Source organism: Elusimicrobiota bacterium, assembly GCA_026388155.1.
Lineage (GTDB): Bacteria > Elusimicrobiota > Elusimicrobia > Elusimicrobiales > UBA9959 > UBA9634.
The window spans coordinates 57672-288357 of record JAPLKI010000025.1 but is presented as its reverse complement, the minus strand read 5'-3'; the positions used below and the strand labels follow the sequence as shown (position 1 = coordinate 288357).

Here is a 230686-nt window from a genome sequence, read left to right as displayed (position 1 = left end):
ACCCGGCCCACTGTGATAAAGACCGAAGAAAAATGCCCGTTGTGCCTGTCGCCCATGGACCTGCGGGAAAGCCGCTTCGGCAAATACCTTTCCTGCTCGCGCTTTCCGAAATGCAAGGGTAAGGTGCCCCTGGACAGGGAAGGCAATAAACAGGAATTTTTTGCGCCCATCAAGACCGAAAAAACCTGCGAAAAATGCAAAAAAAACGCCATGCTGCTCAGAAAAAGCGCGCGCGGATTTTTTCTCGCCTGTTCCGGATTCCCGAAGTGCCGCAACATAGTAAAAGTAACCCCCGAAGAGGTGGAAAAGCTGACCGGCGGCGCGGGCAAGGCGGCATAACTGCTTTAAGCCGTATGCCTTAAGCCATATGCTTTTAAGGAGTTCCTTGCAAGCCTATGGCATATGGCTTAAAGCATATGGCATTTACCAACCTGATTCATGAACTTTCTTATAGAAAAATTCCTGCTGCACATAAAGTCGCAGAGGAATTTTTCAAAGCACACGGTAAAGGCTTACAGCTTTGACCTTAAAGAGTTCGCCGGCTACCTTAAAGGTCTGGGCGTTGATTCCCCTCAAAAAATCGGGCGCATGGAAGTGCGCGGCTATATCGCGTTCATAAGCGAGCGCAAGGTGTCGCGCAGCACCCTTTTAAGGAAAATTTCCGCCGTGCGGTCTTTTTTGTCCCACCTGCTTTCAAACGGTGAAATGGAAAACGACCCCTTTGAGCTTGTAACCATACCAAAAACGGAGAAACGCCTGCCCCGCTTCCTTACCGAGGGCGAAGTGGGCCGCCTTGAGGACTCTAACGCCCCCGGGCAGGTAAACGCCAAAGAAAAAAATTATTTTTTCGCGGCAAGGGACTTTGCCATTTTCACGCTTATGTATTCAAGCGGGCTAAGGCGTTCGGAAGTGTCGGGCCTCAATATAGGTGACCTGGATTTTTACGGAGGGTTCGCGCGCGTGATGGGCAAGGGCTCAAGAGAGCGCCTTGTGCCGGTGGGGGATAAGGCGCTGACGGCTTTAAGGGTTTACCTCGACACCAGGCCAAAGCCGGTTTCTCCCGGCCTGCCGCTTTTTTTAAACCATATAAACACAAGGCTGACCGACGCGGGAGTCGCGTTCATTGTCAAGAAAATGGCCCGCCGGGCCCGCTTCACGCGCACTCTTAACCCGCACGCTATAAGGCATTCCTTCGCCACGCATTTGCTGGACCACGGCTGCGACCTCAAGTCAGTGCAGGAAATGCTCGGCCACAAAAACCTGGCCACCACTCAGATTTACACCCATATGTCGCTTGAGCGCCTTAAGGAAGTGTACGATAAGGCGCATCCGAGGGCAAAAAAATAGCGTATAGGGGTGAGAAGATAGGGTTTAAGATGGTATTAAACGCTGAATTAAAGGAAAGACCGGAGAATAAAGCGGAAGGCTGTTAAAAATCGGTGTAAATTTATGTTGCTTTTCCCCGCTGCACTAAACCACTATTCGCTATTTGCTATCCGCTATCCCCTGCCCTTATATGCCTTTTGACACCTCATTAGACAATGCCCCCGAAATACTGGCCCGCCTGGCCCGGGCCGCCGGTGCGCGCCCGGATTTAACGCAGGGCGGCGGCGGCAATGTTTCACTGAAGCTGAATTCCGAGCGCATGCTTATTAAGGCTTCAGGCGTAAAACTAAAAGATGTGTCGCCTGAGGGCGGTTACGCCCTGGTAAACTACGGCAATATACGCCGCCGCATAGCTTCCGGTCCCGGCGGCGAGGGGGAGTTTTCCGATTACATCTGTTCCCAGTCCCTGCCGGTTAAAGGTGTGAAAGCCGCCAAGCCGTCCATTGAGACCGGCTTCCATTCGCTTTTAAATACGGCGGTTATACATACTCATTCGGTTTACGCCAATATACTTAACATGAGCGCAGAAGGTCACTCCCTGGGCAAAAAAATGTTTCCCGATGCGGAGTTCATCCATTATAGATCCCCGGGGCCGCAATTATGCGCGGCAATAAACGACCGGGCAAGAGCCAGCGGGCCTCAAATTTTCTTTCTTGCCAACCATGGCCTTGCCGTGGCCAACGCGGGCGTTTCGGGCGCTCTGGAACTTAGCGATCGGGTAAATGACACCATAAGGCGCGGGCTCTGTCTGCCGCCTTACCCGGTCATCGCGCCGGCGGCTGTTCTTTCCCCGCATAATACCGCCCGCCTTGCCCATTACGGCGTGCGGTTCATGGTTGAAAATGTGTTTTCGCCGGACCAGGCTCTGTATTGCGGCCCGGAGTCGCTTGAGGGGCGTGGGGAAATGGCAGCCGTAAACGAAGTGCTTACGGCGCTCTTCTATATTTTGGATTGTATGAAGGCGCTTAAGCTGACGCCTATATTCCTGTCAAAGGCCGAGGTTCAATATTTTGACACCATGAAAAGCAATAGTGCAGGGGCTAGCGGCTAGCGGAGAGGGCAAAGATATAAGGAACTCCTTGCCCTAAACCCCTATCCGCTAGCCGCCGGCCCCTGTTGTACCTAAAACACCAGATTCGGCTGTAATATGAATTGGAAAGCGCTGGTGGTTTTCATTTTCCCGGCGTCGGAAAGAGGGCCGGAATATTTCTCGTCCGCCGTCCATATAAAGCCAAGCCCCAGACTGAAGGCCAGGCGCGAATTCTTCATTGGGAATTTCTTATCCACCAGAAAGTAGTGGCGTATGGGTTTAAATGTTTTCTGCGAAAAATCCGAAATATATTCGATCCCGCTGTTGTGCAGCCAAAAATTGCTTTTGCCGCTCTCCTTGAAATCCGTGCGGCTGCGCCTGAAGCCTATATAAAATGAGTCGGCTATGTACGGATTGGCATGGAATTTTGTCCCTACGCGGAAGCTCCAGCGCAGTTCGCGGTCAGCCAGTATCTGCTCGCCTTTAAGCTTGGCTTCGGTTTCCACCCAGTTGTCCTTTATTAAAACGTTGTCCTTTATGTGGTAATTGCCTATGTTTATAAGTATACCGGAATAGCCGTTGCGCTTGCCCTCGTAGGCTTTTTTTATCGAGTCAAAAGAAACCACATTCCCGAAGAAAAACGACAGCGCCCAGGGTTCCTCAAAGCCGGCGGTAATGGCCTGCACGGCGTTAAAATTGCTGTTCAGCTGCATGTTATTGTAAAAACCGGACTGGTGCTTCTTTATCAGGGTTCCGGCGTAAGGCAGAGGGTTAATACTGGCTTCAACCACAAAAGTGCGCGGCAGATAGAACTTCCGGATGAGTTCCCTGTAAATCTCCGCTTCGGAGGCCACTTTCATGTGCGGTATGGGTTTGCCGGTAAGGCTGTTATACACGCCGAAGGCCGAGTAGTACGGGTCCAGTTCAAGTTCATAGGTGGTTTTCTTTTCCGCCGGCTCTTCGGCAAAAGCGGAACCCGCCGCCAGCAGCAGCGCCAAAGAGATTATTATCCTCATATGAATCATAATCTATCATATCACGGCCCGGTTAATCTATCAAAGCGGCATTTATAGTAAAATAAAATAAATCTGATCGGCATTTTCAGTGAATCCAATTCCGGCCGTTAGCGAGGTCTATTATGGCTATAAGAAGAATCTGTAAATACGGAGAAAAGATACTTGAAAAAAGCGCCAGGAAAGTGAATTTTGAAAAAGCTAAAAAGGACCTGCCCGGCATTTTAAAGGACATGTTCGAGACTGCGGAAGCCGTTAACGGCACGGGACTCGCGGCTAACCAGATAGGTTTGGACCTGCGGCTCGCGATCATTATAATAAAAAAAGATAACGAAGAAGACCTGAAGATAGTGCTTATCAATCCGGAACTGGTGGCGAAGTCCGGTTCCATGACGGAAGAAGAGGGTTGTCTCTCGCTTCCCGGACTGTTCGCCAGGATAAAAAGATTTTCCAGGGTTAAGGCCAGGGCGCTGAACGAAAAAGGCCTGCCTATAGAAATAAACGCTGAGGGTCTTTTGGCGAAGGCGGTTCAGCATGAGCTGGACCATCTTGACGGGGTGCTTTTTGTGGACAGGCTGCCCTTCATTACCCGCATGAAGCTTAAACCGGTGCTTATGCGGCTCAAGCGCCGATGGAAGAAGATGGACGAAACCAGGATGCGGACGGTAAAGAGTAACCGGTAAAAGAAAAAATATGGGAAGTCTGGAAAAAATTTTATTTCCTCCCAAGAAAAGGAAGTGGAAAGGAAGCCGGGCCTTGCGCATCACGCTGCGCACGGTTCATCTGTTGAGCTTTTCCGTGTTATTCGGGGGACATTGGTTCGGCCTTCCCCGCGCCGAGCTTATGCCCTGTCTGTACTGGGCGATTTTTTCAGGCGCCGGCCTCATCGCGCTGGAACTCTGGGCCGGTTTTGATTGGGCCTTCCAGCTCGCGGGCGGCATGGTGCTGGTCAAACTTGTCATTCTGGCGCTGGTCCCGGTGTTTTGGGAGCGCCGCGTCGGTATGCTTGCGGCGGTAATGGTTATCGGTTCCGTCGGCTCGCATATGCCCGCCTCGCTGCGCCATTTTCACTTCTTTCCCGCCCGCGGAAATTTCTTATAGAAAAAAACGGCCGGAGTTTTTTCGCTTTGGTTATAGAATTGCACGATAGCCAAGTCGGGGTCCCTCCATTTAACACAGCCGGCTTATCAGCGAAAAAATGCGTGAGCCCAAAATGGCCCCGCCGCTTGCCTTTTTTGTATTATAATTTCAGGAGGATTTATGAACGCAACGATCATTGTTTTCGTCCTTTATTTGGCGGCGCTGCTGGGGATTACTTTCTTCACGGCAAGCATGTCCGAGACCGCTTCTGATTTTGTTCTGGGCGGCAAAAAGATCTCAGGGCTTTCATTGGCTTTATCGGAAAGAGCCACCGGCGAATCCGCGTGGCTGATCCTGGGGCTGACCGGCGAGGCCTTTCTGCTGGGCATGCAGGCGTTCTGGTTCGCGCTTGGCTGTGTGGCTGGCATAGTTTTTATCTGGTTCGCCATGAGCAACAGGCTCAGGCTTGAAACCGAAAAAACCGGGGCGCTGACCATCACAAGCCTGCTGTCAAACAGATTCCCCGGCGCGGAAAGGACCATCGGAACGCTGTCTTCTCTTATTATTATTTTCTTCCTGTTGTTCTACATCGAAGCGCAGTTTTACGGCGGAGGGAAAGTGCTGTACGACACTTTCGGGATCGATCCTATATGGGGCACTGTCATAGGTTCGCTGATAGTCGTATTTTACTGCATGATAGGCGGATTTATCACTGTCGTCGCGACGGATGTTTTCCAGGCCGTCCTGATGATAATTTCTCTGATAGTTTTGCCGGCGATCCTGTTCTTTATCGCTTCAAAAAATAATATTCATGTCGCCGCCGCAATTCAAAACGCGGGCCTGTCCTACAGCTCGCTTACCGCCGGGAAAACCGGGCTGAGCGCGGCGCTTTTAATTATCAGCGGTTTAAGCTGGGCTTTGGGATATACCGGGCAGCCCCAGCTTCTCATAAGAATGATGGCCGTCAGAAATGAAAAAGACATAAAGACGGCCAAGTGGACAGCCACCGCCTGGACGCTGATAGCTTACGGCGGCGCGCTGCTTATAGGCTGGCTGGGGTTCGCTTTTGTGAACGGCGGGCTGATAGGCGGCGACTCCGCGGCGAGACTCGCCGATGTGAATAATAAAGGGTTTGAAATGATATTCCCCGTGCTTGTGAACAACTTCATCACCCCGATAGTGGCCGGCGTGCTGCTTGCGGGCGCGATATCCGCTATGATGTCCACAGCGTCGTCGGAGATCATACTATGTTCCTCCGCCATAACCCAGGACTTATACGGGAATTACTCGAAAAAGCAGTTGTCGGCGAAGGCGGCCCTGTGGTTTAACAGGATCATGACCCTGCTTGTGGGACTCGCGGCTTTTATAATGGCTCTTATGGTAAAAGACTCGGTTTTCGGATTGGTTTCCTACGCGTGGTCGGGTATCGGCTCGTCCATCGGCCCCGCATTGTTATTGGTCCTGTTCTGGGGTAAGATATCAAGGTCCGGGGTTGTAGCGTCTTTGATATCCGGCACCGCCGGCACAATAATCTGGAAATCTTTTTTTGAGAAAGGCACCGGGATCTCCGAAAGGCTGACCAGTTTTATATTCGCCTTTCTGATGGCCGTGATATTCTCGTATATTTTCCCTGAAAAAAACGATAATAAGCCCGCCGGCCCGGTTGCCGAACCGCGCCTGAATAATGCCCGTGAATGAATCCTAAAATCATAATATCCGGCGCCGCTGAAAACAACCTTAGACAGGTTTCTCTTGAAATCCCGCATTACCGGCTGATAGTCGTGACCGGCGTGTCGGGCAGCGGGAAATCAAGCCTGGTATATGATGTCCTCTGCCGCGAAGGCCAGCGGCTGTTTTTGGAAAATTTTCTTTCGGGAAGCAGAAACCCTGATAAAAAACTGCGCAAACCCAAAGCCGATGCGATAAGCGGCCTGTTCCCTGTTATCGCGGTGAACCAGCAGACGGCGCTGCGCAATCCCCGGTCCACGGTCGGAACGCTTACCGAAATCTATGATTACCTGCGCCTGCTGTTCGCCCGGCTCGCCGTTTCTCCCGGAGTGAAAACAAAACCCGAGCGCAGCCTGTTTTCTTTTAATTCGCCGTCGGGCTATTGTCCGCACTGTAAAGGCCTGGGCGTGGAAGACAGGATAGACCCGGCGCTCATCATCGGCGACGCTTCAAAAACATTGCGCGAGGGGGCGTCGGCGTTATCGACCCCGAACGGCTATATTATATATTCGCAGGTGACGATAGACGTGCTCGACCAGGTGTGCCGCTCCGAAGGGTTTTCCGTGGATATCCCCTGGAAGGACCTCGGCGAATACCAGAAAAACGTGGTGCTTTACGGTTCCGATAAAATAACCATTCCATTCGGCAAACATACCCTGGAGTCACGGATGCGTTGGACGGGCATGACGGCGCGTCCCCGCCAGGAAGGCTGTTACAGGGGCATTATCCCGATAATGGACGAGATACTGAAGCGCGACCGCAATCCGAATATTCTCCGATTTGTGCGTTCGTTCGCCTGCCCGCATTGCGGGGGAAAACGGCTTAACCCGGAAGCGCTTTCATATAAATTATGGGGATCGAATATCGCCGGGTTTTCCGCCATGAGCCTGAAACAGCTTCAGCGTTTTTTTGAAAAACTTGTACTGGAGGGAAAAGAAGCCGCGGTCGCGGAACCTGTCCGGGAACTTATTTTAAAGCGCAGCCGGATGCTTGAGCAGCTCGGGCTTGGCTATCTCGCTCTCGAGCGCGAATCCACAACGCTTTCAGGCGGGGAAGCGCAGCGCATAAGGCTGGCGAACCAGGCGGTAACCGGTCTGCGCAACGTGCTTTATGTGCTGGACGAGCCCAGCGCGGGGCTGCATCCTTCGGATCACCGGCGGCTGTTGGAACTGATGCGCGGTCTTGTAAAGAACGGCAATACGGTTATCGCGGTTGAACATGACGAGCAGACTATCCGTTCCGCGGACTGGATAATCGAGCTCGGCCCGGGGCCGGGTGAAGCCGGGGGAGAAGTTCTGTTCAGCGGCCCTTATGAAGAGTTCCTGGGCGGCGATACACCGGGGAGCCGGACGCTTGATTTTCTTAAAGGGAATGAAAAATTTGATTATTCACATGAAAAAGTAAACAGCGGCGAAAGAGGAAGCGCGCGGCTTTTCGGCGTTGATAATGCCGCAAAAAACAATCTTAAAGGTTTTAGCGCCAGATTTGCCGCAGGAAAGTTCAATGTTATCACCGGCGTTTCCGGAAGCGGCAAGTCGAGCCTTGTGGAAGACCTGCTGGAGCAGTTGTCCGGTAAAAAAGACCCCGCCGTTAACCCGTTTAAGCGGATAATCCATATTGACCAATCTCCCATTGGCCGCACGCCTAACAGCAACCCGTCCACCTATACCGGGATGTCCGATCATATCCGCGACTTGTTCGCGGCGCTGCCGCAGTCAAAACAGCGCGGCTATAAAAAAGGACAGTTTTCTTTCGTGGTGAAGGGCGGCCGGTGCGAGACCTGCGGGGGGGCGGGCGTACAGCAGATAGGAATGCATTTTCTCGGAAATATCGACGTTCCCTGCGAAGTCTGCGAAGGGAAACGGTTCACCAAAGAAACGCTGGAAATACTGTGGAACGGCAAATCCGTCGCCGATATCCAGGAGTTGTCGGTTACCGACGCGGACAATTTTTTCAAAGGCCATGATAAGATCACCCGCATAACCCGGACAATGATAGGGCTCGGGCTGGGTTATTTAAAGCTGGGTCAGCCGAGCACAACGCTTTCGGGGGGCGAGGCCCAGCGGGTAAAACTGGCGACCGAACTTTCAAAAACCAGCTCCGGGAATATACTCTATATATTGGACGAGCCCACCACCGGCCTTCATCTGGCCGATGTGCGCGTCTTGATCGCGGCTTTGCGCAAACTTACCGGGAAAGGACATACCATTCTTGCCGTAGAACATCACCAGGACTTTATCCTTTCCGCCGACCGGGTTATTGACCTGGGGCCCGGCAGCGGCGAGGAAGGCGGAAATCTGGTCTTTTCTGGCGCTCCCTCTTTACTTCTTGAATGCGAAACAAGCGTTACAGGCAGTGAACTGAAAAAGCATGTTTCGGGTAAAGCGGCGGGCGCCAGCCGCTCTCAGGCGGCGCCTGGCGTAATGGAAAAGAGCGCTTCCGCTCCTATCAGTCTTCGCGGCATAACCACGAATAATCTGAAGGGCTTCGACCTTTCCGTGGCGTTAAACAGTATTACGGCGGTTACCGGCGTTTCCGGCAGCGGGAAATCATCGCTGGTATTTGATACGTTTTATGCCGAAAGCCAGCGCAGATTCAGCGACGGACTGTCTTCCTATATCCGCCAGTTTATCGGCAAAACCGGCGATCCTCTGGTGGAATCTGTTTCGGGGCTGACACCCGCGGTGGCTGTCAGAAGAAAAGCTTCAACCAATACTCCCCGCTCAACAGTAGGCACTTATACCGGCTTATATGACTTATTGCGTCTTTTATACAGCCGCGCGGGTAAATATCCGGCGGGAATGGAGCCGCTTTTATCAAGCGTTTTTTCCTTTAACAGCGAAGAGGGCGCGTGCCCCGCTTGCGGCGGCATGGGATATATTACGGTCTGCGATCAGGAAAAATTAGTGACTCACCCGCAATTGCCCCTGACCGCCGGGGCGCTTGACGGCACTAAAACGGGAAAGTTCTACGGCGAGCAGCATGGCCAGTATACGGCCGCTCTCCGCGCGGCGGGCGAGCTTTCGGGAATTGATTTCAGCAAACCGTGGCAGGAGCTGACTCCGACGGAGAAGCAAACAGCCATGCGCGGCTTTCCCGGCCATACGCTTGAAGTAAAATGGAGTTACAAACGCGGCAGCCGCGAAGGTGTGCATACCTTTAAGGGGCAATGGAAAGGTTTCGCCGTCCTGGTTGAAGAAGAATACGCGCGAAAACACTCCGACTACCGGGGCGAAGCGATGCTGGCGCTGATGAAGCACGATAACTGTCCTTCCTGTAAGGGAAAGCGGCTTAAGGAAAGGCCTTTGCTGGTGACGCTCGCGGGACTGGATATCGCAGGGCTTTCTCAGCTTGAAGTATCGGAACTGGTCTCTTTCTTCAAAGAGAAGACCACAGCGGATATTCATTTGCGGGAAGCCTCAAAAAAGGCCGTTCTGGATCCTTTGGCCGCCGAAATACTTCGTAAACTGGAATCACTGACGCAGGCAGGGCTCGATTATCTCTCGCCCGCAAGGCTTATCTCCACACTGTCAGGCGGGGAGTTTCAGCGGCTGCAGATAGCCACGCAGATACATTCCGGCCTGACCGGTATTACATATATGCTCGATGAGCCTTCTTTCGGGTTGCACGCTTCTGACGCGGCAAGAATGAGCGGGATCGTAGAGGGGCTGCGTGACAGCGGCAACACCGTGCTTATGGTGGAACAATCGTCCGCCATGCTTGCCATTTCAGACAGGGTGATCGAATTAGGGCCTGCAGGCGGCACGGAAGGCGGAAAGATAATTGCCGACGGGAATCCTGAAACTTTTATCAGCGCGAAAGAACATGCGGATTTTGCCGGCAAAAGAAAACGGGTCCTGCAGCCCGGGCTTGAGGTACGCGGAGCCTTTGCTAACAATCTTGTCCGCGCGGATGTGGATATTCCGGGCGGAGGACTTATTGCCGTCACCGGCGTCAGCGGCAGCGGGAAAACAAGCCTGGTGAGCGAAGTTATCAGCGCTTCCTGGAGGAAAGGTAATCCTGTCAATTGCGCGGAATTCAGGATTACCGGAGCGCTTAACCATATGGTGATGGTGGAACAGGATATCCCGGCGGTATCTTATTCCGGCATTCCCGCAACTTTCCTGGGCATATTTGAACCTTTGCGCGATATGTTCTCGGATTGCGAAGCGGCGAAGAAAAATAAATGGAAAGCCGGTCATTTTTCTTTTTTATCCAGGGACGGGCGGTGCCCGGACTGCCATGGCTCAGGTTTTCATGAGGTCAGCATGGATTACTGGAGCGATGCCCGGGTTCTGTGCGAAACCTGCCATGGCTCGCGTTACAGGCCGGAGATCCGGGCGGCGCAAATTGACGGCGTTTCCATCATGGAACTGCTGAAAATGTCTTTTAGCGGGCTGCATTTGTTCCTTGAAAAACATCTTAAGGGGAAAAACAGGGAGAAGGTGCTGCAAATAATCGCTCTGGCTGAAAAGACGGGATTGGATTACTTATCCGCGGGGCAGCCCATACACACCTTATCGGCCGGCGAATTGCAGCGATTGAAACTTGCCGCGGGGATGGCGGAGGGAAAAGGAAGGCATACCCTGTATCTTCTCGACGAGCCTACGGGCGGGCTGCATTATAAAGATATTTCAAGGCTCCTGGCGCTGTTCGAGGAAATTATCGGTGAGGGCGGCAGCATCCTTTGCATCACTCATGAGCCGATGCTGACGCGCGCCGCCGACAGGATCATCAAAATAGGGCCCGGTGCCGGAAAAAAGGGCGGAAGGATCATCCGCGCGGGCTGAGCCGTAAACGGACGAAGATATAATATGAAACAGGAAGAAAAACTATTTACGCCAGGTATCCGGGGAATGGAGCTGTTTATCCCCCTGCTTTTTTTGGCGCTATTATTTACCTGGATCGCGATGAGTCCCTGCCTTAACAACGGTTTTATCAATTGGGATGAGACCCAATATATAATCCAGAACCCCAAAATTAAAACGCTCTCCTGGGAAAGCGTAAAAACTGTTTTTTCCACGCCGGACCTTGGAATGTATTCACCGCTGTCCACTCTCAGCTATGCGCTGGAGTATCATTTCGCGGGGCTTAACCCCAGAATTTATCACGCGACCAGCCTTTTTCTGCATTTGGCCGATACCGCGCTTGTAATGTTCCTGGTGAGGCTTTTATTCGGCGGCGCATGGATGGCATTTTTTACGGCTCTTTTATTCGGCATACATCCCGCGCATGTGGAATCCGTGGCCTGGGTGGCGGAAAGGAAAGACGTGCTTTACGCGTTTTTTTATCTCTCCGCGCTTGCGTCCTACGCTTTGCGGCTCAGGGGGGCAAAGACCTGGTTCCTATCGTTGGCTCTTTTTCTCTGCGCGCTGTTATCCAAATCAATGGCGGTAACATTGCCGGTGACGCTGCTTCTGATGGATTATCTTAAATCCGGGAAAATCGGGCTCAGGCGCTGGCTGGATAAAATACCGTTTTTTGTTTTCGCGGCCATCTTCGCCTCCATATCCATGTCGCTGTCGGGCGGTCTCCGCATGCACGGGGCGAAACGGCTGGTCGCCCCGCTTTATAATCTGGGTTTTTACATTTACACCCTGCTGTGGCCGTTCAATCTTTCGGCCATATATGGTTTCGCGGCGGTGGGAAAACCGGCTTTGTACTGTTTTTCGGCGGGGACCCTGGCGGTAATGTTTTTGCTGTGGAAATATTTCCGCCGGGACAAAGAGATAATTTTCGGCGCGGCTTTTTTTGCGATCATGCTTTTACCCGTGCTTCAGTTCTTCCCGGTCGGTCCGGTTATCATTTCCGCCGACCGCTACACCTATTTGGCTTCAATAGGGATTTTTATTATCGGGGCGGTATGCGCCCGCCGCCTGTGGCGGCGCCTGGGTCCCGCGCATAGGGGCATAACGGCGATATGCGCGATAAGCGCGGTGCTGGCGCTTGCGGTAACGGCACGGGTCCGCTGCGCGGTGTGGAAAGACGGCGTTTCGCTCTGGAGAGATACTTTGCGAAAACAGCCGCAGGCGGCCCCCGCGCTCATCAATTTATGCGGCGCCTATATACAGGCGAATATGACTAATGAAGCGGAGGTCTGCCTTTCTCAGGCGATACTGATATATCCGGAAAATGACGACAACTATTACAATTTAGGTTTCCTGTACGCCCGAAACAAAGAGTTCGCCAAAGCGCAGGAGTATTTCGCGCAAACGCTGAAGATCAGCCCCTGCCACGCTCCCGCGCTTAATAATATGGGCAATATTTACCTGCTAAAAGGCGAGACCGCAAAAGCAACGCAATATTATACCCAGGCGGCGCAGTGCGATAGCGCTTATGCCGCCGCTTACCTCAATCTGGGCAAACTCGCTCTCTCCCGTAAAGATACGCCCGGCGCGATCTTGTTTTACGGGAAAGCGCTCTCCGCCGATCCCGCGGACAAAGAAACCCGCGCTTTGTTAACCCGAATCCTGCATTCAGAGCCGGTTTCCATTGAAAAATCAGGGGACAAAAAAGTGCAGGATTCCCCGCAGTAGCGGGTTGAGAATTTTCAGCACTATGTGCGAAAATTCTCAAGGGTGTATCCGTCGCGAAGCGACCCCTGAGCACTGCGAAGGGGAATTCTTCATAAGTGAAGAATTCGGACTGAACACTCTGCGGTAACCCGACAATTCTTTGATTTGCTATACTTTTATTTATGAAAAGCGTGATATTATTTGCGCTGGTTCTGCTGTGCGCGGGGTCCTCGGGCGCGGCGGATATTAACGCCAGAATAAAGGAACTGGCCTCCCGGCCGGGAATCAAGAACGCTTCCTGGGGGATAAGCGTGAAGGACGCCGCCTCAGGCATTAGCGTGGCCGCTTACAACGCGCAGAAAAATCTGACGCCGGGCAGTATACTTAAAATTTTCGTTACCGCCGCCGCTTTTGACCGGCTTGGCCCGGATTACAGGATCAAAACCGCCGTTTATCATGACGGCGCTGTCGTGAACGGTTTTTTGAACGGCAACATCTATATTAAAGGCGGCGGGGATCCATCCCTTGGTTCCCAACTGATAAAAGACGCCCGGCCGCTGGAGGAAACCTTCAAGCTTTGGGCTGATGCTGTTAAAGCCAGGGGCATAAATGTCATTAACGGAGCCGTTGTGGGCGACGAGTCCGCCTTTGAAAGCGTTCAGCCCGGCTCCTGGGCCTGGGAAGATATAGGCAATTACTACGCCGCCCAGGCCTCGGCTCTCACCATAAACGACAACCTTTATAAACTCTATTTCAAACCGTCCGATTCCGTAGGCGGGGAAGCTAAAGTCCTGCGCACCGAACCCTACCTGGCGGACCTTAAATTCGAAAATTATATGCTGACCGGCCCGAAGGGTTCCGGAGACAACGGCTATGTTTTCGCCTTTCCGGAGCAAAATATGGCGGTGCTGCGCGGTTCCATTCCGCAGGGTGCCGAAGAATTCGCCATTAAGGGCGCGTTACCGGCCCCGGCATTGTTCGCTGCGCAAAGCTTTAACGCTTATTTAATGCATGCCGGAATAAACTCAAATAAAAAACCCTATAAGACAGCCGAACCCCTTAAGGATGCCCGGCTGACTTTTATAACTGAAACACAGGGCGCCGCGCTTGAAAATATAATACGCGTGACCAATAAGCGCAGTTTCAACCTTTACGCCGAACTGATGCTGCGGCAGCTGGCCGCAGCGTCGGGCCTTAAAGGCACGGATGACAACGGCATAAAAATTCTGAGGGATTTCCTGGCCGCGCAGAAAGTGGACATCTCGGAAATGAAGCTTATAGACGCTTCCGGGCTGTCGCAGGCGGATATGGTCAAGGCGGAGAACTTTACGGACCTGCTCTGCTCGGTTTCAAAGAAGAAATATTTTGAGGCTTTCGGGGATACGCTGGTGTTTCCGGCTGACCCCGAGGCCACCGGCCATATAAAGCGCATGGGCAACGATACTTATCTGGCCAAAGGCCTGCGCATTAAATCAGGCTCGCTTACCGGCGTGCGTGCCTATACCGGCTACCTTAAAACAAAAAAAGGCCGCAGCCTGGCATTTACCTTTATAATCAACAACTATTCGGCCGACCCCGCCGAAATTGATAAACTCCACGAGAGTCTGCTTGTGGAATTGGCGAACAATTATTAGGCCGTACCGCGAATACCGATAATTTGAGAACCGTTCCCGGTATCCGTAAAGAAACGAGCCCGAAACAACATAAACAATAATTCAGTAAAAGACGCAGCGTTCCGGATATCCTTATCTTGCCGGGTTTACCGGGTGAGACTTGCAGGTTCGTGCCGGCCAAAATCCGACAGAGGAAAAAGGAGCAGCCGATAATGAATAGTTCTCCGCTAACCGAGGATGTTTTAAATTACTATTCCATTTCGGATTATGAAAAAGAAATACTTCGTTACCAGGAAACATGGAAAGACAGATTCGCGGATAAACCTTTTTCCGCGGAAGAAATAGATACGGGATTAAAAGAGGGTTTTTTTATCGGAGAACGGAAATCCCATATAGGCGATTATCTCACTTATACAAATGTTCCCAGAATGTTAAAAGAAAAATATAAAGGTTGCAGGGTTTTTGCGGCTCCGCATAGATTTGCCGAAGAGGTCTTTAAATTAAACCCCTATGTCGACTCCATCAGGGATATTCCGGGACGGGAACCCGCGGGAGCCTTCCGGGAATTCGGCTTCGGAAATTCACATCAGCGCAGGCTCCGGGTTTTCGGCATTTACACGACAGAGGAACCGGCCCCGGAATTGTATTGCTCTCAACGGGAATCGGATGCCGCCGCGGAATGGAGATCTAAAGTTCCCAAAAATAAAAAAGTGCTGCTGGTGCATACTTCGGGAAGAACGGTCGGAAATGTTCTTTCCTGGTTCGCCTGGAATAGAATTTTTAAAAAGACCAGGGATCAGATCCACTGGGTCCAGTTCGGCTTTCCGGGCGATCAAAAAATTCCCTGTCATGAACGGCTCTGGGATGTGAAAAGTTTGGGAACAGCGGCGGCTTTAATGAAACAGGCCGATCTTTTTATAGGGCCTAATTCAGCTCCTATGCACTTGTTCGCCTTCCACAGGAAGCCGGCTGTGATCCTGCATAACGAAATCAGGTCCAATGAAATCGTGTTCCCGATCCTGGGAGATAACTTTGTTCTGCCCCAGCCTGTGAATCATCATTGCCAGCATTGCTATTCTTTTCATATGCATCTGTGCATTGCGGGCAGGCAAAAAAGAAATCCTTTCAAGCAGCCTCTTGAAAAAAAATATAAACAGGGGGTGGATTATTCCGAAGAACTTCTGGTGAATATTATAAAAGAGAAGTGTATCCGATGAATTATTGCGATAGAGGTTCGCTTTTGCGGCTTTTTCCGGGAGGCGTGCAGAAGCTTCAACCACAAAGGAAACACACAATGATCGCTCTTATGTCTCCTATAGATCAACGGTATTCGCGATGACCACGATCATAACCCGACTCTGGAGGGGTGTGCGGAACCTCCATCTGCCGCTCTACATCCTCTTTTGGTTCATGATAAACCTGGGTGGTATCACGAGCAGCGTGTTCATGAGCTATTCCCTTATTGACATCCGCCTGTTGGAGGCGGAGCTGAGCAAAGCAATGGCCGCCGGCCGCAATAATGAGCCGCCCCGGGAACTGGTGGAGAAGATATTCCATCCGCTCAAGACTGAAAAGAGCGGAGTGCATTATTCCGATAAAAAGGGCCGGGAGGGGACGCGGGAAGCAGGCCAGGCCAGCAACCTCACAATGGCCAAGGAATCCGACCAGGATATCAGCGTATCGTTCGGCAGTTCGCAGAGTATCGCCGGCTTGTACGGCTGGCTGCTGGTGCTGTGGCTCTGGCCGCTATACAGATACCGTTTCTTTCGCAAGAAGCCAGACCCCGCGCAGGTGGAGAGGAGGATAATCAACCTGCCGTTGGTCATTTTCGCCCTGGTCTGGGTTATCGCGGTTCAGCAGTATTTCATCAAGACTGCGGCCTTCGCCGCTCAGTACGGAGTCCCGGGCCTCAGGATCAAGATGGTATTTGCGGTCGCCGCCTTGCTCTTCGGCGCCTTCGTGAGCTACCTTAACCTGGAACTCACACAGCTTTATATCCGGCGCTTTATCGCCAAGCCCTTCTTCCTGGAGACCAACCCGCACGGCCTTAAGCGGGGCTTCGCCATTGGCTTGACCCTCAGGCACGGCCTGATGATGTTTTCCCTGGCCATGGTCCCGCTGCTCTTAAGCCTCTATGTCCCTGTGTCCTTCAACATAGACGCCATATCGGGCCTGCGGCATAATTTCCAGTGGACAATATTTTTCCAGAACCATCGGGCGCTGATTCCCTGCCTTATAATCGCGCTGCTTGTCGTGGTCGTCCTGCCCCTCCAACTGGCTTCCGTGGCGTTTTTCAAATGGAGCGTGCAGAAGCCTATAGACGCCCTGGTGCGCCGGATGCGGGCCGTGGCGGCCGGGGATTTTTCCTGCAAGACTTCGGTGCTTTATGCCGACGAGATCGGCCAGCTCAAGGGCCACTTCAACCTGATGCTCGACGGATTGGCCGAGCGCGAGAGGATCAAGGACACCTTCGGCAAATATGTCTCCATCGAGATCGCGGCAAAGATAATGAAGAGCGGCAAAGTGAATCTCGCGGGCGAGGAGATCCGGGCCACCATACTTTTCTCGGATATCAGGAATTTCACCCCTTTGAGCGAAAAGCTGCCCCCGACCGAGCTGATCCGGTTCCTCAACGAATACTTTACGGCCGTGACCAGGCCCATCACGGATAATCAGGGCGTCATCAACAAATTCATGGGCGACGCGGTGATGGCGATATTTTCGCCCGTCTTCGGGGTGACGGACCATGCCGAGGCCGCCCTGCGCGCGGCCCTGGGCATGAAAGACGCCCTGCGCCGCTTCAACGCCACGGGCGATCACGAGCCGGTGAGCTTCGGGGTGGGGATGCACACCGGCGGATTGATCGCGGGCAATGTGGGTACTGAGAATAGGCTTGAGTATACGGTGCTTGGCGATACGGTCAACGTGGCTTCGCGCGTGGAGGGGCAGACCAAGCAATTCTTGACCGAGATTTTGGTCAGTGAAGCGCTTTTGCAGGAGGTGGACCGCGGCCGCTTCCCGGGAATTGAATTCACGGCGTGCGGTCCGGTCCTGATGAAGGGCAAAACCCGGCCCATGCTGCTCTACAAGGTCGCCGGCGCCGCAGTTCAGGGCTAGTGTGGTGCGTCAGACACTCCTTCGTTGTTTGGCGTTCTGATGCACACCGTTCCTTGGATTTGAGTCGGAAAATGAATTAGAAAATGCTTCGCCCGGGCTGACGGTGATTTAGTATAATTGCTCCACAAGTTTATCCGCGCAAAATACGCGGCGCGAGGTCTGAGAATACATGGCTGCCGACCAGCTTACAATCCTCTGTATAGACGACAATAAGGACATAATCCAGACCCTTGTAATTATGCTGACAAGGGAAGGCTACCTGGTTTATTCCGCTTCGGACCCCAGGATAGGCATTGCCATAGCGAAAAAACTGAATCCGGATCTGATACTTCTGGACATTATGATGCCGGCAATGAGCGGGTACGAGGTATGCAAGGTGTTTAAGCAGGACGCGAGGACTTCAACAATACCGGTTGTGTTCCTGTCCGCGCTTAATCAGCCGCAGAACAAGGTAAGCGCGCTGGCGGCGGGCGGAGTGGATTATCTCACAAAACCTTTCGACAAAGAATCGCTGCTGGAAATCACAAAGCGCTATGCGGGGAAAAAAACCGCCTGGGGCGCATATATACCGTCGCAGGGAGTGCGGAGCTTCCCCGCCGCCGCTGGAAAAGGGCATTACACGTTTACTGACTTCAAACTAAGCATAATAGACAGATTCAAGCTGGACGGCGCCGGCGCTAAAGCCGTGGCCGCGCTGCAGCTTGGAGATATCTACAAGCTGGCCGAAATACTTGGGATCACCTCCGCCCGGGTGGCGCGCCTTATAGCAGACTTCTCTAAGCTTCCGTATTTTCCGGTGATAAATCCGGAGGACATTAAACCGGGCGTGCTGCCGGTAAAATTCGCCATGCAGAACAATATAGCGGCGCTGGCCGCGCCGGGAGCTTCAACGCTGCTCGCCATAAGCCACCCTTTCGACCTTGAGCTCCATGAGTTGATACGCGGCATCATGGGCGCTGAATTCGAATTCGGCATAACCGAGCCCTCCAATATTTCCGCTCTTTACACACTGGCTTCGCCCGCCGGAGCGGACATTCAGAAGATCCCCGGCGACGAAGGAATGGTCATAGAAGAAGCCGCCCTGAACCGGCTCAGGGCGGCGGCAAAAGGCGTACAAAATGAGATAAATGCGTCGCACCTTAAATATCTTACAGGCAGGCTGCTGCAGTTCCTGGCCGAAGAAATGACCGCCGAAGCGCGCATAGAGGTGCAGGGGGACTGCTATCTGGTCCGGGCAGGCGCGCCGGACGCTTTAGAAGAATTTACCCGCTTTACCCTTATTACCGGCGCCATGGTGATTGCAAGGCTTAAAGCGCTCGGCGGCATGGATATCCTGGAAAGGAGTAAACCGCAGAAAGGAGCTTTCAGCATAATCTGCCGCTCCGGTAATTGCCGGCTGACCCTTTCCACCGAAACAGCCGATTACGGAGAAAGCCTTATCCTTACCCCCGAGGCTGCCTATTACGGAGAAAGCATTGCTCTGACCCCGGCCGCTTAAAAACGCCTGACATATCGTTCCCATACAAGGCGTTCAGATAATAGATATAACATAATCCGCGCAGGCCTGAACTATCTTTTCTAAATATAATAAAGCAAGTTTATCTAAAAAGCCCGCTCAAAAGAGCGGGCTTTTTGTCGGAGTGTGAGCGGTATGCGCGCACGCTTGTCCTATACATTACTCGTAACGGAGCGCTTCTATGGGGTCAAGCATTGCCGCGCGCAGCGCCGGCCAGAAACCGAAGCTTACACCGATAATAGTGGAAAAACCGAAAGCGAAAGAAATGGTGCCTATCCCCAGCGTCGGAGGTACCTTAATAAAAAAGTAAGCCGCCCAGCCCAATGCAAACCCCAGGGCTATGCCCAATGCCCCGCCTATAAGGCAAAGCGTGACCGCCTCAATTAGGAACTGGCCTAAAATGTCGGAGTTCTTGGCCCCCAGGGCTTTGCGCAATCCTATCTCGCGGGTGCGTTCAGTGACGCTGACAAGCATGATGTTCATAATCCCTATGCCGCCTACAAGAAGGGAAATGCCCGCTATCGCGTAGACCACCAGCGAGAGTTTCCCCATGCCGTCTTTGAACATCTTTATCTGCGCCTCAAAAGTTTTAACTTCAAAGTCATCGTCCTTGTCTTCGCGCAGAGCGTGCGCTTTACGCAGGACCAGGATTATCTGCTTGCGCGCCTCAACAGAGTCGGCGGGGGTGGGCGCGACCACTTCTATATAGTCCAGGCGGGTAGAACCGAACACGCGCTTGGAGGCGGTGTTGATAGGGATATAGGCCGTAGGCCGGCCTCCGAAGATCTGTTCCGCTTTCTGGTCCTCCGCGACCCCCACTACCGTGAACGTTATATCCTTTAGGCGTATCTCGTTGTTGACCGCCGATCCCGAGCCGAACATTTTTTTGGCCAAAGTCTGATTGATAACCGCCACACGCGCGCGGTTCAAATTTTCAGCCGGAGTGAAGAAGCGGCCTTCCAGGCTGCGGTTCTCAAAAAATTTCTTTTTTGACTTTTGAGCTTCCAGGGTAAAACCCTCGCTGCTCTGTATGCTGGCGTCAACGTGTTTATTCCCTACAGAGGCCTGGGCGCTGCCCTGCACTATGGGCGTGATCTTTTCCGCCAGCGGCACCCCGGACCTTATGGCCTCCACGTCGCTGTATGTAAGGCGGCGGCTTGCTTTGAGGTGTTCCTGGCGAGGCGTGACGTAGACCTTTTTGGCGTCGTCTTCGCTGGCGCCGCTGAGCAGGCTTTTCATGAAACCTTCGCTTATGGTCATAAGCGAGATGATGGAGCCCACGCCTATAAAGATGCCCAGTATGGTCAGAGCGCTGCGTGTTTTGTGGCTCCAGATGGCCTTGAAAGCTACCTTTAACTGTTCGCCGATTTCGGAAGGGGTGAAGCCCATACGCGCTTTGGGCAGCCGCGCGGCCCCGCCCTTTTGGCTCAATTGCCCGGGCGCAAAAGATTCAGGCTGGGTTTCAAGCCGCGCTTCCCGGCCTAAAAGAGCGGGGCGGGTTTCATCGGAAACTATCTCGCCGTCCTTCATACGCACCACGCGGCGGGTCTGCGCCGAAACCTCTTCATCATGCGTGACTATGACCACGGTAAGGCCGCGGTCATTGAGGTCTTTTATTACCTGCATCACTTCCTGGCGGCTTTTGGCATCCAGGTTGCCGGTGGGTTCGTCGGCCAGCAGAATAAGCGGGTTGTTCACAAGTGCGCGGGCTACCGCCACACGCTGACACTGTCCGCCGGAGAGTTCGTTCGATTTATGCTTTGCCCTATCGGAGAGGCCTACAAGCCGCAGGCACTCCAGGGCTTTACGCGCATCCGTTCCGAGGCCGCTGTAGACCATGGGCAGCATGACGTTATCTCTGGCCGTGGTCCTCTTTAGAAGGTGGAAAGACTGGAATATGAAGCCGACCATGCGGCTGCGGATGGCGGCCAACTGGCCTTCATCAAGGCTGGACGTCGGATGGCCCGCGAAATAGTATTCCCCTGAGTCCAGCCGGTCCAGAAAACCCAGGATGTGCATTAAAGTGGATTTGCCGGACCCGGAAGGGCCTGTCAGAGATACCAGCTCGCCGGCTTTTATTTTGAGGGAGACTTCTTTAAGCGCCTCCACTGTAAATGAGCCGGTGAGATAGGTCTTGGAGACCTTGCGTATGTCTATCAGCGTTTCCATTTAATTGGCGTTTATTACTATGTTGGAGCGCTCTTTGGCGATCGAGGTGGAGTAGTAGACAGTGTCGTTCTCGCTGACACCCGAAAGTATCTCTATGGTTTTCTCATTGGAGGCGCCGAGCTCCACTTTTTTGTCGGTTACCTTTTTTGCTTTTGCGTCTTTAATAGTCACAAAAGCGTCCCCATCCTTGTAAGTAATGGCTTTCTTGGGCAGGTAAAGAGCTTTCGGTTTCACGTCTGTTATTACGCGCACGTCGGCCGTCATGCCGGAGCGCAGTACCGGGATATTTTTAGAGGCCAGGATCTTCACTTCGTAAACAGTCACACCTTCCTTCAGGATGGACTCTCTGGCGATGGAAAGCACATTTCCCTCGTACTTGTCCTTGGGGAAAGAATCAAGGTAGAACTCGGCTTTCTGGCCTTCTTTCACGCTGCCGATGTCGGTCTCGTCCACATAGGTCTTGATGATGAGGCGGTCCGAGAGAACGGCTATTTCCTTTGCTTCGCTGACGGATTGGCCCGGCTCAACGGCGCGTTTTATCACCATGCCGTCTATGGGGGAGACCACGGGCGTAAGATTGTAGGCTTCTTCCACCATTTTCTTCTCCTCGGGAGTGGAACCGTTCATTTTAAGGGAGTCTAAAAGCGCGGTGCGCTCGCTTGAACTTACCCAGGCAAGTATCTGGCCTTTTTTCGCCAGGTCGCCTTCGCGGAACAGTACTTCCTCCGCCCGGCCGCTTACCGAAGGCGTTACCAGCACGCGGTTTTCCGGCTCAACTACGCCTATAGCCTGGGTCTTTATTACGAACAGCCCTTTGGCGACTTTCACGGGAGAGAGATCTTCCAGCTTCTTAAGCTCCTTCTTGGCCCGGCTATGTTCGCAGGCGGTCCAGCCTCCGCCGATCAGTACCAGGATGATGCCGCCGAATATAAATTTCTTGGTTTTGAAAAAGCTCTTTTTCATTAGAATTCTCCTAAAGATCTGGTGAAGGCTGCGTGGGCTACGGCGAGATCCCGCTTGGCCGACAAAAGCTGATTCTCGGCGCTGATAAGCTGCTCTTCAACATTGCGCCATTCGAAATATGAAGCCTGGCCGGCCAGATACTGCTTGCGCAGAAGCCAGGCGCGGGCATTGGCCGATTCCAGGACGGTATTAGCCACGTCCATAAAGGACCAGGCCTGGCGCCAGGATAGAAAGGTGTCCTCCGCGTTTATATAAACTTCGTCCCGGGCGTCTTTAAGAGAGGCCTCGGCGCGGGCTTTATCGGCTTGCGCGGAAGTCAGGTCCGCCGAAAGCTTGCCGCCGGTGAATAATGGAAGTGAAAGGGTAAAGCCCGCCGACCAGCTTTTGTTCTTGTCGGGCCAGTCGGAGCCGGCCCAGGTATAATTGCCCACTGCGTCGGCTTCGGGCAGAAATCCGCTTTTGGAGCGGTCAACGCCGGCCTGGCTTACTTCCAGCAAGGCGCGGGCGGAGCGGAGCGATGGATGTTTCTCCAGGCTGCCGGAAAAAGAATTAAACTCTTCCGGCGGGACCGGTGAGGAGGGGAGGGCTGTCACCTGCGTGTCCGCCATGGGCGGGCGGCCAAGCAGGCGGTTCAGTTTCCGTTCCAGGAGGCGCAGATCCTTTTTATAGCCCTCGTGCTGCCACTGGGAGGTCTTGTATACGGACTGGGTTTCAAGAAGCGCGGCTTTGTTCTCGCGGCCTGCTTCGTATTTGATACGGATTATCTCCACATTTTCGGCCCGGCGTTTAAGGGTCACTTCGGAAAGTTTAAGGGTTTCACGCGCCTTGATGAGGTCGGAAAAAGTCGTCTTGAGATCAAAAAGCAAAGCGGACTTAAGCAGGTCGTAGTCCGCCTCGGTCTTGCGGTAAGAGGCCAGGGCGGAGCGGATCGCGGCTGGCAGGGCGGGGGAGAAAATGGGCTGGGTGGCGGAAAAACCGTATGAATAGGATTCGCTTGCCGGGCTTAAGTCTCCTTCGACGCGGTTATAACCGGCATTGGCGGAGAGTTGCGGATAAAGGCCGGCACGGTAATATAAGGAACGGTTGCGGGCCGAGTCTATGGCGCGTTCGGCAGTTATGGCCTGCGGGTTGTTCTGAAGCAGGAGTCTGGCGGCTTCGTCAAAAGAGAGCGGAGCGGCTTCCTGGGCATAAATTCCGAGCGGGGAAAAAAATAACATAACTGCCATAGCGCGAAGCAGTCTTGTAATCTTGTGGTATCTCATATTTTTGGCATCCATGAAAACATACGGATAATCCGGCGAAAAGGTTTCATTTTGCAAGAAGGAGCGGACGTAGAGATGCACGGATGTAAAGCGGGCTGAAATTTCAAAGAATTTCAACTTCTAAGCTGCTATGCATCTAAACTGCTATGCATCTGCCTTAGCCAAGGATGGCTTTTAGGAAGCCTTTATGCTTTTTTATGAGGGTGCGGGCTTTTTCCAGGCTTATCCCGCGGCGAGCCATTACGATGGCCGTCTTAACTTCGTTGCCGGTGATAGTAAGCAGGCGCCGCGCTTCTTCCTGCTGCACTTCTCCCAGGGTGGCGGCAATGCGCTCCGCGCGCAATACGAGCTTGTGCGAAGTGGTTTTTACATCCACCATCCAGTTGCGGTAAACCTTGCCTGAAATTACCATGGCAGAAGTGGAAATCATGTTCAGCGCAAGCTTGGTGGCCGTGCCCGACTTCATGCGGGTGGAACCGGAAATCGGTTCAGGCCCCACGTCAAGCGCCACTACCACGTCGGTTTCCCTGGATTTTTCACCGGGGTTGCAGGTAATAAGCGCTGTTACCGCGCCCTTCTTTTTGCCTGCGACAAGCCCTCCGCGCACATACGGCGTTATGCCGCTTGCGGCTATGCCTATAACAACATCTCCTTTGCGGGCGAGTTTGTAAATTTCGCGCCGTCCGTCGTCAAAAACATCTTCGGCTCCTTCCTTTGAGTGGAACACGGCCTTGTCGCCCCCGGCCATAAGCGCCGTAAAGATTGCCGAGTCTACGCCGTAAGTGGGGGGGAGTTCCGCCGCTTCAAGCACTCCCAGCCGGCCGCTGGTTCCGGCGCCGATAAAGAATATTTTGTTGCCGGAGAGATACGCCCGCGATACGGCCCGCGCCGCTTTCTCTATCTGCGGTATGGCTTTTTTGACCGCCTTCGGAATAAGGGAGTCTTCGCGGTTCAGCTTCTCAAGCACCCGCCGGAGCGGCAGCCGGTCAAGGTCGGCCGTGCGCGGGTTTACCTGTTCGGTGGGGAGCTTTGAATATTTTAAGAATTTATTCTCCATTGCCATCCTTGTAGGCGGCCTGCTCTTCTTCGGTCCGGTCGTTTCCATCGTCCGATAAGGCCTTGGGCGCGGCGTCCTGCACGGCGCCGGTTGACAGCTGAATTATCTCCGGCAGGCGCGGATTTTTAAGCCAGTCCAGAACCCTTTTAATGTTGTATTTTGTGATCAATTCCGGCCCTATGCCTTTTGCTTCAACCAGCACGCTTACATTTTCTTTTCCGCAGGCCGATTTCGCTATATCATTTATAAGCTGGAATTCCTTGTATTGCCTGGCCCGGTCGGCGCCGGCCACAAGCAGGATCGGCCTTTTACCGTAGGCCCTGAGCGGGTTTATTGACAGCACGTCGTTTATATTGAGCGCAGGAGAAATGGCTATAACCATGGCGATATCCTGATGTATGGCGGCTGTTTTTATGGCCAGGTTCGCGCCCAGCACGGAACCCGCCAGAACTATCCTGTCGGAGGTTACGGAGTTCGTTGACAGATACGCCACGGCCGCTTCCACATCCCTGGTCATTTTATTGAATTCGTTGTCGGGGCCGCTTATAGCGAAGGATCTGTAGGTGGCTGTGGAGCCGTTGGGCATAATAAAGCTGAAACCATGCCCGCGCAGGTCAGGCGCCAGGTAGCCGTAGCCGTATTTTTTAAGGTAGGGGAACCAAAGGTTCCATTCCGTCAGGTCGCTTTTTTGAGTGTGCAGCAGTACAAGGGTGGGCGCGCTCTGCGCGGCTCTCAGGTAGCGGGCATTCAGTTTCCAGCCGTCGTCCGTTTCAAGCGTTACGCGCTCCTCGACGCGTTCCCGGCCGGCTTGCTGTGCGAAAAGTGGGGCGCTGAAGAAAAAAACAAACGGGAATAAAAGTTTAAGTTTCATATCGAAAGAGAATTACTGCCATAAGCTTTTTAAGGAACACCTTTAAACTTATGGCTTACGGCGTATGGCCTATGGCCTTCTTTACTCAATTATTTCGTCAGGCTTAAACCAGAGGGCCACTTCACGCCTGGCGTCTTCAGCATCGCCTGAGGCATGGACTACATTTTCAAACTGTCCTTTTGAACTTATCCTTCCAAACGAGCCCCTTATGGAACCGGGTGCGGCCTCCTCGGGATTTGTGGCCCCCACCACGGCGCGCACCCCTTTTATTGCGTTCTCGCCTCTGTAAACCAAAGCGATAATGCGGTTTTTTGAAATACCGTGAAACTCTCCGCGTATATATTTTATAAGGTTTTCAAAGAACGGTTTGTCTTTGAGGGCGTCATAATGTTTTCTGGCCAAATCTTCAGTGACGCTTACCGCTTTCGCGCCCACAAGCTCAAAGCCCGCGTTTTCAAGCCGGTCAATGGCCAGGCCGGTCAGCCGCCGTTTAATGCCGTCAGGTTTGATAAGGATAAGGGTTTTTTCAAGTGCCATTTTGAATCTCCAGGAAATGATTATGTTTCCAGCCGCAGTTTCAGGCTGCATATCCATTTTACATTTTTTGCGCCGGTTTTTCTTCTCTCCGGTCCCGCTCCGGAGCGGGATTTTTAACTGCGAGAAATTATATACTATAATAATGAATTCGGTCCGGCCCCGCCTCTGGCAGGCAAAGTGCCGCCAGGCGCCGGAAAATCCGCGGTTTTGTCTTTCGACGGTTTTTCGCGGTTTACAGGGGATTTATGGCTAAAGTAATGGTAGTGGATGACGAGAAAGATGTGGTGTATCTGATCAAGGTGCTTATGGAGCGGGAGCAGCTGGAAGTGCATGAGGCGTATAACGGCCTTGAGGCCTTTAACCTGCTTACCTCCCTTGACGCCGCCAAGAAAATTATTCCCGACGTCCTGATACTTGACATCATGATGCCTGAAATGGACGGCTATACCCTGCAGGGAAAACTCCAGGAAATTAACGAGCTTAGCCACATACCCATAATTATATTGACCGCCAAGGGGCAGATGAAAGACCTCTTTGAGCTGTCCTCCAATATTTTCGCTTTCGTGGAAAAGCCGTTCGAACCCAAAAACCTGGTAAAAATCGTAAAGGACGCCATCGCATCAAAGCCGTCTGATGGGCATAGCCCTTGATACGGCACAGCCATAGGCTAGAAAATGAACATCACCCCAAACTCCGGGATAAACGACATAATCGCCAATAATTACGCCAAAATAAAAACCATACGGGAGCAGGGTATAGATCCGTTCCCCCACAGGTTCCGGCTGACGCATAAAATTGACAGGGCCCGCCAGGCCCCGGCCGATACAAGCGTTATAATAGCGGGACGCATAGTGCTTATGCGCGTGATGGGCAAGGCCACTTTCGCCCACCTTAAGGATGGCACCGGCAAGATGCAGATTTACGTTAAAAAGGACGCCGTGGGTGAAGCGGCTTATGAACTTTTTAAGAAGCAGATGCACGTGGGGGATTTTCTGGGGGTGGAGGGAAAACTTTTTCTGACCCATACGGGGGAATTGACCGTGAACGCGGAAAAACTTACGGTGCTTTCAAAATCCGTGCGCCCGCTGCCTGAGAAATTTCACGGCCTGACGGATCCGGAAGCCCGCTACCGCGAGCGTTACCTTGACCTTATTTCCAACGAGGAAGCGCGTACTATTTTTGTGCGGCGCGCGCAGGTGGTATCCGCCATCCGCGGCGTGCTTGACGCGGACGGCTACCTTGAGGTTGAAACTCCGGTGCTTTGCGCCCAGGCCGGCGGCGCGTCGGCGCGGCCCTTTATAACCTTTCACAACGCGTATAAATATGAACTTTACATGCGCATCGCCACGGAACTGCCGCTTAAGAAACTTATCATCGGCGGTTTTGACGGCGCATACGAAATAGGCCGCGTGTTCCGCAATGAGGGCGTGGACACCCGCCATAATCCGGAATTTACCACGCTGGAAGCCTATAAGGCCTATTCCGACTACAACGGCATGGCCGAACTGGTGGAAACGATCTTTAAAAAATGCTCGCTTATCATAGGCGCGGACACTGTTGACTACAACGGGATGACGGTAAACCTGAAGCCTCCGTTCAAACGTCTGTCCCTGCCCGGCGAATGGCTGAAAAAAACAGGAGAGAACATACACGAAGTGCTGAAGGGCAAGTCCTTTAACAAGGAAAACCTGAAAAAACTGGCGGCCAAACTTCACATAGAATCCGCGGCCGACACCCCGCCCGCCAAGATCTTTGAACGGATCATGGACGAGAAGATACTGTCGGAACTGGATCAGCCCACTTTCGTTATGGATTATCCCACGGCCATAACTCCGCTGGCCAAATGTAAGACCGGAGATGAATCCATAGTGGAACGCTTTGAGTTTTTTGCCGGGAAAGAGGAAATAGCGAACGCCTACTCCGAGTTGAACGACCCCGAGGATCAGAAAAGCCGCCTTGAGGAGCAGCTCCGCCAGCGCGAAGAGGAAAATAACGGCGAGGCGGACATTCTTGATAAGGATTTTATTGAGGCCATGGAGTACGGTATGCCTCCGATGGGCGGCATCGGCATAGGCATTGACCGCCTTACCATGCTTTTTGCCGGCAAGCCTTCCATAAGGGAAGTGATTTTGTTCCCGCTGCTGAAACCCGAAGCCGCAAAGTACAAGGCCCCGGACCTGTAAGAAGGGGGGAAACTGCTCTCTACGCTATACGCTCTCCTCTAGCCGCTGCCGTATAATTATGTCCGCAGAATTCTTTATCGCCTACCGGTATCTGAAAGCCAAGAGAAAAGGCCTGTTTTCCATGGTAACCACGCTTATAGGCGTGGCCGGAGTTACCGTGGGGGTAGCGGCTCTTATTACCACCCTCTCCGTAATGAACGGTTTCCAGTCCGACATCAAGAAAAAAATAGTTGACGCCCAGGCGCATATCATAATTTACGGTCCCATGCGGACCCAGGACCGCGCGCGCCTGACCTCGGCGCTTTCCGAACAGGGCCATGTGACCGCCTTTTCCCCTTTCGTGCTTGGGCAGGGGATACTTACCTTTGATAACCGCTCCACCGGCGTGGTGGTGAAAGGGCTTGACCCCGAGGGCGAGTTTAAAATAAACAACCTTAAGGCTTCGCTTAAAACCGGCTCCTGGAACGCGTTGAAAGAAACCGGCTCCATGGTTCCCGCCATCATACTCGGCGAAGAACTGGCAAAGAACATAGGCGTGTGGCTGGGAGACGAGGTTATTCTTGTGTCGCCGAAATCCGTAGCCACCTCCATAGGCATTTTCCCGAAAATGCGCAAGTTCAAAGTGGCGGGTCTTCTTCACACCGGTTACTATGAGTTTGACAATACCATGGCCTATTGCGGGATTAAAGATGCGGGAGACTTTTTTAATCTTGACGGCGGCGCGAACGGCATGGGCCTGAAGCTGGACGATATAGAACTTTCGGGGCGGGTGGCCGCCGCGCTTAAAAAAAGCCTCGGTTTTCAGTATACGGTGAAAACCTACGCCGACATGAACCAGACGCTTTTTGCGGCCCTGAAACTTGAGAAATTTATGATGTCTCTGGTGCTCGCGCTTATAATTCTGGTGGCCACTTTTAATATTGCCTCAAATCTGCTGATGATGAGCGTGGAAAAACTGCGCGATATAGGCATACTGCGCTCGATAGGGGCCGGCCCCGGGTTCATACGGCGCGTTTTTTTCTGGGAGGGCAACCTTATAGCCATAAGCGGTATAAGCCTCGGCGTGCTTTTGGGACTCGCGCTCTCGCTGTTCATCGGACGCTATCCGGTAGTTGAACTGCCTTCAGACATTTACTATATCAGCCGGGTGCCGGTGGAAATAAAACTGCGCGATGTGCTCGGCACGGTTTTTATCAGCTACGCGCTCTGTATGCTCAGCGCCGTTTATCCGGCGCTTCGGGCCTCAAAGATCAGCCCCGTGGATGCCATACGGTATGGGTAGGGCAGAGGATAGAGGCTAGCGGCTGGAGGTTGGGGAAGGAGTACCGCTAATCTCTCGCCACTATTCTCTGCCGTTTAACTATGGATAAAATCGTAGAAATAACCGGTCTGAGCAAGGCTTATGTGCAGGGGCACGAGCAGGTACAGGTACTTGAAGAGATAAATTTCTTTGCCCGTAAGGGGGAATTTATCGTGCTCCTTGGTCCTTCCGGTTCCGGCAAATCCACATTTCTCAATCTGATAGGCTTGCTTGACGATTCATATAGCGGGGAAATACGCCTTTATGGCCGCAAGCTCGAGCTTTTGAGCGAAAGCGAAAAAGCGGTTCTTCGGCTGAAAAACATAGGTTTCGTGTTTCAGTTCGACTCGCTCCTGCCGGAATTCACGGTGCTTGAAAACATTGACATGCCCCTAAGGATTGCCGGGCGCGGGGATACCTCGCGTGCAGTCGGACTTTTGCGGCGCTTCGGGCTTGAGGCGCTGGCGCACAAATTTCCTATGGAGATCTCAGGCGGAGAAAAACAGCGCGCGGCTATTTTAAGGGCCCTCGTAAACAATCCCGGCCTGCTGATAGCCGACGAGCCCACCGGCAATCTGGACAGGCATAACGCGAAAATAGTTCTGGACGATCTAAAAAAAGCCAACTCTATCGGGGCTTCTGTGCTTATGGTGACCCATAACGAAGACGCAGCTTCCTACGCCGACCGGGTTTTCCATCTTTCAGGAGGCAGGCTTGAGGCCGTAACATAATGCTTTGCATGGATTGCGGCCGGCGCGAGGCCGTTGTTTTTCTTAAAATGGCGGTAAACAACAAGGTTACCGACGCCCATTTGTGCGCCGTATGCGCCGCCAAAAAAGGGGCGGGCCCCGCTCTTTTGGAACAATCTACCGGCGTGGGAGATTACAGGTCGGGTGATAAGCCCAGCTTTCCGGGCCAAAAGGGCGGGGCGGTACCCGCCGGCTATGAAAGCGGTTCCTTGAACATACCGGATATATTAGGCGGCATAAACGGCTGTTTCAAGGAATTCCTGCCGGCGGGGAAAAAGGCCCTGCATTGTCCTGCCTGCGCTTTAACCTACAGAGAGTTCAAGGAAACGGGCAAACTCGGCTGCTCCGTGTGCTACGTGAGCTTCGACGCGCAGTTAAGCGAGCTTCTTACCCGCGCGTACGGTTCCTGCCTGCATACCGGAAAGGTTTATGCGACGCGGGCTGCAAAGAGCTTTGAAAAATGCGACAGTGCGGCAACGGGGAAGCGGGAACGCAAAGCACAAACCGCGCGCCGGCTTAAAGGGCTTAACGCCGAGCTCAAAGCGGCCGTTGACAGGGAAGATTTTGAAACAGCCGCCCGGCTGCGCGACCAGATAAAGAAATTAGGATAGCGAATAAATGCCGGAAATAACCGACTCTTTCGGGTCTGCCGTTAACTGGGCGAATTCGCGCGGCAGCTGCCCGGAAATGATATTTTCAACCCGGGTGCGCTTCGCGCGCAACTTTTCCGGTTTTCCGTTTCCGCACCGCGCCCACGCCTCCTCCCTGCTTTCCGCGCGTGACCTGGCGTTCAAGGCTGTAAAAGCCTGCGGTTTTTTTCCGGGGTCATGTTACCTTAAAACCGAAACGCTTTCTCCATTCGAAAAACAAATTCTGGCGGAACGCCACCATATTTCGCATGCCCTGTCCGCCATGATCCGGCCCGCGGGCGTTGTGATCAGCGGCGACGAAAGCCTTTCCGTGATGGTAAATGAAGAAGATCATCTGCGCGTGCAAAGCATCGTCGCCGGCCTTGCAATAGAAGAAGCTTTCGCCGCGGCGGAAAAACTTGAAAGTTCGCTCGGCAGGATTTTGCCTTACGCCTGCAGCGATAAATTCGGCTGCCTTACCGCCAGCCCCGCAAATGCGGGGACAGGACTCAGGGTGTCGTGTCTTGCCCATTTGCCCGCGCTTTCCCGCCTTGGATACATACCCGAAACTCTTGAAAGCCTTTCCAGTCTTGGCGTTACCGCAAGAGGCATTTACGGCGAGGGCACCTATATTCTGGGTGATTTCTACCAGATCTCAAACGCCGTCTGCCTGGGAAAGAGCGAGGAAGAGTTCTGCAGAAGCCTGGACCGCGCAATAAAAAACCTCATAAGCAGGGAGATATCCGCCAGAGAAACCCTTCTTAAGGGCGGGGACAGGTTGAAAACGGAGGATGCTGTTTACCGCGCCTATGGTATGCTGAAGAATGCGAGGCTCATGTCCTATCAGGAATTTATGCGGCATGTTTCTTTGGTGCGACTGGGGCTTGCCATGGGCTGCAGGTTTACCCCGCCCTTTTGGGATAAAAAGCGGCCGGTTAGCGGCGAGACTGCGGCTATTGACGATGGTCTGGGAACCAAAAGTGCGGGGCTTGGCCTTGATTTCAACACGCTTAACCAGCTGACGCTTTTAATGCAGCCGGCCCATGTGCAGCTTGCAAGCGGAAAATCCCGCACTTTTTCCGCGATGGGATCGGCCAAAGTGCGGGGCGGGCAGCTTTCCCCGTCAGAACGCGACGCCTTGCGGGCTGATTACCTGAGAAAAAAATTAGCATAAAGCAGGGTATAGGGGCTGGAGGTTAGGGGTTTAGGGAAGGAGTTCTTTACTCCTCGCCCTCTCCGCTAGCCGCTAGCGGTTAGTGTAAGAAACTCCTTCCCTAACCGCCAACCGCTAACCCCTAGTCTCGAGTCCCTACCCCCTGCCCAATTGGCCCTTGACAAAATCTTTATATGTGATAGAAATGTATATAGGGTTATGAAAGTGAAAAAACTGCTGGCCACCGTGCTATTACTGCTGCCTCTTTCAGGCGGCAGAGTTTTTTGTGCTTCCGTTCATAACCCCGGCTCATCGGTCCCAAGATTTGATTCCACCATCATGCTTCAGGGTTTTAACTGGACTTCATGGAAAACCTCTCCCTGGTGGAACACGGTAGAGAGCAGGGCCGGCGATATGTCCCGGGCGGGAATAAACCTGGTTTGGCTGCCGCCTTCCTCAGACTCGGCCAGCGACGAGGGCTATCTGCCCAGAAGGCTTTATATACAGGACTCCAAATACGGTTCTTCGGTCGAACTTGCCTCGGCCATAACCGCTTTGCGCGCCAAAGGGGTGCGGGTTATAGCCGACATCGTTATCAACCACCGTGTGGGAACCAAGGGCTGGGCCGACTTCACCGACCCGGCGTGGGGTCCGGAATCGGTTTGCTCCGATGACGAGTGGGGGAAGGGCAGGGGTGCGCCGGATACCGGCAAGGGAGTGCCTTTCGCGCGTGACCTGGATCATACCAACGCTGCCGTGCAGAAGGATATAACCGCATGGATGACCTGGCTGAGAACTTCCGTCGGCTACGACGGCTGGCGCTACGATTTTGCCCGCGGCTACGATTCCAAATACATGCTTATGTACAACAGGGCCACAAAACCGGTTTTTGCCGTGGCCGAAATATGGGACGACCTTGACCTTAACAATACCGATACTCACAGGCAGGCTTTAGCCAGCTGGATGGATTCGGTCAACGGCGAAATAAAAGTATTTGATTTTACGACCAAGGGCATACTTCAGCAGGCCGTCGCTTCCGGCGAATACTGGCGGCTGAAAGACGCAAGCGGCCGCCCGTCCGGCCTTATCGGCTGGTGGCCGGACAACGCCGTGACTTTCGTGGACAACCATGATACCACGCTCAATGCGAGTTCTTCCAAGTCCTGGCCCTTCCCTTCCGACAAGGTAATGCAGGGCTACGCTTATATTTTGACCCATCCCGGCGTCCCGTGCATCTTCTGGTCTCATTTTTTTGACTGGGGACTGAAAGACGAAATAACAAGGCTTGCCAAAATAAGAAAATCCCTGGGAATAAATTCTTCAAGCAGCGTAAGCATCATACAGGCTTCGCAGAATCTCTATGCTGCTGTAATAGACAATAAGCTGGCGGTCAAGCTTGGCGGGCAGAGCTGGGATCCCGGCCCCGGCTGGACATTGACCGCGCAGGGCAATGACTACATGGTGTGGTATAAAAATTAGCGGTCCGTGCCCCCTTGACAAGTCAAGATTCATGTGCTACACTTCTTTTGGCCGTCAGCCTAAGGCTGTCCGCCAAATGGCAAGTCCCCCTGCCTTATGGGGGAAGCGAAAACCCGCGACGAGCGGGTTTTTCGTTTAGCAGACTGACAGGCGTTATTTCAAGCCGAAAGAAACTGCGGAAATCCGCCGCCTTGCTTTTGCCCCGTCTTATATATTTAAATATATTTCAACGGCAGTACAAGAAGAACTGGAGCCTTAACTGATATGAAAACCTCGCTTATAACCGGCTGTGCCGAACGCGTCCTGCGGGCGGATCTGTTTACTCCCTTTACCATTTCAAGCGGCAGCCATAAAAGTCTTGAAAACGCGCTTTTTTCCGTCAAGTCAAAAGACGGCTTTACCGGCTGGGGGGAAGCCGCGGTGGCAAGCCATATTACCGGCGAAACCCTTGAGAGCACGCGTAAAGGCCTGAATATGGCCGCAAAGTATCTTGAGGGCAAAGATTCGGCTGATTATTTAAAGCTTTTCTGCGCTCTTGAGGAAATACTGGATTCCCGCCGCGCGGCTTTGGCGGCGGTGCAGACAGCTCTGCTCGATCTGGCCTGCCGCAGGCTGGATATTTCCCTCTGGCGCTTTTTTGGCGGCGCCAAGGCCCGCCTTAAAACCGACATTACCGTGGTGATAGGCGGCGCGGCCGAGGCCCGTGACTTCACGCTGAAAATGCGCCGCGCGGGCTTTAAAATTTTCAAGATAAAAGTGGGGATTGACTTTGATGAGGATATGCGGCGGCTTGAAGCGGTGAATAAATCCGCGCCCGGCTGCGATATTTACCTTGACGCCAACTGCGCCTATACGGCGGCTGAGGCGCAGAAATTCATTGCGGCTCTCGGGAAAAAAGGCATTGTGCCGGCGGTCTTTGAACAGCCGGTGGCTAAAAATGATCTTGAGGGCCTCTCCTGGCTTTCAAAGAAACTTAAAATGCCCGTGTGCGCCGACGAAAGCGCTTATTCCGTTAATGAAGTTTTTCGCCTGCTCGCCGCTAAAGCGGTTACGGCGGTAAATATAAAACTTACCAAATTCGGCTTCCTCAAGGCGCGTGAGGTCTGGACGCTGGCCAGAGCAAAAGGCGTAAAGCTGATGATGGGCGAAATGCTTGAAACCGAACTCGCCTCCGGAGTAGCCGCGCAGTTCGCCGGCGGGCTTGGCGGGTTTGACTTTATAGATCTGGATACGCCGTTTTTTATAAAAGACAGCGGCATGCGAGGGGCCGGATTTATTTCGCGCGACGGGGTTTATAACCTTGATAAAATCAGGGCAGGCACGGGGGTCGTTCCTAAATAAATCAGGTTGTTTAGACTGAAGGCTGTTAGAAAGAGAGGCGTTTATATTGAAGGTTGAAGTTTTCAGTCTGCTTTGCCTTCAGCCTATTCTTCCTTCAGTCTAATAGCCTTTCTAACGTTCAGCCAGGTTGTTTTCAAGGAGAATAAAATGAAAAAGACGGTATTGTTGATGGTTCTTGGGTTTTTAAGCGCCGGCGTTTGCGCTCAGAATCCCCCGGTCCTGCCTGTTTCCGGTGTGCCGCCGGCCGGTGCCGCCCCCGCACGCCCCGAGCCTAAGCAGGAGCAAAAAGACGTCTCCGCTCCCGCTGAACTCCAACCCAATCTGCTTCAGGCCGATCCAGGCGTTCCGGAGTTGGGCACTGTGGCGGCTCATGTAAAAGCCGCCGTCCCCGAAGTCGCTGTAAAGCCTGCCGCGCCCGCCAGCATTGAGGAGATGAAAATGAAGCAGGGCCAGGCTATGGCCGAACTGAAGAAAAAACAGCAGGAAGAACTCAGGCAGCTGAAGGAACAGATGAAGGCCTCTTCCAGTAAGGAAATTCACAAAGCCGTGGAAACGAAAAAAAAGGGATATAAAGAAGCCGTGAAGTTCCTGAAGGACATTCAAAAGAAAGAAATGAATCAGTTCAGGAAAGACCACCCTGAATTGGTAAAGAATATCAAAAAAACAGATAAAAAATAACGGCTGGAAATCAAACTTAATTCTGTCTCCGGCCCGCCGGCAGCCCGGTCCTTTTTTCGATGACTGTTAAATATGTCTTTTTATCGTTTCTGCTTTGCCTTGCGGCTGCATGCGCCGGGGCTCCCGCTTCGGCGTCGGATTACAGCTTGTCCGCAGGTTACGGCTCCGATATCCCGTTCGGAGGGCGTTGGGGAGATAAAAACGCCGGTTTCAGGTCTGCCCCGGCTTTTAAAGTGTCGCTTGAAAAACCGCTGGATGATTTGTTGAGCTATGGTCTTGACAGTTCAATGTCCACGGGCCATAAGAACAAAAAAATACCTGACCTGAACATAAAAATATTCTCGCTTGTGGCTTATCTGAGGGCTTCGTATCTGAAGGGCGGGCATTCCTATTACAGCTTTGTCGGCGCAGGATTTTATCAGTGGACGCAAAATTCATTTAAAATCGCCGGGGTTTCCTGCGCCTCGGCTTCCGGCGCCAGTCCCGGCATATTGCTTGGCGGGGGGGTGCGCTATCCGTTCTGGTTCGGCTCAAGGGCCTCGTTGGAAGCGCGCTGGCAGCACGTTTTTAATATGAAAGGCGGTGGTTTTAACCTTGATTCGGCCGATAATTTAGGGTTGATGTTCGTAGTCAGTGCTTGGTTATAGTTTACCCCTTGACAAGTCAAACAGTATCTGCCATACTATGTATGGCTGTTAACCTCAAAAGGGACCGCCACATGTGAACTCCCCGAAAAAGGGGAAGCGAAAACCCGCCAAAAGCGGGTTTTTCGTTTATATAAGGGTTCTTGGGGACTGAAAGTCTTTTGCCGGTTTTTTTCCGCGGTGCGGCTTATTTACTATAATTACCGCGTGCATTGGACCTTTTCATGTCAAACTGAAAATGAGCGCTCATAAATTAAAAATACTGCATATAACGGAGAGTTCCGGCTGGACCGGCGGCGCCGCTCAGGCCCTTTTCCTGGCGCGCCAACTGCGCAAAGCCGGGCAGCTTAATATTTTTGCCTGTCCCCCTGACGGTGACCTCGGACGAAAGGCCGCCGCGGAAGGTTTTGAAGTGGTCCATTTTAAGCCCTGCCGCGACTATGACCTTATAACCGCTTTTGCGCTCGCCCGCCTGATAAATGAGAGGCAGCCGGATATCCTGCATGCTCATCACCCCAAGGCCCATGCCATGGCCCTTATAGCAAAACTTCGGGCGCGGCATAAACCGGTCTTCCTGGTAACGCGAAGGGTTTCTCACCCCATTATCACCACTTTCTTTGCCAAACTAAAGTACAAAAGCAGCCTGATAGACGGTTTTATAGCTGTGGCCGAATCGGTACGCGGCCTGCTTACGGCCTATGGCCTGCCCGAAAATCGTGTGCGTACCATTTACAGCGGCACCGACACCGCCCTCTTTTTTCCACAGCCGCCGGCGCCTGCCATAACGGAAGAACTGTGCCTGCCGCCAGGTCTGCCGGTTATAATATTGGTAGGCAACTTCAGTGCCCACAAGGGCCAGCATGTATTGCTGAAAGCCGCCAAAACGCTTTACTCCAGGGGACTGGATTTTATACTTGTTTTTGCGGGCCGCGACACGGATTCCCCTGAGCTTAAGGCGCTTTTCACCCTTGAAGGGCTGCCGCCGGAAAAAGCCCGCTTTCTTGGCCAGCGGAACGATGTGGAGCGTCTGCTTTCTGTCGCTTCGGTAAGCGTGAACGCGGCTGTGAAAGGCGAAGCGCTGAGCGGCAGCATAAGGGAGTCGCTGGCCATGGGAGTTCCGGCCGCCGCCAGTGATATTTCCGGGAATTCTGAAATAGTAAAGGACGGAGTTACCGGTCTGCTCTTCCCTCCCGGCGACGCCGGCGCCCTTGCCGACCGGCTGGAAACTCTGCTTAAAAACGAAGCGCTGCGCGCCGAACTTTCCAAAAACTCCGTCGCGCTGGTGCGGGAAAAATTTACCGTTGAAATAATGGGCGCGCGTACACTGGCCTATTACCGGGAACTCCTAAAGGGCTCGCGATAAAACCGGTTTTCTGGGCTAACCGGTTTCCTAAAATTAGTATAATTTTAATAATATAGTTTTATATAGCGCGCCGTATGAAGGCGTCTTCCGGCTTTTTTGGGGCTGTCTGTGAGTTAGAGCTGAAGTTCTGAAGTGGAAGAGAGCGGAAAACTTCAGCGCTGACTTGTTCCGGTACCTACGCAGGCCCCGCCCTTTTGGCCGCAACACAAGGCTTATAGGGCAACACTTTGGTTATAGAACCCGGAGTTGTGCACCAAAAGAGCGGGGCAGATATTGGAGGCAGTATGGGTAAATTCGTCGAGTGTGTGCCTAATTTCAGCGAGGGCAGGGACATTGAGAAGATAAACCAGATCGTGGATGCCGCCAGGTCCGTGCCGGGCGTGCTTGTGCTGGACGTGGAAAAAGACGCCGACCACAACCGCACGGTGCTCACTTTTATAGCCCCTCTTGAAACCGCCGCCGATGCTATGTTTGCCGTTACTAAAAAGGCCGCGGGCCTGATAGATCTGAACCATCACAAAGGCGAACACCCCCGAATGGGGGCCACTGACGTGGCGCCGTTCATTCCCATCATGGACTCCACATTGGAGGAATGCGTAAAGCTGGCTGAAATCGCTGGTGAGCGCATAGGCAGGGAATTGAACATACCGGTGTATCTCTATGACAGGGCCGCCCGCAATGAAAACCGGAGGGATCTGGCCAAGGTGCGCAAGGGGCAATTTGAGGGCCTGCGCGAAGAAATAGGTAAAAATCCGGACCGCGTGCCGGATTTCGGACCTGATAAAATACATCCCACCGCCGGCGCAATGGCCGTGGGCGCCCGAAACCAGATAGTCAATTTCAATGTAAACCTCGCCACTACCGATATGGATTTTGCCAAAGTTCTGGCAAAAAAGATCCGCACTTCCGGCGGCGGCCTGCCGGCGCTCCGCGCCAAGGAGATTTTTCTGGAATCCAAGGGACAGGTGCAAATTTCAACCGTGCTTACGGATTACCGGACCACTTCCATAAAGCGCGTAATGGATGAAATGGCCAAGGATCTGGCCCCGAAAAATATAGCGGTTACCGGCACAGAACTTATAGGCCTTACCACGCAGGAAGCCATTACCGACTATGCCGTTGAGACCCTTAATGTCAAAGATTTCAGCAAGGATACCCAGGTGCTGGAAACCAAGCTTTTAAAACTTCTAAGCTCCTGGCAGTCGGGCGCCGGTCTTTTTGTGGATGCGCTGGCGAATACCGACCCCACTCCGGGCGGGGGGTCAGCCGGCGCGGTCAGCGGGGCCATGGGCTGCGCTCTCGGCCAGATGGCGCTGGGTATAACTTTGCGCGGGAAAAAGCTGGATGAGGCCAAGAAACCCGCCCTGAACGCCTTGCGGGAGAAGCTTGGCGAATATAAGGCAGCCCTGCAGAATTGCGTAAGCGAGGATTCGGCTTCTTTTGACGTTTTCATGGCCGCCATGAAACTGCCAAAGGACGATCCGGCGCGCAAAGCCAAAATGCAGGCCGCTCTTAAGTACGCGGCCGAGGTTCCGCTTAAGACGGCGCGCCTGGCCTCGGAGGCCCTGGCGGGGCTTGAAGTTTGTTCAGGCGCTGTGTCGCCGCAGGTGGTATCGGACTACAGAAGCGCCCGCTACCTGCTTGAGGCGGCTATCCGCTGTGTCGCCGAAAACGTTTTTATAAACACTGAAGGTTTGGAAGACAAATCTTACGGCGAAAAACTGGTGAGAGAAGTTAAAGGTTATATAACGGCAGCGAATAGAGAAGAAGCAAATAGCAAATAGTAAGATAGCAAATAGTGGGAAAAATGAGACTGCTTTGACAATGAAAATAAACCTCTCTGGCTGTTACTATTTGCTATTTGCTTTCTTACTATTTACTTTTTCGTTATTCGCTAACCCCTATACCCTGACGATTGGATTTTGCAAGGAGATTTAAATGCCTAGCATGGACACTATTTCAAGGAACCTGATGCTGGACAGTCTGCGTGATTACGCTAAAAGGCGTCTGCCCTATGACTTCATACGCCAACATGACGCCGATAACGAGTTCCCGGCCGAAATCTTAAAAGAGATGACCGACCCCGCGATCTTGGGCGTGCATTTGCTGATGATCCCCGTCAAGTACGGAGGGGTTTCCGGCGGCACTTACGACATTTATCGCTTTTGCGAGGCGCTGGCGCACATAGACCTCGGCATTGCCACCTCGGTGTTCGCCACTTTTCTGGGCACCGACCCGCTTAATGTGGGCGGAACCGAGGAGCAGAAAGAAAAATGGCTTAAAAAAATAGCGGAGGAAAGGCTGCTTGTGGCGTACGCCGCCACCGAGCCGGACGCCGGCTCCGACCTGGTTAACTTAAAAACAAGGGCCGAGCATGTGGTGAAAAACGGCAAGCTCGCCGGATACCATCTGACCGGTGCCAAGCAATGGATCTCGAACGGAGGGGTGGCCGATCTCTACACCGTGCTTGCTCTTGCGCCGGGCGGCCCGTGCTGGTTTATAGTTGAGCGGAACATGGAAGGTTTTTCACCCAACAAACATGAAGACAAGCACGGTATACGGCTTTCAAATACAGCGGGGCTTTCACTTGACAATGTTTATGTCCCGATTGAAAATCTTATAGGCCTTGAAGAAGGCAAAGGTCTTTTACAGGCGCAGGCTGTTTTCGGCTACACCCGGCTTATGGTGGCGGCTTTCGGCCTTGGGGCGGGCCTGGAAGCCATTGAAATAGCCGCGCGTTACAGTCAGCAGAGGATACAGGCCGGCGGCCCGCTTTCAGATAAGCAGGGCTATACCCACAAATTCCTGGTGCCGAACATCGTAAGGCTTGAGGCCGCCCGCGCCTACATAGAGGAAACGGCGAACCGCCTTGACTCAGGCGAACATGGCCTGCAGACCGAGGGCGCGGTCGCCAAATATTTCGCCACAGAGTCAGGAAATAAGGCGGCCGAAGACGCCATACAGGCCCTCGGGGGGTACGGCTACACCCGCGATTTCCCGGTTGAAAAGATAAAGCGGGATGTTAAAATAACCTGTATCTATGAAGGCACCAGCGAAGTGCTGGAAATGACCATTTACCGGGGCCGCTGGCAGGAACATCTGAAAACCCGGGGCCGGTATTATCTGGATCTGGCCGATAAAATGGACGCTTTACACGCGGATAATGCCAGTGTGGGAGCGGACGCCTGCGCACTTTCGCTGCGCTCGCTTGCGGCTTTGCTTGAAGAGTGCCGCCTGCACAAGCTAACCCGCCACCAGCATGTAACCTTCAAGCTGGGCAGGCTTATAGCTATGGCCGAGTCGGCGTATGTCTTTTCCGGCGCGGCCGCCAAAGAGCAATACACCGAGTCTGTGCGCTTTGACGTTCAGGGCTGGCAGGCCATGGCCCGTATTTTTGCGAGAGAGGCCGCGCTTACGATCACTACGGAGGGCGCGGCGCTGGTTTTAGGTTCCGTAGAGGGCGTTTCTAATCTATCGGTTGACTTCGCGGGCGCCGCCGCCGTTCAAAAAGGCCTTACGGCGGACATGGACCTTGTAGCCGCGAAACTGAAGCAGACGTTCAAGGCGCGCTAAGAGCAGCGAATAGTGAAGAAGCGAATAGCACAACAGCAGCGAATAGCGAACAGAGAATAGCGAATAGCAAATGCACGCTGCAGATTGAGACGGCAATAAGGAACTCCTTCCCTATTCGCTATTCGCTAACCCCTATTCGCTAACGAATTAGATTTATCAAGGAGATCAACATGCACATCGCCGTTTTTATCAAGCAGGTGCCTGATACCACCGAAGTAAAAATAAATCCTGAAACCGGCACTCTTATAAGGGCCGGCGTACCCAGCATAATAAATCCCTACGACCATTTCGCGCTGCAAAGCGCGCTTGAGCTTAAAAAAAAGCACAATTTCAGGGTCACGGTTATTTCAATGGGGCCGCCGCAGGCAAAAAGCGTGGTGCAGCTGGCTCTTGCTCTTGGCGCCGACGAGGGGATATTGCTTTCCGACAGGGCGTTTGCCGGTTCCGATACCTGGGCCACTTCTTACGCGTTGTCCCGCGCGGCCAAAAAAGCGGGCAAGCTTGACCTTATTTTATGCGGCATGCAGGCCATAGACGGCGACACCGCGCAGGTGGGGCCGGGCGTGGCGCAGCAGCTCGGAATAGCGCAGGTGACTTTTTGCGAACATATTGACCTGGATGGGAAAAAGTTTATCGTAAAAAAGCTCATTGACAGCGGTTATGAAATGGTTGAAGTAAAGCCTCCCGCGCTTTTTACCATGATAATGCCTAATGACTACGCGCCCAAATATCCCTCCTTCCGGGAGATCCACGCGGCGCAGGCTAAACCTTACCAGGTCTGGTCGGCCGAGGATATCGGGGCCGAAGAGCGCTACCTTGGCCTTAAAGGCTCGCCCACGCAGGTAAACAAAATTTATCCGCCGCCGCTGAAAGGCAAGGCGCAGATGACGCATGGTTCCGCTCATCAGGCGGTGGAAAAACTGCTTGAGATAATGAAAGAAAAGCGCTTTATTTCTGAATAAGGAGAATTGTAGCTACTCAGGTTCACGGTTCAGCGGTTTTCCGCCAAACAACCCGGCGGATCCGCCTCCGGCGGAAACGGTTCAACGGTTGGCCGTCTGATAGGCATGGCCTCTGATACGGCACTGGCATAGCCTTGAAAAAGCATGAAGATTAAGGAAAAGATAACCGTGAACCCTGAACCGTGAACCTGATAACCTGAGTAGTTGCGAAGAATTTATGATCAATGTTTCACAAAAATGCATAGGTTGCACTAAATGCGTGCCGGTCTGCCCTTTCGCGGCGATACAGATGATGGCCAAGAAGGCCGTTATAAACGAGGCCTGCACTTTGTGCGGCGTCTGCGTGCAGGTCTGCCCGGTGGAAGCCATAACCATAGCCAGAGAGGAAGCGTCCACAAGGGACCTTTCAGGCTATAAAGGCGTGTGGGTTTTTGTGGAAATGTCGGAGCCCGAAGATAAGACTTCCGCGCAAAAAATAAAGCGGGTCACTTTTGAGTTGTTGTCGGCCGGGCGGAAATTGGCGGACGACCTCGGCCAGGAACTCTGCGCGGTGGTGTTGACCGACAAGAACCGCGCCTATGAAAAAGAACTGGGCGCGTTTGGCGCCGATAAAATGTACCTGACGGAAAACCCCGAGCTTTTTGAATATAATACCGACATTTTTTCCACCGTCATCACGGCGCTTGTCAACACGCATAAACCGGCGGTCATGCTTTATCCGGCCACTATCCAGGGCCGGGACCTGGCCCCGCGCGTGGCTGCCGCGCTTTATGTCGGTTTGACGGCGGATTGCACGGGGCTCGCTATAAAAGACGGCCTGCTGCTGCAGTCACGCCCCGCCTTCGGCGGTAATATCATGGCTGACATTTTAAGTCCCAATTCCAGGCCGCAGATGGCCACCGTGCGCCCCAACGTCATGAAACTCTCGGAGCCAGTTTACGGGAAAACGGCGGTGCTGATCAGGGCGGATATCAAAATTGACAAGAGCCTGCGCCGCGTTAAAGTGCTGGAAAGAAAAATCACGCGCGAATGCGGAACCCTTAAAATAAGCGACGCCAAAATCATCGTTTCCGGCGGACGCGGTATGAAAACCAGGGAAAAATTCAAAACGCTGGAAGAACTGGCGAGCCTGCTTGGGGGCATGGTGGGGGCTTCAAGGGCGGCCGTAGATCTGGGTTTCAAAGAAAAGGCCCGCCAGGTGGGGCAAAGTGGAACTACGGTTTCTCCCAGGCTTTACCTCGCTTTCGGCATTTCCGGCGCCGTCCAGCATATAGTCGGTATGCGGGCGTCGGATATTGTCATCGCCGTCAATAAAGATTCAACCGCTTCCATCTTTAATGTGGCCACATACGGAATAGTGGGCGACGCGCACGAAATACTGCCCAAACTGATCGAGGCGCTTAAGGGAAAAGCCATAGGCTGTAAGCCTTAGGGAGAAAGGTGCCGTAAGTTTTAAGCCGTATGCCATACGCTTTTTAGGAGTTCCCTTAATAGAGCTTATGGCCTCTAGCATATGGCTTATGGCGGGCTGCGCTCTTATGGCTTAAAGCCTAAGGCAGTGTGTGACAAGGTCTAAACGTGAAACTGCTGAATAAACTTTTGCTTATAGTTCTTGGCGCGGGCCTCATCCCCATAATACCCACCGGAATTTTCCTTTATTATTACCAGTCGGCCGCCAAAAAAAATATCCTGACTCTGCACGAAAATGTGTCGCAGATGGCGGCGCTGCTAATAACCCAGAAAACCGGCGAACTGGCGGGCCGGCTTGAAAACATGTGGGGGCCCGATGCTTCGTATGTAACCAGGGAGAACCTTCAAAAGTCGCTCCGGCACAACCCTGAATTTATTTTTCTCGCTTTTACCGGAGCCGACGGGCGGGAGATATTAAGCGGCGGGGCCCCTGAATTGAAAAGGCTTTTCGGCTATGTCGACCTCGGGAACGAACCGCTTTTTAAAAAAGCGGCGGCCACGGGCGTATATCAGGCGGGGCGTTTTGAACTGCTCTTTAACATGCCGGTGTGCCGGCTGGTCTATCCGCTTGGCGGCGGCTACTACGCTTTTGCGCTGGTCAACATGAGGGACCTTTTTGAAAAACTGGAGGCTCAGCGTCTGGGGGCATCGGGCGGCGTGCTAGTGGCCGACGGAGACGGAAATTTTGTTTCCGTCTGGCGCCGTTTTGACGACTTGAGCCGCGAAAGGCTTAAGGGGGTTCTTGAGAGTAAAAAGGAAAAAACATTTTTTCTCGACGGCACCCGCGCGCGCTACATCGGCGCTATAGAAAAGGCGCACGGCTTTGACCTTTACGCCGTAACCCTCCAGGACCGGGCTGAGGCGTTCTCGGGCATCAGCCGCATAACCTGGCTGATGGCGTTTTTCCTGCTTGCCATAATCACGGCTTTTTATTTTTCAGCTCTCGCTTTCAGCAGGCGCCTTGCGGGCCCGGTGGAGGCGCTGGCCGCGGGCGCCGCGCGGGTGGCGCGCCAGGATTTTAAAACGCCGGTGGATAAATTTTCCGGCATTTCCGAACTGGACGCCCTGCTTCAGGCGTTCAACTCCATGATGAGGGAATCGGACCGCTACCACGGCCTTCAGCTTGAAAAGATTTTCGATGAAAAAAGCAAGCTTGAACTGCTTATCAGCCTTATCCATGACGCCATTATCCTTTGCGATTTAAAGGGTGATCTGCTTTACGCCAATGCCTCGGCCAACACGCTGCTTGGCGTAGAAGGAGAAAACGGCCTTAAAGGGGAAGCGCTGCGCTGGAAAATAGCCGGGCTTGTGCAGGCTAAATCTTCCTCGCGCGACGGGTTTGTGGAACTGGACTCCTCGGGCGCAAAAAAATACTACCGGATCAGCCTGCAGACGCTTTCAACCAAAACACAGAAGCCGGCCGTGTTTATGATTTTGCGGGATGTTACGCTGGAACGTGAAATACAGCGGGTTAAAGAGGACTTTTTTCACGCCGTGGCGCACGATTTGCGGGCCCCGCTGCTTACCATGCAGGGCTACATAAAGCTTCTGGAACGGGAATTCGCGCCTGACGCCAAACAGGCCGGCTATGTTAAAAGTGTGCGGGATTCAAGCGACCGGCTTTTTAAATTGCTTGAAAATATACTGGACATCTCGCGCATGGAAGCGGGCCAGCTTAAACCGGACCTGCGGAAAATAAACGCGGCTGACTTCCTGGTTTCGGCGGCCGAGGGTTTTAAGGCGCTTTTTGAGGAAAAAAACATCAGTTTTGAGATTGACGTTTCCGGCGCTAAAAATACGGAATTTTCGGCTGACAGCTCGCTTATGCGCAGGGTAATAGAGAACCTTCTTTCCAACGCCTGGAAGTTCACGCCGGCGGGGGGAAAAGTAAGCGCTTTGGTCACGGCGGAAGGCCGTTCCCTGCGTTTTGAGGTGGCCGACGACGGCCCCGGCATACCGGACGCTCAGCTTGAGAATATTTTTGAAAAATACAAGCAGTTAAAACCGGGAGACGGCGAGTCCGGCTTCGGCCTGGGGCTTGCCATAGCGAGGAAGATAGTGGAACTGCACGGCGGCACTATCCGGGCCGAGTCGAAAATTTCAGGCGGTGTTGTTTTTAAGGTTTCGCTGCCCGTGCGGAACGCGGACAACGGCTCCGCCGGATAATATAGAACAATTAATCGTAAAACAGCGGCTGCAAAGGGCGGTTTAAATGAAAACAGAAGGCGCTAAAAAACAAAGTAAAGTCGTGTACGCGGCAATAGCCGTTTTTTCACTGATATTCGCTTTGACGCACGCACTGAACATGTTTGAGAGCCTTGAAAACAAATGGGGCGATTTTAGGCTTAATTTACCGGGTTATTTGTCCCTGGTTTTTACCGACAATCTGAATTATAGTTTCCTTTTCGGAAAGTATGTGAATAAGCCGTCTTATGACAAGGTTATTATAGCCACGATTGACGATTATACCATAGGCAAGTACGGTTTTCCGTTTAAACGGAAGTATTACGGCGAAATTATAAAAAAAATGAATCTGCTGGGCGTCAAAGCCATAGGCGTTGATGTGATGTTCTTTGAGCCTGACAACAAGGAAAGCGATAATTTGATGTTTTCAGCCGTCGGGAGGGCGGGGAATGTGGTCAATCTGCTGGCGATAGACAGCGTTACAAAGAAATTGAAGCTTCCCCTTAAGGGAGTAATGGAGAACAGCCGGCTGCTCGCATATCCGAATTCCGACATAAGCATGGATCTCGACGGCCATATAAGAAAATTCTGGCTTTTTTATCCAGGCACCGATTCCGATACGCTTGACGAAAATGTTAAAAATGTAACATACTCGCAAATAAATTCACGCCTGAAATGCGGGAAGGAGTGCGCGGATGTGCGTATAGTGTCGCTTGGCATGGGCGCATACTCTATTTATTCAGGCAAGACGCTCGCTGAATTGCAAAAGCGCTACGGCAAGTCGCCCATATTCGTGAACTACAGGGAACCTGTATGCCTGAAGTCGCACCCCGGCTGGTCTACCGATGAAAAAGATTTTTACTGCGCCAGTTACAGACATATTTCCATCGCGGACATCATTGAGGGACGGCTCAGCAAGGAAGAAAAAGCGGTGCTTAAAGACAGTATTGTCCTTATCGGTTCTACGGCGCTTGGAACTTACGACCATTTTCCCGCTCCCTTTCAGAAACTTTTCCCGGGAGTGGAAGTCCATGCCACCACTATAGACAATCTGATGCGCTCCGATATGATGGCGCCCGTATACGGCGGGTATGCGCTGCTGCTCATCCTCGCGCTGCCATGGCTTCCGGTTTCTTTGCGGAAATTCTCCATAAAGACCATTGTTGCGGTGTCTCTTTGTTCATTGGGACTGCTCTTTATCATAGATTACCTGCTGCTTATAAAACTTTGGGTTTTCCCGTTAATGACGGTGGCCCTCTCGCTTTTCCTGCCTTTTGTCTACATCACCGTGGATAAGGCTCTGGCGGAAGGCCGCGAGAAAAAGTGGATAAAAAACACTTTCGGCCAGTACCTTTCGCCCAAAATTGTCGAGGTCATCACCAAAGACCCGTCCAAGCTGTCTCTTGGCGGCGAGAAGCGCGACATGACCGCCTTCTTTCTGGACATAGCGGGCTTTACCACTATGTCCGAGAAAATGACGCCTGAGCAGCTCACAAAGATGCTGGGCAGTTACCTTTCGGGCCTGACGGACGTGATTCTTAAATACGACGGCGTGGTGGATAAATACATAGGCGACTGCATAATGGCTTTCTGGAACGCCCCGCTTGACCAGAAAGACCACCGCAAACTGGCCTGCATGGCGGCGGTCGACTGCATGGGAGAAATAGCCCGCCTGAACACGGAACTTACGGAGTTCACCATTAAACCCTCGGCGCGCATAGGCCTTAACTCCGGCCCCATGGTCGTGGGCAACATGGGGTCAAAGACCCGGCTTTCATACACCGTAATGGGAGATTCGGTGAACCTGGCCTCCCGGCTTGAAGGCGCCAATAAATACTTCCACTCAAAGATAATGGTGAGCGAATACACTTACGAAGAGGCGAAGGATTTCCTTGAAGCCAGACGCCTTGGGCAGATACGGGTGGTCGGCAAAGCTATACCCGTTAAAGTCTATGAGCCGCTGGCGCATAAGGGCAAATTGTCGGCTGAACTCAAGAAACTGCTTGAGGCCTATAACGATGGCCTTGAGGCGTTCTATAAGGGCGATTATGACAAAGCCCGCAAGGCCTTTGAAGCGGCGCTCGCCGCCGCTCCGCAGGACGGACCCTCGCGATTTTATCTGGATTTGGCCGAGAAATATTCTTCCGCTGTTCCAAGTGAATGGGATGGAACGTTTAATCTTACTTCCAAGTTCCATGATTAATAAGCCAGGCACAAGGCACAGAAGGAGACAATTGGGACGGAACGTTTGATCTTACTTCCAAACAGTAAGAGGTTGCGGCGAGCGTGTCGAAATCTCTGAGGAAAACAGGTAATTTATATGGCAATATTCTGGCGGCTGCTTCTATCGCATTTGCTTGCGGACTATACGCTGCAATTCGACTTTGTGAATACCTTAAAGCGGAGGTCCGTTTACGGCATGTTTATTCACTGCATTACGCATTTTATCGTGTCAGTCGCGCTTACCTGGAATGTGCTTGGTTCGGTCTGGTTCAGCCTTGGCCCGCTTAAATTCAATGGCTGGCTGGCTTTGTCGCTGATGTTCTTTGTCCATTTTTTAATAGACGAACTGCGCATATACGGCATGAAACAACTTGGCTACCGCGATGGAACGGTAAATTTTTTGACGGACCAGATCCTTCATATATATGTGCTTTTCATGATATCGCCCGTGATTTATCCGGGGTATGATTTTCTGAGGCCGGAAAAATGGATAGGCGTCGCCGCCATGCTGGTGCTGGTCAGTCATGTGACCACGGTGCTTGTTTATTTCGTTGAAAAAGACCTCTACGGCAAAAAATTCCCCAGGTTTGACGAAAAATATTTTGTGATTTTTGAACGCCTCGTTTTGTGGGCTTTCTTTTTTGTGCCCGGCTATTGGTGGCTGCCTTTTGCGGCGGCCTGGATATTCCAGATGTTTCACATACGGAAAAAGCGCATTATAGACCTGTCGCTTTTAAATATCGTTTTCAGCGTAGTTCTTGCGGCCGGCTTCGGCTTTTGGGCCCGCTATATTTACTACGGCACGGTATAGGAATAGATTGTAGGGGCTAGAGGCTGGCGTATAGGGGATAGGGAAGGAGTCCTTCATTCCCTGACCTCTCGCCTCTATATGCCAGCCGCTGTTGTTATCACAGCCTTAAATCTGCTTATGATCCACACCATGCTTGATCAAACCATAGACTCGGCCATTTTTAATTTTATTGACGTGGAAACCACCGGGCTCTCGCCTGACAGCGCGCGTGTCTGCGAAGTGGCGCTGATAGGCTTTAAAGGCGACGCGCGCGTCAATCATTTCTCTTCGCTTGTAAATCCGGGCGGGCCCATCCCCCATACCGCCTCAAGAATTAACGGTATCACCGACGATATGGTGCGTTCAAGCCCCGTCTTTGAGGATGTGGCGCCGAAGCTTTTGGATCTGCTTGAGGGTTCGGTGATAGTGGCGCACAACGCTCCTTTTGATACAAATTTTTTAAAAATGGAATTTTCCCGGGTAGGCCTTAAATTCCCGGATCTGCTTGTGGTGGATACCCTCGAAATAGCGCGCGGCCATTATAAATTCACCAATAACCGTCTGGGTACCATAGCCGGGGAGCTTAACCTCTCAAGCGAACACTGGCACCGGGCGCTTGCGGATGTGGAAATGACCAGAAAAATTTTTGAGCATTTCGTTTCCGCTTTCAAAAACAGCGGGGCCGTTACTGTGGGCGACCTGGTTAACAAATGCCGTGGGATAAGATAATAGACGGGGGTAACCGGTGACCGATTACCGCCGCCGCAGGGAGGGTGATTCAATGATCAATTCACCGATTAAAAATATCAGGGCGCCAAGGGGCAAAAGAATTTCATGCCTTGGCTGGCAGCAGGAAGCGGCCATGCGCATGCTTATGAATAATCTGGACAACGAAGTGGCCGAACGCCCGGATGACCTTATAGTTTACGGAGGCCGCGGCAAGGCCGCCCGCAACTGGGACTGTTACCGCGCCATAATAAGTTCGCTGCAAAAACTTAAAAACGACGAAACCCTGCTTGTCCAGTCGGGCAAGCCCGTGGGCGTTCTGCGCACGCATGAATACGCCCCGCGCGTGCTTATAGCCAATTCAAATTTGGTGGGCAATTGGGCCAGTTGGGAGGTCTTTGACGAGCTTGAAAAAAAAGGCCTTATGATGTACGGCCAGATGACGGCCGGTTCATGGATCTACATAGGTACGCAGGGCATACTTCAGGGTACTTACGAAACTTTCGCGCAATGCGCAAGAAAACATTTTAAAAGCGACCTTACCGGCAGACTTGTGGTCTCAGGCGGGCTTGGCGGAATGAGCGGCGCCCAGCCGCTCGCCGTTACCATGAACGGCGGCGTGGCCCTGATCATCGAAGTGGACGAAACCCGCATAAAAAAAAGGCTGGACACGGCCTATGTTGACACCATGGCGCGCAGCCTTGATGACGCGCTTGAACTGGCCGGTGAAGCTCTGAAGGCTGGAAAGCCGCTCTCTATAGGGCTTTTGGGCAACTGCGCCGAAGTATTGCCGGAAATAGCGCGGCGCGGCGTAAAGGTGGATGTGCTCACCGACCAGACTTCCGCTCACGACCCGCTGAACGGTTATATTCCTAAGGGGTTCACGGTTAAAGCCGCGGGAGAGCTTAGAAAAAAAGACCCCAAAAAATATGTGAAGCTGGCTATGGAATCCATAGCTATCCATGTTGAAACCATGCTGAAACTCCAAAAAAGCGGGGCGGTCGTTTTTGATTACGGCAATAATATCCGCACCATGGCTTTCAAGCAGGGCGTGAAGAACGCCTACGATTTCCCGGGTTTCGTGCCCGCATATATACGGGACCTTTTCTGTTACGGCAAGGGGCCTTTCCGCTGGGCCGCCCTTTCGGGTGATCCCAAAGACATAGCCGTTACAGATAAGCTCGCCCTTGAGCTTTTCCCGGACAATGAGAGTCTGGCGCGCTGGATAAAAATGGCCGGGGAAAAGGTTAAGTTCCAGGGCCTGCCGTCGCGCATTTGCTGGCTTGGCTATGGGGAGCGCCATATTATGGGACTTCGCATGAACGAACTGGTAAAAAAAGGAAAAATCTCGGCCCCGATAGTGATAGGCCGCGACCATCTGGATTGCGGCTCGGTGGCAAGCCCGTTCCGGGAAACGGAGGCCATGAAAGACGGCTCCGACGCCATAGCCGACTGGCCTGTTTTAAACGCTTTGGTAAACACCGCTTCAGGCGCCAGCTGGGTGTCTTTCCACCACGGCGGCGGAGTGGGCATGGGCTATTCTCTTCACGCCGGCCAGGTTACCGTGGCCGACGGCACAAAAGAAATGGCCTTGAGAATTAAAAGAGTGCTTACCAACGACCCGGCCATGGGAGTAATCAGGCACGCGGACGCCGGATATGAGAAGGCGATAGATTTCGCTAAAAAGAAAGGCGTGAAAATACCGATGATTAAATAGCGGATAGCGTATAGGTAATAGCGGTTAGCGAAGGTATTTCCTTAATTCCTAACTCCCTAATCCCTAGCCCCTCGCCCCTAAACGCTAAACGATATCTAAGGAGGATATAATAACTATGGCTACCGACTTCAGTTTTGATGTGGTTTCAAAAGTGGATGTGAATCTGGTGGATGAATCCATCGCCAACGCCATGAAAGAGGTGATAAACCGGTATGATTTCAGGGGCAGCAATTCAGAGATGACTTTCGATAAAAAAGAAAATGCCATAACGCTTTTGTCCTCGGACGAGTATAAGATAAAAGCCCTCTATGATGTTTTGCTTACGCGCCTTTCAAAACGCAATATCCCGCTTAAAAATTTTCAGCCGGGCAAGGTGGAATCGGCCCTCGGCGGGCAGGCCAGGCAGGTGGTCAAGATCCAGCAGGGTATACCGATTGACAAAGCCAAAGAAATGGTAAGAGCCATAAAAGACGCCAAGCTTAAAGTTACAGCCGCCATACAGGGCGACAGCCTTCGCATAACTTCCCGTTCCAAAGACGAGCTTCAGACAGTAATGACGTTTCTCCGCGGCGGCGATTTCGGAGTGACACTGCAGTTTGATAATTACAGGTAGTGCAGCGGATAGGGGCTAGCGGATAGAGGATTAGGGAAGGAGTTTCTAAATCCCTAGCCTCTAGCCCCTATCCGCTGGATGCTGTATCAAAATAACTATGGCCTTAATCCTTACCAACATTAAACAACTGCTCACATTCAAAGGCGCGCCGGGTCCGCGTTCCGGCTCAGCAATGCGTGACATCGGCCTGATTACAAACGGGGCGGTGCTTATTGAAGGCGGGCATATCCTCGCCTCCGGCCCGGAAAAAGATGTAATAAAACACCCGCTTGTCAAAAAAGCCCGCGAAATCAAAGCCCGCGGCGTGGTAATACCGGCTTTTGTTGACAGCCACACCCACGCGGTTTTTGCGGAACCGCGCCTTAAAGATTTTTCCATGCGTCTTGAAGGTGCTTCCTACAAGGAAATAAAAGCCGCCGGGGGGGGGATTGTTTCAAGCATAGCGTCCGTCAGAAAACAAAACCCGCGCGCCATGGCCGGCCAGCTTTTGAAACGGGCGCAAAAGTTCCTTGAGTGCGGCACCGGCACAATAGAGGTAAAAAGCGGCTACGGCCTTAGCCTGGCCTCCGAACTGAAAATGCTGCGGGCCGTAAAAAACGCCGGGCGCGAAACAGCGCTTGAAATGATCCCAACGCTTTTAGCCGCCCACAGCGTTCCGCCAGAGTTTAAGGGCGACGCTGAAAAATACCTGGCTTACACCATTGAAAAAATAATGCCGGCGGTGGCCAAAGAAAAGCTGGCCGTTTTCGCAGATATTTTCTGCGAAAAGGGCTATTTCAGCCCGGCGCAGACGGCGTGTTATCTGGAGGCCGCGAAAAGCTTCGGCCTTAAACCCAAGGCACATACCGAACAGCTTTCAAACTACGGCGGCACGCTTGCGGCCGCGCACGCGGGCGCCGTAAGCGTTGACCACGCGGATTTTATCAACGCCGCCGATATTAAGGCGCTTAAAGCTTCAGGTACCATTGTAACCCTGCTACCTGCCTCAAACCATTACCTGGGCGTTGAAAAATATCCCCCGGTAAAAGCACTGATGGCGGCCGGTATTCCGGTGGCATTGGCCACAGATTTCAATCCCGGCACCGCCCCCTGCTGGAACATGCAGTTCGTGTTGTCGCTTGCCTGCCTGCGCCTGAAAATGGGGCCGGAGGAGGCTTTAACGGCCGCCACCGTAAACGGCGCCTGCGCTTTGGGGCTGGGCGGCAGGCTTGGCACTCTGGAAGCCGGCAAGCAGGCCGATTTAGCCGTTTTTGACGCTGAGGATTATCGCGAGCTTTGCTACTACTTCGGCGGCAGCCTTAACCTGATGACGGTAAAGAAAGGCCGCGCGCTGCGGTTCAAAACTAGCGCTGAAGCGCTGAAGCGCTGAAGTCTGCAGGCCTGGATTTTTTATTTCAATTCTTCAGCGCTTCAGAGCTATTGTGCGTCCGTCCACCGGATTTAGACAAAAATATTATGCCAAACACAGCGGTCGCCCTCAGAGCGATGACAAACGGGGTGTCTTCACTGGAGCGGGGAAATTTGCGGGAGGCTGAAACATTTTTTGAGCGGGCTTTACGCTTTAACGTGAATCTTCCGCAGGCGGACCTGTATCTTGCCAAAGTGGCGCTGCGTTTAGGCGATACGGCAAAAGCTGAGCCGCATGTGGACCATGTTCTTGCCGTAGAGCCCGGCATAGCCCACGCGCATTACCTGAAAGCGCGCATACTCGCGCAGAAAGGGGAGCGCGGGCGCGCGCTTGGCTGTCTTAAAAAAGCCGTTGAACTTTCACCGGGCTTTAAAGAGGCCCGCATATTTTTATTTTTGCTGCTTAATAACCCGGGGTGGAACCTGCGTGAAATTGAAATGCCGGATTCCTGGAAGCTGGCCGTGGAGGCCGATAAAAAAGGCGATCTGGGGGAAATGCGCTCCGCGCTCCTGGATTTTGCGGCCGCGGCAGGCGCCGGTTCAAGCGCCGAACTCTTTAAGGCCTACTGCATGCTTTCGCATTATGAAAAGGCGTGTGAAATCCTCGCGCTGCTCACCTTGCCCGGCGAAGCCAGGAGCCGGTGCGGCCTGCTTAGTATAGCCCACCCCTGGTGCCTCGAATACAGCTTGCCGAAATCTTATTTCATGGAGCACGCGCGCAGATTGGGAAAGGAAAAACCTTGCCCGAGGCTGAAGGGTTTTATGACGTACCTTAAATGCACCCTGAACATGAACTTACACGGTTCGGCGAAGGAAGCCGCCCGGGCGCGATTAGGCGTTCTTATTGAAAAAGGGTCCGGAAAGTACGATTTTGCCAGGTATCTGACCGGGTGGAACAGTCTTTATGCCGGCCGATATGACAGGGCCGCCGCCGATTTCCAAAATATGCTGACTATAGGTTATCGGCACCTGGTGGTTCATTGCAGTCTTGGCGAAGCGCTATTATGTAAAGGCGGGATACGCGCGGGACTGGAACAGTTTAAAGCCGCTTACTCCTCCGCTCCGGGGCCGGAAAAGGAAAGCGTGCTGGCCTGGGAAGGGGAGATGCGCTTGTTCCTGAAACAATACCGCCGGGCTGTCGGATTGCTTAAAAACAACAAGTGTCGTCACGCCGCCTGCTGGCTGGGGGCGGCCTGCCTGGAAATGGGTGAGTTTAAAAACGCCTTAATTGAACTTAAAAAAGCGGTTGCCGCCGCCCCGGAAGACGCGGAAGCCAGGACCTGGCTTGGCGAGGCTTACCGGCGCTGCGGCCGCCGCCGTGAAGCTTTGCGCGAGCTTGAAGCGGCCGGCAGGCTTTCCGCCGGAGACGGATCCTCCCCCGGCGGAAAGGGCTGCAATATATGGGTGTGCCTGAATAAGGCCCTTCTTTTCGCAGACAGCGGCGATACTGCCAAAATGGAACGCAATTTCGCGCTTGCCGCTTCGGCATGGCCCGAGCCGCTCTCTTTAGCCCGCAAAAGGCTTGGCATAGGCGGCGGAGCGTCCTTGCGCGGCGCTGATATAGTCCGGGTAATAGAGTATACTCTTAAGATGTGCGGCGGCTACAGGCGGATGGATAAATATTTTTTGCCTTTAGTGACTAAACCATGAAAATAGTGCTTTTTGACATTGACGGAACCCTGATCAAAGCCGGGGGCGCGGGTGTGCGCGCCCTGAATAAAGCTATAAAGAAAATGTGCGGCGTGGCGGATGTTTGTTCAAAGTTGTCCTGGCAGGGCGTTACGGACAAGGCTAATTTTGACGCGGCCTTCAGGCGGGCCAGGGGCAGGAAGCCGACAGCCGGTGAAGCGCGTAAAATAGAAGCGCTTTATGTAAAGTGCCTGCCGGCCGAAATAATCGTTTCGATCAAAGGAAAGAATTACGCCAAGATAAAAGGCGCGGAAAAACTGCTTAAGAAACTTTCAAGGAATAAGGGGTTGCTTATAGGCCTTGGCACCGGCAATCTGAAGGCGGGGGCGTTTCTGAAGCTTGAGCCGTCCGGCCTGCTGGAATATTTTTCTTTCGGCGGCTACGGTTGCGATTCCCGTCACAGAAGCGATGTGCTGCGCAAGGCAGTGGAAAGGGCCGAAAAAATGACAAAGACAAAGATAAGGCCGGGGGAGGTTTTTGTCATCGGCGATACGCATCTGGATGTTTTGGCCGCCAAGGAAGCCGGTTACCATCCCGGCGCGATTCTGGATGGTTTCGGCGACGCGCGGGAAATACAAAAAAGCGGGCCCGAAATTCTGACAAAAAACTTCGCGGTGATAAAACCCTGGCTTCTCTGGCTGGGGCTGGAGCGCGACCCGAAAGGCGTGCGGCGCGGCACCTATATCTGTCCCGATTCGCCTATCGAGCACGCCCACTACGGCAGCACCGGAATGGACTTGAAAAATGTTGAGGACGCCCTCACCCGCCTGCGCTCAATAAAGCGCAAGATCGTAAAAGGCTCAGAATGAAAATAGAAAACACTCTGACTTATTCGGATATCATGGAAATACCCAGGCTTCTGCATTTGTTTTCCGAAAGGGCGCACGGGCTTGAAAAAACGGCGCTCAAAGGCAAAAACAACAGCGTTTATCTTGTCGGGCGGGGAAGTTCCGGCAACGCCACGCTTTTTGCGAAGTATATCTGGGAAGTTTATGCGGGAGTGATTACGAACTTCATCCACCCGCATTCTATCTTTGAGGCTAAAAAACCGCTTAATTTCAAAGGCCAGGCCGTATGGGCCTTCTCGCAGTCCGGCAAAAGCGAAGACATCATTGCCTGCCTGAAGCTGCTTAAAAAATGGGGCGCGGCATCCGTGGCAGTGACCAATGAGCCGTTGCTGAGCGAAAATCCGCTTGCCCGGTCGGCGGACGCGCGTATTTTGCTTTCAAATTCAAAAGAACTGCCGGTGGCAGCCACTAAAAGCTTCGCCCTCCAGTTATGGGCGGTTTTGTGGACCGCGCAAATCTGGAGCGGCTGCTTTGGCGAAGAAATCTTTGAGCAGACGGAAGAATCGCTGGAGGATTCTATCTCAGACGGCTTCGAACTGCCGAAAGACTGGGCCAGGCTCAAAAAAGCTCCGATAATCGGTTTTGTGGGCAGGGGCCCCTATAACGCCGTGGCCGAGGATTCCGCCTTGAAATTCAGGGAAATGAGCCGTTCTCACGCGGTGGGATATTCCGCGGCGGAGTTCTTGCACGGCCCGGTGGGGGCCTATACTTCAAAGGATTTTGTTTTCCTTCTCAGTCCTTCCTCAAACCTGCCGGAGGATCTGCTGAAAGTCAAAAAAGCCCTTGAGGCCAGAGGAACCGCCTGCGAGAGCGTTTTCCCGGAAGGCGGGAAGTTTCCTTTCAACTGCCTGCTGACCGATGTTAAAATGAAAATGCTGGCGCTGCGCCTCGCCCTGGAAAAAGGCCTGAACCCCGACAACCCCAAAGGCCTGAAAAAAGTAACAAAAACTTTTTAGGTGATTTTGGGAACAGGACCGGCGCTGAGGTTTTCCTGTACAGTCCGCAAGACAGTCCGGTTGGGGGCCGGTTCCGTTATAAAAAAAGTGCAGGGCCTGCCGGACTCATTATAACGGGCTTTATGCCGCCTATGGTTTCAGGCGTGCCCCTTGTGTTCATGTGTTTTAAGGAGCGTGTGCAGGAGGGTGGCTAAACCCTGGGGCTCTATCGGTTTTTCCATAAAATCCTTTACATTCGGTTCCTGCTTTATCATCTCCTTGGTGGATCGGTCGAGGTAACGGCCGGTCACTATTATTATGGGAATATCGGAGGTGCCTTCACCTTGAAGTTCGCGCAGAATTTTAAACCCGTCCTGTTTGGGCAGCATCAGGTCAAGCAGGATAAGATTAGGATGCAGGGTTTTAGCCTTTTGAACAGCTTCATCCCCGTCGGCCGCCTTCGCGACCTTGAAGCCTTCTTTGCGCACTAAAAAATCAAGCATGTCCCGTATCGCTTCATCATCGTCAACTATCAGTATCAGTTTCCCGGAACCTATATTGTCGCTGATGTAAGAGAGAATACGATAGCACGCCGCGATTACCGCATCCAGGCGCAACAGTGAGGACGGAGTGAAGGTGTTGCCTCCGTCCAGCGGTATATGATAAAAGCGGCAGTACTCTTCAACCTCCGCCCTCGCTTTTGCGAGCACCGCGTTGATCGCGTTGAGCGTAGGCTCGGAGTTCAGCTCCTTGATCAGGTGAGCGAAGTTCAACTCTTCGTATGCTTCCTCGATCTGCCGGTCCGTCTCCGTGTCTCTGCCCTCCTCTTTTTTCTCCTCGTCTACCAGCGAGAGGGGGACAAGTGTGGCGAGACTTTCCTTGGTCCTCTCGTTATTGTTGCCGGCCATGCTCCGGCAGATCATGTCAAAATCCTTGCCGGAGACTAGATCCTTTAATTCCGCGATCGTTTCTCTGGTGGCGGTCATGTTGTCCAGCTTCTCGGCGAAATCCGCGCACGCTGCATTCAGCATTTCTTTCTTCAAACTAATGAGATGCTCCGCCATGCTCCACAGTGAGGTGATGAATAACTCCGTCTGATTGGCGTAGGCCGCTGGAACCCTTCCCGTGAATTCCCTCAGCCTGGTAATAACCATGATTTGGTGGTCAATTTTTGCCATGCCTAGAATATATCATTTTAAAACACTTGAGTCAGCCCACAGCACAGGGAAGGGGACGTTGTTGAAGGATTGGTATTAAGCTGGAATTCTTATGGAATATTTTATGCCGCGACAAACAAGAATAGATTTTGCCGTAGAACCCGCCCCGCTCTTTTGGCTCATAGCTTCAGTCGACAGGCTTAGCATAGTGCCATAGAGCTTTGCCTTGGGGCCAAAAGAGCGGGGCCCTCCCCGGTTATTTCTTTCCCTGTGTTTTAAGGAGCGTGTGCAGGAGGGTGGCAAGAACCTGGGGCTTTATCGGTTTTCCCATAAAATCCTTTACATTCGGTTCCTGTTTTATCATCTCCGAGGTGGAGTGGTCGAGGTTGCGGCCGGTTACGATTATTATGGGGATATCGGAGGTGTCTTCACCTTGAAGCTCGCGCAGAATTTCAAACCCGCCGTATTTGGGCAGCATCAGGTCAAGCAGGATAAGGTCCGGATGAAGAGTTTTAGCCTTTTGAATGGCTTCTTCCCCGTCGGCCGCCTTTTCGACTTTGAAGCCTTCTTTTCGCACTAAAAAATCAAGCAGGTCCCGTACCGCTTCGTCATCGTCAACTATCAGTATCAGTTTTTCCCCCAAATTCACGGAACCTGTCTTTTCACTGATCTCCGAGAGAATACGGTAGCTCGCTGCGATTACCGCATCCACGCGCAACAGCGAGAAGGGAGTGAAGGTGTCTCCCTCGTCCAGCGGTATATGATAAAGACAGCAGTATTCTTCAACCTCCACCCTCGCTTTTGCGAGCACCGCGTCGACCGCGCCGCTTTCAGGAGCGGCGTTCAACTCCTTGACCAGGGGAGCGAAATTCAACCTCGCGTATGTTTCCTCGATCTGCCGGTCCGCCTCCATGTCCCTGTCCTCGGTTTTTTTCTCCTCGTCTACCAGCGAGAGGGGCACAAGTGTGGCGAGCCTTTCTTTGATCAGCCCTTTGTTGTTGCCGGTCATGCTCCCGCAGATCATTTGAAAATCCCTGCCGGAGACGAGCTTTTCCAGCAGGTCCTTGAATTCCGCGATCGTTTTATCAGAGAGAGCCCCTTTGTCCAGCTTCCCGGCTAAATCCTCGCACGCGTCGTTCAGTATTGCTCTTTTTAAATTAATGAGATGCTCCGACATGCTCCACAGTGAGTTGAGGAATAATTCCGTCTGATTGGCGTAGACTGCGGGAGCCCTGCCCGTGAATTCCCTCAGCTTGGCAATAAACATGATTTGGTGGTCAATCGCGGACATAGCTAGAATATATCATTTTAAAACACTTGAGTCAGCCTGCAGCATAGGGAACTGCAACTTTCGGCCTATGCTCCGCACTTTGTTCCAAAAAGGGCCAAAGTGCGGGACACTACACTAGAACCTGCTCCAAAGTTTTTTGGCGAGTTCAAGGGATTTGCGGGAAACTTTCTCTTCGTCAATATTCAGTTTCAGTTTCTTGCCTTCCATAAGCACGCGGCCTGCCGCTATGGTGGTGTCTACCGCGCTCTGCGATAGGCCGAACACCAGATGGCCGTAGAAGTTGGTCTCATCCATGGGAGTCGGGGGGAAATAATCCATCAGGATGATGTCGGCGGCAAAGCCTTCCTTCAGCTCGCCAAGGCCGGTGAAATAGCGATTGGCTATTTTGGCGTTGTTTACCAGCAGCGCCGTAGCCGGCTCCATAAAACCCTGTGAGGGATCGTGCTTAAGATGCTGCAGCCACACGCCGTTCCTTACTTCCTCCAGCATGTTTACCGTCATGGCATCGGTGCCAAGGCCCACCAGTACGCCGCGGGCCGACATTTTAACTATGTCGGCTATGCCCACGGAATTATTGGCGTTAGACTGCGGATTGTGCACTACGGCGGTGCCGGTCTCCTTTAAGATGTCAATTTCCGCGTCGTTAACATGCACGCAGTGGGCGGCTATGGATTTGGGGCCAAGGATGCCGAATTTTTTCAGGCGCTCCACCACGCGCATCTTGTGATGGGTTTCGCAGAAGATCTGATCGGATTGCGATTCTGCTGTATGGATGTGGAAACCGGCGCCCAGTTTGAGACCCGTTTCGGCGGCTTCCTCAAGGGTGGCGTTGGTCAGGGTGAAGGAAGCGTGCAGGCCGAACATGGCTTTTATGAAGTTGTCGTTTTTTTTGGCCGCATATCTTATGAAACCGGCGTTTTCCTCAAGGCCGGCCCTGGCCGTTTCTTTGCCGTCGCGGTCGGACAGTTCGTAACACAGGCAGGCGCGAAGGCCTGTTTCCCTGACGGCCTTCTCAATGGCTTGCAGAGAGCCTCCAATGGCAAAGGGGCTGGCGTGGTGGTCTATTATCGTTGTGGTGCCTTTCTTCACCGCCTCGATAAGGGGAATGACCGTGCTGTAATAGGAATCGGCATTGGTCAGCTTCTTGTCCAGCCGCCACCAGAGATTATTAAGCACCTCAACAAAATTTTTCGAGGGCTTTGCTTTTCCCAGCCCGCGCGCGAAGGTGCTGTAAAAATGCATATGGGAGTTGATGAAGCCCGGCATCGCCACCTTGCCGCGCGCGTCCACGACTTTGGCGTATCTGCCTTTAAAATGCGAGGCTTTGGCGATTTTTATTATTTTGCCGTCTTCGCACAGTATTGAATACCCGCGGAGGACGCGGTTTTTTTCTCCCAAAGTGACTATAGTTGCGTTTTTGATCAGGACGGTATGGTTCATGTGGTTTTCCTCTTTCGCAAGGCTTAAGGCTTTGGGCTGAAGGCTGAAGAGGCTGAAGCTGGGAAAATTCCCTTGTAAATCTTAAGCTTTAAGCCCTAAGCCCTCAGCCTTCCCGAAAAATTTAACTGAATTTCTCGGGTTAACTTTCGCTGAGCAGCTTCATTTCCCTGGAAGTTCTCTCGCGCATATACAGCGCGCCGGAGAAGCATTTCTGCGCGCAGATGGAGCAGCCTATGCATTTTGAGGCGTCGGTGACGGGCACAAGGTCGCTGTCCAGGCTGACGGCCATATACGGGCACCGCGTGCAGTTCCCGCAGTGCCGGCAAAGTTCCGCGTTGACGTCCGAGATCTTTTTCGTCGCCGTAAGCTCCATGAAGCCCTTTATCGGATCCGGAAGAGCGGCGCCTATAAGTTCATTGACGGATTTTATGCCTCTCTCCTCCATAAGGTGGCTCAGTCCCGAATGCAGGTCGTCTATCACGCCATAGCCGTTTTTCATGACTATGGTGCAGAACTGGACGGTCTTCGCGCCCAGCGCGAGGAAATGCGCCGCGGCCTTGTAATCCATGGGGCCGCCGTTGCCGGAAACCGCGACGCCGAGCCTTGAGACATTGGCAAGGGTCAGGTTGCTTATGGGTATCACGCCTTCTCCGCTCATGCCCACTACGATCCCCTCTTCCCATGTCTTCTTTGCGCCCTTCCTGAAAGCCAGTGTCGGGAAGGTGTTGGCGAGCGTTACCCCGGCTTTCTTGCCGGGATATTTCGCGAAAACTTCTTTGATGGCGGAGATTATGGGATAGATGGAGGTGACCGCGGCCGTAAGCTTGAAAAGCTTCGGTATTTCGGGATCGCCGGGTTCCATTACCCAGCCGATTATCCTGGCGGTCAGCTCGGCGTCCTGCGAGACAATGTCGCCTTTGGTGCCGTCTCCGCCCTGCGGGCAGGAGAGGCTGTATTCGATCCCCATGGCACCGCCGTCTTCAAGCTTCTTTGTGTTGGACTGCCAGCCTTTCCTGTCGCTTTCGTCGTTGCCGGTGACCGGGCCGCCGGTAGACGCCATTGTCAGCCTGTCGGGGAATTCCCGGCGCAGTTTGTGAATTTCCTTGCAGACCCGGTCAATGGAATGGCCGGAAACATTGTCGCAGTTGGCGTAGGTGGACTGCGTAAAAGCGAACATATACTCGGCCGGAATATGTATGGACAGATTGTCAAAGGCGGTTTTCATGACCCCGCCCGGCCACCCGGCTTCGTACGCCTTCTTCATCTGTTCGTAGCCGTCCGAGGGGGGGGCGGCCGAAAGAAGGAACGGGGACAGTATCTTTCTGCCGAAGAAATCCGCCTCAAGCGGGACTGGCTCAAGCTTTCTGCCGGACAGGACCACGCGGCTTTTAACATTCTTGTCAAAAGGCTGATTTTTACTCCCGGTCACGAAGGTATCTATCGTAAGCGCCGCGTTCTTGCCCGCCGCCACCGCCTCAACCACGGTGGTAGGCCCGTTGGCAAGGTCTCCGGCATAAAAGACGCCCTGCACGCCGTCGGTTTTGAAAGTCGGCCGGCTTCCCACGGCTATAATTACGAAGTCAAAATCCTTGCGGAACTGCCCGGTCCCGGGGAGGTCTACTATAACCCGGGGATGGAATTTTTTCCCTTTGGGAAGTGCCACCTTTATAGTTTGAAGGCCCGTTATTTTCCCGTCTTTGGCGACGATCTGCGTCACGCGCGTGCGGCCGCTCACATGTATGCCGCAGTCCAGAATCCCGGCCAGTTCTTTGGCCGTAAGCGGCATCTCGCCCAGCTTTTCAAGCGCGAACAGCTCGACGTGCGCGGCCCCGCCGGCATGGGCTGTTTCGGCGCAATCGACTGCAACCGCTCCGCCGCCTATAACGGCCACGCGCCGGCCTTTAAGGCGATATTTCGCCGGTTTTTTGAGAAAGTCCGGCCACAGGACGGCCGCTTCTTCCCCAGGCAGCTTAAGCCGTATCGGATCGTCCAGGCCGGTAGTTACCAGCACGGCGTTGTAGCTGCCCTTGAGTTTTGCGGGGTCAGGAACCTTGTGACCGTACTTGACGGACACGGCCCCTAGCGCGGTGATGAAATCAAGGTCGGTTTTAAGCGTTTTCTTATCAAGCCGCGAATCAGGTATAAGGTTGCACATCCCTCCCGCCGAGGTGTCGGCGTCATAGATGTCCACTTTGTAGCCCTTCTGCGCCAGGACCGCCGCGGCGCCGAATCCCGCGGGCCCGGCGCCTACCACCGCCACTTTTTTCGCGTTGGATTTTGATACTGCAAATTCCGGCATCACACCGAGTTCGTTCGCCTTTTTGATTATCGCGGCCTGCACGGCGGGGATGTTAACCGACGCGTCAAAAGTGCGGCGCGCGCACGCTTTCATGCAGTGCTTGTCGGGGCAGACCACGCCGCAGACTCCGCCAAGCGGATTGTTCCCCATTATCAGGGCGGCGGCGCGCTTGAAATCAGATTTTTCACCCACTTTAACGGCCATTATGAAATCGGCCGGCGAACAGTCCGACGGGCAGGCCTCTTTGCAGGGTTTTTCCGCGCAATAGAGACACTTATCCACTTCAGCTTTAAGCTGGGCGTCGCTTAAAAATTGAGAGGTCTTTTCCATGGTATCGCACCTTCCTGGGTTGGATTTTACCCCGCACTTTTTCCCAAAAGGGCCAAAGTGCGGGGTTTGCGCTTTGCCGTAATTTTAAGCACCGGAACCGTCAAAACAAAAAAATTGTAATAAACAGGGCGATCACATTACCGCTGTCCGGTACTTTCGCGCCACGGCTATTTTACTATAATATTTCTGTCGCAGGGAAATTCAAGCCTATGGCAGTGACTCTGGACTGTCGCGGGCCTATGGCGCTGTCCGCGACTGTGCCGTAACAGGGACTATGTCTATCAGACGGCCGAAGCCGGAGAATCCATGAAAGAAAAAACACTGCTTATAAAAAACGCTTTAACGCTGGCTCTGATGGACACGGCGTGCCGTGAGATAAAAGGCGGCGATATCTATATAGAGGGCCCTGAGATAAAAAAAACAGGCAAAAATCTTAAAATCAAGGCCGATACCGTAATTGACGCTACAAACTGCGTCGTCCTGCCGGGTTTCGTCAACACCCACCACCATCTTTACCAGACTTTGACCCGCAATCTTCCCGCCGTGCAGGACGCCAAGCTTTTTGACTGGCTGATTTACCTTTATGAAATTTGGCGGCGTCTTTCCCCGGAGGCGGTTTATACAAGCACCCAGGTGGGGCTGGGCGAGCTGCTGCTTACCGGCTGTACCACCAGCACGGACCATCTCTATGTTTTCCCCAAAAAGAACAGCGGCCTGTTCATCGACACACAGATAGAGGCCGCAAAAGAGCTGGGGATGCGTTTCCACCCCACGCGCGGCTCAATGTCCCGTGGCCGTTCCAAGGGAGGTCTGCCGCCGGACGACGTGGTGCAGAGCGAAGATTTCATAATGAAGGACTGCGAGCGCCTGGTCCACAAATATCACGATAAAAATAAGTTCGCCATGACGCGCGTGGCGCTTGCGCCCTGTTCGCCTTTCTCGGTGACAACGGAGCTCTTGAAAATCACCGCCGAGATGGCCAAAAAATGGGGGGTCAGGATGCACACGCATCTGGCCGAGACCATTGACGAAGAAGATTTCTGCAAGAAGCTTTTTAAAATGCGCCCGCTTGAATACATGGAGTCGGTCGGCTGGGTTACCGAAGGCAATTCCTGGTTCGCCCACTGCGTTTATATAAACGAGGCCGAGGCGAAAAAAATGGGCAAAACCCGCACCGGTGTGGCCCATTGCCCCTGCTCGAACCTGCGGCTCGGCTCCGGTATCGCGCCTGTGCGGATGTTCCTGAAGCATAAAGTGCCGGTGGGGCTTGCCGTGGACGGTTCCGCCTCGAACGATTCCTCGGATATGCTGGGCGAAATACGCCAGACAATGCTTGTGCACAGGGTCAAAAGCGGCGTGGAATCAATGCCGGCCCGCGACGCTTTCAGGCTTGCCACGCGCGGCGGGGCTGAAGTGCTGGGCCGGGACGATATAGGCTCCATCGAGCCGGGCAAGGCCGCCGACATAGCTATATTTGACGTATCGGGACTTGACTTCGCCGGCTCCAAATCGGACCCCCTGGCTTCGCTGCTGTTCTGCGGCGCGTCCCACAGGACGAAGTACACCATAGTCGACGGCAAAGTTGTGGTCAAAAACGGCCGCTTAGTAAATGTGGATGAATTCAAGCTTGCGGAAAAGGCCAACAAGATTTCCGCCCGGATGATAAAGTGATAGTAAGCCCTGTACGCGAAACTGCCATTGGTAGGGATATAGTGAATAAACCTTAACTTTACATTTTAGTCATTGTCTAAAATGTAAAGTTAGGAACAATCGGAGGGGGTATAATGGGAAAAACAATTAAAAGGATCGCTATTAATACCGGCGGGGGGGATGCTCCGGGGCTGAACGCGGTCATAAGGGCGACGGTCATTTCCGCGCTTAACCGCGGCTGGGAATGCGTGGGCATACGCGACGGCTATAACGGCCTGATGAAACCGGAAGAATATCCGGAAGGCGGGCTTATACCGCTTACGCGCAAGACTGTGCGCGGCATAACGCATCTGGGCGGCACAATACTCGGCACCACCAATAAAGGCAATCCCCTGAAATATCCCACCAGGGGCCCGGACGGAAAGCTTTATGAAAAGGACCGCTCGGACGAACTGGTTGCGGCTTTCAAAAAGAATAAGATAGATGCGCTGATAGCTCTGGGCGGAGACGGCTCGCTCGGCATAGCCAATGTCCTTGCTGAAAAGGGCATACGCGCTATAGGTGTGCCCAAAACCATAGATAACGATCTGGATAAGACGGTTATAACATTCGGTTTTGATTCGGCGGTTTCATTTGCCACTGAATGCCTGGACCGGCTGCATTCCACCGCCGAAGCGCACTGCCGCGTGATGGTGGTGGAGGTTATGGGCCGCTATGCGGGCTGGATAGCCCTCAATGTGGGAGTTTCCGGCAATGCGGACGCCATACTGATACCTGAAATTCCATACGACATAAACAAGGTGGCGGAGGCGCTCAAAGAAAGGCCCAAGCGGGGCAAAAATTATGCCATTGTGGTTGTCGCGGAAGGGGCAAAACCAAAAGGGGGAACTGTTTCGGTGGTCAGCAAAGAGCTGGGCCGGGCGGAAAAACTTGGTGGCGCGGGGGAGCGCGTGGCGAAGGAACTGGAACCGCTGACAGGAAAAGAATGCCGCACTGTGGTGCTTGGGCATCTGTTGCGCGGCGGCCATCCCACTACTTTTGACCGCCTGATATCGCTCCGGTTCGGCGCGGCCGCCGTGCGCGCGCTGGAAGAGGGTAAGTCTGGGGTGATGGTGGCGCTTGACCCTCCCACTGTGCGCTATGTTCCTCTCAAAGAAGCCACCAGCCGCATGAAGACAGTGCCGCTTGATTGTGATACCGTGCTGACCGCGCGCGACCTCGGAATAAGTTTCGGGGATTAACAAACTCTTGCAGCCGGCAGGCCTGCAACTTCGCGGGTCCTGCCGGGGAAAAGACAACAGGGCCTTTTCTGCCTTATGTTGTGAAACCCTATAAAATATGCTGATCCCGCGCAGAGTTTCAAGCTATACGCTTATTGCCTCTAACCTGGTTCCTATCGTCATGGCGCCTCATGATGCCGCGGGTATACAGGAAATACTCGCTTTTTACTGGACTGAATCCGTGATATTGGGATTTTTTAACATCCTGAAGATACTTTTTGCATCCGCGTCGGACAAATACCCGGAGCCGGTCACTTTTAAAATGCTCAATTCCCGGGATTGTGATGTACTGGCCGCACTTGGCTCAAATATGGGTTTCTTCGGAAAACTGTTCATCGCGATTTTTTTTACTTTTCCTTTTTTAATGTATTTAGGCCTGTACGGCGTGTTTCTTGTCGGATTCTTCATTGATAGCGCCTGGCTGCCTTTAATCCTAAAAATAAAATGGTGGCTGTTGGGTCTGTTCATAAGCCACGGTGCATCATTTTTATTAGATTATCTGGCTAGTAGCGAATTCCGCAGGACAAGGTCGGAAAACCTGCTGGAGCCGCTTTTTTCCAGGCTGATGATAACAAATCTTGCCCTGCTTGCGGTGGCCGGGATTTTCAATTCGTTAGGCGTGTGGCTGATAATGATCGCTTTTGTGATAGTTAAGGTCGTTAAGGAGCTCAGGTACGAGGCTGTGTGCCTGCTGCAGGCGGATCCCGGCAATATTTACCGGGTATTTGTGTTTTTTGAGAATGAAGACCTGCTTAAAAAAAAATTTAAACTGGCCGGGCCTTGAAATTTACCGTTATCATTTCGAAAAAAGTTGTATTCCAGATATTTTCCCCGCCGGCTAGTGAAAATCTTGCCAAAAAACACGCTGAACTTTCGTCGGTAGAGACAATTGTGTTATAATTTTTACTATGGAAACTCAAGAAATAAAATCAAATTTTATCCGTGAGATAATAGACCGGGACCTGGCCTCCGGCAAGTTCGGGGGGCGCGTGCACACGCGGTTCCCGCCGGAACCCAACGGATACCTGCATATCGGCCACGCCAAGTCCATCTGCCTTAATTCCGGTATCGCCCGCGATTATAAGGGCAAGTTCAACCTTCGTTTTGACGACACCAACCCCTCCAAAGAAGAACAGGAGTACGTGGATTCCATTGTGGACGATGTCAAATGGCTGGGCGGGGATTTCGAAGACCGCCTGCTTTTCGCTTCCGACTATTTCCCGCAGATGTACGATTGGGCCATGGCGCTGGTAAAAAAAGGGAAAGCCTTCGTTTGCGACCTGAGCGCGGAGGAAATGCGCCGGTACCGCGGCACGCCTTCCGAGCCGGGAAAAGACAGCCCGTTCCGCAACCGGTCCATCGAAGAGAACGCGGATTTGTTCGAACGCATGCGCAAAGGCGAATTCCCCGACGGTTCGCGGGTGCTGCGCGCGAAGATAGACATGGCCCACCCGAACCTGAACATGCGCGACCCGGTCATGTACCGCATCCTCCACACCGACCATCACCGTCAGGGCGACAAGTGGTGCGTGTATCCCATGTATGACTGGGCGCACGGCCTGGAAGATTCCATTGAACAGATAACCCATTCCATCTGCACCCTTGAATTCGAGGATCACCGGCCTCTTTATGACTGGTTTTTGGACGCGCTGGAGATATATCATCCCCAGCAGCTGGAATTCGCCCGTCTGAATATAACCAACACTGTCCTGAGCAAGCGCAAGCTGCTTGAACTGGTGCGGGATAAGCATGTCAGCGGCTGGGACGATCCGCGCATGCCCACTATCTCCGGGCTCCGGCGCAGGGGATACACCTCGGAATCCATCCGGGCTTTCTGCGCGGAGATAGGCGTAGCCAAGTTCAACAGCATCGTGGGTATCTGGGTGCTGGAAGACGCTATCCGACATGAATTGAATAAGACCGCGCCCCGTGTTATGGCGGTGCTGCGGCCGTTAAAAATGGTGATAGACAATTATCCCGAGGGCCAGGTTGAGGAGATGGACGCGGTAAATAACCCCGAAGACCCTGCTGCAGGAAAGCGCAAGGTGCCGTTCTGCAAGGAAATATATATTGAACAGGATGATTTTAAAGAAGTCCCGCCGAAAAAGTTTTTCCGTATGACCCCGGGCCAGGAAGTCCGTCTGCGGTCCGCCTATATAGTTAAATGTGGGGAAGCTGTTAAAGACGCGGTGGGAAACATAACGGAGATCCACTGCACCTATGACCCGGCCACGCGCGGCGGGGACGCGCCCGACGGCCGTAAAATTAAAGGCACTATCCACTGGGTGTCGGCCAGACACTGCGTCACCGCCCAGGTACGGTTATATGACGCGCTGTTCACCAAACGCAATCCCGAGGATGTGGAAGAAGGCCGGGACTATAAAGAAAATTTGAACCCCAAGTCGCTTGAAGTGCTGGGCAACGCCTGCTGCGAGCCGGGTGTGAAAAATATCGCCCCGGGCTCGCGGGTCCAGTTCGAGCGGCTCGGCTACTTTTTTACCGACCCCATAGATTCAAAACCCGGTGCCCCGGTGTTCAACCGTACTGTGACCCTGAAAGACACCTGGGCCAAAATAGAACAAAAAGACAAATAAACCCATAAAAAGTGTCAGGCTGCTTTTTGAAATAAAAAGTAGCCTGACACCTTTCCTACAGCCAAACTAAAATAATTTGCGCCCCGATCCCAATTTGGTGCATAATATCAGAACGGGTTAGGTTTATCAGTCCCTAAATAAACCAGAAGGCTTAAATGCCACGAAGAAAACAAACGGTGCAGGCTTTATCATCGTCTCCATTTCCGTGCCCAAATTGCGGTGAACCAGTTTCAGGAATATCGCTTTTTTGTTCAGAACTTTGTAGAGATGAGGCACACTTTGTTAGATATTGTCGTGCATGCTATGATGATGGACGAATAATGCAAGATGATGTGAGAATGGCTCTTGATATTCATCTTGCGCATATTTTAGCAGGAGGTTATTCGGAACGATTGCGCCGACTACCTAAAGCCATCCGTGAGGCAGTTTTCAGCCGTGACAAAGGACGATGCCGAATCTGCGGTGAATTCGGTGAACAGATTGATCATATACGTGGTGATAGCAGTAAACTTAGTAATTTGCAGTTGTTATGTTTTCACTGCCACAATAAAAAAACGACTTCTGGTTTTGTGAAAATTAGTTCCAAAACCCATCCCAAAGAGTGGAAAAAAAGAAAAAAATTATTGGATCGTGTGCGGTCTTTTAATCCATACAGGCTTTGTGATAGGCCCGAATGGAATACTCTTTGGCAAACTATACGAAGTGCTAGACGCGATGTAAAAAAAAAGATAGCACCCAATAGGGTCGACTGAAGTAATAGACCCCGTCCCGGCTGACGATTAAACCAACCATCCCAGCACTCTTAACTAGCCCGGACACTCGCCGGGGATGCGGGGACTTTTCAAAATTTCAGAAAAACAGCCCGCTTTTTGGCCGTCTGCGGCACACCGTGCTTTGATGCCGACCCTTTCCCAACAACTGAGGGGACACCACATAGTGGTTTCCCCTCCTGCGCAAGTATTGTATTATAGCGTTAGGGAATCAGTTTTAAATTCCGCACATTCTGGCTTCTGTCTACTGTATTCTGTCTTCTAAGGCCGTATCAAAAAAATATGCTTAGCGCTATCGTATTAGCCGCAGGAAATTCCGCGCGGATGGGCAGGCCTAAAGCCCTGCTGGAATACGGCGGCCGGACTTTCATTGCGAAGGTTTGCGACGCTTTAAGACTTGCCGGCGTGGAAGAAAGGATAGTAGTCCTGGGGCGGGCGGAACGTGAAATACTCGCCGCTTGGAAACCGTTGGGGGAAAAGGTAGTAATAAATCCCCGGCCTGAGGATGGGCAGCTGTCATCGCTGCGAATCGGGATCGAGGCCGCCGCTTCCGATCCCGACGGTTTTATAATTTGCCTTGTGGACCAGCCGACCATTGCGCAGCGCACGTATAAAGAAGTCATCGCTTTTTGGTCCCGTCACAAAGACTCCATAGTGATCCCCCGATGCAGGCGCAAACAAAGCGAGCGTATAGCGGATAGGGGCGAGGGGCTAGGGGATGATGGGCAAGGATCTTCTGATAATTCCTATACGCTATCCCCTATACGCTCTACGCTTCCAGCTTTCAAGCGCGGCCATCCTATAATCATTCCGGCGGCTTACCGTCATCTGTGCTTTGAGGGGCCGTTGGAAAAAGGCCTGCACTGGGTCACACATCATCCTTCGGTAAAAGTTTTTGATCTTACCGTGGACGATACAGGCATTATCCGCGACTTTGACACGCCGGAAGATTACACGAAACTAGTAACCGGTAACCAGTAACCGGTAATCAGTAACACGGAAATTACCTTATTGCAGATAAGATTTACAGCTCATGATCCCCATCATTGTTCTACTCCTGGTGTTTTTTCTGATAGCGATAAGGCAGGTCGGGGGAGTGCGTTTTGAGATCTGGCAGGCGATGGTTTTGGGAGCTTTGGCGGTTCTGGTTTCAGGCAGTATCGCGCCGCTTGAGGCTTGGCGCTCCATTGACCTGGATGTTATATTTTTTCTGTTCGGCATGTTCGCCCTGGGCCAGGCCCTTGAACTGAGCGGCTACCTTACCCACCTGAAATATAATATTTTCAAGCGCGCCGGCTCTGGGCGGCAGCTTCTGCTTCTTATCCTTTTTGGCGCCGGACTGGCTTCGGCTTTATTGATGAACGACACGATCGCCATAGTGGGCACGCCTGTCATGCTGCTGCTTTCAAAAAAACATAATATCCGGCCCAAGGCCCTGCTGCTGGCGCTTGCTTTCGGCGTCACCATAGGCAGCGCGGCAAGCCCCATCGGCAACCCGCAGAACCTGCTGATAGCTTTAAAAGGCGGGGTGGCCGACCCTTTTGTGACATTTTTCAGGTATCTGGCCGCGCCCACCGTTATAAATCTTTTAGCGGCCTTTTTTTTAATACGGTTCTTTTACCCGGATGATTTTGTGGACTTACCGTTAAAGCATTCCCAGGAGCCGATAAAAGACCATAACTTGGCCGTTCTGTGCCGTATTTCGCTGATCATAGTTATCGTCATGATAGCGCTTAAAATTTACACTGTGGGCTTAAGCCCCAGGCTGGATTTCAGGCTTACCTATATAGCGTTGTGGGCCGCCCTGCCGGTTATTTTTTTCAGCCCGCGCCGCTTTGAAATAATTAACAAAACGGATTGGAGCACCCTTGTGTTTTTCGCGGCCATGTTCATACTGATGAAAAGCGTTTGGAACACGGGCTTTTTCCAGGGGCTCCTGGCGGAAACCGGAGTTAATATAGCCTCCGTCGGCGCCATAACCGTAATAAGCGCTGCCTTAAGCCAGTTTATTTCAAATGTGCCGCTGGTTGCGCTTTATCTGCCCATGCTCGCTCATTTAAAAGCGGAACCGCGCGCCCTTATGGCGCTGGCCGCCGCCTCCACCGTGGCCGGAAATCTGTTCATACTTGGAGCCGCCAGCAATATCATAATCGTGCATAACGCGGAGAAAAGATCCGGCCAGACTTTAACTTTCTGGGAATTCGCGCGCGTGGGCGCGCCGCTCACTTTAATAAATTGCTTTGTATACTGGATTTTTCTTAAACTTTATTAAACAGTATGAAAACAACCGCCGGGGGTAAAATTTTAAAACTGTTGTTTTACGGCTTTTTGCTTTTTGCCGCAGCCGTTTTATGCGCCAATATACTGGTGGCTTATAAAACAACGGATCTGACTTTTGACGATGTCGCGAAAATAAAACCCAATAAAACCGGCCTTTTGCTGGGTACCAGCCATTTTCTGAAAGGCGGCGGCACAAATCCTTTTTTTTATAACAGGATAGAGGCCGCGGTTGAATTATATAATGCGGGGAAAATTGCAAATATCATAGTCAGCGGCGACAACCGGACGCGTTTTTATAACGAGCCCGAGGAGATGAGGAAAGAACTGTTGAAACAGGGGATTCCGCAAGACAGGATATACCTGGATTACGCCGGGCGCAGAACTCTTGATTCGGTGGTAAGGTGCGGTGAAGTATTCGGCCAGAACAGTTTTACCGTGATATCGCAAAAATTTCATAATCAACGGGCGGTGTTTCTGGGGCGCTTGTCCGGGTTTGATGTGGTCGGGTATAACGCCAAAGGCGTAAATTATTTTTGGGGTTTCAAAACACGCTTCAGAGAGTATTTCGCCAGGGTCGTTATGTTCACGGATCTGTTTTTCGGAAAAAAACCGAGATTTCTGGGAGAAAAAATAGATATCAAATAAAAGGTAAAATAAACGGTATGAATGAGCCCAAAAATCTGATTAAAATGCTTTCGGAAGCCATAGACGGCGGCAGGAACATCGCTTTTGTGACCGTGATAGGCGTGGGCGGCTCCACGCCGCGCGAAGCCGGCGCCAAAATGCTGGTATATGCCGACGGCTCAATAGAGGGCACGGTGGGCGGCGGCAGTATTGAAGCACTAACTATACGCCAGGCGGTGGAATGCATAAAGAAAGGCGAAAGCGGCAGATTTGTTTTTGACCTGAAGCCCAGGGGGAATACCGGTATGCTCTGCATGGGCAAGATGGAAGTTTACATAGACGTATACAAAAATCCTTTTAAAGTGCTGATACTTGGCGCGGGACACGTGGGAGTGAAAATCGCCGAAGCTTGCCGCCTGGCAGGCTTCCCGTACCTGGTGGCCGACGACCGCAAAGAATTCGCCAATTCCGACAGGTTCCCGGGGGCGCTCGCGATAATAAACGAATTGCCGCATAAAGCCGTGGCCGAAGCGGACGTCGATAAAGACACATATGTGGTAATTGTAACGCGCGGCCACGCTTTAGACAAAGAATGCCTTGCAGCCGTGATGCCCACCCCCGCGCCCTATATAGGTATGATAGGCAGCGCCGACAAAGTGCGCGAGATATTCCGGCAGCTCGGCGCCAAAAAACTTTATCCGCTTAAAGATAAAAGGGTGTATTCGCCGGTCGGGCTTAATCTGGGCGGTAAAACGCCGGGCGAAATAGCCGTTTCAGTGCTGGCTGAAATAATAAAGCTTCACTATAAACGTGACGGCGCACATATGAAGATTTGTAAGTAGATAGTGGAGAGTGGATAGTGTAGAGACTATAAAGAAATTACTTAAAACACTCTACACTCTCAACTCTACACTCTACACTAATATTGTCGAGGAACCATGGATAAACTTTCGTTTGTCGGCAAATCCCTTCCCAGGAAAGACGCGCTTATAAAAGTCACCGGCCGAGCGGCCTACGCGGACGACCGGGAATTTGCCGGCATGCTTTACGCGGCAGCCGTAAGAAGCCCGCGGCCCCGCATTAAAATACTCGCGATCTCGGACGCTAAAGCCCGCGGTATTCCCGGCTATGTGACTTTAGTTACATACAAAGATATTAAAGGCGTCAACAAATGGCCGGTGGTCATGCAGGATTACCCGTTCCTGCCGGAAAAAGAGGCGCGTTTTGCGGGGGAAACCGTGGCGCTTGTGGTGGCCCAAACCGCCGCGGCGGCTAAAGCGGCCGCGCGCCTAGTGGAAGTTAAATACCGGGAGCTGCCGTTCATAGAAGACCCGCTTAAGGCCCTTGAAAAAGATTCCATAAAAATTTACGGCAAAGATAATATTATTTCAAGTTTTGTGATAAAAAAAGGTGCCGTGGATAAGGCCTTTGATAATGCGGCTTATGTCGTGGAGGGGGAATTCTCCACCAACTATCAGGTGCACGCCTATCTGGAAACACAGGGTGCGATAGCCGTGCCCGAAACGGACGGCGGAGTTACCGTGCATAGTTCCACCCAGTGCCCCTTTTACATTCTGGACGCGGTAGCGGCGGCGCTTGGCCTGCCCTATCATAAGGTTAAAATACTACAGACCGTTACCGGCGGCGGTTTCGGAGGCAAAGAAGACGTGCCGGCGCTGGTGGCCTCTCACGCGGCCCTGTGCGCGGCTAAAACAGGCCGCCCCGTGAAGCTGATCTACGGGCGAAAAGAAGATTTTCAGTCCATGTCAAAGCGCCATCCGGGCTGGGCCCGCGTGGCTTACGGCGCCGACAAGAAAGGCCGCCTTACGGCCTGCCGGGTTAAATATGTGCTGGATGGCGGAGCTTATGCAACTCTTTCTCCTATAGTGCTCTGGCGCGGCACGGTGCACGCGGCAGGGCCCTACAAGATAGCTAATGTTTCAATCGAAACTTATGCCGCCGCCACCAATAAAGTGCCCTGCGGGGCTTTCCGCGGCTTCGGCCAGCCGCAGATCTGTTTCGCGCAGGAATCTCTTATAGACGAGCTTGCGGCTAAAATAGGCATGGACCCGGTGGAGTTCCGGCTTAAGAATATGCTCGCGCCCGGCGATAAAACCGTAACCGGGCAGAAAATCAATTCTTCCTGCGGCCTGAAAGAACTGGTGCGGACCGTAAGAAAACGCTCGGGCTGGGACAAAAAAACTCAAAATTCAAAACTTAAAACTCAAAACTCCGCGGGCATAGCCCGCGGGCTGGGGTTTTCAGCTACCTATTACGGGGTGGGGCTGGGCGCCAAGGGCCGCTACCTGGACCGGGCGGGCGCTCTGGTGAATATTTACAAGGATTCTTCAGTGTGCGTGAATGTGGGCAATACCGAAATGGGACAGGGCGCGCTTACGGTGCTTGCCCAGATAGCGGCGGAAACTTTGAACGCCCCTTATGAAAGTGTGCGCGTGGAAGAAGTGGATACTTCAAAAGTTCCGGACTCAGGCCCTACCGTGGCCAGCCGCACCACATTGATGAGCGGCAACGCCATAATAGACGCCGCCGGGCCTTTGCGGGAAAGGATCTTTAAAACAGCTTTTGATCTGTTGGTTTTAAAAGGCGCGCGTGCCTCCGGGCCAATGACCGCTGCCCGCGGCGTTTTCTCAATGGGCGGCAAAAGCGTAACTTTCAGGGAAGTTACGGCCGAATGCTGGAACCGCCGACATAAGATGAGCGAGCAGGGCTGGTATGCCGCTCCCCGCACCACTTTTAAAATGGAAGACGGTCAGGGCGATGCTTATGTGATTTATTCATATTCCGCCGATGCCGCAGAGGTCGAGGTGGACCTGAAAACAGGCGTTACCAAAGTGCTGAAGATCTGGGCCGCCTACGATGTGGGTAAAATCGTTAACCCGCGCCTGGCCACGGGGCAGGCGCAGGGAGGCATACTGCAGGGCATGAGCTGGGCGCTTTATGAGAACCTTGTATATAAGAACGGGATAATGGTAAACCCCAACTTCACGGACTATGTTCTCGCCACTACCGCCGATAAACCGGAATATGATATAACTTTCTTGGAGAAGCCCTACGCCGGAGGACCCTATAAGGCCAAGGGTATGGGAGAAGTTCCGCTTATCGGTGTTGCGCCTGCCGTGGCTAATGCCATAGCCAATGCCTGCGGAGCAAGGGTGCGCTCGGTGCCGCTGTTACCGGAGAAAGTCTGGAAAGAATTGAAAAAGTGAATTAGTGAATAATAGCGAATTTAATGCAATATCCTGTCATGCATAATTCTAAAACATCATCCTTCAGTTTGCATTGTCTTGTGAACGGGCGGAAAATAGAGAGGGAGATACCTTCTTCCCACTCTTTGATCGATTTTATACGTCTGGATCTGGGCCTGAAAGGCACCAAGGAAGGCTGTGGCGAGGGGGAATGCGGGGCCTGCATGGTGCTGCTGGACGGGAAAGCCGTAAATTCCTGCCTTATGATGGCGGTTCAGATAGAAGGGCGCGAACTTATAACCATAGAAGGCATAAAGGGCAAAGCCGGCGGCCTGCATCCGCTGCAAAAAACTTTCATGGCCGAGGGTGCTGTGCAGTGCGGGTTCTGCACGCCAGGCTTTATAATAGCCTCGGAAGCTTTGCTGCGCCGCAAACCCAAAGCCACATTGGAAGATATTAAACTGGAACTAACCGGAAATTTGTGCCGCTGTACAGGATACGAGAAGGTGCTGTCGGCAGTGGAGAAGGCTATAGGAAAGTGAGATGTTGGGCGTTAGGGAAAAGAATAGAGATTTAAGATTCAAGATTCCGGATTCAAGATTAAATTAAAGATTAAAGACGAGTCGGCGGGAAACTTATAAAACCCCTCCGATAATAAGGCATGATTTGGGCATTTTTCCCAAGCCAAAAAACAGCTCCTGAAACCGGACTCGGTTAACTGGCCTTGTTTCCTAAAGATCAAACGAGCATGAAAAGATTGGTGGTTTATTTATTCTTGACTTCGCTTATTTCCCCGGCAGTTTCTGCCGCTGATAATCTAAGCCTAGGTCTGGGTTATCCCTATATTTCCATAAAATACGATCTGTCGGCTTTGTCGGCGGAGGGCAGATTCGTTTCAGGTTCGGGTGTTCAGGCCTATGTCAGCCGCGGCTACTGGAATTTCCATCAGTCGGATAATCTGAAAGGGTTCACCGGCTATGAAGGCGCTGTGTTTGCCGGCGGCGAGTATTTTATAACGGAAAATATTTCGTAGTTCTGTATGCGTATCAAGTTAAGGAGGTAATAGCAGATTACAGGGGGTTTTGTTGGATGTTCTTTTGGGGAGATACCGATAGGAAAGACTATGTGCAAATATCTACGATTAACTGCTTTTCTACTATTCATTATACAGACGCAAAGCGGCTCCGCTGAGGCCGCGCAGTGTTTTTTCTCTTGGAACTGTGGGAATTCTTCTGATTGCGCGGCAATATATGGCGCCGCTTCTGGGAGTAGACCCGTTGCCTCTTGCTCCGGGGCGAACATGGGCGCTGTAGGGAGATGTGATTGCACCGATGCTAGTTCACATAGCGGCAGCGGCGGATCGTCGACCTCCAGCGATCCGATGATGCAGTTTCTCCAGAATAACGCGCCTGCCATCCAGCAGGGTATCCATGATCTGTTCTATGGTAGTCCAGAAGAAAAGCGACGTAAGGAGGAACTCCAGCAGAAACAGGAACAGCACAGGCAATCGCAGCAGCAAGAGTACCAGCGCAGGCACAAGAAGTATGAAGAAGCGCGGCATAGGAAATTAGAGGCGGACAAAGAGGAGCTTCTCGGCGACATGAATGGAGTCAGCCGTGACAGCCTAACCTTCAAGAACGCCGATTCCACTGAGCTGGCCTTCAAGGATGGCGATGATGTCCCAAAGCAGCGGTGCTTGACCCCTGCCGCGCGCCGGAAACTCGATTCTCTGCGTAGACAGCAGGCTGAAGAGGATATGACGCAGCGGCACGAGTTGCTCGATAAGATGACGGGAGCGCAGCGCTCTTGGTGCCGTTTTCACCTCACTTCAATCCTTTATCCTTCACGGCCGATAGTCATGATCAAAGACGACTATGCGGCCAAGTTGGCCGCCTACTATCGCAACAAAAGAAGATGGGATAAGCGTTGTGGCGGTCCGTCGGCTTTGTCGGACTCCTCGGCCGATGCAGAGTATGCGGAAGACCCGCCTGATTGCCCCTCTGCCGCCAGTAAACCCACGGCAGTTAAGCAAGTGCCGAAAGCCGCTAAAGAGGTTGCGGCCTTAGGCGAGCTTGAATTTAAGGACATCGATGAGACGCCGCAACCTCAGACCAGTGATGCCTCGGCTGAGCGGCTTGCCTCCAATGATAAGGCGGAAAAGCGCGCCCGGAGAGCTTCCCAGGAGTTTGAAGACGAAGGAGGCGCGGAGGACTCCGCCTCCACTACATCTGACGTGACCCAGACCGCAAAGCCAGAGGATGAGTCTTCTGACATGAAGCCCCCTACTGAACCATCCAAGCAGGCAAGCCCGGCCAAGGAAGCGAAGCAACTCGGTTCCCCTGAGGCCGTCCGTGAAGATGGTCGCGCGGACTTTGACAAGCGCACAAATGCTTCAGCCAAGCTTCCACCTGCCAAGATCCCGGGTTCGGGTTCATTCCCATCCGCAGTGACGCCCAGTGAGTACGGTATAGAGGGGCGCGAGGTTTCGCAGGGAAAAACGGCCAGCCCTGTTGCCGCACCGTCCGATGCTGCGGATATAGAACTCCTCTTCCCCGGCAAGCCAAGAATCTTTCCCAAGAATCCGAACCTCCCACTTCTGAATCCCTTAATCGAACTGCCGAAGGGAGAAAGCCTTCCCAAACAGGGGGAAACCGCGGACACATTTTTTAAACGTTTTGACAAGACGAAGTTGGGCATGCAGTTCGCCAGTGAAGATTTTAATAACTTGTTCCACGACCCCGACCCCGGATTCAACTACAGACATGGGCAATATCCGGCGCTGGACGAGATCGTGGACAAGGAATTTAACCGGATTAACGAGATGGAAACGGCCAGAAAATATAAGGCCTGCCGGAAAGCCGTTAAAAGCATGAATGCCGAGTGGGATAAGATGGAAGCGCAAGGCATCATTCGGCGGGGCGACGATCTAGCCAAGAAAGAAGAAGTGGATTCAGATTATCGGATGGCGCTTATGTCGGTCAACCAGAAGGTTTATGATCAGCTCGAACATGATGTCCAGGCGGCGAAAACACATTCGGAAGTTGAGGTTGACAAGCTGAAGATTTTTATTAGGAAGTCCCTGGAATCCGGAGCTGTTTATTAGGAAGTCCAAGAATCGGTGCCTTCGGCGCAATTCTTGGGCGGGCCGAGCGCAGAGGATATGCAATCTCGGAATTGATGGAAGCCATTGGCATCGCTCCCTAGTGAAGCAGCACCTACTACAACTTAGCGCTTGTGGAAGAGGGCGCGGGCTACCTGGATGATGCAATACGCAACTTCAAGCTCTACCTTGTGGCAAGCCCCTATTCCGTGAATGTCCAAGCGATCCAAGACAAGATATTCGCCCGGGAAGTCAAGATAGTGCAGAAGTAGAATCTATGCCGCCATCTGTGTCGACGGGGAGCAAACGCCAGGTGCGACGAAACAGAGCGACGCTAGAGCCCGAATCTCGCGTTGAAGGCGCCAACGACGACCAACATTTCCGCCGGTCGCCGCATCCGGGCTTACTTGCCGATGTCCTTGGGCACACAGCCGTAGAATGCTTGGGCTACGCCCCTGCGATGCACGCGAGAGTGTCCATATCCCTTCCCAGTGAGACCGCCTTGCGGATGCAACTCGCATAGTCCGTGGATTCGAGGAATACGGTCATGGCCTGGGACACCAAGCCCAGGCCGGTCTCGTCGAATCCGTAGGTCGGCCGAGTGTCGTATAGGCCGCAATTTATATCTCGAAGGAAAGCTGTCTCCAACTCAGACTTGATGGCGGACGTGTCCTTCCTGGTCCGGCAAGAAAGACGTACAAGGCCGTTGCCTCCGCCTTAATGCCTTCAGGATGTTTGTGCCTCACCTGCGCGCTCCGACGCGTTACAGGGTGGCGGCAGGCCTTTGAACAAAAAAAAAGACAGATTTGGCGGGGGCCATAACAGGAGGTCTAGAATTCTTACCCAGGTCCATTCACTGAGGGATGCTTTCCCAAGCGTAAATTTTATCCTGAACCTGTTGGGCATCGGGTGCCGCAGGAACGAGCAAAAGATAGCGCTTCATGGCACGAATCGCCTCTGGAAAACATCCTAGCTTCTCGAGGACGAGTGCTTGATTGAAGTGTCCCTTAGACCACCAAGGCGCCACTTTCAGTCCCTCGGCGTAGCGATCCACAGCGTCTGAAAAGCGGGTCTGTCGAACCGCATAGATTGCCTGTACAGAGGCTTTGTGAACCGCCTCCGGCAATTTCGACGGAACGTCACCAGACTCGATCTTCTGCAGGGCGTGTTGGAATGCGGATTCCTCATCCTGCTGCCGGGCCGCGAACTTGTCACGGTCGTCGCATGCAGGTAAACTGTTTGGGTCCCGTTGTTGGCGCTTCTCGGCGAGGACCCTTGCGTAAGGTTCCGCGCCGGGTTTAAATTCTTGGGTTACAATTCTACGGAGATCATTGCAGAATCTGCGAAAGCTCCAATATGTGGCATGGCCGGTATAGACTACTGCCCCTGAAAAGGCAGATAGAATTTCAACTTTGACCCCAGTGAATGATCCCAGAAATGTTAACTGCAGAACCGCATCGACACCATTATGGTCTGTACTCGACGGCAGAATGAATATGTCTTCAAGCTGGCACTCATTTTCAATATATGCTGCACTACCTGGCCCTCCCTCTGGGGACAAGCCCAAGAGCAGATGATTCCCCACTCGGGACCGAAGTTCGCTTAGGGAAGGATTCTTGACATTCTCAACACCAACACACGCAGTTTGCGCAAGAATCATGGCCAAGCAAATACTTTGACAGATCGTTCTTCTCATGGCAGACCTCTATACAGGGTTGGAAATCAGATGGTAAAAAGCATTGTACCGAATTTGACCGACTTGCGCATCATATCACCGTAATTCTAAGGTGAGGCCCTACAGTATGCATATTACACTGAAATCGGCCACTGATTCCGTTCTCAAGCCGGCCACCGTTCCGCTGGAAATCGGCCGAGTCGTAGCGAAACAACGCTCGGGTTCTTTAAAACGTAGCTCTTTTCTCTCCTGTCTGTCAAATATTTTTTGCTTAATCCGCACGGCTTCTCTTCTTAATCCGGCTTCTGCCGTTTCCGCAGGGATTAACCTCTCAATTTTATTTTATAGGGATTATGCAGCAGCCGGTCGTATATGGCGTCCGCAATGGTCGGTCCCCTATATTGGGATGCCACTCCTTGGTAGGGCACTGGCTGGTAATAACCATGTCGCCGGACCCGCACCGGTCCTCGATAACCTCCAGGAAGTCAGCCCGGGTGGCGTCCGACAAGGGCGTTATCAGGAAGTCGTCGACTATCATGAGCCTGTTTTTGCTGTATTTCCGCATCAGATGCAGATGCGATCTGTCGGCGGGAACCCCATAAAACACCGCTAATAATCGGGCATGATTTAAGCGCTTTTTCTAAATCAAAAAACACCTCCAGACACCTACTATTAGTCTGTTTCAGCCTAAAAAAAGTTGGCTAACAGACGTATTTGGTATATAGGTCTCACACCGAGTGATGACTGGTATAATCAACTCGCCGTAATTTAACCTGTCTGGATAATTGCCGATGTGGGGGAACCTCGCAAATAATAGATTAAGCACATAATTATATTGTAATATTTAGCCGTATCAGGGCGTATGGTCAACAAACGGCCTTGAAACTTATCTTATGCCCTCTTTCATCGTCAGACCAAAAAATCTTAGAGAACTCTGGAAAATTATTCCCGCACTTCCGCTTAAGCGGAAATATCTGGCCGGCGGCACCGATCTGGTTAATATCTCAAATGCCGGTTCGGACGATTCCGATTGCTGGCTGGATATAAGCTCGCTTGGCGAACTGCGCGGGATTAAAGAAACAAAAAAATCCGTTTTCATAGGTGCCGCGGTTAAAATCTCGGAGATAGAGAATTCTCCTCTGGCCCTCCGCTGGCTGCCGGCTTTGATAGCGTCTATACCACATTTCGCCAGCCCAAGTCTGCGCAACATGGCCACGCTCGGCGGCAACGCCGCGAACGCCAGCCCCTGCGCCGACGGCGTTTGCGCCCTGGTTTCTGAGCGCGCTTTGGTTTGCCTGGAATTGAAAGGTCAAAAAAGAAAGATGCCGCTTTCCGGCCTTTTTTTAGGCCCCAAAAAAACCGCGCTCAAAAAAGACGAAATTATTACCGGTTTTGAAATACCTAAATGGAAGCACACCGCCGCTTATCAGAAACTCGGTCCCAGGTCTTACTTCGGCATCTCAAAGGTGGCGGTTGCTGTGTCAGCCGAAATAAAAACCGGCGCGGCGGGAAAAGTATCAATAGCTTTGGCTTCGGTCGGGCCGGTTATGGTTTATGCCGCGAAAACCTCAGCCTTCCTTTCCGGCAAGCGTCTTGCCGCTGAAGTGATTGCTAAAGCGGCCGAGCTTGTAAAAACCGAAGTAAACCCCATAACCGACACTCGTTCCGAGGCTGATTACCGGCGTGAAATGTGCGGAGTTTTGGTTTCAAGGGCCTTGCAAAAACTTAGGGCTTAAGGCCTATGGCTCCCGCAGCAGATGCAGTTTTTAGGAGACACCTATGACCCATATAAAATATTACGCTTTCCCGCAAACTGTAAAAGAGGCTCTGGCTTTGCTATTGAACAAAAAATACAAGGCTATGGCGGTGGCCGGCGGCACTCTGGTAGCCAAGACCCTTCCTGATACTGTTGAAACCTACCTGGACCTTAAGCACCTCCCCATCAGGGGAATAAAAATTTCAGGCGGCAACCTTGTAATAGGGGCTGGCGCTTCTTTTGATGAAATAGACCGGTCCAAGCTTTGCCGTGATTGGGGTGGCGGGGTTATTTCAGCCGCCGCCGCCAAGTGTTCCAGCCAGCTCATACGCAACATGGCTACGATAGGCGGCAACATAGCGCGTCCTCATTCCTTCAATATATTCCCGGTAGTATTGCTGGGCCTGGACGCCAAGGTGCGCATACAGGCGAAGTCCGGCTCGAAGCTTGTGGACTTTCAGGATCTTTACGTTTCCGGGCTGCGCCCCGGCCTGGACTGCCTTATAAGCGAGATAATAATCCCCGCAAAGACCAGAAAGTGGAAGTGCGAGTTCATTAAGTTAGCTAAAACGGAGTCCAGTTGGGAGTCGTACATAAAGCTTTTTTTCGCAGTGGAAAAGAAAGGAACGACCGTTTCACAGGCCAGGATCTCGGTCGGGGCGCTTTCTCCGAAACCGTTCAGGGCGCTTGCGTCCGAAAAGGCCGTGCTGGCGGGCGAGCTTCCCGCTGCCTGCGCCGCCGCCTTTGCCGGTGAACTGGAGGCCGCTAATGCCGGCGAATACCGCGCGGCCGCGGCATCCAACCTGCTTAGGCGTTTTGTGGATTCCATTTAAAGAGGACAATATGAAAAATAACGCCAGGATAGAAACCAAAAAAGGTTTTTTTGAAATAATGGTCACCGTGAACGGTGAAAAGCGGGAGCTCTCGGTTAAGAACAGCGAATTTCTTCTGGACGCGTTGCGCCGCCACGGCTGGAAAGGCGTCAAAAAAGGCTGTGACACAGGCGATTGCGGTTCCTGCACGGTAATACTGAATGGAAGGCCTGTGCTGGGTTGTCTAGTGCCGGCGGTGGCCGCGCATGAGGGTGAAATTATCACTATAGAGGGACTTGGCACCGTTCAAAAGCCGCACCCTATACAGGAAGCTTTTGTGGAGTCGGGCGCCGTACAATGCGGGTTTTGCATACCGGGCATGATACTTTCCTCCAAGCAGCTGCTTGACAGGACGCCGAACCCTTCAGAGGCGGAAATAAGAAAGGCTTTGGATGGGAACCTGTGCCGCTGTACCGGCTATGTGAAACAGATAGAGGCGGTGAAAATCGCGGCGAAAAAGCTTAAGAAGAAGCCTTAAGCCGTATGGCGGACTTTATACCTATGGCGAACATTACGAGGAAATTTATGGATACTAAAAATCTGAAAATAGTCAACAAGCCGGTAATTAAAATAGATGCCATGGGCCTTGCCTGCGGCGAGCCCGTGTTTACCGATGATGTGGATTTCCAGGGTCTGCTATGCGGCAAAATACTCTGGAGCCCGCACGCTCACGCCGAAATAAAAAAGATAGACGTTTCCGACGCGCTTAAAGTCCCCGGCGTGAAAGCCGTCCTGACCTATAAGGACCTGCCGCGCGTGCCGCACACCACCGCCGGCCAGGGTTACCCCGAGCCTTCGCCTTATGATACCTATACCCTTGACAGCAAGGTGCGCTTTGTCGGCGACCGCGTAGCCGCCGTGGCGGCGGAAACGCCCGAGGCGGCCCATGAGGCCCTCTCTAAAATAAAAGTGGAATATAAACTGCTGCCGGCGGTTTTTGACACCTTTGAAGCTATGAAAGACGGCGCTCCGGTAATACATGACGAGCCGGATTCAAAGAATATCCCCGACGCGAAACATAACATAGCGGCCAAATTCGACTTTGAGGTGAAAAACGGCGAGTGGTTCAAAGAAGCTGATTTTGTGCTGGAACATTCCTGGAAAATCCCCTATTTGCAGCATTGCGCCCTGGAGCCGCATGTAACTATAGCCTCTTTTGACCATTTCGGCCGGCTGGTGCTGCGGACTTCCACACAGGTGCCTTTTCATGTGCGGCGCATAGTGGCGCAGGCGCTTAACATCCCCGTAAAAAAAATACGCGTTATAAAACCCCGCATAGGCGGCGGTTTCGGTTCAAAGCAGGAGGTGCTGCTTGAGGATATTACGGCGGCGCTTGCCCTTAAGACCGGCCGGCCGGTGAAGATCGAATACACCCGCCGCGAGACCTTTGTGTCTTCGCGCACCCGCCACCCGTCCACCGTGCGCATGAAGGCCGGAGTGAAAAAGGACGGTACTATAACCGACGCGGAGATGGAAATAACCCTTAACACCGGCGCTTACGGCTCGCACGCGCTTACGGTTATGATGTGCGCAGGCTCTCACACCCTGCCTTTCTATAAGATCAAGAATAATATCCGGTTTATCGGGCGCAGCGTTTATACCAATATGCCGGTGTCAGGCGCTTACCGCGGTTACGGCGCCACCCAGGGTTTTTTCGCCTGGGACTGCCTGATGGATATGATGGCTGAAAAAATAGGCATGGACCCCGTTGAATTCAGGCGCAGGAATTATATACGGCTTGGCGAGGGCTCGCCGGTGTTTAAGGCCATGGGAGAAGGCCGGGAGGGCGTTGAGCAGGTTATAACTTCCACCGGCCTTTTTGAAGCCATAGATAAGGGCCTGGCTGAAATAAAATGGAAAGAGAAGTCCGCGAAGTATCGCGAACAGACCGGCCCGATCCGCCGGGGACTCGGTATGGCCTGCATGATGCAGGGCTCCGGCATTCCCGAAGTGGACATGGCCTCCGCCACCATAAAAATGAACGAGGACGGCTCTTTTAACCTGCTTATAGGCGCGACGGACCTTGGCACGGGCTCAGACACCATCCTTGCCCAGATAGCGGCTGAAGTGCTGGGTGTAAAAACCGGGGATATGATAGTTTATTCGTCGGACACGGACCTTACGCCTTTTGACGTCGGAGCCTACGCCTCATCCACCACTTTTATTTCGGGCGGCGCGGTTAAAAAAACCGCCGAAAAAGTCCGAGAGATGATAATTGAAGTGGCGGCTAAAATACTTGACGCCAAAAAGGAAGACTTGCGTCTTGAGGGGGGAAAAGTCGTCTCAAAGACCGGGGCTTCATGTCTCTTGAGCGAGGTGGCTAATACTTCGCTTTATTATTACGACCAGCACCAGATAACCGCCTCGGCTTCACACTTCGCGCATACCTCGCCGCCTCCTTTCCAGGCGAACTTCGTGGAGGTCGAAGTGGACACCGAAACCGGCAAAATAAAAATACTGGATTATGTTTCCTGCGTGGATTGCGGCACGGCCGTAAATCCTACACTGGCCGAGGGCCAGAACGACGGGGCGGTGCTTAACGGCATAAGCCACACGCTTTCGGAGGAAATGGAGTTCTCCTCCAACGGCACTCCGCTTAACGCCTCTTTCCGCCGTTACAAGATATTCTCCTCGGCCGACACGCCCCCTGTGCGCACCTTCATAATTCCCTCATGGGAACCCAACGGCCCCTTCGGCGCCAAATCGGTTTCGGAGATAGGCATAAACGGGCCTTTGCCGGCGGTGGCCAACGCTGTTCATAACGCGGTCGGAATAAGGCTTTTTGACGCTCCCTTCACGCCGGATAAAGTGCTGGCGGCGTTAAAGAAAGCGAAGTAAACCATCCCCCTTCTGTTATAGTTTTAAGTGAGTATATATGATAAAAGTGTTGACATTTATCATAATTTGATGTATATTTATACTAGTTATTAATCATTTTGATAAAAAGAGGGCTTATATGTCTAAAACCATGCCAGTGGAACACAATCCCCTGAAGAACTTTCTGGAGATCCCCTACGATGAACTTGAGGCGCTGAACCTGGAAGCCGCAGTCGCCGCCGAAAAGCTGAGCCCGGACGAATTGGAAAAAAAATACTGCGCCTACCTGCTGAAGGAAAAACGCCTGAAAGCGGTTACGGTCTGCTTCACCGATATCGAAGGCCGTTTTCATATGCTGGATTACGACAAGCAGCATTTCCTGCGTGCCAACGACAACCTGACCTTCGACGGCTCTTCCATCCGCGGGTTCACGACGCAGAAGGAATCGGACCTGCGCCTCGGTATCGACTGGGGAAGTATTGTCTGGCTGCCTTCCGACGTTTTCGGCCCCGGCAAGGTTATAATGTTCGGCACCGTCCTTAACCGCGACAAGACCACCTATGAGTCTGATTTCCGCGCCCGCCTGACCGGCCTGGCCCTTGAAATGAAAAAGACACGGGGTCTGACCGCGAACGTAGCGGCCGAGGTGGAGGGTTTCGTGGTGAAGGGGCTTAACGCCGAGCAGTCCTACAACGACGATACGGGTTTCCAGCTTATATCCACCGGCGGCTACTTTCATTCGCTGCCGCTGGCCCCGCTGAAAAACTTCATCGATACCGCCGCGGAGGCGCAGCGCTCGATGGGTTTCCGCAACGAAAAGGACCATCCGGAGGTGGCCCCGTCCCAGTTCGAGCTCAACTTTTCCCACGCCGGCGTGGTGCGCGCCTGTGACCTGGTACAGCTTTACAAGCTGGTCTGCCGGCAGGTAGCCGCCAACATGGGTATGACGGCCACTTTTCTTCCCAAGCCGGTTTCCGGAGTCAACGGCAGCGGCATGCACTTGAACCTGTCGTTTTCTAAAGGCGGGAAGAACATCTTCCACGACGCGAAAGGCGAGGACGGCCTTTCCAAGGCCGCCTGGGACGTGATCTCCCGGATCCTGAACCATGCGCAGGAGTTGTCGCTGATACTAAATTCAAGCGTGAACGCCTACCGGCGGCTGGACCCGCATTTTGAAGCGCCCAACCAGATAAAGGTCTCGTCGGTAGACCGCGGCGCTATGATACGCATACCGGCCGGCAACGAGAGATCCGCCCGGCTGGAGATACGCTCCGTGGCTCCGGACGCGAATCCCTATCTCTCCCTGTACGCGCTGCTGCGCACAGCGCTCGATGGCGAGCCCCTTACCAAAGATGAGAGCAAGCGCGACCGTGTGCGCTTTCTGCCCGGCAACATCTATGACGCGCTGCGCATCTTCCGCGGCAGTGAATTTATAAGGAATATGCTGGGCACGGCCCCGCACGAGAAATATGCCGCGCACAAGCAGGCCGCCGCCGACCGCAGCCCCAGGGAACTTGGCACCGTGGTTAAAACCTCGGAAGTGCTGTTTCACCATGACATAACCACGCAGATGCTCTGGCATAAGTTCTAGCCTATGGCTGTGCCGTATCAGGAGCTATGCTCGTCAGACGGCCTAGCCGGGTTATAGCGCGGGAAACCGCGGCGCTTTGGCGCTGCATTTATGGATGTGGCTTTCATTCGTATACCGTACTACTGAGCCACTCGTAAGTAATGTCCCCGTTGGAGGCTTGAATTTGAGATGAATGCGAGGCGCGACGAATGAGCATACCGGGGGTCTGTGAGTGAGGAGCAACGAAGCAGTCGCTCAAAGGCAAGCCTCCCTTCCCCTTTGGGGAAGGGCCGGGCGCTTTTGGGCTGCAACTGCGTCACTCGTCACTTACATAGCCCCGCTATGCGCGCTCCTCGTTCCTTGTTTCGCTCCAAAATCGTCCCGGCCAGCGCGGACATTACTTACGAGTGGCTCAGTAATGTGACCGGCTACGAATTAAGCCGGTATGTGCCGCTACTTTAATCCCTGGGCGCCTGTCCGACATAAGCAATTCCGGCTGCGGCAATTTTGTATGATTAACCTTATGCGAAAATTGCTCCCTTCTATCGCCGCTTTGGTCGTCTTTTCCTGCCCGGCTTGCGCCGATACCTGGACACTGTCCGCCTACAAGGCGGAGGTTTTCAAAGTCTCCTACGACATAAAAAAAGCGGCGGAAGCATACGACATACAGCAGAAAAAGTTTACGGCGGACCTGGCCGCTTTTTATCTGCCGGCCGTTACGCTGAGCGTTTCCGATTACCCTTATTCCGTTTACAACGACCCTAAACTGCGGTTTTACAATAGCGATATTTCGGCCGGCCTGTCGGCCAGTCTGAATCTTTACAATAATTCCAAGGACAAACTGTCGCTGGATGTAAGCCGGCTGTCCGGCAAAATATCCGGACGCGCGCTCTGGCAGGAGCGTCAGCGCGTGACCCTGAACGCCTTGGGGGTTTATTATGACGTACTGCGCAAAAAACGGCTTTTGGAAGTGGTACGGGTTAGTTTAAAAGCCTATCAGGAGCAGTACGACAAAGTGCAGAACTATTACAAAGAGGGGTTGAAAAGCTATTCCGATGTGCTTAAAAGCGAACTTAATGTGCGCTCAGGCCAGCTTTCGGAAGCGACCTCGCTTGCGGACTATAAAAATTCCGTGATGGATTTCAATTTGTCCCTGTTTCGCGAGCCGGAGCAGGAGGTGGAGTTGGAAGATTTCGTTTCCTGTTCCACGGCGGCGCTGCTTCCCGGCCATGACGGCGTCAAATACGCCCTTGAGCACAGGCCGGAACTGGATATAAGCCGCTTTGAACTCAGCCAGGCGGAATTCTCATCCCGCAGAGCCGCGATATCGGAATTTCCTGATTTTTCGGTGGACGCCTACTATAACCGTCAGAACATAGGTTCTTTGCGGACTCTGGCGGCCGGAACAATCAATCCCACCTATTGGCTGAGCCTTGCCCTTACCATGCCGCTCGGTCCCAAAACCTTTTCCAATATTTCTGCGGCTTTTGAAGCCAGGACCGGGCTTGAAAGGGCCAGACGTTCGCTTTACAATGAGGAACTTTCCATCAGGCGGGAAGTGGTTTCGGCGCGCCTGGCTCTGGAAACGGCTCTCAAGCGCTATGAAGTTTCCGGCATGAAAGCCGGGATATCAAAACAGAACCTGGAAATATTGCAGGGAAAATACAACGAGGGACGCTCCAGCATGATCGAACTTACCGACGCTCAAAGCGACGACCTTGGCTCGCAGAGCGAACTTGCCAACGCCCTTTACGACCTGCTTATCGCCAAAGCCGCATATGACAAGGCGCAGGGCAGGCAGCTGTGGTAGGGTGGACAGAGGATGGCGGATAGAGAATAGCGAATAGGGAATGAAAATAGAAAACTGAAAGTTCAAGGGATTTTATGCTATGAAAAGAATCAGAAAAATAGCTTTAAAGACTGTAATCTATGCGGCCGCGGCCGCTGTCCTCTCCGGAGGCGGCTGGTGGGGATATAAGCTTTACAAAAAAACCTCCGCGGTGGAGGCCGATATAGAAAAAGTTTCGGTTTCAAAAGGGGATATAGAAGTAAAATTCCAGGATGTGGGCGATGTCAATCCCAGACAGCTGGTGGAGGTTTTTGCCAAAGTGGGCGGCATTCTTGACGAGATACGGGTAACGGAGGGGGAAGGCATAGTAAAGGGGCAGAAGATAGCCATGGTGCAGCCGGGCCAGAGCGAAGCTGATAAATATCTGCCGGTTGAAGTGATCTCTCCGCTTTCCGGCACGGTTATGCCCTGTGAAGGCCGCGGCTGGAATGAAGAAGCGGCCATGGCTAAAGCCGGCCAGCGTATTTCCGGCGTTTATGATTCCGGCAATCCCACCTGCCTGATGCAGATAGGCGACATGAGCCAGATGATAGTGAAGCTCAATGTCAGCGAAATGGAAGTGCTCAAACTCAAAAAAAACATGGCGGTAAAAGTCACGGTGGATGCCCTTCCGTTTTTGGACCTGGCCGGCCGCATAAGCCTTATCTCGCCCAAGGCGGAAAAAGACAACCGCTCGGGAGTTAAAAGTTTCAGGGTGGAAGTGGGGATCAATCAGCAGGCGGCCGCGCTCCGCCCGGGTATGACCGCGCGCATCGAAACGGTGATAGACTCAAAGAAAAATATTCTGAAAATGCCTATTTCCGGGCTTTTTGAAGAAAGCGGCAAGCGGTTCGCTTACTTGTACGTCCCCGGTGGTAAAGCCAAAAAGGCGGATGTCGCTACAGGGCTTAGAAATGAGATAGACGTTGAGATATTAAACGGGCTGAAAGAGGGTGACCAGGTTTATACCGACAAGCCCCTCAATATTGAAGCGGATAAGCCGGCCGTAAACGCGGGCATGGGCGCACCCGGAAAAACCGCTGGTAAATAACCAATGATAAAATGTGAAGCTTTGCAAAAGATTTACCCGCTGGAAAAAACTCGCGGGTATCCGGCGTTAAAGGGAATTGACCTGGAGATAAAAGAGGGGGAATTCGCCGCTGTTATCGGCCCGTCCGGCTGCGGCAAGTCCACCCTGCTGAACATCATCGGTTTTCTGGATAATCCTACCAGCGGACACTATCATTTCGGCGGAAGGAACGTGACAGGTTTCACCGACGCCGACCGTTCCGGGCTCCGTCTCAGAGAAATAGGTTTCATTTTCCAGTCTTTCAATCTCCTGCCCAGATTCTCCGCGCTAGAAAATGTCCGCCTGCCAATGCTCTATCGCGGAATGGAAAAAGAGCGGGCTTTTGACAGGGCCCATGAATTGCTGCGGAAAGTGGGACTTGAAGACAAAGAAAAAAACACCCCTCTTGAGCTTTCCGGCGGTGAGCGCCAGCGCGTGGGTATGGCGCGCGCTTTGGCAAATGAACCGCGCCTTTTACTGGCCGACGAGCCCACCGGCAACCTGGATTCCACGACCGGCGTGGAGATAATAAAGCTTTTGCTGGACCTTAATAAGATGGGGCTTACGGTCATTATGGTCACGCATGACATGAATTTAGCTAAAATGGCGTCAAAGATAATAAAAATGAAAGACGGAAAAATAGAGTAAGAAAGCCATATGCCATATGCCATAAGCCTTAGGCCATAAGCTATAAGGAAACTCCCAAAAAAGCATATGGCATACGGCTTAAAGCGTAGGGCGTCGTTATTATGAGAATTTCTGAATCTTTAAGAACCGGAACGCTTGAGATATTTCATCACAAGATGAGGTCTTTTTTGAGTTTTTTCGCCATTTCCATAGGCGTTATTTCCATACTTTACAGCCTTACCCTGATTTATTCCATGAGCACCAGAACTAAAAAGGCCCTTGAACTGGCGGGGCCGGGCCGCATGACGGTGCGCATGAAGAGAAACTACGGGAATGAAAGCTCCAGCGACGCCAAGGAAGCGAAAGAGCAGATAACGCTGGAAGACGCCCTTGCCGTCAGGCATCAGTTCCCTGAGCTGTATATGGTCGCCCCCTCGCTGAAAAAGTGGGTGGAGATCCGCCATGAAACCCTTGAAGACGATAATGTGGTTGAGGGGGTGGATACGCAATGGAGCCGGCGGGGGTGGGTTTATACTCTGAAAGGACGCTTCATAAACCAGTACGACATAGATCATTTTTCGCGCGTCTGCGTGCTTATCAAGGAAGGCGGCTGGTTTAAAAAGCCGATGTGGTATAAATTCTATTCCTGGACCGACAAGTTCCAGGACTATATAAAGCATAACTATATGCTCGGAAAAACGCTGAAGCTGGGCAACACTCTTTACACCGTGGTCGGCATACTTGAGGAACCGCCGCAGGAAAAAAATCCTCTGCGTTCCATCATGGTTTCCGACCAGCGGTCCAATGTGCTTGTGCCTATAACCACGGCCCAGAGATTCTTAAGCGGCTGGGCCTGGAGTTCCGGCGGCGTGGACGAGATAAATATAGATACCGGCGACGAAAAGACCATAGACGCGTATAAAAGGAAAGCGGAAAAATTCGTTCAGCAGCGGCACGGCGGCCGGATGCGCGGCATGGAGGTCAAAGATTTCAGGGAAATGATAAAGGAAAAGCTGGCCGATAAACAGCGCGACATGTACACCGTTCTGATCATAGGCGCCATAGCGATACTTGCCGGCGGGATCGGCATTATGAATGTTACGCTCGCCACCATTTTCTCAAGAATAAAAGAGATAGGCATCAGGCGCGCCATAGGGGCCACCAGGTCGGACATTATGGCCCAGTTCATGATAGAGGCCATGCTTTTGGGTCTTTTCGGAGGGGTGGCGGGTATTTTGGTAGGGATGGCGGGTGTGCAGTATCTCGCCTCAAAGGGCGACACCGACATGATGATGTTCCAGTGGTGGATGCCTTTTATATCGGTGCTGGCCGCGGTGCTTACGGGTTTTTTTGCGGCGCTGTACCCCGCCTACCAGGCCTCAAAACTTGACCCCGTGGAAGCGCTCAGGTATGAATAAAAAACGCCGTAGGCTATAAGCCGTATGCCATATGCTTTTTTAGGGATTTCCTTATAGCTTATGGCCTACGGCATATGGCAAATAATTGTTCGTTATTTAACTATTGGATATCCGGCCGCTATCCATGCGTTTATTCCGCCGGCGATATCATGGGCTTCGGTAAAACCCATGTCTTTCATCATGACGAGCGTTTTTCCGCTCCTGCCCCCGCTGCGGCAGTAGATAAGGTACTTCACGTTTTTATCCAGCTTCGCCAGCTGGTCCTTGAAATCAGGGGCGTAATAATCAAGGTTCATGTTAACCTTTTCAAGGTGGCCCGCGGCGTATTCATCGGGAGTCCGTATGTCTATGACCGTTGGATTCCTGAGTTCTATGAAATTTTTCGCTTCTTCCGGCGCTATATTGACCGGGAAGTCGCAGTTGCCCGGTTTTTCTCCGGCGGCCGGTTCCGTCAATTTGACCAAAGAAACTTTTTCGGAGCTCCCCGCGCCGAAAAATGCCGCCCAGTCAAAGGCGCAGCAGGAGAGCGCAGCCGTCACAATAATTGCGAAAGTCAGGATCAATGCTTTCATGAATTCCTCCGTTTGATGCTGCCGGCGGGCAAACCGGTAAGCTTAATACAATTCCTACAAGCATACTAGCAATTTTAGCCGCAGGGCAGAAACTGATTTTTTGTATTATATTACCAAATGAGCAGAAGAGCGGGGATCGCTTTGGCGGCTGGCGCTTTGGCGCTGCATTTATGGATTGGGTTTTCATTTATTCGCTCGGCCGCGCCCACCTACGACGAACCCGTGCATCTCTCAAGCGGCTACTCCTACCTTGTCACCGGCAAGTATGTGATGAACATAATGGACCACCCGCCTTTTTCGGAAATGCTTTCCGCCGCGGCGCTGCTGGCTTATAAACTTAAAAACTTTTGCGCCCATCCCTACTTTATTAACGCCAGCCAGTATCATTACGGTGACTTGTTTTTATATCAGAATACCGTTCCCGCGGACAGAATGCTCAACACGGCGCGGGCCTTCACCTTTTTGATCTGGACGGCGCTTTCGGCTTTTTTTATGTTTTTCTTCGCCAAAAAGCTGGCGGGGTTTACGGCGGCGTGTTGCTCCGTGGCGGTTTTTTCTTTCCTGCCGGTTTTTATCTCAAATAACGCCCTTGTGACCACCGACGCGGCTTCCGCTATATTTTACTTCGGGGCCTTCGCCTTCGGCTACGCGTTCTCGGTGTTGCCGCCGCGCAGCGTGGCCGCCAGGGGGAAAAAAAGCTTTGAAGTGCTGGACAACAAGGGGCAGTATTTTTACGCGGCGCTGGCCGGCATTCCCGCGGGGCTTGCCATGGCCTCAAAGTTCAGCATGTTCGTTCTGCCGCCGCTGATTATCGGTATGTGGATACTTCACAATTTGCTTGAACCGAAGCTGCGCCTCTCAAGGCTTATATGGTACTCTGCGGTGTTTGCCGCCGTTTCTGTTTTTACATTAGCCCTGGTTTACAAGTTCGATCTGGAGCTGTATTATGAAGGCCTGTATGTTACCTTGACAAAGCTGAACGCCGGCAGATCTTCTTTCGCTTTAGGAACATATTCGCTGAACGGAGTCTGGTGGTATTTCCCTATGGCGTTGGCGCTAAAAACGCCTTTGGCAGCGCTTCTTTTTTCGGTCGCGGGGCTTTGGGCTGTTTTTCGCAGATCGCGCACAGTCGCGGACAGCGCCAGTGGCCCGCGACAGGCCAGTGTCACAGCTTTCTTGTGGATTCTCCTGCCTGCGGCTTTTTATTTTATCTCAGCTCTCACGGCTAAAGTACAGATAGGTTTCAGGCATATAATGCCTGTTATGCCGTTTTTGGCCCTTTCGGCGGGGTTAGGGCTTGCGTTTATTTTTGAAAAGGGCGGGAAAATACTGAAATGGCTGGTGTTGCTTTTAGCGCTTTCCTGGTTCTGGCTGCTTTTTGTCACCCATCCTTTTTATCTCTCTTATTTCAACGAGCTTGCCGGCGGGCCTGAGAACGGCTGGAAATATATGGCGGACTCAAATTACGACTGGGGCCAGGACCTGAAACCTCTTGGCGCGGGCTTGAAAAAATTGGGAAATCCTCCGGTTGTTCTTTCCTATTTCGGAGTGGCAAGGCCTGAGTATTACGGTATAAAATATATTCTATTGCCGGGGGGGCTGTCCAACGTGGAGCTTGACGGCACGGGCGAGGATATATGTGCGCTGAAAAGGCCGCTTCTTGCCGTTTCAGCCACTAATCTGCAGGGGGTTTATTTTCCGGACCACGACGTGTTTGGCTGGCTTAAACAAAGGAAACCATTATTTACGGCCGGCTATTCAATTTTTGTCTATGATCTTACGGGGGATAAGGAGGGGCTTGAAAAGCTTTCCGATATGTTCGACCGCCAGGGCCTTAACCGCGAGGCGGAATGCATCAGAAGCAGGGGCTAGCGTTTAGGGGTGAGGGAATAGGGATGAAAATAATAAACTCCTTTCCTAAACCCCTGATCCCCAGCCGCTAGCCCCTGTCGTTACTCTAACTTTCCTGTTCAAATTCTTCTTTTCCGGCCCCGCAAACGGGGCACACCCATGTTGCCGGCAGTTTTTCAAAAGCTGTGCCGGCGGGGATATTATTGTCCGGGTCGCCGACAGCCGGGTCGTAGATATAACCGCAAAGTTTGCATACGTATTTTTTCATATTCATGTTCCTTTCGGCGGCGCCGTATAAGTGGTCGCATTCTTCTGGGTCTTGCCTTTTTTTGCGTTCCGATAGTAATCGTAAGTAAGCGGTGTGCCGTCTTTCAATGTTTCCGCGTCATAAACCTCGCCTATAAACAGGGTATGTGTCCCTATGTCAAGGCTGGATACGACTTTGCACGCGAATACGCTGAGGGCGTTTTCGGTCACCATCGGACAACCGTCACTGACCTTGTGCGAAATTTTGGCGAACTTATCTATCTCCCGTCCGCACTTGAATCCGAAAAGGCCTATGCACGTCATGGGTGCGTTCTGGTCCAGCACCGAAACCGAAAATACGCGGCTTTTTTCCACATAGGAATGTGTGAGGTTGTTCTTGTGGAGGCTTACCGCAACCTTAGGCGGTTCGGCCGTCACCTGAAAAACGGAATTCACTATTTGCCCGTTAAACTTTTCACCCTCGCGTGAGGAAACGATGTAGAGTCCGTAAGAAAGTTTGGACAGGGCCTTGTCGATTATCGCGCGTTCAATCATTTGAAGTCGGTCATCAGGTTCACGGTTCAGCGGTTCAGAAACACGCAAATCCTTAAAAAATAACCGTGGACTCTGAACCGTGAACCTTACAACCTGAGCAGTTATCGTTTATAAGCTTTTCCAGAGCCCGTGCAGATTGCAGTATTCTCTGGCGTATAATTCCTTCGGCTCAAAACAGACGCAGAAAACGGCTTCCGCCGGCTGGCCCGGCTTCAGGAATTCGCGGAAAGACTTGCCGTCCGCCACAAGCTCTATCCATTCAATAAAATGCTTCTCTTCCATCGGGTGCGGCACGGAGCCGATCTTTACCTTTATGCCCGCCTTGGTTTTTTCTATCACTGGTACATGTTTTTCTTTGGCCGCGTCGGTGGTGTTTTCAAATAACAGCCGCATGTCCGAACCGCAGCAGATCATTACGCCCGGTCCGCCATGCAGGACTTCTACAATATTGCCGCAGGTATCGCACTTGTATATTTCTTTAGGTTCAGCCATATATTCTCCCGTAAATGTTATATCTGCCTTATGCTTTAAGCCATAGGCCATAGGCTTTTTAAAGAATTCCTTAATCGCTTATGGCATACGGCATATGGCCTAAAGCGTAGTTTTTACACCAGCGCCTTAAGCGCGGTCATAACTTCTTCGTAGTTCGGCTCTTTGGCCACTTCCGGCACGATCTGCGCGTACTTTACAAGCCCGTCCTTGTCCACTATGAAAACGGAGCGTGCAAGCAAGCGCAGTTCTTTTATAAGCACGCCGTACGACTTGCCGAAGTCCGCTTTCTGATAATCCGAATAGGTTTTAAGCCGCTTAACCCCGGCCGCCCCGCACCAGCGTTTCTGGGCGAAAGGAAGGTCCATGCTGATGGTGATGATGTTTATATCCGGATCCAGCGCCTCAGCTTCAGTATTGAAGCGTCGGGTCTGCAGGTCGCAGATAGGCGTGTCAAGAGAAGGCACCACGGAAATTATGGTTATCTTGCCTTTATAAGTGCGGGAGAACTTCATGGGGAGCATTTCGTTGTCGATCACCTTGAAGTCAGGGGCCGGCATGCCGGGTTTTATTTCATCTCCGAGCAGGGTCATCAGCCTGCCCTGCATGGTTACGGTGCGTTTTATGATCTCTTTGACCTGTTCAGGCTCGTTGATGTTTAAGTTTTCGTCCATAGTAGTCCTTTTGTTAGGTTATAGGGGCTAGAGACCAGAGGTTGGGGAAGGAGTTCTTTATAAATCTTCCCTCGCACCTATACGCTAGCCTCTGCCGTTTCATTACCAATTCTCCGCGAGCAATTCGAAGTAGGCCCTGGGGTGAGCGCAGGCGGGGCAGTTTTCAGGGGCTTCTGCTCCTTCGTGCACATAACCGCAGTTCAGGCAGCGCCATTTAACCTTTTTGTCTTTCTTGAATACTTTTCCTTCTTCAATGTTTTTAAGCAGTCCGCGGTAGCGCCTTTCATGCTGTTTTTCGGCTATTGAAATGGCTTCAAATGTTTTCGCCACGGGCTCAAAGCCCTCGTCGCGGGCTATTTTTGCGAATTCCGGGTACAGACTGCCCCATTCGTGGTTTTCACCGTCAGCCGAGGCTTTCAGGTTGGCCTTGGTATCGCATACAATACCGGCAGGAAAAGCGGCCTCTATTACCACTTCTCCGCCTTCAAGAAAATTAAAAAAGCGCTTAGCGTGCTCTTTTTCCTGTTCAGCGGTTTCTTCGAAGGCTTTAGAGATCTGGAAATAGCCCTCTTTTTTAGCGGCGCTGGCAAAATAGGTATAACGGTTCCGCGCCTGTGACTCCCCGGCAAAAGCCTTAAGCAGATTTTTTTCGGTTTTTGAATTTTTAAGTCTCATTTTTGTCCTCCTTGACTGTTGTAAATTCTATCAAATTTCACTGAGCCTAAGTATCCCGGTTCTGGTCAGGGCGAAGTCGTATTTTACGGGGTCTTTGGGAGAGACGCGTCTGAAAGCGGCGGTTATTTCAAGGGCGGTTTGCATGGAGGCGGCGTTCCGCGCGGTAAGGCCCAGCTTTTTCGAGACCTGGAACATATGAGTGTCCAGCGGTATTATAAGTTTTGAAGGGGGGATCTTTGTCCACACGCCGGGGTCAACGGCGTCTTTGCGGGCCATCCAGCGCAGGTAAAGGTTTATGCGTTTGAAGGAGCTTTTTTTCTCCGGACAGGGAGTAAGCGTGGGGGCGCGGGCTCCCGAATTAAATTCGTTCACAAAAGCGTAAAGCGACGCGCTTAGATCTTCGTCTTGCGGCCGGTAATTTTTCAGGAAGCATTTTTCAATGGAACCATGTTGTTTAACGGCGTTCTTTATGTTTAAAAGGAAAATGGTCATTTCAGCGCCGGTGGTAAAGCGGTGCTTGAACCCGGAAAAAGTTTTTTTAATTGCCGCGTCAGGAGTGCTTTTAAGCCAGAGCGCCGGTGATTTGCCCATCGGTGACAGGACTTTTTCAACGCTTTTAAGTATCTGTTTTACATTGCCGTAGGCGAGGCAGGCGGCGATCAGGCCCGCTGTTTCCATGTCGCCGGGCGATTTATATTGCCAAACGAATTCCAGCGGGTCAGGGTGGATAAATTCGGCCCGGTTATATTTTCTGTAGGCGGCTTCAAAATAACTTTTATCAGGGAGCATAATAAAACGGCAGGGGCTAGGGGCGGGGGGAAAGGGTATAGATAAGAAACTCCTTCCCTAATCCCTAACCGCCGGCCTCTAAACTCTAGTTTCTACCCTCTATTCTCAGGCTGCCGGCAGGTAAATGTAAAACGCCGTGCCCTTGCCGGGCTCACTTTTTACGAGTATTTTTCCGTTGTGGTTGGCTATTATGCCGTATGCGGTGGAAAGTCCAAGTCCTGTGCCTTTGCCCTTGGGCTTGGTGGTGAAAAAGGGCTCAAAAATATGGTCCAGGGTTTCGGGAGGGATGCCGCAGCCGGTGTCGGAAATTGTAAGCAATATATATTCACCGCCCTTCAAAAGGTGCAGGGCGCCGTCCTTCAATGAGATGTTTTCCGTCTTAATGGCCAGCATCCCGCCTTCGGGCATGGCGTCCCTGGCATTCATGAGGATGTTTATTATAACCTGCTTCAGTTGTTCCGAGTCAGCTTTGGCGTTTTTCAAGTCTTTGCCCAGATCATACTCAAGTTTTATGCGGGCAGAAAGCGTTGTTTTAATGAGGGGAAGTATATCCGAGAGCATGGAGTTTAAATCCATCGCTTTAATGTCGGAGTCGTGCTTGCGCGCGAAAATAAGCAGCTGCTTTAGAAGAAGTGAGTATTTTTTTGAGTTTTCCAGTATCCCTTTAAGCAGTACGCGGGAGGTGGCGTTTTCCTTTGTGTCCTTTGTGTCCTCTAAGATCACCTCGGTCGAACCTATTACAATGGTAAGCAAGTTGTTAAAGTCGTGTGAAAGCTGGCCTGAGAGCAGGCCGAGGGATTCCATTTTCTGGCTTTGCAGAAGCTGGGCTTCCAGAGTCAGCTCTTTAGTGATGTCCCGCAGGATCGCGAAGAAGTATTTTATTTCACCGGAGGCTGTTTTAACAGGGCAGACTCGCAGTTCTTCGGTATATTGTGAACCGTCCTTGCGCTTGTTTACCAGCCTGCCGACCCATGGTTCCCCGGCTTTAAGCGTGTCCCACATTTCTTTGTAGAAATCCCGGCTGTGAGCCCCGCTTTTAAGGATGTTGGGCTTTTTACCCAGAAAATCCGAAGGCGTAAAGCCTGTCAGTTTCTCAAAGGCCGGATTGGCGTAAAGAATGGTCCCCTCCGAGTCCGTCAAAAAAACGGTCTCGTAAATCTGATCCATGGCGCTTAAAAGCGTTCCGGAAATTTCTTTTGAGGTTTCCATCCGTTATATTTTAGCAAAATATAATCTTCTGTCGGGAAAGCTGGCATTTATATGACATTTCTGCTTTTTTGCAACAAAGCTGAACGGAAACCTTAACCTCTTTTTATAAAAATGCTAATATTACCAATGTAGCAATACCACAAATGCCGCGGTAGCTCAGTGGTAGAGCACTGGTCTGAAAAACCAGGTGTCGTTGGTTCGATCCCAACCCGCGGCAGGTTTTCATACGGTGATTATTATGTCCATGACCCAGAAGATACTTATAGCTGATGATGATTTGGATATGCTTGAAATGCTCAAGTCGTTGCTTTCAAAAGCCGGTTATAGCGTGATTACGGCCGAAAACGGCCTTGAAGCTGTTGAAAAGGCCAAAAAAGAGCTGCCGGCGCTGGTGATGCTTGACATACACATGCCGAAGATGAGCGGCCTGAAGGCCTGCAAAGAGATAAAATCCAGCCAGTTCACCAAATCGGTGCCGGTGATAATGCTGACCGTTGAGGGCAGCATGTCCGAAATACAGCAGGCCATAGACTATGGCGCCAAAACTTACCTTACAAAACCCTCCAGCCGCGAAGAAATACTGAAAGTGGTAAAAAGCATACTTTCGTGAAGCGTAAGTGATTGAGTGATTCAGTAATTTAGTGATTAAGTTCGATAAATAAAAGAACGGCCTGAAACATCAGGCCGTTCTTTTTACATAAACTTAATAACTTAATCACTCATTACTAAATCACTTTTAACAATGCGAAATGCAGGTATTCGGTTTCAGGCATGTTCAGAAGTATCGGGTGGTCTTTGGCTTGTGAGCGCAGTTCCAGCAGTATCGTTTTCCTGCCGGCTTTGGCGGCAGCATGGGCGAGAATATCCGTGAAAATTTCACGCGAGATATGGTGGGAACAGGAAGAGGTTGCAAGCAGCCCGCCCTCCGGCAGGGCGGACAGCGCCTGGGCGTTCAGCCTGATAAAAAGCTTCGCTGCCTGGTTAAGGTTCTTTTTGCTCCGCACCAGATTCGGCGGGTCAAGCAGTATGAAATCCGGCTGATCCGGCAGTTCTTTCCGCGAGGCGGCGGACAAGATCCTTTCCGCGTCTTCTTTCTTAAACACTATCTTTTCTGCAAGGCCGTTCCGGGCCGCGTTCTCTTCCGCCAGTTCCACGGCGGCCTGCGAGGAATCCACCGCCCACACTTGTTGCGCGCCTGAGGCGGCCGCCGTTATGGCGAAACCGCCAAGGTAAGTGTAAAGGTCAAGCACTTTTCTTCCCTTGAAATAAGGGGCCATGGCCGCCCTGTTTTCACGCTGGTCAAAATACCAGCCGGTCTTTTGCCCGAGCGCCAGGCGCACTTTATATTTCAGCGCGTTTTCCTCTATTTCCGCCGTTTCCGGCATTTCGCCAAAAGCATTTTCCTCGTACAGTTTAAGGCCTTCCAGTGTTCTGAAGGGGTGTGTGTTTTTCAAAAGGACCGCTTTGGGAGCCAGCAATTGTTTCACGGCGTCAAGTATTTCGTTTTTAAGTTTTTCCGTGCCGGCCGACAGCAATTCCATTACCAGATAGTCGCCGTAGCGGTCTATCACCAGTCCCGGCATCCCATCGGCCTCGCTGTAGCACAGGCGGCAGAATCGCTCAACACCCAGGGCCTTCCGGTAATCCAGGGCCTTTTTCAGGCGGTCCGATACAAAATCGCTTTTCAGCTCCAGCGTGCTGTTCACCAGCAGCCGCATTGCGATAAGGCTGTGCGGGTTGAAAAAACCGGCGCCGGCGGGTTTGCCGTCGGGGTAGAGCACTCCGCAAATAGATCCGGGCTCTATTGTCTTATCCACGGTTACAAGCTCGTTCGAGAACACCCAAAGGTGTCCCCCGGCTATTCTTTTGCCGCCGTCGGCTTTTAACTGCAGATTTTGCATAGTAGTCCTTGACTGCTCAGATTAATGGTTAAACGGTTTAAAAAACATGAGGATTTGGGGCAAGACTATTCATCAATTGAGGTTATGGCTTCCACCGGGCTTCCGATGGAAACACCGAAGGTTTTGGAGAAATTCCCGTTTCTCACCGAAAACTCCAGGAAACCGGAAGAGCCAATGAGGGCCAGCGCTGATCCTTCAGGAACGGAAGCATAGGTCAGCCTGAGGCCTTTTATCAGATGGTCTGAAACCGTGAAAATCGTTCTGGCGTTTATGTGAAGGTGGGCGATATTGGCTATGGCGTTGCCGAAATGATCTATGGCTATTACCCTGCCCAGCACGCGGTTGCCGGTTTTTTCAGGATGGGGGAAGGGAAATTTACGGTAGCCCTCGAAGACAGGTCCAATTTTTTCCTCCGCCAGGCCTTTTGCCACGGCGGCCGCCACAGGGGCCATAATGTCGCGGCCGTGAAAGGTGGGGCTTATGCGGTTTGAAAACAGCGAAAAATTATTTATAAACCTGGCTTCTTCTATTTTTTCTCTTTCCTCCACCCAGCTTATAAGGCCATTGTCGGGGGAGATGAACTGATAATGTTTTGTTTTGGCCCAGATTATACCGCGCCCTGTTCCCACCGTGGGGTCCACCACCGTCAAAAATAAAGTACTTTTGGGCATATATGATATGGAGGACATAAGAAAAAACGCGGCTGTTTGTATGTCCTGCGGCGGTATCTGGTGAGTGATGTCAATAATGCTGAGCCCGGGATTCTTTGACAGCAAAACGCCTTTCATCATGCCCACAAAGGGGTCGCTGGAGCCGAAGTCTGAAAGCAGGGCGATATATTTCGTTTTCATAACAAGTCAGGTGTTAGGCTGAAGGCTGAAGTAAAGAAGCAGTAAACATAGCTTTCCTCCGGTTTCTTCTCTCTTCCTTCAGCCCTCAGCCTTGCGCCTTTCTATCGCTTAAAATTCCTGTCCGTGAGCCCGGTGGAGCGTTGAACCCGGCACGGTCAGCTGCATCTTTTGGGCGCAAAGGGGACAGTTGTCCGGAGGGAAAAGCTGGAGGGGATAGGAAATAAGCCCCCTCACAGGCACATTGAGAGCGAGGTCGCCTGTGGAACGGTCCACTATGGCGGCAACACCTATTACCTTGGCGCGGTAGCCGCGTGCCAGGTTTATCGCCTCCGCGCAGAGCCGGCCGCTGTTAAGCACGTCGTCCACCACCAGCACGTGCTCGCCTTCCGAGATCTTAAAATCCCTTTTAAGCACCATCACGCCGTTTATCTTTTCGGTGAATATGGAGCGGGCTTTTTTTACGCGGGCCACTTCCTGGCCGATAACCACCGAGCCGAGAGAGGGGGAAATAACCACATTTATTTCCTGCGGGAATTTTGAGGCCATCTCACGGGCTACTTTCTGGGCCAGGTGGGGATATTGCATTACAAGGGAGGTTTGTATGTATGTCTGGGAGTGAAACCCAGAGGGCAGCTGAAAATGACCGTTCAAAATGGCGCCATGTTCCTGTAAAAGACCCACTACATCTAATTTCCCGAGTTTGGACATTATTTTTTGCCTCCTATAAACTTATTCAGCTTTTTGAAATCTATGCCGACGCCCTTGTTGGCCGCCGCTTTTATGATATCTCCGCTGTTTTTGGGGCTTATCATGTTGATGGCGGGCTTATTCATTTTCCCTTCAATGGTAAACGCCAGCGCCGGTTTGCCGCTTGAGTCCGTCATGGCTTCGGGCAGGCTGCCCATATTGTAGTACTTGCTTGATATTGTATAAATTTTCAGCCTCATGGTTTCGTCGGAAAAATTAAGCTCCCCTTCGACGTGGGCCGAAAAATCCCTGCCCTCCATGAAAAAATTTTTCACCTGCACGCGGCCGGAATCAAGCTCGTAGTCGCCGCCTATGGAGTTAAACGCCGCGTTATCGAGCGTGTAGCCGAACTTAAGCGCCCCTATGCGATTCATGTGGTAAATTAAAAGAATAGGCATGGAAACTATGTAGAAAACGCGATCCTGCTCGGAAGTTTTCTGCACATTGTAAAAAGTTCCGCTGCTGGTTTTTATTGACACCGTTCCTTTAAGTTTCTCGAATGAGCCGGAAATGTTTTTGAGGTCCGCCGCTATATTAAAATCCCGCGCGTCAAAATAGTCGTGTTTAAAAAAATCGGTTTTGTAAAGAAGTTTAAATGAGGAAAATCCGCTGGGAATCGAATTTTTAAGTTTTCGTATCCAGGCTATTTCCGACTCGTATTCAGTTTTTTTAGTATTTCTGTGCAGCAGGTTTTTGAGGTCAAGGATGAAATCCCAGGTATCCTTGTAGGTCAATGCCGAGGAGTAGCCTATGATAGCAAGCGTTTTTTTATCGGTAAAGGGGGCGTCTATGGTCACCCTGCCGCGCAATGGTTCCCCGTTGAATCTGCCCGAATAATTTATATCAAAAAGCTCTTTTGAAAGGCCTGTTTTCATGTCAAGCCCCGTCAATTTGGCCTTGCCCAGCGTGAAGCAGCCTTTTGTGAAGTCGACATGGTTGTTCTGGAAATTCCCGCTTAAAAGCGCTGAAAAATCCGTTTCCTGACAGCGCAGGTTTTTGTAGGCGAAAGAGTTTTTGTAGGCGTTCAGTTCCAGGTTCGCGAGATTAAAACCTTGTGGCCCGCCGGAAAAACTTATGCGTCCCTGCGCTCTGCCCGCGGCCTCGGTCACTGGCAGTTCAACGCCTGATTTTTTGAGCAGCGCCAGGTCAAAGGAGGGAACCGACGCGCTGAAAGCGTAGGAAAAAGTGGGTGAGCTGAAATCAAGCGTTCCGTGCGTTTTTAGTTTAAGCGGCTCAACTGAGGCGGAGACTTCAACCACCCTGGTGGAGACAAATACGGCGTTTATGTCCCAAGTGGTGCGCGGAGCGTTGAAGGCGCGCGGCGAACTCCAAAGGGCGGAAATTTCGGAGGACCTGAAGTTTTGGAGTTCGCCTTTAAGTTTTATTTCCGGGCGCCTGAAGTTTTTTAATTCTCCTGTGATCCGCGCGGACTTGTTAAGCAGCGAAAGCTGAATGTTAAGTCCGGACGCGGAAGCCTTCTCCCAGTTAAAATCGGCCAAATTAACGGTTCCCTCAGCGTAAAGGCGCCCTTCAAAATACTTGCCGGGGGTCTTATTCTTTAAGAAAAGCCCTACGGAAAAGGGCGCGCTTTGGCCTGGTTTAAAATCGTTAAGACTGATATTCACGTTTTCAAGCGCGTATTGCCGCGGGCTGGTCTGGTCTTTTATTATAAGCGTGCCGTCTTTTATTTCGGCCTGGGTTATTTTATCCAGCCGGTTTTTTTTAGGCGTACTTTTGTAAGCCGCGAAAATGTCGGATAAATTCCAGGTTCCGTCTTTCTTTTTCAGCAGGATTATTTTCGGAGCAACGAAAACCAGACTGTTTATTTCAATTTTTTTGTTTATCAGGGGCAGGAAACGGTATGTGGCGTAAATGTAGTCGGCTTCAACGAAGTTTTGTATGGAGGGGTCCGGCTCTATCACGTTCAGCCCTTTTATTTTAATTTCGCCCGTGAGGGAGAGCGTTGCGTATTCTATCCTCACCGGCCGCTTAAAAAGCTCCTGCAGCTGGTTAGTGACAACAGCCTCCAGATCCTGAGGCTTGAACATCGTCTTTATCGTAACCAGGGCTGTGACGGCCAGAAGCGCGGCGAAAAGCAGCGGCAGCACGATAATCCTTAGCAATATCTTGTGTCTCAATTTCATTGACTTAAGCATACTTTTCATTGACTTAAGTATATTTTAGCAGTATTGAATAAGTAAATAGTTATTTTAACCAGGAAAAACGTTATTGTCTTTGTGCGGAGCGCCACAGAGGCCAGGTAGCTTTTAAAGCTTAAAAGACCGGGGAACATGATTTTGATTATTGCCACGGCGAAAAGTGAGTTAAGTATTATAAGCGCCGTGTATGAAAAAAATCTGCCTCCCGCCTTTTTTATATCGCTCTGAAGGGGGCCTGAGAGTATTTCCGCCGTGCTTAAGGTGTGGAAGGAAAGCAGAAAACCGCTAAGCGCGAGAAAATACGGCCTTGCGGGCCGCAGGTCCGCAAAAAAACCGGCAAAAAAATATATCAATCCCGCCGCCGCCGCGTAGAAAGGCACAAAATATGGAGCCAGCGTTATAAAGATGTTGCTGGAATCAAGCAGAACATAACCGTTCCGCCTGCCCACCGAAATTTTCTTTATCTTAGCGCCGCTCAATACGGCCGCCAGAGCGTGGCTGCATTCGTGGGCGGCTATATAGGCGTAGCCGCTCTTTGAGAGCCGATTATGGAAGACAAGGTGGACGGCCGCGCCCAGAAGCAGCGGAAGTGTTACGCTGACGTGCGAAAGGGCGCCAAACAAAAACACCGCCGTTGAGGCGGCGGCGGCAATAGCTAACGGCGCGAGCAGAAGCGCCAGAAGTGTCTTACTGGTGTTTTTCATTCAGGGTGAGGCTGAAGGAGGAAGAAAGGGGCTGATTGTTAGATTGCGGGTAAATGACATGAATATCGCTGTCTGTATTCTTACTTTTGGCGTCTTCCTGGATACCTATGCCCTCAATCTTCAGCCTTCAGCCTAGTCGATCATCCACTCCTCGAACTTTATCTTTTTAGAGCGCATTTCCGCCTTCCAGCTTTCTTTCGCGGGGGCAAGCTTCTCGCGGGCCCGCTCGCACCACTTGTTTCGGGGCCGGCAAAAAGAGGTTGCGGCCGTTTTATACCAGAGATAGGCGTATTTCGCGGAACTCTCGTTTACAATGAAATTCTTTTCGGTTTCAAGCCCGGCGAGTTCTTTTTCAAGCTTTTCAGGAGGTATGCCGCTGTTTTTCAGGGCGATTGATTTTTTTTGGTAAATTTTTTCAAAATATTCTTTTTTCAATTCCGGCCGGTTCTGCCACTGCCCGTAGCGTTCGGCTGTGAGCCACGCGCTTTTTGCCCTGGCGCGCAGATCCAGAACAGCCGCGCCGTAAAAAAAAATGGCAGCGGCGGATAACATAAACAATTTTTTTATAGTTTTGTTTTCCGGCGGCATCTTAAGAAGACTTGCGCATGGGTTTAAGAATTAAGCGCCCGGTTTTTTTACAGAGGGGCGTGTTTTAAGGAGCGTGTGCAGAAGGGAGGAAAGAACCGGAGGCTTTACCGGCTTTTCCAGAAAATCTTTCACATTCGGTTCCTGTTTTATCATTTCCGAAGTGGAGCGGTCCGTGTAGCGGCCGGTTACTATCACTATGGGAATATCAGAGGTGTCATCGCCCTGCAGTTCGCGCAGGATTTCAAAACCGCCGAACTTTGGCAGCATCAGATCAAGAAGTATCAGTTGCGGGTGAAGCGCCTTTGCTTTAGCGAGGGCTTCTTCCCCATCAACCGCTTTTTCCACTCTAAATCCTTCCTTGCGCACTACAAAATCAAGCAGGTCCCTTACCGATTCATCATCGTCGACTATCAGTATCAGTTGTTCTCCCGGATCTTTAAAATTTGTGTTTTCCATGTCTTGATTCGCCTCCACCGCCTGTCACACCCCGCACTTTTTCCGACAGGGCCAAAGTGCGGGGCTGGTAACGCCGCCCTTTTAAAGGTTGGTCGTTACCAGAGTTTCCGTGGTCTGCACGCCGTGGATGCCCCGCACCTCACGCACAATTAAGCCGCTCAATTTGTCTATAGTGTCCGATTCCGTCACCAGGATGGCGTCCCAGCCGCCGAAGGTCATGTAAACATCCTTTACGCCGCGGATGCTTTTTATCTGCTGCACGGCCTTCTGTTCAAGTCCGGCAACCAGTTTGCATAAAACGAATGCGATCATAAGACCTCCGTCATGATACGTCATTGCCGTATGTCATAGGCCATAAGCTTTTAAGGAGTCCCTTAAAGCCTATGGCTTATGGCGTCAGGCTTATGGCGCTGTTCCTATATCCTTTCATTCCAGGCGGCGCCGGCGTATTTTGAGCGTGCCAAAGCTTTAAGTCCGTCAAGTGTTTTGTCATCCGCTCCGGCGGCATGCCAGTTAAGGCCGAACTCGGAACCAAGGGCTTTTAAAATGGCGTTTTTATGAAAGCCCGCGTTACTCCGTGCATCTTCCGCCTGTAAAGAGGCTTGGTAGAGCATTCTGCCGCCGAATTTGCGTAAAGCTCCGCCAAGAACTTTTTTTCCATTATACAAAATATCCATATTAACCGGCGTTGAAAAACAATCCATCAGCGGGTCGTTAACCGCGTAATTCTTTGTTTTCTCCCGCAGCAGGGAAAAATCAATGCCGGCCTTTTCGTAGGCTGAGTTTATTGCCTTGTGCAGGCGATCATAGGTTTTATTGGGCTCAAAATATACTCCCGGGGAGGGAAAAATAAAAGAAAAAGTGAGATCCGACTCATGTATGACTATGCCGCCGCCCGTAGGCCGTCTGACCAGGGCTTGCGGGTATTTGCCTCCGGCGGTTATAGCGGCCAGCACGGCCTTGTGACGTTGGGAGTAGCCGAAAGTAACGCCGGAGCCCTTCCAATTGTAGAAACGAAGGATATGTTCGGCCGGCAGGTTTTCGCAAAGTGTTTCGTCAGCCGCCATCTGTTCATAAGCGTCAAGCGGGGGAGTTTCAATTAGGAGACCTTTAATCATAGTACATCTAGTACTTTATGTCATTATTGCCGTAGGCCTTACGCCTTATGCCATAAGTTTTTTGATACGGCTATTGCCACATGCCCTAAGCCGTATGCCATATGCTTTTTAAGGAGTTTCCTTATAGCGTATGGCTTATAGCTTACGGCTTATGGCGGGCGCGGCGCCCTTACGGCTTATGGCGCTGTTAGCGCTGTTCACCATCTCAGGTTCGGCTGTCTTGCGGCCTGCACTTCATCAAGACGTTTTACCGGCATGGTGTGGGGGGCGTCTTTCACTTTCTGCGGGTCGCTCGCGGCTTCGGCGCTTATTTTCTTCATGGCCGAGGCAAACTCGTCTATAGTTTCCCTGGTTTCCGTTTCGGTGGGCTCGATCATTATAGCTTCGTGCACGATAAGCGGGAAATACACAGTGGGCGCGTGAAAACCGTAATCAAGCAGGCGCTTGGCGATGTCAAGGGTTTTTATCCCCTGTTTCGTCATTTCCGGCCCGGGGGTAAGCACGCACTCGTGCATACAATGTTCTTTGGAATGAGCGGGAAAACAGTCTTTCAGCAGGGCCTTGGCGTAATTGGCGTTGATGATGGCGTTTTCAGCTATCTCACCCAGTTCCCGCGAAGAATGCATAAGCATATATGCGTAGGCCTTTAAAAGCACGCCGGTATTGCCGAAGAAGGCTTTTACCCTGCCCACTGTAAGCGGCCGGTTGAAATCCGCCAGGAAGCGTCCTCCTTCTTTTTTTATTACCGGCACGGGCAGATAGGAGTCTAAATATTTTTTTACCGCTATGGCTCCGGCCCCGGGGCCGCCGCCGCCGTGAGGCGTTGAGAAGGTTTTATGCATGTTCAGGTGCATTATATCAACGCCAAGCTCTCCCGGTTTTACCAGGCCGATGAGTGCGTTAAAGTTAGCCCCGTCCATGTAAACCAGCGCCCCGGCTTCATGGGCCATTTTGGTTATGGTCTCGATGTTTGACTCGAAAATGCCCAGGGTGTTGGGAACAGTGAGCATTACCACAGCAGTTTTCGCGCCCAAATGCCGTTTTAAAACCTCCAGATCCACCCTTCCGTCGGGGCCTGAATTTATGTTAACGGGAGAAAAACCGAGCATGGAAGCGGTGGCCGGGTTGGTGCCGTGGGCTGAATCCGGCACGATTATTTCAACCCTGTCTTTTTGGCCTTTGCGCGCGAAATAAGCCCGGGCTACCAAAAGGCCGGTAAATTCGCTGTGCGCTCCGGCCGCGGGCTGCAGTGTTATGGCATCCATGCCGCAAAGTTCGCAAAGGCGGTTTTGCAGATCGTAGAGGCACTCAAGAGTTCCCTGCGCCGTCTCGTCGGAGGCCAGCGGGTGCAGGCCGGCAAAACCGTCAAGGGCCGCTATGTCCTCGTTGACCCTTGGGTTATACTTCATGGTGCAGGAGCCGAGCGGATAAAAATGGCTGTCCACCGAAAAATTAATTTTTGAAAGCCGAGTGAAATGGCGCACGGCGTCAAATTCTGAAAGTTCCGGCAGCCTGGGCGCGGTTTTGCGCCTTAAAGTTTCCGGCACGGGGGCGGCGCCGTGTTTAATGCGGCCTTTGAATTTAAGCGCTCGCCTGCCGGGCGCCGACTTCTCTATGCTTAGCCTGTTGTCAAGTTTCGTTATGTCGTTCATATGCTTTCCCTTACGGCTTTCTCAAGGCGCGAAACATCCTCTTCTGTTGTTGTTTCGGTGGCGCATACCAACAGGGTATCGCCGAGCTCGGGATAAAAATCTTTAAGCGGCAGACCGGGGTCTATGTTTTCCTTCTCAATAAGCCGGGAGCGCAGCTTTCTTGCGTCGCAGGGGAGCGCAAGCGTGAATTCATTGAAAAATGTCCCTTTAAATTTCAGGCTGATGCCTTTTATGGCGCAAAGCCGCTCGGCGGCGGCGTGCGCGGCATCATAATTGGCCTGGGCCAGCTCTTTAAGCCCTTCCGGCCCGAGCAGCGCCAGGTAAATAGTGGCGCCAAGGGCGCAGAGAGCCTCGTTGGAGCAGATGTTGGAGGCGGCCTTATCGCGGCGGATATGCTGTTCGCGCGCCTGCAGTGTCAGCACGAAGCCTCTTTTCCCGTCTTTGTCTTTTGTAAGGCCGGATATTCTGCCGGGCATCTGGCGCACATATTCCTTTTTGCAGGTGAAAATGCCGAGGTAAGGCCCGCCGTAGCTTAAAGGAAGCCCGAGGCCCTGTCCCTCCCCCACGGCGAAATCCGCCCCTTGCGCGCCCGGAGTGCGGAACAGCCCGAGGCTTACGGGGTCCGCCGCCGCCACAAAAAGCGCGCCTTGAGCTTTGGCCAGTTCCGACACTTTGCCGAAGTCTTCAGCCAGTCCGAAAAAGTTGGGGCTCTGTGCCGCTACGCAGGCAGTTTCCTGGTCAAGCAGGCCCTCAAGCCCGGCAAGGTCCAGGCAGCCGTCCTTGTGAGGGATCTGTATGAACTTGTAATCTTCGCCGCCGCCGAAATAGGTTTTTAGCGTGGCTATGTACTGCGGATTCACTCCGTAAGAGTAAAGCACTTTCTTTCTGCCGGTAATTCTGACTGCCGCCCGCACGGCCTCGGCGAAGGCGCTTGCTCCGTCATACATTGAGGCATTGCCGTAATCCATCTCATAAAGCGCGGCCATGGAACTTTGGTATTCGTAAATTGTCTGCAGTATCCCCTGGCTGGCCTCGGCCTGGTAAGGTGTGTAGGCGGTAAGAAATTCTCCGCGCGAGAGCAGGGCCTTCAGGGCCGCCGGTATGTAGCGCGCATAAGCGCCGGCGCCCACGAAACTTTTAAGCATTTTGTTTTTGGACGCAAGAGTCCTCATGGCGGCGGCGGCCTGCATTTCATCCATCCCGTCAGCCGGCAATTTAAATTTGGGATAAAGGAACTTTTCAGGCACCTGTTTTACCAGATCGCTGAAGGAGTTGACTCCTATAATTTTAAGCATCTCCTCCCTGTCTTTTTTGGTGTTGCCTATAAACATGGGGAACTCCTTGTGGAACGAAAGGGCATAGGGGCTAGGGGTCAGGGTTTAGGGAAGGAGTTCCTTGTATTAGCGACCTCTATCCTAACCACTAGCCCCTAGCCCCTGCTGTTAATGCACGTTCTGTTTTATGAATTCCTGGTAAGCGGTCCAGTCCATCAGGGTTTTGAAGTCGTCCGGGTTGCTTATTTTCATTTTAAACAGCCAGCCTTTTTCAAGGGGGGACTGGTTGATGATGGCCGGCTCGCCGGTTACCGCGGAGTTAAGGGCGGACACTTCTCCGGATACAGGGGCATAAATGTCAAAAGCTGATTTCACGGATTCCACCACTGTGCAGGGTTTATCTTTTTCAAGTTTCTGGCTCATCTTAGGCAGTTCCACAAATACCACGTCGCCCATTTCGTGCTGGGCATGGTCTGAAACGCCAACAGTAGCTTCTGAGCCTTCAAGCGCTATCCATTCGTGGGTTTTTGTGTATCTGGCTTCTTCCGGTTTGGGCATTTTAATCTCCTTAATAACGAATCAATTGTAAGTTTAGAGTGTCGAGTTTGGAGTTTTAGAGTTAAAAACCCCAAAAATTCCCAACTCGTAACTCCCAACTCCTAACTCTCCACTTACTTAAACGCTGTTCCTTTATGAAAAGGCGTCTTCGTAACCTCGGCCTTAACACGCCGGCCGTGAATTTCCACTTCAAGCGGCTCGCCGTTTTTCAGATCGGGGATGCTCAGGTAGCCAACGCCGATGCCTCTTTTGAGGGTGGGGGAGTAGGTGGCGCTGGCCAACTCGCCTATTTCCTTACCGTCCTTGAAAACCTTGCAGCCGTTCCTGGGTACGCCGCCCTCGGTCAGAGCCACGCCGGTCAGTTTGCGGGTGACGCCCTCTCTTTTCTGTCGTTCAAGCACGGCGCGGCCTATAAATTCACCCTTGTCCAGGCACACCACCCAGCCGTAATTCGCTTCGTAGGTGTTGTGGTCGTCGTCAACATCCTGGCCGTAAAGCAGATAACCGGCTTCAAGACGCAAAGTGTCGCGCGCGCCAAGGCCGCAGGGAATTATATTGAACGGCTTGCCAAGCTCCATCATTTGTTCCCAGATCTGGCTTATCACCGCGTGGGGAGCGGTAATTTCAAAGCCGTCCTCACCGGTGTAGCCGGTGCGGCTCACAAAACAATCCTGGCCGAAAAGCTTTTTTTCCACGATACCAAAGCGCGGCAGTTCAAGGGCCTCGGGGGCGAAGGTTTCAAACATTTTCGGCACATTCGGGCCCTGTACGGCCACCATGGAATAAACATCGCTTTTATTTTCAATGGTCACGTTCATTTTTCTGGCCTGTGATTTCAGCCAGTTATAATCTTTTGTGGAGGTGGTGGCGTTAACTATCACCAGATAGCGGTTAATAGAAAGGCAAAAAGCTATTATATCGTCCACTAAACCGGCATGCTCGTTGGTAAGGTGGGAATATACTCCCTTGCCGGGTACGGCTTTGCGCAGGTCGTTGGCGTTGGTGCGTTGCAAAAGCCTGAAGCTGTCTGGGCCGCTGACGAAAACCTGGCCCATGTGCGATACATCAAAAATGCCCGCTGAATTTCTAACCGCGTTATGTTCCTTAATTATACCTTCAAACTGTATAGGAAGCTCCCAGCCGTGGAAATCCACCATCTTGCCGCCGTATTTGCGGCATGTTTCATTTAAAGCTGTTCTTTTTAACTTGTCCGCGGTGATATCCATACTGCCTCCTGACGGGTTTTGGTTTCCCGCGCATATTCTTTTATAACAAAATTATGTGTGGCGGGGCAAGAGAACGCACCGGGGAACGCGGGGTGTCAACAGCTTAAAGCCCCGGGTGAAGCGGGCGGGGTGTCACGGGGTATTAAGAGGGCGCGCAAACGGGGTCACCTATTTAAAAGCCGCCCCGTCTGACTACTGGCCGGCTCCCACGCCTTTACCGCCCGGCTGTGCCGCGTCAGGCTTGAACCGGCGCGTTACTTTTAATATATTACTCCTAATGAACCCAATAGGATTGATACGCCAATTCATACAGGGGCTTACCAGCGACACCGACCCGCGCCAGATAGGCGCCGGCATAGCCTTCGGTTTTCTTATAGGGCTTATGCCCAAAACCACGCTCACCGCTCAGCTGCTTATAGTGCTGCTGATGGCCACGCGCGTAAATATCCCTATGGCCCTGCTCGCCGCGCTGGCGGTAAGCCTGGCGAATCCGTTGATAGACAGGCTCAGCGATCCCATCGGTTACGCCCTGCTTACCAGTTCGGCCCTGCGGCCTATGTGGACAAAACTTTACAACATGCCGGTAATTCCGTGGACCGGCTTCAACAATACCGTGGTGCCGGGAGGGCTCGTGCTCGGGGCCATACTGCTGGTCCCGGTGTATTTTGCCGGGAAGCGTTTCGGGGTTTTCTATAACGAAAAATTCCGCGAGCGCGTGATGAATTCAAAAACAGGTAAATGGCTGAAAGCCTCGTGGCTCCTGGAATGGTACTTCAAAGGGGGAACTTAATATGCGTAAATCATATATAGTTCCCCGCCTGGTACTGCTCCTGCTCATCTGGGCCTTTTTCTTCTTCGCCTTTGACCCGCTGCTGAAATGGGGCATGATAAAGGGTATTGAAAAAGGCGCTAAAGCTAAGGTTGAAATAGCCTCTCTTCATACTACTTTCCTGCATCCGTCGCTGAAACTGACCGGCCTGGTCGTGGCGGACTCCAACGACGAATACCGTAACCTGGTGGAATTCTCGGATTTGTCCTTTTCGGCCATGGGCGCGCCGCTGCTGGAGAAGAAGCTGGTTGTGGACAACGCTTCGCTTTCAGGCCTGCGCTTCGGCACGGCCAGAAAGACCTCCGGGAAACTCGCTTTTGTTAAGGAAGAACCTTCGGAGCTGGTGGAGGGGTTCAAAAAAGAGTCCAAAAATTTTGCGCTGGACCGCGCCGCAGACGTAAAGACCGACACGGTAAAAAGCTATAAGGTAGACCCGGCGGAGCTTGAATCCGTGAAACTGGCCAAACAGCTTGAGGAAAGCTACCAGAAAGACTACAGGAGCATTGCGGAGCGCGTTGATACGAAGAAATACCAGGACGGTCTGGACGCGCTGAAAGCCCGCTACGAGAAAGCAAAAGGCGAGGGCAATTTCGCCAAACAGGCCAAAGATTACGCCGACATAGCCAAGGAAGTAAAAAAGCTCACCGCGGACTTCAAAAAAGACAAACAGGAGGCCGAGGCGGCGCTCGCTAAAGCTAAAGATTCCTTCAAGGCCGTGGACGAGGCCCGCAAGAAAGATCTGGCGGCTGTAATGTCTAAAATGAAACTGCCGTCCATGGACACGCAGTCCATAGCGCGCATGCTGGCGGGGCCCATGCTAGCGGAAAAAACCGCGGCCGGCATGAAGTGGATAAGCCTGGCGCGCAAGTACATACCGTCCGATTCCAAAGGCGTGCAAAAGAACGAAGCCCGCCGCGGCCGCGTGGTGCATTTTCCCAAGGCCGAGAGCTACCCCAGTTTCCTGGTGCGCAGAATGTCCGTTTCCGGAGAGCTGGGTGCGGAAGACCCGCTTGAGTATAAAGGGGAAATAGACGGCCTGACTACGCAGCCCAAGGTTTACGGCAAGCCCATGACCGCCTTAATAAAAGGCGCTAAAGGCGCGCGCAGGCTGGACTTCAAATGCTCGGTGGACACGTCCGGTCAAGAGATCAAGACGGACTCCGCGCTGTTAATCTCCGGCATACCGGTAAAACAGCTGCAGTTCGGTTCCCCGTCGTCTTTTATGGTGGATATAACGGGCGCGAGCGGGGCTTTTGAAGGGACATTGAAAACCGAAGGGGAAAACCTGGACGGCAAGGCCTTCGTGCGGCTGACCGGCGCAACGTTTAAGCCCAAGGCGGACAATATTAAAGCGCCTCTAAGGTCCGCGGTGGAAGCTTCTTTCTCCGGGCTCTCCTCGGCCCTTATTGAGACCGCCATAGCGGGAACGGTAAAGTCCCCGAAGCTTTCAGTAAGCACGGATCTGGCCAATGCCCTCTCAAAAGCCTTCAGCGGCGCTATGGGCGCCGAAATAAAGAATGCCCGGGAGGAGGCGCAGAAAAAAATTGACGAGGCGTTAAAGCCTTATCGCGCCAAGCTGGACGGACTGGCTTCGGAGAAACAGGCCGAGCTGGGCGGCAAGCTAAAAGACGCGGAATCCAAGATTTCCGGCATGGGGGACGGGCTGCTGAAAAACCTTGTTCCGGGCAAAATGAAATTCCCGAAGTTTAAACTGTGAGGATGCCGCACCTGCGGTCTCCCTATTTTTTTGAAAAATAAACTGTTTTTCCGTCCAGGGAGGCTTGGGCGTTGATGACTTTACAACTTGTCACCAATGCTTCATTGCCGATGTTTCTGTTGACATTTTGGGGGAACACGTTAAAAACTATTTCCACTTGAACGGGCGTCTTCGCGTTTAAAAGCTTTTCCGCCCGGTTTTCAGCGATCTCGATGACCGGAAGCTTCAGTTCAAAAAAATGACACAGCCCGGCTTCGTATTGGCCGCTTAGGTCATATCCGTGCCGATTAAGATCATACACAGGCAAAGCCGCCTTGAATCTAAGCGCAAATCTCATATTAAGGAGGTCCTGGTAGCGGCGCCCCGGCGTGGTTTCGTTTTGTTCGCGTTCCGACTCAGTGGCCCCTAACGCTTTATTCTGGATCGCGTCATCGATCTCTTTCCGCTTATCGGCATCCTCCTGCTCCAGCTTTTTATATTTTTTATACGCCGCGCTATTGAAGTTCGGTCCGGTACCGAAAGTTCTTGTCCCATCAAAAACATAAGACACATCCTTCAGGTCCTGTTCATAAGCATAAGCGGGTTCCTTGAGGGATAGTTCGTTCTGAATATCCCCTACGCCCGGCAGACTGATCCCCGGAACTAAAGTCCGGGCTTTGGCCAGGTTCTCTCTGGCCAGGTCATACTGCATTTTGTTCAGATTCTCTCTCGCGGCGGACACCAGGCTCAAGGCCGTGGTTTCAAGATCTTTTATTTTTAAAAGCTGCGCATCCGCATATTCCATGAAATCCTTGTTCACCCCGCGGACTTGATTCAAAACATATCGTGTCGCCTCCATGTTGGGACTTGCAATGTCTCCCGCCAGTCCTTTAAGCGCACTCCTTACCTCGGCGGCGGGATACCCGGCCTTTATCGCTTCTTTAAATGAAAGCAAAGCCTCTTCTTTTTTATTGTCTTTGGCGAATAATACACCGATCTCGTAATGTGCCGCCGCCGCTTTCTGTTGATCGGTCGGATTTTTTGCCAGATACGCTTTATAGGAATGTATCGCTATTTTGTTCGCCCCTTCTTTCGCCTGCCTGGCGGCAACGTCGAAATCATCGGAGCATCCGCAGATAAAAAAGAGGACCGGGATGAGGCCGGCGAGATATCTTGTTTTGATCATTGTGCAGTCCTGGGTCCAGTCCGGGGTCAGGTCTTGAATTTTGACATTTTAGGGACTGGTCCGCCTAACCTTGTGAATATTATGCCCCAAATCCGGGGTGTGGCGCAAATTTTTTATAAGTCTTGCTGCGGCCTTTAGGAAAAATTACGATAACGGCCTTTATGTTTCCTGCAATTCCAGTTGCAGCCCTATGGGGCAATGGTCTGAACCCTGTACTTGCGGCAGTATGAAGGCGTCTTTAACGAGGCCTTTTTTTTCCTCGTTGATAAAAAAGTAATCTATTCGCCAGCCCACATTGCGTTCGCGGGCGCGCGTTTTATAATCCCACCAGGTATAATTATCCGGCTCAGGATGCAGTGAACGGAAAGTGTCCACCCATCCCAGGGCGGTTATTTTATCAAGCCAGACGCGCTCAACCGGCATGAAGCCGGAATTATTCTCATTCTCTTTCGGACGCGCGAGGTCTATTTCCTTGTGCGCAGTGTTTACATCGCCACAGAAGATTATGGCCTTGCCGGTCTTGCGCAGGGCTTCGATATATTCCAGAAAAGCTTCGTAAAAATTCAGTTTGTAAGCCAGTCTTTCAGGGCCCTGTCCGCCGTTAGGAAAATAAACGTTGAGTAGGTGGAAAGTGGGATATTCAAGCGCTATTACGCGGCCTTCCACATCATATTTAGCTATTCCCATGCCACAGGAGACGGAGAGCGGCGGGGTTTTATAGAAAGCCGCCACTCCGCTGTAGCCTTTTCGTTCGGCGGGGCACCAGCCCGACTTATAGCCCGCGAAGGCCATATCTTCCGGTTCCAGTTGCTCCGGCCTTGCCTTTATCTCCTGCAGACCGACGATATCCGCCCCTGAGGTCTCAAGGAACTTATGGAAGCCTTTAGTGAGGGCCGCCCGGTACCCGTTAACATTCCAGGAAAGAATTTTTATTGACATAATGATAGCGGCGAGGTGATAGGGTTTAGAGTTTAGGGATGGGGTTCCCTACGCTTTTCGCTATCCGCTGTACGCTCGCCTCTATTTATTGAGCGCCTCATGTATGGCTTCCGCCATTGTGGGGTGCGCGTAAATTATTTCGCGCATATCCGCGCGTTTCAGCTTAAGTTTAACCGCAAGCGCCATAAGGTGTATCAGTTCAGTTGCCGGCCCGCCTACTATCTGGGCGCCCAGCACGGTTTCGTCGGCGGCGTCAAATACCAGCTGCACAAATCCTTCCGTTTCTTCAGTGGCCGCCGCTTTGCCCACTCCCAGAAAAAAAGCCCGTGAGGTTTTTACCACAAGTCCTTTGGCTCCGGCCTGAGCACTGTTCAGACCCACCGTACCCACTTCCGGCCAGGCGTAAACGCATTTGGGTGCCAGGTCCGCGTCAAAAGTTTTTTGGGCGCCGAAAATATTTTCAGCCGCTATTTCGCCCTGACGGCTGGCTGAATGCGCAAGCGGGGAAATTCCGTTGATGTCGCCCGCGGCATAAACATTTTCCGCGGCGGTGCGCATAAATTCGTCCACCTTAACGCCCTTCCGGTCCCATTTGAGGCCTATGGTCTCAAGCCCCAGACCGGACAGGTCCGCGGAGCGTCCCGCGCCCACCAATATTTCTTCCGCTTTCAGCTGCGAGCCGTCTTCCAGCGTCACTATTTTTGTGCCGCCGGATATTTCAAGTTTCACGGCTTTTTTGCCGAAGTGGAACTTAACGCCGCGTTTTTCAAAAGAGGAGCGCACGACGCGCGTCACCTGCGGGTCTTCTCCCGAAAGAATCTCTGGAAGCAGTTCCAAAACGCTTGTCTCAACGCCCATGGCGTTAAAGAAGCAGGCGAATTCAAGCCCTATTACGCCGCCGCCCACTATTAAAATGGAACCCGGCAGCCGGGGCAGGTCAAATATCCGATCCGAATCGGCCAGCTGTTCCTTGAATTCCAGGAAAGGCGGGGGGAAGCCCGGCCTTGTGCCGGCGGCCAGCACCGCTGCGTCGAACTGTTTTTTAACTGGGTTCTGCGCGGTTGTTACGGTAATTTCGTTTTTGCCGGTGAAGACGGCTTTGCCGCGGATTATTTCTATTTTTTTTGCCTGGAAAAGTTTCTCAAGCGAAGCGCGCAGTTTAAGCACCACCCCGGCGCGCCGGGCCTTTATCTTTTCCCAGTCCAGCATGGCCGGGGAAAAGTTCGCGCCTGAGCCGTCCTTAAGCAATTTGCGCAGGCCTTCAAAAGCGTGTGCCCGGTGGGCGGTGTCAAGGAAGGCTTTTGAGGGGATGCAGCCGCGGTTAAGGCAGGTTCCGCCGAAATCACCTGACTCGATTATGCAAACTTCCGCTCCCAGCTCCTTCAGGCGGAGCGCCGCCGGATAGCCGCCGGGGCCGGAACCTATGACTATAACTTTTTTAGGCATGTGCTTCTCCATTTAATGAAAAATAACTGAAAAACAATTCGCTGAGCGAGTTAAGCGCGGAGACCAGTTTTTTGTTCAGCGTTTCAGAAAACACCGGGGTAATTTCAGGCCGGGCAAGCGGCCCAATGGCCGTCAGCTTAAGTTCATTCGGGCCGCTCTTCGCCTCAAGGCGCGACTCAGTAGAGCGCGCGGCTCCGTCAAAGGCCAGGTCCGCCTTAAGGTTGAGGAAATTTGAGTCTATTTCTATGTTTTTCAAAGAAATTACCGAGTTTTTTAAGCTGAAAGCGGCTTTGATGTCTTTGACTTCAATATCTTCTATGCGCGGCACAGACTTGCCCATCACGGCGGAAAAAAGCTCAAGGCCGCCGGTCAGAGTCCGCTTTGCCGAGGTTTCGCTTCCCGGGATGAAAAGTTTTTCCGCCTCCAGTCTCGCGGAGTAGTTTTTTTCTCCCGCTTTTGAGCGCATATTGAAAAGTTCACAGTCCGCCCTGACCGCCGCCAGCGTTATAGCGCCGTAAGAGGCGTCATCAGCCTTAAAGGAGCCTTTAAGCGAGGCCAGCCCTCCGTAATCAAAATTCGCGCTGGTTTTAATATCTATCAGGGAACTTAACAGCTTGCCGGCTACGGCGCTTTTCAGCAGGCCTTTAAATTCCGCGGTGTAGTTGCCGCCGAACGAGGAATAATGCAGCAGTTTCAGATCGGAGTTTTCAAACACAAGATCCCGCCCGGAAGTGGTCATGCTCACTTCAACTCTGGCATTTTCAAGTGTCAGCTCTTTGGTGTTCCAGGTAATATAAAGGCCCTGCGTGGTTTTCGGCAGCATGGCTATAAGATCCTCAAAATCCCAACGGCCCGCGTTTTCCCGCAGTTTAAATACAGGATCTGTAAAACTGATCCTTTCGAAATAAACCTGCTTTTTCAACAGCGCGCGCAGTTCGGGGCGGATTATGGTTTGCCGGGCGCAAAAAAACTCTCCGGTTTTGAAAGAGGGCCGCCTTGAAACACAGGCGTCGTCAATAATGATGCCTTTCAGCGGGGAGAAAGATATTTTTTTAAACCGTATTTCTCTGCCCAGTTTCTGCCCGGCGGCCGAATTTATGCGGCTTATAAGATAACCGGAAAACCGGCTGTATTTGACATAAACGAACAATGCTCCGCTCAAAAAAAACAGCAGAACCAGGCCAGTTATTATTTTTGAAAGCCGCGTTTTCATGGCTTTATTATAGATAAGAAGCGCCTGTCGTGGCAAAAACGCCGCTGCTGACAGAGCGCGGAGCAATGGATTGTAATATTTGTAAGATACGCGGGATTATAAAAAAATTATTTTCCCGGCAACAAATAAATCCTGATTATTAATTTTGTGGTCGTTTTCCCTGCGGTTTTTTCCCCACGGGGAAAAGACTACTGGGCGCTTTTCGGCAGAAAACCCGATATAACGGAGAGGAGCTCTTCGCTATCTACCGGCTTCTTCAATACGCGGACATTGGTCATCCCCGAAACCCAAGGGACTATTTTTTCGGGGAGGCCCGTAACGAACACTATAGGGACTCCTTCCTGAATAAGGCTGCTGACCACTTCTAATACCTGTTTCCCGCCGCCAGACGGCATGGCTACGTCCAGGATAAGAAGGTCCGACGGGGCTTCCTTGAACAATATGATAGCCGCCGTAGCTTCTACCGCAGTCTCGACCTGGTACCCTGCCTTCGAAAGCAGCGAAGAGTAAAAGTCAAGAATAGCGACATCGTCGTCCACCGCAAGTATTTTGATAGGTTTCATTCTTTCCCCGCTTTCCCTGCCGGTTTGTATGTTAAATGGATACTCCGCTAACCCATAAGATTAGCTTTATTATACAACAAGATTCCCGGCATAATCTCGAAGGCGAGAGTTCCGGGGATCGCCAACTGCGGAATTAGGGTATAATATCTGTGCGAGCCAGAGTATGAAAAAGGTTTTTTTATCCGTAGAAAATAAATTTCACATTGCTTTTACAGCCATTGCGGTTTTTTTTGCGCCGCTGTTTTTCGCCTCCGCTCTTAACGCCTATGTTTTGACCGGCCTCGACGTGCTGAAGCGGCAGGATTTCGCCCAGTTCGAGGGTAAACGGGCCGCTATAGTGACCAATCAAACCGGGGTGGACCGCTCGGGCTTGAGTTCCGTGGACGATCTTTTTAATTCCCGAAATGTAAAGCTGACAGCCATATTCACCCCGGAACACGGTTTCAGGGGCACAGCAACTGACGGGGAAGAGATAGGCAATTCAACCGACCCCGTTACCGGCCTGCCGATCTACAGCCTGTACGGCAAAACGCTCAGGCCCACCGCGGCCATGCTCTCGGGCATAGATGTTATATTTTTTGATATACAGGACGTCGGCGCCAGATTTTACACCTACCTTACCACCATGGCGCTGTGCATGGAGGAGGCGGCTAAACGAAAAATAGATTTTGTGGTTCTGGACCGCCCGAACCCGATAACCGGGTCGGTTTTGGAAGGTCCCGTGCTTGACCCGTCCGTTCAGGAGTTTACAGGTTATTTCCCGGTGCCGGTGCGTCATGGCCTTACGCCGGGTGAGATGGCCCTGCTTCACAAGGACCTGCGCAAGCTTGACCTCAATTTGACAGTTATAAAGTTGCAGGGCTGGGACAGGACCATGTATTACGACGAAACCGGCCTCAACTGGGTAAACCCGTCCCCGAACATCAGGGGAGTGGATGCAGCCATAATGTATCCCGGCATAGGCTGTTTTGAGTCCACCAACATGTCGGTGGGCCGGGGCACGGATTCGCCTTTTATATGGTTCGGGGCGCCCTGGCTGGACGCGCAAAGGCTTGCCGCAACGCTTAACTCTTCGGGTCTGGAAGGCGTTCGTTTTTACGCCGAGGACAGAACTCCCTCAAAAGACGCTTATGCCGGCCGCTTGTGCCGCGGCATAAGGATCGAGATAACGGACAGGGCGTCCGCGCGCCCGATGGATATTTTCGTGCGGGCCGTCTGCGCCATGCGCGATAAACGATATTACGGGGAGTTCAGGGTAAGGGAAGCTGAATTCAGGCTTATGGCCGGGAACAATGTGTACAAGGCTGTTTACGAATCCACCGATTCCGCCGAAAAGATCCTGGCCGATTTTGCCTCCCAATGCCGGGACTTTGAGAGTTACAGAGCCAAATATCTTTTATACTGATTTTTCAGCAGCCGCCGCTTTAATAATTTCGTCCGAAAGAGCCTTGATTTGACCGGAGTCTTTAAAAGCCAGCTTGTAGACAAAATACCCGCTGGTTTCTTTCGCTGTTTCAGTTACAAGCGCGCGTATATCCTCGTACTCATTTCCGCCAAGCTCAAAACACAGCGCTGTTATCCTGCCTTTTTTAATTTCAAATTTGCTTATCAGTTCCGCGCCCTCGGGCCAAAGCCGGACCAGCCTGCCCCATAGCGGCGGCAGGTCCAGCGAGGTTTTTATCAAAACCGGAATGTACCCGGGATTCGTTGTGCGGGAGTTGAAAGGCTGAGGACTGACGACCGGGGGGGGGGATGGGGTAAAAATAGTTTTTATTTTTGGTATGTTTTTTTGCGCCGCTTTTAATTTATCACGGAGCCTCCCCCAAACCGCCGCCGCGTAGGTTCCCGCTGTTTTCAACCTTTCTAAAATAGCCAGTATTTTCTGTCTCATCCTTCAGCCTTACTTCGGTTCATTTTCGAAAAATATCAGCCCGGCGCCGTTGTCTTCCGCGGTAAACCATATTTTTCCGTCTTTTGAGGCCAGGCCTGTTATCTTCAGCGATTTCCGGGAGTATTGCGTTATTTCCGAACTTGAAAGCAGCGTCTCCGGCTGGTCTAGCGGCATTTTTACCAAAGCTTTAAAACCTTCGTCTACGGCCCATAAAAAGCGGGTGTCGCAGGCGAAAGCCGCTATTTGCCTGCCGGGATACCGGTATCGTGCCAGTTCGGTAAGGCTGTCGTTCGGCAGGCGTTTGGAAAGTGTGTTGTCGTTGTATGCTATCCAGAAGTAAAGCCCGTCGTGGCAGATACCGGCGATGTCCGCGCGCCCGGTCTTAATTTTCGCCAGCAGTTTTATGCCGGGGGCTTTCAGCCTTTTTTCAATCACCCCAGAAGAGGTTTGAAGCCAGAGGGCGTCTGCTGAAGCGGTCATGGCGGCAGGGGGCTCTTCCGGCAGGCTGGTTACGCTTTGTATGCTGAAATCCGCCGCGCTGTGTGTGTATAGCGCCTGGGTATACCAGTCGGTCACAAGCACGTTGCCGCCTTCGGGCGCTACCCCAGTGGGGTGGGAGTAGGGCAGGCGTATTTCCGTGGGCGCCGGCTGAGGGCGGGGCTGTTTGCTGAAAGCAAAGAACCAGCCGGCGGTCATGCCGGCCGCGAGCGCCGCCAGTATGGCGAAAACGATCAGCGCGTTTTTTTTCCTTCCAAGCGCTTTTCCGTCAAGTTCAAGCGGCGTGCCGCCCAGATCCAGGGTTTTTTTGTAGAGGGGTCGCAGTTCCTCTTCCGTCCAGGGGCTTTGGGCGCAGTCAAAAGCTCCCAGTTTCATAAGCGCCACGGCCCGCGAGGCATTGCGGTTGTTAAGCATTACCACCAGCGGCAAAAAGGGGGCTACCCGTCTTAGTTCCCGCAGTTTTATTTCGGTGGACGGGTCTTCCGTATCAACCATGAACACGGCCTTCGGGCGGACCTTTTCAAAAATTGAAAGGGTGTCGTTTAAATCCAGCGAAAATACGGCGTCGGCGCCCATATTTTTGAAGATGTTGGCCAGCACCAGGCGGTTCTTTTCGCTCGAGGTTATTATCTGCACCGTGTTGAACATAAATCAGCCTTCGGCTTAGTCACAGGTCACAAATCACAAGACACAAGTTGCTGAAATTAAAAAGCGAATAGCGAATGACGAATAGTTACTGTTTGCCGTTCTCCGGCGGCGGCGCCGGTATGGTGAAAACTGCACCCTCAACGGGCAGACCTTTTGAAATATCTTTTTCATTGGCCTCGTAGAGCCTCTCCCAAAGGTTGGGGTTGCCGTAGTATTTTGAAGCGATTGACCTTAAGGTCTCTCCGGCTTCCACTTTGTGGAACCGGGGCCATTTTTCCGGCGGCGGGGGGACATATTTTTTTGTGAGCTTCGGTTTTTCCCGCCTGCTTTCCGCTTCCAAAATTTTCAGTTCCAGATTCTTCAGCTGGCCTTCCATGTCGCGCAGGCGGGTATGCATCATGGTCAGGTCCGATTCCAATATGCTCTTGTTAACGCGGGAAGTGGCCACCGAGGTTTCAAGTCCGGCCTGCTGAACGCGCAGGTCGTTTATCTGGGTTTTAAGTTCTTCCGCCCTTCTGCCGGCTTCCCCGACCAGTTTTTCGTTGAAGGAGGGCGCGCCGAAACGATAGGCCGCGCTTATTCCGTAAAAACCCGCCGGCTGGTTAAAGCCTTTCCAGGGAAGCGACCAGGTAAAGTCCAGGGTCAGGGGCAGAGTGTTTATGCCGAAGCCGAGCGCCAGGTAGTCGGACCCGTTAAGCGTAAAACCCTTGCCTGCCCTGACCTGGAGGAGACTGTTAAAAAGATTTTTTTCCGCGCCCATGAAAAATTCGGAATAGGCCCCCCGCGCGCGCAGGTCCAGCGCGAAAACGGTGTCGCCGTGGCGATAGGAATTTCCAAGGGTCAGGGTGGCCAGCGACCGCCCCAGGCCAAAAACGGCGTCGGTCAAAACCAGCGCGGTTTTAAGGCCGGAGTTCGATTCAAGCAAAAGCCCGCCGTCCAGGCCAATGCCTATATGGTTTTCTTTCAGGGAACGCAGGTTTACCAGTTTTACGCCGCCGCCGTAAAGGATGGGTTTTTGAAAATATTTCATAGTGGTCTTTGACCCCATTTCAAAAGCCAAAGTGTCGCGGCTGCCCGCAATGCCCTGCCTTACCGCGTAGTAGCCGAATCCCGCGACCCGGCCGGCGGTATCCGGGGACGGGCGCACGTAGGCAAGGGCCGCTTCCCCCTCGCCGGCAAGCGGGGACAGGCGTCTGCCAAGCGTTAAAGAGGTTTCAGTATTCACAAGGTTTGAAAGCCCCGCCGGGTTGTAAAAAATCGCGTAAGTGTCGTCGGCTATGCTTGCAAAAGCCCCGCCCATGGCGTTTTGCCTGGAGCCCGGCATAATAGTGGTAAGGTCACCCGCCAGGGCGTTTACTCCCGAAAGTAAAAGGCCCGCGGCAAGACAATGGAGCGTGAATTTTTTCATAAGGTCAAATATATTATAATAAAGAATACTTTACCGGTATTAAGTTAATGTTTCGTTTTTTTAAAATCCCGGAGTTCAAAGATGAGCAAAATTGCCGCTATTGCGCTTTCCGCCCTCTTTCAGGCCGCGGGCCTTTCGGCCGCGGAAATAAAGATCGCATATCCCTATGAAGGCATGGCCCTGCCGAATGTGCCCAAAACTTTCGTGTTCGGCAGCGTAACGCCTTCAACCGCTCCTTTTTTTATAAACGGCTCGAAGATTGAAGTATATAAAAACGGCGGTTTTATCGCGTATGTGCCTGTCACCCCGGGGGATTTTTCCTTCAGGGGGGAATTGCTTGGCGGCGCCACCGCGGCTTATGAAAGAAAGGTCAAGGTCAAACCGGCCGAGCCGCCGCATCCTTCAAGCGGTACGCTTTACCTTAACATAATTTCGCCCGTTTCCGAGATGGAACTCTCACCGGGCGATTTTATAAATGTCCAGGCCGAGGGCACACCCTGCCGCGAGGCGGTTTTTTCCGCGGGAGATATCGTAAGCGGGGAGGCTCTCTCTGAAATACCGAAATGCTCCGGCAGGTATTTCGGCCTTTACGCGGTCCGGGATCTCGACGCCGGCAAAGACGGGGCTCTCAGCGCGCGTTTCAAGGCGGGCCTTTTCGCCCGAAGCGCGGAAACGGTTTTGAAAAAGCGCATAAAGATCTTGAAAGCTCCGCAGACGCTGGAAACCTCAACCGACACTGTGATACTGCGCAACGGGCTTGACACCGGCTATATGATGTTTCTGCCGCTTGGCGTAAAGCTGGTTTCAGACGGTAAAATAGGCGCCATGTGCAGAATCAGGCTTGCCCCCGGCGAAGCCGCCTGGGTGGAAGACAGCAGGGTCTCGCCCGCGCCGCGCGCCGTTTTCCCGCCGCAGACTGAAACCGGCGCCATAAAGCTGAAAAAAACCGAAACCGGGTCACAGGCCGCCATCTCGCTTTCCGACAAAGTTCCGTATTCGGCGGAAGAACTGGAAAACGGTCTGCGCATAACCCTTTATTACGCCAAGCAGCATACGAACTGGGTGGTTTACGATCCTTCCGATTCTTTTGTTAAAAATGTGGTTTTCCGCCAGACCGGCGAAAACAAGGTAACAATGGATTTTGAATTTGCCAAAGAGAAAGCGCTGTGGGGCTATGACATTTATTACGGCACCCGCGCCCTGATTGTCGATTTCAAACAGCCCGTTTCCGCGCCGGGGATCTGGCCAAAGCCCCTTGAGGGCGTTAAAATAGCGCTTGATCCCGGCCATTCCGCGAAACAGACCCCGCCTTACGACGGGGCCATAGGCCCGATGGGAACTTTTGAATATCAGGCAAACCTGGCCATAGCTTTAAAAACGCAGGAGGCCCTGTCGAATCTGGGCGCCCAGGTGTTCCTTACCAGGAAAGGCGATGAAACCGTACAGCTTGCCGACAGGCCTAAAATCGCCAGGGATTCCAAGGCCGATATTTTTATAAGCATTCACAATAACGCCATCGCCGACGGAGAAGACCCGTTCTCGCAGCCGAGGGGCTTTGCGGTTTACTATAATCAGCGCCACAGCCAGGCTTTAGGAAAAGCCATACACGACGCTTACTCCGGAAATATCCCGTTGCCCGATGAGGGCCTGCGGTATGGGGATTATTTAGTGGTCAGAATGACTTATATGCCGGCCGTGCTCATTGAAAATGTTTACATGATACTGCCGGAGCAGGAAGAGATGGTTTTTACCCAGGCTTTTCAGGAGAAGCTTGCCGCTTCAATAAGCTCAGGCGTGCTTGAATTTTTCGGCGTGACCCCGCGGCCGGGGACAACTACAAAATGAACGAAAACCGTCTTGAACTGCTTTCTAAATTCTCCGAAGGCCTTTTTGCCGAAGCCTCCGGCTCCAGCTACGCGTTATGGGATTTCCTGACGCGCGCGGGTGCTCCGATTCTGGGCTGCCACGCGGCCAGTTTTTTCGAAGCCGACGATGTGAAAAAAATACTGACTTTTAAAACCAGCATCGGCCCCGTTGGCGCGGATTTGCTGGGGGTGAGCTTTGCTTATCAGGGAGTGGCCGGCGAATGCGCGCGAAAGCGCCTGGCGGTGCTTGCGAACGACGCGGAAAACGATCCCCGTTTTACCAAAAAAGTGGATCAAAGCACGGGTTTTAAAACCAAATGCGCGCTGGCGGTTCCGGCGCTCGCCGGCGGAACTCTTCTGGGCGTGATGGAATTTATCAATTCCGCCTCGGGCGCTTTTTCAAACGACGACTTTCTGCTTGCCCAGGCCATAACCACATTAACCTCCCGCGAGGTTTACATAAAAAAGCTCGAGGCCACCATAAAACAGCTTAACCTTAGAGGTGAAAGCACCATAAACAACCTTTCAGGCGGTTTTATCGGAGCCGACATTCAAGGGCAGATAATATTCTTCAATCCCAAGGCCAAAGAAGTTTTTGAAACAGGAGAGGAGTATCTGGGCCGCAATATTATAACGCTTTCCCAGCTTTGCCCCGACCTCGTAAGCTCCATAGACGCGGTATTAAAGCAGAACAAAACCGTACGACGCCAGGAGTTTCAGTGCTTTGTAAACGGCAAAATAAAAGTAATAGGCTACAGTTCAATTAATATAAAAGGCGTGGACGGAGCCGTTATAGGCGCCGGGGTAATTTTCCAGGACATCACCAACCTCTAACCAGAATTCTTCGATACTTGCCCCGCTCTTTTAGCGCGGAACAAACTACCCGTGAGCTGGACATAAGTTTAAGGCCTGATCTGCTGAACCAAAAGGGCGGGGAGGCCGCCGGACGGTCAACTGAAGAATTCGGGTCAGATGCCGGCAGGCGGCAACCGGAAGGATTCCGGAATGAATCATAAGGGGAATAATTGAATGAGCATCCTGACAGGTGAACTGGTACGGCTAAGAGTGTTTTTGAGACCGTTTGCGGTGGCGAAATATCTGAAAAGCGCGCGGGACCCCAAACTGCACCTGGGCTGCGGCTCAAAGGTCGTGCCCGGCTGGCTTAACGCTGATAAGTTCAAATCAAACGCCGACATTTACCTGAATTTAAACGCAAGGCTCCCGTTCCGCGACAATGCGTTCACTGCCGTCTATAGCGAGCATACTCTTGAGCATATTCCGACGGACCATGTGCCGCATCTCCTGGCCGAATGCCGCCGCGTCCTCAAACCCGGAGGCATTCTAAGGCTTACCGTTCCCGACCTGGGTATTTACGCGGCGAAGTACGTGGCGGGGGAGCGCGCTTTTTTTGAGCCTATCATCCGCAAATACGCGGAAAACATGAAAAAAAACAGAAAGAAATACTGGCTGGTGAGAACTCCCGGAGGCGTATTCATGTCGCGCGTGGTGCAGAGATTCTACCACCACCGCTGGATGTATGATTTTGAGACGCTCAGCGGCTGTCTTGCGGAAATAGGGTTCTCAAAGGTTTTAAAGCAGTCTTGCGGAAAAAGTTTAAGACCGGATGTCGGGGCCATGGATGGCGAACACCGTTCCTTTGAGACGCTGTATGTTGAGGCCGTTAAGTAATGTCCGCTGAAAAGTCAGCGCCTCCCGGCCGCTGCGAGGGGAAATTCATCAATTTTTTATGAGCGAAGATCTTGATCCAGCCAATGTGCGGAGTATAGCCCTGATACTGATAGGCCGGCTGGGCGATTATTTAGTAACGACTCCGTTCCTCAGAGCCATGCGCGAAAGGTTCCCCAAAGCGCATATAGCGCTTTTAACGTCAACTAAAGCCAAAGAACCGGCGCTGCTGAATAAAAATTTATCAAAAACCTATATCTTCCACAATTGGCTGGACCTTGCGGCCGACATAAAAATGATCGGATTTTTCACAAAAAAATACGATGTCGCTATAGACTTGAATCCGGCTTATTCGCGCACCTCGCTGGGAATTATAGCGGCGCTTAAGTCCCCGGAAAAAATAACCTTTAAAAAAAAGGCTTTCTCAAAGGTATGCAGCCGGCTGATAGACAACGGCTCCGACGCGGAACATTTTTCAGGCAAATATGAGAGACTGGCCGCGCTTTTCGGGGCCGCTTGTCAGCGGCAAATGGAAATGGATATACCGTTTGGGGCGCTCAAAAAGGCCGATGAACTCCTGGCCGGCATCCTTGCCGAAGACGGGCGCGTAAATATCGCCATACATCCCGGAAACTTCAAAAAAACGGGACACCGCTGGCCCGAGGAAAAGTTCGTTGAATTCACAAAAAAACTGTTATCGGACCCGCGGTTGAATGTTTTTTACCTGATAGGGCCCGGCGAAGAGAAAATTTCCGATGCCAATATCCTTCGTTTCCTCCCCGCGGTTAAGCGCATTCAGCCGCGGCCGTTGGCGGAGGTGGCGGCAATACTCAAAAAAATCGATATTTTCGTATGCAATAACACGGGCACCCTGCATCTATGCGCCGCCGTGGGAACCCCGACCTTCTCCTTTAACACGCAATACAGCCTTCAACACTGGAAGCCAAAAGGTGAAAAGCATTTTCATATTGCCGGCACCTGGGGGTCTTGTCAGATGATCCCGGTTGAATCCGCCATAAGCGAATTTTACAAGTCCTTAAGCGCTCTTTCCCTGCTGAAGGACTGAATGAAACCCCGCCAGCCGGCGCAGCGATCTCTATGTTAGAAAAAACAGAACTGGACCTTAACCCTGAATTTTTGCGGGCGTTCGGGCTGATGGAAGACTCCGGCCCGAGCGTGTTCATCACCGGCAAGGCCGGCACAGGCAAATCCACTCTGCTTTCCTATTTCAGGGACAAAACCCTGAAAAATACGGTCGTACTCGCGCCAACGGGCGTGGCAGCCATTAACATCGGCGGCCAGACCATACATTCTTTTTTCGGCTTTAAGCCCGACATCACCGAAGAGCAGGCTGTTAAAATAGCGGTCAAACTGCGTAAAAGGGGAAAATCAAAACTTTATACCGAGCTAGACATACTTGTAATCGACGAAATTTCCATGGTACGGCCCGATCTGCTTGACTGCGCCGACGCTTTTCTGCGTGACATGCGGCACGATCCGTATGTCCCGTTCGGCGGCGTGAAGATGGTTTTTATAGGCGACCTTTACCAGCTGCCGCCGGTGGTGAAGTCCCAGGAGCGCGAACTGTTTTCGCGCATCTACGGAGGGCATTACTTTTTTGATTCCAAAGTGTTCAAGCAGCTGCGGCCTGAATTCGTGGAACTTCAAAAGATATACCGCCAGAAAGACGAGCGCTTTATAAAACTGCTCAACTCCGTAAGGAACAATTCTGCCGGTGAAACGGAACTTCGCGCGCTGAACGCAAGATATCAGCCTGATTTCGTTCCGCCCGAAGGAGGGTTGTTCGTTTATCTGACCCCCACTAACGACTCCGCCGCTGTGATCAATAGCGACAGGCTGGCCGCCCTGCCGGTAAAATCGCAGGTTTATACCGGCTCGATAGAGGGCGATTTTGACGGCCGGCTGCTTCCCACCGAAGAGGAACTTGAATTGAAATCCGGCGCCCAGATAATGCTTTTAAACAATGATACAATGGGCCGCTGGGTGAACGGTACCATGGGCAAGGTGATCGAACTTCTTCCGGACGGCGTTAAGGTGGCGCTTGACGACGGAGAAATCGAGGAGGTAAAACCTTTTACCTGGAATATGTTCAATTATCGCTATAACGAGGAACTGGAAAAAATCGAAACTGAAGCCGCAGGCGGGTTCACGCAGCTGCCGCTGAAGCTCGCCTGGGCCGTCACCATACATAAAAGCCAGGGCAAAACTTTTGACAGGCTGATACTTGACCTGGACCGAGGCCTTTTCGCCTCGGGCCAGCTTTACGTGGCCTTGAGCCGCTGCCGTTCGCTTGAGGGAATAATACTCAAAACCAGGATCCACAAGGCCCATATACGCTGCGATTGGCGTGTAGTGAAGTTCTTAACGGACTTCCAGTACAAAAAATCGGACGAGGAATTGCCGCTGGAAGAAAAGCTGGAGGTTTTGCGCGCAGCCATACGGCATGGCGGCAGCGTTGACATGATTTATCTGCGGGCCAACGGCGAGAAGTCAAACCGGCGCGTGAAGCCGCTTGAAATAGCCGAATGCGAATTTATGGGCAAAGCTTTTGAAGGTCTGAAAGCGCTCTGTTCGTTAAGGCACGAAGAGCGTGTTTTTAAAATAGACCGCATACTGGAATTGAAAGAAGTAAAAGGCTGAAGGCGGAAGGCAGGTTCACGGTTCCGGGTTCAGCGGTTCAAGGTTATTTTTTCCATGCTCTTCTTGTATTCATGATTTCCAACCGTTGAACCGCTGAACCATGAATCTGTGTAGTAACCTTTCTTAAAGGTAAGGAATTTATGGCTAAATATTTATTTCTGCTATTCGGCTTGACCGGCATGTTAGCTTTCGCCGATGATTTCAATGTTCCGATGCCGGTGCCAGGTCCGGCGAATAAGGTTTCTGCAATAAATCCCTCGGGGGCGGCTCCGGCTGTGCCCGTTTCCTGCTCCCGCAGCGTCACGGAGCGCGGCGCCGGCGGAGCGTATTTCAGAAAGCTTGTAAGCGCCCCCGCTTACAAAGCTATGGGCATAAAAGCGAAAGGGATTCTTCCGAAGGTGAATTTTGACGCGAAGCGCTATTATAAGCCGTCCGCTGGTCAGCCCGCCTGGCAGGAAGGCTCTTTGGACAGGCCGAGCGTTTATCTGGGCGCGTCAACCGGCCGCAGGGAGCTTGATTGCGGACTCAGCTGGGACAGGGTTTTTGACTCGAACGGCAATCCCATGTATACCGACCTCCCGGATATGTCGGACGGCAACAGGCCAGCCAGACGCTTTGTTATCGCAAAAAAATTCAACGATGTCGTGCTCAAGGACGCGAACGGGACGATAATTGCGGAGGGACAAGCGGCAATAGACAAGCTGCTTGCGGAGAAAAAACTTCAGCCCGATTTCGCTTTCAGGCCGTTCTGGCGCACCACAAATTCCGGCGGGACGGCCTGGAACAGCCCGCCTTACAATTCCCCCAAAAATAAATACTTTTATCCCGGCGAAAAAATAGACATGGCCCTTGAATTGAAGGCTAAGAATACTTTTATTCTTTCCGTCAAAGCCCCGGGCAGGGAGTTTAAAAGCGAATTCAGGCAGGACGGCTTTGACCCGGTTTCAAAACAATACAGCGCGTCTTTTAAAAGGGTGAATTCCATAGACCAGTTCCGCATGTTGAACGCTAAGCGCGCCGGCAACGAAGGCCGCCGCGTTATACGCACGGAGGCCAAAGCCCTTGGCGCCTCATGGGAAAGCGTCCGGCTTATACTGCCCGCCAATACATCCGGCGGGTCCGCCTATGGAGGACGGGGCAAGGAAGTTCCGATGACCGGGCGGTATTGTTCTGAGATACGTGGCGGCGATACCGCGCCCAATTATAAGAATATTTTCAGGATATCGGGCCAAAACGAGCGGGGCGGTGAAAGCCTGGATATAGTGCCGAAGTGAATAGTGAATAGCAAATGCAGGGGAGAAGGTGCGGCCATTCCCGTTTACCCGCTGGCTGTTTGGAGGCGGTGTTGGCGGAAACCTGCTACTTAAGCTCGCTCAGGTTCATGGGTATCCCTTTTGCTTTAAGCATGGCCACGAAGGCCGGTTTGTCCGTCGCCTTAATGTAAGCCTCCTCCGGCTCCACGACCTTGTCCAGCACGTATTTAAAAAGTGCGTCGTTGAACGTGGTCATGCCGTGTTTTTTACTGGTCTGCATAATGGAAGGGATCTGGTATATCTTCCCCTCGCGTATAAGGTTGGCTATCGCGCTGGTCACGAACAGAACTTCCATGGCGGCCACCCGCCCGCCATCTGTCTTTTTGCAGAGCGTCTGGGCGATAACTCCTTTCAGCGAGATGGACAGCATTGACCGTATCTGCGACTGCCTGTCGGCCGGGAACTGGTCTATTACGCGGTCTACCGTGGAAGCGGCAGTGGCGGTGTGAAGAGTCCCGAAAACCAGGTGTCCCGTCTCCGCCGTCTCTATGGCGATGGCAATGGTCTCAAGGTCGCGCATTTCGCCCACCAGTATTATATCCGGGTCCTCGCGCAGCGCGGCGCGCAGGGCCTGTGCGAAAGACCGTGTGTGCACGTGCACCTCGCGCTGGTTTATAAGGCAATTCTTCTTATGATGCACGAACTCAATGGGGTCCTCTATGGTTATGATATGCGCCTTGCGGTGGCGGTTTATATAGTCCACCATCGCGCAGAGGGTGGTGGACTTGCCTGACCCGGTGGGCCCGGTCACCAGCACCAGCCCCTTAGTGAGAAAGCAGAGGTCGAGTATTTCCCTGGGCAATCCGAGCTTTTCAGCCGTAAATATCTCTGTCGGGACCTGCCGGAAGACCGCCCCCATGCCGTAACTGTCCATGAAAACATTCACGCGGAAACGGGCTAGGCCGGCTATTTCATAGGCAAAATCGGTATCGCGTATTTCTTCGAATTGCGCCGCGTTATGGGCGGGCATGATAGCGCCGAGCAGAGCGCTCACACGGTCAGTTCTCACTATCGGCTCGTCATAGAGCTCTTTCATATCGCCGTTAACACGTACTATAGGCAGGTGGCAGGAGGTAAGATGCAGGTCCGAAGCGCCCAGCGTGAACATCTTGCGCAGCAGGGCGTTTATCTCCGGCTCAGCCGCGGCAGGCGCAGCGGAGGGCTGGCGCGTTTCCTCCTTCCAGTCGCGGCTCCCGATCAAAGTTATTCTTACGGCCAGCTGTTCACCCTCAGGGGAGCAGACGACCTGTACCATTTTCGCGCCGCAGGCATATTCAAATTTTACCGGTTTCAGTTGAGCGAGCCAGTCGCAGCTGTCGGCCGGCCCTATTTCCTGTATAAAGCCCATAAGCTGGGAAAGCGACAGCTTATGGCTAAGCATGGGAGAGGAACCTGTCTCGCTTTTAAGGACCGGCAACTTGCCGGACTCAAGGATAATCTCCTGACCGGTCTGAATTTTTTCTATAAGGGACTTCGCTGTTTCCTGCGGGTAAATTTGCATAGTTTTGGGAATCTGGAAGGAATAAAGTGATTGCCTTTAAGCGGAGATACTCCCTATCCGGACAAAAATCCGTTATTTATGTTTCTCTTAACATGATCATTGTACTACATTTTAAAAATCCCGCTTCTGAAACGATGCCGCCGTTCTATCCGGTAAATATAAAGTATCATGCCGGCTATCGAGATGTTTGAAAGTAAAAAAAGAAAAACAAACACTTTCGGGAAATATCTGAACTCGATCTCGTACGAACCGGCATGGGGTAAAAATACGGCCTTGAAATTGCAATTCGCGAGATACACGGTGTCTTTTACGCCGTTGATCTTTACCCGCCAGTTTTTGTCGTACGCGTCGGCATAATATACGACGCCCGGCCCGGCCGCCTCCACCTTGAATCGCAACACGTTGGGGTCGAAATACTCCACCGTATAAGCGCGCTTGGTCCCTGCAGCCACCGGCCCGGCGGCTTTCGCTATTTCTTCCGCTTTTGCGCTGTCGGGAACCAGCAGGAAATCCCTGCCGGGATCGGCTTTTAACGCGGCGGCCATCTCGCCGCTGCTGCGGACAACGGCGAAATTCAGGTCCGTTCTTATCATATCATCCGTCATTCCATACTTTAGTTTTTTATTCCCGATATCCAGGAGTCTGTCGCAAAGCTCCTGATTTTTCAGCATTAAAAAACTGTTCCATGGGTAATAGGTGGCGGTTCTGGTTATCAAAGGCAGGCTGAAGCCCCAGCACTCAAATTTTTGTTTCCGGTGAAGGCTTCTCTTCGCGTAGAAGATATAGCCCAGGTCCCGTGTCCCGTCAAAAACGCTTTCTGAACCGTAAAAGACGCGCTGCACCTCGCGGATGTGTTTAAAGGATAGAAGATAGTGCGCGCCGATTTCCAGCGAGATCAATCCGCAGCTCAGGCCGATCAGGATGTTTTTGCGCTTCGCGGCGGCCGTGAAATAAAGTTTCGCCGCCAGGAGAGCGACAAACGACGCGGGGATGAGAATATTCGCGCACTTATATCCGAACCAGAGATATAACGCGGCCGCCGCGACAGCGCCCGCCTTCGCCTTATATTGAGTAGAGGCCGCAAAGCGTTCGATCCCGATAGAGACGAACAACATATAAAATATGATCAGCGTGTCGTATATCACGCCCCAGTACATGATCTTTCTCAGGAACGGGAAGAGCAGCACGTAATACAGAATAAGGAACGGAGAGGTTTGCATCGCGCAGACCGAACCCGCGAATAACAGCGTGGCGATGTGGGGGAGATACTTTTTGAAGGACCCCGGCCCCGCGACACCGTAGAGGAAAAAGAAAAGACTGAGAGGCCCGGTATAGAACAGGGAAACACCCGGCAGAAAACAGGCCAGCCGCCGGAATCCCCAGGGACCCTGCTTGGCGTTTAAAAACTGGGCGAATGAGATATTTTCCAGGTCTCTGCCGATCCGGGTGAATTTCGGCAATTCTATCCGGTAGACGTAAAACTTATACAGCAAAGCGGCCGCAGCCATTACCAGAAAGGCCAGTATAACTCCTTTATTCGCCGTCAGGGAATCAAGCAGCCGCGATTTGCCCTCCTTAGTCGCAGCCGAGATAAGCGCCGCGGCATAAGTGAGCAGGATAAGGGAGATCGGGACGGCATAGGCTCCCGCATGGCAAATGAAGAGGACATAGTAAAAAATAAGCCGGAGCAGGACTCCGGGTTCGCCGCCGTCTATATATCTGCAAGTGTAATACAGGCAGAAAGGCACAAAAGTGTAGATTTGAAGAGGCGTTATATAAAGCCCGAAATTATCGTGTGCGGCGGCGTAAGCGAAACAGGCGGCAAAGGCGATAAAAAGCGGGATGGTTTTGTTTTTTGTTTCTGAAAAATAGCCGTAAAATTTATAGAGCCCGGCGGTAAACACGGTCATGTAGACGAAGAGTATGAATTTCACCGCGTGATTGATATTGAAGCGGATAAAGAACCACGCCAATTTCAGCGCCAGGGCGCTTATCGTGTGTATGGGGGAATACTGCACAAAAAGAGAGTGGATAATAAAAGGCTGACCGTTATTGTTAAAAGGGTCCCATAAAGGCAGGGTCCCGTTAAGTATGCTCGCGACATAATACTGGAGCATGAAAAAATCTTCCAGCGGTTCCCCGGTCGTATGGTAATTGAAAAAGGTTATGTGGGAAAAGATCAGGGCGTATGCCGCGAAAATACCCGCAAGGAAAAGGATCTTGTTCCGAATAGCCGTTTTCATCCGTGTCGCTCCTGGATTACCGGTTAATTTTATCAGTTTTACCGCGCGATTGGGACACAGCCCCCTGCGCTTGCAGGAGAAGGCCGCGAGCATAACCCAGGCCGTCTGATGAGCATAGCCCCGCCCTTTTGGGCTGAACGTTATAATCCAAAAGAGCGGGGCATAGCTCCTGATACGGCATTGGCATAGCCTGACCGCATTCGGGACGGCGGAACCGCACCACGGCGTAGCGCATAACGCCGCACTCCGCGAACCTTTCAAGAGCGGTTATCATAGCGGGACGGGGTGCGAATCGGACGGGGTTTTCAGCCGTTCTTCAAATTCCGGCGGAATTTATGGGCCGGATCCTTCACAATGCACAAAGGCCGGGGCTGCTTCCAGCCTCTACTGTTTCTCACCTCTGAAAAGGCGGGAGTGGATTGAAATGGAAAATCCTCTGCCCCTCTATCCTATCCCCTTCTTCGGGCAGAGGGCGGTCAGGGGACATTTCCCGCACAGCGGTTTGCGGGCATCGCAAACGGCGCGGCCATGCATAACCAAAGCGTGGGCGAACCATATCCAGTCTGATTTGGGGATTCGGGCCATCAGGTCCCGTTCTATTTTTACCGGGTCTGTTTCTTTTGTGAAATCCAAACGGAAAGCCAGCCGTTTTACATGGGTGTCCACCACCACGCCTTCCGCTATGCCGTAGGCCGAGCCCAGAACCACATTGGCGGTTTTTCGCGCCACGCCGCGCAGCGTAAGCAGTTTTTCCATGTCGGCGGGAACTTTGCCGCCGAAATCTTCGGCCACGCCGCGCGCGGCTTCTTTAATTGAGAGCGCTTTTGAATGGTAAAAACCGGTGGAGCGTATAAGCGTTTCCAACGCGCTTAAAGGGGCGGCCGCCATTTCAGCCGGTCCGGAATATTTTTTGAACAGTTCCGGCGTTACCATGTTCACGCGTTCGTCGGTGCACTGGGCTGAAAGGATGGTGGCTATCAGCAGTTCAAAAGGGCTTTTGTGGCTGAGCGAGCAGCCGGCTTTGGGGTAAGATGTTTTTAGAATTTTAATTATTTCGACTGTGTTTTTGTTCATAAAGTTAGCAGACAAAGAGGCATAGACGCGTAGATGCGTGGTATGCTGGCCGCATTGCTATACATCTGTATTGCTATGCGTCTAAATTGCTATGCATCTAAAGTATAAAATCCGTTGACAAAAATTTTGACTTGCGGTTGCGCAGTATATCGCGGATAAGTTTTTTGTTGGTGTCCGAATCCTTGGCCGCCACCAGCGTCCTTATTGAAAATACCCGCAGGGCGTCGGACACGGAAAGAGTGCCTTCGGCCGAGTCTTTCCTGCCGGTGAACGGAAAAATGTCCGGCCCGCGCTGGCATTGGCTGTTTATATTCACGCGGCAGACCTGGTTCACCAAAGTGTCCAGCATCGGGGCGATTTTATCCGTGTCCCGCCCGAAAACGCTTACCTGCTGGCCGAAATCCGAGTCCACCACATATTTCAGCGGCTCTTTTATATCGTCAAAAGGCGCCACGGGTATTACCGGCCCGAACTGCTCCTCCCGCCACAGACGCATTTTTTCATTGACCGGGTAGACTACGGCCGGGTAGACAAAATTGCCGTTTACGAGCCCCCCGCTTTCGTTTATTACTTCGGCGCCGCGCTGTTTGGCGTCGGCTATTACTTCGGCCAGGTAGGATATCTTGTCGTCTTCCGGCAGGGGGGTGATCTTAACTTTTGGTTCCCAGGGCATGCCCAATTTCATATTTTCTATGGCGGTTACCAGTTTTTCAATAAATTCGCTTTGCACGGAGCGGTGGACGAACAGTATTTTAAGAGCGGTGCAGCGCTGGCCGTTGTAGGAAAGCGCGCCGGTCAGGCTTTCGCTTACCGCCAGGTCAATGTCGGCGTCGGGCAGTATTATGCCGGCGTTCTTGGCGTCAAGACCCAGCACGCAGCGCAGGCGGTGAGGCTTGGGGTGCTGTTGTTTTAAAATGTCGGCCACTTTACTTGAGCCGATAAACGCCAGCACATTCACTTCGCCCGTTTTCATTATGGGGCCGATTATCTTTCTGCCCTCGCCGTAAAGCGTGTTCACCACGCCTTTGGGGAAAGAGTCGCGGAAAGCCTCAAGCAGCGGGCGGTGCAGCAGCACGCCGTATTTTGGCGGTTTGAAAACTACGGTATTGCCCATAAGTATTGCGGGTATCAGGGTTGTGAATGTTTCGTTAAGCGGATAGTTGTAGGGGCCCATGCAGAGCGCCACGCCGAGCGGCGCGCGCTTTATCTGCGCTATCACCCCCTGCGCTATGGACAGGCGCGAAGCGGTCCGGTCCAGGTCTTTCAGCGCGTTTACGGTGTCAATGACGTATTCCACCGTGCGGTCAAATTCTTTTTGGGAGTCTTCAAGGGATTTTCCTATTTCCCACATAAGCAGGTTTACCACTTCGGTCCGCTTTTCCTTCATGCGGTAGACAAACTCTTCCATGTGCGCCGCGCGCGCTTCCACCGAAAGCGTCGGCCAGCACCCCTTGCCTTCGTCATAGGCATTAACGGCTGCGTCAAGCGCCGCAAGGGCCTCTTTTTCCGTCATCAGCGGGTATGAGCCCAGGCGTTTGCGCTTCAGGCCATTTTTGCCCTGCAGGCTTACGGGCGATAATACTTCGTGAACCGGCCCCCGCCAGGCCCTGATCTTTCCGTCGATCAGGTAATCTCTCTGCTCAAGCGGCGCGATCCTTGCTTCCTTCGGAATGTCGCTCTCCGCAGGGAAGATGTTTTTAACTTTGTCAGATATTGTCATAAATTGTTACTGCCAGTAGACAGAATTCAGTAGTCAGAATTCCGACTTCTAACTTCTAACTCCTGCCCTACTTTATCACCGTTTTAAAAAATATCTTTTTGCCGTTTACCAGCGCCCCGTTCTTTATTTTTGCGAAATCCAGGCCGAACTTTTCAAGGAAGGAAACTTCCCTCACGGACCCGGTGTCCTGCGTGGCCTCTATCAGGCGGCCGTTCCCGGCGTAAAGCATTACATGGCTTATGTTTTTCGGCTTGTCCTTTTCAGAGGAAAAAATAAGGTCGGCAATTTTGAGGTCTTCGCGTGAAACTGATTTTCCGCGATTGAACTGGTCGGAGGCGTTTCTTGGAAGGGCCACTCCCCAGGCCCGGTAGGCGAGGTTTACAAGGCCGGAGCAGTCTATGCCCCAGGCCGAGCGCCCGCCCCAGTAATAGTCATCCTTAAGAAAAAGCTTCGCGGCGGAGAGTATATTCCTGCGCAGTTCCGGCGCCGCGGCCTTCAAAGGCAGCCGGTTTATGTCTTTCTCGCTTATTTCGCCCGTCAGGGAGTCGGCCGTTAATATTTCCAGTTTTCCTGATTTCCTGCCTGTGATTTTAACTTCAGTGCCGAGCGAGAGGGTTTTGCTGTCTCCATCGGACGTCGCGGCCGATCTTTTAACCTTTATCACGGCGTCGGCTTCGAACGGGGGGGAAAAAGCCAGGTCTTCAAGTTTTACCCAGCCGGAGTAGGGTTTAAGGTCTTTTCCGCCTGCCGACGTGGTTTTCTGGTCGCCGGCCTCTATTTTAGCCCATTGGCCCTGCGCCTCAAGGATGTCCGCGGGCTCCCCCATTAAAAGCTGCGTTTCAATTAATTTTTTACGCTCTTCCGCATTCGCCGGGGGCATGGAGAACATTTCAGTGTAAGGGGTTTTGACCGCTAAAAAAGAGTTAAGGCTGTTGGCCACGGCGTAAGCGGTGCCGTATTTGTTTTTCAGCCAGGCGCGGGCGAATTCTTTGCGGTTATAAATCCGCTCCACGGTTTTTTCTTCGGGGGCGGCGGGGTCGTTCGCCAGCACATCGCCTTTGGCGTCAAAGCCTTTTATGACCAGCAGATGGCCTTTTGTTTTTTTCAGCGGTGAGTTCCTGACTTCATCGGGGCCGAAGGTGACGCTTGCTATTAGCGTAAGTCCGCGCGAAAGATAGGCCTCGGCTTCGGACATGGAATTAAGTCTTGTCAGAAAGGCGTAAAGCCCTTTGGAACCGGCATAGGCGGTGTTAAAGCCCCAGTTACCGTATATGATTTCCTGGCTGTCCAGCACCGCTGAGGCGGTTTCAAGCGGAAGCACTTTTTGCCCGTAATAATTCATAACCATGGCAAGGGACACCGGACTGCATATGTCGCCTGAGTAGTTTACCTGCTGGAGCATTTGCGAATAACAGGGGACGGTAAGTTTAAGCTGTTTCGCGTCACTGCCTTTTTTTATGGCGGCTGACTCGTCAAAAGGCAGGGTGGTGTCGGTGTAAGCGGCTGAAACCAGCCTTAAAGCGGCGCCGTCCTCTTTGGAGATTAGCGTGAAGCGGTAGCGCAGGGCAAAAGCTTTTGTTTTGAGCTTTAAGATGTCCACTTCCATTTTACCGAATTCATTTTCCTGGCCTTTCACGCTGGCGGAGCCGCCGGAGCGGAACAGCCCGAAATCAAACCAGGGGCTCCAGCCGTCCGCGGTTTTCACTCTGGCTTCAAGGCGCGAGGCGCCGTCAACGCCCAGATCGGCGTTGGCGCTCATCAGCAGCTCGTTAAAAGGGAAGGCGGTCTTTATTTCCCGCGAAACTAAAAAGGCCTCCGGGGTTTGAGAGCTTTTCTTTACAAGCCGGAAAAGCCCGTCTTTCAATTCGGGTTCAGCCAGACCATTAAGTTCGGCTCCGGAAAAATCCGCCGGCAGGAAATGGACCAGGGTGAAAGAGCGAAAAGCTGAACTGGACGGATTTTGGGCTTTTATTTGCGCTGTCATGGAGATAAGGATCAATACCGGCAATATTTTTTTCAACACACAGGCTTTCCGGGACGCGTTAACTTAGATTTGCAGATTGATAAAGTCTATGTTATCAAAAAAAGCGGGTTTTCAGAAATTTAAACGCGGCTGCAAAGCGGTTTCCCCTTACTGAATTATTCTCCGACATGGATCGTCCGGGTGGCAATGATCCGGCCCGCGGTTTCGTAAAAGGCCACGATCTTCCCATCCAGAACAATGATGGGTGTATGGTTATCCCCAACCTTCTGATCCTCCACCAGAACGCGGCCAAGCGATTGGAAATTCCGGGCCGGGTCAAACGCTTCCACATAGACCATACCCTGATCTATATCCGTTGTATAAGAAACAAAGAGGATGCCATTCAGGAGCCTGGAGGATTTGGGGGCCGTGGAAAATTCTCCTTGACGTCCAGCCAAAAGCACGGCCTGACCCGCTGTCGCGCTCAGATCGTTCGTCAACGGGATCGCATAGATTACAGACCGGCTCCCCGGGCCAAGGGAGATGCCGGCAATGAGATACACGCGGTTCTTGATCACAACGAGCGAGTTCTGGGACAGATGCCAACGCTTCTTGAAAACGGTCTTAAGATCCAGAACCTTCTCCCCGACTTTTCGCATGGCGTCATTAAAGACCATGACCCTGGCCCGGTCAGCGAGGTTGAATCGGGTCAGGACGTAATATTTCCCGTTGAAAAAGATGGGCGACGGGTCGTCCACGGCCTGAGTGCCTATGACCTTTTCCCTGTTGAAATGATGAAGCATCATCGGGAACAGGGGACAGCCGAACGCCACATCCCTGCCCTGCGATAAAAGACGTGATCCGCCCTTCCCTGCCGCATAAAGACCAAGGTTCAGGGAATTTGTATCGCATTTCTCTGTAATCTCAAAGTTGATAACTCTTTCAAAAGCATAAAACAGCCTGCCCTTAACGGGAGCTGTGCGGATATCGGTCACACGTGACCCGCCGGACGTTGCGGAAAAAAGCCGCTTAGGCGGCTCGACCATCTTCAGCTTGTGGTCGAGGACCGCTCTCTTGATCGTGCCCTCGTCATTGTAAAGAAGATACACCTTGTTCCCGATGACTTCGGCCTCGGGCCGATAACCTCTGAGAACGGCGCCGGAGGTATCTTTCACCGGGACAGCCTCCTCGATATTCATGCTCCCAAAATCCCGGGCAATTGCCGCAGGAGGCGTCACCGCCCCCGCGATGGCAAAACTGGCCAGGAACAAAAAAAACATTCGAGTCCGCGACATACGTCCCCCTCTTTTGAGAGTGAAAAGCTGATCAAGAATCTGTGGGTATTATGCTATTTGCCGGATAAAAAGACAAGTCCCCGTGACGGCATCCCGCCCTTTTGGTTCCAATGCACATCCACAAGAGCGGGGCAAGTATTGTATCATAGATAAAATGGTCGGTAGGGAGCGCTTTTTAAAAATTCTTTTAGGAAGCCAGGGCGTCGGAGGCTGGGGGATTTTACGATAACGGCTCTTATGTTCGCCACAAAATAAATGATTTTTAACTTAAAAAGATCACGCGGCGCGGTATCGGCGTTTTTTTGCGCTTTTACGCTGGTTTTTTATTCCGGTGTAAATGCGCGCGCGGCGGAACCGGAGATAAGTAGTTTTCCCGGAGATGTTCTCAAAGAAACGGGCAGGGTTTTTACCTCGCCGGCGCGGATGAGCCCGGCTGACGGCTACTGGCTGGCCGGACTTGCCGGCGGCGGGCTTTTGATCTATTCAATGGACGGGCAGATAAGACACGCTTTTAAAAAAAACAAATCTTCGTTCAATGACAGCGCGGCCAATACGCTTGAAAAATTAGGCAACGGCGCTTATGACCTGGGATTTCTTGGGGTTTATGGGGCGGCGGGTTGTCTTTTGAAAAAACCCGAAATGACCGGCACGGCAATGCTTGCGGCCGAGTCTTTCGCGGCTGCCAATGCCGCCGGCACGGTTGTTAAAGTAATGGCCGGGCGCGCGCGGCCATATGCCGGGGAGGGGAAAGGCGGTTTTACGCCTTTTCACGCCAAAACCGCTTATACTTCATTCCCGTCGGGCCACGCCACAAGCGCTTTCTCGGTGGCTTCAGTAATAGCCGCCCGCTATGAGAGTACGGCGGTCGGCATTATCGCTTACTCTTTGGCCTCCGGCGTGGCCATGCAGCGGATATACGCGGACAAGCACTGGGCCTCGGATGTTTTTGCGGGGGCGGCGTTGGGTACTGTGGTGGGCAGGGCCGTGGTTAAAAACGCCAAAACCAAAAAAGAAAAAACCGCTTACTTGCTGCCTGTGTTCGCGCCCGGCTACAGCGGCGCTCTGGCGGTTTTCAGTTTTTGAAAGGTTCCTGGTGTATGGTTACCCTGGCTACGCCGGGCATTTTGGCCCGCAGATGGCCTTCAAGCCTTTCAGCCAGGTTGTGAGCCTCATTCAGCGGCGCTTTCGCGGGCAGGGCCAGGTGCAGGGATATTAAAAGCCCTCCTTCGGTCCGCCTGACGCGGATGTGATGAGGGCGTATTCCTTCGGGCAGGGGAAAATCTTCAAGCGCCGCCGCCGCTGAAGCCGTGTCCGCTGTTTCAGCCGCGTCCGGTTTTGGCGCTTCACCTGCCGGCTCAAGGTGGGTGGTTATTTCAATCAGGCCGTGTCCGGCAGCTTTCAGTTCCTGTTCAAAAATCTCAGCTTTGCGGTGGGCCTCTTCAACGGTAAGGGCGCCTTCCACTTCAAGGTGCAGTTCCACCGCGCGCCTCCCGTCCTCTTCGTAAATCCTTATATTGTGCGCTCCCAGTCCGTGTTTTTCGGCAAGAGCTCTTACGGATGACGGCAGGTCCGGGTCAGAGTCATGGCAGGGCTCAACATGCACCACTACGTCCGCCTGGGGGATAGCCTCTTTAACCGAGGCCTCGGCCATGTCCGCTATATGATGCGATTTTTCAAAGGTGGTGCCGTGTTGTACTGACAGCGTTACATCCGCGAAGATTTCAGGTCCGGAACGTCTTACCCTGGTTTTCAGCACTTCGGCAACTCCGGCCACCCTGGCCGCCGAGGCTACTTTTTCGCGCAGGCCGCCCGGGATGGCGTCAATAAGGTCGTCCACGGATTTTTTGCCGAGCACCCAGCAGGCGTGCACCACGATTATTGCCACGCCGAGTGCCGCTATCGAGTCCGCCTTTACCATCCAGGGCAGATTAAAGCGGTTGGCGGCCAGCACACAGCCAAGGCCTGCCAGCACAACGTAAGAAGACCAGATATCGCTTTCAAAATGCAGCGCGTCGGCCTCCAGCGCCTGGCTGCCCCATTTTTCAGCGGTGTGCCGCAGCGCGCGGGCCCTGGAAATGTTAATGATGATGGAAAGGATTATCACAAGGAAAGACCAGATGTTCACCGTCACCGGCGTGTCCACGAAGAACAGCCTTTTAGCCGCCTCCCGTACTATCCACACGCAGGTGGCCAAAAGCAGGATGGTTTCGAACAGGGCTGAAAGATTTTCCACTTTGCCGTGGCCGTAGGCGTGGTCGGCGTCGGCGGGGCGGCTTGAGACGCGCACCGCCCAATATGTGACCAGGGCGGCAAGCAGGTCAAGGCCGGAATGCGCGGCCTCGGACAGTATGCCAAGGCTGTTGGTCCAAAGGCCTATTACCAGTTTGGTGCCGACAAGCGCCACGGCGGCGCCGACCGAAGACAGCGCCACGGATTTTTTTTCTTTATTGGCCTGCGCGGAATTGTGTCCGTGCGGCTGGATGTTTTCATTCATAATCTAAAACTAACTCCCGGTTTTATTTTCGGTCCGCGGTACTATAAAAAAACCACGGGACTTTTTCAAGAGTCCCGCGGTTTACCCCGCTGCCTTAAGGCCCGGCCGCGCCCTAGAGTTCCGTCCTAAAGGCCGCCTGTTCCTATTTCAGGAAAATATTAGCAATTGTTCGCGCAGCGGTCAATCTGGTCGGGGCACCGGGAATCGAACCCGGAATTCATGCTCCCAAAGCACGCGTGAGAACCATTTCACTATGCCCCGCCCTTTTGAGTCTGATCAACTCTAAACAGACTCAAAAGGGCGGGGCTATGCCCCATCGCGAAACTCCTTTTGAGTCTGATCAACTATTTATATTGTAGCCAGTTTTAAACTGTCTTTTAACCGTTTCTTCAAATGGCCAATTACGCTGCCATGATGTTTCAATTTATATTCCCGGTTACAGGCGTCGTTCTTACTTAGGTATGCTTCATAGTACACTATTTTTAACGGGATGTATGGACGAGTTGATTGAACATCTCCGCTATTATGCTGTGCAATCCTTCTTCCCAAATCTTCAGTCACGCCTACGTAATGAAAACTAGTATCCGCGTTTGCCAGATAATAGACGTAATGCATTTCTTATACTATTCTACTAAAAATCATGGCGCTGTCCGGGCGGCGTGCAAGATTTTTGTCTAAAATTGCAGGAAAAGTATATAATATGGATATATTCCGGGATGGTGAAACGGTATCACGGCAGACTCTGAATCTGCTTTTCTAGGTTCGAATCCTAGTCCCGGAGCCATTTTGAAGGCCACGAAAGTGGCCTTCTTTTTTTGGCTCCGGGACAGCAAGCCAACTGCTTGGCTTGCGATAGGATTCGAAAGGCGGAGCGTTGTTGAGCCAGCAGGCGAAACCGCGAGCTGGGGTCGCGAGTTCAGGCGAGCGGCGGCGAGCCTGAAACTTGTGACCGAATCCTAGTCCCAGGCCCGCAAGGGCCTAGCAGTTTAGAAAATAGTCAAATAGTAAACAGCGTCCCCTGGCTCGGGTCGCCATTTGCGAGGCGTTCTTGGAAGGGAATCTTCTTCCGGAGGAAAATGATCTACTCCTCCGCGGTCGCGAACTCGCCCTTGTCCTCATAAACCATAACCATGGCTTTCGCGCCGAATATCCTGATTACATATCCGCCGACAGCGCCGCAGACATACGCGAATATTACCGTCACCACAATACCGGTAAGTTGCGCCTTCATTATGCCGGGAACGAAAAGTATCGCGACAAGGCCGCCCAGCAGGCCCGGCATGCCGTGCAGATTGTGCACGCCGCAGGTATCAACTATCTTAAGCGCGGCCTGAAGTTTCGGCTGTATCACGACATAGCCTATAACGCACAGCCCTCCGGCGAGCAGCCCTATCCCGAAAGCGACGGGCGCGCTGACGATGTTGCATGCGGCGCCTATCGCCACGCCGCCGGCCAGGGCCGCATTGGCCATGTCGGCGATAGCGGGCTTGCCTTTTCGCAATGCCGAGCTCAGGATAAAGGTCATAACCGTTGCGCCGCAAAGCGCCATAATGGTGTTGACGGCCGTTTGCTGGGCCTGAGCGTCCGGCACCACCGCGCTGCAGAAGCTGGGCCAGAAGAGCCACAGCACCATGGACCCGATCATTGAGAACCGGTCGGAGGTTTCATCCGTTTTAATTGCTACGGACAGGTGTTCCTTTTTTGTGAACGCCATCGCAAGGCCAAGCCCGAAATACGCGCCGAAGGCGTGAATAATTATCGAGCCCGCCGAATCCTGAAAACCTTTGGTTATGCCGAGCCCGCCGTCGAGAACAAGCCATTCGTTGACCATATAAGCGGGAACTATTATCAGGGCCAGAAGCGCGTATTGGTGAAGCTTAAGTCTGCCCAGCACCGCGCCCATGGCGATAAGGGCCGCCGCCACCGCGAATTCGGCGAACAGAAGCGCCTTGACGCTGTCCGCCGGGAAAGCCTCGGAAGATAAAACGCCGGTGGAGCGGAGGAACATGTAAACCGGCAGTCCGACCGCCACAACCAGGTAGGTGCCGGTAGTCGCGCTGTAGCCGTATTTTTTCACGGACACCATCAGGAACCCGAAGCCCACCAGAAGCATGGCCAGAATGTGGATGGAAAAATTGTACTGCTGGACCTGCCGCAAGCCGTCGGCGGCTATTTCAGTAGCAAAAACTCCGGCTGGGAACAATAGAATACCTGCAATGGCGCACAGAAGCAACACATGGTTTTTTTTCATAATAATCCGGTCCTTTTATTAAAAGCTCCGGAAATATTATATGAATTAGTAGGCAGACTTGTAAGGTTTTTCGACCATATGAATCAGGGAATCCCTGATACTTGCTATCTTCCGCAACTTATATGATTTCACTATCCACCGTCATAAAGACATTGACCATGCCCTTTTATTAAAAACCCCAGAAGTGTTATACAAATTCAGGCGAAGGTTTGTGGGCTCGTAAGGTTTTTAGAACATATAAATCTGGGAATCCATGATACTTACAATCCTCCGCAACCCGCCATAGCGGTGCAGGAACCCACGCTTAAACTGCCTGGCTCGCGTTAGGCAGGGGGAACCGCATTGCGGTGCCCCAATAGGATGGCTGTTCGGAGGGGGTGCCCGGACGCGAGTTCAGGAGAGCGACGGCGAGCCTGAAACTTGTGACCGAATCCTAGTCCCAGGCCCGCAAGGGCCTCCTCCGGTTTTTAGTGGTAGCCCTTTGGTGGGTAGTTCGACGCCCTCTTGCTCCGCGATCTGGTGCCGACTTAAAGCCGACACCTGATAACAGCCCGGGCGGAGAGGGGTTATGTTCTAAAATTCACCCATTTGCTAAAATAGTTAAATTAGGATAGAGGCAACAGTAATCAAGCCTCCGCCTCCTGAGGATGAATAACGCCCGATAGTTTCGGCATATTCGCGCAGGGCGGGTAAAAACTGTTTGCCTCCTGAAGCAGAGAATAAAGTGTATAGGTCCGCTGTATAGGTGTAAAATAAATGAGTTTGATGTGCGGCGTAAAATTTTTTTTATGGAAGAGGCTGCTAGGGAGCTTACCGCTTGCTATTCTGCTTTTCATAGCCGCTGGATATTTAGCCTGCGGGACCGGGCTGAGCGACGGATCTAGCCGCTGGGACTTTCGCGAATGCTTGGGGGCCATACTGTTGCCTGCGGCGTTCATCCCCGACCGCTTTGAGCAAACCCGAGGCGGTTTTTTTGTGATAGACGAATTGTTGGTGGTTTTTCCTCTTCAACTGCTCTATTCTTACGCTCTGCTGACCTTTAACGCCATTGCGATTGGTTCCGGAATGGCGGATAAAATTAGGCAAATATTCGGTGCAAAGGGGTAGAAAAAGGTACCTGGTACCTTTTTCTGGTACCTTTTTCAAGTTGGGGGGCCACGATTTACTATATCAACTCTATCTATTCTTTGATGTTTATGCGACTGTGGCCCCCGCAAAGGGGGCTGTTTTATCTTGGAAATTCAATTGATAATCATTTGGTAAAATATCAGGGTTGGGGGATATGTTGAAGGATAACAGTTGTTTAAGGAGAAAAAATTGTGGATGATAAAAAGACCATAAGCGATGAAGAGGCAAAAGTTATTCTGGCCCTTAAAGAAGTTCGATTGGCCACGATCAAAAAAATCCGTTCAGGGGGCAATGAACGCTACATAGGACTGATTATATCAGCCGGGATTTTGCTGTCGCCAATATTGTTCCATTTTGATCAGGAAACCACTAACTTTGCACTGTTGCTTGGTATTATAGTGGGCCTGGGCTGGCAACAAAAACGGAACGAGAATCGTTTCGATGAGCTTATCGATTTTCTGGAAAGAGAAGGTGTGATCCGTAAATAAAGACGTAATTCATTTCTAAGGCCTCGGCAGTTTTGCCGGGCTCTTTTAGGTCCGCCAGCGTTCCGCGAAGACGAGCCCGTCGGGTTCTGATATCACGTAATTCACGCCGTGCGGATGGGGAGAGTTCCCTTCATGCAACTCTGTAACCGAGAACCATTCGGCTCCGGGAAGTGCGCCGGCAGGCCACCAATCGGGCCGCTTTCCCGCGGACATCTGGCCGTACCGGGGGCAGGCGTATTCGTCACCTTTGCAGTCCGCGGGCGTGTGGGCCACGGCCGTTTTCCAGCCCGACCAGACCGTGCCGTCCTTCGCCTGGATAGCCTGTTTAAGAGTGCGTACTCGTTCGGGGGTAGTCTTCATGCTGCAGAGCGTCGCCGAGTCCATTCCGCCGCTGTTCCAGCCGTGTTCCAGAATATCGGAATCCGTAAGCGTAAATCCTTCCATGCCGATGACGGGGCCGCACATTTCACGGACCTGGGCGGACGAGTATTCCTTTGGGCCGAAGCTGCGGCTGGCCCGCAGAAAGAGGGCGGCAGCGCATACTATCAATACTATGGCGACGATCCCGGCGATCTTAAGAAATTTCATCATGTGCACTCCCTGAAAGCGCTAAAACAGGAATACTATCGCTATCATACAAAAAAGCCTGTGTTCCTAGGAGTAATAGGTTCCCATAATAGGGTTTTCATCAGTATTTGTGATAAACCAGTTGCGCAACTTGTCTGTTTGGGTGCGGGAGTTTTCTGATTTTTAGCTCTCTAGGTGAGGGCTTTTTTGTTTTGCGCATTTAGCCCGCGTTTTCAAACGGGTGAATTATCAGGTTCACTTTTCGGAAGTTCGGTCTTTAACTGTAAGGTAATGAGCGGGGGGGCGGCAACTATACAACAGTCTATTAGCAAAAAGCGCGGAATAATGTTCAAGAAGTGATTTAACGCCAAAAGAACCAGCTGTATGCCGAGAAGCAACATGATGCCGCCCGACCGCGAGTGGATATCCCGGAACTTTCTTGAGAATCTGTCCGCCATTCCCAATGTCGGAACATCCGGGTCGCCTCTTATTGAATTCAGGTCTTCTTCAAAGAAGTAGAGTAAAGGAAAAAAATTGGCCAGGATATACGAGAAAGTCATGCCGGCGATAAAGATCTCCAAAAAATTAAAAAACGTGACTGCCGGCGCGTAGTTCCAAAGTAACTTCAGGTTCGGATACGACATGAACTGAGCGAAACCTAAAAAAACCAGAATCGCAAGATGCCATGCATATAATAGGGACCTGGAAACTACTGAAAAATGGATTTCCGATAATGCGCTGAATAAAATCCCCGCCGAAAAAGCTAAGCATATAAAAAATAAAGCGGTCTTCACTGCCGGTCCTCCTATGGACGTAAATAGCGAGGCATTGGCAGAGATAGGCGGATTAAAATTAAAAGCCCCAAGTACCGCCCAGAAAAGGATGGTATATGACAGAACGTGGTATTTTGTCGTATCAGGCAGCGCAAAGAAGAGCATCTGATCCTGGTCACTGCCGGCGGATATCACCAACAGGAAGGCTTCAATAGCCATTCCCACGCAAAATAATATGATCGACAGCGCGTTCGGGTTTATCATCAGAGCGGCAGGGAAAAAATACGGAATTCCCTGTAAACCTATCATATATAAAGAGAACGGTTCCGGTCCATATAAATCAGGTGCGTAAAATCACTCATCGTTTTTCGCAAACGTGAAAACAAAATCCCCGATGAAAAATCGGGGATTTTTGTTTTCAAGCGATTCGGCTTGCCGGCTAATGCTTGACGAATTCCATCACTGTCGCCAGCGCCGGAAGCAGGATCGATCCCACCATCGCCTCTCCCGCCACCAGACCGGAGGCCAGGGGCGTCGCATAAAGATCGAACCCTCCGCCTTCCTCCGGGGAGAACTGGTGCCAGACGGCCGAGATCACGCTGCCGATGGCCATGCCGATGTTCAGCGAGGCCGGCAGGATCAGCGCAAATCCCAGCGCCGCCGGTATCGGCACAAACCAGAAGCGGCTCACCTCGTGGCCCTGCTTGTTGGTCTTCTTGAAAGCGAGCAGCAGCTCGAAGAAGACGCCGATGAAGATCGCGATAACGGACGCCTGCAGCGCGCCGTGCGGGAGGAAGGACAGGCCTTTCTCCATCACGATGGCGAGCGTGGCTATCTTCAGGCCCGTAGGGGCGGCGAGCTGGCCCGGGTTGAGACCTATGCCGTAGGTGCGCTCCAGCATATTGAACATTATCGGCGTCAGGATCGCGCCTATCGGTATCACTATCAGCTGGGCCAGGATCAGGGTCTTGAATTTGCCGCCCAGGCGCTGGGCCACCCAGAACGATGGCACGACGTTCTCCGAGGTGGCCTGCGGATTGGCGCTGACGTAGGCGGCGGTCAGGTTGGACCTGATTTGCGCGGGCCAGATCAGCCCGAACAGGAACTGCGTGGCGTTGGCCATCAGCGAGACCGGCCCGGAGCCGGTGATGCCGAGCACCCGCAGGCCGGCCACGATCAGGAGGGGCTGTATGGCCACCGCCAGCAGCACCTCCTCCCAGGGCATCGCGAACCAGGTACTGGTCATCCAGACCAGCAGCGTTACGCTGACGGCGATGCCGGTAGTGGTCCACCAGAGCGGTATGTTCTCGTCGGCCAGGGACTTGAGCTCATGCTTCTCGAATTTGACCTTGTCCCGGTGCATGAAATGGAGGACTATCGGGATGATCACGCTTGTAAGCGCTGCAGCTATCATCATGGCCGTGGCCGGCCACATCATCCACTGCACCACGTACTTGAAGTGGGAAGAGGCGCCAACGAACTCCCCGGCCTTGCCGCAGGTGGTGTTCAGAAAGTCCATCGCCTGCGCCTTCTTTGCGCCGTCCAGGCCGCCCACGGAGTTGAGCGTGTTCAGGCAGTTGCCGAAGTTCTCCTGGGCCACGCCGGAGAGGGCGGAGTACTTACCCACCAGTTCGCCGAAGGCGCTGACAAGCCAGGTGCCGAGCAGGCCGGAAAGGCCTACGGAGAGCGGTACCAGCATGCCAAGGCCGAAGGCCGCGAACTCGGGCCCCAGCGCTATGTTCAGGGCCGGGTTGGCGACGATGGAGGTGATGACGCCGAGCCCGTCGCGCAGAAAGGTCAGAAAGCCGGCGATGCCGGTGCTGACCAGCAGCAGGTCGCGCCGCCTCTTGCTGGTGACATTGGCCTTGGGATCGGTCAGGGTCTGCGCCACGCTAAGTGTCGCCTTGCTGCCCGGCCACGGGATGGAGTGGTCCCTCAGGATGGAGCCCCTCGGGAATATTCCCATGAACACACCGAGGTTGGCGGAGACGAACAGCCAGAGGAACATCTGCCAGGTGGTCAGGTTGAAGCCGATGTTGCGGCCAAATACGTTCTGGATGTAGTAGAACGCCGCGAGTATGACCACCATGAAGGCGATACTGGACACGAGGCCTATCATGGTCTGTATGATGTTGAGCTCTACGGCGAGCTCCTGGCCCTGCATGCGCTTGCCAAGCACGAAGGCGGCCAGGAACATGCCGCCCATGGTCAGGTCCACGCTCTGCCCGAGCTTCAGCGTTACGTACGGGGTCGCGGCTGCGGCCACGGCGCACAATAAACCGCCCAGCAACAGCAACCGCCAGTTAAGTTCTTTCATGTTGTCACCTCAGAGTTATAATATAGTTCCGCGGCGCGTTTTTTATTTCAAAAAATATTTTTCTGCTCCGCTTATTCCATTTATAATATAAATAATCCAAGAAGAAAAGCTATTTCGCCGGGAGGAAGGTTTGTTCTGCGCCCGCCAGGCGGGCAGGTAACGGTCATGTTATTGCGGCGCACCGCTTTGCCCCGCAAAGGGAGTTCCAGGTCCCAGCCTCCGTAAGGGGGCTGCTTTATAGGGGGGGAAGAGCAAGTGCCTTTTCGTTATTTACAACGGCAAAAATAATTACCTATGGGCAAGGATGAATTTTATAAGGATAGCGAGACCCGCCAGAACAAGCAGGACAGTTATGGTCCGGCTGGAAAAAAAACCTTCCGGTTTTATGTCTCCGGGCCGGGGCGCGGACAGGGTCATGCCGGACTGTTGTGCGGCCGCGTCGGCCTTCTTGAGGGCTTCTTCGTAGCTCGCGCGCACGTCAAGCGGCATGGCTTCAAGACTGTCGTATCCCGTGCCGTTTACCGTGAACTTGCGGCGGACGGCGCCGAGCCCGGCCGGGCCTAGCGCATTCTGTAGTATCTGCCTGTCCTCCTCCGGCACCTCGTCCAACGACCCGTATTCTTTCCCGTTTACCGTGAACTTGCGTTTGATATCAATATTGAAGTGAATGCCCATACGTTCAGCCTCCTCCCCGCCTTTCTACAAAATATATAAAACCTGTGGTAACAAAGGCAAATAAAATCCCCCGGATTTGAGGCCGGGGGAAGTCGGCGAGGAAGGGGCGGGGGAAAATTACACATGCGCCGGACTTGGGTGAAAAGTTCGAACGCCGTTTAACTCCCGGAAGCAGGCTCTGATGGTTCAAAAAAACGATTTATGGGAGAACCATCCCGTCTTTTTTATATCCGGGAATCGGCAGTTTCAGGGCTTCGTCCAAAAGACGTTTTCCAACCACAGGACGGCGCGGGCTCCACAACTCATGCTTCAGTTCTCCGGGGCTATCATCTGTCAGGTGATGGCTTGCTGTCAGTATCATCATGGTGCGGAGTTGTTGAAGGGGCGTGTCACCGTGACGTTTTTTTATCTCTTCCGGGGTGTCCTGGGGATGAATCGCCCACCGCAGCGAAAGGCGTTCCCCTTTAAACAAGATCATCAGTTTATCGTACACTTCATCGTCAGTCATAGTTGTTTAACCTCCGTCGCCGGGAGTTGCATGTGTACCGTGGCTCTCCGATGTTTTCCATGCCTATACTGCGTTAAAACCTGTTCCAGATACGCCTGAGTATGCCTTTACCTCCTAAATACAGGGTTGCTGCCGAATGAAACTCCGGCAGTAGCAAAGATCTCTGCTATAAGCAGAACTGCTAATATTTTGCGGGGAATTATGCTGACTTGGTTTTGTTTCATAATCCACCTTCGCGATGCGAAACAACTCCTGAGTCCGATGGTGAATCCAGATTAAGGTCTGGAGGTGGATACTCCCCGGCCAATCCCGGGGATTACATCTTGACATACATATCATGGTTGACATATGTCAAATGGAACAGGGCCAAAGGACCTATTCGTGAATAGGACTTTAGACCCAGGTCCTATGCGTTCTATCTCTTTCATTATAACAGCTTATACGATAACTCCCGACCTTCCCATACCACTTTAGCCGTTACGGCGCGCGCGTTTTCTTTCTTTTTCAGCATGCCCCATGCTATGGCGAAGCGCTCAAGCTGCACCTTGGCGCCGGTAGAGCCGGAAACTGAAGAAAGTCGGGATTCTATTCCGGCTCGGGGAGTTTTTTAATTTCAACCCTCCTTTATGGCATAATAACCGAAATATGATTTTGCCTATTTGTTCAAAGCGGCCTTACCGCTGCAAACCGGACTAAAGCTGTACTGAGGGTTTGACAGATTACAACGGTTCTGGTCAATGAATAAAACTACGGACTATTAAATGACTAAAATAATCGTGTTTGCCATGCTTTTTACCCCGGTATCCGCGCAGGCGAAAAACAGCGGTGATTACCGTCCCATCGCCGATGAGCTGATTAAAAACTGCGAAGGCATGGATAAAACGATAGCCGTGGCCGGGTTTTCCTATTCCGACGGCCGCGATTCCAGGGACGGAAGCTTTGTGGCGGAGCGTCTTACGGCCGAACTGGTTGAAATTAATAAGACTAAAGTTATAGAGCGGAAAGAAATAGAAAGACTTTTTAAAGAATTGAAACTCCCGCTTCCCGGCGCCATGGATCTCGGTTCCGCCAAAGGAGTCGGCAAAGTGGTAAGCGCCGGCTGCGTGGTGGTGGGAACCTTAACCGAACTCCCCGCCAGGCGGTTGGAATTAAACGCCCGCCTGGTCGAAGTGGAATCTGGAAAAGTCATCACCGCCGCCTTAGGCCTTATAGAAAAAGATTGGCTTGAGCAATATAGGAAGATGCTTGAAGAGCAAAACAAGATAATTGAGAAAAACCCGAAGGACGCGCAGGCATTTTATGGGAAGGCCGTAATGTACGCTGAGTTGGGGGAATATGATAACGCCATAGCCGCCTTTAACATAGCGATCAGTCTTGCCCCCGCCGATTTTAAAGCTTATTTCAGCAGAGGCAATGTTTATCGCGAGCAGGGCGGGTATGATAAAGCAATTGAAGATTTTTCCAAAACGATAACAATTAACCCCGCGCTTGCCGCGCCCTATTCCAACCGCGGATCGGTATATGTCACTAAGGGCGAGTATGAAAAAGCGATCAATGATTCTTCCAAAGCGATAGCAATTGACCCGAACAGCATTACGGCCTATTTCACGCGCGGAACCGCCTATTATAATACTGGCGAGCACAACAAGGCGGTTGAGGATTATTCCAAGGCGATAGAACTTGACCCGAAGCGCGCTTTGGCATATTCCGGCCGGGCACATGCCTGCTTTGCCCGGGGCGAATATGACCGGGCAATTAGCGATTCTTCCAGGGCGATGGCAATTGACCCGAAATGTGCCGACGCATATTTCAGCCGGGGGCATGCCTATTTCGGCAAGGGCGAGTATGACAAGGCGATTAAAGATTATTCACGGATGATCGAAATTGCCCCGGAGGACGCCAGGGCATATTCCCAGCGCGGAGCCGCCTATGCTTTAAACGGCCAATTCAATAAGGCGATCGAAGATTGTTCCAAGGCGATAGAAATTGACCCGGATGACGCCAAGGCATACTCTCAGCGCGGAGGCGTTTATGCTTTGAGGGGCGCGTCCGTGGCGGCGATTAAAGATTATTCCAGAGCGATAGCAATTGACCCGAAGCTTGCCGAGGCGTATTCCAGCCGGGGGACAGCCTACCTGGCCGAAAATCAATATGATCAGGCGATTGAAGATTATTCCAAGATGATAGAAATTGACCCGAAACTCGCCGTGACATATTATAAACGCGGAAATATCTATCTCAAGAAGGGCGAGTTTTACAAGGCGATCGAGGATTATTCCAAAGTAATAACACTCGATCCGGCGTATGTCTGGGCGTATTATTACCGCGGCAGCGCCTACGCTAAAACGGGTGAACTGGATAAGGCGATCGAGGACTTTTCCAAAGCGCTGGCAATTAAGCCGAACCTTGCCAACGCATATTACAACCGCGGGAATATCTACGGTGAGAAAGGCGAGTATGATAATGCGATTGAAGATTTTTCCAAGGCGATAGCGATCGACCCGAAGGATGCCAAAGCATATTATGGCCGCGGAGTTTCCTATAGTAAGAAGGGGGAATATGACAAGGCGATCGGGGATTTTTCCAGCGAAATAGCGATTAACCCGAAGTATGCCAAGGCATATAATAACCGCGGGCTTGCCTACGAGAATAAGGGCGATTACAAAAAAGCGGCGGCTGACCGCGAAAAATACCGAAAGTTGACAAAACCCAAGTAATTAACCGCTTCCCCGAAGTAATAAATCCCCGAATTACGCCTGAAAATATTCCATAACAGCGCGTTTTGAACAACGCTTTTAACGCGTCTGTACGCTTAAATAGAATGAGTTCCCGTCACGCAGAATATCCAAAAGCACACCCTCGCCTATATTGGCTTTTGCAAAGGCGGAAGAAAAATTTTCACCTTAAACTGAACAGGAATGGAAATTAAGACGGAAACTTTGCCAAAAGCGTACAATTCAAAAAGGGTGATAAAATATGAATGAAAACATTAAAGTTATCACTTTGGATTTTGTAAATGCGTTTTTGCTGAAAGCTGAAAACGGTTATGTTTTGATTGACACCGGTTTGCCCGGCCACGGAAAACCGTTTTTAATGACGGACTATCTAAACAAGCCGGCAAAATAATTTAAGGAGGTCCATATGAAGCTGAAAACGGCATTTTGTATCATGGCGGCATTGTTCTGCGCGCACACTGTTTTATCTGCCGCTGAGGAAATTCAGACGCTCCGGCTGGCGAAGCCCCGGACAAGCGGCGGAAAGCCGCTGATGCAGGCGCTAGCGGAGCGGAAAAGTTCGCGGGATATCAGCGGCAAAGAGCTGCCGCCGCAGCTGTTTGCCGATCTTCTCTGGGCCGCTGCCGGCGTTAACCGGCCCGAATCCAAAAAACGCACCGCGCCTTCGGCGATGAACTGGCAGGAAATAAGCGTATATGTCGCCACGGCGAAGGGGCTGTATCTCTATAATGCGAACGCAAATTCGCTGGAACCGCTTGTTTCGCACGACATACGCCCTCTCTCCGGATTACAGAGCGCGGCGCAGGCCGCTCCGGTCCTTCTGCTGTATGTGGCTGACTATGCAAAAATGGGAAGTGAACAGTCTGACATGCGGGATCTTTATTCCGCGGCGGATACCGGGTTTATAAGCCAGAATGTTTATCTCTTTTGCGCTTCTGAAGGCCTGGCTACCGTGGTTATGGGGGGAATTGACAGGCCGCGCCTTTCTAAAGAGATGGGTCTTGGGCCCGGGCAAAAAGTCGTTCTTGTACAACCGGTAGGTTATCCGAAGCGGGAACAGAAGGGCGCTAAAGGATGAGGGAAAATATACGGGTGCGGTGCGCCGCTTGAGAACCGGCCAGGTATAAAAGAAATAGGAAGGGGAATTAACGCTATTTTTGCAGCCCGACAATTTTCAGTTTGACCGAAAAAGAATCAACGAATTCGCTCTCAGCTTCCCAGGAACGCCTTAAGCGAAGGGCAAGTTCTGCTTCGCCGGGCTTTGCGGCCTCAAAAGTCAAAAGCTTTGTCCCGCCTCTTCCCACTATATGTCCGGACAAATTTTCCTCGGGCGCGATATACTCTTCTTTTTCCAGGCCGACAAAAGGCGCGCCTGATTTATAAACTTCCCACTGATAGCCTGTGGTCGGGTTCTCGGGAAGGGATACCTGGAATGTTTCTCCCATGGCCAATTCAAATTCCCGGCCATTTTCATTTTGCGTTATTATTTTCCGGTCTTTCTCCTGTTTCATAATCACACCTTCTCCGGCCTTTTCTCTCAAGGAACGATACTGGCATGAAACTAAACCTGATAAAAAGATAAAGCACAACCCCCAAACACACCAGGCCGGCTGTTTTGAAGAAACCTTTTTTTTATTTTTATCAAAATCCACGGGAAACATAAAGTTAGCGCTCCCTCATGGAACCGGACGCTCGATCTCCCGGTTATCTAAAGTCTGCAATGCGCCCTTGAAAGGCCGCAAAAATTAATCACTACCGTTATAATACAATACTTGCCCCGCTCTTTTGGATATACATTGAGCCCAAAAGGGCGGGGCTTGCGTAAGTGCCGTAAAAAGCGCGGTGTGCCACAGACGGCCAAAAGACGGGGTGTTTTAGGACATCGTCCTTTCTGTCTTTTGTTGACTATAAATTAAATTTAGTAAGATAGATGCACAGACGATTTTGGCTGTTCCAACTGATTCTATAGGAGGCCGTATGACAGCTCAACAGTGCATGGATCAATTAAATTCAATCCGGAATTCCGCCGGACCGACCCGCACCCGCGGCCTGGGCGATGAGGTCATCCGGCTTTTTCTGGCCGGCGACAAGGATCTGGCGAGGGCTATAAAAACCGCCGCGGAGAACCGCCGGAAGCTTGCATCCACGCACGAGGAATTGTTTAAAATGGAGGAAAAAGCCCTCTGTCTCATGCTACAGCGGCAGGTGCTTAACTTCTATCCAGCCGCCAACATAAACCCCTACGTGCCGCTGGCGGCTTTGGGCTCCTGGATCATCACCTCGCACGGCGCAGTGATCCACGATTCCGGCGGCTACGGCATGCTCGGCATGGGGCACGCGCCACGGGCCGTTCTGGCGGCCATGAGCGAACCTTTCGTAATGGCCAACGTCATGACGCCCTCCTTCAGCCAGTACCGCCTGACGGAGCGCCTGAGCCGGGAGATAGGCCACCGGCGCGGAAGTTGTCCCTTCAAAAAGTTCGTCTTCCTGAACAGCGGTTCCGAGGCCGTCACCTTCACTTGCCGGGTCACTGACATCCACGCCCGCACGATGACCGATCCCGGCGGCCGGCACGCTGGAAAGAAGGTGATGAAGCTGGCGATAGTGGAAGGTTTCCACGGGCGCACCGAGGGTCCAGCGCGGCTTTCCCAGTCCTGCCGTGCGGACTACGCCAAACATCTGGCCTCCTTCAGGGATCCCGACAACCTTATGTTCGTGCCCATAAACGACCTCGCGGCCCTGCGCAAGGCGTTTACGGAGGCCGAAAAGAACGGTGTTTTCTTTGAGGCGTTATTTGTGGAGCCGGTGATGGGGGAAGGTGTTCCCGGGCTCGCCCTTACCCGCGAATACTATGATGAAGCCAGAGCGCTCACCCGGAAGACGGGCAGTCTGCTGATCGTGGATTCCATCCAGGCCGCGCTGCGCGCGCAGGGGTGCCTGAGTATAGTGGACTACCAGGGCTTTGAAACCTGCGTTCCGCCGGACATGGAAACTTTCTCCAAAGCCCTGAACGCGGGGCAGTACCCGCTTTCCGTCATCGCTTTGAGCGGCGAGGTGGCTGCCCAGTATGTTACCGGTCTTTACGGGAACACTATGACCGGCAATCCCCGGGCCATGGAAGTTGGCTGCACCGTCCTTGACGCCGTCACCGACAAAGTCCGCAATAACATCCGCGAGCGGGGCCGGGAATTCCTGATCAAATTCCAGGCGCTGGCCGAAGAATTTCCGGGGGCCATCGAGCGGGTGGTGGGCACGGGCCTGATGGCGAGCGTGATGCTGAACCCCAAACGCTACCGCGTGCTGGGCGAAGGCGGGTTCGAGGAGTTCATGCGCATCCACGGTATCGAGATGATACACGGCGGGGAATGCGGCCTTCGCTTCACGCCTTCCTTCAACATCACCAGCGCCGAGATCGACCTTATCGTCTCCGTCATCCGCCGGGGACTGAAGGAACTGGCCTCCCCTTCCGGGAAGGCCCTTGCTGCGAGCGGGGAGCATAAGGGACGAGTGGAATAAAGCCAACCCGGCACAACGTAGTCGGGCTGGTCAGCTATACTCTCTAAAAGAGGCCGGGATAAGCGGCGGGGTTCTGGCGGAAGAGCCAGGCAGGAACCCGGGGGCGATTTCTTATTTTACAGACAAGGAGAGAGCATCGGAGGAAAATAATTGATCTATTGTGCGGCGTCCCTGTTTCCCTGCCCGGATTCAGCGGCGGAGGATCTTGCCCAGCTCTTCTGCAAGTTTTTCACGGTTCCCCATACGACCGAGATGAAAAAGAACGAAGCCGCGGTCTTTGAGACCTTTGGCGGCGGTTAATATCTGTTTATCGTCCAGTTCCACGCCGTTGGCGAGGAACGCCACGCCGCGGCGTCCTTTACCGCAGGCGGGATCCGTGGCGGCAGCATAGCCGGAAGACCGGTAGCACTCCACCACCACCTCGTCAACTTTCCAGTTCGTCCAATCGGCAAGATATGTGGCGGCGGCAAAATCCCGCGGGTTCTGGGCGATCTCAATGCGGAAGCCCGGCGCCTGCGCGCGCACTTCGGCGGACAGCCAGTTAACGAACCGCGTCAGTTTTGCTTTCCATAATTCCGGAGCCGCCTTAAAAGCGCTGTTGCCGGAATGGGCCGGTGAAACGTCATAAGCAAGATGGTCGTCTATCTGCACGCTGTTGATGCCGTAATCGCGCAGCGCGAGTATTGACTCAAGGAGATGGGCGCGGACGTCTTTATTGTCCAGGTCCACCACTCTGTAACCGTCCACCCGGGCATCCGGAGCCTCCTGCAGCGCGGTATTTACGTACAGGCTCCCGGGCGTGAGCGCCCCCATGTGAATAGTCCGCTCGAACCAGGGAACCACCCGCATTTCCGGCGCCTCTTTCCGGACCACCGCCAAAAACTTGCCGAGAAGGTCTTCCTTGCCGCAATCGAAAGGGGATTTGGGAGCGCTGTAAAAATTACAGCCATAGCGGAATACCGCCGGATAAAGAGTTTCCAGGCCGGCTGCGCGCGCCAGGCGGACCAACCTTTCAAGTTCCGGCTTGTCGAGCTGCAAAACCTTCATGTCCACCCATACGCCGTGCAGCGGACGGGAGGCGGATTTAGCGGGTAAGGCGGGCACTTCGGAGACATGGATCCCCCGCTGGATATCCGCGGCCAACCGGTTTGACTCTATCCCCTGGTTGAAATTCCGCGCGGACTCTTCCGAAACGGCGGCGTCATTGCCGGCGCAATAACCCGGAGGGATGGTAATTATGACCAGCGCGGCAAACATAACCTTTTTCATTATCAACTCCGTTTGAACATCATGCGACCGCTTTATGACCGGCTACCCAAATAGTATAGCTGACGATTTTTCATGGGTCAATATGGAGAATATTTTCGCGGCGGATGGCTAATAACGCCGCTATATTTTCTACAATATACGCATGGGAAATATCTCCGCCCTGTTTGGCCCCCTGATAATAAGCTTTTATTCCATTCTTTTTGTTTCTACGGCCTTGCTTTATCGCGCCGCTCCCGCTTCGCGCAAAAGGCTGGGGGTTACGGCTTTCCTGGCGATATGTTCAATAGCGGGGATTCTCGCGGCCAACTTTCTGGGCGCCGCCGCCGGCGGTCTTGTAAAACTGCTTGAACTGGTTTCCCGCCTGCTTGCCGTGATCGCCGCTATAAACGTGGCCGGGATCTTCGGTTTTTCCCTGGTTATGCCTAAACTGAGAGCCGGGGTCTCCAGGTTCGTGGAAGACCTGATACTTGCGGGAGCCTACTTAGCGGCGGGACTTGCGGTGATATCTGCTTCCGGCACGGACCTCAGCGGCGTGCTTGCCACCTCGGCTGTGGTCACCGGCGTGGTCGCTTTCTCCCTGCAGGACACGCTCGGCAATATAATCGGCGGCATGGTGCTGCACCTGGAAGATTCTTTCATGCCCGGGGACTGGATAGGGGTGGAAAAATACGAAGGCGTGGTGCGCGAAATACGCTGGCGCCAGACCACGATCGAAACGCTGGACGGCGATCTCGTGGTAATTCCTAATATCATACTTATGAAGAGCCCTGTTACCGTGCTGGGGCGGGCCTCAGGGAACACCCGCTTCCGCGCGGTTTCTTTCAATGTCTATTACGACCGCGCTCCCGGAGAAGTGATAAGCGCGATCGATCAGGCTTTAAGGGAGGACCCTCCCGCCTGCGTGGCGCCGGCCCCCGCTCCTTACTGCGCTATAAAGGAATTTCTGCCAAACTGCGCGGCTTATGAGGTCCGCTACTACCTCACTGATCTTTCCGTGCCGGGCAGAACCGACTCCAATGTGCGCGCTAAGATTTATTACGCGCTTTCACGCGCCGGCATAAAGCTTTCCATCCCGGCCCGCTCGGTAGTTGTAAGCGAAGATGCGCAGCAGACGGCTGAGAAGAGCACGAAAAGTGAGATGATCAGGCGGCTGGCGGCTTTGAAAGGCGTTGATGTGCTCCAGACTTTGACTGAAGAAGAGCGCGTGGTCCTTGCCGGAAAACTGAAACCTGCGCCTTTCGCGCCCGGAGAAATGATCACCAAACAGGGGGCCGCGGCCGACTGGCTCTACATAATTTACGAGGGTAAAGCGGAGATCAGACTTTATTCCGGGGAAACCGTCTCATACAAGGCCGTTAAGACCCTGGGTCCGGGAGACGTGCTGGGCGAGATGGGCTTGTTTACAGGGGAGCCGCGTTCGGCTACCGCCGTGGCTTCGCAGGAGGTCCGCTGCTACCGTCTGGACAGGGAGGGTTTCCGCGCCATCATTGCCGGCAGGCCGGAGATAGCAGAGTCCATAGCCGCTATGCTCGCCGAACGGCGTCTGGAGCTGGCCGAAGCCAAAGAGCGTATGGCAGGCGAAAGCGCGGCCCACGGCCTCGGTACGGAACAGCAGGATCTTCTTTCTAAAATAAAAAATTTCTTCAGGCTTTAGCCCGAATTCCAAAGAGGGAACGGATGAGCATATCTTCGCATCTGACACCGGAACCGGAGCGGCGGCTCTGGATAATGCACGGGAACATAGATAATTCGCTTAAGTGGGCGGACAAGAAGCTTGGAGCGGTAACGGCCTTCGCGGCGGTTCAGATGGCTGTGATCAAGATCGTCGCGCCGGAAGGTGTGCTGAGCTATATAGCGCTGCTTGCGCTGTGCGCGGCCCTGCCGGTGGGCGTTTTTGGGATCTCCCCTTTTATCGAAACCCGGAAGCATATACCTTTGCATAAGCCGCGCGAGGCTGAGCGCGCGGGCGATTCTCTTATCACCGAATACGATATCGCCGGATACTCCCAGATGGAGCTGGTAAATTTTCTGGACAAATACTTCGGCGGGGGGATAACGGCAACCAGGTATTTCGAGGATATCATCGCGCGGATCGTTATCGGCGCGCGTATCGTTACGCGCAAGCGCCGCCTTTTCATGTGCTCCTGCGTTCTCGCGGGGACAGCGCAGCTCTGCCTGCTGGTTCAGCTTGTTTTGCGGTAGCCCGGATTCTTTAACTGAATTCTCCAAAAATACAATTCACCGGCGTCCGTATCCGCGGGAATTTTACGCATATACAACAGGCGCTGTCATTGGCACAACATCTGCCAGCCCGGAGCCATGGGGGCTGAAAACCCGCCGTACGCGCCGTTCTGCTGGGCGTAAATAGGATATTGCGATTCCCAGGGTATCGCCAGCGTGAACTTCTCGCCCCTGTAAATTATCCAATTGCCCATTAGGCCCGTAAGCTGCGGTTCGCCGGACTGCGAAAGCGCTCCGCTCAGGCTGAAAGAGTGGCTTTCCGACTGCACCGCTCCGTTGTACACGTAGGCGTACTGGTAGGCGTAAATATAGAAATATTCCGAGGAGCAGCCGCCGCCGCTGCATACCTGCAGATTCCCGCTGCAGCTCTTGCTCATGCTTCCGGAGCCTGAGGAGGGCTGTGGCGGATACGGCTGAGGGGGCACCGGGTAAGACGGGTATGGCGGATATTGCGGGGTGTTCTGCGGATAGGAAGAAGCCGCGGCTTCCGATACGTCGAAAGTGCAGTAAGCGGCGCCGCCTGGCAGGCTGGAGCTGGTTTCGGAATCGGTGTCGTCGCTGACCAGCACGAAGACGCCCGTTGTATCGTCGTAACCCACCGGCCTGTTATAAGCGTCGTAAAAAGTGAAGCGTACTTTCCCGGAAAAAGAGTAGCTGCCGGACACGTTGTGCACCGTGCCTGTCGCCCGTCCGTCTTTTATCTCGCAGGTGGTATAGCCCTGTTGCTGCGGATAACGCGCTTTGGTTTCAGCGGGCGCGGTTTTTTTCGCTTTTATATCGGTTGTAGTCCCGGCTGCGCTTTGCTTTATGGCGTCAGCGCGCAAATCAGTTAACCCGCCGCTCCTGGCGGCTTCCATTTCCCCGGCGGATACAACGGCCGCAACAGCCAGCAGGAACGTGGTAAGTATGGCACTTTTCATTTTAACCCCCTGTAATGACAGGCATGTACGTATATTATGCGTGAAAAATGAAGTTAGGGGAGGGTCAAAAGGCCCAGTATGAGCTTGAAATAAGGCCCATTTCCCGAATTGAAGATAAATAGAGGCTTGCTCTTATATCATGACATAACTTGCCATCAATAGGGCCGGGAAGCCGCCTATAGGGACATAAGACCTACAAGTATATGCCCTTTAGTCCTATATCAAGAGTGGGCCCTGAGAGACTTGACAAATGTCAAACTACACATAATAATATAACTAACGGTTATATATGAAAAGAAATTGTCTTTTGACGGCAATAGTAACGGCATTCCTGGGGTTCAACCTGAGCGCCCAGAATATTTCTTTTGATCCGCTTAACAGCGGGACCGCTAATATAAAAGATATAGCGGTGCCGGAACCGGCCCCTGTTCCGGTTCCACCCTCCGCCGGCGATGCCGTAACCTCCTCTTCGGGCGCTTTGCACGCCTATTTTGTGGATGTGGGCCAGGGCGATTGCGAGTATATAGAGCTGCCCAACGGCAAAAACGCGCTTATAGACGGCGGCCCGAAAAGTTCGGCCAGCTCCGGTATTGCCCAGTTCCTCACCCAGCACGGAGTCACAAAAATCGATTATGTGGTGTTGACCCATCCGCACTTTGACCATTACAGCGGTCTAAAATATGTTTTTAAATATTTACAGGTAAACAATTTTTATGACACGCGCGAGGAGAACACCGGCTCCTCCACCATGACTAATTTGCGCGCCCAAATAAGTACTATGGGTGTCAGCGTTTCCTACCCGGCGGCGGGAGACAGTCTGGACTGGGACCCCGGAGAGGTTCAGGTGAAAGTGCTGAACAGCTGCTCAGAACCCGGGTCCAGCAACCTGGGCCCCGTGCTTAATGACTGTTCTATTGTGCTGAAAGTCACCTACCATAACACCTCCATTCTCTACACCGGGGATATGCAGTCTGATGTGGAGGCCACTCTGGTGTCCACATACGGCAGCGAGTTGCAGTCTGATGTCCTTAAAGTCGGCCATCACGGCAGCCCCACCGCCACCAGCGCCGCTTTCCTGAATATGGTCAAGCCGAAAATAGCGTACATTGAGCTGGGCGCCAACAATACTTACGGCTTTCCATCACAGGCGGTATTAACCGGTTTGCAGGCCGCGGGGGCCGAAGTCTATCGTACCGACCTGAGCGGCACTCAGGAATACTCCATACAGTAAACGCTGCAAACTCACCTCCTTAAAACAGTATAGCAGACCAACACGACAAGGGTCTGTCGCGTTGGTTTTTGGATATTTTTGAAAATAAACCGGATTCAGAGGCAATCGCGTGCACGCTGCCGCAGTTATGGTGTACGGAAAAAAGTAATTTCAGGAGATGAACACGAACTTCAGGATTACCGTGCTCCTGCTCCATTCACGCGCATTGTCGCAAGACAGGCCGCAGATCCTGCGCAGGTCGGCATATAGCTTGGGGTCGGAGGTTAATATTTCAGACGGGTTTTTAACGAAAATCAATATTTTAGGGTTGTCATGGAAATTCGCCATATCGCCGAGATAATCTATCATGGCGTCCCAGTTTTTGCCGAAGTCGCCCGGAAAGCCCAGCGCCCGCTCGGAATGCTCCATCAGCGCGGGCTTTGTCTTCATCTGAGCTCCGTCAAGTTCAAACACGGCAAAGCCGCCGGCGCGCGCGGCGGCGGCCAGCGCCCCTGCTTCGGCGGGGGGCAGGTCGGCTATGTCGGGAGAGTTTGGAATCAGTAAAAAATTATTATCCATAAATAAAAATCACGGCAGAAGCCGTGATTTTTATATTTACGCCTTGCCGCTTCATTTCACGATTTTGAGATTTATAAAGTGGCCGTAATGGTCTGGCGTATAATAAATATTCTGCCCGCCGCCGATAATTATTCTTTCGGGGCCTCGGGCGCTCTGCACAGGGCCGGTCATATAGATCTGTCCGCCGATATTTACCGGCACAGGGCCGTCGCCGACATTATGCCCCGGGACTATCAACGTGTATTCTTTGTAATAACCGGCCGGGGCCTGCGGCATACCCCCTTCCGAGTTTGTATTGGTAATGCCGTCATGAGGATAAGGAAGCGGCTTGCAGGCTGAGATCTTATCAAGCAGCTGTATGATGGCGGTGGTGCGGATGGAATCATTTATTTTCGGGGAAAAATCAGTTCCCGGGGCTATGGCCGGGCTGGGGGTGCAGCTGTTTCCGCCGCCTGAGGAACCGCCGCTCCGGTCGCCGGCGGTATTTGATTCTTCAGCGGGTAAAGCTTCGGGCAGTACGGGCGCGGGCAGATCAACATTAAACTGCGCGCCGGGGAGCTGGATAAGTGTTTCAAGAACCGGTTTTGCCCCGTCCGCTTTAACGGAAGCGGCAGGGGTTGAATAAACGGCGGAGAAACCGCCGAATATTATCGCGGATGTCAGAAGCAGGCTGAGTTTTATGTTTTTCATTGTTTATTCAGATATTCCGGAAGCTTGCTTTCCTTTTTTTATATTTCTGATATTACTATAGATACTATGGTGGTTTTTAATAACAATGGCATGAGCACAAAGACCCAGGATGGCTTAGGTCTTTAGGCCTGTATTGCAAATTGCGAAATTTTGATCAACGCCTGGCCATGTTCAGCACGAACGACTTTACCACCCGGAAAGAGTCCGTGAAAGGGCGGAAATGCGATTTTCTGTTGCCGTCCAAGTAGATGGTGGGTATTTCAACCTGCATTACCCGGTAGTTGCGCCTGACGGCTTCAACCATAATGTCTATCTCAGTTTCATATCTTCCGCCGCGCACTGCCGGCGAACGGACAATATCTCCTGCGAGGGCGCGGGAAAAACCGCGGAAACCGGATTGTGAATCTATGGGGACGCGGTTGAACAGGACGCGGACCAGCTTATTTACCAGGCTGTTGCCTATGCGGCTGCGCAGCGGCACTTTTCCCGAAAACCGGCGGTAGCCTATTATAAATTCTCCGCCCTCGCTCCAGGCCCGCTGGAAGGAGGGGATGTCTTCCGGCAGATGCTGCAGGTCCCCGTCCATGGTCAGGATAAGGTCGAAATCCCCGGCCAGGGCGCTTTTCATGCCTTCAAGTATTGCAAAGCCTTTTCCCCTGTTCTTGGAGAAACTTATAACCGTCAAATTTCCGCCCTTTCTCTCAAGTTCTCTGAAATGGGCCGCGGTCATGTCCGTTGAGCCGTCGTCAACGGCTATAACCCTGTCGGCGTAGTTCATGGCCCTGGAAACGGCCTGAACGCATAAATTATCTATGTTGTAGCACGGAATGATGGCGCAGGTCCTGGGCTTTTTTTTGGGGGGGGCGGAGGGTATTTTCACAAAACCGGCGATGTCAAAAAAACCGAAAAGCCCGCCCGCCTTAACGGCCAGCAGCCGACTGCCGGCTGATATTTCCGCCGGCAAGGCTATCAGTCCCCCTTTGCGGCCGAAGGACTTCTGCAGCCGCGCCAGCGCCAAGGTCCGCCCCGTTCCGGCTTCTCGCAGCGGCCCGGATGTTTTTTTCCAGTTAAGTTTTAACGACGCTCTTACGCATGTTTTACCGTCGCAGTAAAGCGCCGTAAGCCTGACCGGGCGGATAGACGAGCCCAGGGTGGTTCTCAACCAGACCAGATCCTGTCCAGCGAAATCTACGGTTATGTGAGGGCTCAGATTTTTTTCCGCGGTAAGAAAGGCTTCCTCCCGCGCCACTTTGGCGGCCAGCCGCCGCCAGGTTGAGGCCTGAGTCCTGTAGATATTTTTAAACGCCATCTTTTCGGCGGTCTCATGCGGAGCAAGGGGCAATTTCAGGTCAAACTCAGCCGCCGGCTCCGGGCCGCGCCGATGAAGCGCGTAAAACAATGTGAGCGGGCGGCGCTCATTACCCGGAATTCCGGCAACAGCCATCTCCGTCATGACGGCAGCCGCGCTGTGATCCGGATGCAGGTCGTTCATAGACGGCGATACGATTATCGTGGGCCTGAACTCGGCAAGCATTTTCCTGAAACGGACCATAAGCCCCGGCTTTGACAGTTCAGCCGGAACCCCGGTGTCTGCAACGCCCCAGAACTCGCTTTCGACCCGGCCCGTATAGTCAAGGGCCAGCAGCGCCTCCTGCAGGCGTTCCCTGCCGTAACCGGCTTTCGCCCGCGGGCTGATGAAAATCTTCTTTTTGGACAGCATGTGGCTGAGGTGATTCCTCTCGCCGTTAGTTAAAAAAACCACTTTCACCCCGGCTCCGGCCCGGCAGGCGTTCCGCATTAAACCGAACGACGACAGGATTTCATCATCGGGGTGCGGTGCGACGATGAGGACCCTGTCGGAGCTTGTAATCTTCATTTTGCGCTCCCGCGCGGGCAGGGCAGTTCTCTCAGCTCCGCGGCTTTAGCCCAAAGCAATATCGGCCTGGCGCATGTATTTGTCTTGCCCGGAACGAAAGAATGCCGGCCCGGCGGCATGGCAACAGGCGCGCCGGAATAATTTTTCCCGTCAAGGCGCCCGACAGCCCTGCCGCCGTCTTCGCAGATCAGCGCATACTCAAGCGCCACGGCGGTTTCAAAAAATTTCCCCGTTATTTCCTTTCCGGCCGCCAGGACCTCCGGCGCCGAGCAGAGGGGAAGATAATTTGAGCTGAAAAAAGCCAGGTCTTTCGCGCTGAATCTGGCCGGAAATTTCAGAAAAACGACCGGCGTGGCGGTGCGCGCCATATCCTGAGGGACTGAATCCGCCAGCGTCCCGTTCCTGACGCCCTGCATGGCGAAGCGTTCAAGCGCGTAATAGTAGGGACGCTTCCAGAAAAGGCTTTCTCCTTTTGCGTCCATCACGGAGCCGCCGGCGGCCGCCGGCTGAAGCCTGAGCATTAAAGCAAGACTCCGCTTGTAATCCGAATTCCTGTCTGAAAAAGCGTTTTCGGCCGCAAGCCGCCCGAAAGCCGCGCCGACGGCCAGAAACAGAAGGGCCGCTTTTTTCGCGGCCTGAGCCGGGAAGTTTCGCAAAGCTTTAACGGTCAAAGCGGCAAAAACAAGATAAAGCAGCGCCCTTAACGGGAACACAGTCTGCGCCTCCCTTACCGGGTAAAACAGCAGTATGAAACCGGAGAGAAAACAGGCCGCGGCGAACGCCGCCTGGGCCGGCCGAAGGACATTTTTTAAGGCCCGAAGGGCATAATAAACCAGAACGGCCGCGAGGATCAGAAGGCCGGCCTGTAACTGCCAGTGCGTTCCGCCTTCGCCACCGGCCCGGATGCTGTAGAACACCGCGTATTTCAGGAAGTCTTTCAGCGCGCCCAGGCGGTAAAAGTGCAGAAGAAGGAGCGAAGGAAAAAGGGCCAGCCCGCCCAGCATGGCCGCCACGGCGGGCAAAGGGACACCCTCCGCGTAGAAGGCGGCCAGCGCCGGCAGAGACATGAGCTCGGCCAGGGCCGGAAAAGCCATCGTCTTAAGCGACACGCACGCGCCGAGGCCGTTTATAAGCCCCACCAGGAACAGATTTTTTACCGACGGCCGGTTAGCGGAAAAAAAATAAATCGAGGCTATAAAAAGCGCGCCCCACATGGGCTCGGGCCGCGTCTGCACGGCCATGAAGGGCAGAAAAACCCCGGCCAGCAGGGCGCAGGACAGGCTCTCCTCCGTATTTTTAAAAAAAACCGCTCCCGCCAGAAGCGCAAGAAAGAATATCTGCGCCATAAAGAACGGAAAAGCCAGATGCCTCATTTTTACCGGGAAATCCGGGCCGGGCTTTAATTTTACCGCCGATATTTCAAGCGCGGAAACCATGTGAAAAAGCGGCATATGATTGTCAAAAAAATCCCTGTACGGAGTTTCTCCGGCTGCCGCCGCGCACGCCACTCTCAGATGCTGAAGTTCATCGTTGCGAAAGACGGCATTATTTGAGCAAACCCAGAAAAAGGCCAGAAGTCCCGCGAAAGCGGCGCCGTAAAACCATGCGGAACCGGCCGATATCGTTTTTGCGCGGGATGTCCCTTCGGTGAGCGCGCACCGGTCCGCGGTATATTTCTTTATGGAAGGGAAAAACGATCGTTTTAAAAATTTATTTTCAGTCATGGCATATTCTGCTTCTGCCCGTGAAAATCAGCGTCCCGCTGCGCGGTCGTTTTCAAAAAGCCGGACCTGCCTCCCGCCAGGGCAAAGGCGTAGACAATCGCCCCCGCCGCCATGGCGCAAAGCGACGCCAGTAAAACGCTTCCCACCAGGTATTGGAGGAGATATCCTTTAACCGCGAGCAGCCCTCCCGGGCCCGGAAAGGGAACCGCGGTCCAGGGCTTTCTCATTACAAAACCGCCTGTCTTGAGACTGGCAAAAACGATCACCGGTATCATCGGCGGAATGCTTATATTGCTCGCGGCGGCGGCGATAAGCCGGTTAACTTTCAGGATAGAGGCAAAGAGCAGCGCCAGTATCAGCTGAAAGCCCCAAACCGGCGCGATCCCGAAAAATACGCCCAGCGCCACGGCCTCGGCTATTTTGAGGGGGGAATCAAGAGACTCTTTAATTAATCGCAGGGTGCTTTTTTTATCCAGAGATGGAAGTTTCATGCAATATTTGCCCCGCTCTTTTGGAGCAATCTGCCGGTCCGGGAGATATGGGTGCGGCGGCAGGCCGCGTTTCCTGGCCCAAAAGGGCGGGGCCTGTGCGGGTGGCGGGGTCACATCACCGCCGCCGGGCTCTTGTTGTTTTTGGGGCCGGCCCAGGTTATTTCGCTTTCAGCACTATCCAGTTTTCCGAAAATTGGGCCAGGGCTTCCTTGAATTCCTTGTATTTAGAGTAGTCCGCCGCCGGTATTTCCGTGCCTTCGCGCAGCAGTTCCTCGGAAAAAGTCAGGGTCTGTTTTTCAGCGCTATAATCCGCCGAATATTTCTGGCCCGCCGCGTCCAGGCTGATGTTTTCCGGGGTGTAATAAACCGCGAAGCCTTCCGGCAGTTTGATGGAAATTTTTCCGGCGCTGCGCGAGCGCGAGTACCAGAACAGAGGCAGTTCCCGCTCGGTCTGGCCTGTGTCGGCGGCGGAGTAATTAAGCCCCGGTATTTTAAGGATCATGTACTTGCCTGCCTTCATGGCGTAGTTTTTTATACTGACGGACATGGCGTAATTAATGTCTTTCGAAAGATCGGAGAGATTTTCAAGGGTGTATTTTTCAAGGACGGCCTGCGGATGCAGGTTGTGGGCGTATTGCTCCATGGATTTGTCCAGATCGTCCTTTTTATAATCTTTCAGTTCGCGCCAGGCGGCCTGGGCATTGCCGGTAAAGCGGGCGCTGAGGGTTCCTTTTAAATTGCCGTCTTTATCCAGAGTAAAAGCGTTGTTCTCCTCCGTTCCTTCAAGAGCCGGGTCAAAAAGCGGGTTGGCAAAAAGCAGCGGCCTGTTCGCGCCAAGCAGCCTTAAGCCGCTGGCTTCCTGAAGGTAGCCGGGCAGTTCGTTGAAACGGTACGTGTCTCCGACCGGGCAGAGAAAAAGCGTTTTAGAGCCCGCTTCCACAAGAGTTTCCGCCATGTCGAACTGTTTTATATTCGGATGGTCCTTGTCAAACAGGGAGTCTTTGGTCTTTATGTAGGCGAAATCCGGCTTGAAACCTGCCGCGGTGAGCATTGCGTAGAGCAGGAAGGGCTTATCCAGAGTGTTGCCGGCTTTGGCGCTGAATATTTCGCCGGTGTTTTTCGGGATGTAGCTGTATAAATTCATCCCCACAGGCTGGTGTTTTATCTCTCTGGCGACCCAGTTATAGAGCGCCTCTATTTTTTCCAGATCGGAAGTTTTGCCTTCGATAAGTTCTTTTGTTTTTGCGGCTATTTCAGGCGTGATAACCATTTTTTCTTTTAAAAGCGGCTCAAATCTGCCGCGCAGGGACTGCCAGCTGTCCTCCAGCGAAAGCCTTACCTGCGGCGCGTGGCGAAAGAAAGGGGGCATGTCGGGTTCTTCCTTATAAGAGGGCACATCGCGCATCTCCCAGGCGTAGGAAGTCCCGTCCGCCAGGTCTTTCTCCGAGAATACCCTGGTCTCCGGCATATTAAACTCTTTATAAACCAGCTTCAGGCCCGCCGGCACGGTAACCGTAAGGCGGTAAAGTTTTGAGGGTTCAAAAAAACGGAAGGCGTTTTCGCTGAAAAAAGGATATTGCGGATCGTACCGGGTTTCTATCTTATAGGAAAAATCCAGGATCGAGCCGGTCTGGACGTTCGGGATGGCGAATTTCATGGTTTTTGCCCTGTCGTAGGATGGGTAGCTTACGAAAGCCGAACCCTCCATGACCGAAATGTCGTTCAACCAGGTAAGCGAGGAATAAGTTACGCTGTAGGCGTACTCTATTTCAGGTTTTTCCAGCTCCGGCAGGTAATTTATCACCTCGAATGAGGCGGGGCTTTTGCCCCGTTCCCGCAGTATAGCGCGCTGGCTCCGCATTGTTACGCTGTAGCTTTTGTCCTTGTTTATTTCAACGCGCATGTCCGTCAGCAAGTTGATATAGCCGTCGTTAGGGTAGGCGTCGGGCTGCGGCGGATTTGAAAGCAATTCTTTCATGGTTTCGTCAGCCAGCGGGTCAGCCTTGCCTCCGGCGTATTCCTTTACGAACTGAATTTTAAGTATGTCTTGTTTCGGATAAACCGCGATTTTGCCCGCGGCGTTTATGGAAACGCCGGACGCGTCCAGTTTCGTTATGGCGCCGTTTATCTCATCGCCTTTGTTGAGATAGAGAATATCAGCCATGACGCGGGGCGCGGTTGAGAGCAAAAGTAAAAAAACAAATAGTTTTTTCATAATTTTTGTGATTTTCCCTTTAGTGTATCTTCACGCTGAGGTCTTTGAAAAACAGCTGGTTCTTCGTGCGGCTTGCGGCGGTTTCAAGGAAAGCCTTGTAGGCCGCGTAATCAGCCGGCTTTACAATGCGCTCTCCGCGTTCCCAGGAGGCGGTGCAGGTAACCCCGCCTTTTACCTCCTGAGCGCATTGCGAAGTGAAAGAGCCGTAACTGCCCGACAGCGCGGCTTTTTCCGGCAGGGAGATCACTTCGTAATTCTCCGGCAGAGAAATATGGTAAGTGTAATAGCGGCCCATGGAAGCCATGTATTCTATGGGGAAAGTGCGCTCGGCCTGCGATATTTCTTTTATGCGGTAGGCCTCTATCTCAAAATCCGGCAGGTTGAATATCAGTATGTCGCCGGCCCGCTTGGCATAATCAGCTATTGAGTATTTTGTCTCCAGGGTGAAGGGCTCGTTTATGTTCTCGGCGTTGTTCACCTTATAACCGACCAGCTCGGCCGCGGGGTTTACTTCCTTGGCCATCTGCTGGAAGGCGCGTTTTTGTTCCTCTTCTTTTATGGAGCGGTAGTAGCCGCGTATTTCGCCTTCGCGCGAGCCGCTGTAATTCATATTTTCGGAGACGAGGGCTTTGCCGTCAGAGGACACGGCTATGTTAAAGTTGTAAAAACTGCCGTTATCGCGCGGTTCCGGCACCGGAACCAGGTCTATCTTTTTAGCGAATATATTAAGCACATGCACTCCGTAATCAAAACTGGCTATTTCCGGGTAGCGGTAATCGTAACCGGTGGAGTCCAAAAACATATGCCTGCCGCCTATTTCGGCCACGGTTATGGAGTGGTCAAAACCCAGTTGGGGAATTGAAAAATCAATGTCCTGCTGGTCGTTGGTGTTTATAAGTATGGGAGAGGCCTTTATGCCCGCCACTCCGAGCATGGTGGTGAGCAGCAGCGATTTATCAACGCAGCAGCCGTAGCGGCGCTTCCAGGTAAGGTTTGCGTCATAGCCGCCCCAGCCGGACGCCACGCCCACCTTGACCGCGATATAGCGTATCTCCTTCTGCACATAATGATAAATTACCCGCGCTTTTTCCTCGTCGGTCTTGCAGTCCTTTATCAGGTTCAGCGTGAATTCTTTAAGTTCGGTGGAGGGTTTGGTGCGTTCATTGTAAAGCCCTATGGTCCAGTCCAATATCCTGTCCCAGTCCTTGAAAAGCGAACCTCGCAGGTAAGGGGCCACATTCTCGTAGGCGGGCATCATGGGCTCGCTGGGAAGCGCCGGGACGTTCTCTAGGCGCCAGGCGTAGGTTTTGGCGGAAACCGACTGCGTTATTTCAGGCTTCGCCGCCTTCTTGTCCGCGAAGTTGCGCGTCGAGTAATAAAAGTCCTGGCCTTTTGGCAGGGTAACGCTGACTTCGGAAACTTTTACCGGGCCTTCGCTGTCCTGAAAGCCCCACTCGGGAAAAAAGAAGTCTTTCCTGAACGGGTTATAGGTTTCTTCTTCTATCTCATAGTCCACTATAGAGTCCACCTGCACATTTTCCATGGCGTACTGGGTGCAGACAGAGCCTGAAATAAAAAAGTCGCCGCTTGAACTCTGCGGCTTTGAAGTTTTTATCCGGGCGGGATCCAGGGTGTATATCCCGCCGTCCGCGGTATAGACATTGGCTTTGATTATTTTCGCCCGTTCCCTGCCTTCCTCGGAACAGCGGATTATCTGGCCCCAGCTCTGTTTAAGGCTTTCCTTTAATATCTGCCGTATCTCCCGGGTTCTTAAAGTCCAGGTGCCGTCGGCATTCAGGTTATAGCCGCCCTTGTCAAGCAATATAAGGCCGTTCATGCCGGAATATTTTTTGCCGAATTCGCGCGCCATGGCAAAAGCCTCGGCCGCGGCCTTTTGATCCTGCTCGGAGGGCTGGGCGGTGCCGGCGGCCGCTTTCTGTTCCGCTTTGGCCGGGCCGAACTGTATCACTGAAACCGTTTCGCGCGGCAGCACTTTGCCGTCTTCAAGCGTGACGGAGTCGGCGTCCACGGTTGTTACCGTGCCCGTGCTCTCCTGCCCGGAACGGAGCGTTAAAACCTCCGCGCGGCATACCGGCGGCAGTATAAAGAGAACGCTAATGACGGCTGCAAATCTCATGTGGCCTCCATGGCGCTTCAGGCGCCTTAATAATAATAAATCCATTATATAATACCCGGGAGAGGAAAGACAGCGGGCCCTTTATATAAATTGATAATATATATGAACAACCTTAAGTACAGGCGGCTAAGGCCGGTTTATCCGGTGACAGCCGCTATTTCACGGGTGCCGGCGTCTGCTTTCTTTCGCGCGGAACAGGCGCCGCCGGTTGACGCGGAGGCGGAATGGAACGTACCCGGTTTCCGACACGAGAAAGGGGGGAGTATGAAAACATTAAAGGCGTTTAAGCTATCGGGGCTTTTCCTGGTTTTTGCCGCCGTTCTTCTGGCGGCCGGCTACTTTACTCTGCCGGTTAACCGCATAAACATGCACTCCCGCCTGTTGATGCTGGGGGACCTGAATTTTGACAACCGCTGGGATAAAGAAGACGCCTCCCTGCTCGCCGAAGTGGCGGCTGACCCGTTCAGCAAAGTGCCGCTTATGTCCTACATGACGGATGTTAACCATAACGGTTTGCTCGATGATGAGGACATCTTTTACCTTACCGCGCTCTACAAAAGCGGCGATCCCTATAAGGCGTTCGAGGAACTTTCCAAAGCGGGAAAAATATTTCCGTATCCAAGGGAATTCTTCCGGTATCTACCTGAAACGGAATATATCCAGCGTCCGCTTATCGCCCTGGAACATCCGGCCGAAAAAGACTCTCCCCTGAAATTCCTCGGTTCGGTACGGCTTTCACGGGGCGGCGCCTATGAAGCGGCGCTTCGCCGTGAAATTTACAGCGAGGGCATAAGGTTCTCGCTTGCCTATGCCAAAAGAGAGGCCGGGCTTACTGAAACGGAAAAAAAATATTCGGACGGAAAAATAGCGCGCTGCACGGACTTGTGGAAAAAGGGCGAACTCTACGGGCTTTTGCTGGAATTGACGGGTTTGACCGAGGACGCTGAAACTCTTACCGCGAAGGGGCAGCCCGTGTTTATCGCGAAATTGCTGTATTTCCGCGACCATCTTAAGGGGCTGCTTGAGTCCGCGTACTACAGGGATTACCTCGCGAAGAAAGGCCGCCCCGGCGACGTATTAAAGATAATTCAGAAATACGCCATGGATGATATGGGTTTTGAGATTGACCTGGCCAATATCGCCGCGCCGAGGGATTTCCTGAAGCTTGAAAATTACGTTGAGCGCGCGAAATGGCAGTATTACAAATCCACGGCGACCAGGAAGGATTTCCTCCGTTTTCTGCTTTTCGCGCAGTATGACCGGCGTTATCTCCGCGCTGCGGCGAGGACCACTAAAAAACTGAGCGATATCCCTCTTGAAAACCATAACCTGCCGATGATACTCCTTTTTCGGGAGGCGCTGGAAATAAAAGGCGGCGACAAGCTGGCCGCGGTAGGCCTTATTGACGAGGCCATACGCATTCCGTTCGCCTGGGTTAAAACCATTCCAAGAACCAAACTGCCCACTTCGGTGGCGCTTGAGAATTTTCTGCTTCCGGGCAACAAGGAGGACGGTTCCGATAAAAGCCGCCACTGGAACGTGTTCGGCGGGATAAGCCTTTATAAATCGCCGCAGGAATCCTTGCGGCTGGCGCTGGCGCGTGAAGTAAAAGACCTGCGCGAAGCCGACAGCAGGCCCGACGCCATGACGGAGTTTATCAGGGACACGATCGCGAATATCAACGGGATATATTACGTGATGACCATTAATCCGGAACTCATTAAATAATATGCTGAACGATGAACGCCTGGTTTATTCCAGCGGGCCCGACGGCAAAGTGACTTGCCCTGACTGCCGTAAATCCCCCTGCGAGTGCCCTGAGGGGCTTGCCCCGCTCTTTTGGAACAAAAAACAGCCGGTTGTTGACGAAACTGTGCATATGGACGATGGTATGCGAACCAACAAAAGGGCGGGACTTGCCGGCGCGCCGAAAAAAAGGACGCAGACCGAGCCGGTGCGGATATCTTTCCGCAGGGTCGGCAAGGGCAGCGGGCTTACTTTGGTTGAAAAACTGCCCATGCACCCGGCCGGAAAGGAAGAACTTTTAAAAAAGTTCAGGAAGCGCCTCGGGGTGGGGGGAACGCTGAAACTGGGCGTTCTGGAACTGCAGGGTGACCACAAAATTTTTGTCAAAACCGAGCTGGAAGCGTCGGGCTATAAAGTGAAGCTGATCTAGGAGCCTGTCCGACATAGGCAATTTCGGCTGCAATTGCCGCTTTTGGCCTGCGCCTTTGCGCCGCTCAACTTACAGTCTCCGTCGAGAATACCTCTTCCCAACACCTGAGGGGACACCGCATTGCGGTTTCCCCTCGTTTCGCGTCGCTTCGGCTCGGCTTCAAAATCAGCAATTTCGCCATGAAAGCCTTATGTCGGACAGGCTCCTAGGCACTTTGGCACTTTAAAGGTTTTCTTTATCGGTTGCCGCGGCGAGTTTGTAAATATTTGTGTATTTTTGTATTTTTTCCAGGAGACCGGCTTTTTTTACCGGTTTAAGAAGGTAATCCGTGTAGCCCGCATCCAGGCATTCCTTGATTTTCAAGGGGTCGTCATGCGCGCTAAAGGCCACCACCGGCACCGTTTTTCCGGCTGCCGTCTTCCGGAGTTCCCTTACCGCGGTCAGGCCGTCCATCACGGGCATTTCTATGTCCATCAGCACCAGCGAAAAAATATTCTGCCCCATCATTTCCAGGGCCTCTTTTCCGTCCAGTGCCCGGTAAAGGCGCAGCCCGGTTTCCGCCTTGAGGTACAGCTCCATCAGCGCCAGATTGTCAGGGTTATCGTCGACAACCAGGACTTTGCGCCTGGTATCCAGCCACCTCTCAAGCGCCTCATAAAGCACATTTTTCTTCAGCGGCTTGGTTATATGGGCGTTCATGCCGAAGGAAAGCGATTTCGTAATATCGCTCTCCCGGCTGTACGCCGTAAGAGCAATGATAGGAGTCGTCCTGTAGGCCTCGGTCTTGCGCAGCTGGAAAGCGGCCTCATGGCCGTCCATTTCCGGCATTTGTATGTCCATGAAAACCAGGTCATAGTTAAAGGCGGCGCATTTTTTAAGCGCCTCCCGGCCATTGGCCGCTACATCCAGCTTATAGCCGGCCCTTCCCAGCATTACCCGGGCCAGGTTCTGCGTATCCACGTCATCCTCAACCACCAGTATGCGCAGGTGTGAATAGTCGCGTTGAGGCGCCGCCGCGCCTGCCGAATCTTCTTGGGGAATGGCCGGCCGGAAAACCTTGAGGATCGCGTTAAAAAGGACGGAGCGGATTATTGGCTTTGAAAGGAAAACGGCCACCGCCGGCTTCACGCTTTCAGGAATGGTATCCACCCTGGAGGAGAGCATCATTATTTTAGCCTTCCCCGACGAGCCGCTGCCATAGGCCTCGGCTATAAACTGATCGCCGTTCCCGCCCGGCATCTGGTGATCCACAACCAGCAGGTCGAATTTCCCCGCGCTTTTAAGGGCTTCAAGGGCTTCGGCGACGCTCCTGGCCGAAACCGTGCTGAAGCCCCAAAGCGACATATTTTGGACCAGTATTTCCAGACTGTCCGTGTTGTCGTCCACCAGCAGCGCGCGCATGCCGGAGAAGGATACATGGTCAGGCCGCCTGGGGCCCGCCGGCGCCTTCTCGTAGGGCAGCCGGAAACTGAAGACGGATCCCTTCCCCTCAGCGCTCTCAAGGGACATCTCCCCGCCCATCATTTCCACAAGCGCCTTTGAAATAGCCAGGCCAAGTCCCGTGCCTCCGTACCTGCGCGTGCTGGAATCTTCCACCTGGATAAACTTGTTGAAAAGTTTTTTCTGGTTCTCCGCGGAGATGCCTACGCCGGTGTCAGCCACCGAGAACACCAGCCCGCCGGAGGCCCCGCCATTCATGAACTCGGCGCTTATCTTTATCTGGCCCGTGAAGGTGAACTTGAAGGCGTTGCCCACCAGGTTTATCAATATCTGGCGCAGGCGGTTCCCGTCGCCGAGAACGGCGGCCGGCATATCCGGGGAAACATTCAAAACCAGCTCCAGCCCCTTGACGGCGGAGCGCTGGGCGAACATTTCCGCCACGCTTTCGGCCACCTCTCTCGGGTCATACGGCTCCTTCTCTGTTTTAAGCAGGCCCGCCTCTATCTTGGAGATGTCCAGTACGTCGTTTATTATGTAAAGCAGGGCGTCGGCTGAACGCTGTATGGTATGCAGCTGCCGCTTTTGATATTCGTCCAGGCGGCTGTCCAGCAGAATTTCCGACCAGCCTATAATGGAATTCATGGGCGTGCGGATCTCATGGCTCATGTTGGCCAGAAACTCGCTCTTGGCGGCGTTGGCCTTCTCGGCTTTGGCGGACATGTCATTGGCCCGCTTTGTGGACTCTTCGAGCCGGCGGTTGGTCTCCAGGAGTTTCTCCTCCACACGCTTGCGCTCGGTAATGTCGCGGGCAATGGATACCGTCTGGGCTGGTTGCCCCTCCGCGTCCCGGATAATTTCAACATTCGCCTCCATGTCGAAAACGCTTCCGTCCGCGCGCAGCACACGGTAGTCAATCGGGCCCGGTTTTTTGCCTTGAAGCGTAAGGGCAACATTTGCGGCCGCGCGTTCCCTGTCCTCGGGGACGATGAAATCTGTGAACAAATGACCCAGCAATTCCTCTTCCCTTTCGCGGCCGAACATGGTCACGGTCCCTGGCGAAACCATCAGGATGCGGCTCTCAAGATCCGTGGTCACAATGGCGTCGGGAGAGGCGTTGATGATAGATTGAAACCGTTCCTCGCTCGCGCGCAACTGCTCGCGCCGGAGATGCTCTTCGGTCACATCGCGGAATACCAGCACAGCGCCGATAACGACGCCGGCTGCGTCCTGGATGGGCGCGCAGCTGTCGGCGATCCGGTATTGCGCGCCGTTCCGGCTGATGAGCATGCTGTGCTCGGCCAGCGCCACTATGACGTTCTCGCGCAGAGCCCGCTCCACCGGGTTGTCCGCCGCAACGCGGGTCTTGGCGTGAACGACGCGGAAAACCTCTTCTACGGGGCGGCCCATTGCCGAAGCCGTGGTCCAGCCGGTCAGATGTTCGGCCACGCGATTGAGATTCGTGACCAGGCCCGCGGCGTCCGTGGAGATAACCCCGTCGCCGATCGAGCGCAGGGTGGACGACAGGCGGCGTTCGCTCTCAAGTATTATTTTCTGTCCGGCCTGTTCCCTGTAGCGGAGAATAAGGTAAAACACGCCGTAAAGCAGGCCCGCCGCCATCAGGATAAGTTTCAGCGCCAGGTATTCCCTGGCATTGACAGGGGCAAGCATTGTGTCCTGGTCGATCTTGGTTATAACCGCCCAGTTCGAGTTTTCAACAGGGCTTACGGCGCTGAAAACTTTTACGCTCCGGTAATCTACGCCCTCAAAAAAACCAGAATAGCCTTCTTTAAGGGCTTTCGCTATCGGCAAATCCGTGTCTGAAAGCGGGAACTTTAACTTCAGGGCCGAGCCCTTGCTGTAGTCGAGCTCGTTTAAGTAAAGGGCGTTTTCCCCTTCTTTCCGGATCAGCATGGTTTCAGCGGTTTTAAAGAACAGCGGCGCCGCTTTCAGCAGGGGATAAAATTCAATTTCCGGGTCTATATTTACAGCCAGCACGCACAAGGTTTTCCCGCCGCGCCCTTCGGCGGATATAGGGATGATTAGCGTCATGCGCGGGCGGCCGTTAGGGTTCAGATAAAGGTCGGTAAGCAGCACCGTTCCGGTGTGTGAAACATTCGCGATACCCTTTATAAAGTGTTTTTCAGTCCCGGCGGCGTAACTGGGGGTTGCCGTTATGACGGCACCCTTTGGCGACAGGAAAGCCAGCGAGGCGTACTGTTTTTGCGTCAAGTGCGCCTTAAACCAGGCGTTCAACTGTTCGCGCCTTGAACCGGGGTTTGATATTTCATCTGAAACTATTCCGCCTAAGATGGGGTTGCGGCTGAACTCTGCGGCCTCCCGGATATTTCCCGCGCGCCAGGCGGCGATCTGCGCGGCCTTGTAAGAGTTTATGGTTATAAAACTTTTGCTTATCTCCGTGGTCGCATCCCGGCGGTAACTGGCGGCGACAAAAAACCATATCCCCAGCGCCGCCGCCAGCGTAAGCAGCAAAGCGCCCGCCTCTTTACCGAAAAAACTGCCGTCAAAAGAGAACAGCGCGGTTATTTTTTTTATAAATGGACTTTTACTTATAGTCATTAAGAACCCCAACGCTTTCTATGCTTCTTCCTTGATTTGATTAGAGTGTAACAATTAAGAAACATAAAAACAAGCGTTCTTTACCATCTCAAAACTTGTCAGCATAAAGCCATAAAAGCCTTGCCCTAAAGGCCTATAAAGGCCTGGTCACTTTGCCTTCGCCCGCTTGGCACTTTGGAACCTTGCCGTCTTCTCCCTTTGTGCTAAACTATCGATGTGGCACAAACCACGAAGGGAGCAATGAAACTGACTTTTAAGAACATCCCGATTATCGCGGTACTTTTATCTTTTAGCGTATCCTGCTACGCCGGCGGCGGTAAAGACCTTCTTCCTGCGCTCAGGAGCCCCTCAAAGTCAGCCGAAATAAAAGCCGTGGCCGCAAGCGACCGCGAAGCCGCAGCCCTTCTTACCGCAGCTTTAAGGACCGACAAAGATTCAGATTCCCGCTGCGCGGCCATAGAAGCGCTGGTACCCAGCAGGAATGAGTCCGTTTCAAGAGAGCTGGTCGGCTTGCTGAGCGATCCCGACTCCTCGGTAAGGTCCTGCGCCATACGCGCAGCGGGCGAGTCAAAAAACGAATTGGCGGCCGCCGCGCTCCTCGCCAACATAGAACGCTACCAGGCCTCGGCCAGGAACATGGGTCCCTACGAGAACAACATAAAGGACCGCCTTAAGGCTATTGACTCTATCTGGTCTCTGGGCGAAATTGGCGACCCTGTGCTGATGGCCAAACTCTCCAAATTTTACGCCGGATCCGACGATGTAATAAGAATGAACCTTATAATCAGCATGGGCAAGCTGAAGAAAAATACGACAGCCGGTCCCTATATCGAGGCTATTGCGGCCTCCGCGAACGAATCGGAAGCGGTGCGCGCGACGGCCTTTGAAATGCTTGCGGAAATCGGCTGGAATACTTCCATAGCCAGTCTTGCCCCGTCAAAGTACGCCGGAATAGAAAAAGCGGACCTCATATATACCGGCGGAAAGGTAGGCACGATAGGCAGCTGGGGCAACGGCGACCTGCCCGTAGGCCACACCGGTATCTTTGCCGGCGCCGAAGTGAAGAACGGCAGGATAAACGTGATAATAATGGACTGTGTCCTCAACAGCGCAGTGCCCGGCGGCGTGCGCAATATTTACTCCTGGAAGAATTTCACCCATCAGTTCAAGTATCCTTACTACGGCAACCGGACGACTTCGCCCAAGCCCACCGCCGCGCAGCGGGACTCGATAGTAAAAATGGGCCTTGCCATGGGCAAAATGGGCCTAAAGTACGACAACACGCACTTATCGCAGAAGGGCCCCGTCGAATTCGACTGCGTGGGCTATACCGAGTACCTTTACGAAAAGGCCGGCCTTAACCCCACCGACAACTCTTATGAATCCGGCCTGGGCTGGCCGCTTACCCCCTGGGAACAGTTCGATTCTACAAGGCCCAACCTTCCACCCAGGGAAGTAATAATACAGGATAACAGAGCTTTAGTTCTGCCGCCGAAGGTCATTAAAGCTCCTGACCGGACCATAATAAAGCGGAACTTTGAAGCGCTTACCGGCGCCTTCGGCATAAAGGCCGTGCAGCCCGCTAACGTGAGCGCGGACATACAGCCTGAGGCCGCTAACTAAAAACGATTCCCCTGTAAAATAAAAAACGCCCCGTTCAGCGGGGCGTTTTTATTTGTGCTCGATTTTTTTTGACCTTAACTTCCCGCTGTGGTATGTCCGCAGAACGCGCAGAATTTCATGGAAGCGTCTATCCGTTGTCCGCACTTCACGCACCGGCGTTCGGTGACGGGCGGCGCGGGGGGGATTTCCGGCGGAGCGGCGGCGGGAACGTAGGCCATGAACGGTTCCGCAAGTTTCCAGATATTGTAGGCCATGTAACCGGCATACACAAGCGCGGTTATCTTGATAAGTGTCAGCAATTGGCTGTTGGTGATTATTTCCCCGGCCAGCGGCCCGACAATTATGAGGATCGATATCAAAATAGCCGCCAGAGAAATTTTTTCTGAAAGTTCCTGCGTCTTTGCCGGCGGCTGGGAGAATTTGGCCAGCCAGGCCGTCAGCTCTCCGTTTAGCGGCGGCTTCAGGCTGAAAAGTTTGTAAACAAGCACAATTCCGAGCCCCGCCTTAACGATCAATGAAAAGGTAAAGCGGCCGGAAATAGCGTCATTTGTCCCCATAAACCCTTCCACAAGGCCCGGCGCCACAAAGTAGCAGACGAGCAACATCCCCGGCGGAATCAGCTTAGGCTTCCATTCATTAAGCGTCATATATTTGATTGCAAGGAGCGGAAAGAAAATTTAAAAAACGCGCTGCGGCTCTTGCACCAGGTCCGTTATGGCCACCTGGCTTGAGTGCTCGGTTCTTCCCCATACCGCGTCGCGGCGAAGCAGCCCGCCCAGAATAACAGGCAGCCGTAAAACGCTCAGCACCGGCGTAAGGAAATAACCCGCGAATAAATTGAAATTAGCCCTCTCCATCGCCAACGCCGGGACCGGGTAAAGGATCAGGGGCAGCATTGCCATGGCTTTAGCGCCGGCAGCGGCGCCGGGCAGTTTGTGGTAAAGCCAAAAATAAAAAACGAAAGGATGGCGGGTAAGGAGCAGGAGGGTTCCGGTAACAATTATCAGCACGACCAGCTTGTAAACGCCTCCGCAGTAAAGCACTCCTTCAAAGGCCTTGAAATCCCTTTTTTTCAGCATCCTCAGACACAAGCCGTTAAAATGCCGCTTGGCGACATCCATTGAGCCCCGTGTCCAGCGGATATTTCTTTTCAGGTACTGCCTGATGGCGACAGGCTCCTCGTTATAAACCACGGCGCCCTCCGCCCAGGTTATGCGCACCCCGTGCCTTATAAGCCGCATCTGCATTTCAATGTCTTCAGTAAGACAGGTCTCGTCCCAGGCAAATTCCTCAGTGAGGCGTTTTGAAAAACACATGCCCTTGCCGTGCAGTGTCGCGGACAGGCCGCTCCTGTATTTTGGAAGCTGCAAAAGCCTGTTCATCAATATCTGGCTGGAGGAAAGGATCCTGGACAGCCAGCAATCCTCGTTTTTGGTAAGCTGCCGGCCCTGCACGGCCTCTTCCCCCATGGAAAGGTGGTCGTTCATCACGTTGAGAAAATCAGGATGCGCCAGCGAATCGGCGTCAAAGTAGCAGAAACCGTCATATTGCCCGGCCTTCAATATCTCGGATACCGCCCACTTGAGCGCGCGGCCCTTGCCCGGCCTTCTGTCGGGGCCGGAGTGGTCCAGAATACGGGCGCCCAGCCCTTTGGCTATCTCTCCCGTGGCGTCCGTGCAGTGGTCGGTAACCACGAACACGTCAAACAGCTCCCGGGGATAGTTTATTTTAAGAAGACTCTCCACCGAAAATTTAATTACTTTTTCTTCGTTGTAGGCGGGCAGGATAAGCGCGAAACGGAGTTTTTTAGCCGCGCGGGGGGGACTGGGAAGCCTGAAGAAGCCGCGGAAACTCAGAAGCAAGTAAAAAATGCCGATCAAAAAAAACAGGATTTGTGCCGAATTTGAACTAAAAGAAAGGTATGTCTGCCACATAGTCGATCCGCTTACAGCTCCGCGCGCTACACGGCCATTATATCATAAAACCGGAAAAATCCAGCTGCGGCGCCGCAGAAATATCCATTACTGTTTTCGGGTCAGGCGTTCAGGCTAAGAAAAGGGGGGGCTCCTCTCGGCGGAAAACGAATGATAACCGCCCTTGTATGTTTCCTGTCAGACCCAACCCCTTGAAATTCCCGGATTCCTCTGCTAAACTATTTCTACGGGTGAACTTTATTTTCCGGTCCTTAAATGTGGGCGCGGGGGATAAGGTCGTTGGTGCTGGGTTTGTTGCGGGGGTGGTTTTTATGGACATAAACTCAAATGACCGGAAAAAAATTCTAGTCGCCTTTGTCATCCTCTTCCTTGTGGTCGGCGGAGGAATTTTCACGTTTTTTGTTTTCCAGGGGCTGGGCGACCTTAAGGGCGGAAATAAGATGGAGTTGGTCTACGACTTCGCCAAGAGGACAGCCCTTCTGCCGATGTTCCAGTATTTCGGGCTGGAGGACGAGGAGAAGCACGCCGCTCCGATACGGGACAGGGGCATGAACATTGAGCTGTTCAAAAAACCGCAGGCGGATATTTCTGACTGGATGGCCAAGGGCGCGGCTTCGGGTGCGGGCCCAAATACTGACACTACAGGCGCCGCATCCGCGTTGATGTCCAAAGGGAGCCTGATAGGCGGTATGAGCGGTTTTGGCGGCGGTCAATCAGGCACGGGCGGCGGCGGTGGCGGCGGAGGCGGAAGCCAGACCACGGACAACGCCTCGTCATTCGGGTCCGGGGGGGGGGCCGGCAACGTAAATATATCCGGGGGGCAGTCGGGCGGGAAGGGGGGCCCCCAGGGCAAAGGCGGGGTTCTTGGCAGCTTAGCCGGTACACAGTCGTTAATGGGAGAAGGTTTGAGGTCCTCCTCCGCAATGTTCGCCAAATCCAAATGGGACCAGGCCTTCGGGGTGGGTTCTGCGGGTAAGAGCGAAGCTCTCGCCTACGCCAAAACCGGATTGGTGAACCTTGACACTATAAAGAGCGGCGAAATAGAAAACCTGAAAACCACCGGCGATATTAATACCCTGAAGCCCGCTCCGGTAAGAGACCTGGATGCTGAAAAACATGATGCCAATCTTGCAAAGATGAACGGCGCGGAGGGCAAGGACGCGGCCAAAGACGCGCTGACGGGCGCCGCAGGGCAGGTGAGTAAGCAGGCAGATCAAGGCGCGAAGGACGAAAAGACGGGGAAGACTGTGGATGTGCCTCCCCCTGAAGTAATAAAACTAGCTACCACCGAGCCTCCCGACGGGACCTTTTGCCCCAAGGGATGCGGCAAGGATGACGGATACTATAAAGATAATCCGCCGCCAAATCCGTCCTACTCGAAAGGCGAGGATGGAAAATGGTCCGCCACTTACGCGGGAAAGGACGCGCAGGGACAGACCTACAATGACAAGGTGCAGATCGACCCCGGAGGCAACCCGCCGGTGAAACCCTTAACTTCCTCCGTTATGATAGACGGAGTATGGACCAAATGCGAAGCCGGCACCAGCACGCCGGCAGACAGCGCGCCGGTGAATTAAGGGGCCCGTATATTTAATTCCTGTAAGATGTGTGTTGTTCGAAACGGATTGTGGTATTAGAGAATAAGCAATGAAGCTCCGCACAGTTCGCTGTGCGGAGCTTCATTGCTTCTTCATGGGACCATAGACCCGCCCGGCACTTTTTCTGAAAGAGCCAAAGTGCGTGGCCCGCCCCCGGCTGACGATCGAAACAATCAGTTTATCACACCTCCATCCGCCCGGACAGCAGCCGGGCGCGGAGAAAATTGGTAAAATTCTGCGCCTCACCCAAGGACGTGTTTATTCGCTGCGTAAACCGGCAAATGCTAAAATATCCGATATGGAATATCTAAAAGCTCTTGATTTAAAACTTTTTCATTTTCTCAATGCCGGTTTTGTAAATAAATTTTTTGACTTTCTCGCCCCCTTGCCTGAAAAGGGACTTTGGATCGCTGTCATGCTGGCCTCGCTTGCACTTATCTTTAGCCGTAACGCCCGCCGCAGACCGGCCGGGTTTGTGCTGCTGGCAGGATACCTCCTTGGCTTCTATGGCCTTGAATCGCTTAAAGGGTTCTTCCACCGGCTCCGCCCCTGCGTCGCGCTCCCGGACGCCCGGGTTCTTTTTATGGAAACCGGCCTCTCATTCCCGTCGGGGCATACCTGCGGGGCGTTCATGGCGGCGGTTTATTTAACCGCGGTATTCGGCAAAAAATCCGGGATCTGGCTTTTTACGGCGGCGGCGCTTGTCGGGCTGTCCCGGATTTATTGCGGAGTGCATTACCCCGCGGATGTAATTGCCGGCGCGGTTTTAGGCTCGGCTTTCGGATATTTGCTCGTTCTGGCCGAAAAAAGGATCCAGCTTTTGTTTTCAGCCGCCCGAAAAAATGCCAAGGCCTGATTTCTGGTTCGTTTACATATTGAAATGCGCCAACGGCGCGTTTTATACCGGCATAGCCAAAGATATCCCGGCCAGATTGAAAGCGCACAACAACGGAACCGGCGCTCGTTACACCCGCAGTTTCGGCCCGGTAAAGCTTGTCTGGAAAGAAAGGCGCACAACCAAGTCGCTGGCTTTAAAACGGGAAGCTTGGATAAAAAGCTTATCCAAGACGGACAAGACCGCGCTGGTCAAAAAGAAATCAGAAAACTTACCTGCAAGTCGCACTTCTAAATTGAATGTGCGGCGGAACCCAGTAGACCCAAAACGAACTAGGCCTTAATATCCCCCTAAAATAGGCACAAAGCCTCTATCTGAGATCGCGCGATTTGAATAAAATAATCCTAAGGCGAACCAAAGGACGGCGCGCCGCAGGAGATAAAAATGAGAATTTCGAACATAAAGAAAGAAGGTTACAGACTTGCTTTGGCGGTCATAATGCTGGGCTGCGCGAGCTCTTACGCTCAGTATGACGGGTTGCAGGACGTGACCAAATGGAAATCCCTCTTCGGCGCAACGCATAAAAAAATAGCCGTGGAAGCTCTTAAAAAGATAGACAAAAACCTGTATCCGGATATCGCTAAAGCCGCTTCCCTTCTGAAGGACGGTTCCGCCTCCGAAAACGGCCACCCCGATTTCTGGCATGACAACGGCGGCCTGCCGAAAGACCTGTGGGAAAATGGCGATGCGAAAAATTCCGGCGGCGTGCTGGGCAATTATAAAACTCTGAATACCGAAACCGCCTACCGCAACCTCGGTATCATCTGTCATTTGACGCAGGATATGGCGGTTCCGGCGCACGCGGCCAATATAGCCCATTTAATGTCGGAAGGTATGGAGGAATACGCCGACTACGACCCCACATTCGGCCCTGTGCCGGCCATTGACACTTCCAGGCAGCCGTACGAATATTATCAGGCGATGCAGGACGACACGCGCTCTCACCTTTCCTCATGGCGCAATCCTGATACCGGCATCCCATACTGGGTACCTTCTCCGTCCGCGCCCAGGTTCGGACAAGATGCCACCAAAGGGCCCGGCGGCGCCTACGGCGGCGGTCATGATACCTATTCAAGCTGGATTGATGACTCTGCTTATGGGGGGCAAGGAAACACGAACAACAGGAAGCTGGTGGCCAGGATCCCGGAAATATGCCGGGACAGGCTTGGAATGGCCGCCGGCTATACTATGGCTACGCTGGAATCCGCCTCCAAAAAGCTTCCTCCGCTGGTCAAAAACTTCGCAGTTTATCCCAATGTCGTTACTCCCGGAAGCAAAGTTGACATTTCCTTCATAGCGCTTGAAAATCGCAGCAGGAACGTGAAATGTTCCATAACCCTGACACCTATCGGCGGGCAGCCGCAAACGCTGTTAGTGGGCGATATAGTGTTAAACGATCCCACAACTGCCGGCTACTCCAGCGGCCCCGGCGGCGATTCAGGCAACAATACGCCGTCATCCGTTCCGGAAAATTATCTTTTCAACCGCAGCCTCAGCTTCAGCTGGAACGGGCTTTTGTCCGGCAAACCGCCGGCTGAAGGCTCCTACCTGGTGGAAGTTTTATTGACCGACGAGGACGGCAATACGATCCCCGCGGAAGTGAATACCGACTCCATGCGCGAGAACGACAGCAGGGCGGTCCTTTCCGTGGTGAAAACGCTCCCGCCGCCTCCAGCCCCTTCTTCTTTTGACACGAACGGAGGCTAAAGAAGAGGAGCTTTTTTAAAATGAGTCGGTAAAACCGCCGGGGAGCCCCGGCGGTTTTGCTTTAGGAATATTTGTTTGCCACTGGGCGGGTAAACATGGATGTGCCGATATTAAGGGTGGGGAAAAAATATTTTAAAGGGAGTCGGCGGATTTTCTGCGCGCTCCTTTGAGGGTTTAAGGCCGGAGGCTGGAGCAAATCCCTCCGGGACGGCGAGGATGTTTGAGCCTGAAAGCATTGCCTTTCAGGCGAGTTTCGGAGCCGGCGGAAACCCCCGGCCTTCTTCTTACAAAACCCGGTCCCGGAGCGCGCAGAGAATTTGCCGGCTCCCTTTCGCAATAGGCGTTCCCCGTACGCCTCCCGCCCGCGAAGAAAGAAGAGGTTTTATTGATTTTCCCGCTTGCATTTTGTAATCTTTCAGCAGGGGTATGTCTTCGCAGCGCAATTTCCTGCGGGGACGGACAAAAAATGCGAAAAATACGCGGCGGTTTTACTCTGATAGAACTGTTGGTCGTCGTGCTCATTATCGGCATCTTGGCCGCCACGGCCATCCCGCAGTATTTTAAAGTGGTTGAACGCGCCCGGGTGGCGGAAGCGCAAAGCATCTTCGCTGCCGTGAAGTCCGCCCAAGCGAGAGCCATGGCTAAGAACGGCAAATACACAAACAGCTGGAATGAACTGGACCTGGCCTTCACGGACTCCAGGGGCAGCACCTGTACAGGCGCCGGCGTCTGCGCCCAAAAGATATACACTTATATGCTGGATGAGGACGGCACTATCTACGCTACCAGGAACACCATCCCCACCCCGACGTCGGCTTACGGCGTATATACGCTGATATATGACATAAACAGCGGGGCCGTTACCTGCACTCAGGTGGACTGCATACTCGATCTGATCTAGAGGAATCAATGAACAAATCCATCATTTTGCTCGCAGCAGCCGTATTCCTGTGCGCCGGCTGTGAAAAATTCGCCGATACGATGGCCGCCCGCCAAAAGCTCTCTGCTGCGCAGGAGGCCGCGGCAAAGGCTCAGGCCAAGTTCGAGGCCAAGCTGGACGCCAGGGTGGTCGCGGTCAAGGCGGCAGGCAAATCCGGCAACGCGGGCTCGGCGCTGGCCGCCATGCTGTGTTCGTCCCCGAAGCTTATGGAAGATATAGAGGGTAATATGGACCTGCTTGAGGCTCTTTCCGGCGAGGGCGGGGACCGCGACGAGTTGAAGCGGCAGTTTATTAAATTCCGCAAACGTTACCGCACGGTGCTTGAAAAGGAGCTGCCCGCGCGCGGCGCCACCTATGAGGAGTTCTACCAATTTGCGCTGGGCCAGGCCACAGCGGAGCAGAAACAGGAATTCAAAACGCTTGTAAGTGAGAAATGCCCCCGCGGCGACAGGGCCCTGGTTGAAAAGACGGCCGGCGGCCTTATGCACTACTTTACGGCTGCTGTCCCAAAGTAAGCCGGGCGGAGCTCCCTGTCAATAAGCCCTTTTTTTTGTGTAGTACCACTCAAGCTGCATGGGGCTTGACTCTTCGTCCTTGTTTTCCCCGGTCAGCGCGCTTTCACCTTCGGCCTTGGACAGTATTTCTTTCAGCTTCCAGCAGCCTTCGTGCGGGCCGAAGGTCCAGTATTCGGTGAAAGGCATTACATTAATGTCTGAGTGCAATTCCGCCCCGTTTTGCAGCAGGCGTTTCTGGGCGTGGGCCGAAATCCTGGCCACAAATTCGCTTTCCTCCTTGTCCGCGCGGTTGTTTACCAGCACCAGCTCCACCTTGCGCACGCAGAGGTTGCGGAATTCAAAAGACATGCCTTCCTGCTTTTTTTTGAGCATCAGGGCCTTAAGGCTTTCAAGCATTTGCGGGAAAATGGCTTCTTTAGGCAGAGCTTCGGGGTCGCCCTTGGACCAGGCCGCGTAAATGGCAAGAAAGGCAACGCTTACCTCCACTTCCATCTTAGCGGGGTCCCACATCTTGTCCGATGCCCCGAGGAAATTCAGCATCCTCTCTATTTTTACGCCCTTATCGGCGGCCTGAGGATTCAGCCACGGGCCGGCGGGCCCCTGGTTGGCGGCGGTTTTGCCGTAAACCTGAGCTTTCATGCCGTCCGTGAACTGCTCAAAAAAATCCTCTCTTGTAAGTTCGCCCGATTCCGCCGTCTGCTCTATAACGCACAAAAGCCATTTCCCGCCCAAATAGTGGAATGTCCAGAATTCCTGGAATTGTTCCGGCCGGGAATCGCCCCTGATAAAGCTGTTGTCCGTGTCGTCTATATAGTAGTCTCTGGCCTGCGCGGTTATCAGCGCCGTGAAAAACCTTGACTCTTCCTGTATTGTGTAGCGGACGCCCACGATGTCCACGGCCAGCACTTTCAGATCATCCATAACATTTATCTCATGGTCGCGGCGCATGATCTCTATCTGCGTCAGGTGGCTGGCGTAAAGGTTCGGCGTCAGCATGGCCTGCATGGGCGAGTACTCGCGGTTCTGCCAGCACAGCTGCATGGCCTCAAAAGTTTTCCGGGCAGTTTCCTTAAGCAGGTCCTGAGCCATATCTTTATCCTGCCGGGAAATAAATTCAAGCAGCTGCGCGGTTTTTTGCGCCTTCGGCTCTATGGCCGCGCGGGGGAAAAGCTGGTCAAGATTTTCTTCTTCATCATTGCCATCGTCGGTTTGTTTGCGGATGAATATCACCAGCAGGCCGAGACCCACCATTAGCATCCAGGTAGAATCTTCGTCCTTGCTTGAGCCTCCGTAATGGCCGGAACTATGGTAACCGCCGCCAAAGCCCTTGTTATGCGCTATAAAGCCGTCGGCTATAAAAGTGTGCGGTTCCTCAACGGCCAGATTATAAACTTTTTCGGGTTTTTTTGAAATTACCGCCGATTTAATTTTTGTCCAGGCAACAGCCGCGCCGGAATAAACGGCTATCTCCGAGCCGGGACGCAGCTCTCCGGCCGGCTTGAAGCCGTCCCGCGCAAGCAGCGGGTGTTCAAGGGTGGTATTAAGCGTTCCCCTGCCGGTTTCAAGCGTGAGCACTTCGCTGTCCTTCGCAAATACTTCTTTTACGGCTGTTTTAACCAGCCTCGCACTTTTGGTTCGCATGCCAGCGTTTATAGACATAGTTTCGTCAACAACTGGTTGCTTTTTGTCCCAAAAGAGCTGGGTAAACCCCGCAGTGTCAAAGGCGTAAACGATGTCGCCTTTAGCCAGTTTCTCGATCGGCTTTGAGCCTTCCGGGGCGCTTATCAGGGTTCCGGCCGGAAAACAGCCTCCGCCTCCGCCGCCCTTGTTGTGTACGGCCGCGAAATTGGCGAAAAAGGTATTCGGGCTGTCGGTTTTTAAATTATAAACTTTGGCCTTGGCCCGCACACGCTTTATTGAAATTATTTCAGACGGGGACATTCCTTTGCCGTCGTAAATAAAAATTTTGTCGCCTTGTTTGAGAGCTTCTACTGTTTTAAAGGTGCCGTCCCCAACGTAGAAAGGATGTTCGGCCGTGGCGCGCACAGTTACGCGCGGGGTGGTTATTTCAAAATATTCATCCGCGTCGGCAGTTATTATTTCTCTTACTTCCGCATGGACTATTGCGCCGTTCTCGTTAAAGGCCAGCACTTTGTCGCCTTTTTTTATTTCCGAGACGGCGGTTTCGGCCCCGTCGGCTTTAAGTATGCGCGTGTCCGGCAGGAAACAGCCTTTGTTATGAACAAGAACGCTCCCGGCAAAATACTTCCCTCCAGGGAACACAAGCAGATCGTATGCGGCGGTTCCGGCGGAAACTTCCCGCACGGCCTCAACTGCGCATTTTTGCGGCCGGCCTTCTTTCATGGCGTAAACCGGGGTTCCCGGCTTTAAAGTCCGCGCTTCAATAAAAACTCCGGGCGCGGTCATAAACGGATGCTGCGGCGTCACGCGCAGAGTTTTGCCGCACGTTTTAACCTCAATAAATTTCTCCGGTTTTACCTCATAGACGGCTTTAACGGATGACGGAGTAGTTTTGCTTCCGTCGGAGCTTAACACCCGGTCGCCGGGGCGCAGCGTTTCTATGGCGGAGGCCCCTTTTGGAGTTAAAACGGGCGTGCCTTTTTCAAAACAGCCGCCGCCGCCCCTTGCCCAGGCGGAAACGGCCATAGAGGCCAGTATAGCCGATAATGTTAAATTCCTCAGCAGGAATTTGGAGGGCTGAAGGCTGAGGGCTGAAGGCTGAGGAGGGAAGATGAAAGCCGGATTATCCATATGCCGTTTCAAGTAAAAAATATTCAATTGCGGTTGTCTAATGCAGCGCCGCTATAATACCGCCAAGCACCGCCGCGGCTATAATGATGCTCACCCCAAGTATGCCGGCAGATACTATGCGGCCGAAATATTCCGCCACTGCGCGGTTGCCGCGTATTATCTCCTTGCCTTCGTCTATGGCGGGGGTGAGGCGGTCAAAGATCTTAGGCAGCTTGGTCGCGAAAGTTATAAGAAGGAACACCCCCACAAGTCCGCCCACCAGCGAAAATACGAGCGCCCACAAAACATTGATAAGAGTTTCAGACATTCCAGCCTCCGTTCAGCCGCTAAAAATGCGCGGCCTCTTCTATGGTTTGTAAAGTGTATATCTTTTCAGCGGATAAATCCATTTTTTTAAGCCATGGAAATTCAACTCCGTCCATTGATGCGCTCCCGATTTGTGACCGCATACAGAAAATCTCCGGTTTTCTCAATGCGCAATACCTTTGCGGAAGTAAGCGTTTTGCAAAGTTACCACGGAAAATAGTAAAATCATAATACAGTGCTTTGCCGGAGAAGTCCTTGACTTTTTACGGCTCCCATACGGGAGCCCTTCTTCTTCCCTCTAGATTCGGGACAAAGTTGCGGGATATCCGTCGGCTACTTTTATGATAACTTTGCGCAATATTCACAAGTCTTTCGGCCAGCAGACGCTCTTTGAGGACGCCTCGCTGCAGATAAACGACGGCGAGCGTTTCGCGCTGGTGGGGCCTAACGGCGCGGGCAAATCCACGCTTTTCAAAATGATGCTCCGCGAAGAGGAAGTGGACGACGGAGAGATACAGTTTAAAAGAGGCGCCGTGGCGGGCTATCTGCCGCAGGAAAACGCGCCGGTCTCGGAGCGCACCGTTTTGGAAGAAACGCTGGAAGGGCTGGACGCTTTTGACAGCCGGCTTGAGGCCGAGGCCAAAGCCATACTTATGGGCTTGGGTTTTAAGGTTTCGGATTTTAACAGGATAGTCAACACTTTAAGCGGCGGCTGGGCCATGCGGGTAGCTATGGCGCATCTGCTGATCAGAAAGCCCGACCTGCTGCTTTTGGACGAGCCTACCAACCATCTGGACCTGGATTCGCTGCTCTGGCTTCAGGATTATCTCGCGTATTACCCCGGCGCCGTGCTCGTCATTTCGCACGACAGGGCGTTCATAAACACGGTTTGCAGCGCTATAGTTTCCCTGCAGGATAAAACCTTAAAGGTCTATCACGGCGACTACGAATATTTTCTGGCTCAGCGGGAAATGGAAAAGGAAAAGCTGCTGTCCGCCTGGAAGCAGCAGCAGGAAGAAATAGCGGATATGGAGGATTTTATAGCCAGGAACCGCGTGCGCTACTCCACGGCTTCCCGGGTGCAGAGCATGATAAAACGCCTTGACAAGCTTGAGCGCATAGAGCTGCCCGTTGAGACTAAGACCGTTAAAATAAGATTTCCGCAGCCGAACCGCACCGGCGCCAAATCGCTTGAGCTTAAAAATGTCAACAAGATATACGCAGTGCCCGGACACGAGCCGATAAAAGTGTATGAGAATTTCAATTTTGAACTGCAAAGGGGCCAGAAGACGGCTTTCGTGGGGCATAACGGCGCAGGTAAATCCACGCTTTTGAAACTGCTCGCGGGCGTGGTGAAGCCCGACAGCGGCGAAATAGTTACGGGGCTTAATGTCAAAACCGGATATTTTTCCCAGCACCGGGAGGGAATGCTTGACCCCCGGAGAACCGTTCTGCAGGAAGCCATGGACAATGACAGGTTTAACTCCGAGCTTATGGTCAGGACGGTGCTTGGCACTTTTCTGTTCCCCGGCGACAATGTGTTTAAAAAATGCGCCGTGCTGAGCGGCGGGGAAAAAAGCCGCCTGAGCCTGGTAAAACTGCTGCTGGACCCGCCCAATGTGCTTTTGATGGACGAGCCGACAACCCACTTGGATATGCCCAGCGTGGAAGCGCTCGTGGGCGCGCTGAAAGAATTCGAAGGCACGCTATGCTTTATAAGCCACGACCTTTACTTTATCAACGCTTTGGCCGATCACGTGGCCCATATTGAACAGGGAAAGGTGACCATGTATCCGGGCAATTACGATTATTTCCATTACCGGCAGGAGCAGATGCGGGCCGAGGCGGAGGAGATTCCCGCCGTGCCTGTTCCCGCGCCACTGCAGGTTTTTAGCCCTTCGGAAAAGCGCTCCGACTCGCAGAAGGAAGAGCGGCGGCTGAAAAAACTTCAGGACCAAAAAGCCCGTAAGGCGGAAAAACTCAGTGAAGAGATATCGCTGATACGGAAAAACATAGAAACGCTCGCCGCCAGGCTTTCGGAGCCTGAAATACACGCGGATTACGAGCGGGTAAAATCCATGGGCGGCGAGATAACGGCGCTTGAAGAAGCGGCCGCGGCCAAAACCGCCGAGCTGGAGAATATATAAGTTTTAAGGTGCTACTTTAGGTAGACAGGATTCAGAAGTCAGAATTCAGAATGGCGGAAACTACTTATAGCTGACACCCACATTCTGGCTTCTGTATTCTGACTTCTGACTACTGGAACATCTACGATTTCAACAAGAGGACAACCATCGCTTATGCCAAAACTTGACAACCAGCCCCGCAGGCACGACCTGCGCAACATCGCAATTATCGCACATGTGGACCACGGCAAAACCACGCTTTTAGACGCCATGCTGCGCCAGACCGGCTCCTTCCACGACAAGGCGGGCGAGGAAAGAATCTGCATAATGGATTCAAACGACCTGGAGCGCGAGCGCGGCATTACCATACTCTCAAAAAACACCTCCGTCAAATACGGCGATACCACTATCCATATAGTGGACACGCCGGGCCACGCCGACTTCGGCAGCGAGGTCGAGCGCGTGCTCAGAATGGTGGACGGGGTTCTGCTGCTTGTGGACGCGCTTGACGGGCCGATGCCGCAAACGCGCTTCGTGCTGAAAAAATCGCTCACGCTCGGCCTGAAGCCCATAGTGGTGATAAATAAAATTGACCGCCTGAACTGCGACCCACACGCCGTTCTGGACAAGGTGTTCGCGCTTTTTATGGAATTGGGCGCCACCGACTCACAGTTGGATTTTCCCATAGTCTACGCCTGCGGCCGTGAAGGCTGGGCCACCATGGACGCGAAAGTAAAAGGTCCCGATCTGAAGCCGCTCTTTGAAGCCATAATCAAACATGTCCCCGGACCGCTTGAAAAAGACAGCGAGCCTTTAAGGATGCTGGTGACCATGCTTGACTACAGCTCATACACCGGCAGAATAGGCATCGGCCGGATTTTTCAGGGGACGGTTTCGGCGGGTCAGCAGGTTTCGCTTGCTTCGCCCATCTCCGAGCCCAGGACCAGGAAAGTAATGCAGGTAGTGGGATTCAGCGGGCTTTTACGGGTGCAGCTCGCGTCCGCCCGGTCCGGCGATATTGTGGCGCTTGCGGGACTGGAAGGGATAGAAGTAGGGGACACCGTCTCTTCCACCGACGCGCCGGGTTTTTTGCCGGGGCTTGAAATAGAACTTCCCACGCTTTCCATGGGATTTTTCGCAAATGACGGCCCGTTCGCCGGCCGCGACGGAAAATTTGTGACCATCACGCAGCTGCGCGATCGCCTTTTAAGGGAGCAGGAAAGCAATGTGGGGCTGAAAGTGGTGGAAATACCGGGCGAAAGCGGGTTCAAGGTCTCGGGCAGAGGCGAACTGCACCTGTCCATACTTCTTGAAACCATGCGCCGCGAAGGCTACGAGCTTTGCGTATCAAAAATGGTGGTTATCACCCACGAGGAAAACGGCGTTACAGTGGAGCCGGTGGAATACCTGGTGCTTGACTCTCCTTCCCAGTTCCAGGGGCCGATAATGGAATCCATGGGTGCGCGCGGCGCGCAGATGAAGGACATGGTGGTAGGCAACGACGGGCGCGTGAGATTTGAGTATGTCATCTCGTCACGGGCGCTTATCGGCTTCAAGTCGGAGTTTATGACCATGACCAGAGGCGCGGGCCTTATGCATCATAGTTTTTATGGTTTTCAGCCGGAGGGCAATTTCCAGCCGCCCAAAAGGAACGGCGTTTTTATAGCTAAAGAAACGGGTAAAACGGCCGGTTACGCCCTGAACAGCCTGCAGGACCACGGCGCGATGTTCGTTGTTCCGGCGCAGGATGTCTATATGGGCCAGATAGTGGGGGAAAATTCCCGCGGCAACGATCTGGTGGTAAACCCCTGCAAAGAAAAAAAGCAGACCAATATGCGTTCTTCCACCTCCGACCTTTCAATAGTGCTCACGCCTGCGCGCGAGATGACGCTTGAGCAGACCATTGAGTATGTTGAGGAAGACGAATTTGTGGAAATAACGCCGCATAACCTGCGCCTGCGCAAGAAAGTTCTGGACCACAGCCTCCGTAAACGCGGAGACAAGGAATTTATCTAGCCCGAATTCCGCAGTCGGAATTCGGAGGGATGAGGGATGAAGAATGAGGGATGAGGGTTTAGGGTTGAAAAGATATTTACTATTGTTTTTCGCGGCCGCGCTTTGCGCCTGCGCTTCTTCGCCGGATAAAGCATTTAAGCCGAAAGAGCATGCCCTTTATCTCAGCGATGCGCAGCTTAATGACCGGCAGTTCGAACCGGCCCCGGCTCCCGGCTCGGAAATAGACAAGGCGGACATGGTTGCGCTGCACGAATGGCAGGTAACACGAACGCCGGAGCAATGCGCCAAGGCGGCCTTGGAAGCGTATGCCGGTTTTAGCGAATTTTTCGGCGATATCACTCCTTTCGTCAAGCCTATGCCGGCCGAGGCGGACGCTTTCTTTGTGCAGGTTCATTCGGACACTGACGCGGCGGTGGGTGTGCTTAAAAAACGCAATGGGCGCGAACGCCCTTTCCTGCGGGACGCTTCCCTGGACCCCTGCCTTGGCCGAATAGGCGGTCTGTCCTATCCCAGCGGCCACGCGACTATTTCCCGCGTTTACGCGCTTATACTTTCGGAACTCGCGCCGGAGCGGAGGGCGCAATTCCTTTCCAGGGCCGACGAGATGGCGCTTGACCGCGTGATAGGCGGAGTTCACTATACCTCCGACATTGAGGCGGGTAAAAAGTTCGGCGACATCCTTTACGCTGATCTTATGCGCAATCCGGCTTTTCGCGCGAAAATAGACAAAATGCGCGCCTATCTCGCCAAATAGCGCTTTCACCCTTCAGTCTTAATTCTTCAGCCTTCAGCCTTTTTATGCCCCGTAACATTGAAATAAAAGCCAAAGCTTCCGACTGGAAAAAACAGCTCAAAGCCGCGGAAAAAATAGCGGACCGCTCTGAGTTCCTTGTACAGGAAGACTGCTTTTTTAATTGCGCCTCCGGCCGGCTCAAACTTCGGACGCAGAAGGGCAAAGAGAATTATCTGGTGTTTTACCGCCGCGCCGATAAGGCCGGGCCGAAAACTTCCGAATATTTTCCGGCCGCGGTCAACGCCCCCGCCGACATGAAAACGCTTTTAACCGCGGCCTTAGGCCTTGGCAAAACCGTGAAAAAAGAGCGGACGGTTTTTTTTGCGGGCCAGACCAGAATACATTTTGACAAAGTAGAGGGGCTGGGGCGCTTTATCGAGCTTGAGGTCTGCCTTAAAAAAGGACAAAGCCCCGCCGTCGGACGCCAGATCGCGTCTGTCCTGATGAAACTGCTTTATATTTCAAAAGCAGACCTGCTCAAAACCGCCTACGCCGACATGCTCTAAGAACTAAACCTGGCTTTCGTTTTCCAGTTCTCTTATGAAAATATTGACCGTAAAAGAGGGTGGGCTGCGGGAACTAAGCCAGGTGGCCTATCCGCTTATACTTTCTACTGCCTCAAGCACCGTAATGCAGTTTATAAACCGGGTGTTTTTGGCCCATTACAGCACGGATGCGCTGGCGGCCTGCGTGCCCGCCGGTATTTTAAGCTTCACCTTCCTTTGTTTCTTCATGGGCACAGCCACCTACACCAACGCTTTCGTGTCGCGATATCACGGCGGGGGCAAGTCCGCCAGCGTTTCGGTGGCGGTCTGGCAGGGTGTGTGGCTGGCGCTGGCTTCCGGACTTCTGCTGGTGTTGATGACTCCGCTCGGCTTGTACATAATAGACCACTCGGGGCATCCAGATGCGGTGCGCGCGCTTGAACGCCCGTATTTTGCCATTCTCAATTGTTTTGCATTTTTCCCCGTTTTAAACACGGCTCTGGCCGCCTTTTTTATAGGGCGCGGCAAGACCAAGATCCCCATGGCCGTGAATATGGCCGGCAGCGTGCTGTGCGTGTTCATGTCCTGGCTGCTCATATTCGGCGCCGGGCAGGTGCCGGCGTTCGGCATAAAAGGGGCGGGTTGGGCGGCCGTAGCAGGCCAGCTCTTAATGACCGGCCTTTATCTGCGGATCATTTTCTCCGCTTATAACCGCCGCCGCTTCCGCACCGCCCGCCTTGTCGGTGTACATAAGGCCATGTTCGCAAGGCTTGTGAAGTACGGCGCTCCGAACGGCGTCGGCTTTTTTCTGGATATCGCCTCTTTCGGGGTTTTTATCTTCATCATAGGCGGTATGGATAAAGTGTCCCTTGCGGCCAGCAATATAATCGCCTCCATCAACATGATAGCCTTCATGCCGGTAATAGGCCTGGGCCTGGCCACGCTGACGCTGGTGGGAAAATATATCGGAATGAAAAAGCCTGATGTGTCGCAGCGCGTGGCGTATAATGCGGCAAAAATGGCCGCGGTTTATGCTTTGGGGCTGGGGATGCTGTTCATCCTGGCGCCGGGGATGTTTATCAATATTTTCGGTTCCGGAAATTCCGCGGAGTACGCGCAGATACTTGCCAAGTGCCGGCCGTTGATGACCGTGCTGGCGGTTTTTATATTTTTCGACGCTATCGGAATAATTTTCGCCGACGCGCTCAGGGGAGCCGGGGATACGCGTTTTCAGATGCTGGGAGCGAGCGCGTGCGCCTGGCTTCTTTTCGTGCCGGGCGTGTGGTATATAGTTTACCGCGCGGGCGGCGAACTTGTGCATGCCTGGATATGGGGCGGGTTCTATGTGTTCATGCTCGCTTCGGTTTTCGCTCTGCGTTTCAGTTCCGGCCGGTGGCGCGGGATAAACATACTCAAATGACGGCTGAACCGGCCTGCCGGCGGTAAAATTATCCCCATACATACGCGAACTTGCTAAAATAATCACATGAAATTTCCAAAGGTTAAACTTTCCCACGCTCCGGCCGGCCCCAACGCCTTCAGGCGCATGGTGGATTCGTGCGAACTTGCCCTGCCGGGGGATGTTGTGGCCGTTTACGACAAAAACGGTTCCCCGTACGGCCTGGCGCTTTACAACCCCAGAAGCCAGATAATGCTGCGCATTTTCACCAGGGACAACCCTGAGACTTTTGACATTGACGCTTTTCTTAAAAAGCAGGTTACAAAGGCGGTTTCTTTCAGGCGCGATATTCTGGGCCTTGAGCGCTCCACCAACGCTTTCAGACTTGTGCACGATTACGGCGACGGCCTGCCCGGGCTTACTGTCGACATTTACGGTACGCATATAGTTCTGGAATTCTATTCCCTCGGCATGTATAAACTCGCAGCCCGCCTTGAAGCCGCTTTCAGAGAGCATTTCCCGAAAGCTGTTTTTCATCACAGGTCCAGTTCCTACACACAGGAGATGGAGGGCTTTTCCATGCCGCCGGACGCTTCCGCTCTTTACAAGGCGCGCGTAAACGAGAACGGCGTGCTTTTTGACGTGAGCTTTTCCGGAGGCCATAAAACCGGGTTTTTCTGCGACCAGCGGGAAAACCGGCTTTACACCTCAACCTTTGCCGGGGGCAAAAGCGTGCTTGATATCTGCGCCTATACGGGGGGGTTCGGCCTTTACGCAAAAAAACTGGGCGGGGCCGAAGAGGTTACCTGCGTTGAGCTGGACGCCGAAGCCAGCGAGCTCTCAAAGAGGAATGCCAATATCAACAATGTCCGCGTAGATTCCGTCTGCTCGGACGCTTTTCCGTACATGCGGCAGATGGCGGAGAACGGGAAAAAATACGGCCTGGTCATATTGGACCCTTACAAACTTGTTTCCTCGCGCGAGGAAAGAGAAAAGGGCATTTTTAAGTACAAGGATTTTAACCGGATCGCCATGTCTTTGGTTGAGGAAGGGGGGGTTTTTGTCACCTGTTCCTGCAGCGGCATGGTATCAATGGAAGAATTTTCCTACATAGTGCGCGGGGCCGCTTCCACGGCGGGACGCAGGGCGCAGATCTTTAAAAAAAGCGGCGCCGGCCCGGATCACCCCATAGCCGCCGACTATCCAGAGGGTGAATACCTTAAAGTTATCTGGGCAAGGATGTGAGGGATTAAGAAAGGCTTAAGGCTGAAGGAAAAGGAAGAGGGAATAAGATAAACAATATATCAGAAAGCGGTTGTTTCTATTTGCTAAAATTCTGTGAGGTAATTTTCCCTGCTTCAGCCTTCAGCCTCCGGAAAATTGCCTCAATTGCAATTTTCGGACAAGGAGATACACGATGAAAATTCTCAAGCTGTTTTCCGCGCTCTGCCTGCTTTTTTCCCTGCAAAATAAATTACAGGCCCAGGACGGCGGGGGCACTCCGTCTTTAAAACGCTATATTGGAGTTTGGAGCGGAACTATTAATTCCAAATCCGGTGTTTCCCCGGTCAGCCTGGTCATTAAAGAAACCGGAGAGAACGAGTATGTGGGATATTACACTAACTACACGAGAGATGGTCACCCCAGAGGCAAAGGGAGCGTTACCGTAAGCCCGGAAGGCGAATGCTATCAGGCCATAGTGAGCGGCGTCAGCATGATGCCCGGCGGGCTTACCGCCCAGCTCTGCGACAGCGGAAACGGCAAACTAACCATGTCGTCAATGCTCGGCAGCGGCGTAAGTACGCTTAACCGGGCGGGGAATGTGATAAATTTCAATTTTCAGGCTCCTCTCGGCAATGCCTCCGGCACGCTGAAAAGATATAAGAAAGCCGGCAAAAAAAAACCCGCGCGGCGGAAGGCGCCGGCTGAAGATTCAAATGAATAATAATAAAGCACATCTCAGATTTATGGCCCTGGCCGTAAAAGAGGCGCGCAGGGGGCTGAAAGAGGGGGGCATCCCCATTGGCGCGGTGCTGGTACGGGGAGGGAAAATCATAGGCCGCGGGCATAACATGCGGGTTCAGAAAAAATCAGCCATACTGCACGCCGAAATGGACTGCCTTGAGAATGCGGGCAGGCTGAAAGCCCGTGATTATAAAAACTGTGTCATTTATTCCACCCTTTCGCCCTGCGAAATGTGTTCGGGAGCGATACTTCTATATAAGATCCCCACAGTCGTAATAGGTGAGAATCGTACTTTTAAAGGTCCTGAAAACTATTTAAAGAAACGTCTTAAACTTGTAAATCTTGACCTCAAAGAGTGCAAAGAACTGATGGCCGCTTTTATAAAGGAAAAGCCGGAGCTTTGGAACGAAGATATAGGGGAATAGGGAAAGGCTGAAGGCTAAGAACCCTGAACTATTCGCTCTGAATTCGTATGTTAGCCATTCGTTCCCTAATTCGCATTTTTTACTTGACTTTGCCGCTCTATAATGGCATAATAATCAGGTAGTTAAGACCCAGTATAACTCAAGTTTGTTGCGTATCCCAACCGGTTACCATAGGCAGAAGATAGCGCAGATAGAGTTGAGTTGAAAGGTTAAAATCAGGAGGATACAGCAAATGAGCAAGAGAATATACGTAGGGGGACTCCCCTTCAGCACCACCGAAAACGAGATGAACGCGCTTTTCGCGACTTACGGCGTGGTCAGCAACACCAAAATCATCACCGATAAGTACTCGGGTCAGTCCAGGGGCTTCGGCTTCGTGGAAATGGCCAATGACGAAGAGGCCCTTGCCGCCATGGAAAAACTCAATGGCAGCGACTTCGGCGGCAGGAAACTGACCGTTAACGAAGCGAAACCGATGGAAGCCCGCACTAGCGGCGGCGGCGGACGCGGCGGCTTCGGCGGCGGCGGCGGCGGACGCGGCGGCGGCTTCGGCGGCGGCGGCGGTCGCGACGGCGGCGGACGCGGCAACAGGTGGTAACTGAAATCTTAATTAATTAAGATTTTACGGCCTCCCCCTTCTTTAAGAAAGGGGAGGTTTTTTTTGCCCTTTTCTCTATTATCTGCCACCCTCGTCTCTACCCCCTATCCCCTGCCTCTATAGGCCTTGACAAATTAGTTATACGGATGTATAATTATACAGTAGTATAATAATAGGGGAATATATGGCAAGACCACCTTCAGGCACCGATCTCAGGCTTATAGAGTCCGGAAAAAAACTTGTCCGGGAAAAAGGCCTTTATGGCTTAAGTGTAAGGGAGGCCTGCCGCCTGGCGCGCGTAAACACCGGCATGTTCCATTACTATTTCGGCAGCAAGGATGAATTCGTTAAAAGAATAGTGAAGGATATATACGGCGAATTTTTTATTAAATTCAAGGGGGGGATAGCCTCCGGAGCGGATTCCCGGCAAAAACTCAAGAACGCGATAGTTTCCGTTGGTAAATTCGCGCGCGACGCCAGAAAAGTCGTGCCGCTATTTTTTGCCGACCTTATTTATGGCAGGAAAGAGGTATTTGAACTGGTAAAAAATAATTTTACCGGTCATATCGCCTATATCGTGGAACTGATAGAAAAATGCCAAAAAGAAGGGCGGCTCAAAAAAATGCCGCTGCCTTCGGCCATAGCTATCCTGATCCCTCCTATGATCTTTCCGGCGGTAATAGGCCTGGTGTTTGAAAGGCACAAGGTCGCTTCAATAATGGGCCTGCCGCTTGAAAAAGCAAGAGACCTGATACTTTCCGACGCGGCTATTGATGAGCGTGTGGAACTTTTATTAAAAAGCCTTGAGTGAGAGTTGTATATGAAAATTTTTACAGGCCGCGGAATCAAAAAGGCTGCTGCCTTTTGGGTATAAAAGGCAGCAGAAGCCTTTTTAAAGAGGTTTATATGAAAATATTCGTTATTTTGGCGGTCGTTCTGAACTCTGTCCCGGCTTTCGGTGAAGGTATCCCTGTGATCAAGCTGCCGCTGGAAACGGCTCAGCAGCTGGCGCTCGCTTATTCCCCGGAACTGAAAGGCCTGCAAGCGGACGAGATAGCTCTTTCTAAAAGAGCCGATGAACGCCTTGCAGCCGGGCGTCCGTCGCTTGATTTTGACGCCAGCTACTCAAGAATGACCGAAGTATCCAGGCTTTCCCTGCCGGTCCCGGGGAACCGCAGCATACAGTTCGGGGATTATTACGCCTATACGCTCGGTCCGTCTTTTAACTGGATGTTCTGGGATTTCGGTTCCACGCGGTCCAGTTACGAGAGCGCGAACTCGCTTGCGCTTTCAAAGGCAAGCGATATAAGCGGCCTTAAAAGCCGCATAGTGCTTGAATCCCGGCTGGCTTATTTCAAGATAAAACTTGCCCTGGACCAGGCTGTTCTTATAGGCGAGTCGCGGAGGCTGTCCGAAGCGCAGTACAAAGATATAAAGCTCAGGTATGATGCCGGCGCGGCCAATCGTATGGACATGCTTTCCTCAAGAGCCGAACTGCTTACCCGCGCAATGCAGTTTACCCAGGCCCGGTCGGAGCTGGCGGGTGCCGCGCGTGATTTTTTTTATCAGGCCGGCATCGAAAAAAAAGCCGACCTGTCGTATCCCGCCGACAGCCGACTTAAAGCTTTGCTCGCGAAAGACGAGCCGCCGCCTACCGTCATTATAGAAATGGACGCGACCGAAAAGCTGATGCTGTCCATGTCGGCCCAGGCGCCGTCCGGGCCCTCCGCCGCCCATCCGGCGCTAAGGGCCCTTTCTGAAGCCGGGCGCTCCTATGAACAGGCCCGGAAAGCCCTTGAAGCGGGAAGGTATCCCAGATTCCAGCTTTTCGCCAAATCTTATCTGGCGTATCCCAACGGCGCCATATTAAAGCAATACAGCCAGAACATTCTGGGTGTCGGCCTTAACCTGCCTGTTTTTGAGGGCTGGCGGCTTACGCGCGAAATAGAAGCCCGTTCCGCGGATATTGATTCCGTAAAAGCAAGGAAAGACAGGGCGGCGGACGGCCTTAGCCTTTCCTGGGAAAAAGCGCAGGACCAGTTAAGCAGCCTTAAAGCCCAGGCTTCCATAAACGCCGATACTCTCAATACCGCGGCTGAACTGGAAACCCTGACTTACGAATCTTACCAGGCGGGCCGTTCCACTTTTCTTGAAGTGCAGAACGCCAATCTCAAGGAGCTTGACGCCAAAATACAAGCCGCCAGGACCGATATACAGATGCTCAACCAGCTTGCTTATATGGCGGATCTGTCCGTGTCGGAAAATTGAATAGGAGGGTTTATTGCGAGTACCAGGTAGCCGGAAGTCAGAATTCAGTAGTCAGAATGGAGGTGTTCCCTGATTCGCCCATTCTGAATCCTGACTTCTGAATTCTGTCTACTGAACAATAAAAAATTATATGAAACCCAAAAAAATAATTATTCCAGTGCTGTTAATCATAGTCGTTTCGGCCATTATCTTGAAGGTGCGTTCAGGAAAAGATTTTTACTATGCCGGCACGGTGGAGGCTACCGAGGTGGACCTGTCGGCCAGGGTTACGTCGGTCATCTCCTCATTCCCGGCTAAAGAGGGTGCCCTCGTAAAAAAAGATGAGACGCTGGCGGTCCTTGCCTGCGAGGACATAAAAATAGACGCCGAGAACGCCGAAAGCGAATATAAAAGGGCTTTAGCTCTTAAAGCCGGCGGCTCCATCGGCCAGGAGAGTTTTGAAAAAACTAAATACCGCAGGGACAACTCAGCGCTGAGGGTGGAATGGTGCTCGGTAAAGTCGCCGGTCTCCGGCCGCCTGCTTTATTCCTATAGGGAAAAAGGCGAACTGGTGGCCCCCGGCACGAAGCTGGCCACTGTGGCGGACCTATCCGAGGTCTGGGCTTATATTTACGTGCCGCATGACCTGCTGGCTAAGCTTAAGCCCGGTATGGAGGTAAACGGTTTCCTGCCTGAGTCCGGCGGCAAAGCCTTACCCGGCCGAGTTTCCGTGATATATTCCGAGGCCGAATTTACGCCAAAGAATGTGCAGACCCGCAAGGAAAGGACACGGCTGGTATTCGCCGTTAAAGTTTCATTCCCGAACCCGGATGAAACGCTTAAACCGGGGATGACGATAGAAGTGCGTTTGCCTGACTAGGAAAGTGTAGAGGGGATAGTAGATAGTGTAGAGCATAAAGTACAGAGTGTAGAGTAAATAGTGTGGAGAAAATCAGAAGCTCCTTTAAATCTCTACACTCTCAACTCTACACTATTTACTATACTTATGAATTCATTTTCCATCAAGACTGATAATTTGAGGAAATCATTTAATAAAACCACCGCCCTGGACGGTGTCTCTTTCGATTTTTCGGCCGGGCTGCTGCACGGGCTTATAGGTTCGGACGGAGCCGGCAAGACCACAACAATGCGTCTGCTGGCCGGCCTACTTAAACCAACGGCTGGAGATATCCATTATTACAGTGACGGAAAGTCTGCCGCTTTCAGCGAACTGCGCCCAAGCCTGGCTTACATGCCGCAGCAGGCGAGCCTCTACCCCGACCTTTCAATAGACGAGCACCTGGAGTTTTTCCGCGAACTTTACCGCCTGGAGCCCAGGGTCTACTCCCGCCGCTCGGCTGAACTGCTTGAAATAACCCGCCTGGCTAATTTCAGGGACCGCCGCGCCGGCCAGCTTTCCGGCGGCATGTATAAGAAACTGGGGCTGATGTGCGCCCTGCTGCAATCTCCGTCCGTGCTTCTTCTCGACGAACCCACCAATGGCGTGGACCCTATCAGCCGCAGGGAATTCTGGGAATTGCTCTACAGCCTGGCTGCGGATAAAATACTCATCATAGTTTCCACCGCCTATATGGATGAGGCCGAGCGTTGCGCCCGCGTACACCTGCTTGATTCGGGACGGCTGCTTGCCTCCGGTGAACCACGCGCGGTGCTTAAGGAGACAGGCGCTGCTAATTTCGAAGAGTTGTTTATAAAGGAGGGCGTAAAGAAATGACACCCTCCTGCGTGCTGGAGGTAAAAGGCCTCTCCATCAAGTTCGGGGATTTTACCGCCGTGGATAATGTTTCCTTCTGTGTGAACCGGGGAGAGATCTTCGGCTTCCTGGGCGCCAACGGCGCGGGAAAGACCACCACCATACGCATGCTTTGCGGCCTGCTGGTTCCCACTTCAGGCTCGGCCCTGGTGGGAGGACTTGGCTTTGAGGACGGCGGCAGGGGGATAAAAAAGATAGTGGGCTACATGTCCCAGAAGTTCACGCTTTACAACGACCTGACGGTGGGTGAGAACCTGGATTTCGCGGCGGGGCTGCGGAAGCTTAATCCGCCTTATGCCGAAAGGCGGCGAAAAGAACTTTTTGAGCTTATAGGCTTTCATAAGCCGCTCTCCTCCAAAGTCGCGGAGCTGCCGGGCGGAATAAAACAGGAACTCGCGCTGGCCGCGGCCATGCTGCACGACCCGGAGATAGTCTTTCTGGACGAACCCACCTCGGGAGTGGCTCCCGCATCCCGCGCCAGGTTCTGGGCGCTGATACGAAAGATCACCGGTCTTGGCAAAACCGTTATAGTGACCACTCATTATATGGACGAGGCCGAGCAGTGCGGCCGCATAGCCCTGATGCGCACCGGACGTCTGATAGCGCTGGGCTCGCCGGAAGAACTAAAAAACTCCGCTTTCCCCGGCCCTATGGCCGAACTGGATTTTCAAGGGACCGACTCGGCAGTCTTTATTTCGGAGCTTGAAAAAGCCGCCGGGCTGCTTGAGCTTTCGCCTCACGGTATGCGCTGGCATGCCGCGTTCAAGGATAAAGTTTCCATGGACGCCGCTTTGTCCGCGCTGCCGCCTTCCGCTTCGGTAGCGCTGATAAAGCCGTCGCTTGAGGACGTGTTCATACGATTAGTTGAGGGGACGGAAAGGTAAGTTGAGAGTTTTGAGTTCTTGGTTTTGAGTTGTGAGTTTATCTCCATAACTCCAAACTTCTAACTCATAACTCCTAACTCTAAACTAAATTATGCGATTCAATATTCAAAGAGCTTATTCCATCGCGCGCAAGGAGGTCATGCATATCCTGCGCGATCCGTTCACGCTGGCGTTGGCGCTGGGTCTGCCGGTGATGCTGGTAACCTTCTTCGGCTATGCCATAGATTACGAGGTCAGGAATATCGCGCTTACGGTCTCAGACCGGGATAACGGGCCCGCCGCGCGCCGCCTCAAAGAAGTATTTTCGTCTTCCGGTTATTTCCGCCTCGTTGAGCCGGGCCCGGCCGGCCCGGTGGAAATGCTGGATTCAGGCCGGGCTTCCGCGGCGCTTTTCCTGGAACCGGATTTTTCCAAAAAAATAAAAGGCGGCAGCCCGGCGGAAGCGCAGTTCGTGCTGGACGGCAGCGACAACTCCAAGGCGGGCGCCGTGATAGGGTACCTACCCGGCATACAGCGCGGTGTTCTGGTCAGGCTTGCCCCGCTCTTTTGGAACAAAAAGCAAGCGGTTATTGACGAAACTATATCTATAGACGATGATATGCGAACCAAAAGGGCGGGGCTTGGGAGGAGTCCGGCGCGCGAGCCTCTCTCTGTTGAGACCCGCTTCCTCTATAACCCTGAGCTGAACAGCCGCTGGTTTACCGTACCGGGGCTGGCCGCCATAATAATAGGCCTGCTGTCGATACTTCTGACGGCGATGACCGTGGCCCGCGAATGGGAGAACGGCTCCATGGAACTGCTGCTTTCAACTCCGGTGCGGCCACTGGAGATAATGGCAGGCAAGCTTGCCCCGTACGGGGCTTTAGTACTGGCCGGTGTGGTTTTCGTGTATCTCGTATCACGTCTGGTTTTCGGTGTGCCTTTCGCCGGCAGCCATCTGCTTTATCTGGCGGCCTGCCTGCTTTTTATAACCGCAGCGCTTTCTCAGGGGCTGCTTATTTCCATTATAACGCGCCAGCAGCAGATAGCCATGCAACTGGGTATGATAACCGGCCTGCTGCCTTCCATGCTGCTGTCCGGTTTCATTTTCCCGGTGGAGAGCATGCCCAAATTCTTCCAGTACCTGACTATGCTGCTGCCGCCGAGGTGGTTCATGGCGGCGGCGCGCGGGATAACCCTTAAGGGGGCGGACATCGGTGAACTCGCTGTGCCGTTCCTGGCGCTGGCGCTTTTAAGCATGGGAATGCTGGCGCTGGCGCTGAAAAAGTTCAAGACGGATTTAGAATAGGCTGAAGGCTGAAGACGGAAGAAGAAAATTTATGAAACGTACGCTTATAGCCTTTATACGGAAAGAACTGACTCAGACGCTGCGTGATGCCAAAATGCGTACGCTGCTGTTCGGAGCGCCCATAATACAGCTGACTATTTTTGGCCTGGCGCTTTCCACTGAGATAAAAAATATTAAACTTGCGGCTTTTTCGCAGCCGGATGACGCCATGTTCGGCCGCGTAACGGAAGGCTTTTACGCCTCCGGCTGGTTTACACGCGCTATATACGCGCCAGGTGAGGATCCTTTTGAACTTATAGCTTCCGGCCGTGCTGATGCCGTGCTGATAGCGCCGAAAGAAGGCCTGGCAGTCTCGGCCGGGCGCGGCGGCGGCAAAATGCAGCTTTTGGTGGATGCCTCAAACGCCACCAAGGCCAGGGCTGTGGAAGCTTACGCTAAAAACATCATATCGGCCGCCTCTGCCAGGGAATACGGCGCGCCGGGGGAACCTCCGCTTAAATTCGATGTGCGCGTCCTTTACAATCCGGCCATGGAATCCTCCATGTTCCTGGTGCCCGGCGTTATGGGGATGCTGGCCTGCCTTATTACGATAATACTCACGGCCATGTCGCTCACGCGCGAGCGCGAGATGGGGACTTTTGAAACTATAGTTTCGGCGCCGCTCTCCAATACGGAGATACTTCTCGGCAAGACCCTGCCCTACATACTGCTGGGGCTCGTGAACGTGACCTTGGTGGTAATAGCGGGTTATCTGATATTCAGCGTGCCCGTGCGAGGGGCCTTGTGGCAGCTGGCCCTGGGTGCGCTTGCTTTCGTTATAACCACGGTAAGTGTGGGCACTTTCATTTCCACCATTGCAAAAAATCAGCAGCAGGCGATGCTGGGCGGATTCATGTTCCTGTTCCCGGCTATAATTATGAGCGGCGTGATGTATCCGGTGGAGAACATGCCTAAGGCTGTGATAGCCGCCGCATACCTGGACCCGCTTATGTATTTTGTGCGCATGCTGCGCAATATCATGCTGAAAGGCGGGGATACTTATGTTTTCTGGACCAACCTGGGCGTGCTGGCCCTGATGGCAGTGTTCGCCTCCGGATTCGCGTATAAGCGATTCAGGCAGACGCTGAATTAGAGCTGAAGAGCTTAAGCTCTGAAGCGCTGAAGTTTGAAATTGGTTCACTGTAGTCTTTTCAGTTACTTCAGAGCTTCAGCGCTTCAGTGCTGATTGACAAGGAGATAATATGAAAAGATCAGAAAACAACAAGGAAGACTTAAGGGGAAAGACGCTTAAGGCCGGGGATTTAGTAAGTTATGACAAGGGCGCGGTGGTGAGCCGCACCATAATAGAGAAGAAAACCGGTACAGTCACCATCTTCTCTTTTGACAAGGACCAGGGCCTGAGCGAACATACCGCCCCGTTCGACGCTATGGTTGAAATATTGGATGGTGAGGCGGAAATAATCATCTCAGGCAAGTCCAATAAGGTGAAGGCGGGAGAATTTATAATAATGCCCGCAGGCAAGCCTCACGCGCTGAAAGCCGTAAAAAAGTTCAAGATGGCGCTCATAATGATACGCTCCTGAAAAATCCGGGGTTCGCCCTGCATCCTGCTTCAGTAAAAAGACGGCAATTGCCGCCTTTTTACTTCCACTCTAAAAAATAATAATCCTGCAAAGGGCCCAGTTTAACATAGGTCTTTAAAGTTCACTGTGCTAGGCCTTGCTGCCGTTGCCGGGTCCGCTATTTGCTGGTATAACTTAATAGGAAATAATTTTCAGGCCTCAACTGGATGAAAAAAGTTGCGAGTAAAAACTAAAGGGAGAAAAAAATGAAAAAACTTACCAACCTTATAATAGCCGCGGTGCTGACCGCTGGTCTTTCCGGAGTTTTAAAAGCGGGGAGCTTTGAATCCGATCTGCAGTCCGGCTTAAAGGCAATACCGGTACCTGCCGCTCCGCGGCAGCAGGTTTCCCAGCGGCTTAGCGGGCTGGGTGAATTGACGGTCAAAATGGTTTCCGTTAAAGCAAAAATGGAGCGCGTGGAACTTTCCCTTTGGGAGGTCAACAGGCTGTTGGAGAATAAGGAAAGCGGCTCTGTTGACCGCGTTCTGCAGGAACTCATGCAGGAACTTAAAGAATGTACCGTTTCCGCTAAAGAACTTAACACCATGGCGGGTCCGGCGATAGCGCGCACTCCCAAAACGCCAGACACTATGGCGACGGCCAAGCTGCTGCTGGCCAATATCGCGGAGTATACCGACAATGACGAGACCATCGTCCTGCTGAGGGTTGAGCAGATAAACAAGTCTTACCCCGCGTATGAAAGCAAGATGCGGCCGCTTATAGAAGAATATGTGAAAGCGCTGGAAGAGATTAGCGGCGCGGGCACAAAGGTGATGGCGTTCTCAGGCCCCCTGCAGACCGAATAATCAATACCATATCTCCAGAAAACAAGAGCGCCCGAGGGCGCTCTTGTTTTTTTACAGGTGTTTATATATTATAACTTTAGGTTCCATGAAAATGACGAATAATAACGCAAAAAGCGAAGAAACAGCTGCGCTCGTCGCCACCGGCCGCCTTACAGCCGTTCCCGCCGCTGGAAACCATAAATGCCGTGGCAAGGCAAAACCGCTAAGGGGCAAGCTTTTCGGTTCTCTGCTTCTTTGTATGGCTTTCGCCATCCAGGCTCAGTGCGCTGAAAAGAGTGCTGCGGGAACTTCGGGGGGCGTCATCTCAAAAGCGGAAATCTGGTCCGAACTGAAATTCAGAAGAGCCGTTCCGGAAACGCAGGAGGCTCCCCGCTCAAGCGATTTTCTTCTGTACAAAGCCATGAAAAGGGCCGAGGAAGAGAACGCTTTTGATTTCCTCCAAAAAAGGCGCAAGGATATCCCCTCCGTTTTTTATGTTGAGCGAAAAAGCGCGGAAGGGCCTGAAAAACTTCTCACTCTCCAGGGATTTCAGGATTACCGCGACAGGCTTACGCGCGATGCCGTGAAGTTTTTTCAGAATAAAGGCCTGGGCTGGCCTGAAATAATGAAGCTCAGGGATTTAAGAGGCGCTGCCGTGATGGGTGATTTCGGGCTTCTTTCATATGCGGGGATGGAAGTCTATTATGCGGCCTTAAAAGGCAGACACGAGTGGCTTATGCCGGGGGAGAAAATACCGGAAAGTTCCCTTACGCCGGAAGAGAAACAGGCGGCCGATCTTCTTAAAAGGGGCTATATTGAGCTTTCCGATTCAGAATATAACTGGCTTTTGAAAGTGACCCGCTGCTCGGAAACAACGCTTAGGGTTGACTATAAGATCCTGACAATAAAACGCGGGAAAGCGGGCAACAGGTATTTCGCAGAAAAGGCTGAAATGAATGAAACAAACGTCATTCACTTCTATATTTACAAATACAGGCACGGCGATACCAATGACCCGGCCATGAAATCAACGGCCTTTTTCGGTTCCGGCGCTGTAACGGGGCGAAGGCTGTGCGGCAATGACGGTAAACCCTGGCTGGGACAATAAGCCTGCTTTCAACAGAGCAAAAAGGTAGTTGCTTTTTTAGCACTCAGGACCATTACAAATTCAAGAGGGCGCTTATAATGACAAAGTCATAGCAGACAACCGGGCGGCTTGACGGTTTGGAAAAGGGGAAAGATGGCCCCTTTTTTTTTGGCCGCCTGACGGGCATAGCCTTGACAAGTATTTGGCTATTTGGCAAAATAGAGTAATATGAAGACTAAAACAAAAGATGACTATGTCGCCCAGGCCGCTGTAATAAAGGCTATGGCGCACCCGACCCGGCTTTTAATACTCAATTCGCTTAAAAAGAGGGAAACCTGCGTCTGCGAGCTGCGGGATTTGGTGGGCGACGATATTTCCACCGTGTCAAAGCACCTGTTGGTACTGAAGAATGCCGGCCTGGTGGCCTCGCGGAGGGAGGGAAACTGGCTGCATTACCGCCTTCTCTGCCCCTGTGTGCTGGATTTTACGGATTGCATAGCCGGGCTCAAGAGGTAATATGTTTAAACCCGTTCAACTGTTCGCCGACTGGGTTGTATACGGCGTTATTGGCCTGGGGCATGATACACTGGCCGGCGGAGCCGTTAACTTCTTCGTCTTTGATACGATAAAAATATTCATACTGCTGGCGGGTATAATTTTCGCGGTTTCAATAATCCGCACCTTCCTGCCGCCTTCAAAAATACGGGAGATAATACTTAAAAAAAGCCGTTTTTCCGGTCATTTGTGGGCGGCTGGCCTGGGTATAATTACCCCTTTCTGCACCTGCAGCGCCATACCGCTGTTTCTGGGCTTTATTCAAACCGGCATACCGCTGGGAGTCACCTTCTCTTTCCTGGTGGCCTCGCCGATGATAAACGAAGTTGCCCTGGTGATGCTGTTCGGCATGTTTGGAGCGAAAATCGCGCTCCTTTATGCCTTCAGCGGTTTTGTGATAGCGGTTGTCTCAGGGCTGATAATTGGCAGGCTGAATCTTGAATATCTGTTGGAAGGTTTTGACCTTTCAAAGCGGATACAGAATGTGGCGTTCGGAGCGGAAATGCCGTGGCCGGAGCGCTTCTCTTATGCCCGGGAGTACACCAAAGATATCCTTAAAACGGTGTGGCCTTATGTCCTTATAGGCATAGGTATAGGAGCTTGGATACACGGCTATGTGCCTGAAAATTTCCTCGCCCGCTGGGCCGGGGCTGACAAATGGTACGCGGTGCCGCTGGCGACGCTGGTGGGCATCCCGCTTTATTCCAATGCCGCGGGCGTTATCCCTCTTGTAAGCGCACTTACGGAAAAAGGAGTGGCGTTGGGGACAACGCTGGCGTTCATGATGGCTGTAACCGGTTTGTCACTGCCTGAATTTCTTATACTTCGGCGCGTGATGAAGATTAAACTGCTCTTTATTTTTTTCGGGATAGTTGGTGCGGGTATTATTTTTACCGGTTTTTTGTTCAATTTTGTGATGAAATAAGGAGTTCTTAATTATGGTCAAAATACAGATATTGGGCATGGGCTGCGCAAAGTGCAATAAACTCTATGCGGCGGCGGAAGCTGCGGCTAAAGACCTGGGCATAGAATATGAGATGGAAAAGATAGACGATATTGACAGAATAACGGAGATGGGGGTGATGATGACGCCCGCCCTGGCTGTTAATAGTGAAGTGAAGTTCGCTGGCAGGGTGCCGCCCGCCGCGGATCTTAAAAAAATAATCTCGGAGGCCAAATAATATGGCTGAACAATGCGCATGTAGCGGCAAAACCATGCTGGTGTTTCCCTGTTCCGGGGCGGCGGATGTCGGTGAAATGGCGGACAGGGCCGCCCGCAAACTCTCAAAAGAGACCTGCGTGAAATTGAGCTGCCTGGCTGGAATAGGCGGCAATATAAGCGGTTTTATAGCCTCTGCCAACGGGGCTGACTTGGTAATCGCTCTGGACGGCTGCCCGGTGGGTTGCGCTAGAAAGACGTTGGAGACCCACGGCGTTAAAAAGTTCAAGCATCTGAAAGTGACGGACTGCGGTTTTGAAAAAGGAAAGACGGTCATGACCGAGCGCAATATAGACAAGGTATTTAAACATGCAAAAGAACTTATCTGAAAATCCCGTGGGTCCGAACAAAGCACTTAAATTCATGCTTATGGCCTTTGTAGCCGTTAGTATAGGCGCTGCCATTTACAAAATGGCCGCCGCTCCGGCTAAAGCTCCGAATGAGCCGGCTCAAACCGTGTCCACCGCTGTGGAACTGGCCCGTCCGGCGGCAAAACCAGAGCCGAAAACCCGCTTGGTTGTAAAACCCAAGGCTAAGGTCGTGGCGGAGGCAAAAACAGCCGTGGTTTATTATTTCTATACCAATACCCGTTGTTCTTCCTGCAAACAAATAGAGGCTTATACCAGGGAAGCTGTGGAAAAGAATTTTGGCTCCGACTATAAAGGCTGGAAGGTGGAATTTAAAGGCCTGAACATTGAAGATGAGCCCAACGCGCATTTCGTGCAGGAATATTTCCTTAATTCCAAGTCGGTGGTGGTACAGAAATTCTCCGACGGGAAGGCGCTTAAATGGGGAAAACTGGAGAAGGTCTGGCAACTGCTCGGCGATAAAGAGGGCTTCCTGAATTATATCACCGACGAAACACATAAGCTTTTGGACGAAAAATGAGCGTTGAATTCTGCGCGGCGACCGCAACAGCCCTTTGGACGGGGGTTATCACGTCAGTGAGCCCCTGCCCGCTGGCCACCAACATAGCGGCGCTGACTTATATCTCGAAACATTCCGGGGCCGGGAGGACTGCTGTGCTTGCTCATAGCGGGCTTTACGCCTTCGGGCGGGCGCTGGCATACATTGTTATCGGCTTCCTGCTTGTTAAAAGCCTTCTGAGTGCGCCGTCGTTCTCGTTCTTCATGCAGAAATACGGTAATCAAGTCCTCTCCCCGATACTAGTGCTGGCCGGTATGTATATGCTGGATATGTTCGGGCGTAGCTTCGAGGGCTTTAATCTATTTGACCTCTCAAAATTCAAGGCCAAAGGGGGGGCGATTTCCTCCCTGTTCATGGGCTTTGTTTTTGCCCTGGCATTCTGTCCCATCTCCGCTGCGCTCTACTTCGGCGTAATCATCCCGCTGGCGGCGAAAAACTCCGCCCCGTTCTCATTACCTTTGTTTTACGGCTTGGGCACAGCCCTGCCAGTCATCGGCCTGGCGGTAGTTATAGATTTTAGCCTCAAGAAAGTTTCAGCAGTTACGGGCTTGGCGAACAGTTTTGAAAAATACGCTAAACCCGCCACCGCGTGGGTGTTCATAGCCTGCGGCGTTTACTTGGGACTTAAATATATTTTTGGAGTCATTTAGGGAGGTTATATGAAAATTAAGCATGAAAGAACACGTTCTTTAGTCCGGAATGCATATGGAAAGGTGGCCAAGGCGGCGAAACCGTTCAAGTCCGATTCCTGCTGTTCATCAGCTTCATGCTGCGGCGGAAATGCCGCGCCGTCGGTTGAGGGTGAGTTGGGGCTTTCCTGCGGCAACCCGGTGGCTTTCTCTAAGATAAAGAAAGGTATGACGGTGCTGGATCTGGGCAGCGGAGCCGGTAAGGATGTTTTTATAGCCGCGCCGTTGGCCGGGCCAAGGGGTAAAGTGATAGGAGTGGACATGACGCCTGAGATGCTCAAACTCGCCAAAGCCAATCTGATGAAGTTTACAAAACGCACCGGCTTGTCCAATGTGGAATTCCGCAAAGGGGTGATTGAGAAACTGCCGGTTAAGGACGCCGAAGCTGATTTGATCATTTCCAATTGCGTGATTAATCTTTCGCCGGATAAACCGGAGGTTTTTCGCGAAGCTTTCAGGACGCTCAAACCGGGCGGCTTTATTGTGGTAAGTGACATAGTGCTTAATCGTGAACTGCCACTGTCGCTTAAAAAACACGCCGGGCTTTACGCCGCCTGCGTGGCTGGGGCGCTGCAGCGCCGGGAGTACCTGAGAGCTATAAAGGACGCGGGCTTTAAGGGGATAAAACTGCTCAGTGCTAATACCTACCACTCCGAGGGCGGCTGTTACGACCCCATCACTTCCAAAGCCGCCACGGCTTTAGACGGCGCGGCCTCCAGCATAACCGTATACGCGAGGAAAGGCAAATGAAAAAAATACTTTTCCTCTGTACCGGTAACTCCTGCCGCAGCCAAATGGCCGAAGGCTGGGCTAACCTTCTTTTGAAATACAATTTCAAGGCTTTTTCAGCTGGAACAAAGCCGGGCAGCTTGGACCCCAGGGCCATAAAGGTTATGGCTGAAGCGGGTGTGGATATTTCAGAGCAGAGATCCAAAGGTGTGGATGAGTTTAAAGAAGCGGCATTTGACCTGGTGGTGACGGTCTGTAATAATGCGCGGGAGTCGTGCCCTGTGTGGTTTGGTAAAACTAAAAAACTGCATAAAAATTTTGAGGACCCGCCGTTTCTTGCCAAAGAGGCCAAAAACGAAGAAGAAGCTCTGTCCCATTATCGCAGGGTGCGAGACGAAATACGGGATTTTGTGAAAAAACTGCCAGAACTAATGGAGGAATAAAATGAACGGAATCATAAAAAAATTATCTTTTCTTGACCGCTATCTTACTTTATGGATATTTCTCGCCATGGGTGCGGGAGTTGCCATCGGTTGGCTCTGGCCTTCTGCAGTGGCGCAGTTCAATGCGGCTTCAAGCGTGGGTACAACATCCATACCGATAGCCATAGGCCTGATACTGATGATGTACCCGCCGCTGGCCAAGGTAAAATACGAGGAAATGCACAGGGTTTTCGCAAACAAGAAAGTGCTGGCTCTATCTCTCATCCAGAACTGGCTGGTGGGGCCGGTACTGATGACGGCCCTGGCGATTCTGTTCTTGCGTGACAGGCCAGAGTACATGGTGGGGTTGATTATGATAGGGCTTGCCCGCTGCATCGCTATGGTTATAGTATGGAACGACCTCGCTAAGGGTGACAGAGAATACTGCGCGGGGCTGGTGGCCTTTAATTCTGTGTTCCAGGTATTATTCTTCTCAGTATATGCCTATTTCTTTGTTACGCTTGTGCCGCGCTGGCTTGGGCTTACGGGTGCCGTGGTGAACATAACAATGGGGGAAATAGCCAAGAGCGTATTCATATATCTGGGAATCCCGTTTATCGCGGGCATACTCACCCGTTTCTCTCTGATAGCGGCCAAGGGGCGGGAATGGTATTCTTCCAAGTTCATTCCCGTCATAAGTCCGCTCACCCTTGTGGCATTGTTATTCACCATAATAGTGATGTTCTCCATAAAAGGCGAAAACATAGTGCAGGTTCCGTTTGACGTAATCCGCATAGCCATACCGCTCTTGGTCTACTTCACGATAATGTTCTTTTTGTCGTTCTATATGAGCAAGAAAGCCGGGGCCAACTACCAGGAGTCGGCGACGCTTTCGTTTACAGCGGCGTCCAATAACTTTGAATTGGCCATAGCTGTGGCGATAGCCACTTTCGGAATAGGCCATGGCGCGGCTTTTGCGGCGGTTATAGGGCCTCTGGTCGAGGTTCCTGTCCTTATAGGGCTTGTGAACGTGTCCCTATGGATAGGCCGACGCTGGTACGACACCACAACTGTTTCTGTGTAACAGCGGCCTGAAAATACTTAACGAGTTGTCAGTATGAAAAGTAAAAAGTCAAAGGCGAAGGTAATTGATAACAACGTCATAGCGCTGCCTCCTGAAGCTGCGCGGCGGCTCGGGCTTTCAGCCGGAGCGCAGTTGGACATCGTGGTCAGGCGTGGGCGAGTAGAAGTTCTGCCAGATATACACAGCCTTTCCCGTGTTTATATTGAACCTACCTCCCGCTGTAATCTTACCTGCCGTGCCTGCATACAAAGGACCTGGAGTGAGCCGCAGGGCGACATGACACCGTATATTTTTAATAAGCTTCTGAAAGACTTGCATCAATTCCCGCACCTGGAATCGGTAATGTTTGGCGGCTTCGGCGAACCTACGGCTCACCCGGATATAATCCGCATGATTTCAGCCATCAAGGAGACTGGCGTCCGGGTCGAGATGGTATCGAACGGCACCCTTTTGGATGCGAAAATGGCGGATGGTCTGCTGGAAGCGGGCCTTAACTGTCTTTGGATATCCTTTGACGGAGCAGACGAATTGAATTTTGAACGCAATCGGCAGGGGGCTCGTTTTAAAGAAGTTGTGGGGAATATTAAACGGTTGCGCGGCAAACTTGAACTGGGCATAGCGTTTGTGGTTTCACGGTCCAATTTTGAGGATCTGAAAGAGCTGGGCTGGCTGGCTAAAAAGACGGGAGCGGCTTTTGTTTCCGTCAGCAACGTTATTCCTTATGCTCCCGAAATGGAGCGCCAGATGGTTTGTGCACAGGCGCTTACGCTTGGTTCCATGACAGAGACGCCGGGCGGGGCGGAAGTGGACCTTCCGCGAATTGATCTTAATGAATCAACACGAGATACGCTCTGGCGGCTGGTCTGCGGCAATGAATGTCTTTCGCTTATGGGCACACCCCTTGGCGCGCGTGTTGATGAGTGCCGCTTTATAAGGGAGCGATGTTCTTTTATACGCTGGGATGGTCAGGTGTCGCCCTGCATGGCTCTGCTGCATTCACATGTAATACATTTCCATGGGGCGGAGCGGCGCAATAAGAGCCATTCTTTCGGCAACATCGCGGAGCGCGGTCTTTTGGATATCTGGGATTCCAGGGAATATTCGCTTTTCAGGGGGAAAGTGGCGGAATTTAATTTTGCACCGTGCCATGTATGCGGGGGTTGCAGTTTCTCCGCTGATAATGCCACGGACTGTGGTGGCAATGTTTTCCCGGAAACCTGCGGGGGCTGTCTCTGGGCGCAGGGAATAATCCAGTGCCCGTGAACCGAAAATTTCCGCGCAATTTTCGGAAGGCTGAGGTGGAGGATGGAAAAATAAAAAGATTGTTTATTGTTTCTGCGACTTCTAGTGCAGGAACTAAATAAGTTAAAATTTCCAGATGGAAACATTGAACGCCTTCCTCGAAAAAGCGGGCTCGGTCGTCTGGGGCGCGCCGCTTATCGTTCTTCTTTTCGGAACCCATATCTATCTCACCTTCAGGCTCGGCTTTATTCAGCGCTATCTGCTGAAAGCGATCAAACTTTCATTCAGCCGGAAAAGCGAAGGCGAGGGGGATATCTCGCATTTCGCGGCCCTTATGACGGCCCTTGCCGCCACTATCGGCACGGGAAACATTGTAGGCGTTGCCACGGCGGTGGCTGCGGGCGGTCCGGGAGCGGTGCTCTGGATGTGGCTTACCGGAGTTTTCGGCATAGCCACTAAATACGCGGAAGCGCTGCTCTCGGTAAAGTACCGCGTAGTCTCGCCTTCAGGGGAGATCTCCGGCGGCCCGATGTATGTGCTGGAAAGAGGGTTGAACGCCAAATGGCTGGGAATTGTTTTCGCGGTTTTTACCGCTATCGCCGCTTTCGGCATCGGCAACATGGTGCAGGCAAATTCAATTTCACAGATGCTCAACAACACTTTCGGCCTGTCGTGCTGGATCAGCGGAGCGGTTATGACGGGGCTTACGGCGTTCGTCATCCTGGGCGGAATAAAATCAATAGCGAAATTCTGCGAAAAACTGGTGCCGTTCATGGCGGTGTTTTATGTTTTAGGCTGCGGGCTCATATTGTTTTTTAACTTTGAAAAACTGCCAGGAACAATAAGCCTGATACTTTCATCCGCTTTCACCGGGCAGGCCGCCGTCGGCGGTTTTATGGGCGCGGGAGTTAAAGAAGCCATGCGCTACGGGATCGCGAGGGGATTGTTCTCAAATGAGTCGGGCCTGGGCTCCGCTCCCATTGTCGCCGCCGCGGCCCAAACCAGAAATCCGGTAAGACAGGCGCTGGTTTCTTCAACCGGGACTTTCTGGGATACCGTTGTGGTATGTCTTATGACCGGACTTGTGGTGGTAAGCGCCGGGGACTGGCAAAACGGGCTTAAAGGGGCGGCTCTGACCAAAAGCGCTTTCTCGCATATACCCTATATCGGCCCGACGGTGCTTAGCGTAGGGCTTTTGACTTTCGTATTTTCAACCATACTTGGCTGGGAATATTACGGAGAGAAAGCGGCCGAATACCTTTTAGGCGCCAGGTCGGTAAAACCGTACAGATTTTTATGGATAGCGGCGGTAATGATCGGCTCTGTGGCCGCTCTTCCGGCCGTCTGGAATTTTGCGGATATTTTCAACGGTCTTATGGCGGTCCCGAATCTTATCTCGCTTCTGCTGCTTGCGCCCGTTGCGGCTGCGGAAACCGCGAAGTACATCAAAGAGCCGTAAGACGTAAAAAAATAATTATTTATGCTTTGCCGCCGGTGAGGGATGCCCGGCGGTTTTTTACCGGTTGGCTGGGACAGCCCCAGGCTGGTTAGTCGGGTTCAGCAAAAGCTTTTTCATTTCAAGGCGGCGGGTTTCGTCCCACGAGGGACGGGAACCGATAGCCTCAAACAAGCTCAGCACGTAATGCCGGCTTTCAATTACGGCTTTTTCCACGGCGAGAGTGTACCGCCGCCCGACATTCGCAATATCCTTGTTCAATTCGGCATGAATGCATTTTATTTCGGACGGCCTCTTGTCATCCGGGTAATAGCCGCTGGTCAGGCCGCCTTGGAAAGTCTCACGGTCACATACCAGGTCCGCGGGGGGGTCTTTAAGGTTCAGCAGATCTATGGGGGTTTCCACGCTGTTATTCTCTATGAAATTTGAATGGGAGAAAAAATCCTGGGCCGTGTGAAGTCCCCGTCCAAGAGTGTTCAGAGCGAACTCCCGGTCGTTCTCGTCCAGGGCGTCCGTGACCTCGGTGAGTTTATCGCGCAGCCTCTGCGAGCCTTTTGAAAAAGTTTCACAGTCAAAATGCGCTTCGGGAATAATGGCTTCATCAAACACGTCTACCGCTATGTTCCCCTGGTTCACGAGGACTATGGAATCCGCGTCAAATCCCAGATCGGTCAGCGCCAGCTCGGTAATATGCCGATGGGTGGCGGAGTCAAATGCTCCGGCCTGGGGCGCGAGCCCCGGAGTCGACAAAAACGCCGCAACTCCGCACAAGATGCCGAAGCGCTTCACCAGGTTGGTCATTATTCACTCCTTGGAAATCTTTTACTTAATCGCCCGTACAATATTCTAGTCTGTTTCCCTAATGGTCGAGAAGTGAATAAAGGCCCTTAATTATCCTTAAAAGGGCCCATGGAGATATAGGCCTTAGCTGTCTCTTTTACTGGGTCTTTTCCCTTTGACTTAATAGGCCTTTTGCCTCTTCTGCGAAACGGATAATGATTGGTATAGTTAGGTGTACGAATTCAGAAAGAGCGCAATGAGGCATTCAAGGAGAAAACACATGAAATATGTTACAGCGTTGTTTGTCGCGGGTATGCTTTCGGCCCAGCTGGCCTGGTCCGGTGAAAGATCAGCGTTGGCGGAACTGACGGCGGCAGGCGGGATGACCAAAGATGTTTCCGCGCCCCTCCCGGGTGCGCCGGAAAAAGTCGCGCCTGATGTGATGGTCAGGACCATGACCGATGAAGTGCTGAAGATAATCAAAACGGCGCCCAAGGATGAAGTTATCGCGTTGTTGCTGCCCAACTTCAATTTCGAGCACATGACCAAAATCGCGGCGGGAAAATATTGGGCGCCTGCCACCGAAGAGCAGCAGAAGGCGCTGGTAAAGGAATTCCGCACGCTGCTCGTGCGGACCTATTCTACGGCCCTGGATATGGCCGCCGCCGGGAGCGTCATTGAAGTCAAGCCTCTGGGCCCGCAGCCGGCCACGGGCGAAGCTTTGGTAAAGACCGTCGCCAGGCAGCCCGGACAGCCGCCCATCACGATAGATTACCGGATGGAAAGCGCGGGGGAAACATGGCAGGTGTTTGACGTGATTATTGACGGCGTTTCGCTGGTGACCAATTACCGCAGCCAGTTCGCAAGCGTAATCGCCAAATCCGGAGTGGACGGCCTGATAAAATTGCTTGCCGAAAAGAACAGCAAGCAATAAAATCATTTACTAGTAAAACAAAATAAAAACCCCGCGGCCAGCGCGGGGTTTTTATTGGTAAGGCTGTTTTTTGAGTCCTATTCCACCTCTTCTTCCAATATGGGCCTTGCAAGAATCGGGGCTTCGACGTCGGGAGTTCTCTTCAGCGGGGTTTCGTTCCAAAGCCGCGTCATCAGAAGCGCGCCCATTAATGAGAACGGCATTATCATGTAGGTCCACGAGCCCCAGCCCCATTTATCAAGGAAGTGCCCCATCATAAATCCCGTAAGGCCGGAGGCCAGATACTGCACGCCGTCCAGCAGTCCGGCCACTGTGGAAGCCGCTTTGGTTCCGCCGAAGTCCATGGAGGCGGTGCCGGTAAGCATGCCGTGCACGCCGAATATCCACATGCAGGAAACGCCTATCATAAATGACGCTACCACGGGGCTGGCTGTGCGGCCTAGGAGGAACAGCGAGACTATCTGGCCCAGATAGAAGAGGAAGGCTACGGGCGGGCGGCGGGACTGGAACCATTTGTCCGACAGGTAGCCGCACAGTATTCCGCCGATTATGCCGCCCACAGTCACTCCGGAGGTGGCAATGGTGAACAGCGCGGAGCCGTATGATATCTTATGCACTTCGCTGAGGAAAGGAACGAACCAGAGCATAAGGCCCTGGCGCACGAAGCCGGTGCAGAACTCCGAGACGGCCAGCGTAATTATTACCGGGTTGGTGAACACGCGGGTCATCAGTTCGCCGAACTGGAGCGGCTGGCCGCCCGTTTCGTGCGAGGTCGCGTCACCGGTGTTGAAATCCTCAAAGCCGGCTTCCTTTGGTGTGTCCTTTACCAGGAAAAGGTCCACTACGAACATCAGCATTATGGCCGCGGAGGGGATCAGAAACACGCAGTACCAGGGCAGCGCGGACAGTATCCAGCCGCCCACGGTCATGGCCAGGAAGTAGCCGCCGGAGATCATTATGCCGAAGATGCCGCCGAATACGCCGCGCTCTTTTACGTGGAACCACGGGGCGTTGACCTTCACCACGGAGAGGGCGCCGAAGGATTGGAAATACTGATTAACGGCGTAAAGGAGAGACATCCCCACTATCAGCTTGGTCTGCCAGCCGCACAGGAACAGCAGGCCTATTACCAGGTTTAAAAGCGCAGCTCCGGCGGCGCCTATCAGTATGGCTTTCTTGCCGCCTATGCGGTCGGCCAGCGGGCCGTTGAAGGCAACGGACAGCGCGTATGTCCAGAAACCGGCCGTGGCTATCATGCCGAATTCCGCCTTGCTCAGGTGGAACATATCCATCATGGTTTTTGAGGCCACGTTGAGGTTGTAGCGGCCCATGTAAAAAGTGGCGTAGGTCAGGCCGAGAGGGAACCAGTTAAGAAAACGGCGGCGGCGGTATTGCCGGGTATGATTAGGGGCTTCAGACATTGTTTGCGCTCCTGTTTGAGGATTAAGGATAAGTAATTATATAAATTTTGCGTAATCGCCGTTGTAAATCCCGGGTAAAATTACGGACGCGCGCCGACTTTTGTATAATAGAGCAGATGGCTCATAAAATCTTAGTGGTGGATGACGACGAAAGTATCACCCTGATACTGCAGCAGGTATTTTCCGATTATCAAGTGCTGACCGCCATGGAGGGGCAAGCGGCCCTGCGCCTTATTGTCTCCGAGCGGCCCTCGGTAGTGCTTTTGGATATAAAGATGCCGTCCATGGACGGGCTTGGCGTGCTTGCAGGTTTGAAAGAGCTGACCTGCCAACCGATAGTGTTTATGCTTACCGGCGAGGAGGACCTGGACACGGCGATAAAAACGCTGAAAATGGGCGCTTCCGGGTACATTACAAAGCCGTTTGATATAGAACAGCTGAGGGATATGGTGGTTTCAGCTTTGGGCGGGCTGGAGGACAATAAAAAAGTTTCAGAAAAGCCCTGGCACATTGAAGAAGAAAGATAAATATAGAAAGACAGCCGGTCGTTAGTAGTTGGCAGGACAAAATTTTTATAACGAAGCCCCCGCGTCCTTTAAAAAGACGCGGGGGCTTTTATAATTGTTTACGACTCTATCCTTTTCCTAAAATTTACAACCAACGCTGATAGCCGGCAGATGGGCGGACGATTTGTAGATGCCGTCCAGGGTATTGGTAGCGCTGTCTACGGTCCTTTTCACCAGCATCAGGTAGGTGTAAGAGAGATCGGCTACGATGTTGCCCTTGGTGTACCCGGCGCCGATAGAGAAGGCCATGCGGTCCGAATCCGGTATGCTCGTGTCGAAGTACTTTTCCTTTACCGGGTTGCAGTCATAGAAAGTACCGGCCCGGAAAGCCCAGGTATCTGAGTACTTATACTCGGTACCGGCATGGAAGCCCCAGACGCTCTGCCAGTTCTTCCGCTCAGTGATGGTGTTGCTGACAGGATAGCCGCCAGGCACAACACTATTAAGATATGAAGTCAGGGCTGTTATGGTGTTGGACTTCACGATCAACGCGTGATAGGTGGCCCAGTTGGTGTAGTCAGCGGTGGCGCTGACCAGCCACTTTTCATTCGCTTTGTAGGCCGCGCCTATCTGGAAGGTGTCCGGCAGAGTTATCCTGGTTGAAGCGTCGTTGGAACTGCCCAAAGCGGCTACTGTTGCCGTCCCGTCAACATCTATCTTTACGGAGCTCCTGTAATTGGCGCCAAAGTTCCACTTGTCGCCGGCCCTGTAGAAAACCGCGGCATTGTAGCCCCAGCCATGGCCATTGCCGGAGAGATCCATACTAGTGTTGTTCATGGTGGCGTCTAGATAGACATAGTCCGCGCCCAAGGCGAGCGAGAGCTTATAGCTAACCTTGTAGGCTCCGTTAAGGTTATAGCTGTAAGCCTTTATATCGGAATAAGCGGCTACCGAAGCGGCATGGGAAGTTGTATCCCAATCGGTGGACAACCCGAAAGGAGCATTGAAACCAAAGCCGAGCGCCATTTTATTATTTAGTTTGTGGGTAGCGTAAAAGTAGGGGGGGATGTGTACTACCTTTGCGATCTCGTCTGAACCGCCGGTATAGTCATGCGTCGTTGTGGGATATACCATTACTGTGCCGAGAGACAGGCTCGTTTTATCAAGCTCGGTCATGGCGGCCGGGTTGTACCACACGGCTGAGGCGTTATCCGCCGCGGCCACGAAGGCGTTGCCCATACCGTTCGCTTTAGCGTCCTGCTCGGATAGGCGAAAGCCCGCAGCGTAAGCGCTGGAAATACCGAACGCCAGAAACGCCGCTAATGCCGCCTTTTTCATTAAATTCTTCTTACATGTGACCTGTGACTTGTAACTTGCAACTTTTCTCAGATTTTCCAGAGTTTTGCCGTTTTGTCGTTGGAGGCGGAGGCTATATATTGCCCGTCGGGAGAAACACAAACCGAATAGATTTCATCGGTGTGGCCTTCAAAGGTTTTTATGACTGTGCCGCTTTGAATATCCCATGCCTTTACCGCCGAGCCGCCGGTGACCACTGATTTCCCGTCGGGGGTGAAAGCGGCGCAATTAAGCCAGTCGGAGTCCTTAAGCGTGCCTGAAAGCGACAGTGTTTCAGACGACCATATTTCCATTTTCTTTTCCATGCCAAGCGCGGCCGCAAGCGCCTTGCCGTCAGGGGAAAAGGCCATATCCCGCACGCCGTAAACATAAGTATCGTTATCTTTCAGAAGAGAAAAATCCTTTAAAGCCAAAAACTGCAGTTCCACGCCGCCAATAGCCAGTATATCGCCGTTGGGGGAAAACGCCATGGCTTTTACATCGCCGATGTCCGGTTTCAGGGTTTTTAAAAGCGACCCGCCCGCGTTCCAGATCTTAAGCGAAGTATCATCGGAGGATGTGGCCAATGTCTTACCGTCGGGGGAAAAGCAAACCCGGTTTACACAGGAATCGTGCCCGGAGAGAGTGTTTATAAGCGAATAATCAGAGATCCGCCAGATCTTTACGGCTTTGTCCCAGCTGGCGGAGGCAAGCAGGCCGCCGTCCGGTGAGAAAGCGAGGTCCCTCACATCGCCCCCGTGGGCGGCGAGGGTATGTATATTAATGCCGTCCGGGATGGACCACAGTTTTATGGTGTTGTCTTCGCTTCCCGTGGCCAGAAATTTCCCGCTGGGAGAAAAGGCCGCGCAAAGCACGCCGTCCGAGTGTCCCTCAAAAGTTCTTATCAACCCGTTTTCAGACATGAAAAACCCCCCATTTTGTACAATCTATATAATTTCCGCCGTCTTATGCAAAGAAAATCCATAAAAAAAAGCGTGGCCGCCTCAATAAAAGACGGGCTGGCCTGGGCCGTGATGAGCGGGTTTGCCGAGCCCTACGCTGTGCCGTTTGTCCTTTCTATAGGTGCCTCAACCATGGCGGTGGGGTATTTGCGCTCATTGCCGGCTTTGGTTTCCTCCTTTTCCCAATTTTTCACGGAACGGCTGGTGCTCAGGCTCGGCAGTTGTAAAAAAAGCGTGCTGGCGGTTGTTTTCGCTCAGGCTGCGTCGCTCCTCGCTATGGCGTTCTGCGTGTTCCTGCCTGCCGGGACGGCTTTGCCTGTTTTCATATTTCTGACGGTGCTTTACGCAGTAAGCGGAAACCTGGCTAACCCGCCCTGGGCCGTCCTCGTGGGGGAATATATCCCGGCGTCCAAACGAGGGGCGTTTTTTGGTTTCAGGTTCCAGGTTGTGGGTGTGACTTTTTTTACCGCCAGTTTCATGGCCGCCAGGTTTTTGAGTTTTTTAGGCGAGGGGGTTCTATGGGGTTTCGCAGCGCTTTTTGCTGCGGCGGGCTTTTCCCGTCTGCTTTCTTTTTATTATCTGACGCTCCATTATGAGTCGAAAACCAGGTTCCATCTGCCGCAAACGACCCCGTTCAAGCTGCTGAGTGCTTTCGATTTCAGGCGGAACCGGGTTTCCGCCATGTTTTTTTCGGTTTTTCTCATGCTTTCAGCCACCTTCCTCGCCGCTCCGTATTTCAGCGTTTACGCGCTGAAAGAACTGCATTTTGACTATATGCGCTACACGGTTATCATGACCATCGGCCCGCTCATGACTTACCTGTTCATGAAAAAATGGGGGCTTGCGGCTGACGCAATGGGAAGCGTTAAGATACTTAAGGCCGCTTTTTTTATTATTCCGACCGTGCCGTTTTTATGGACGCTCAGCCGTAATTTTTATTTTCTCGCTTCGGTTGAGCTTTACTCCGGAATAATCTGGGGGGCTTACATAATAGGCATGAACAATTTCATTTACGACTACACAACCCCGGCTGAAAGAACCGGTTATAACGCGGCTTTCGCTTTTGTGGGGGGGATCGCCCAGTTCGGCGGGGCTTTGGTCGGCGGGTGGCTTTATGATTTCGCGCCGCCTTTGGGCGGAAGCCGGTTTATTACGCTGCTCATCATTTCCGGCGCTTTAAGGGCGGCGGCCATTATTCCCTTCCTTAAGCTGATAAAAAAAGAAAACAGGTAGCGCTTCCTCCCCTAAACCCCTAATCGCTATTCCCTAAGCCCTGCCCTTTATGGGTCTAAAGACCCATAAAGGGCTGGGCCTTTATCCTTGACAAGTCAAGGCCTATCGGTCTGGATTGCCTTTCTGCGGTCTGCTATAACTATAATAGGGCAAAAAGGAAAAAATGAAAAAGACTATCAGAACTATTATTGTTGCGGCAGTTCCGGTTTTGTTCTCCGGCGCGCTTATGGCCGGGGAAGCTGAAAACCGGTCCTTTGACACACGGTTGGATATCTCAGGCATTAAGGCGTCGGAAGCGGCTGTGCCCATACCGGTTGTCCCGGCGGCTGCGCCGCGATCCGGCGATGCGGCCCCTTTCTTTAATTACCTGAATTCCATGTTCAGCGCCCCGAGGGCTGTGCCTGAAGTGTCCGGAGTCAATGAGCCGGCTTCAGTGTTGAAAGAGGCGGCTCTATACACCATAGAACTTGGGAAGGTGAAAAATCAGTATCTTATGCCCGCTTTCGGTTTTAAAACCTCAAAAGGCGCTTTCGTCCACATAAGCGGCACCAAGGCCACCAATTGTCCGGACGGCGGCAATTCCTGCGACGAAAAGGAAAAGTTCTTTCTGACGCTTACGCCTGACAACGGCCAAACGCAGTTTGCCAGGGTTATGGACATAATCAATGTTTTCCTCCTTTACAGCGGGTCCAGGGATTTAACTATAGACGGAGAGACTTTCACTGTTCTGGTGGACGCCGTGGTATCGCACCCTGAAAAAAGCATTATAGAGGTGAAAAAGGGCTCCTCCAAAATATTTGCCGGCACACTTGGCCAGATGGGGTCGGCCATTGCCGACAAGGGCGTGGATGTGAATCTTTCCCGGGCCTATAAGCTCGCCTACGGCAATGAACTGACGCAGGTAAAGGGCGGAGCTGCATTCACCGGCAAGATGCTTATTCTGATGATGCCTTTCCCTGTTGTGGACGCTTCCAATTATTATATTTTCAGCGCGGCCGACATGATGAGCCCGGGCGGCGTAAGCTACCCTTCCATGGAGGCCGGCTACAAATTTCGGATAAGCGGAGGTATGCTTGAAATTTCAAGGTTGTAGGCCTTGCCATGTCAAGGTTTATCTGTTATAACATATTCGAGAATAGGCCCGGTGGATCAGGATCAAGTTCGAGGCGGTGTATAAGGAGCGGGAGATGAAACTTACAGGCACGATTCTGGCGGCAGCGGCGATGCTCGCCGTTTCGATCGGAATGTTGAACGCGGCCGGGCCGGATAAAGAAGCCGTGGATCTATCCGCTTTAGGCCTTGTTAACGCCAGTACCGAAATTTCCCTGCCGACTCCCCACGCTTCCAGTGTCGAAGGTGAATCTGTGGCGGAGATGGATGCGTTTTTTAAATATATGGGGGATATTTTTCAAGCTCCAAAGGCCCTGCCGCTGACCGAAAGGTCCGGGAAGTCCGCAACTGCTGTTCCCGATGGGCGCGCCGGAAATGTGGTGTATTCGTTTAAACTTGACTCTATCCTCAACTCTTATATCGACGCCGGCCTGTCTTTCCGGACCCCGCACGGCGCCAGCATTAAATTCAGCGGCTACACCGCCGCGAATTGCCCTAACGGAGGCCAGTCCTGCGCCGATAAGGAAAGGTTCTTTCTGATCCTTTCCGCCGGCCCCACGGAAAACTATTTTGTCAAAGCCACGGATATCATCAATACCTTCATTACGAGCGGTTTAAAGAAAGTCATTATAGGAGGCGATGAGCTTACCGTGAAGATCTACGCCGCTCTCACCGACATCCCCTCCAGCAGGATAGAGATAACCTGCGGCCGCGTGAAGGTGTTTGCCTCCACTTTAGCTCAGCTTGGAAACGCGGTGGCGGGTAAAGGCCTGGATGTCAGGCTGGGCAGGCCCTATAAGCTGGTCTACGGCAATGAACTTCTCCAGGGTAAAGGCGGCGCCAGGTTCTCCGAAAACCTGGTGGTGATATTGTCCCCCGTGGGGGCGGACGGGTTGTATTTTCTGAACCGCGCGGATTTAATGCCGCCCGGGGTGACCTATCCGGAGATGGAGCCCGGCTACGGTTTCAGGATAGTGGATGGTACGCTGGAAATATTCAAACTTCTATAACCGGCCGTAATAACATAACTTAAAAGTAAAAAGGCCGTTCCCCAGGTTGTGGGGGACGGCCTTTTTGTCGCTTTCTGTTTGTCGCTTACGGCCTGGCCTGCTCTGCTAAAAATATTGTTTAGAGCTTATGGCTTCCGGCATATGGCTTATGGCATTGTGTCAGCGTCCGAGAGTTGCGACCATTACGGCTTTG

At 52.7% G+C, this 230686-nt stretch carries 198 protein-coding genes, 3 tRNA genes and 2 pseudogenes (2 of these 203 only partly in view); 126 read left to right on the top strand and 77 right to left on the bottom strand.

Going from position 1 to position 230686, the window contains the following annotated elements:
• The 3 genes from topA to NTX59_13505 all read left to right on the top strand — a co-directional run.
• Window positions 1-339, top strand: the 3' portion of a protein-coding gene (gene topA / locus NTX59_13515; GenBank protein MCX5786694.1) for a type I DNA topoisomerase. 1794 nt of this gene lie to the left of the window's left edge; only the last 339 of its 2133 coding nucleotides appear in the window; its start codon lies beyond the left edge, outside the window; it ends in the stop codon at window positions 337-339.
• A 99-nt stretch (window positions 340-438) separates the two neighbouring features.
• A complete protein-coding gene (locus NTX59_13510) occupies window positions 439-1347 on the top strand; it encodes a tyrosine recombinase XerC (protein MCX5786693.1) in 909 nt (302 codons plus the stop codon).
• 169 nt (window positions 1348-1516) lie between these two features.
• Window positions 1517-2437: a class II aldolase/adducin family protein gene (locus NTX59_13505; GenBank protein MCX5786692.1), complete on the top strand. Its 921-nt coding sequence runs from the start codon at window positions 1517-1519 to the stop codon at window positions 2435-2437.
• A gap of 71 nt (window positions 2438-2508) precedes the next feature.
• Here NTX59_13505 and NTX59_13500 read toward each other — a convergent pair whose 3' ends face one another.
• A complete protein-coding gene (locus NTX59_13500) occupies window positions 2509-3432 on the bottom strand; it encodes a hypothetical protein (GenBank protein MCX5786691.1) in 924 nt (307 codons plus the stop codon).
• A gap of 122 nt (window positions 3433-3554) precedes the next feature.
• Here NTX59_13500 and def point away from each other — a divergent pair, with 122 nt between their 5' ends.
• From def to NTX59_13455, 9 genes are all read left to right on the top strand, one after another.
• Complete coding sequence (gene def / locus NTX59_13495; protein ID MCX5786690.1) at window positions 3555-4112, top strand: peptide deformylase; 558 nt, start codon at window positions 3555-3557, stop codon at window positions 4110-4112.
• A 10-nt stretch (window positions 4113-4122) separates the two neighbouring features.
• Window positions 4123-4530, top strand: a complete 408-nt coding sequence (locus tag NTX59_13490) for a hypothetical protein (protein MCX5786689.1) — start codon at window positions 4123-4125, stop codon at window positions 4528-4530.
• Between the two features lie 159 nt (window positions 4531-4689).
• Window positions 4690-6207: a sodium/proline symporter gene (locus tag NTX59_13485; GenBank protein ID MCX5786688.1), complete on the top strand. Its 1518-nt coding sequence runs from the start codon at window positions 4690-4692 to the stop codon at window positions 6205-6207.
• Entirely contained in the window at window positions 6204-11027 is a 4824-nt protein-coding gene (locus tag NTX59_13480; protein MCX5786687.1) for an ATP-binding cassette domain-containing protein, read from the top strand. The genes NTX59_13485 and NTX59_13480 overlap by 4 nt, the downstream gene beginning before the upstream one ends.
• A gap of 24 nt (window positions 11028-11051) precedes the next feature.
• Window positions 11052-12773, top strand: coding sequence for a hypothetical protein (locus NTX59_13475; GenBank protein ID MCX5786686.1), 1722 nt, complete (start codon window positions 11052-11054; stop codon window positions 12771-12773).
• Window positions 12774-12934: 161 nt separating this feature from the next.
• On the top strand, window positions 12935-14386 hold the full coding sequence (gene dacB, locus NTX59_13470; protein MCX5786685.1) for a D-alanyl-D-alanine carboxypeptidase/D-alanyl-D-alanine-endopeptidase: 1452 nt from the start codon (window positions 12935-12937) through the stop codon (window positions 14384-14386).
• 191 nt (window positions 14387-14577) lie between these two features.
• On the top strand, window positions 14578-15582 hold the full coding sequence (locus NTX59_13465) for a hypothetical protein (protein MCX5786684.1): 1005 nt from the start codon (window positions 14578-14580) through the stop codon (window positions 15580-15582).
• Between the two features lie 118 nt (window positions 15583-15700).
• Window positions 15701-17482 carry an adenylate/guanylate cyclase domain-containing protein gene (locus NTX59_13460; GenBank protein MCX5786683.1) on the top strand — a complete coding sequence of 594 codons (1782 nt, stop codon included), beginning with the start codon at window positions 15701-15703 and terminating at the stop codon, window positions 17480-17482.
• Window positions 17483-17651: 169 nt separating this feature from the next.
• Window positions 17652-18980: a response regulator gene (locus tag NTX59_13455; GenBank protein MCX5786682.1), complete on the top strand. Its 1329-nt coding sequence runs from the start codon at window positions 17652-17654 to the stop codon at window positions 18978-18980.
• Window positions 18981-19157: 177 nt separating this feature from the next.
• On the opposite strand, the gene NTX59_13450 is transcribed toward NTX59_13455, so the two are convergent.
• The 6 genes from NTX59_13450 to NTX59_13425 all read right to left on the bottom strand — a co-directional run bounded on the left by NTX59_13450 (window position 19158) and on the right by NTX59_13425 (window position 25857).
• On the bottom strand, window positions 19158-21167 hold the full coding sequence (locus tag NTX59_13450; GenBank protein MCX5786681.1) for an ABC transporter permease: 2010 nt from the start codon (window positions 21165-21167) through the stop codon (window positions 19158-19160).
• Window positions 21168-22130, bottom strand: a complete 963-nt coding sequence (locus NTX59_13445; GenBank protein MCX5786680.1) for an HlyD family efflux transporter periplasmic adaptor subunit — start codon at window positions 22128-22130, stop codon at window positions 21168-21170.
• Window positions 22130-23392 carry a TolC family protein gene (locus tag NTX59_13440; GenBank protein MCX5786679.1) on the bottom strand — a complete coding sequence of 421 codons (1263 nt, stop codon included), beginning with the start codon at window positions 23390-23392 and terminating at the stop codon, window positions 22130-22132. Before NTX59_13440 ends, NTX59_13445 begins: the two co-directional genes overlap by 1 nt.
• 157 nt (window positions 23393-23549) lie before the next feature.
• Complete coding sequence (locus tag NTX59_13435; protein MCX5786678.1) at window positions 23550-24449, bottom strand: N-acetylmuramic acid 6-phosphate etherase; 900 nt, start codon at window positions 24447-24449, stop codon at window positions 23550-23552.
• Complete coding sequence (locus tag NTX59_13430) at window positions 24439-25320, bottom strand: alpha/beta fold hydrolase (GenBank protein MCX5786677.1); 882 nt, start codon at window positions 25318-25320, stop codon at window positions 24439-24441. The genes NTX59_13435 and NTX59_13430 overlap by 11 nt, the downstream gene beginning before the upstream one ends.
• Before the next feature lie 81 nt (window positions 25321-25401).
• Window positions 25402-25857 carry a nucleoside-diphosphate kinase gene (locus NTX59_13425; protein ID MCX5786676.1) on the bottom strand — a complete coding sequence of 152 codons (456 nt, stop codon included), beginning with the start codon at window positions 25855-25857 and terminating at the stop codon, window positions 25402-25404.
• Between the two features lie 245 nt (window positions 25858-26102).
• On the opposite strand from NTX59_13425, the gene NTX59_13420 reads away from it, so the two are divergent.
• From NTX59_13420 to NTX59_13300, 25 genes are all read left to right on the top strand, one after another.
• Window positions 26103-26507, top strand: coding sequence for a response regulator (locus tag NTX59_13420; GenBank protein MCX5786675.1), 405 nt, complete (start codon window positions 26103-26105; stop codon window positions 26505-26507).
• Window positions 26508-26531: 24 nt separating this feature from the next.
• Entirely contained in the window at window positions 26532-28040 is a 1509-nt protein-coding gene (lysS, locus tag NTX59_13415; protein MCX5786674.1) for a lysine--tRNA ligase, read from the top strand.
• A 58-nt stretch (window positions 28041-28098) separates the two neighbouring features.
• Window positions 28099-29322 (top strand): ABC transporter permease, encoded by a 1224-nt coding sequence (locus NTX59_13410; protein MCX5786673.1) that lies wholly within the window; start codon window positions 28099-28101, stop codon window positions 29320-29322.
• An 80-nt stretch (window positions 29323-29402) separates the two neighbouring features.
• A complete protein-coding gene (locus NTX59_13405) occupies window positions 29403-30071 on the top strand; it encodes an ABC transporter ATP-binding protein (GenBank protein ID MCX5786672.1) in 669 nt (222 codons plus the stop codon).
• Window positions 30071-30700 (top strand): UvrB/UvrC motif-containing protein, encoded by a 630-nt coding sequence (locus NTX59_13400; protein ID MCX5786671.1) that lies wholly within the window; start codon window positions 30071-30073, stop codon window positions 30698-30700. The genes NTX59_13405 and NTX59_13400 overlap by 1 nt, the downstream gene beginning before the upstream one ends.
• Window positions 30701-30707: 7 nt before the next feature.
• Window positions 30708-31892 carry a hypothetical protein gene (locus tag NTX59_13395; GenBank protein ID MCX5786670.1) on the top strand — a complete coding sequence of 395 codons (1185 nt, stop codon included), beginning with the start codon at window positions 30708-30710 and terminating at the stop codon, window positions 31890-31892.
• A gap of 198 nt (window positions 31893-32090) precedes the next feature.
• Complete coding sequence (locus NTX59_13390; GenBank protein MCX5786669.1) at window positions 32091-33350, top strand: alpha-amylase family glycosyl hydrolase; 1260 nt, start codon at window positions 32091-32093, stop codon at window positions 33348-33350.
• A gap of 264 nt (window positions 33351-33614) precedes the next feature.
• Entirely contained in the window at window positions 33615-34691 is a 1077-nt protein-coding gene (locus NTX59_13385; GenBank protein ID MCX5786668.1) for a dipeptide epimerase, read from the top strand.
• 147 nt (window positions 34692-34838) lie between these two features.
• Window positions 34839-35369, top strand: a complete 531-nt coding sequence (locus tag NTX59_13380) for a hypothetical protein (protein ID MCX5786667.1) — start codon at window positions 34839-34841, stop codon at window positions 35367-35369.
• Between the two features lie 59 nt (window positions 35370-35428).
• The gene (locus NTX59_13375) at window positions 35429-36016 is read left to right on the top strand and encodes a hypothetical protein (GenBank protein ID MCX5786666.1); all 588 of its coding nucleotides are present in this window, start codon (window positions 35429-35431) and stop codon (window positions 36014-36016) included.
• Between the two features lie 235 nt (window positions 36017-36251).
• Window positions 36252-37376, top strand: coding sequence for a glycosyltransferase (locus NTX59_13370; GenBank protein ID MCX5786665.1), 1125 nt, complete (start codon window positions 36252-36254; stop codon window positions 37374-37376).
• A gap of 284 nt (window positions 37377-37660) precedes the next feature.
• Window positions 37661-39160: a glutamate formimidoyltransferase gene (gene ftcD / locus NTX59_13365; protein ID MCX5786664.1), complete on the top strand. Its 1500-nt coding sequence runs from the start codon at window positions 37661-37663 to the stop codon at window positions 39158-39160.
• Between the two features lie 154 nt (window positions 39161-39314).
• A complete protein-coding gene (locus NTX59_13360) occupies window positions 39315-40949 on the top strand; it encodes an acyl-CoA dehydrogenase family protein (GenBank protein ID MCX5786663.1) in 1635 nt (544 codons plus the stop codon).
• A gap of 170 nt (window positions 40950-41119) precedes the next feature.
• Window positions 41120-41911, top strand: a complete 792-nt coding sequence (locus NTX59_13355) for an electron transfer flavoprotein subunit beta/FixA family protein (GenBank protein ID MCX5786662.1) — start codon at window positions 41120-41122, stop codon at window positions 41909-41911.
• Between the two features lie 217 nt (window positions 41912-42128).
• Window positions 42129-43343: an electron transfer flavoprotein subunit alpha gene (locus tag NTX59_13350; protein MCX5786661.1), complete on the top strand. Its 1215-nt coding sequence runs from the start codon at window positions 42129-42131 to the stop codon at window positions 43341-43343.
• A gap of 146 nt (window positions 43344-43489) precedes the next feature.
• Window positions 43490-45547 (top strand): ATP-binding protein, encoded by a 2058-nt coding sequence (locus NTX59_13345; protein ID MCX5786660.1) that lies wholly within the window; start codon window positions 43490-43492, stop codon window positions 45545-45547.
• A 46-nt stretch (window positions 45548-45593) separates the two neighbouring features.
• Window positions 45594-47768, top strand: coding sequence for an adenylate/guanylate cyclase domain-containing protein (locus tag NTX59_13340; protein MCX5786659.1), 2175 nt, complete (start codon window positions 45594-45596; stop codon window positions 47766-47768).
• A gap of 117 nt (window positions 47769-47885) precedes the next feature.
• Entirely contained in the window at window positions 47886-48599 is a 714-nt protein-coding gene (locus NTX59_13335) for a DUF3307 domain-containing protein (GenBank protein ID MCX5786658.1), read from the top strand.
• Between the two features lie 117 nt (window positions 48600-48716).
• Window positions 48717-49307: a 3'-5' exonuclease gene (locus NTX59_13330; GenBank protein ID MCX5786657.1), complete on the top strand. Its 591-nt coding sequence runs from the start codon at window positions 48717-48719 to the stop codon at window positions 49305-49307.
• Between the two features lie 52 nt (window positions 49308-49359).
• Window positions 49360-51021, top strand: a complete 1662-nt coding sequence (hutU, locus tag NTX59_13325) for a urocanate hydratase (protein ID MCX5786656.1) — start codon at window positions 49360-49362, stop codon at window positions 51019-51021.
• A 115-nt stretch (window positions 51022-51136) separates the two neighbouring features.
• Window positions 51137-51634: a YajQ family cyclic di-GMP-binding protein gene (locus NTX59_13320; GenBank protein MCX5786655.1), complete on the top strand. Its 498-nt coding sequence runs from the start codon at window positions 51137-51139 to the stop codon at window positions 51632-51634.
• 97 nt (window positions 51635-51731) lie between these two features.
• Window positions 51732-53003 carry an imidazolonepropionase gene (gene hutI / locus NTX59_13315; GenBank protein MCX5786654.1) on the top strand — a complete coding sequence of 424 codons (1272 nt, stop codon included), beginning with the start codon at window positions 51732-51734 and terminating at the stop codon, window positions 53001-53003.
• 86 nt (window positions 53004-53089) lie between these two features.
• Complete coding sequence (locus tag NTX59_13310; GenBank protein MCX5786653.1) at window positions 53090-54691, top strand: tetratricopeptide repeat protein; 1602 nt, start codon at window positions 53090-53092, stop codon at window positions 54689-54691.
• The gene (locus tag NTX59_13305; GenBank protein MCX5786652.1) at window positions 54688-55539 is read left to right on the top strand and encodes an HAD hydrolase-like protein; all 852 of its coding nucleotides are present in this window, start codon (window positions 54688-54690) and stop codon (window positions 55537-55539) included. The genes NTX59_13310 and NTX59_13305 overlap by 4 nt, the downstream gene beginning before the upstream one ends.
• Entirely contained in the window at window positions 55536-56534 is a 999-nt protein-coding gene (locus NTX59_13300; GenBank protein MCX5786651.1) for an SIS domain-containing protein, read from the top strand. The genes NTX59_13305 and NTX59_13300 overlap by 4 nt, the downstream gene beginning before the upstream one ends.
• 137 nt (window positions 56535-56671) lie before the next feature.
• Here the strand turns inward: NTX59_13300 and NTX59_13295 are convergent, their stop codons facing one another.
• The 4 genes from NTX59_13295 to NTX59_13280 all read right to left on the bottom strand — a co-directional run bounded on the left by NTX59_13295 (window position 56672) and on the right by NTX59_13280 (window position 63030).
• On the bottom strand, window positions 56672-57691 hold the full coding sequence (locus tag NTX59_13295) for a response regulator (protein ID MCX5786650.1): 1020 nt from the start codon (window positions 57689-57691) through the stop codon (window positions 56672-56674).
• A gap of 235 nt (window positions 57692-57926) precedes the next feature.
• Window positions 57927-58961, bottom strand: coding sequence for a response regulator (locus NTX59_13290; protein MCX5786649.1), 1035 nt, complete (start codon window positions 58959-58961; stop codon window positions 57927-57929).
• A gap of 114 nt (window positions 58962-59075) precedes the next feature.
• Complete coding sequence (gene ssnA / locus NTX59_13285) at window positions 59076-60401, bottom strand: putative aminohydrolase SsnA (GenBank protein MCX5786648.1); 1326 nt, start codon at window positions 60399-60401, stop codon at window positions 59076-59078.
• A 139-nt stretch (window positions 60402-60540) separates the two neighbouring features.
• Window positions 60541-63030 carry an FAD-dependent oxidoreductase gene (locus NTX59_13280; GenBank protein MCX5786647.1) on the bottom strand — a complete coding sequence of 830 codons (2490 nt, stop codon included), beginning with the start codon at window positions 63028-63030 and terminating at the stop codon, window positions 60541-60543.
• A 306-nt stretch (window positions 63031-63336) separates the two neighbouring features.
• On the opposite strand from NTX59_13280, the gene NTX59_13275 reads away from it, so the two are divergent.
• From NTX59_13275 to NTX59_13215, 13 genes are all read left to right on the top strand, one after another.
• Window positions 63337-64701: an 8-oxoguanine deaminase gene (locus NTX59_13275; GenBank protein MCX5786646.1), complete on the top strand. Its 1365-nt coding sequence runs from the start codon at window positions 63337-63339 to the stop codon at window positions 64699-64701.
• Window positions 64702-64814: 113 nt separating this feature from the next.
• Entirely contained in the window at window positions 64815-65921 is a 1107-nt protein-coding gene (locus NTX59_13270; GenBank protein MCX5786645.1) for an ATP-dependent 6-phosphofructokinase, read from the top strand.
• A gap of 97 nt (window positions 65922-66018) precedes the next feature.
• Window positions 66019-66744 (top strand): DUF6498-containing protein, encoded by a 726-nt coding sequence (locus NTX59_13265; GenBank protein MCX5786644.1) that lies wholly within the window; start codon window positions 66019-66021, stop codon window positions 66742-66744.
• A gap of 124 nt (window positions 66745-66868) precedes the next feature.
• Complete coding sequence (locus tag NTX59_13260) at window positions 66869-68554, top strand: glutamine--tRNA ligase/YqeY domain fusion protein (protein ID MCX5786643.1); 1686 nt, start codon at window positions 66869-66871, stop codon at window positions 68552-68554.
• 338 nt (window positions 68555-68892) lie between these two features.
• Complete coding sequence (locus NTX59_13255; protein MCX5786642.1) at window positions 68893-69306, top strand: HNH endonuclease signature motif containing protein; 414 nt, start codon at window positions 68893-68895, stop codon at window positions 69304-69306.
• A gap of 300 nt (window positions 69307-69606) precedes the next feature.
• Window positions 69607-70305: a nucleotidyltransferase family protein gene (locus NTX59_13250; GenBank protein MCX5786641.1), complete on the top strand. Its 699-nt coding sequence runs from the start codon at window positions 69607-69609 to the stop codon at window positions 70303-70305.
• A 52-nt stretch (window positions 70306-70357) separates the two neighbouring features.
• Window positions 70358-71596 (top strand): anion transporter, encoded by a 1239-nt coding sequence (locus tag NTX59_13245; protein ID MCX5786640.1) that lies wholly within the window; start codon window positions 70358-70360, stop codon window positions 71594-71596.
• 5 nt (window positions 71597-71601) lie between these two features.
• Window positions 71602-72249, top strand: a complete 648-nt coding sequence (locus tag NTX59_13240) for a YdcF family protein (protein MCX5786639.1) — start codon at window positions 71602-71604, stop codon at window positions 72247-72249.
• 17 nt (window positions 72250-72266) lie between these two features.
• Window positions 72267-73070 carry an XdhC/CoxI family protein gene (locus NTX59_13235; GenBank protein MCX5786638.1) on the top strand — a complete coding sequence of 268 codons (804 nt, stop codon included), beginning with the start codon at window positions 72267-72269 and terminating at the stop codon, window positions 73068-73070.
• 96 nt (window positions 73071-73166) lie between these two features.
• Window positions 73167-75455 carry a xanthine dehydrogenase family protein molybdopterin-binding subunit gene (locus tag NTX59_13230; protein ID MCX5786637.1) on the top strand — a complete coding sequence of 763 codons (2289 nt, stop codon included), beginning with the start codon at window positions 73167-73169 and terminating at the stop codon, window positions 75453-75455.
• 38 nt (window positions 75456-75493) lie between these two features.
• Complete coding sequence (locus NTX59_13225) at window positions 75494-75976, top strand: (2Fe-2S)-binding protein (protein MCX5786636.1); 483 nt, start codon at window positions 75494-75496, stop codon at window positions 75974-75976.
• Window positions 75977-76182: 206 nt separating this feature from the next.
• Window positions 76183-76467 carry a hypothetical protein gene (locus NTX59_13220; protein ID MCX5786635.1) on the top strand — a complete coding sequence of 95 codons (285 nt, stop codon included), beginning with the start codon at window positions 76183-76185 and terminating at the stop codon, window positions 76465-76467.
• Between the two features lie 348 nt (window positions 76468-76815).
• Window positions 76816-78537 carry a hypothetical protein gene (locus NTX59_13215; protein ID MCX5786634.1) on the top strand — a complete coding sequence of 574 codons (1722 nt, stop codon included), beginning with the start codon at window positions 76816-76818 and terminating at the stop codon, window positions 78535-78537.
• A gap of 850 nt (window positions 78538-79387) precedes the next feature.
• On the opposite strand, the gene NTX59_13210 is transcribed toward NTX59_13215, so the two are convergent.
• Window positions 79388-80230 carry a tetratricopeptide repeat protein gene (locus tag NTX59_13210; GenBank protein MCX5786633.1) on the bottom strand — a complete coding sequence of 281 codons (843 nt, stop codon included), beginning with the start codon at window positions 80228-80230 and terminating at the stop codon, window positions 79388-79390.
• A 106-nt stretch (window positions 80231-80336) separates the two neighbouring features.
• Between NTX59_13210 and NTX59_13205 the strand changes: the two genes are divergently transcribed.
• From NTX59_13205 to NTX59_13160, 10 genes are all read left to right on the top strand, one after another.
• Window positions 80337-80822 carry a hypothetical protein gene (locus tag NTX59_13205; GenBank protein ID MCX5786632.1) on the top strand — a complete coding sequence of 162 codons (486 nt, stop codon included), beginning with the start codon at window positions 80337-80339 and terminating at the stop codon, window positions 80820-80822.
• 280 nt (window positions 80823-81102) lie between these two features.
• On the top strand, window positions 81103-81945 hold the full coding sequence (locus NTX59_13200; protein MCX5786631.1) for an FAD binding domain-containing protein: 843 nt from the start codon (window positions 81103-81105) through the stop codon (window positions 81943-81945).
• A gap of 43 nt (window positions 81946-81988) precedes the next feature.
• Window positions 81989-82798 (top strand): FAD binding domain-containing protein, encoded by an 810-nt coding sequence (locus NTX59_13195; GenBank protein MCX5786630.1) that lies wholly within the window; start codon window positions 81989-81991, stop codon window positions 82796-82798.
• 10 nt (window positions 82799-82808) lie between these two features.
• Complete coding sequence (locus tag NTX59_13190) at window positions 82809-83315, top strand: (2Fe-2S)-binding protein (protein MCX5786629.1); 507 nt, start codon at window positions 82809-82811, stop codon at window positions 83313-83315.
• A gap of 47 nt (window positions 83316-83362) precedes the next feature.
• The gene (locus tag NTX59_13185) at window positions 83363-85675 is read left to right on the top strand and encodes a molybdopterin-dependent oxidoreductase (GenBank protein MCX5786628.1); all 2313 of its coding nucleotides are present in this window, start codon (window positions 83363-83365) and stop codon (window positions 85673-85675) included.
• A gap of 118 nt (window positions 85676-85793) precedes the next feature.
• Complete coding sequence (locus tag NTX59_13180; GenBank protein ID MCX5786627.1) at window positions 85794-87245, top strand: glutamine synthetase family protein; 1452 nt, start codon at window positions 85794-85796, stop codon at window positions 87243-87245.
• Between the two features lie 502 nt (window positions 87246-87747).
• Complete coding sequence (locus NTX59_13175) at window positions 87748-89034, top strand: TolC family protein (protein MCX5786626.1); 1287 nt, start codon at window positions 87748-87750, stop codon at window positions 89032-89034.
• A 79-nt stretch (window positions 89035-89113) separates the two neighbouring features.
• Window positions 89114-90103, top strand: coding sequence for an efflux RND transporter periplasmic adaptor subunit (locus NTX59_13170; protein ID MCX5786625.1), 990 nt, complete (start codon window positions 89114-89116; stop codon window positions 90101-90103).
• Window positions 90104-90106: 3 nt separating this feature from the next.
• A complete protein-coding gene (locus NTX59_13165) occupies window positions 90107-90769 on the top strand; it encodes an ABC transporter ATP-binding protein (protein ID MCX5786624.1) in 663 nt (220 codons plus the stop codon).
• 101 nt (window positions 90770-90870) lie between these two features.
• Entirely contained in the window at window positions 90871-92166 is a 1296-nt protein-coding gene (locus NTX59_13160) for an ABC transporter permease (GenBank protein MCX5786623.1), read from the top strand.
• A gap of 92 nt (window positions 92167-92258) precedes the next feature.
• Here the strand turns inward: NTX59_13160 and NTX59_13155 are convergent, their stop codons facing one another.
• Window positions 92259-92738 carry a rhodanese-like domain-containing protein gene (locus tag NTX59_13155; GenBank protein ID MCX5786622.1) on the bottom strand — a complete coding sequence of 160 codons (480 nt, stop codon included), beginning with the start codon at window positions 92736-92738 and terminating at the stop codon, window positions 92259-92261.
• 117 nt (window positions 92739-92855) lie between these two features.
• Between NTX59_13155 and NTX59_13150 the strand changes: the two genes are divergently transcribed.
• Window positions 92856-94610 (top strand): hypothetical protein, encoded by a 1755-nt coding sequence (locus tag NTX59_13150; GenBank protein MCX5786621.1) that lies wholly within the window; start codon window positions 92856-92858, stop codon window positions 94608-94610.
• An 85-nt stretch (window positions 94611-94695) separates the two neighbouring features.
• Here NTX59_13150 and NTX59_13145 read toward each other — a convergent pair whose 3' ends face one another.
• The 7 genes from NTX59_13145 to NTX59_13115 all read right to left on the bottom strand — a co-directional run bounded on the left by NTX59_13145 (window position 94696) and on the right by NTX59_13115 (window position 99226).
• Window positions 94696-94857: a rubredoxin gene (locus NTX59_13145; protein ID MCX5786620.1), complete on the bottom strand. Its 162-nt coding sequence runs from the start codon at window positions 94855-94857 to the stop codon at window positions 94696-94698.
• A 2-nt stretch (window positions 94858-94859) separates the two neighbouring features.
• Complete coding sequence (locus NTX59_13140; protein MCX5786619.1) at window positions 94860-95372, bottom strand: flavin reductase family protein; 513 nt, start codon at window positions 95370-95372, stop codon at window positions 94860-94862.
• A gap of 126 nt (window positions 95373-95498) precedes the next feature.
• Window positions 95499-95882 (bottom strand): desulfoferrodoxin, encoded by a 384-nt coding sequence (locus tag NTX59_13135; protein MCX5786618.1) that lies wholly within the window; start codon window positions 95880-95882, stop codon window positions 95499-95501.
• A 113-nt stretch (window positions 95883-95995) separates the two neighbouring features.
• On the bottom strand, window positions 95996-96553 hold the full coding sequence (tpx, locus tag NTX59_13130) for a thiol peroxidase (protein MCX5786617.1): 558 nt from the start codon (window positions 96551-96553) through the stop codon (window positions 95996-95998).
• Window positions 96554-96655: 102 nt separating this feature from the next.
• Window positions 96656-97228 (bottom strand): rubrerythrin family protein, encoded by a 573-nt coding sequence (locus NTX59_13125; protein ID MCX5786616.1) that lies wholly within the window; start codon window positions 97226-97228, stop codon window positions 96656-96658.
• A 30-nt stretch (window positions 97229-97258) separates the two neighbouring features.
• A complete protein-coding gene (locus NTX59_13120; protein MCX5786615.1) occupies window positions 97259-98017 on the bottom strand; it encodes a TIGR02757 family protein in 759 nt (252 codons plus the stop codon).
• A 105-nt stretch (window positions 98018-98122) separates the two neighbouring features.
• A complete protein-coding gene (locus NTX59_13115) occupies window positions 98123-99226 on the bottom strand; it encodes an ATP-binding protein (protein ID MCX5786614.1) in 1104 nt (367 codons plus the stop codon).
• Between the two features lie 145 nt (window positions 99227-99371).
• Here NTX59_13115 and NTX59_13110 point away from each other — a divergent pair.
• A tRNA-Phe gene (locus NTX59_13110) sits at window positions 99372-99443 on the top strand.
• A 21-nt stretch (window positions 99444-99464) separates the two neighbouring features.
• Window positions 99465-99836, top strand: coding sequence for a response regulator (locus NTX59_13105; protein MCX5786613.1), 372 nt, complete (start codon window positions 99465-99467; stop codon window positions 99834-99836).
• Window positions 99837-99951: 115 nt separating this feature from the next.
• On the opposite strand, the gene NTX59_13100 is transcribed toward NTX59_13105, so the two are convergent.
• From NTX59_13100 to gcvT, 13 genes are all read right to left on the bottom strand, one after another.
• Window positions 99952-101127: a class I SAM-dependent rRNA methyltransferase gene (locus NTX59_13100; GenBank protein MCX5786612.1), complete on the bottom strand. Its 1176-nt coding sequence runs from the start codon at window positions 101125-101127 to the stop codon at window positions 99952-99954.
• A gap of 65 nt (window positions 101128-101192) precedes the next feature.
• Window positions 101193-101978: an SAM-dependent chlorinase/fluorinase gene (locus tag NTX59_13095; protein MCX5786611.1), complete on the bottom strand. Its 786-nt coding sequence runs from the start codon at window positions 101976-101978 to the stop codon at window positions 101193-101195.
• A gap of 108 nt (window positions 101979-102086) precedes the next feature.
• Entirely contained in the window at window positions 102087-102686 is a 600-nt protein-coding gene (gene pyrE, locus NTX59_13090; GenBank protein ID MCX5786610.1) for an orotate phosphoribosyltransferase, read from the bottom strand.
• Window positions 102686-104881 carry an AsmA family protein gene (locus NTX59_13085; protein ID MCX5786609.1) on the bottom strand — a complete coding sequence of 732 codons (2196 nt, stop codon included), beginning with the start codon at window positions 104879-104881 and terminating at the stop codon, window positions 102686-102688. The genes pyrE and NTX59_13085 overlap by 1 nt, the downstream gene beginning before the upstream one ends.
• Window positions 104882-104886: 5 nt before the next feature.
• On the bottom strand, window positions 104887-105588 hold the full coding sequence (locus NTX59_13080; GenBank protein MCX5786608.1) for a M50 family metallopeptidase: 702 nt from the start codon (window positions 105586-105588) through the stop codon (window positions 104887-104889).
• Between the two features lie 132 nt (window positions 105589-105720).
• Entirely contained in the window at window positions 105721-106140 is a 420-nt protein-coding gene (locus NTX59_13075) for a hypothetical protein (GenBank protein ID MCX5786607.1), read from the bottom strand.
• Window positions 106141-106206: 66 nt separating this feature from the next.
• Window positions 106207-106632 carry a response regulator gene (locus tag NTX59_13070; protein MCX5786606.1) on the bottom strand — a complete coding sequence of 142 codons (426 nt, stop codon included), beginning with the start codon at window positions 106630-106632 and terminating at the stop codon, window positions 106207-106209.
• Window positions 106633-106713: 81 nt separating this feature from the next.
• Entirely contained in the window at window positions 106714-106944 is a 231-nt protein-coding gene (locus NTX59_13065) for an Lrp/AsnC ligand binding domain-containing protein (protein MCX5786605.1), read from the bottom strand.
• A gap of 104 nt (window positions 106945-107048) precedes the next feature.
• Window positions 107049-107750, bottom strand: coding sequence for a hypothetical protein (locus NTX59_13060; GenBank protein MCX5786604.1), 702 nt, complete (start codon window positions 107748-107750; stop codon window positions 107049-107051).
• 197 nt (window positions 107751-107947) lie between these two features.
• Window positions 107948-109402 carry an aminomethyl-transferring glycine dehydrogenase subunit GcvPB gene (gcvPB, locus tag NTX59_13055; GenBank protein MCX5786603.1) on the bottom strand — a complete coding sequence of 485 codons (1455 nt, stop codon included), beginning with the start codon at window positions 109400-109402 and terminating at the stop codon, window positions 107948-107950.
• The gene (gene gcvPA, locus NTX59_13050) at window positions 109399-110733 is read right to left on the bottom strand and encodes an aminomethyl-transferring glycine dehydrogenase subunit GcvPA (protein ID MCX5786602.1); all 1335 of its coding nucleotides are present in this window, start codon (window positions 110731-110733) and stop codon (window positions 109399-109401) included. Before gcvPA ends, gcvPB begins: the two co-directional genes overlap by 4 nt.
• A gap of 111 nt (window positions 110734-110844) precedes the next feature.
• On the bottom strand, window positions 110845-111234 hold the full coding sequence (gene gcvH / locus NTX59_13045) for a glycine cleavage system protein GcvH (GenBank protein ID MCX5786601.1): 390 nt from the start codon (window positions 111232-111234) through the stop codon (window positions 110845-110847).
• Window positions 111235-111347: 113 nt separating this feature from the next.
• Window positions 111348-112460: a glycine cleavage system aminomethyltransferase GcvT gene (gcvT, locus tag NTX59_13040; GenBank protein ID MCX5786600.1), complete on the bottom strand. Its 1113-nt coding sequence runs from the start codon at window positions 112458-112460 to the stop codon at window positions 111348-111350.
• Between the two features lie 277 nt (window positions 112461-112737).
• On the opposite strand from gcvT, the gene NTX59_13035 reads away from it, so the two are divergent.
• Entirely contained in the window at window positions 112738-113250 is a 513-nt protein-coding gene (locus NTX59_13035) for a TIGR03546 family protein (protein ID MCX5786599.1), read from the top strand.
• Between the two features lies 1 nt (window position 113251).
• Window positions 113252-115006 carry a TIGR03545 family protein gene (locus NTX59_13030; protein ID MCX5786598.1) on the top strand — a complete coding sequence of 585 codons (1755 nt, stop codon included), beginning with the start codon at window positions 113252-113254 and terminating at the stop codon, window positions 115004-115006.
• Between the two features lie 22 nt (window positions 115007-115028).
• Here the strand turns inward: NTX59_13030 and NTX59_13025 are convergent, their stop codons facing one another.
• From NTX59_13025 to NTX59_13005, 5 genes are all read right to left on the bottom strand, one after another.
• On the bottom strand, window positions 115029-116171 hold the full coding sequence (locus NTX59_13025) for a hypothetical protein (protein MCX5786597.1): 1143 nt from the start codon (window positions 116169-116171) through the stop codon (window positions 115029-115031).
• A gap of 159 nt (window positions 116172-116330) precedes the next feature.
• A complete protein-coding gene (locus NTX59_13020; GenBank protein MCX5786596.1) occupies window positions 116331-117113 on the bottom strand; it encodes an exodeoxyribonuclease III in 783 nt (260 codons plus the stop codon).
• A gap of 78 nt (window positions 117114-117191) precedes the next feature.
• Complete coding sequence (gene lpdA, locus NTX59_13015; protein MCX5786595.1) at window positions 117192-118556, bottom strand: dihydrolipoyl dehydrogenase; 1365 nt, start codon at window positions 118554-118556, stop codon at window positions 117192-117194.
• Window positions 118549-119769, bottom strand: a complete 1221-nt coding sequence (locus NTX59_13010; GenBank protein MCX5786594.1) for a hypothetical protein — start codon at window positions 119767-119769, stop codon at window positions 118549-118551. The genes lpdA and NTX59_13010 overlap by 8 nt, the downstream gene beginning before the upstream one ends.
• A gap of 188 nt (window positions 119770-119957) precedes the next feature.
• Window positions 119958-120332: a response regulator gene (locus tag NTX59_13005; protein ID MCX5786593.1), complete on the bottom strand. Its 375-nt coding sequence runs from the start codon at window positions 120330-120332 to the stop codon at window positions 119958-119960.
• 163 nt (window positions 120333-120495) lie between these two features.
• Between NTX59_13005 and NTX59_13000 the strand changes: the two genes are divergently transcribed.
• On the top strand, window positions 120496-121737 hold the full coding sequence (locus tag NTX59_13000) for a DUF1343 domain-containing protein (GenBank protein ID MCX5786592.1): 1242 nt from the start codon (window positions 120496-120498) through the stop codon (window positions 121735-121737).
• Here NTX59_13000 and NTX59_12995 read toward each other — a convergent pair.
• The 3 genes from NTX59_12995 to NTX59_12985 all read right to left on the bottom strand — a co-directional run bounded on the left by NTX59_12995 (window position 121729) and on the right by NTX59_12985 (window position 124777).
• Window positions 121729-122223, bottom strand: coding sequence for a hypothetical protein (locus NTX59_12995; protein ID MCX5786591.1), 495 nt, complete (start codon window positions 122221-122223; stop codon window positions 121729-121731). The genes NTX59_13000 and NTX59_12995 overlap by 9 nt on opposite strands.
• 9 nt (window positions 122224-122232) lie before the next feature.
• Window positions 122233-123369 (bottom strand): hypothetical protein, encoded by a 1137-nt coding sequence (locus tag NTX59_12990; protein MCX5786590.1) that lies wholly within the window; start codon window positions 123367-123369, stop codon window positions 122233-122235.
• An 85-nt stretch (window positions 123370-123454) separates the two neighbouring features.
• Window positions 123455-124777, bottom strand: a complete 1323-nt coding sequence (locus tag NTX59_12985; GenBank protein ID MCX5786589.1) for a hypothetical protein — start codon at window positions 124775-124777, stop codon at window positions 123455-123457.
• 81 nt (window positions 124778-124858) lie between these two features.
• On the opposite strand from NTX59_12985, the gene NTX59_12980 reads away from it, so the two are divergent.
• From NTX59_12980 to NTX59_12955, 6 genes are all read left to right on the top strand, one after another.
• On the top strand, window positions 124859-126622 hold the full coding sequence (locus NTX59_12980) for an N-acetylmuramoyl-L-alanine amidase (GenBank protein ID MCX5786588.1): 1764 nt from the start codon (window positions 124859-124861) through the stop codon (window positions 126620-126622).
• Entirely contained in the window at window positions 126619-127476 is an 858-nt protein-coding gene (locus NTX59_12975; GenBank protein MCX5786587.1) for a GAF domain-containing protein, read from the top strand. The genes NTX59_12980 and NTX59_12975 overlap by 4 nt, the downstream gene beginning before the upstream one ends.
• 195 nt (window positions 127477-127671) lie before the next feature.
• Entirely contained in the window at window positions 127672-128331 is a 660-nt protein-coding gene (locus NTX59_12970; protein ID MCX5786586.1) for a methyltransferase domain-containing protein, read from the top strand.
• A gap of 58 nt (window positions 128332-128389) precedes the next feature.
• Window positions 128390-129394 (top strand): hypothetical protein, encoded by a 1005-nt coding sequence (locus NTX59_12965; protein MCX5786585.1) that lies wholly within the window; start codon window positions 128390-128392, stop codon window positions 129392-129394.
• Between the two features lie 32 nt (window positions 129395-129426).
• Window positions 129427-130989, top strand: coding sequence for an AAA family ATPase (locus tag NTX59_12960; protein MCX5786584.1), 1563 nt, complete (start codon window positions 129427-129429; stop codon window positions 130987-130989).
• Window positions 130990-131129: 140 nt separating this feature from the next.
• The gene (locus tag NTX59_12955; protein MCX5786583.1) at window positions 131130-132263 is read left to right on the top strand and encodes a hypothetical protein; all 1134 of its coding nucleotides are present in this window, start codon (window positions 131130-131132) and stop codon (window positions 132261-132263) included.
• 85 nt (window positions 132264-132348) lie between these two features.
• On the opposite strand, the gene NTX59_12950 is transcribed toward NTX59_12955, so the two are convergent.
• The 6 genes from NTX59_12950 to NTX59_12925 all read right to left on the bottom strand — a co-directional run bounded on the left by NTX59_12950 (window position 132349) and on the right by NTX59_12925 (window position 142098).
• Window positions 132349-133803: a type IV pilus twitching motility protein PilT gene (locus NTX59_12950; GenBank protein ID MCX5786582.1), complete on the bottom strand. Its 1455-nt coding sequence runs from the start codon at window positions 133801-133803 to the stop codon at window positions 132349-132351.
• A 104-nt stretch (window positions 133804-133907) separates the two neighbouring features.
• Window positions 133908-136046: a hypothetical protein gene (locus NTX59_12945; protein ID MCX5786581.1), complete on the bottom strand. Its 2139-nt coding sequence runs from the start codon at window positions 136044-136046 to the stop codon at window positions 133908-133910.
• A gap of 444 nt (window positions 136047-136490) precedes the next feature.
• A complete protein-coding gene (gene nth / locus NTX59_12940) occupies window positions 136491-137120 on the bottom strand; it encodes an endonuclease III (GenBank protein MCX5786580.1) in 630 nt (209 codons plus the stop codon).
• Between the two features lie 97 nt (window positions 137121-137217).
• Complete coding sequence (locus NTX59_12935; protein MCX5786579.1) at window positions 137218-138840, bottom strand: NADP-dependent glyceraldehyde-3-phosphate dehydrogenase; 1623 nt, start codon at window positions 138838-138840, stop codon at window positions 137218-137220.
• Window positions 138841-138907: 67 nt separating this feature from the next.
• Window positions 138908-140863, bottom strand: a complete 1956-nt coding sequence (locus NTX59_12930) for an NlpC/P60 family protein (GenBank protein ID MCX5786578.1) — start codon at window positions 140861-140863, stop codon at window positions 138908-138910.
• A gap of 116 nt (window positions 140864-140979) precedes the next feature.
• Window positions 140980-142098: a hypothetical protein gene (locus tag NTX59_12925; protein ID MCX5786577.1), complete on the bottom strand. Its 1119-nt coding sequence runs from the start codon at window positions 142096-142098 to the stop codon at window positions 140980-140982.
• A 255-nt stretch (window positions 142099-142353) separates the two neighbouring features.
• Here NTX59_12925 and NTX59_12920 point away from each other — a divergent pair, with 255 nt between their 5' ends.
• Complete coding sequence (locus tag NTX59_12920; GenBank protein ID MCX5786576.1) at window positions 142354-143181, top strand: phosphatase PAP2 family protein; 828 nt, start codon at window positions 142354-142356, stop codon at window positions 143179-143181.
• Here the strand turns inward: NTX59_12920 and NTX59_12915 are convergent.
• The 3 genes from NTX59_12915 to NTX59_12905 form a co-directional block, all read right to left on the bottom strand.
• Window positions 143171-144592 (bottom strand): cation-efflux pump, encoded by a 1422-nt coding sequence (locus tag NTX59_12915; protein ID MCX5786575.1) that lies wholly within the window; start codon window positions 144590-144592, stop codon window positions 143171-143173. The genes NTX59_12920 and NTX59_12915 overlap by 11 nt on opposite strands.
• 186 nt (window positions 144593-144778) lie before the next feature.
• Window positions 144779-144853, bottom strand: a tRNA-Pro gene (locus NTX59_12910).
• An 87-nt stretch (window positions 144854-144940) separates the two neighbouring features.
• Window positions 144941-145207: a GIY-YIG nuclease family protein gene (locus NTX59_12905; GenBank protein ID MCX5786574.1), complete on the bottom strand. Its 267-nt coding sequence runs from the start codon at window positions 145205-145207 to the stop codon at window positions 144941-144943.
• A gap of 95 nt (window positions 145208-145302) precedes the next feature.
• Between NTX59_12905 and NTX59_12900 the strand changes: the two genes are divergently transcribed.
• Window positions 145303-145376: transfer RNA gene (locus NTX59_12900), tRNA-Gln, on the top strand.
• A 297-nt stretch (window positions 145377-145673) separates the two neighbouring features.
• On the opposite strand, the gene NTX59_12895 is transcribed toward NTX59_12900, so the two are convergent.
• A complete protein-coding gene (locus tag NTX59_12895; protein ID MCX5786573.1) occupies window positions 145674-146843 on the bottom strand; it encodes an ammonium transporter in 1170 nt (389 codons plus the stop codon).
• Window positions 146844-148162: 1319 nt separating this feature from the next.
• On the opposite strand from NTX59_12895, the gene NTX59_12890 reads away from it, so the two are divergent.
• Window positions 148163-148459, top strand: a complete 297-nt coding sequence (locus NTX59_12890; GenBank protein MCX5786572.1) for a hypothetical protein — start codon at window positions 148163-148165, stop codon at window positions 148457-148459.
• A gap of 45 nt (window positions 148460-148504) precedes the next feature.
• Here NTX59_12890 and NTX59_12885 read toward each other — a convergent pair whose 3' ends face one another.
• The 5 genes from NTX59_12885 to NTX59_12865 form a co-directional block, all read right to left on the bottom strand.
• Window positions 148505-149050 carry a hypothetical protein gene (locus tag NTX59_12885; protein MCX5786571.1) on the bottom strand — a complete coding sequence of 182 codons (546 nt, stop codon included), beginning with the start codon at window positions 149048-149050 and terminating at the stop codon, window positions 148505-148507.
• 209 nt (window positions 149051-149259) lie between these two features.
• On the bottom strand, window positions 149260-150108 hold the full coding sequence (locus NTX59_12880) for a hypothetical protein (GenBank protein ID MCX5786570.1): 849 nt from the start codon (window positions 150106-150108) through the stop codon (window positions 149260-149262).
• A gap of 130 nt (window positions 150109-150238) precedes the next feature.
• Window positions 150239-152116: an OPT/YSL family transporter gene (locus NTX59_12875; GenBank protein MCX5786569.1), complete on the bottom strand. Its 1878-nt coding sequence runs from the start codon at window positions 152114-152116 to the stop codon at window positions 150239-150241.
• Window positions 152117-152404: 288 nt separating this feature from the next.
• Window positions 152405-152791 (bottom strand): hypothetical protein, encoded by a 387-nt coding sequence (locus tag NTX59_12870; protein MCX5786568.1) that lies wholly within the window; start codon window positions 152789-152791, stop codon window positions 152405-152407.
• 199 nt (window positions 152792-152990) lie between these two features.
• Window positions 152991-153299 carry a hypothetical protein gene (locus NTX59_12865; protein ID MCX5786567.1) on the bottom strand — a complete coding sequence of 103 codons (309 nt, stop codon included), beginning with the start codon at window positions 153297-153299 and terminating at the stop codon, window positions 152991-152993.
• Window positions 153300-154060: 761 nt separating this feature from the next.
• On the opposite strand from NTX59_12865, the gene NTX59_12860 reads away from it, so the two are divergent.
• From NTX59_12860 to NTX59_12850, 3 genes are all read left to right on the top strand, one after another.
• The gene (locus NTX59_12860) at window positions 154061-156016 is read left to right on the top strand and encodes a tetratricopeptide repeat protein (protein MCX5786566.1); all 1956 of its coding nucleotides are present in this window, start codon (window positions 154061-154063) and stop codon (window positions 156014-156016) included.
• A gap of 259 nt (window positions 156017-156275) precedes the next feature.
• Complete coding sequence (locus tag NTX59_12855) at window positions 156276-156425, top strand: hypothetical protein (protein MCX5786565.1); 150 nt, start codon at window positions 156276-156278, stop codon at window positions 156423-156425.
• A gap of 15 nt (window positions 156426-156440) precedes the next feature.
• Window positions 156441-157112 (top strand): SagB/ThcOx family dehydrogenase, encoded by a 672-nt coding sequence (locus NTX59_12850; protein MCX5786564.1) that lies wholly within the window; start codon window positions 156441-156443, stop codon window positions 157110-157112.
• 73 nt (window positions 157113-157185) lie between these two features.
• On the opposite strand, the gene NTX59_12845 is transcribed toward NTX59_12850, so the two are convergent.
• Window positions 157186-157545: a protease inhibitor I42 family protein gene (locus NTX59_12845; protein MCX5786563.1), complete on the bottom strand. Its 360-nt coding sequence runs from the start codon at window positions 157543-157545 to the stop codon at window positions 157186-157188.
• Window positions 157546-158011: 466 nt separating this feature from the next.
• On the opposite strand from NTX59_12845, the gene NTX59_12840 reads away from it, so the two are divergent.
• Window positions 158012-159550, top strand: coding sequence for an aminotransferase class III-fold pyridoxal phosphate-dependent enzyme (locus NTX59_12840; protein MCX5786562.1), 1539 nt, complete (start codon window positions 158012-158014; stop codon window positions 159548-159550).
• A gap of 189 nt (window positions 159551-159739) precedes the next feature.
• On the opposite strand, the gene NTX59_12835 is transcribed toward NTX59_12840, so the two are convergent.
• Complete coding sequence (locus NTX59_12835; protein MCX5786561.1) at window positions 159740-160819, bottom strand: family 10 glycosylhydrolase; 1080 nt, start codon at window positions 160817-160819, stop codon at window positions 159740-159742.
• 142 nt (window positions 160820-160961) lie between these two features.
• On the opposite strand from NTX59_12835, the gene NTX59_12830 reads away from it, so the two are divergent.
• Both NTX59_12830 and NTX59_12825 read left to right on the top strand, forming a co-directional pair.
• Complete coding sequence (locus NTX59_12830; GenBank protein ID MCX5786560.1) at window positions 160962-162473, top strand: mechanosensitive ion channel family protein; 1512 nt, start codon at window positions 160962-160964, stop codon at window positions 162471-162473.
• 23 nt (window positions 162474-162496) lie between these two features.
• Entirely contained in the window at window positions 162497-163021 is a 525-nt protein-coding gene (locus NTX59_12825; protein ID MCX5786559.1) for a hypothetical protein, read from the top strand.
• A gap of 86 nt (window positions 163022-163107) precedes the next feature.
• On the opposite strand, the gene NTX59_12820 is transcribed toward NTX59_12825, so the two are convergent.
• Entirely contained in the window at window positions 163108-163980 is an 873-nt protein-coding gene (locus tag NTX59_12820; protein MCX5786558.1) for a hypothetical protein, read from the bottom strand.
• A 289-nt stretch (window positions 163981-164269) separates the two neighbouring features.
• Here NTX59_12820 and NTX59_12815 point away from each other — a divergent pair, with 289 nt between their 5' ends.
• Window positions 164270-165211 carry an MBL fold metallo-hydrolase gene (locus NTX59_12815; protein ID MCX5786557.1) on the top strand — a complete coding sequence of 314 codons (942 nt, stop codon included), beginning with the start codon at window positions 164270-164272 and terminating at the stop codon, window positions 165209-165211.
• Between the two features lie 150 nt (window positions 165212-165361).
• On the opposite strand, the gene NTX59_12810 is transcribed toward NTX59_12815, so the two are convergent.
• The 7 genes from NTX59_12810 to NTX59_12780 form a co-directional block, all read right to left on the bottom strand.
• A complete protein-coding gene (locus NTX59_12810; protein ID MCX5786556.1) occupies window positions 165362-165769 on the bottom strand; it encodes a barstar family protein in 408 nt (135 codons plus the stop codon).
• Window positions 165770-165820: 51 nt separating this feature from the next.
• Window positions 165821-166459: a hypothetical protein gene (locus NTX59_12805; protein ID MCX5786555.1), complete on the bottom strand. Its 639-nt coding sequence runs from the start codon at window positions 166457-166459 to the stop codon at window positions 165821-165823.
• 154 nt (window positions 166460-166613) lie between these two features.
• A complete protein-coding gene (locus tag NTX59_12800; GenBank protein ID MCX5786554.1) occupies window positions 166614-168335 on the bottom strand; it encodes a PIG-L family deacetylase in 1722 nt (573 codons plus the stop codon).
• Window positions 168332-170059 carry a hypothetical protein gene (locus tag NTX59_12795; protein MCX5786553.1) on the bottom strand — a complete coding sequence of 576 codons (1728 nt, stop codon included), beginning with the start codon at window positions 170057-170059 and terminating at the stop codon, window positions 168332-168334. Before NTX59_12795 ends, NTX59_12800 begins: the two co-directional genes overlap by 4 nt.
• Window positions 170056-170550, bottom strand: coding sequence for a DUF2062 domain-containing protein (locus NTX59_12790; GenBank protein ID MCX5786552.1), 495 nt, complete (start codon window positions 170548-170550; stop codon window positions 170056-170058). Before NTX59_12790 ends, NTX59_12795 begins: the two co-directional genes overlap by 4 nt.
• 157 nt (window positions 170551-170707) lie before the next feature.
• Window positions 170708-172765 (bottom strand): DUF3857 domain-containing protein, encoded by a 2058-nt coding sequence (locus tag NTX59_12785; protein MCX5786551.1) that lies wholly within the window; start codon window positions 172763-172765, stop codon window positions 170708-170710.
• A 19-nt stretch (window positions 172766-172784) separates the two neighbouring features.
• Complete coding sequence (locus NTX59_12780; protein ID MCX5786550.1) at window positions 172785-174902, bottom strand: DUF3857 domain-containing protein; 2118 nt, start codon at window positions 174900-174902, stop codon at window positions 172785-172787.
• 264 nt (window positions 174903-175166) lie between these two features.
• On the opposite strand from NTX59_12780, the gene NTX59_12775 reads away from it, so the two are divergent.
• Window positions 175167-176630 (top strand): hypothetical protein, encoded by a 1464-nt coding sequence (locus NTX59_12775; GenBank protein MCX5786549.1) that lies wholly within the window; start codon window positions 175167-175169, stop codon window positions 176628-176630.
• Window position 176631: 1 nt separating this feature from the next.
• Window positions 176632-177078: a hypothetical protein gene (locus tag NTX59_12770; GenBank protein ID MCX5786548.1), complete on the top strand. Its 447-nt coding sequence runs from the start codon at window positions 176632-176634 to the stop codon at window positions 177076-177078.
• Between the two features lie 222 nt (window positions 177079-177300).
• Here the strand turns inward: NTX59_12770 and NTX59_12765 are convergent, their stop codons facing one another.
• Window positions 177301-181095 carry a response regulator gene (locus tag NTX59_12765; GenBank protein ID MCX5786547.1) on the bottom strand — a complete coding sequence of 1265 codons (3795 nt, stop codon included), beginning with the start codon at window positions 181093-181095 and terminating at the stop codon, window positions 177301-177303.
• 240 nt (window positions 181096-181335) lie between these two features.
• Between NTX59_12765 and NTX59_12760 the strand changes: the two genes are divergently transcribed.
• Complete coding sequence (locus tag NTX59_12760) at window positions 181336-182718, top strand: HEAT repeat domain-containing protein (protein ID MCX5786546.1); 1383 nt, start codon at window positions 181336-181338, stop codon at window positions 182716-182718.
• Window positions 182719-182792: 74 nt separating this feature from the next.
• Here the strand turns inward: NTX59_12760 and NTX59_12755 are convergent, their stop codons facing one another.
• Together NTX59_12755 and NTX59_12750 are read right to left on the bottom strand one after the other, a co-directional pair.
• Window positions 182793-183365, bottom strand: coding sequence for a zinc ribbon domain-containing protein (locus NTX59_12755; GenBank protein MCX5786545.1), 573 nt, complete (start codon window positions 183363-183365; stop codon window positions 182793-182795).
• A gap of 30 nt (window positions 183366-183395) precedes the next feature.
• Window positions 183396-184652: a glycosyltransferase family 2 protein gene (locus NTX59_12750; GenBank protein MCX5786544.1), complete on the bottom strand. Its 1257-nt coding sequence runs from the start codon at window positions 184650-184652 to the stop codon at window positions 183396-183398.
• Between the two features lie 311 nt (window positions 184653-184963).
• Between NTX59_12750 and NTX59_12745 the strand changes: the two genes are divergently transcribed.
• The 6 genes and pseudogenes from NTX59_12745 to NTX59_12720 all read left to right on the top strand — a co-directional run bounded on the left by NTX59_12745 (window position 184964) and on the right by NTX59_12720 (window position 190307).
• Entirely contained in the window at window positions 184964-186229 is a 1266-nt protein-coding gene (locus tag NTX59_12745; GenBank protein MCX5786543.1) for a hypothetical protein, read from the top strand.
• A 319-nt stretch (window positions 186230-186548) separates the two neighbouring features.
• Window positions 186549-187106, top strand: coding sequence for a phosphatase PAP2 family protein (locus NTX59_12740; protein MCX5786542.1), 558 nt, complete (start codon window positions 186549-186551; stop codon window positions 187104-187106).
• Window positions 187093-187347: pseudogene (locus tag NTX59_12735) on the top strand (GIY-YIG nuclease family protein). The gene NTX59_12740 and the pseudogene NTX59_12735 overlap by 14 nt, the downstream one beginning before the upstream one ends.
• A gap of 182 nt (window positions 187348-187529) precedes the next feature.
• Window positions 187530-188852 (top strand): hypothetical protein, encoded by a 1323-nt coding sequence (locus tag NTX59_12730; protein MCX5786541.1) that lies wholly within the window; start codon window positions 187530-187532, stop codon window positions 188850-188852.
• A gap of 466 nt (window positions 188853-189318) precedes the next feature.
• A pseudogene (locus NTX59_12725) lies at window positions 189319-189411 on the top strand (prepilin-type N-terminal cleavage/methylation domain-containing protein).
• A gap of 350 nt (window positions 189412-189761) precedes the next feature.
• On the top strand, window positions 189762-190307 hold the full coding sequence (locus NTX59_12720; GenBank protein ID MCX5786540.1) for a hypothetical protein: 546 nt from the start codon (window positions 189762-189764) through the stop codon (window positions 190305-190307).
• An 18-nt stretch (window positions 190308-190325) separates the two neighbouring features.
• Here NTX59_12720 and NTX59_12715 read toward each other — a convergent pair whose 3' ends face one another.
• Genes NTX59_12715 through NTX59_12705 form a run of 3 tightly spaced genes read right to left on the bottom strand, consistent with a single transcriptional unit; the run spans window position 190326 to window position 193528 of the window.
• Window positions 190326-193079 (bottom strand): polymorphic toxin-type HINT domain-containing protein, encoded by a 2754-nt coding sequence (locus tag NTX59_12715; GenBank protein MCX5786539.1) that lies wholly within the window; start codon window positions 193077-193079, stop codon window positions 190326-190328.
• Between the two features lie 37 nt (window positions 193080-193116).
• Window positions 193117-193386 carry a hypothetical protein gene (locus NTX59_12710; protein ID MCX5786538.1) on the bottom strand — a complete coding sequence of 90 codons (270 nt, stop codon included), beginning with the start codon at window positions 193384-193386 and terminating at the stop codon, window positions 193117-193119.
• A 19-nt stretch (window positions 193387-193405) separates the two neighbouring features.
• The gene (locus NTX59_12705; protein MCX5786537.1) at window positions 193406-193528 is read right to left on the bottom strand and encodes a hypothetical protein; all 123 of its coding nucleotides are present in this window, start codon (window positions 193526-193528) and stop codon (window positions 193406-193408) included.
• Between the two features lie 198 nt (window positions 193529-193726).
• On the opposite strand from NTX59_12705, the gene NTX59_12700 reads away from it, so the two are divergent.
• The 30 genes from NTX59_12700 (at window position 193727) to NTX59_12555 (ending at window position 221205) form a co-directional block, all read left to right on the top strand.
• Window positions 193727-195532: an ATP-binding cassette domain-containing protein gene (locus tag NTX59_12700; GenBank protein ID MCX5786536.1), complete on the top strand. Its 1806-nt coding sequence runs from the start codon at window positions 193727-193729 to the stop codon at window positions 195530-195532.
• Between the two features lie 153 nt (window positions 195533-195685).
• Window positions 195686-197527 carry a translational GTPase TypA gene (typA, locus tag NTX59_12695; protein ID MCX5786535.1) on the top strand — a complete coding sequence of 614 codons (1842 nt, stop codon included), beginning with the start codon at window positions 195686-195688 and terminating at the stop codon, window positions 197525-197527.
• Between the two features lie 64 nt (window positions 197528-197591).
• The gene (locus tag NTX59_12690) at window positions 197592-198281 is read left to right on the top strand and encodes a phosphatase PAP2 family protein (protein ID MCX5786534.1); all 690 of its coding nucleotides are present in this window, start codon (window positions 197592-197594) and stop codon (window positions 198279-198281) included.
• A gap of 44 nt (window positions 198282-198325) precedes the next feature.
• Window positions 198326-198826, top strand: a complete 501-nt coding sequence (locus NTX59_12685; protein ID MCX5786533.1) for a class IV adenylate cyclase — start codon at window positions 198326-198328, stop codon at window positions 198824-198826.
• Between the two features lie 34 nt (window positions 198827-198860).
• Complete coding sequence (locus NTX59_12680; protein ID MCX5786532.1) at window positions 198861-200225, top strand: MATE family efflux transporter; 1365 nt, start codon at window positions 198861-198863, stop codon at window positions 200223-200225.
• A 66-nt stretch (window positions 200226-200291) separates the two neighbouring features.
• On the top strand, window positions 200292-201449 hold the full coding sequence (locus NTX59_12675) for a class I SAM-dependent rRNA methyltransferase (GenBank protein ID MCX5786531.1): 1158 nt from the start codon (window positions 200292-200294) through the stop codon (window positions 201447-201449).
• A gap of 172 nt (window positions 201450-201621) precedes the next feature.
• Window positions 201622-202149, top strand: coding sequence for a hypothetical protein (locus NTX59_12670; GenBank protein ID MCX5786530.1), 528 nt, complete (start codon window positions 201622-201624; stop codon window positions 202147-202149).
• Window positions 202142-202594 (top strand): nucleoside deaminase, encoded by a 453-nt coding sequence (locus NTX59_12665; GenBank protein MCX5786529.1) that lies wholly within the window; start codon window positions 202142-202144, stop codon window positions 202592-202594. The genes NTX59_12670 and NTX59_12665 overlap by 8 nt, the downstream gene beginning before the upstream one ends.
• A 232-nt stretch (window positions 202595-202826) precedes the next feature.
• A complete protein-coding gene (locus NTX59_12660; protein MCX5786528.1) occupies window positions 202827-203192 on the top strand; it encodes an RNA-binding protein in 366 nt (121 codons plus the stop codon).
• A gap of 184 nt (window positions 203193-203376) precedes the next feature.
• Window positions 203377-204003: a TetR/AcrR family transcriptional regulator gene (locus NTX59_12655; GenBank protein ID MCX5786527.1), complete on the top strand. Its 627-nt coding sequence runs from the start codon at window positions 203377-203379 to the stop codon at window positions 204001-204003.
• Window positions 204004-204098: 95 nt separating this feature from the next.
• Window positions 204099-205460, top strand: a complete 1362-nt coding sequence (locus NTX59_12650) for a TolC family protein (GenBank protein MCX5786526.1) — start codon at window positions 204099-204101, stop codon at window positions 205458-205460.
• A 130-nt stretch (window positions 205461-205590) separates the two neighbouring features.
• The gene (locus NTX59_12645; protein ID MCX5786525.1) at window positions 205591-206319 is read left to right on the top strand and encodes an efflux RND transporter periplasmic adaptor subunit; all 729 of its coding nucleotides are present in this window, start codon (window positions 205591-205593) and stop codon (window positions 206317-206319) included.
• A gap of 126 nt (window positions 206320-206445) precedes the next feature.
• Window positions 206446-207174 (top strand): ABC transporter ATP-binding protein, encoded by a 729-nt coding sequence (locus NTX59_12640; GenBank protein ID MCX5786524.1) that lies wholly within the window; start codon window positions 206446-206448, stop codon window positions 207172-207174.
• Window positions 207171-208097 (top strand): ABC transporter ATP-binding protein, encoded by a 927-nt coding sequence (locus tag NTX59_12635; GenBank protein ID MCX5786523.1) that lies wholly within the window; start codon window positions 207171-207173, stop codon window positions 208095-208097. The genes NTX59_12640 and NTX59_12635 overlap by 4 nt, the downstream gene beginning before the upstream one ends.
• Window positions 208098-208188: 91 nt before the next feature.
• A complete protein-coding gene (locus NTX59_12630) occupies window positions 208189-209385 on the top strand; it encodes an ABC transporter permease (GenBank protein MCX5786522.1) in 1197 nt (398 codons plus the stop codon).
• 31 nt (window positions 209386-209416) lie between these two features.
• The gene (locus tag NTX59_12625) at window positions 209417-210517 is read left to right on the top strand and encodes an ABC transporter permease (protein MCX5786521.1); all 1101 of its coding nucleotides are present in this window, start codon (window positions 209417-209419) and stop codon (window positions 210515-210517) included.
• A 109-nt stretch (window positions 210518-210626) separates the two neighbouring features.
• A complete protein-coding gene (locus tag NTX59_12620; protein MCX5786520.1) occupies window positions 210627-210968 on the top strand; it encodes a cupin domain-containing protein in 342 nt (113 codons plus the stop codon).
• A 245-nt stretch (window positions 210969-211213) separates the two neighbouring features.
• Complete coding sequence (locus NTX59_12615) at window positions 211214-211813, top strand: hypothetical protein (GenBank protein ID MCX5786519.1); 600 nt, start codon at window positions 211214-211216, stop codon at window positions 211811-211813.
• 85 nt (window positions 211814-211898) lie between these two features.
• Window positions 211899-212900 (top strand): hypothetical protein, encoded by a 1002-nt coding sequence (locus NTX59_12610; GenBank protein MCX5786518.1) that lies wholly within the window; start codon window positions 211899-211901, stop codon window positions 212898-212900.
• Window positions 212901-213107: 207 nt separating this feature from the next.
• Complete coding sequence (locus NTX59_12605) at window positions 213108-213395, top strand: metalloregulator ArsR/SmtB family transcription factor (protein MCX5786517.1); 288 nt, start codon at window positions 213108-213110, stop codon at window positions 213393-213395.
• Window position 213396: 1 nt separating this feature from the next.
• Window positions 213397-214359, top strand: coding sequence for a permease (locus NTX59_12600; protein ID MCX5786516.1), 963 nt, complete (start codon window positions 213397-213399; stop codon window positions 214357-214359).
• 13 nt (window positions 214360-214372) lie between these two features.
• Window positions 214373-214615, top strand: coding sequence for a thioredoxin family protein (locus tag NTX59_12595; GenBank protein MCX5786515.1), 243 nt, complete (start codon window positions 214373-214375; stop codon window positions 214613-214615).
• A gap of 1 nt (window position 214616) precedes the next feature.
• On the top strand, window positions 214617-214982 hold the full coding sequence (locus NTX59_12590; protein ID MCX5786514.1) for a putative zinc-binding protein: 366 nt from the start codon (window positions 214617-214619) through the stop codon (window positions 214980-214982).
• Window positions 214963-215541 (top strand): nitrophenyl compound nitroreductase subunit ArsF family protein, encoded by a 579-nt coding sequence (locus tag NTX59_12585; protein ID MCX5786513.1) that lies wholly within the window; start codon window positions 214963-214965, stop codon window positions 215539-215541. The genes NTX59_12590 and NTX59_12585 overlap by 20 nt, the downstream gene beginning before the upstream one ends.
• Complete coding sequence (locus NTX59_12580) at window positions 215538-216230, top strand: aromatic aminobenezylarsenical efflux permease ArsG family transporter (GenBank protein ID MCX5786512.1); 693 nt, start codon at window positions 215538-215540, stop codon at window positions 216228-216230. Before NTX59_12585 ends, NTX59_12580 begins: the two co-directional genes overlap by 4 nt.
• 9 nt (window positions 216231-216239) lie before the next feature.
• Window positions 216240-217019, top strand: a complete 780-nt coding sequence (gene arsM / locus NTX59_12575) for an arsenite methyltransferase (GenBank protein MCX5786511.1) — start codon at window positions 216240-216242, stop codon at window positions 217017-217019.
• Window positions 217016-217441 (top strand): arsenate reductase ArsC, encoded by a 426-nt coding sequence (locus tag NTX59_12570; GenBank protein MCX5786510.1) that lies wholly within the window; start codon window positions 217016-217018, stop codon window positions 217439-217441. The genes arsM and NTX59_12570 overlap by 4 nt, the downstream gene beginning before the upstream one ends.
• A 1-nt stretch (window position 217442) precedes the next feature.
• Window positions 217443-218504, top strand: a complete 1062-nt coding sequence (arsB, locus tag NTX59_12565; GenBank protein ID MCX5786509.1) for an ACR3 family arsenite efflux transporter — start codon at window positions 217443-217445, stop codon at window positions 218502-218504.
• Window positions 218505-218537: 33 nt separating this feature from the next.
• Window positions 218538-219767, top strand: a complete 1230-nt coding sequence (locus NTX59_12560; GenBank protein MCX5786508.1) for a radical SAM protein — start codon at window positions 218538-218540, stop codon at window positions 219765-219767.
• Between the two features lie 115 nt (window positions 219768-219882).
• Entirely contained in the window at window positions 219883-221205 is a 1323-nt protein-coding gene (locus tag NTX59_12555) for a sodium:alanine symporter family protein (protein MCX5786507.1), read from the top strand.
• Between the two features lie 57 nt (window positions 221206-221262).
• Here NTX59_12555 and NTX59_12550 read toward each other — a convergent pair whose 3' ends face one another.
• Window positions 221263-222003, bottom strand: a complete 741-nt coding sequence (locus tag NTX59_12550) for a hypothetical protein (protein ID MCX5786506.1) — start codon at window positions 222001-222003, stop codon at window positions 221263-221265.
• 259 nt (window positions 222004-222262) lie between these two features.
• Between NTX59_12550 and NTX59_12545 the strand changes: the two genes are divergently transcribed.
• Window positions 222263-222916: an ABC transporter substrate-binding protein gene (locus NTX59_12545; protein ID MCX5786505.1), complete on the top strand. Its 654-nt coding sequence runs from the start codon at window positions 222263-222265 to the stop codon at window positions 222914-222916.
• Between the two features lie 77 nt (window positions 222917-222993).
• Here NTX59_12545 and NTX59_12540 read toward each other — a convergent pair whose 3' ends face one another.
• A complete protein-coding gene (locus NTX59_12540; GenBank protein MCX5786504.1) occupies window positions 222994-224337 on the bottom strand; it encodes an MFS transporter in 1344 nt (447 codons plus the stop codon).
• A gap of 116 nt (window positions 224338-224453) precedes the next feature.
• Here NTX59_12540 and NTX59_12535 point away from each other — a divergent pair, with 116 nt between their 5' ends.
• Window positions 224454-224864 (top strand): response regulator, encoded by a 411-nt coding sequence (locus NTX59_12535; GenBank protein ID MCX5786503.1) that lies wholly within the window; start codon window positions 224454-224456, stop codon window positions 224862-224864.
• Window positions 224865-224981: 117 nt separating this feature from the next.
• Here the strand turns inward: NTX59_12535 and NTX59_12530 are convergent, their stop codons facing one another.
• Together NTX59_12530 and NTX59_12525 are read right to left on the bottom strand one after the other, a co-directional pair.
• Window positions 224982-226181, bottom strand: a complete 1200-nt coding sequence (locus NTX59_12530) for an outer membrane protein transport protein (GenBank protein ID MCX5786502.1) — start codon at window positions 226179-226181, stop codon at window positions 224982-224984.
• Window positions 226182-226228: 47 nt separating this feature from the next.
• Window positions 226229-227101: a WD40 repeat domain-containing protein gene (locus NTX59_12525; GenBank protein ID MCX5786501.1), complete on the bottom strand. Its 873-nt coding sequence runs from the start codon at window positions 227099-227101 to the stop codon at window positions 226229-226231.
• 45 nt (window positions 227102-227146) lie between these two features.
• Between NTX59_12525 and NTX59_12520 the strand changes: the two genes are divergently transcribed.
• The 3 genes from NTX59_12520 (at window position 227147) to NTX59_12510 (ending at window position 230493) form a co-directional block, all read left to right on the top strand.
• On the top strand, window positions 227147-228373 hold the full coding sequence (locus NTX59_12520) for an MFS transporter (protein MCX5786500.1): 1227 nt from the start codon (window positions 227147-227149) through the stop codon (window positions 228371-228373).
• Between the two features lie 163 nt (window positions 228374-228536).
• Window positions 228537-229466 (top strand): hypothetical protein, encoded by a 930-nt coding sequence (locus tag NTX59_12515; GenBank protein MCX5786499.1) that lies wholly within the window; start codon window positions 228537-228539, stop codon window positions 229464-229466.
• Window positions 229467-229560: 94 nt separating this feature from the next.
• Complete coding sequence (locus NTX59_12510; GenBank protein ID MCX5786498.1) at window positions 229561-230493, top strand: hypothetical protein; 933 nt, start codon at window positions 229561-229563, stop codon at window positions 230491-230493.
• Window positions 230494-230652: 159 nt separating this feature from the next.
• On the opposite strand, the gene NTX59_12505 is transcribed toward NTX59_12510, so the two are convergent.
• A protein-coding gene (locus NTX59_12505) for an ornithine carbamoyltransferase (GenBank protein MCX5786497.1) crosses the window boundary here: on the bottom strand, window positions 230653-230686 show its 3' portion. It continues 971 nt past the right edge of the window; the window shows 34 of its 1005 coding nt (coding positions 972-1005); its start codon lies beyond the right edge, outside the window; its stop codon occupies window positions 230653-230655.

Excerpts from the sequence above, each read along its gene's own strand:
- NTX59_13120 (MCX5786615.1), bottom strand. The coding sequence starts at position 98,017 with ATGCTCCCTGATAAAAGTTATTTTGAAGCCGCCTACAGAAAATATAAC.
- NTX59_13455 (MCX5786682.1), top strand. The coding sequence starts at position 17,652 with ATGGCTGCCGACCAGCTTACAATCCTCTGTATAGACGACAATAAGGAC.
- NTX59_13175 (MCX5786626.1), top strand. The coding sequence starts at position 87,748 with ATGCGAAAATTGCTCCCTTCTATCGCCGCTTTGGTCGTCTTTTCCTGC.
- NTX59_12995 (MCX5786591.1), bottom strand. The coding sequence starts at position 122,223 with ATGAGACAGAAAATACTGGCTATTTTAGAAAGGTTGAAAACAGCGGGA.
- NTX59_12655 (MCX5786527.1), top strand. The coding sequence starts at position 203,377 with ATGGCAAGACCACCTTCAGGCACCGATCTCAGGCTTATAGAGTCCGGA.
- NTX59_12880 (MCX5786570.1), bottom strand. The coding sequence starts at position 150,108 with ATGATAGGTTTACAGGGAATTCCGTATTTTTTCCCTGCCGCTCTGATG.
- NTX59_12765 (MCX5786547.1), bottom strand. The coding sequence starts at position 181,095 with ATGACTATAAGTAAAAGTCCATTTATAAAAAAAATAACCGCGCTGTTC.
- NTX59_13420 (MCX5786675.1), top strand. The coding sequence starts at position 26,103 with ATGGCTAAAGTAATGGTAGTGGATGACGAGAAAGATGTGGTGTATCTG.
- NTX59_13070 (MCX5786606.1), bottom strand. The coding sequence starts at position 106,632 with ATGGAAAACACAAATTTTAAAGATCCGGGAGAACAACTGATACTGATA.
- NTX59_12835 (MCX5786561.1), bottom strand. The coding sequence starts at position 160,819 with ATGAAAAAGGTTATGTTTGCCGCGCTGGTCATAATTACCATCCCTCCG.
- NTX59_13125 (MCX5786616.1), bottom strand. The coding sequence starts at position 97,228 with ATGAGACTTAAAAATTCAAAAACCGAAAAAAATCTGCTTAAGGCTTTT.
- NTX59_12805 (MCX5786555.1), bottom strand. The coding sequence starts at position 166,459 with ATGAAAAACATAAAACTCAGCCTGCTTCTGACATCCGCGATAATATTC.
- NTX59_13170 (MCX5786625.1), top strand. The coding sequence starts at position 89,114 with ATGAAAAGAATCAGAAAAATAGCTTTAAAGACTGTAATCTATGCGGCC.
- NTX59_12710 (MCX5786538.1), bottom strand. The coding sequence starts at position 193,386 with ATGTCTGAAACTCTTATCAATGTTTTGTGGGCGCTCGTATTTTCGCTG.
- NTX59_12705 (MCX5786537.1), bottom strand. The coding sequence starts at position 193,528 with ATGCGGTCACAAATCGGGAGCGCATCAATGGACGGAGTTGAATTTCCA.
- NTX59_13410 (MCX5786673.1), top strand. The coding sequence starts at position 28,099 with ATGTCCGCAGAATTCTTTATCGCCTACCGGTATCTGAAAGCCAAGAGA.
- NTX59_12945 (MCX5786581.1), bottom strand. The coding sequence starts at position 136,046 with ATGAAAACGGCTATTCGGAACAAGATCCTTTTCCTTGCGGGTATTTTC.
- NTX59_12875 (MCX5786569.1), bottom strand. The coding sequence starts at position 152,116 with ATGAAAGAACTTAACTGGCGGTTGCTGTTGCTGGGCGGTTTATTGTGC.
- NTX59_13390 (MCX5786669.1), top strand. The coding sequence starts at position 32,091 with ATGAAAGTGAAAAAACTGCTGGCCACCGTGCTATTACTGCTGCCTCTT.
- NTX59_12820 (MCX5786558.1), bottom strand. The coding sequence starts at position 163,980 with ATGAAAAGTGCCATACTTACCACGTTCCTGCTGGCTGTTGCGGCCGTT.
- nth (MCX5786580.1), bottom strand. The coding sequence starts at position 137,120 with ATGAACAAAAACACAGTCGAAATAATTAAAATTCTAAAAACATCTTAC.
- NTX59_13505 (MCX5786692.1), top strand. The coding sequence starts at position 1,517 with ATGCCTTTTGACACCTCATTAGACAATGCCCCCGAAATACTGGCCCGC.
- NTX59_12515 (MCX5786499.1), top strand. The coding sequence starts at position 228,537 with ATGAAAAAGACTATCAGAACTATTATTGTTGCGGCAGTTCCGGTTTTG.
- NTX59_12840 (MCX5786562.1), top strand. The coding sequence starts at position 158,012 with ATGACAGCTCAACAGTGCATGGATCAATTAAATTCAATCCGGAATTCC.
- NTX59_12960 (MCX5786584.1), top strand. The coding sequence starts at position 129,427 with ATGTTAGAAAAAACAGAACTGGACCTTAACCCTGAATTTTTGCGGGCG.
- NTX59_13240 (MCX5786639.1), top strand. The coding sequence starts at position 71,602 with ATGAAAACAACCGCCGGGGGTAAAATTTTAAAACTGTTGTTTTACGGC.
- NTX59_13005 (MCX5786593.1), bottom strand. The coding sequence starts at position 120,332 with ATGAAACCTATCAAAATACTTGCGGTGGACGACGATGTCGCTATTCTT.
- NTX59_13215 (MCX5786634.1), top strand. The coding sequence starts at position 76,816 with ATGATGCAGTTTCTCCAGAATAACGCGCCTGCCATCCAGCAGGGTATC.
- NTX59_12830 (MCX5786560.1), top strand. The coding sequence starts at position 160,962 with ATGGGAAATATCTCCGCCCTGTTTGGCCCCCTGATAATAAGCTTTTAT.
- NTX59_12755 (MCX5786545.1), bottom strand. The coding sequence starts at position 183,365 with ATGACGCTTAATGAATGGAAGCCTAAGCTGATTCCGCCGGGGATGTTG.
- NTX59_12580 (MCX5786512.1), top strand. The coding sequence starts at position 215,538 with ATGAGCGTTGAATTCTGCGCGGCGACCGCAACAGCCCTTTGGACGGGG.
- NTX59_13235 (MCX5786638.1), top strand. The coding sequence starts at position 72,267 with ATGAATGAGCCCAAAAATCTGATTAAAATGCTTTCGGAAGCCATAGAC.
- NTX59_12715 (MCX5786539.1), bottom strand. The coding sequence starts at position 193,079 with ATGGATAATCCGGCTTTCATCTTCCCTCCTCAGCCTTCAGCCCTCAGC.
- NTX59_12520 (MCX5786500.1), top strand. The coding sequence starts at position 227,147 with ATGCAAAGAAAATCCATAAAAAAAAGCGTGGCCGCCTCAATAAAAGAC.
- lpdA (MCX5786595.1), bottom strand. The coding sequence starts at position 118,556 with ATGCCTAAAAAAGTTATAGTCATAGGTTCCGGCCCCGGCGGCTATCCG.
- NTX59_12590 (MCX5786514.1), top strand. The coding sequence starts at position 214,617 with ATGGCTGAACAATGCGCATGTAGCGGCAAAACCATGCTGGTGTTTCCC.
- NTX59_12795 (MCX5786553.1), bottom strand. The coding sequence starts at position 170,059 with ATGACTGAAAATAAATTTTTAAAACGATCGTTTTTCCCTTCCATAAAG.
- NTX59_12660 (MCX5786528.1), top strand. The coding sequence starts at position 202,827 with ATGAGCAAGAGAATATACGTAGGGGGACTCCCCTTCAGCACCACCGAA.
- NTX59_12675 (MCX5786531.1), top strand. The coding sequence starts at position 200,292 with ATGAAATTTCCAAAGGTTAAACTTTCCCACGCTCCGGCCGGCCCCAAC.
- NTX59_12640 (MCX5786524.1), top strand. The coding sequence starts at position 206,446 with ATGAATTCATTTTCCATCAAGACTGATAATTTGAGGAAATCATTTAAT.
- NTX59_12555 (MCX5786507.1), top strand. The coding sequence starts at position 219,883 with ATGGAAACATTGAACGCCTTCCTCGAAAAAGCGGGCTCGGTCGTCTGG.
- NTX59_12955 (MCX5786583.1), top strand. The coding sequence starts at position 131,130 with ATGGCTAAATATTTATTTCTGCTATTCGGCTTGACCGGCATGTTAGCT.
- NTX59_12950 (MCX5786582.1), bottom strand. The coding sequence starts at position 133,803 with ATGCAAATTTACCCGCAGGAAACAGCGAAGTCCCTTATAGAAAAAATT.
- arsM (MCX5786511.1), top strand. The coding sequence starts at position 216,240 with ATGAAAATTAAGCATGAAAGAACACGTTCTTTAGTCCGGAATGCATAT.
- NTX59_12750 (MCX5786544.1), bottom strand. The coding sequence starts at position 184,652 with ATGTGGCAGACATACCTTTCTTTTAGTTCAAATTCGGCACAAATCCTG.
- NTX59_13250 (MCX5786641.1), top strand. The coding sequence starts at position 69,607 with ATGCTTAGCGCTATCGTATTAGCCGCAGGAAATTCCGCGCGGATGGGC.
- NTX59_13330 (MCX5786657.1), top strand. The coding sequence starts at position 48,717 with ATGATCCACACCATGCTTGATCAAACCATAGACTCGGCCATTTTTAAT.
- NTX59_12990 (MCX5786590.1), bottom strand. The coding sequence starts at position 123,369 with ATGTTCAACACGGTGCAGATAATAACCTCGAGCGAAAAGAACCGCCTG.
- NTX59_12800 (MCX5786554.1), bottom strand. The coding sequence starts at position 168,335 with ATGAAGATTACAAGCTCCGACAGGGTCCTCATCGTCGCACCGCACCCC.
- gcvT (MCX5786600.1), bottom strand. The coding sequence starts at position 112,460 with ATGGATATCACCGCGGACAAGTTAAAAAGAACAGCTTTAAATGAAACA.
- NTX59_13490 (MCX5786689.1), top strand. The coding sequence starts at position 4,123 with ATGGGAAGTCTGGAAAAAATTTTATTTCCTCCCAAGAAAAGGAAGTGG.
- NTX59_13060 (MCX5786604.1), bottom strand. The coding sequence starts at position 107,750 with ATGATTAAAGGTCTCCTAATTGAAACTCCCCCGCTTGACGCTTATGAA.
- NTX59_13445 (MCX5786680.1), bottom strand. The coding sequence starts at position 22,130 with ATGAAAAAGAGCTTTTTCAAAACCAAGAAATTTATATTCGGCGGCATC.
- NTX59_12870 (MCX5786568.1), bottom strand. The coding sequence starts at position 152,791 with ATGGGCATTCACTTCAATATTGATATCAAACGCAAGTTCACGGTAAAC.
- NTX59_13460 (MCX5786683.1), top strand. The coding sequence starts at position 15,701 with ATGACCACGATCATAACCCGACTCTGGAGGGGTGTGCGGAACCTCCAT.
- NTX59_13210 (MCX5786633.1), bottom strand. The coding sequence starts at position 80,230 with ATGAGAAGAACGATCTGTCAAAGTATTTGCTTGGCCATGATTCTTGCG.
- arsB (MCX5786509.1), top strand. The coding sequence starts at position 217,443 with ATGAACGGAATCATAAAAAAATTATCTTTTCTTGACCGCTATCTTACT.
- NTX59_13085 (MCX5786609.1), bottom strand. The coding sequence starts at position 104,881 with ATGCTTAAGTCAATGAAATTGAGACACAAGATATTGCTAAGGATTATC.
- NTX59_12600 (MCX5786516.1), top strand. The coding sequence starts at position 213,397 with ATGTTTAAACCCGTTCAACTGTTCGCCGACTGGGTTGTATACGGCGTT.
- ftcD (MCX5786664.1), top strand. The coding sequence starts at position 37,661 with ATGGGTAAATTCGTCGAGTGTGTGCCTAATTTCAGCGAGGGCAGGGAC.
- NTX59_12980 (MCX5786588.1), top strand. The coding sequence starts at position 124,859 with ATGAGCAAAATTGCCGCTATTGCGCTTTCCGCCCTCTTTCAGGCCGCG.
- NTX59_12620 (MCX5786520.1), top strand. The coding sequence starts at position 210,627 with ATGAAAAGATCAGAAAACAACAAGGAAGACTTAAGGGGAAAGACGCTT.
- NTX59_12635 (MCX5786523.1), top strand. The coding sequence starts at position 207,171 with ATGACACCCTCCTGCGTGCTGGAGGTAAAAGGCCTCTCCATCAAGTTC.
- NTX59_13265 (MCX5786644.1), top strand. The coding sequence starts at position 66,019 with ATGCTGATCCCGCGCAGAGTTTCAAGCTATACGCTTATTGCCTCTAAC.
- NTX59_12885 (MCX5786571.1), bottom strand. The coding sequence starts at position 149,050 with ATGATGAAATTTCTTAAGATCGCCGGGATCGTCGCCATAGTATTGATA.
- NTX59_13185 (MCX5786628.1), top strand. The coding sequence starts at position 83,363 with ATGGATACTAAAAATCTGAAAATAGTCAACAAGCCGGTAATTAAAATA.
- NTX59_13485 (MCX5786688.1), top strand. The coding sequence starts at position 4,690 with ATGAACGCAACGATCATTGTTTTCGTCCTTTATTTGGCGGCGCTGCTG.
- NTX59_12975 (MCX5786587.1), top strand. The coding sequence starts at position 126,619 with ATGAACGAAAACCGTCTTGAACTGCTTTCTAAATTCTCCGAAGGCCTT.
- NTX59_12685 (MCX5786533.1), top strand. The coding sequence starts at position 198,326 with ATGCCCCGTAACATTGAAATAAAAGCCAAAGCTTCCGACTGGAAAAAA.
- typA (MCX5786535.1), top strand. The coding sequence starts at position 195,686 with ATGCCAAAACTTGACAACCAGCCCCGCAGGCACGACCTGCGCAACATC.
- NTX59_12920 (MCX5786576.1), top strand. The coding sequence starts at position 142,354 with ATGATTTTTAACTTAAAAAGATCACGCGGCGCGGTATCGGCGTTTTTT.
- NTX59_12530 (MCX5786502.1), bottom strand. The coding sequence starts at position 226,181 with ATGAAAAAGGCGGCATTAGCGGCGTTTCTGGCGTTCGGTATTTCCAGC.
- NTX59_13465 (MCX5786684.1), top strand. The coding sequence starts at position 14,578 with ATGAATAGTTCTCCGCTAACCGAGGATGTTTTAAATTACTATTCCATT.
- NTX59_13295 (MCX5786650.1), bottom strand. The coding sequence starts at position 57,691 with ATGGCAAAAATTGACCACCAAATCATGGTTATTACCAGGCTGAGGGAA.
- NTX59_13305 (MCX5786652.1), top strand. The coding sequence starts at position 54,688 with ATGAAAATAGTGCTTTTTGACATTGACGGAACCCTGATCAAAGCCGGG.
- def (MCX5786690.1), top strand. The coding sequence starts at position 3,555 with ATGGCTATAAGAAGAATCTGTAAATACGGAGAAAAGATACTTGAAAAA.
- NTX59_13095 (MCX5786611.1), bottom strand. The coding sequence starts at position 101,978 with ATGAAAACGAAATATATCGCCCTGCTTTCAGACTTCGGCTCCAGCGAC.
- NTX59_13335 (MCX5786658.1), top strand. The coding sequence starts at position 47,886 with ATGGCAATATTCTGGCGGCTGCTTCTATCGCATTTGCTTGCGGACTAT.
- NTX59_12770 (MCX5786548.1), top strand. The coding sequence starts at position 176,632 with ATGCTGAACGATGAACGCCTGGTTTATTCCAGCGGGCCCGACGGCAAA.
- NTX59_13160 (MCX5786623.1), top strand. The coding sequence starts at position 90,871 with ATGAGAATTTCTGAATCTTTAAGAACCGGAACGCTTGAGATATTTCAT.
- NTX59_13395 (MCX5786670.1), top strand. The coding sequence starts at position 30,708 with ATGCCGGAAATAACCGACTCTTTCGGGTCTGCCGTTAACTGGGCGAAT.
- NTX59_12595 (MCX5786515.1), top strand. The coding sequence starts at position 214,373 with ATGGTCAAAATACAGATATTGGGCATGGGCTGCGCAAAGTGCAATAAA.
- NTX59_12935 (MCX5786579.1), bottom strand. The coding sequence starts at position 138,840 with ATGACAATATCTGACAAAGTTAAAAACATCTTCCCTGCGGAGAGCGAC.
- NTX59_12645 (MCX5786525.1), top strand. The coding sequence starts at position 205,591 with ATGAAACCCAAAAAAATAATTATTCCAGTGCTGTTAATCATAGTCGTT.
- NTX59_13380 (MCX5786667.1), top strand. The coding sequence starts at position 34,839 with ATGAAAAAGACGGTATTGTTGATGGTTCTTGGGTTTTTAAGCGCCGGC.
- NTX59_13260 (MCX5786643.1), top strand. The coding sequence starts at position 66,869 with ATGGAAACTCAAGAAATAAAATCAAATTTTATCCGTGAGATAATAGAC.
- NTX59_12985 (MCX5786589.1), bottom strand. The coding sequence starts at position 124,777 with ATGAAAAAATTCACGCTCCATTGTCTTGCCGCGGGCCTTTTACTTTCG.
- NTX59_12925 (MCX5786577.1), bottom strand. The coding sequence starts at position 142,098 with ATGTCGCGGACTCGAATGTTTTTTTTGTTCCTGGCCAGTTTTGCCATC.
- NTX59_12780 (MCX5786550.1), bottom strand. The coding sequence starts at position 174,902 with ATGAGATTTGCAGCCGTCATTAGCGTTCTCTTTATACTGCCGCCGGTA.
- NTX59_13450 (MCX5786681.1), bottom strand. The coding sequence starts at position 21,167 with ATGGAAACGCTGATAGACATACGCAAGGTCTCCAAGACCTATCTCACC.
- NTX59_12860 (MCX5786566.1), top strand. The coding sequence starts at position 154,061 with ATGACTAAAATAATCGTGTTTGCCATGCTTTTTACCCCGGTATCCGCG.
- NTX59_13190 (MCX5786629.1), top strand. The coding sequence starts at position 82,809 with ATGAAAAATAACGCCAGGATAGAAACCAAAAAAGGTTTTTTTGAAATA.
- NTX59_12605 (MCX5786517.1), top strand. The coding sequence starts at position 213,108 with ATGAAGACTAAAACAAAAGATGACTATGTCGCCCAGGCCGCTGTAATA.
- gcvH (MCX5786601.1), bottom strand. The coding sequence starts at position 111,234 with ATGCCCAAACCGGAAGAAGCCAGATACACAAAAACCCACGAATGGATA.
- NTX59_13350 (MCX5786661.1), top strand. The coding sequence starts at position 42,129 with ATGATCAATGTTTCACAAAAATGCATAGGTTGCACTAAATGCGTGCCG.
- NTX59_12730 (MCX5786541.1), top strand. The coding sequence starts at position 187,530 with ATGAGAATTTCGAACATAAAGAAAGAAGGTTACAGACTTGCTTTGGCG.
- NTX59_13180 (MCX5786627.1), top strand. The coding sequence starts at position 85,794 with ATGTCTAAAACCATGCCAGTGGAACACAATCCCCTGAAGAACTTTCTG.
- NTX59_13025 (MCX5786597.1), bottom strand. The coding sequence starts at position 116,171 with ATGATCAAAACAAGATATCTCGCCGGCCTCATCCCGGTCCTCTTTTTT.
- NTX59_13430 (MCX5786677.1), bottom strand. The coding sequence starts at position 25,320 with ATGAAACTTAAACTTTTATTCCCGTTTGTTTTTTTCTTCAGCGCCCCA.
- NTX59_13480 (MCX5786687.1), top strand. The coding sequence starts at position 6,204 with ATGAATCCTAAAATCATAATATCCGGCGCCGCTGAAAACAACCTTAGA.
- pyrE (MCX5786610.1), bottom strand. The coding sequence starts at position 102,686 with ATGTCCAAACTCGGGAAATTAGATGTAGTGGGTCTTTTACAGGAACAT.
- NTX59_13200 (MCX5786631.1), top strand. The coding sequence starts at position 81,103 with ATGCCCTCTTTCATCGTCAGACCAAAAAATCTTAGAGAACTCTGGAAA.
- NTX59_12825 (MCX5786559.1), top strand. The coding sequence starts at position 162,497 with ATGAGCATATCTTCGCATCTGACACCGGAACCGGAGCGGCGGCTCTGG.
- NTX59_13220 (MCX5786635.1), top strand. The coding sequence starts at position 76,183 with ATGAAAAGATTGGTGGTTTATTTATTCTTGACTTCGCTTATTTCCCCG.
- NTX59_13270 (MCX5786645.1), top strand. The coding sequence starts at position 64,815 with ATGGGAAAAACAATTAAAAGGATCGCTATTAATACCGGCGGGGGGGAT.
- NTX59_13310 (MCX5786653.1), top strand. The coding sequence starts at position 53,090 with ATGCCAAACACAGCGGTCGCCCTCAGAGCGATGACAAACGGGGTGTCT.
- NTX59_12915 (MCX5786575.1), bottom strand. The coding sequence starts at position 144,592 with ATGAATGAAAACATCCAGCCGCACGGACACAATTCCGCGCAGGCCAAT.
- NTX59_13370 (MCX5786665.1), top strand. The coding sequence starts at position 36,252 with ATGAGCGCTCATAAATTAAAAATACTGCATATAACGGAGAGTTCCGGC.
- NTX59_12615 (MCX5786519.1), top strand. The coding sequence starts at position 211,214 with ATGAAAAAACTTACCAACCTTATAATAGCCGCGGTGCTGACCGCTGGT.
- NTX59_12895 (MCX5786573.1), bottom strand. The coding sequence starts at position 146,843 with ATGAAAAAAAACCATGTGTTGCTTCTGTGCGCCATTGCAGGTATTCTA.
- NTX59_12560 (MCX5786508.1), top strand. The coding sequence starts at position 218,538 with ATGAAAAGTAAAAAGTCAAAGGCGAAGGTAATTGATAACAACGTCATA.
- NTX59_12810 (MCX5786556.1), bottom strand. The coding sequence starts at position 165,769 with ATGGATAATAATTTTTTACTGATTCCAAACTCTCCCGACATAGCCGAC.
- NTX59_13230 (MCX5786637.1), top strand. The coding sequence starts at position 73,167 with ATGGATAAACTTTCGTTTGTCGGCAAATCCCTTCCCAGGAAAGACGCG.
- ssnA (MCX5786648.1), bottom strand. The coding sequence starts at position 60,401 with ATGAACCATACCGTCCTGATCAAAAACGCAACTATAGTCACTTTGGGA.
- NTX59_13065 (MCX5786605.1), bottom strand. The coding sequence starts at position 106,944 with ATGATCGCATTCGTTTTATGCAAACTGGTTGCCGGACTTGAACAGAAG.
- gcvPB (MCX5786603.1), bottom strand. The coding sequence starts at position 109,402 with ATGAACGACATAACGAAACTTGACAACAGGCTAAGCATAGAGAAGTCG.
- NTX59_13280 (MCX5786647.1), bottom strand. The coding sequence starts at position 63,030 with ATGGAAAAGACCTCTCAATTTTTAAGCGACGCCCAGCTTAAAGCTGAA.
- NTX59_12970 (MCX5786586.1), top strand. The coding sequence starts at position 127,672 with ATGAGCATCCTGACAGGTGAACTGGTACGGCTAAGAGTGTTTTTGAGA.
- NTX59_12570 (MCX5786510.1), top strand. The coding sequence starts at position 217,016 with ATGAAAAAAATACTTTTCCTCTGTACCGGTAACTCCTGCCGCAGCCAA.
- NTX59_12905 (MCX5786574.1), bottom strand. The coding sequence starts at position 145,207 with ATGCATTACGTCTATTATCTGGCAAACGCGGATACTAGTTTTCATTAC.
- NTX59_13425 (MCX5786676.1), bottom strand. The coding sequence starts at position 25,857 with ATGGCACTTGAAAAAACCCTTATCCTTATCAAACCTGACGGCATTAAA.
- NTX59_12745 (MCX5786543.1), top strand. The coding sequence starts at position 184,964 with ATGGACATAAACTCAAATGACCGGAAAAAAATTCTAGTCGCCTTTGTC.
- NTX59_12740 (MCX5786542.1), top strand. The coding sequence starts at position 186,549 with ATGGAATATCTAAAAGCTCTTGATTTAAAACTTTTTCATTTTCTCAAT.
- lysS (MCX5786674.1), top strand. The coding sequence starts at position 26,532 with ATGAACATCACCCCAAACTCCGGGATAAACGACATAATCGCCAATAAT.
- NTX59_13405 (MCX5786672.1), top strand. The coding sequence starts at position 29,403 with ATGGATAAAATCGTAGAAATAACCGGTCTGAGCAAGGCTTATGTGCAG.
- NTX59_13075 (MCX5786607.1), bottom strand. The coding sequence starts at position 106,140 with ATGTTATCCGCCGCTGCCATTTTTTTTTACGGCGCGGCTGTTCTGGAT.
- NTX59_13115 (MCX5786614.1), bottom strand. The coding sequence starts at position 99,226 with ATGGAAACCTCAAAAGAAATTTCCGGAACGCTTTTAAGCGCCATGGAT.
- NTX59_12525 (MCX5786501.1), bottom strand. The coding sequence starts at position 227,101 with ATGTCTGAAAACGGGTTGATAAGAACTTTTGAGGGACACTCGGACGGC.
- NTX59_12650 (MCX5786526.1), top strand. The coding sequence starts at position 204,099 with ATGAAAATATTCGTTATTTTGGCGGTCGTTCTGAACTCTGTCCCGGCT.
- NTX59_13340 (MCX5786659.1), top strand. The coding sequence starts at position 45,594 with ATGAAAACAGAAGGCGCTAAAAAACAAAGTAAAGTCGTGTACGCGGCA.
- NTX59_12815 (MCX5786557.1), top strand. The coding sequence starts at position 164,270 with ATGAAAAGAAATTGTCTTTTGACGGCAATAGTAACGGCATTCCTGGGG.
- dacB (MCX5786685.1), top strand. The coding sequence starts at position 12,935 with ATGAAAAGCGTGATATTATTTGCGCTGGTTCTGCTGTGCGCGGGGTCC.
- NTX59_12845 (MCX5786563.1), bottom strand. The coding sequence starts at position 157,545 with ATGAAACAGGAGAAAGACCGGAAAATAATAACGCAAAATGAAAATGGC.
- NTX59_12680 (MCX5786532.1), top strand. The coding sequence starts at position 198,861 with ATGAAAATATTGACCGTAAAAGAGGGTGGGCTGCGGGAACTAAGCCAG.
- NTX59_12775 (MCX5786549.1), top strand. The coding sequence starts at position 175,167 with ATGAAAACATTAAAGGCGTTTAAGCTATCGGGGCTTTTCCTGGTTTTT.
- NTX59_12760 (MCX5786546.1), top strand. The coding sequence starts at position 181,336 with ATGAAACTGACTTTTAAGAACATCCCGATTATCGCGGTACTTTTATCT.
- NTX59_12630 (MCX5786522.1), top strand. The coding sequence starts at position 208,189 with ATGCGATTCAATATTCAAAGAGCTTATTCCATCGCGCGCAAGGAGGTC.
- NTX59_12510 (MCX5786498.1), top strand. The coding sequence starts at position 229,561 with ATGAAACTTACAGGCACGATTCTGGCGGCAGCGGCGATGCTCGCCGTT.
- NTX59_12625 (MCX5786521.1), top strand. The coding sequence starts at position 209,417 with ATGAAACGTACGCTTATAGCCTTTATACGGAAAGAACTGACTCAGACG.
- NTX59_12720 (MCX5786540.1), top strand. The coding sequence starts at position 189,762 with ATGAACAAATCCATCATTTTGCTCGCAGCAGCCGTATTCCTGTGCGCC.
- NTX59_12865 (MCX5786567.1), bottom strand. The coding sequence starts at position 153,299 with ATGACTGACGATGAAGTGTACGATAAACTGATGATCTTGTTTAAAGGG.
- NTX59_13150 (MCX5786621.1), top strand. The coding sequence starts at position 92,856 with ATGAGCAGAAGAGCGGGGATCGCTTTGGCGGCTGGCGCTTTGGCGCTG.
- hutU (MCX5786656.1), top strand. The coding sequence starts at position 49,360 with ATGATCAATTCACCGATTAAAAATATCAGGGCGCCAAGGGGCAAAAGA.
- NTX59_12550 (MCX5786506.1), bottom strand. The coding sequence starts at position 222,003 with ATGACCAACCTGGTGAAGCGCTTCGGCATCTTGTGCGGAGTTGCGGCG.
- NTX59_13440 (MCX5786679.1), bottom strand. The coding sequence starts at position 23,392 with ATGAGATACCACAAGATTACAAGACTGCTTCGCGCTATGGCAGTTATG.
- NTX59_13320 (MCX5786655.1), top strand. The coding sequence starts at position 51,137 with ATGGCTACCGACTTCAGTTTTGATGTGGTTTCAAAAGTGGATGTGAAT.
- NTX59_13000 (MCX5786592.1), top strand. The coding sequence starts at position 120,496 with ATGAAAAAGGTTTTTTTATCCGTAGAAAATAAATTTCACATTGCTTTT.
- NTX59_13155 (MCX5786622.1), bottom strand. The coding sequence starts at position 92,738 with ATGAAAGCATTGATCCTGACTTTCGCAATTATTGTGACGGCTGCGCTC.
- NTX59_13135 (MCX5786618.1), bottom strand. The coding sequence starts at position 95,882 with ATGGCTGAACCTAAAGAAATATACAAGTGCGATACCTGCGGCAATATT.
- NTX59_12665 (MCX5786529.1), top strand. The coding sequence starts at position 202,142 with ATGAATAATAATAAAGCACATCTCAGATTTATGGCCCTGGCCGTAAAA.
- gcvPA (MCX5786602.1), bottom strand. The coding sequence starts at position 110,733 with ATGTTTATAGGCAACACCAAAAAAGACAGGGAGGAGATGCTTAAAATT.
- NTX59_12670 (MCX5786530.1), top strand. The coding sequence starts at position 201,622 with ATGAAAATTCTCAAGCTGTTTTCCGCGCTCTGCCTGCTTTTTTCCCTG.
- hutI (MCX5786654.1), top strand. The coding sequence starts at position 51,732 with ATGGCCTTAATCCTTACCAACATTAAACAACTGCTCACATTCAAAGGC.
- NTX59_13510 (MCX5786693.1), top strand. The coding sequence starts at position 439 with ATGAACTTTCTTATAGAAAAATTCCTGCTGCACATAAAGTCGCAGAGG.
- NTX59_12790 (MCX5786552.1), bottom strand. The coding sequence starts at position 170,550 with ATGAAACTTCCATCTCTGGATAAAAAAAGCACCCTGCGATTAATTAAA.
- NTX59_13355 (MCX5786662.1), top strand. The coding sequence starts at position 41,120 with ATGCACATCGCCGTTTTTATCAAGCAGGTGCCTGATACCACCGAAGTA.
- NTX59_12610 (MCX5786518.1), top strand. The coding sequence starts at position 211,899 with ATGAAAATGACGAATAATAACGCAAAAAGCGAAGAAACAGCTGCGCTC.
- NTX59_13080 (MCX5786608.1), bottom strand. The coding sequence starts at position 105,588 with ATGAAAAACACCAGTAAGACACTTCTGGCGCTTCTGCTCGCGCCGTTA.
- NTX59_12700 (MCX5786536.1), top strand. The coding sequence starts at position 193,727 with ATGATAACTTTGCGCAATATTCACAAGTCTTTCGGCCAGCAGACGCTC.
- NTX59_13290 (MCX5786649.1), bottom strand. The coding sequence starts at position 58,961 with ATGTCCGCGATTGACCACCAAATCATGTTTATTGCCAAGCTGAGGGAA.
- NTX59_12535 (MCX5786503.1), top strand. The coding sequence starts at position 224,454 with ATGGCTCATAAAATCTTAGTGGTGGATGACGACGAAAGTATCACCCTG.
- NTX59_13165 (MCX5786624.1), top strand. The coding sequence starts at position 90,107 with ATGATAAAATGTGAAGCTTTGCAAAAGATTTACCCGCTGGAAAAAACT.
- NTX59_12785 (MCX5786551.1), bottom strand. The coding sequence starts at position 172,765 with ATGAAAAAACTATTTGTTTTTTTACTTTTGCTCTCAACCGCGCCCCGC.
- NTX59_12855 (MCX5786565.1), top strand. The coding sequence starts at position 156,276 with ATGAATGAAAACATTAAAGTTATCACTTTGGATTTTGTAAATGCGTTT.
- NTX59_13400 (MCX5786671.1), top strand. The coding sequence starts at position 30,071 with ATGCTTTGCATGGATTGCGGCCGGCGCGAGGCCGTTGTTTTTCTTAAA.
- tpx (MCX5786617.1), bottom strand. The coding sequence starts at position 96,553 with ATGGACGAAAACTTAAACATCAACGAGCCTGAACAGGTCAAAGAGATC.
- NTX59_13275 (MCX5786646.1), top strand. The coding sequence starts at position 63,337 with ATGAAAGAAAAAACACTGCTTATAAAAAACGCTTTAACGCTGGCTCTG.
- NTX59_13375 (MCX5786666.1), top strand. The coding sequence starts at position 35,429 with ATGACTGTTAAATATGTCTTTTTATCGTTTCTGCTTTGCCTTGCGGCT.
- NTX59_13035 (MCX5786599.1), top strand. The coding sequence starts at position 112,738 with ATGAACCCAATAGGATTGATACGCCAATTCATACAGGGGCTTACCAGC.
- NTX59_13475 (MCX5786686.1), top strand. The coding sequence starts at position 11,052 with ATGAAACAGGAAGAAAAACTATTTACGCCAGGTATCCGGGGAATGGAG.
- NTX59_13105 (MCX5786613.1), top strand. The coding sequence starts at position 99,465 with ATGTCCATGACCCAGAAGATACTTATAGCTGATGATGATTTGGATATG.
- NTX59_13360 (MCX5786663.1), top strand. The coding sequence starts at position 39,315 with ATGCCTAGCATGGACACTATTTCAAGGAACCTGATGCTGGACAGTCTG.
- NTX59_13100 (MCX5786612.1), bottom strand. The coding sequence starts at position 101,127 with ATGCAAAATCTGCAGTTAAAAGCCGACGGCGGCAAAAGAATAGCCGGG.
- NTX59_12850 (MCX5786564.1), top strand. The coding sequence starts at position 156,441 with ATGAAGCTGAAAACGGCATTTTGTATCATGGCGGCATTGTTCTGCGCG.
- NTX59_12585 (MCX5786513.1), top strand. The coding sequence starts at position 214,963 with ATGCAAAAGAACTTATCTGAAAATCCCGTGGGTCCGAACAAAGCACTT.
- NTX59_13300 (MCX5786651.1), top strand. The coding sequence starts at position 55,536 with ATGAAAATAGAAAACACTCTGACTTATTCGGATATCATGGAAATACCC.
- NTX59_13195 (MCX5786630.1), top strand. The coding sequence starts at position 81,989 with ATGACCCATATAAAATATTACGCTTTCCCGCAAACTGTAAAAGAGGCT.
- NTX59_12540 (MCX5786504.1), bottom strand. The coding sequence starts at position 224,337 with ATGTCTGAAGCCCCTAATCATACCCGGCAATACCGCCGCCGCCGTTTT.
- NTX59_13225 (MCX5786636.1), top strand. The coding sequence starts at position 75,494 with ATGCATAATTCTAAAACATCATCCTTCAGTTTGCATTGTCTTGTGAAC.
- NTX59_13245 (MCX5786640.1), top strand. The coding sequence starts at position 70,358 with ATGATCCCCATCATTGTTCTACTCCTGGTGTTTTTTCTGATAGCGATA.
- NTX59_13435 (MCX5786678.1), bottom strand. The coding sequence starts at position 24,449 with ATGGAGAATAAATTCTTAAAATATTCAAAGCTCCCCACCGAACAGGTA.
- NTX59_13010 (MCX5786594.1), bottom strand. The coding sequence starts at position 119,769 with ATGAAAACGCGGCTTTCAAAAATAATAACTGGCCTGGTTCTGCTGTTT.
- NTX59_13205 (MCX5786632.1), top strand. The coding sequence starts at position 80,337 with ATGCATATTACACTGAAATCGGCCACTGATTCCGTTCTCAAGCCGGCC.
- NTX59_13255 (MCX5786642.1), top strand. The coding sequence starts at position 68,893 with ATGGCTCTTGATATTCATCTTGCGCATATTTTAGCAGGAGGTTATTCG.
- NTX59_13030 (MCX5786598.1), top strand. The coding sequence starts at position 113,252 with ATGCGTAAATCATATATAGTTCCCCGCCTGGTACTGCTCCTGCTCATC.
- NTX59_13145 (MCX5786620.1), bottom strand. The coding sequence starts at position 94,857 with ATGAAAAAATACGTATGCAAACTTTGCGGTTATATCTACGACCCGGCT.
- NTX59_13500 (MCX5786691.1), bottom strand. The coding sequence starts at position 3,432 with ATGAGGATAATAATCTCTTTGGCGCTGCTGCTGGCGGCGGGTTCCGCT.
- NTX59_12545 (MCX5786505.1), top strand. The coding sequence starts at position 222,263 with ATGAAATATGTTACAGCGTTGTTTGTCGCGGGTATGCTTTCGGCCCAG.
- NTX59_12965 (MCX5786585.1), top strand. The coding sequence starts at position 128,390 with ATGAGCGAAGATCTTGATCCAGCCAATGTGCGGAGTATAGCCCTGATA.
- NTX59_13385 (MCX5786668.1), top strand. The coding sequence starts at position 33,615 with ATGAAAACCTCGCTTATAACCGGCTGTGCCGAACGCGTCCTGCGGGCG.